Origin of the sequence: Clostridium swellfunianum (genome assembly GCF_023656515.1) — a bacterium.
GTDB classification, from domain to species: domain Bacteria; phylum Bacillota; class Clostridia; order Clostridiales; family Clostridiaceae; genus Clostridium_AT; species Clostridium_AT swellfunianum.
Genome location: NZ_JAMOFV010000006.1, coordinates 3,430,888 through 3,661,573, shown reverse-complemented (window position 1 = coordinate 3,661,573; position 230,686 = coordinate 3,430,888). Strand labels below are relative to the sequence as shown.

The 230,686-nt window shown below is 35.0% G+C and carries 215 protein-coding genes, 3 pseudogenes and 3 riboswitches (2 of these 221 running past the window's edge); of the genes and pseudogenes, 34 read left to right on the top strand and 184 right to left on the bottom strand.

Annotation, left to right across the window (positions count from 1 at the left end):
* The 9 genes and pseudogenes from NBE98_RS17240 to NBE98_RS17200 all read right to left on the bottom strand — a co-directional run.
* Nucleotides 1-65: the 5' end (the start) of a hypothetical protein gene (locus NBE98_RS17240; protein ID WP_250816252.1), read on the bottom strand. It extends 1,774 nt beyond the left edge of the window; only the first 65 of its 1,839 coding nucleotides appear in the window; its start codon is at nt 63-65; the stop codon falls past the left edge of the window.
* A complete protein-coding gene (locus NBE98_RS17235; protein ID WP_250816251.1) occupies nt 65-2,266 on the bottom strand; it encodes a hypothetical protein in 2,202 nt (733 codons plus the stop codon). The genes NBE98_RS17240 and NBE98_RS17235 overlap by 1 nt, the downstream gene beginning before the upstream one ends.
* Before the next feature lie 168 nt (nt 2,267-2,434).
* Nucleotides 2,435-2,992, bottom strand: a complete 558-nt coding sequence (locus tag NBE98_RS17230) for a DUF2087 domain-containing protein (protein ID WP_250816250.1) — start codon at nt 2,990-2,992, stop codon at nt 2,435-2,437.
* Complete coding sequence (locus NBE98_RS17225; RefSeq protein WP_250816249.1) at nt 2,993-3,400, bottom strand: hypothetical protein; 408 nt, start codon at nt 3,398-3,400, stop codon at nt 2,993-2,995. It lies immediately after the preceding gene.
* Between the two features lie 268 nt (nt 3,401-3,668).
* Nucleotides 3,669-4,919, bottom strand: coding sequence for a DUF6179 domain-containing protein (locus NBE98_RS17220; protein ID WP_250816248.1), 1,251 nt, complete (start codon nt 4,917-4,919; stop codon nt 3,669-3,671).
* 54 nt (nt 4,920-4,973) lie between these two features.
* On the bottom strand, nt 4,974-5,444 hold the full coding sequence (locus tag NBE98_RS17215) for a DUF6323 family protein (protein WP_250816247.1): 471 nt from the start codon (nt 5,442-5,444) through the stop codon (nt 4,974-4,976).
* A 231-nt stretch (nt 5,445-5,675) separates the two neighbouring features.
* Nucleotides 5,676-6,419 (bottom strand): ABC transporter permease, encoded by a 744-nt coding sequence (locus NBE98_RS17210; protein WP_250817614.1) that lies wholly within the window; start codon nt 6,417-6,419, stop codon nt 5,676-5,678.
* Nucleotides 6,406-6,762, bottom strand: a pseudogene (locus NBE98_RS17205) (AAA family ATPase); the annotation flags it as partial. The pseudogene NBE98_RS17205 and the gene NBE98_RS17210, both read right to left, overlap by 14 nt.
* A 19-nt stretch (nt 6,763-6,781) precedes the next feature.
* On the bottom strand, nt 6,782-7,546 hold the full coding sequence (locus tag NBE98_RS17200) for a MerR family transcriptional regulator (protein WP_250816246.1): 765 nt from the start codon (nt 7,544-7,546) through the stop codon (nt 6,782-6,784).
* Between the two features lie 391 nt (nt 7,547-7,937).
* Here NBE98_RS17200 and NBE98_RS17195 point away from each other — a divergent pair, with 391 nt between their 5' ends.
* Nucleotides 7,938-8,558, top strand: a complete 621-nt coding sequence (locus NBE98_RS17195; protein WP_250816245.1) for a GyrI-like domain-containing protein — start codon at nt 7,938-7,940, stop codon at nt 8,556-8,558.
* Nucleotides 8,559-8,737: 179 nt separating this feature from the next.
* On the opposite strand, the gene NBE98_RS17190 is transcribed toward NBE98_RS17195, so the two are convergent.
* From NBE98_RS17190 to NBE98_RS17180, 3 genes are all read right to left on the bottom strand, one after another.
* The gene (locus NBE98_RS17190; protein WP_250816244.1) at nt 8,738-9,205 is read right to left on the bottom strand and encodes a staygreen family protein; all 468 of its coding nucleotides are present in this window, start codon (nt 9,203-9,205) and stop codon (nt 8,738-8,740) included.
* Between the two features lie 182 nt (nt 9,206-9,387).
* Nucleotides 9,388-9,753, bottom strand: coding sequence for a hypothetical protein (locus tag NBE98_RS17185; RefSeq protein WP_250816243.1), 366 nt, complete (start codon nt 9,751-9,753; stop codon nt 9,388-9,390).
* 103 nt (nt 9,754-9,856) lie between these two features.
* On the bottom strand, nt 9,857-10,309 hold the full coding sequence (locus tag NBE98_RS17180) for a putative immunity protein (protein WP_250816242.1): 453 nt from the start codon (nt 10,307-10,309) through the stop codon (nt 9,857-9,859).
* A 196-nt stretch (nt 10,310-10,505) separates the two neighbouring features.
* Between NBE98_RS17180 and NBE98_RS17175 the strand changes: the two genes are divergently transcribed.
* The gene (locus NBE98_RS17175; protein ID WP_250816241.1) at nt 10,506-11,234 is read left to right on the top strand and encodes a MerR family DNA-binding transcriptional regulator; all 729 of its coding nucleotides are present in this window, start codon (nt 10,506-10,508) and stop codon (nt 11,232-11,234) included.
* An 86-nt stretch (nt 11,235-11,320) separates the two neighbouring features.
* Here the strand turns inward: NBE98_RS17175 and NBE98_RS17170 are convergent, their stop codons facing one another.
* The 38 genes from NBE98_RS17170 to NBE98_RS16985 all read right to left on the bottom strand — a co-directional run bounded on the left by NBE98_RS17170 (nt 11,321) and on the right by NBE98_RS16985 (nt 56,634).
* Nucleotides 11,321-12,655 carry a WD40/YVTN/BNR-like repeat-containing protein gene (locus tag NBE98_RS17170; RefSeq protein WP_250816240.1) on the bottom strand — a complete coding sequence of 445 codons (1,335 nt, stop codon included), beginning with the start codon at nt 12,653-12,655 and terminating at the stop codon, nt 11,321-11,323.
* 37 nt (nt 12,656-12,692) lie between these two features.
* Entirely contained in the window at nt 12,693-13,199 is a 507-nt protein-coding gene (locus NBE98_RS17165; RefSeq protein WP_250816239.1) for a cysteine hydrolase family protein, read from the bottom strand.
* A 233-nt stretch (nt 13,200-13,432) separates the two neighbouring features.
* Nucleotides 13,433-15,478 carry an ABC transporter permease gene (locus NBE98_RS17160; protein ID WP_250816238.1) on the bottom strand — a complete coding sequence of 682 codons (2,046 nt, stop codon included), beginning with the start codon at nt 15,476-15,478 and terminating at the stop codon, nt 13,433-13,435.
* Nucleotides 15,468-16,235 carry an ABC transporter ATP-binding protein gene (locus NBE98_RS17155; RefSeq protein WP_250816237.1) on the bottom strand — a complete coding sequence of 256 codons (768 nt, stop codon included), beginning with the start codon at nt 16,233-16,235 and terminating at the stop codon, nt 15,468-15,470. The genes NBE98_RS17160 and NBE98_RS17155 overlap by 11 nt, the downstream gene beginning before the upstream one ends.
* Before the next feature lie 147 nt (nt 16,236-16,382).
* Nucleotides 16,383-17,402, bottom strand: coding sequence for a sensor histidine kinase (locus NBE98_RS17150; RefSeq protein ID WP_250816236.1), 1,020 nt, complete (start codon nt 17,400-17,402; stop codon nt 16,383-16,385).
* Nucleotides 17,399-18,067, bottom strand: coding sequence for a response regulator transcription factor (locus NBE98_RS17145; protein ID WP_250816235.1), 669 nt, complete (start codon nt 18,065-18,067; stop codon nt 17,399-17,401). Before NBE98_RS17145 ends, NBE98_RS17150 begins: the two co-directional genes overlap by 4 nt.
* A 462-nt stretch (nt 18,068-18,529) precedes the next feature.
* Nucleotides 18,530-19,081, bottom strand: coding sequence for a DUF6512 family protein (locus NBE98_RS17140; RefSeq protein ID WP_250816234.1), 552 nt, complete (start codon nt 19,079-19,081; stop codon nt 18,530-18,532).
* Between the two features lie 188 nt (nt 19,082-19,269).
* Nucleotides 19,270-20,028, bottom strand: a complete 759-nt coding sequence (locus NBE98_RS17135) for a MerR family transcriptional regulator (protein ID WP_250816233.1) — start codon at nt 20,026-20,028, stop codon at nt 19,270-19,272.
* Nucleotides 20,029-20,129: 101 nt separating this feature from the next.
* Nucleotides 20,130-20,633 carry a GNAT family N-acetyltransferase gene (locus tag NBE98_RS17130; RefSeq protein WP_250816232.1) on the bottom strand — a complete coding sequence of 168 codons (504 nt, stop codon included), beginning with the start codon at nt 20,631-20,633 and terminating at the stop codon, nt 20,130-20,132.
* 84 nt (nt 20,634-20,717) lie between these two features.
* The gene (locus NBE98_RS17125; RefSeq protein ID WP_250816231.1) at nt 20,718-21,368 is read right to left on the bottom strand and encodes a class I SAM-dependent methyltransferase; all 651 of its coding nucleotides are present in this window, start codon (nt 21,366-21,368) and stop codon (nt 20,718-20,720) included.
* Between the two features lie 71 nt (nt 21,369-21,439).
* Nucleotides 21,440-23,395, bottom strand: a complete 1,956-nt coding sequence (locus tag NBE98_RS17120; RefSeq protein ID WP_250816230.1) for a S9 family peptidase — start codon at nt 23,393-23,395, stop codon at nt 21,440-21,442.
* Between the two features lie 506 nt (nt 23,396-23,901).
* Entirely contained in the window at nt 23,902-24,375 is a 474-nt protein-coding gene (locus NBE98_RS17115) for a DUF4342 domain-containing protein (protein WP_250816229.1), read from the bottom strand.
* 286 nt (nt 24,376-24,661) lie between these two features.
* Nucleotides 24,662-25,366 (bottom strand): DUF421 domain-containing protein, encoded by a 705-nt coding sequence (locus NBE98_RS17110; RefSeq protein WP_250816228.1) that lies wholly within the window; start codon nt 25,364-25,366, stop codon nt 24,662-24,664.
* Nucleotides 25,367-25,465: 99 nt separating this feature from the next.
* Nucleotides 25,466-26,641, bottom strand: coding sequence for a M20 metallopeptidase family protein (locus tag NBE98_RS17105; protein WP_250816227.1), 1,176 nt, complete (start codon nt 26,639-26,641; stop codon nt 25,466-25,468).
* A gap of 50 nt (nt 26,642-26,691) precedes the next feature.
* Nucleotides 26,692-27,591, bottom strand: a complete 900-nt coding sequence (locus tag NBE98_RS17100; protein WP_250816226.1) for a carbohydrate kinase family protein — start codon at nt 27,589-27,591, stop codon at nt 26,692-26,694.
* Nucleotides 27,592-27,636: 45 nt separating this feature from the next.
* Complete coding sequence (locus NBE98_RS17095; protein ID WP_250816225.1) at nt 27,637-29,025, bottom strand: family 4 glycosyl hydrolase; 1,389 nt, start codon at nt 29,023-29,025, stop codon at nt 27,637-27,639.
* Between the two features lie 37 nt (nt 29,026-29,062).
* The gene (locus NBE98_RS17090) at nt 29,063-30,118 is read right to left on the bottom strand and encodes an amidohydrolase family protein (protein ID WP_250816224.1); all 1,056 of its coding nucleotides are present in this window, start codon (nt 30,116-30,118) and stop codon (nt 29,063-29,065) included.
* Nucleotides 30,119-30,163: 45 nt separating this feature from the next.
* Nucleotides 30,164-30,994: a carbohydrate ABC transporter permease gene (locus tag NBE98_RS17085; protein ID WP_250816223.1), complete on the bottom strand. Its 831-nt coding sequence runs from the start codon at nt 30,992-30,994 to the stop codon at nt 30,164-30,166.
* Nucleotides 30,995-31,061: 67 nt separating this feature from the next.
* Complete coding sequence (locus NBE98_RS17080; protein WP_250816222.1) at nt 31,062-31,970, bottom strand: carbohydrate ABC transporter permease; 909 nt, start codon at nt 31,968-31,970, stop codon at nt 31,062-31,064.
* A 141-nt stretch (nt 31,971-32,111) separates the two neighbouring features.
* Nucleotides 32,112-33,404, bottom strand: coding sequence for an ABC transporter substrate-binding protein (locus NBE98_RS17075; RefSeq protein WP_250816221.1), 1,293 nt, complete (start codon nt 33,402-33,404; stop codon nt 32,112-32,114).
* A gap of 105 nt (nt 33,405-33,509) precedes the next feature.
* Nucleotides 33,510-34,523, bottom strand: coding sequence for a LacI family DNA-binding transcriptional regulator (locus NBE98_RS17070; RefSeq protein ID WP_250816220.1), 1,014 nt, complete (start codon nt 34,521-34,523; stop codon nt 33,510-33,512).
* A 373-nt stretch (nt 34,524-34,896) separates the two neighbouring features.
* A complete protein-coding gene (gene fsa, locus NBE98_RS17065; protein WP_250816219.1) occupies nt 34,897-35,550 on the bottom strand; it encodes a fructose-6-phosphate aldolase in 654 nt (217 codons plus the stop codon).
* Between the two features lie 52 nt (nt 35,551-35,602).
* The gene (locus tag NBE98_RS17060) at nt 35,603-37,273 is read right to left on the bottom strand and encodes a ribulokinase (RefSeq protein WP_250816218.1); all 1,671 of its coding nucleotides are present in this window, start codon (nt 37,271-37,273) and stop codon (nt 35,603-35,605) included.
* Between the two features lie 74 nt (nt 37,274-37,347).
* A complete protein-coding gene (locus NBE98_RS17055) occupies nt 37,348-39,135 on the bottom strand; it encodes an L-fucose isomerase (protein WP_250816217.1) in 1,788 nt (595 codons plus the stop codon).
* Between the two features lie 15 nt (nt 39,136-39,150).
* Entirely contained in the window at nt 39,151-39,576 is a 426-nt protein-coding gene (locus tag NBE98_RS17050) for an RbsD/FucU family protein (RefSeq protein ID WP_250816216.1), read from the bottom strand.
* Nucleotides 39,533-41,215, bottom strand: coding sequence for a glycoside hydrolase family 183 protein (locus tag NBE98_RS17045; protein WP_250816215.1), 1,683 nt, complete (start codon nt 41,213-41,215; stop codon nt 39,533-39,535). Before NBE98_RS17045 ends, NBE98_RS17050 begins: the two co-directional genes overlap by 44 nt.
* Before the next feature lie 25 nt (nt 41,216-41,240).
* A complete protein-coding gene (locus NBE98_RS17040; protein ID WP_250816214.1) occupies nt 41,241-42,323 on the bottom strand; it encodes a glycoside hydrolase family 172 protein in 1,083 nt (360 codons plus the stop codon).
* Between the two features lie 146 nt (nt 42,324-42,469).
* Nucleotides 42,470-44,869: a GH116 family glycosyl-hydrolase gene (locus tag NBE98_RS17035; RefSeq protein ID WP_250816213.1), complete on the bottom strand. Its 2,400-nt coding sequence runs from the start codon at nt 44,867-44,869 to the stop codon at nt 42,470-42,472.
* A 22-nt stretch (nt 44,870-44,891) separates the two neighbouring features.
* Entirely contained in the window at nt 44,892-45,713 is an 822-nt protein-coding gene (locus tag NBE98_RS17030) for a carbohydrate ABC transporter permease (RefSeq protein ID WP_250816212.1), read from the bottom strand.
* Between the two features lie 18 nt (nt 45,714-45,731).
* Entirely contained in the window at nt 45,732-46,667 is a 936-nt protein-coding gene (locus NBE98_RS22550; RefSeq protein ID WP_250816211.1) for a carbohydrate ABC transporter permease, read from the bottom strand.
* Between the two features lie 83 nt (nt 46,668-46,750).
* Nucleotides 46,751-48,118 (bottom strand): ABC transporter substrate-binding protein, encoded by a 1,368-nt coding sequence (locus NBE98_RS17020; RefSeq protein WP_250816210.1) that lies wholly within the window; start codon nt 48,116-48,118, stop codon nt 46,751-46,753.
* A 74-nt stretch (nt 48,119-48,192) separates the two neighbouring features.
* Nucleotides 48,193-50,532, bottom strand: a complete 2,340-nt coding sequence (locus NBE98_RS17015; protein WP_250816209.1) for a DUF6259 domain-containing protein — start codon at nt 50,530-50,532, stop codon at nt 48,193-48,195.
* A gap of 25 nt (nt 50,533-50,557) precedes the next feature.
* Nucleotides 50,558-51,568: a LacI family DNA-binding transcriptional regulator gene (locus tag NBE98_RS17010; protein WP_250816208.1), complete on the bottom strand. Its 1,011-nt coding sequence runs from the start codon at nt 51,566-51,568 to the stop codon at nt 50,558-50,560.
* Between the two features lie 70 nt (nt 51,569-51,638).
* Entirely contained in the window at nt 51,639-52,748 is a 1,110-nt protein-coding gene (locus tag NBE98_RS17005) for a glycoside hydrolase family 172 protein (RefSeq protein WP_250816207.1), read from the bottom strand.
* Nucleotides 52,749-53,404: 656 nt separating this feature from the next.
* Nucleotides 53,405-54,139 (bottom strand): class I SAM-dependent methyltransferase, encoded by a 735-nt coding sequence (locus tag NBE98_RS17000; RefSeq protein ID WP_250816206.1) that lies wholly within the window; start codon nt 54,137-54,139, stop codon nt 53,405-53,407.
* Nucleotides 54,140-54,253: 114 nt separating this feature from the next.
* Nucleotides 54,254-54,517 carry a CD3324 family protein gene (locus tag NBE98_RS16995; RefSeq protein ID WP_250816205.1) on the bottom strand — a complete coding sequence of 88 codons (264 nt, stop codon included), beginning with the start codon at nt 54,515-54,517 and terminating at the stop codon, nt 54,254-54,256.
* A gap of 332 nt (nt 54,518-54,849) precedes the next feature.
* Nucleotides 54,850-56,085: an MFS transporter gene (locus tag NBE98_RS16990; protein WP_250816204.1), complete on the bottom strand. Its 1,236-nt coding sequence runs from the start codon at nt 56,083-56,085 to the stop codon at nt 54,850-54,852.
* Between the two features lie 21 nt (nt 56,086-56,106).
* Complete coding sequence (locus NBE98_RS16985) at nt 56,107-56,634, bottom strand: helix-turn-helix domain-containing protein (RefSeq protein WP_250816203.1); 528 nt, start codon at nt 56,632-56,634, stop codon at nt 56,107-56,109.
* A 184-nt stretch (nt 56,635-56,818) separates the two neighbouring features.
* On the opposite strand from NBE98_RS16985, the gene NBE98_RS16980 reads away from it, so the two are divergent.
* From NBE98_RS16980 to NBE98_RS16970, 3 genes are all read left to right on the top strand, one after another.
* Nucleotides 56,819-58,315, top strand: a complete 1,497-nt coding sequence (locus tag NBE98_RS16980) for a phytoene desaturase family protein (RefSeq protein ID WP_250816202.1) — start codon at nt 56,819-56,821, stop codon at nt 58,313-58,315.
* A gap of 171 nt (nt 58,316-58,486) precedes the next feature.
* Nucleotides 58,487-59,554 carry a 16S rRNA (cytosine(1402)-N(4))-methyltransferase RsmH gene (gene rsmH / locus NBE98_RS16975; RefSeq protein WP_250816201.1) on the top strand — a complete coding sequence of 356 codons (1,068 nt, stop codon included), beginning with the start codon at nt 58,487-58,489 and terminating at the stop codon, nt 59,552-59,554.
* Between the two features lie 49 nt (nt 59,555-59,603).
* On the top strand, nt 59,604-60,884 hold the full coding sequence (locus tag NBE98_RS16970; protein WP_250816200.1) for a M28 family metallopeptidase: 1,281 nt from the start codon (nt 59,604-59,606) through the stop codon (nt 60,882-60,884).
* Nucleotides 60,885-60,961: 77 nt separating this feature from the next.
* Here NBE98_RS16970 and NBE98_RS16965 read toward each other — a convergent pair whose 3' ends face one another.
* The 30 genes and pseudogenes from NBE98_RS16965 to NBE98_RS16820 form a co-directional block, all read right to left on the bottom strand.
* A complete protein-coding gene (locus tag NBE98_RS16965) occupies nt 60,962-61,765 on the bottom strand; it encodes an alpha/beta fold hydrolase (RefSeq protein ID WP_250816199.1) in 804 nt (267 codons plus the stop codon).
* A gap of 13 nt (nt 61,766-61,778) precedes the next feature.
* On the bottom strand, nt 61,779-62,405 hold the full coding sequence (locus NBE98_RS16960) for a TetR/AcrR family transcriptional regulator (RefSeq protein WP_250816198.1): 627 nt from the start codon (nt 62,403-62,405) through the stop codon (nt 61,779-61,781).
* A 324-nt stretch (nt 62,406-62,729) separates the two neighbouring features.
* Nucleotides 62,730-62,987 (bottom strand): TrmO family methyltransferase domain-containing protein, encoded by a 258-nt coding sequence (locus NBE98_RS16955; RefSeq protein ID WP_250816197.1) that lies wholly within the window; start codon nt 62,985-62,987, stop codon nt 62,730-62,732.
* A complete protein-coding gene (locus tag NBE98_RS16950) occupies nt 62,953-63,429 on the bottom strand; it encodes a pyridoxamine 5'-phosphate oxidase family protein (protein WP_250816196.1) in 477 nt (158 codons plus the stop codon). The genes NBE98_RS16955 and NBE98_RS16950 overlap by 35 nt, the downstream gene beginning before the upstream one ends.
* A gap of 72 nt (nt 63,430-63,501) precedes the next feature.
* The gene (locus NBE98_RS16945; protein ID WP_250816195.1) at nt 63,502-64,119 is read right to left on the bottom strand and encodes a DUF6273 domain-containing protein; all 618 of its coding nucleotides are present in this window, start codon (nt 64,117-64,119) and stop codon (nt 63,502-63,504) included.
* Nucleotides 64,120-64,167: 48 nt separating this feature from the next.
* Nucleotides 64,168-64,398, bottom strand: a complete 231-nt coding sequence (locus NBE98_RS16940) for a hypothetical protein (RefSeq protein WP_250816194.1) — start codon at nt 64,396-64,398, stop codon at nt 64,168-64,170.
* Between the two features lie 760 nt (nt 64,399-65,158).
* A complete protein-coding gene (locus tag NBE98_RS16935; RefSeq protein WP_250816193.1) occupies nt 65,159-66,559 on the bottom strand; it encodes a J domain-containing protein in 1,401 nt (466 codons plus the stop codon).
* Complete coding sequence (locus NBE98_RS16930) at nt 66,559-68,259, bottom strand: molecular chaperone HscC (protein WP_250816192.1); 1,701 nt, start codon at nt 68,257-68,259, stop codon at nt 66,559-66,561. Before NBE98_RS16930 ends, NBE98_RS16935 begins: the two co-directional genes overlap by 1 nt.
* A 319-nt stretch (nt 68,260-68,578) precedes the next feature.
* Entirely contained in the window at nt 68,579-69,388 is an 810-nt protein-coding gene (locus NBE98_RS16925) for a MerR family transcriptional regulator (RefSeq protein ID WP_250816191.1), read from the bottom strand.
* Between the two features lie 80 nt (nt 69,389-69,468).
* Nucleotides 69,469-69,813 carry a VOC family protein gene (locus NBE98_RS16920; RefSeq protein ID WP_250816190.1) on the bottom strand — a complete coding sequence of 115 codons (345 nt, stop codon included), beginning with the start codon at nt 69,811-69,813 and terminating at the stop codon, nt 69,469-69,471.
* 29 nt (nt 69,814-69,842) lie between these two features.
* Complete coding sequence (locus NBE98_RS16915) at nt 69,843-70,382, bottom strand: AAA family ATPase (RefSeq protein ID WP_250816189.1); 540 nt, start codon at nt 70,380-70,382, stop codon at nt 69,843-69,845.
* 68 nt (nt 70,383-70,450) lie between these two features.
* On the bottom strand, nt 70,451-70,780 hold the full coding sequence (locus NBE98_RS16910; RefSeq protein ID WP_250816188.1) for a hypothetical protein: 330 nt from the start codon (nt 70,778-70,780) through the stop codon (nt 70,451-70,453).
* A gap of 202 nt (nt 70,781-70,982) precedes the next feature.
* Nucleotides 70,983-71,672 (bottom strand): DUF2812 domain-containing protein, encoded by a 690-nt coding sequence (locus NBE98_RS16905; RefSeq protein WP_250816187.1) that lies wholly within the window; start codon nt 71,670-71,672, stop codon nt 70,983-70,985.
* Between the two features lie 17 nt (nt 71,673-71,689).
* Nucleotides 71,690-72,010 (bottom strand): PadR family transcriptional regulator, encoded by a 321-nt coding sequence (locus tag NBE98_RS16900; protein WP_250816186.1) that lies wholly within the window; start codon nt 72,008-72,010, stop codon nt 71,690-71,692.
* A 196-nt stretch (nt 72,011-72,206) separates the two neighbouring features.
* Nucleotides 72,207-73,205 (bottom strand): methyltransferase domain-containing protein, encoded by a 999-nt coding sequence (locus NBE98_RS16895; protein ID WP_250816185.1) that lies wholly within the window; start codon nt 73,203-73,205, stop codon nt 72,207-72,209.
* A gap of 48 nt (nt 73,206-73,253) precedes the next feature.
* A pseudogene (locus tag NBE98_RS16890) lies at nt 73,254-73,406 on the bottom strand (DUF1697 domain-containing protein); the annotation flags it as partial.
* A gap of 68 nt (nt 73,407-73,474) precedes the next feature.
* Complete coding sequence (locus tag NBE98_RS16885) at nt 73,475-73,906, bottom strand: hypothetical protein (RefSeq protein WP_250816184.1); 432 nt, start codon at nt 73,904-73,906, stop codon at nt 73,475-73,477.
* A gap of 270 nt (nt 73,907-74,176) precedes the next feature.
* Nucleotides 74,177-74,806 carry a class I SAM-dependent methyltransferase gene (locus NBE98_RS16880; RefSeq protein ID WP_250816183.1) on the bottom strand — a complete coding sequence of 210 codons (630 nt, stop codon included), beginning with the start codon at nt 74,804-74,806 and terminating at the stop codon, nt 74,177-74,179.
* 117 nt (nt 74,807-74,923) lie between these two features.
* A complete protein-coding gene (locus NBE98_RS16875) occupies nt 74,924-76,048 on the bottom strand; it encodes a radical SAM protein (RefSeq protein WP_250816182.1) in 1,125 nt (374 codons plus the stop codon).
* A 410-nt stretch (nt 76,049-76,458) separates the two neighbouring features.
* The gene (locus NBE98_RS16870; RefSeq protein ID WP_250816181.1) at nt 76,459-77,283 is read right to left on the bottom strand and encodes a pentapeptide repeat-containing protein; all 825 of its coding nucleotides are present in this window, start codon (nt 77,281-77,283) and stop codon (nt 76,459-76,461) included.
* Nucleotides 77,284-77,561: 278 nt separating this feature from the next.
* Nucleotides 77,562-78,431 carry an AraC family transcriptional regulator gene (locus NBE98_RS16865; RefSeq protein ID WP_250816180.1) on the bottom strand — a complete coding sequence of 290 codons (870 nt, stop codon included), beginning with the start codon at nt 78,429-78,431 and terminating at the stop codon, nt 77,562-77,564.
* Between the two features lie 172 nt (nt 78,432-78,603).
* Complete coding sequence (locus tag NBE98_RS16860) at nt 78,604-79,332, bottom strand: HAD family hydrolase (protein ID WP_250816179.1); 729 nt, start codon at nt 79,330-79,332, stop codon at nt 78,604-78,606.
* A gap of 43 nt (nt 79,333-79,375) precedes the next feature.
* Nucleotides 79,376-79,654: a nucleotide modification associated domain-containing protein gene (locus NBE98_RS16855; RefSeq protein ID WP_250816178.1), complete on the bottom strand. Its 279-nt coding sequence runs from the start codon at nt 79,652-79,654 to the stop codon at nt 79,376-79,378.
* An 81-nt stretch (nt 79,655-79,735) separates the two neighbouring features.
* Complete coding sequence (locus NBE98_RS16850) at nt 79,736-80,269, bottom strand: GNAT family N-acetyltransferase (RefSeq protein ID WP_250816177.1); 534 nt, start codon at nt 80,267-80,269, stop codon at nt 79,736-79,738.
* Nucleotides 80,270-80,366: 97 nt separating this feature from the next.
* Nucleotides 80,367-81,197, bottom strand: a complete 831-nt coding sequence (locus tag NBE98_RS16845; RefSeq protein WP_250816176.1) for a DUF2785 domain-containing protein — start codon at nt 81,195-81,197, stop codon at nt 80,367-80,369.
* 182 nt (nt 81,198-81,379) lie between these two features.
* Complete coding sequence (locus tag NBE98_RS16840; protein WP_250816175.1) at nt 81,380-82,003, bottom strand: HD domain-containing protein; 624 nt, start codon at nt 82,001-82,003, stop codon at nt 81,380-81,382.
* A gap of 311 nt (nt 82,004-82,314) precedes the next feature.
* Nucleotides 82,315-83,160 carry a GNAT family N-acetyltransferase gene (locus NBE98_RS16835; RefSeq protein ID WP_250816174.1) on the bottom strand — a complete coding sequence of 282 codons (846 nt, stop codon included), beginning with the start codon at nt 83,158-83,160 and terminating at the stop codon, nt 82,315-82,317.
* Nucleotides 83,161-83,426: 266 nt separating this feature from the next.
* A complete protein-coding gene (locus tag NBE98_RS16830; protein WP_349305990.1) occupies nt 83,427-84,407 on the bottom strand; it encodes a serine hydrolase domain-containing protein in 981 nt (326 codons plus the stop codon).
* Between the two features lie 300 nt (nt 84,408-84,707).
* On the bottom strand, nt 84,708-85,247 hold the full coding sequence (locus tag NBE98_RS16825) for an AAA family ATPase (protein ID WP_250816172.1): 540 nt from the start codon (nt 85,245-85,247) through the stop codon (nt 84,708-84,710).
* 348 nt (nt 85,248-85,595) lie between these two features.
* Complete coding sequence (locus NBE98_RS16820) at nt 85,596-86,132, bottom strand: GNAT family N-acetyltransferase (protein WP_250816171.1); 537 nt, start codon at nt 86,130-86,132, stop codon at nt 85,596-85,598.
* A 586-nt stretch (nt 86,133-86,718) separates the two neighbouring features.
* Here NBE98_RS16820 and NBE98_RS16815 point away from each other — a divergent pair.
* A complete protein-coding gene (locus NBE98_RS16815) occupies nt 86,719-88,062 on the top strand; it encodes a YheC/YheD family endospore coat-associated protein (protein ID WP_250816170.1) in 1,344 nt (447 codons plus the stop codon).
* A 39-nt stretch (nt 88,063-88,101) separates the two neighbouring features.
* On the opposite strand, the gene NBE98_RS16810 is transcribed toward NBE98_RS16815, so the two are convergent.
* The 5 genes and pseudogenes from NBE98_RS16810 to NBE98_RS16790 form a co-directional block, all read right to left on the bottom strand.
* Nucleotides 88,102-89,676: a multicopper oxidase family protein gene (locus tag NBE98_RS16810; protein WP_250816169.1), complete on the bottom strand. Its 1,575-nt coding sequence runs from the start codon at nt 89,674-89,676 to the stop codon at nt 88,102-88,104.
* A gap of 408 nt (nt 89,677-90,084) precedes the next feature.
* Nucleotides 90,085-90,468, bottom strand: coding sequence for a hypothetical protein (locus tag NBE98_RS16805; RefSeq protein WP_250816168.1), 384 nt, complete (start codon nt 90,466-90,468; stop codon nt 90,085-90,087).
* A 376-nt stretch (nt 90,469-90,844) separates the two neighbouring features.
* Nucleotides 90,845-91,573 carry an RES family NAD+ phosphorylase gene (locus NBE98_RS16800; protein ID WP_250816167.1) on the bottom strand — a complete coding sequence of 243 codons (729 nt, stop codon included), beginning with the start codon at nt 91,571-91,573 and terminating at the stop codon, nt 90,845-90,847.
* 377 nt (nt 91,574-91,950) lie between these two features.
* The gene (locus NBE98_RS16795; protein WP_250816166.1) at nt 91,951-93,135 is read right to left on the bottom strand and encodes an IS91 family transposase; all 1,185 of its coding nucleotides are present in this window, start codon (nt 93,133-93,135) and stop codon (nt 91,951-91,953) included.
* Between the two features lie 10 nt (nt 93,136-93,145).
* A pseudogene (locus NBE98_RS16790) lies at nt 93,146-93,289 on the bottom strand (tyrosine-type recombinase/integrase); the annotation flags it as partial.
* A 219-nt stretch (nt 93,290-93,508) separates the two neighbouring features.
* On the opposite strand from NBE98_RS16790, the gene NBE98_RS16785 reads away from it, so the two are divergent.
* From NBE98_RS16785 to NBE98_RS16775, 3 genes are read left to right on the top strand one after another with little or no spacing between them, the layout of a single operon-like run.
* Entirely contained in the window at nt 93,509-94,696 is a 1,188-nt protein-coding gene (locus NBE98_RS16785) for a site-specific integrase (protein ID WP_250811129.1), read from the top strand.
* Nucleotides 94,696-95,670, top strand: a complete 975-nt coding sequence (locus NBE98_RS16780; RefSeq protein WP_250811127.1) for a tyrosine-type recombinase/integrase — start codon at nt 94,696-94,698, stop codon at nt 95,668-95,670. Before NBE98_RS16785 ends, NBE98_RS16780 begins: the two co-directional genes overlap by 1 nt.
* Nucleotides 95,663-96,685, top strand: a complete 1,023-nt coding sequence (locus NBE98_RS16775; RefSeq protein WP_250811126.1) for a site-specific integrase — start codon at nt 95,663-95,665, stop codon at nt 96,683-96,685. Before NBE98_RS16780 ends, NBE98_RS16775 begins: the two co-directional genes overlap by 8 nt.
* 63 nt (nt 96,686-96,748) lie before the next feature.
* Here the strand turns inward: NBE98_RS16775 and NBE98_RS22615 are convergent, their stop codons facing one another.
* The 4 genes from NBE98_RS22615 to NBE98_RS16760 form a co-directional block, all read right to left on the bottom strand.
* On the bottom strand, nt 96,749-97,009 hold the full coding sequence (locus tag NBE98_RS22615) for a tyrosine-type recombinase/integrase (RefSeq protein ID WP_432432670.1): 261 nt from the start codon (nt 97,007-97,009) through the stop codon (nt 96,749-96,751).
* Nucleotides 96,937-97,260, bottom strand: a complete 324-nt coding sequence (locus NBE98_RS16770) for a site-specific integrase (RefSeq protein WP_250816165.1) — start codon at nt 97,258-97,260, stop codon at nt 96,937-96,939. The genes NBE98_RS22615 and NBE98_RS16770 overlap by 73 nt, the downstream gene beginning before the upstream one ends.
* A gap of 283 nt (nt 97,261-97,543) precedes the next feature.
* Nucleotides 97,544-97,645, bottom strand: coding sequence for a hypothetical protein (locus tag NBE98_RS16765; RefSeq protein WP_250816164.1), 102 nt, complete (start codon nt 97,643-97,645; stop codon nt 97,544-97,546).
* Nucleotides 97,646-98,090: 445 nt separating this feature from the next.
* A complete protein-coding gene (locus NBE98_RS16760) occupies nt 98,091-98,561 on the bottom strand; it encodes a DUF4342 domain-containing protein (RefSeq protein WP_250816163.1) in 471 nt (156 codons plus the stop codon).
* A 238-nt stretch (nt 98,562-98,799) separates the two neighbouring features.
* On the opposite strand from NBE98_RS16760, the gene NBE98_RS16755 reads away from it, so the two are divergent.
* Complete coding sequence (locus NBE98_RS16755) at nt 98,800-100,422, top strand: hypothetical protein (RefSeq protein WP_250816162.1); 1,623 nt, start codon at nt 98,800-98,802, stop codon at nt 100,420-100,422.
* A gap of 40 nt (nt 100,423-100,462) precedes the next feature.
* Here NBE98_RS16755 and NBE98_RS16750 read toward each other — a convergent pair whose 3' ends face one another.
* The 10 genes from NBE98_RS16750 to NBE98_RS16705 form a co-directional block, all read right to left on the bottom strand.
* The gene (locus NBE98_RS16750; RefSeq protein WP_250816161.1) at nt 100,463-101,206 is read right to left on the bottom strand and encodes a CPBP family intramembrane glutamic endopeptidase; all 744 of its coding nucleotides are present in this window, start codon (nt 101,204-101,206) and stop codon (nt 100,463-100,465) included.
* Nucleotides 101,207-101,368: 162 nt separating this feature from the next.
* Nucleotides 101,369-102,952, bottom strand: a complete 1,584-nt coding sequence (locus NBE98_RS16745) for an ABC transporter permease/substrate-binding protein (RefSeq protein WP_250816160.1) — start codon at nt 102,950-102,952, stop codon at nt 101,369-101,371.
* The gene (locus tag NBE98_RS16740; RefSeq protein WP_250816159.1) at nt 102,952-104,079 is read right to left on the bottom strand and encodes a betaine/proline/choline family ABC transporter ATP-binding protein; all 1,128 of its coding nucleotides are present in this window, start codon (nt 104,077-104,079) and stop codon (nt 102,952-102,954) included. The genes NBE98_RS16745 and NBE98_RS16740 overlap by 1 nt, the downstream gene beginning before the upstream one ends.
* A 263-nt stretch (nt 104,080-104,342) precedes the next feature.
* The gene (locus tag NBE98_RS16735; RefSeq protein WP_250816158.1) at nt 104,343-104,546 is read right to left on the bottom strand and encodes a helix-turn-helix transcriptional regulator; all 204 of its coding nucleotides are present in this window, start codon (nt 104,544-104,546) and stop codon (nt 104,343-104,345) included.
* Entirely contained in the window at nt 104,547-104,957 is a 411-nt protein-coding gene (locus tag NBE98_RS16730) for a hypothetical protein (protein ID WP_250816157.1), read from the bottom strand.
* Nucleotides 104,958-105,066: 109 nt separating this feature from the next.
* Nucleotides 105,067-105,690, bottom strand: coding sequence for a GntR family transcriptional regulator (locus NBE98_RS16725; RefSeq protein ID WP_250816156.1), 624 nt, complete (start codon nt 105,688-105,690; stop codon nt 105,067-105,069).
* Between the two features lie 137 nt (nt 105,691-105,827).
* On the bottom strand, nt 105,828-106,412 hold the full coding sequence (locus tag NBE98_RS16720) for an AAA family ATPase (protein ID WP_349305960.1): 585 nt from the start codon (nt 106,410-106,412) through the stop codon (nt 105,828-105,830).
* Between the two features lie 98 nt (nt 106,413-106,510).
* Nucleotides 106,511-106,987, bottom strand: a complete 477-nt coding sequence (locus tag NBE98_RS16715; protein WP_250816154.1) for a glutathione peroxidase — start codon at nt 106,985-106,987, stop codon at nt 106,511-106,513.
* A 97-nt stretch (nt 106,988-107,084) separates the two neighbouring features.
* A complete protein-coding gene (locus tag NBE98_RS16710) occupies nt 107,085-107,522 on the bottom strand; it encodes a MarR family winged helix-turn-helix transcriptional regulator (protein ID WP_250816153.1) in 438 nt (145 codons plus the stop codon).
* A gap of 169 nt (nt 107,523-107,691) precedes the next feature.
* Nucleotides 107,692-108,255, bottom strand: coding sequence for a 5' nucleotidase, NT5C type (locus NBE98_RS16705; RefSeq protein ID WP_250816152.1), 564 nt, complete (start codon nt 108,253-108,255; stop codon nt 107,692-107,694).
* Between the two features lie 225 nt (nt 108,256-108,480).
* Here NBE98_RS16705 and NBE98_RS16700 point away from each other — a divergent pair, with 225 nt between their 5' ends.
* On the top strand, nt 108,481-108,855 hold the full coding sequence (locus NBE98_RS16700; RefSeq protein ID WP_250816151.1) for a hypothetical protein: 375 nt from the start codon (nt 108,481-108,483) through the stop codon (nt 108,853-108,855).
* Nucleotides 108,856-108,992: 137 nt separating this feature from the next.
* On the opposite strand, the gene NBE98_RS16695 is transcribed toward NBE98_RS16700, so the two are convergent.
* The 22 genes from NBE98_RS16695 to udp all read right to left on the bottom strand — a co-directional run bounded on the left by NBE98_RS16695 (nt 108,993) and on the right by udp (nt 135,279).
* Nucleotides 108,993-109,847: a YitT family protein gene (locus NBE98_RS16695; RefSeq protein WP_250816150.1), complete on the bottom strand. Its 855-nt coding sequence runs from the start codon at nt 109,845-109,847 to the stop codon at nt 108,993-108,995.
* Between the two features lie 197 nt (nt 109,848-110,044).
* A riboswitch (cobalamin riboswitch) is annotated at nt 110,045-110,225 on the bottom strand.
* A 408-nt stretch (nt 110,226-110,633) separates the two neighbouring features.
* Nucleotides 110,634-111,566, bottom strand: coding sequence for a DUF2935 domain-containing protein (locus NBE98_RS16690; protein ID WP_250816149.1), 933 nt, complete (start codon nt 111,564-111,566; stop codon nt 110,634-110,636).
* 79 nt (nt 111,567-111,645) lie between these two features.
* The gene (locus tag NBE98_RS16685; protein ID WP_250816148.1) at nt 111,646-112,377 is read right to left on the bottom strand and encodes a TMEM165/GDT1 family protein; all 732 of its coding nucleotides are present in this window, start codon (nt 112,375-112,377) and stop codon (nt 111,646-111,648) included.
* 185 nt (nt 112,378-112,562) lie between these two features.
* A riboswitch (yybP-ykoY riboswitch) is annotated at nt 112,563-112,654 on the bottom strand.
* Between the two features lie 235 nt (nt 112,655-112,889).
* Nucleotides 112,890-114,182 (bottom strand): YhfT family protein, encoded by a 1,293-nt coding sequence (locus NBE98_RS16680; protein WP_250816147.1) that lies wholly within the window; start codon nt 114,180-114,182, stop codon nt 112,890-112,892.
* Between the two features lie 71 nt (nt 114,183-114,253).
* On the bottom strand, nt 114,254-115,831 hold the full coding sequence (locus NBE98_RS16675; RefSeq protein ID WP_250816146.1) for a serine hydrolase: 1,578 nt from the start codon (nt 115,829-115,831) through the stop codon (nt 114,254-114,256).
* Nucleotides 115,832-116,230: 399 nt separating this feature from the next.
* Nucleotides 116,231-116,992 carry a DUF4886 domain-containing protein gene (locus NBE98_RS16670; protein ID WP_250816145.1) on the bottom strand — a complete coding sequence of 254 codons (762 nt, stop codon included), beginning with the start codon at nt 116,990-116,992 and terminating at the stop codon, nt 116,231-116,233.
* A gap of 377 nt (nt 116,993-117,369) precedes the next feature.
* The gene (locus NBE98_RS16665) at nt 117,370-118,293 is read right to left on the bottom strand and encodes a transposase (RefSeq protein WP_250816144.1); all 924 of its coding nucleotides are present in this window, start codon (nt 118,291-118,293) and stop codon (nt 117,370-117,372) included.
* Between the two features lie 166 nt (nt 118,294-118,459).
* The gene (locus NBE98_RS16660) at nt 118,460-119,374 is read right to left on the bottom strand and encodes a class C sortase (protein WP_250816143.1); all 915 of its coding nucleotides are present in this window, start codon (nt 119,372-119,374) and stop codon (nt 118,460-118,462) included.
* Nucleotides 119,371-120,246: a class C sortase gene (locus tag NBE98_RS16655; RefSeq protein WP_250816142.1), complete on the bottom strand. Its 876-nt coding sequence runs from the start codon at nt 120,244-120,246 to the stop codon at nt 119,371-119,373. Before NBE98_RS16655 ends, NBE98_RS16660 begins: the two co-directional genes overlap by 4 nt.
* A gap of 141 nt (nt 120,247-120,387) precedes the next feature.
* The gene (locus NBE98_RS16650; RefSeq protein ID WP_250816141.1) at nt 120,388-122,187 is read right to left on the bottom strand and encodes a SpaH/EbpB family LPXTG-anchored major pilin; all 1,800 of its coding nucleotides are present in this window, start codon (nt 122,185-122,187) and stop codon (nt 120,388-120,390) included.
* 59 nt (nt 122,188-122,246) lie between these two features.
* A complete protein-coding gene (locus NBE98_RS16645) occupies nt 122,247-124,607 on the bottom strand; it encodes a SpaA isopeptide-forming pilin-related protein (RefSeq protein ID WP_250816140.1) in 2,361 nt (786 codons plus the stop codon).
* Between the two features lie 523 nt (nt 124,608-125,130).
* Complete coding sequence (gene deoC, locus NBE98_RS16640) at nt 125,131-125,787, bottom strand: deoxyribose-phosphate aldolase (protein WP_250816139.1); 657 nt, start codon at nt 125,785-125,787, stop codon at nt 125,131-125,133.
* A gap of 40 nt (nt 125,788-125,827) precedes the next feature.
* A complete protein-coding gene (gene fsa / locus NBE98_RS16635; protein WP_250816138.1) occupies nt 125,828-126,475 on the bottom strand; it encodes a fructose-6-phosphate aldolase in 648 nt (215 codons plus the stop codon).
* Between the two features lie 103 nt (nt 126,476-126,578).
* Nucleotides 126,579-127,499: an ABC transporter permease gene (locus tag NBE98_RS16630; RefSeq protein WP_284703654.1), complete on the bottom strand. Its 921-nt coding sequence runs from the start codon at nt 127,497-127,499 to the stop codon at nt 126,579-126,581.
* Nucleotides 127,489-128,616: an ABC transporter permease gene (locus tag NBE98_RS16625; protein ID WP_250816137.1), complete on the bottom strand. Its 1,128-nt coding sequence runs from the start codon at nt 128,614-128,616 to the stop codon at nt 127,489-127,491. The genes NBE98_RS16630 and NBE98_RS16625 overlap by 11 nt, the downstream gene beginning before the upstream one ends.
* Nucleotides 128,600-130,141, bottom strand: a complete 1,542-nt coding sequence (locus NBE98_RS16620; RefSeq protein WP_284703653.1) for an ABC transporter ATP-binding protein — start codon at nt 130,139-130,141, stop codon at nt 128,600-128,602. The genes NBE98_RS16625 and NBE98_RS16620 overlap by 17 nt, the downstream gene beginning before the upstream one ends.
* Nucleotides 130,142-130,222: 81 nt before the next feature.
* Nucleotides 130,223-131,275: a BMP family lipoprotein gene (locus NBE98_RS16615; RefSeq protein ID WP_250816136.1), complete on the bottom strand. Its 1,053-nt coding sequence runs from the start codon at nt 131,273-131,275 to the stop codon at nt 130,223-130,225.
* 38 nt (nt 131,276-131,313) lie between these two features.
* Nucleotides 131,314-132,027: a purine-nucleoside phosphorylase gene (deoD, locus tag NBE98_RS16610; RefSeq protein WP_250816135.1), complete on the bottom strand. Its 714-nt coding sequence runs from the start codon at nt 132,025-132,027 to the stop codon at nt 131,314-131,316.
* Nucleotides 132,028-132,103: 76 nt separating this feature from the next.
* Nucleotides 132,104-132,781 (bottom strand): YczE/YyaS/YitT family protein, encoded by a 678-nt coding sequence (locus NBE98_RS16605; protein WP_250816134.1) that lies wholly within the window; start codon nt 132,779-132,781, stop codon nt 132,104-132,106.
* A gap of 13 nt (nt 132,782-132,794) precedes the next feature.
* A complete protein-coding gene (locus NBE98_RS16600) occupies nt 132,795-133,985 on the bottom strand; it encodes a phosphopentomutase (RefSeq protein ID WP_250816133.1) in 1,191 nt (396 codons plus the stop codon).
* A gap of 77 nt (nt 133,986-134,062) precedes the next feature.
* Entirely contained in the window at nt 134,063-134,464 is a 402-nt protein-coding gene (gene cdd, locus NBE98_RS16595; RefSeq protein ID WP_250816132.1) for a cytidine deaminase, read from the bottom strand.
* A 32-nt stretch (nt 134,465-134,496) separates the two neighbouring features.
* A complete protein-coding gene (udp, locus tag NBE98_RS16590) occupies nt 134,497-135,279 on the bottom strand; it encodes a uridine phosphorylase (protein WP_250816131.1) in 783 nt (260 codons plus the stop codon).
* Between the two features lie 410 nt (nt 135,280-135,689).
* On the opposite strand from udp, the gene NBE98_RS16585 reads away from it, so the two are divergent.
* Nucleotides 135,690-136,424, top strand: coding sequence for a GntR family transcriptional regulator (locus tag NBE98_RS16585; RefSeq protein WP_250816130.1), 735 nt, complete (start codon nt 135,690-135,692; stop codon nt 136,422-136,424).
* Between the two features lie 169 nt (nt 136,425-136,593).
* On the opposite strand, the gene NBE98_RS16580 is transcribed toward NBE98_RS16585, so the two are convergent.
* From NBE98_RS16580 to NBE98_RS16545, 8 genes are all read right to left on the bottom strand, one after another.
* A complete protein-coding gene (locus tag NBE98_RS16580; protein WP_250816129.1) occupies nt 136,594-137,742 on the bottom strand; it encodes a class II fructose-bisphosphate aldolase in 1,149 nt (382 codons plus the stop codon).
* Between the two features lie 15 nt (nt 137,743-137,757).
* Complete coding sequence (locus NBE98_RS16575) at nt 137,758-138,573, bottom strand: sugar phosphate isomerase family (protein WP_250816128.1); 816 nt, start codon at nt 138,571-138,573, stop codon at nt 137,758-137,760.
* A gap of 17 nt (nt 138,574-138,590) precedes the next feature.
* The gene (gene nagA, locus NBE98_RS16570) at nt 138,591-139,742 is read right to left on the bottom strand and encodes an N-acetylglucosamine-6-phosphate deacetylase (protein ID WP_250816127.1); all 1,152 of its coding nucleotides are present in this window, start codon (nt 139,740-139,742) and stop codon (nt 138,591-138,593) included.
* Between the two features lie 16 nt (nt 139,743-139,758).
* On the bottom strand, nt 139,759-140,634 hold the full coding sequence (locus NBE98_RS16565) for an aldose 1-epimerase family protein (protein WP_250816126.1): 876 nt from the start codon (nt 140,632-140,634) through the stop codon (nt 139,759-139,761).
* 10 nt (nt 140,635-140,644) lie between these two features.
* Complete coding sequence (locus NBE98_RS16560) at nt 140,645-141,181, bottom strand: ECF transporter S component (protein WP_250816125.1); 537 nt, start codon at nt 141,179-141,181, stop codon at nt 140,645-140,647.
* A gap of 20 nt (nt 141,182-141,201) precedes the next feature.
* Complete coding sequence (locus tag NBE98_RS16555) at nt 141,202-141,774, bottom strand: uridine kinase family protein (protein WP_250816124.1); 573 nt, start codon at nt 141,772-141,774, stop codon at nt 141,202-141,204.
* Between the two features lie 30 nt (nt 141,775-141,804).
* Nucleotides 141,805-143,283 carry a lactate racemase domain-containing protein gene (locus tag NBE98_RS16550; RefSeq protein ID WP_250816123.1) on the bottom strand — a complete coding sequence of 493 codons (1,479 nt, stop codon included), beginning with the start codon at nt 143,281-143,283 and terminating at the stop codon, nt 141,805-141,807.
* Between the two features lie 138 nt (nt 143,284-143,421).
* Nucleotides 143,422-144,258, bottom strand: a complete 837-nt coding sequence (locus tag NBE98_RS16545) for a triose-phosphate isomerase family protein (RefSeq protein WP_250816122.1) — start codon at nt 144,256-144,258, stop codon at nt 143,422-143,424.
* Nucleotides 144,259-144,428: 170 nt separating this feature from the next.
* Between NBE98_RS16545 and NBE98_RS16540 the strand changes: the two genes are divergently transcribed.
* Nucleotides 144,429-145,451, top strand: a complete 1,023-nt coding sequence (locus NBE98_RS16540) for a LacI family DNA-binding transcriptional regulator (protein WP_250816121.1) — start codon at nt 144,429-144,431, stop codon at nt 145,449-145,451.
* 55 nt (nt 145,452-145,506) lie between these two features.
* Here the strand turns inward: NBE98_RS16540 and NBE98_RS16535 are convergent, their stop codons facing one another.
* The 10 genes from NBE98_RS16535 to NBE98_RS16490 form a co-directional block, all read right to left on the bottom strand.
* Entirely contained in the window at nt 145,507-146,952 is a 1,446-nt protein-coding gene (locus tag NBE98_RS16535) for an arylsulfatase (protein ID WP_250816120.1), read from the bottom strand.
* A 49-nt stretch (nt 146,953-147,001) separates the two neighbouring features.
* The gene (locus tag NBE98_RS16530; protein WP_250816119.1) at nt 147,002-148,747 is read right to left on the bottom strand and encodes a glycoside hydrolase family 35 protein; all 1,746 of its coding nucleotides are present in this window, start codon (nt 148,745-148,747) and stop codon (nt 147,002-147,004) included.
* Between the two features lie 32 nt (nt 148,748-148,779).
* Nucleotides 148,780-151,014 carry a glycoside hydrolase family 2 TIM barrel-domain containing protein gene (locus NBE98_RS16525; RefSeq protein WP_250816118.1) on the bottom strand — a complete coding sequence of 745 codons (2,235 nt, stop codon included), beginning with the start codon at nt 151,012-151,014 and terminating at the stop codon, nt 148,780-148,782.
* A gap of 120 nt (nt 151,015-151,134) precedes the next feature.
* On the bottom strand, nt 151,135-152,625 hold the full coding sequence (locus NBE98_RS16520) for a sulfatase-like hydrolase/transferase (protein WP_284703652.1): 1,491 nt from the start codon (nt 152,623-152,625) through the stop codon (nt 151,135-151,137).
* 73 nt (nt 152,626-152,698) lie between these two features.
* A complete protein-coding gene (locus NBE98_RS16515; protein WP_250816117.1) occupies nt 152,699-154,627 on the bottom strand; it encodes a DUF4838 domain-containing protein in 1,929 nt (642 codons plus the stop codon).
* Between the two features lie 115 nt (nt 154,628-154,742).
* On the bottom strand, nt 154,743-156,143 hold the full coding sequence (locus NBE98_RS16510) for a sulfatase (protein WP_250816116.1): 1,401 nt from the start codon (nt 156,141-156,143) through the stop codon (nt 154,743-154,745).
* A 329-nt stretch (nt 156,144-156,472) separates the two neighbouring features.
* Nucleotides 156,473-158,350 (bottom strand): beta-N-acetylhexosaminidase, encoded by a 1,878-nt coding sequence (locus NBE98_RS16505; RefSeq protein ID WP_250816115.1) that lies wholly within the window; start codon nt 158,348-158,350, stop codon nt 156,473-156,475.
* Between the two features lie 183 nt (nt 158,351-158,533).
* Nucleotides 158,534-160,150 (bottom strand): extracellular solute-binding protein, encoded by a 1,617-nt coding sequence (locus NBE98_RS16500; RefSeq protein ID WP_250816114.1) that lies wholly within the window; start codon nt 160,148-160,150, stop codon nt 158,534-158,536.
* 103 nt (nt 160,151-160,253) lie between these two features.
* The gene (locus tag NBE98_RS16495) at nt 160,254-161,150 is read right to left on the bottom strand and encodes a carbohydrate ABC transporter permease (protein ID WP_250816113.1); all 897 of its coding nucleotides are present in this window, start codon (nt 161,148-161,150) and stop codon (nt 160,254-160,256) included.
* Between the two features lie 23 nt (nt 161,151-161,173).
* On the bottom strand, nt 161,174-162,133 hold the full coding sequence (locus tag NBE98_RS16490) for an ABC transporter permease (protein ID WP_250816112.1): 960 nt from the start codon (nt 162,131-162,133) through the stop codon (nt 161,174-161,176).
* A gap of 360 nt (nt 162,134-162,493) precedes the next feature.
* Here NBE98_RS16490 and NBE98_RS16485 point away from each other — a divergent pair, with 360 nt between their 5' ends.
* Together NBE98_RS16485 and NBE98_RS16480 are read left to right on the top strand one after the other, a co-directional pair.
* Nucleotides 162,494-163,930, top strand: a complete 1,437-nt coding sequence (locus NBE98_RS16485; RefSeq protein ID WP_250816111.1) for a response regulator transcription factor — start codon at nt 162,494-162,496, stop codon at nt 163,928-163,930.
* On the top strand, nt 163,930-165,708 hold the full coding sequence (locus NBE98_RS16480; RefSeq protein WP_250816110.1) for a sensor histidine kinase: 1,779 nt from the start codon (nt 163,930-163,932) through the stop codon (nt 165,706-165,708). The genes NBE98_RS16485 and NBE98_RS16480 overlap by 1 nt, the downstream gene beginning before the upstream one ends.
* A 205-nt stretch (nt 165,709-165,913) precedes the next feature.
* On the opposite strand, the gene NBE98_RS16475 is transcribed toward NBE98_RS16480, so the two are convergent.
* The 8 genes from NBE98_RS16475 to NBE98_RS16440 form a co-directional block, all read right to left on the bottom strand.
* Nucleotides 165,914-166,588, bottom strand: coding sequence for a response regulator transcription factor (locus NBE98_RS16475; protein WP_250816109.1), 675 nt, complete (start codon nt 166,586-166,588; stop codon nt 165,914-165,916).
* Nucleotides 166,589-166,612: 24 nt separating this feature from the next.
* The gene (locus tag NBE98_RS16470; RefSeq protein ID WP_250816108.1) at nt 166,613-168,115 is read right to left on the bottom strand and encodes a sensor histidine kinase; all 1,503 of its coding nucleotides are present in this window, start codon (nt 168,113-168,115) and stop codon (nt 166,613-166,615) included.
* A 158-nt stretch (nt 168,116-168,273) separates the two neighbouring features.
* On the bottom strand, nt 168,274-169,320 hold the full coding sequence (locus NBE98_RS16465; protein WP_250816107.1) for an ABC transporter substrate-binding protein: 1,047 nt from the start codon (nt 169,318-169,320) through the stop codon (nt 168,274-168,276).
* 80 nt (nt 169,321-169,400) lie between these two features.
* Nucleotides 169,401-170,192: an ABC transporter ATP-binding protein gene (locus NBE98_RS16460; protein ID WP_250816106.1), complete on the bottom strand. Its 792-nt coding sequence runs from the start codon at nt 170,190-170,192 to the stop codon at nt 169,401-169,403.
* Nucleotides 170,168-170,962, bottom strand: a complete 795-nt coding sequence (locus NBE98_RS16455; protein ID WP_250816105.1) for an ABC transporter permease — start codon at nt 170,960-170,962, stop codon at nt 170,168-170,170. The genes NBE98_RS16460 and NBE98_RS16455 overlap by 25 nt, the downstream gene beginning before the upstream one ends.
* A 113-nt stretch (nt 170,963-171,075) precedes the next feature.
* Nucleotides 171,076-172,347, bottom strand: coding sequence for a glucose-6-phosphate isomerase (locus NBE98_RS16450; protein ID WP_250816104.1), 1,272 nt, complete (start codon nt 172,345-172,347; stop codon nt 171,076-171,078).
* 135 nt (nt 172,348-172,482) lie between these two features.
* Nucleotides 172,483-173,601, bottom strand: a complete 1,119-nt coding sequence (locus tag NBE98_RS16445; protein WP_250816103.1) for a PfkB family carbohydrate kinase — start codon at nt 173,599-173,601, stop codon at nt 172,483-172,485.
* A gap of 255 nt (nt 173,602-173,856) precedes the next feature.
* Complete coding sequence (locus NBE98_RS16440) at nt 173,857-175,059, bottom strand: ROK family transcriptional regulator (RefSeq protein WP_250816102.1); 1,203 nt, start codon at nt 175,057-175,059, stop codon at nt 173,857-173,859.
* A gap of 161 nt (nt 175,060-175,220) precedes the next feature.
* On the opposite strand from NBE98_RS16440, the gene NBE98_RS16435 reads away from it, so the two are divergent.
* Genes NBE98_RS16435 through NBE98_RS16425 form a run of 3 tightly spaced genes read left to right on the top strand, consistent with a single transcriptional unit; the run spans nt 175,221 to nt 177,605 of the window.
* Complete coding sequence (locus NBE98_RS16435; protein WP_250816101.1) at nt 175,221-176,405, top strand: ROK family transcriptional regulator; 1,185 nt, start codon at nt 175,221-175,223, stop codon at nt 176,403-176,405.
* Nucleotides 176,406-176,424: 19 nt separating this feature from the next.
* Nucleotides 176,425-177,018, top strand: a complete 594-nt coding sequence (locus NBE98_RS16430) for a chromate transporter (protein WP_250816100.1) — start codon at nt 176,425-176,427, stop codon at nt 177,016-177,018.
* Nucleotides 177,015-177,605 carry a chromate transporter gene (locus NBE98_RS16425; RefSeq protein ID WP_250816099.1) on the top strand — a complete coding sequence of 197 codons (591 nt, stop codon included), beginning with the start codon at nt 177,015-177,017 and terminating at the stop codon, nt 177,603-177,605. Before NBE98_RS16430 ends, NBE98_RS16425 begins: the two co-directional genes overlap by 4 nt.
* 84 nt (nt 177,606-177,689) lie before the next feature.
* Here NBE98_RS16425 and NBE98_RS16420 read toward each other — a convergent pair whose 3' ends face one another.
* From NBE98_RS16420 to NBE98_RS16360, 13 genes are all read right to left on the bottom strand, one after another.
* Nucleotides 177,690-178,229: a cob(I)yrinic acid a,c-diamide adenosyltransferase gene (locus NBE98_RS16420; protein WP_250816098.1), complete on the bottom strand. Its 540-nt coding sequence runs from the start codon at nt 178,227-178,229 to the stop codon at nt 177,690-177,692.
* Nucleotides 178,222-179,610, bottom strand: coding sequence for a cobyrinic acid a,c-diamide synthase CobB (locus tag NBE98_RS16415; RefSeq protein ID WP_250816097.1), 1,389 nt, complete (start codon nt 179,608-179,610; stop codon nt 178,222-178,224). Before NBE98_RS16415 ends, NBE98_RS16420 begins: the two co-directional genes overlap by 8 nt.
* A 19-nt stretch (nt 179,611-179,629) precedes the next feature.
* Nucleotides 179,630-180,400 (bottom strand): ABC transporter ATP-binding protein, encoded by a 771-nt coding sequence (locus NBE98_RS16410; protein WP_250816096.1) that lies wholly within the window; start codon nt 180,398-180,400, stop codon nt 179,630-179,632.
* Between the two features lie 4 nt (nt 180,401-180,404).
* Nucleotides 180,405-181,451, bottom strand: coding sequence for a FecCD family ABC transporter permease (locus NBE98_RS16405; protein ID WP_250816095.1), 1,047 nt, complete (start codon nt 181,449-181,451; stop codon nt 180,405-180,407).
* Between the two features lie 10 nt (nt 181,452-181,461).
* Nucleotides 181,462-182,409: an ABC transporter substrate-binding protein gene (locus NBE98_RS16400; RefSeq protein ID WP_250816094.1), complete on the bottom strand. Its 948-nt coding sequence runs from the start codon at nt 182,407-182,409 to the stop codon at nt 181,462-181,464.
* 24 nt (nt 182,410-182,433) lie between these two features.
* A complete protein-coding gene (gene cobT / locus NBE98_RS16395) occupies nt 182,434-183,525 on the bottom strand; it encodes a nicotinate-nucleotide--dimethylbenzimidazole phosphoribosyltransferase (protein ID WP_250816093.1) in 1,092 nt (363 codons plus the stop codon).
* 42 nt (nt 183,526-183,567) lie between these two features.
* The gene (locus tag NBE98_RS16390; protein WP_250816092.1) at nt 183,568-184,653 is read right to left on the bottom strand and encodes a pyridoxal phosphate-dependent aminotransferase; all 1,086 of its coding nucleotides are present in this window, start codon (nt 184,651-184,653) and stop codon (nt 183,568-183,570) included.
* A gap of 12 nt (nt 184,654-184,665) precedes the next feature.
* Nucleotides 184,666-185,631: an adenosylcobinamide-phosphate synthase CbiB gene (cbiB, locus tag NBE98_RS16385; RefSeq protein ID WP_250816091.1), complete on the bottom strand. Its 966-nt coding sequence runs from the start codon at nt 185,629-185,631 to the stop codon at nt 184,666-184,668.
* Nucleotides 185,624-187,117: a cobyric acid synthase gene (locus tag NBE98_RS16380; RefSeq protein ID WP_250816090.1), complete on the bottom strand. Its 1,494-nt coding sequence runs from the start codon at nt 187,115-187,117 to the stop codon at nt 185,624-185,626. Before NBE98_RS16380 ends, cbiB begins: the two co-directional genes overlap by 8 nt.
* A gap of 144 nt (nt 187,118-187,261) precedes the next feature.
* Nucleotides 187,262-187,441: riboswitch (cobalamin riboswitch) on the bottom strand.
* Nucleotides 187,442-187,498: 57 nt separating this feature from the next.
* On the bottom strand, nt 187,499-188,245 hold the full coding sequence (gene cobS / locus NBE98_RS16375) for an adenosylcobinamide-GDP ribazoletransferase (RefSeq protein WP_250816089.1): 747 nt from the start codon (nt 188,243-188,245) through the stop codon (nt 187,499-187,501).
* A gap of 15 nt (nt 188,246-188,260) precedes the next feature.
* A complete protein-coding gene (cobU, locus tag NBE98_RS16370; protein WP_250816088.1) occupies nt 188,261-188,809 on the bottom strand; it encodes a bifunctional adenosylcobinamide kinase/adenosylcobinamide-phosphate guanylyltransferase in 549 nt (182 codons plus the stop codon).
* Between the two features lie 32 nt (nt 188,810-188,841).
* The gene (locus NBE98_RS16365; protein WP_250816087.1) at nt 188,842-189,453 is read right to left on the bottom strand and encodes a histidine phosphatase family protein; all 612 of its coding nucleotides are present in this window, start codon (nt 189,451-189,453) and stop codon (nt 188,842-188,844) included.
* Between the two features lie 49 nt (nt 189,454-189,502).
* Nucleotides 189,503-190,363 (bottom strand): AraC family transcriptional regulator, encoded by an 861-nt coding sequence (locus tag NBE98_RS16360; protein ID WP_250816086.1) that lies wholly within the window; start codon nt 190,361-190,363, stop codon nt 189,503-189,505.
* 517 nt (nt 190,364-190,880) lie between these two features.
* On the opposite strand from NBE98_RS16360, the gene uxuA reads away from it, so the two are divergent.
* Both uxuA and NBE98_RS16350 read left to right on the top strand, forming a co-directional pair.
* Nucleotides 190,881-191,936 carry a mannonate dehydratase gene (gene uxuA, locus NBE98_RS16355; RefSeq protein WP_250816085.1) on the top strand — a complete coding sequence of 352 codons (1,056 nt, stop codon included), beginning with the start codon at nt 190,881-190,883 and terminating at the stop codon, nt 191,934-191,936.
* A 1-nt stretch (nt 191,937) separates the two neighbouring features.
* Nucleotides 191,938-192,795 carry an SDR family oxidoreductase gene (locus tag NBE98_RS16350; protein WP_250816084.1) on the top strand — a complete coding sequence of 286 codons (858 nt, stop codon included), beginning with the start codon at nt 191,938-191,940 and terminating at the stop codon, nt 192,793-192,795.
* 168 nt (nt 192,796-192,963) lie between these two features.
* Here NBE98_RS16350 and NBE98_RS16345 read toward each other — a convergent pair whose 3' ends face one another.
* Nucleotides 192,964-193,686 (bottom strand): MBL fold metallo-hydrolase, encoded by a 723-nt coding sequence (locus NBE98_RS16345; RefSeq protein WP_250816083.1) that lies wholly within the window; start codon nt 193,684-193,686, stop codon nt 192,964-192,966.
* A 290-nt stretch (nt 193,687-193,976) separates the two neighbouring features.
* Between NBE98_RS16345 and NBE98_RS16340 the strand changes: the two genes are divergently transcribed.
* From NBE98_RS16340 to cls, 3 genes are read left to right on the top strand one after another with little or no spacing between them, the layout of a single operon-like run.
* Entirely contained in the window at nt 193,977-194,516 is a 540-nt protein-coding gene (locus tag NBE98_RS16340) for a TetR/AcrR family transcriptional regulator (protein ID WP_250816082.1), read from the top strand.
* Between the two features lies 1 nt (nt 194,517).
* Nucleotides 194,518-195,420: a YidC/Oxa1 family membrane protein insertase gene (locus NBE98_RS16335; RefSeq protein ID WP_250816081.1), complete on the top strand. Its 903-nt coding sequence runs from the start codon at nt 194,518-194,520 to the stop codon at nt 195,418-195,420.
* Nucleotides 195,421-195,449: 29 nt separating this feature from the next.
* A complete protein-coding gene (gene cls, locus NBE98_RS16330) occupies nt 195,450-196,886 on the top strand; it encodes a cardiolipin synthase (protein WP_250816080.1) in 1,437 nt (478 codons plus the stop codon).
* 99 nt (nt 196,887-196,985) lie between these two features.
* Here cls and baiCD read toward each other — a convergent pair whose 3' ends face one another.
* The 4 genes from baiCD to NBE98_RS16310 all read right to left on the bottom strand — a co-directional run bounded on the left by baiCD (nt 196,986) and on the right by NBE98_RS16310 (nt 202,647).
* The gene (gene baiCD, locus NBE98_RS16325) at nt 196,986-198,923 is read right to left on the bottom strand and encodes a bile acid Fe-S flavoenzyme BaiCD (protein WP_250816079.1); all 1,938 of its coding nucleotides are present in this window, start codon (nt 198,921-198,923) and stop codon (nt 196,986-196,988) included.
* A 23-nt stretch (nt 198,924-198,946) separates the two neighbouring features.
* A complete protein-coding gene (locus NBE98_RS16320) occupies nt 198,947-200,809 on the bottom strand; it encodes an NAD(P)/FAD-dependent oxidoreductase (RefSeq protein ID WP_250816078.1) in 1,863 nt (620 codons plus the stop codon).
* A gap of 240 nt (nt 200,810-201,049) precedes the next feature.
* A complete protein-coding gene (locus NBE98_RS16315) occupies nt 201,050-201,787 on the bottom strand; it encodes an SDR family NAD(P)-dependent oxidoreductase (RefSeq protein ID WP_250816077.1) in 738 nt (245 codons plus the stop codon).
* A gap of 275 nt (nt 201,788-202,062) precedes the next feature.
* Nucleotides 202,063-202,647, bottom strand: coding sequence for a TetR/AcrR family transcriptional regulator (locus tag NBE98_RS16310; RefSeq protein WP_250816076.1), 585 nt, complete (start codon nt 202,645-202,647; stop codon nt 202,063-202,065).
* 203 nt (nt 202,648-202,850) lie between these two features.
* On the opposite strand from NBE98_RS16310, the gene NBE98_RS16305 reads away from it, so the two are divergent.
* Nucleotides 202,851-203,540: a YjjG family noncanonical pyrimidine nucleotidase gene (locus NBE98_RS16305; protein ID WP_250817606.1), complete on the top strand. Its 690-nt coding sequence runs from the start codon at nt 202,851-202,853 to the stop codon at nt 203,538-203,540.
* Between the two features lie 28 nt (nt 203,541-203,568).
* Here the strand turns inward: NBE98_RS16305 and mgrA are convergent, their stop codons facing one another.
* Nucleotides 203,569-204,558 (bottom strand): L-glyceraldehyde 3-phosphate reductase, encoded by a 990-nt coding sequence (mgrA, locus tag NBE98_RS16300; RefSeq protein ID WP_250816075.1) that lies wholly within the window; start codon nt 204,556-204,558, stop codon nt 203,569-203,571.
* Between the two features lie 342 nt (nt 204,559-204,900).
* Between mgrA and NBE98_RS16295 the strand changes: the two genes are divergently transcribed.
* Complete coding sequence (locus NBE98_RS16295; protein WP_250816074.1) at nt 204,901-205,281, top strand: L,D-transpeptidase; 381 nt, start codon at nt 204,901-204,903, stop codon at nt 205,279-205,281.
* A gap of 108 nt (nt 205,282-205,389) precedes the next feature.
* Here NBE98_RS16295 and NBE98_RS16290 read toward each other — a convergent pair whose 3' ends face one another.
* The 6 genes from NBE98_RS16290 to NBE98_RS16265 form a co-directional block, all read right to left on the bottom strand.
* Nucleotides 205,390-206,913: a gluconokinase gene (locus NBE98_RS16290; protein ID WP_250816073.1), complete on the bottom strand. Its 1,524-nt coding sequence runs from the start codon at nt 206,911-206,913 to the stop codon at nt 205,390-205,392.
* A 31-nt stretch (nt 206,914-206,944) separates the two neighbouring features.
* Complete coding sequence (locus NBE98_RS16285; RefSeq protein ID WP_250816072.1) at nt 206,945-207,100, bottom strand: hypothetical protein; 156 nt, start codon at nt 207,098-207,100, stop codon at nt 206,945-206,947.
* 88 nt (nt 207,101-207,188) lie between these two features.
* Nucleotides 207,189-208,013 carry an ATP-dependent sacrificial sulfur transferase LarE gene (gene larE / locus NBE98_RS16280; RefSeq protein WP_250816071.1) on the bottom strand — a complete coding sequence of 275 codons (825 nt, stop codon included), beginning with the start codon at nt 208,011-208,013 and terminating at the stop codon, nt 207,189-207,191.
* Between the two features lie 121 nt (nt 208,014-208,134).
* Entirely contained in the window at nt 208,135-209,325 is a 1,191-nt protein-coding gene (locus tag NBE98_RS16275) for an MFS transporter (RefSeq protein ID WP_250816070.1), read from the bottom strand.
* Between the two features lie 89 nt (nt 209,326-209,414).
* The gene (locus NBE98_RS16270) at nt 209,415-210,098 is read right to left on the bottom strand and encodes a peptidoglycan-binding domain-containing protein (protein ID WP_250816069.1); all 684 of its coding nucleotides are present in this window, start codon (nt 210,096-210,098) and stop codon (nt 209,415-209,417) included.
* A 68-nt stretch (nt 210,099-210,166) separates the two neighbouring features.
* Nucleotides 210,167-210,700, bottom strand: a complete 534-nt coding sequence (locus tag NBE98_RS16265) for an SLATT domain-containing protein (RefSeq protein ID WP_250816068.1) — start codon at nt 210,698-210,700, stop codon at nt 210,167-210,169.
* A gap of 184 nt (nt 210,701-210,884) precedes the next feature.
* Here NBE98_RS16265 and NBE98_RS16260 point away from each other — a divergent pair, with 184 nt between their 5' ends.
* The gene (locus tag NBE98_RS16260; protein ID WP_250816067.1) at nt 210,885-211,508 is read left to right on the top strand and encodes a hypothetical protein; all 624 of its coding nucleotides are present in this window, start codon (nt 210,885-210,887) and stop codon (nt 211,506-211,508) included.
* Nucleotides 211,509-211,530: 22 nt separating this feature from the next.
* Here NBE98_RS16260 and NBE98_RS16255 read toward each other — a convergent pair whose 3' ends face one another.
* The 5 genes from NBE98_RS16255 to hcp all read right to left on the bottom strand — a co-directional run bounded on the left by NBE98_RS16255 (nt 211,531) and on the right by hcp (nt 218,117).
* On the bottom strand, nt 211,531-212,400 hold the full coding sequence (locus tag NBE98_RS16255; protein ID WP_250816066.1) for an aldose epimerase family protein: 870 nt from the start codon (nt 212,398-212,400) through the stop codon (nt 211,531-211,533).
* A gap of 418 nt (nt 212,401-212,818) precedes the next feature.
* Nucleotides 212,819-213,271 carry a hypothetical protein gene (locus NBE98_RS16250; RefSeq protein WP_250816065.1) on the bottom strand — a complete coding sequence of 151 codons (453 nt, stop codon included), beginning with the start codon at nt 213,269-213,271 and terminating at the stop codon, nt 212,819-212,821.
* 110 nt (nt 213,272-213,381) lie between these two features.
* The gene (locus NBE98_RS16245; protein ID WP_250816064.1) at nt 213,382-213,711 is read right to left on the bottom strand and encodes a DUF5658 family protein; all 330 of its coding nucleotides are present in this window, start codon (nt 213,709-213,711) and stop codon (nt 213,382-213,384) included.
* Between the two features lie 89 nt (nt 213,712-213,800).
* Complete coding sequence (locus NBE98_RS16240) at nt 213,801-216,278, bottom strand: CHASE4 domain-containing protein (RefSeq protein WP_250817604.1); 2,478 nt, start codon at nt 216,276-216,278, stop codon at nt 213,801-213,803.
* Between the two features lie 189 nt (nt 216,279-216,467).
* Nucleotides 216,468-218,117 carry a hydroxylamine reductase gene (gene hcp, locus NBE98_RS16235; protein ID WP_250816063.1) on the bottom strand — a complete coding sequence of 550 codons (1,650 nt, stop codon included), beginning with the start codon at nt 218,115-218,117 and terminating at the stop codon, nt 216,468-216,470.
* A gap of 279 nt (nt 218,118-218,396) precedes the next feature.
* Between hcp and NBE98_RS16230 the strand changes: the two genes are divergently transcribed.
* A complete protein-coding gene (locus NBE98_RS16230) occupies nt 218,397-220,388 on the top strand; it encodes a PAS domain S-box protein (protein ID WP_250816062.1) in 1,992 nt (663 codons plus the stop codon).
* 35 nt (nt 220,389-220,423) lie between these two features.
* Here the strand turns inward: NBE98_RS16230 and NBE98_RS16225 are convergent, their stop codons facing one another.
* The 7 genes from NBE98_RS16225 to NBE98_RS16195 form a co-directional block, all read right to left on the bottom strand.
* Nucleotides 220,424-220,657, bottom strand: coding sequence for a hypothetical protein (locus tag NBE98_RS16225; protein WP_250816061.1), 234 nt, complete (start codon nt 220,655-220,657; stop codon nt 220,424-220,426).
* A 116-nt stretch (nt 220,658-220,773) separates the two neighbouring features.
* On the bottom strand, nt 220,774-221,046 hold the full coding sequence (locus tag NBE98_RS16220; protein ID WP_250816060.1) for a late competence development ComFB family protein: 273 nt from the start codon (nt 221,044-221,046) through the stop codon (nt 220,774-220,776).
* A gap of 62 nt (nt 221,047-221,108) precedes the next feature.
* Entirely contained in the window at nt 221,109-221,687 is a 579-nt protein-coding gene (locus NBE98_RS16215) for a 5' nucleotidase, NT5C type (protein WP_250816059.1), read from the bottom strand.
* 207 nt (nt 221,688-221,894) lie between these two features.
* Nucleotides 221,895-222,413, bottom strand: a complete 519-nt coding sequence (locus NBE98_RS16210; protein ID WP_250816058.1) for a DUF6241 domain-containing protein — start codon at nt 222,411-222,413, stop codon at nt 221,895-221,897.
* A gap of 169 nt (nt 222,414-222,582) precedes the next feature.
* Nucleotides 222,583-223,119, bottom strand: coding sequence for a nucleoside-triphosphatase (locus tag NBE98_RS16205; RefSeq protein ID WP_250816057.1), 537 nt, complete (start codon nt 223,117-223,119; stop codon nt 222,583-222,585).
* Nucleotides 223,120-223,167: 48 nt separating this feature from the next.
* The gene (locus NBE98_RS16200; protein WP_250816056.1) at nt 223,168-224,298 is read right to left on the bottom strand and encodes a cysteine desulfurase family protein; all 1,131 of its coding nucleotides are present in this window, start codon (nt 224,296-224,298) and stop codon (nt 223,168-223,170) included.
* Between the two features lie 73 nt (nt 224,299-224,371).
* Nucleotides 224,372-224,734, bottom strand: a complete 363-nt coding sequence (locus NBE98_RS16195; protein WP_250816055.1) for a hypothetical protein — start codon at nt 224,732-224,734, stop codon at nt 224,372-224,374.
* A 287-nt stretch (nt 224,735-225,021) separates the two neighbouring features.
* Here NBE98_RS16195 and rsxC point away from each other — a divergent pair, with 287 nt between their 5' ends.
* The 7 genes from rsxC to NBE98_RS16160 all read left to right on the top strand — a co-directional run.
* Nucleotides 225,022-226,347 carry an electron transport complex subunit RsxC gene (gene rsxC / locus NBE98_RS16190; protein WP_250816054.1) on the top strand — a complete coding sequence of 442 codons (1,326 nt, stop codon included), beginning with the start codon at nt 225,022-225,024 and terminating at the stop codon, nt 226,345-226,347.
* Nucleotides 226,348-226,371: 24 nt separating this feature from the next.
* Complete coding sequence (locus tag NBE98_RS16185) at nt 226,372-227,304, top strand: RnfABCDGE type electron transport complex subunit D (RefSeq protein ID WP_250816053.1); 933 nt, start codon at nt 226,372-226,374, stop codon at nt 227,302-227,304.
* On the top strand, nt 227,304-227,870 hold the full coding sequence (locus NBE98_RS16180) for an RnfABCDGE type electron transport complex subunit G (RefSeq protein WP_250816052.1): 567 nt from the start codon (nt 227,304-227,306) through the stop codon (nt 227,868-227,870). Before NBE98_RS16185 ends, NBE98_RS16180 begins: the two co-directional genes overlap by 1 nt.
* Nucleotides 227,870-228,553: an electron transport complex subunit RsxE gene (gene rsxE / locus NBE98_RS16175; RefSeq protein ID WP_250816051.1), complete on the top strand. Its 684-nt coding sequence runs from the start codon at nt 227,870-227,872 to the stop codon at nt 228,551-228,553. Before NBE98_RS16180 ends, rsxE begins: the two co-directional genes overlap by 1 nt.
* A 26-nt stretch (nt 228,554-228,579) precedes the next feature.
* A complete protein-coding gene (gene rsxA, locus NBE98_RS16170; RefSeq protein WP_250816050.1) occupies nt 228,580-229,158 on the top strand; it encodes an electron transport complex subunit RsxA in 579 nt (192 codons plus the stop codon).
* Nucleotides 229,159-229,170: 12 nt separating this feature from the next.
* Nucleotides 229,171-229,971, top strand: a complete 801-nt coding sequence (locus NBE98_RS16165; RefSeq protein ID WP_250816049.1) for an RnfABCDGE type electron transport complex subunit B — start codon at nt 229,171-229,173, stop codon at nt 229,969-229,971.
* A 294-nt stretch (nt 229,972-230,265) separates the two neighbouring features.
* A protein-coding gene (locus NBE98_RS16160) for a DUF819 family protein (protein WP_250816048.1) crosses the window boundary here: on the top strand, nt 230,266-230,686 show its start. The gene runs 740 nt beyond the window's last position; 421 of the gene's 1,161 nt are visible here — the first part of the coding sequence; it begins with the start codon at nt 230,266-230,268; the stop codon falls past the right edge of the window.

Genomic DNA, 230,686 nt, shown 5'->3' with positions numbered 1-230,686 from the left:
AGGTTATAGGTTTCGCAGTAAAGCTGCTTGTCTCTTATGTCATCATCCACACAGAGATACTTCATTATATATCCTCCTCTTCATCTGAGATAAGTCCTTTGTTCATGAGAAGCTTGATGGAGTAAACACTTTCAGAAATGTTGCTCTGCACATTCCTAAGCTTTTTGCTTCCATTAAGCATGCCCATGAATTCCTCCATGGCCTCAAGACCTTTATGGTTGCCGCCTGTATAGATATTTTTATCCTCTATAGGGTTTATAACTTCGATGGATACATAATCCAGAGCCTCCACCACCTCGGATTTCAGCAGCAGCTTTATATATGCACTTGATTCCTTCTTGCCATAGGTTAGTGCATTGAAGAAGAGCTCCATAAACCTTCCAATGAGAAAGGAAGCACAACCGCTGGTTGGGTCAATGGTTATTGAGCTTAGGCTTTCATCTATATCAAAGGATATATTAAAGGCCTTTGAGGAAAACCACTGGAAAACCTCAACATTTCCTTGAAGCACCTGGTTTTCAAAGGAAGCCATAAGCTCCTCAGTATCGATTCCAGAGGTTTTAAAGCTGCTTTTAATCCACTGGCATCTGCTTGAGTTATCAAAGAAAACTCTCAGCAGAACTCTTTTAAAGGCATAGTCAATAAAATAAGGCAGCCCTTTTGCAGAGCTTGACTTTGATATGCCTTTTCTTAAGTAAGCCTGAAGCTGTTCTGGCTCTGCAGAATGAGACAGCTTAAGTATCTCACATTCGTTCTGCATCATGATTTCATCGTTGTAGACCTGCATAAGAGTTACATAGTAGTCCCTTAACTCATCATGCTTAGCTAAAGCCTCAGCAACCTTGTAAATTGCATTTGGCTTTAAGATATTGGTCCAAATATGAGAAAAGTCTTCCACCATTCTCCTATTTTTCATGTTTAGCCTATCAGCCTTTTCCCGAAGCTCCTTCTCCACCTGATTTCTTTCTCTGGTGGTGTCCAGGGTTTTCAGGAAAACATCAAAATCAAGTTCAAAGTTTGAGTTGATAACAAGGCTAGGCAGATAATAGCCTTCCAAAGAGCTACCAAGCTTGCTGTAAAGCTCATAATCAAGGTGCTCAAGATAACTGTATATGGTGTCCGTCTGAGCATAGGTCATCCTATACAGGTCATCTGCAGAGGGCATCTTGCAAAGCAGATTAAAAAGCTTGTAGTAGTAGCCGATTTGATAATCTGGACAGTGGAAAATAGCACTGTCAAAGTCCTTTTCCTCCACAAGCTTAAGGTATTTAAGGAAGCTTTCCTCCTGAACATACTCTAGTATATCCTCGGTAGTGAGAGGATTTTCATAAGCTTCATCATAGTCCTTTTTTATGCGGTATTCCTCACATACGAAAAGGAACACAGCAAAAATGGAAGCTGCTGAGTCATAATCCTTTTCCTCGCCCATGGTATTATCCCATATAAAATCTATGGTTATATCCCTAAGCTTAAGGTAGGCTTCAAGAGCAGTTTCAGCAGTTTTTCTTGTGGTGCTTTGGTAATAATCCTCGCCGATTTTACCCATTATGTCGGCTGAAGAATAAAATGAAGCACCCCTCCAGCTTTTCTTCTGCTTATTTAAAGCCTTCATCTGCTGAAGAACACTCTTGTCAGCTACAGCTTCAAAAATGATGTCATCATTGGACTTAAGTCCATGATTTTTAAGCCCATCATCAATTAAATACTTCATTCTTACATGAAGATAATTGTCATAGGCAGCTATTAGCTCTCTATTGAGATAATAGGTTTCCTTATAGCTTTCAAAGCTTTGAACAATAGTGCAGTGAAGCTCAAACTGCTTCTTTAAGTAGCTTTCAAAGGTCCTAAGAATTTTCCTTGAAGCCTCCGTTACTACCTCTCTTTCCTCCATTTGCTCGTTGTTGTAGAAATCTACAGCAAGGTCCCTTATGCTTTGGGTAAAGACATGTGTATTTTTTAAAAGAGTAACCTTCTCAAAAGAATCCAGCATGTTTTTGCTTCCTGCCCAAGCAATTAGGGTTTCAAAATCGTACTCCAGATCGTACTCACTGAAGTAGCCGCCTTCCTCCAGCTTATTGACAAAGTCGATAAACAAGCCATAAGCTGTTTCAAACTCTTCAGGCTTTGCATCTACAAAGTCCAAAAGTTCTTCCTCAAGTGTTTCAACCAGCCACTGAAGATTTTCGCTGTTTTTTTCAGCGGACTCTAAAAAGCTGTAATAACCATATTGCAAGTGTATTTCAAAAGTACTTATATCTTTTCCCATAATATCAACCTCCAATAATTTATGAACTATAATTATTTCAAAGCAAATCTATCGCTTGAAACTATTTTAATTATAGTCCACAGAGCCTTTGGCAACTATTCAAAAACTATGCGAGATTGAGGTTATTATATCATAAAGGGGTTGCTTTAGGTTTTTTAATTGTGCCTATCACTGCTTCTTATCCATCAGCTTATAAATACCATTTTGTCTTTCCAATATATTAAACCCAATCATTTCTCTTCTAATAGTGCAAAAATCATCATGAAAATCCGCAATGAGTATATTAACTTCTCTTTCAGCATATGACCTGCCGCCTTCAAAGCTCTCAGCAATCTTCTCCAATACAATTTTTCTTTTCTTTTGCTGAACTGGAATAGACTTTAGCTTTCCATATTCGAAAAAGGCATCTAACACATTTTGTTTGTACTTATCTTCTCTTTCGGTTTGTACATCCTTTTCTGATTTTGCAACACTGATTAGATCATTCAAACTAAGAGATAATATATCTTCATTTAAATGATAAACTACATAATATTGCTCTTTAGAAGAGTACACTAGGTTAACTTCTTCCAGCTTCTTTAAGTGAAAGGATATTGTTGATGGGGAAAGTTTTAACCTTTCTGATAATAGTTCTACATACATAGGACTTTCTTTTAGGTTATTTATTATTAATAATCTTGATTTATCTGACAAACATTTAAATAATTTAATGCTATCCTTCTCCATTTAAACCTCCTTGCAAAGCCTATTGAAATGTTTTTCAAATAGCTTTTTAACCTGTTCTGCTGTTTCCAGCTTAATTTGTTCAATGTAGTATTCTTGCATCATATTATGTTCCTTATCTTTAAGCATCTTCTCTCGCCAAGGCTCTGGTATTTTGTTAAAGAAATCATAGTAGGTTTCAGCAAGCTTCCTCAGTTCAACTATCTCAGACTCCTCCTGCTTGCAGGCTTTTCTGTAGCTTACATTAAAGAGCTTAAAGAAAATATCTCCTATATTGGACTTTATAGTTTCTAAAATTGCTTCATCGCTTGAGCCCTCTTCAGCGCGCCTTTCAGAAGCTTTTTTATAAGTACTTATTAAGGCTTGAAGCTCCTTTAAATATTCTTCCTTTAACTGTTCAATTAGTGTCATCTTAATTCCCCCAATTCTAAGTTTCATTTTTACAAAGAGTATATTTCCCCATTCATTTCCATACCCTTTATTACATGATAGCTACAAAAATACTTGTTGTCAATATATTTCGATGATTATAGAATTAATAAAAACACTAGTAATTAGATATGCCGCAGAATTTTATCCATGGGCACTCCAATTACTAGCACTTAATAATATTATCTTCACAATTTTTAGTACTGCTAACGATTAAACATTAAATAAGGTCTTATGGCTGCAGGTTTTACTATTGTTTATCCAGCATTTTTGTATACTCCCTAAATTTAATTTCCCATTGCGAATCTGAACTATATGCTTCGCCTTTACTATCTAAAAATTGTTTAAGAACACAAAGTTCCTCTTCTGAAAGTGTTTTAAACAAATCTAATGCTTCCTCTTCCCAAAAACACACGCTCAACACTTCCACCAAATCACTCAAGCTATGAATCTCTTCTTTTACCATTGCTATCTTGTCAGAAATAAATCTACAATCATTTATTTCATTGATTAAAGTACGCAGCCTTTCATTATCCATAGCAGCGTTATCTATAAATTCACTTTCTTTTGAGTCCTCTTCATATTTAAAGGATAGAAATACATTATCAATATTTCCTGTGGATAATCCTACTTCAATTCTAGGATAGATGTTTACAACTGTCATTTGAATATATTCTATATTCTCATTAGCTGCTATTCCTAAAGTCTCACATACTCTCTTTGCTGAGCTCCTTAATTTTGCCATAATTTCAGTTTTAGACAAGTTTCTAAAAACCCTTAATAAGGTTTCTCTTTGCAGGGGGGAGATTGCTAATGTAAATATATCCTCCCCTAAAATCTCTAGTCCTACAGCATTTGTCAGCATCGGTTCAAAAATATTAATGAGTAATCCCTTATAGTCAGTGCAATAGCTATTTAAAATACCTCTCATATTATCCTTATCAAAACAAATGCAAAATTCATTTTCAATAAGCAGAGCTTTCAAGTATTCCCTTATATATTCGATTCCCTGTAGTTTTTCTGCTATAGGGTTAGAAAGCTGATAATCTATGCTGCAGCTTATGCTATGAGCGAAAAATCTATAATCATATTTATTAAAGAATTCACCTATTTCATTTAGTGTATCCATATAGGATATGTTTTCTACTTTAGGCGAGCTTTTTCTAACTGCTTCTAATAGTTTCTTTCCTTCCTCCATCAAAGAAGCAATTTTTATCCAAGAGGCTTTTAATAACTCGCTAATATCTTCTTCTATCAATACTTTGCTTACATTCACTAACCCTTTTAATTCTAACTCCAATGAAAAACAAATTGAGTTAAGCAACTCTTCAGCTGTTTCTATTGGAACTGATGTGCTATCCCCCATGGTATATCTTTCAATGTGCTTGCCAAGGAAGCTCCATATTTTTACCTCAATAAGCATTCTTTCTTCTTCATTTATATTTTTATCTATTTTAATATTATCTGAAAAAGTCAATAAACTCTTGTTGTTTTCTTGCATAGACCCTCCTGTATTCCTTATACTGCACATAAAGAATATTAATCTTTATGCCTCCTAAAATTCATGTCCATATATATCTGTATCATTAACCTGATATCCATATCTTGTATTTCTGCAAAGATCCTCTAAAGTAGTTCCACTTAAATACTCCAAGGATCCTTGACATTTTCCATCAAAGTGCCTTTTCATAAACTCTATAAGTTCATCGTCAGAAATCTGATCCATCGCTTCATTTTTAAAAAAATAAAAGCATTCCTGAAGCTCCATTAATGTATCTTTATAATTCTGCTGCATTATATAAGGTGAATCACAGAAGGCTTCCACTATCTTTTTCAAAATTCCTTCACAAAACTCAATTCTTCCTGTGTCTTTTAACGCCTTAAAACGGTTTTCAACCAATTCACTAACATCTTCATCCGATAAAGCTAATCCATACTTAATTGTTATTTCATTGCAAGCTTTTAATTGAATTGCAGCTTGTTTTTTTTGCATATCTTGAAATACTACAGCCATATTTTTATCCACTATAATCACCTCTACATATACTGTACTGCTACCTCTAGCACAGTACAAGACTTGACATTTTGTCAATTTTATGGTAATATATAACCATAAAATACTTCCCGATTTGAGAGTAAATCCGGGAAGTATTTTTTCATATTATTATTTAATTTTTCTTATAGCCAATGGTAAAACTTCGCTAACAAGTAAGGTTTTGAAACCTGTTTCTTCATTTCTTATAGGAACCTTCAAAACTTACTCCCACTTAAAAAATTTAATAGCTATTCCGCTGCAAACCAACGGAAGAACACCAATAATATAAATTGGTATTACTGCATTATCTATGCTTAGGTTAAGTGATGCACTTTTTAAAAACTTTATCCCCTGGGTTAAAGGAAAAATATCTGCCATCTTTTGAAGCGCTGCTGGCATAACCTCATATGGTAATGTTGCTCCCGAGAAGATAAGCATAGGAAAATATAAAATACCTGCAATTACACCTGCTGTTTTAGTATTTTTTGCTATTCCACCTACCATAAATCCAATGCTAAACATTGATATCATTACTAATGCATATGCTCCTAAAAAATTAATCCAGGAACCTCTAAATTGAAAATTAAAAAACACCTTAGCTGTTAAATAAACAAGTATTAATGAAGCAATGGCATATAGAGCATAGATTACTCCTTCAACAGCTAAAATCATAGATGGACTTACAGGTGTTATCTTAAATCTTTTTAATATTTTTCTGTGACGATACTCAGATAATACTAACGGCAAGCCCATAACCCCACCTGCACAAATGGCAATGGTTGATATTGCAGCAAAGGATTGCTCCAGAAAGGTGAAAGCTGCTCCAGGAAAAGCTGGGTTATTACCATAAATAACACCTAAAATAATAGTTACTACTACAGGCATACAAATTGCAAAGATGAACATATCCATGCCTCTTAGGGATAACTTTAACTCAGTTATTAACATTGTTCTAAAGACTTTCATCATCCAATTCCTCCTCATCTACAAACCATAAATAAGCATCCTCAAATTTTTCAAATGGACTTAATGACACTGCTTCTCCAACTGTTTCATTGAAATCTATTACTCCATTTTTTAAAATACATATTTTATCGCACAGAATTTCAACCTCATCCACGAAATGAGATGTTAAAAAGATTGTGAGTCCTTGCTTCTTTAAATTTAACAAACACTTCCACACATCTCTTCTAGCCTTTACATCTAGTCCTGTGGTAAGTTCGTCTAGGAATACTACCTCTGGTCTCGGAATTAATGCTAGTATAATAAATAATCGTTGCTTTTCCCCTCCTTCAGATAAAAGAATAACACCAGAATAAAGCCTGGTGTTAAAATGTAGAGTTTGTATTAAATTTGGTTTTCATAACTTCTAATTGCTTAAGCATAATCTGCGCATTTTTTTCTGCATCACTCAAGGAAGTAAGAAGCCTATCACATGCTGTAACAATCTCCTCATCCTCTTTCGGTCTATTAATTACCTGTCTAATATCAATTTCCTTACATTCTGATATGGCATTCATCATTCTTAAAATTGCTGAAAGAGAATAATTAGCACAACGCAAAGTACGTATTATCTTTAATCTATTAATATCACCTTCAGTATAAACCCGATATCCATTCTTCTTCCTCTTAACAGTAAGTAAACCATTCATTTCCCAATTTCTTAATGTGTCCATTGTGACTTGCAGGTAATCTGCAGTTTGTTTTCTTGTGAAAAATATACAGTTATCTTTAGCATCTATTCCTAATAAAAGCTTCTTTGAAAGTTCTATGGCTTCTTCTGCATTTTTTCGCTCTTGTTTTATCTGATTTATATAATCATTAGTACAGTTGATTGCTTCCGAAAGTTGTCCCCTGGCAGATAACTTAACAACATTGATTATCTTCTTTCTAAGCCCGTTTTGCAGAACCTCTACTTTAAAAGCAGTTCTCGCAAGTTTAAGCTGTTCTATATGATAGTCAATAAATACTCTATATCCGTTTGGTAATCTACTTGCCTCTGGTATTAATTTAAGTTTTTCGTACAAACGTACAGTGTTGGAATGCAATCCAACTTTTTTAGCTACTTCTGCTGTTTTATATATCTTATCCATACTACGCTAACCTCCATACTATTATCATAACACTAATACAAAGTCTGGTGATATAATGGAGAGTTCTATTTACTTCTTTAAATCCCCAGAGCCTTCTCCCAATTTCTCTCGCAGAACGAAAAGTTAACTTGTTAAAAATATAAAAATATAACAAGTTAACTTTTTTTATTTTTAACTTTTTACTCTGCTAGGAATTTAGGACATTTGAAAAAAAAAATTCGATGCATGCTGCACCAGATAAAATTAAACCATAGAGTAGTTAATATTTATTTTGCACTTTACTGGAATTGCAAGCTGTAAATTATGTATAATAAAAAAGTAAACTATTGAACAATAAAGTTTGATGGCGAGTTACCTTACTAGATAGGAATGTATAAGAGGAGATATACTTATGAAGCATGAATATAGAAAACATGAAAAAGAACTCTATTGTCCTAAGACTAAAGCAGAGCTTGTAAAAGTTCCTAAACAAAAATTCTTTTGTATAAAGGGTAAAGGTAATCCTAATGATAAGGATTTTTCTGAAAGGATAGGCGTTTTATATTCTCTTGCTTATGCAGTTAGAATGATGCCTAAAAACGGATTCATACCAGATGGCTATTTTGAATATACTGTTTACCCCTTGGAGGGATTGTGGGATCTAACAGAAGAAGGCAGGAAAAGTGAAGTCTTGAATAAAGATGAATTATTATATACTATAATGATTAGGCAGCCTGATTTTGTTAATGACGAGATTGTGGAAAAAGCCTTTGAAATTGCCAACAGGAAAAAGCCAAATCCCTTACTTAAAGAAGTATATTTTGATGAAATAGAGGATGGTTTGGCTGTTCAAATAATGCACATAGGCTCTTATGACAATGAGCCAGAGTCATTTAATAAAATGAAAGAATTTATAGAAAACAATGGATTAAAGATTAAAACCTTAGTTCATAGAGAAATATATTTATCTGATTCAAGAAAAGTAGAAAAAGATAAATTGAAAACTATATTAAGATATAGTGTACTAAAATAATAATTTTACACTAGTCAACACCAAGCTATAGCTGCAAATGCACAGCTTGTATTTACATTATTTATAAAATTAACCTTAGGCAATACATATCAGTGCCTAAGGTTAATTTTATTGCTCTTAATACAGTTCATATTTTCTAATTTTAATCATTTTTATAATTTTTTATCAAACCTTTATCCCTAGCACCTATTTGAGCTAGTAATATCGTAATTTGAGAAAGTTCCCCAGTTTTCTACTTTATTATATTGTGGGATTGATGACATGAAATATACTACTATGGGGGCATTATCCAGCTCAGGGTGTGCCTTAAACAATTTTCTGTCTCCATATCTGATAGCTTCTAGGGCAAGGGGAAGCTCACGCCTAAATACTTTGTCCCTTATACCTGCCACAAATGGTCCAAACTGTCCGTCTACATACAGATAGGCATAATAAGCATATGATGTTCCGTGTCTCATCCATTCACCCAGTACTTCGTCTCTCATTGCATTAATTTTATCATAGGCGTAAGTTAATCCAATTGTTAAAAATAGTTCTGCAGTTATATCAGAATGAGTTAATGTATAGCGTCTTTTAATAATAGGTTCTACTGCAGTAACACCAGCTCTAAATTCAACTGATAGCTTTTCTGGGTTTAATCTACTCATTTAACCGCCTCTTAAATATTATTATCTTGGTTCTAATACTATAAGAATTTCTAGTAGTTCAGCACCTCCGTAAAAGACTTTATACTATTGTATGAGAAAGCTGATATATATGTTATACATAAAAGGCTTTCCTGCAGTTTTTTATAGATTGTCCAGCTTATTCCTGTGCTGATAATTGAATATTAGCCCCTTTTACTAATTTCTGCTATTATCAATGATTTTGAAATATACATTGCTTTTATTATGTTCTTAAGGCGGGTGTGATGGCCTGTGCCCTCTGCAAATTTCAGCTGTGCTTTTTCACATTTGCTTATAATTGATGATACTGGTGTTAGTGCTTGTGTCAATTCTTCTTTTGTATATTTGTTCGTAACATCCTCATCTGTTATTAATGCTTTTGAAATATACAATGCTTTTATCCTATTCTTAAGCAGTGAGTGTTGTGAGGTACCTTCAGCAAATTTTGGCTGAGTTTTTTCGCAGTTATCAATAGTTGAGGTTACAATCTGTAGTACTGCAGCCAATTCCTCTGTTGTATATTTATCCATGGATTTTCCTCCTTTTAGTCGGAAGCACTGAGCAATTTAGCTCTCTCGCTCCCGCTCGAAAATTACTCGTTGAAGTCCATTTAGGACTTCAACCTCCTTTTATTTAGACACTTTTCACTAGTTCAATTTGAAGCTCTCTTTCTTTCTTAACTTCCTCTAAATCATTTGGGTACATTAAATTTATCAAAGTGATTGCATAATCTGAAGCAATTAAGGCGTGCCACTTAACATGAGGCACCGCAGCAACCTGCCCCATTGTCCTTAACACCTTTACTCTCACAGGGTCTTTTTCTTCGCGAGCTAGTGTATGCATCTTAAAGGCAACGTTTCGCGCATCCTGGAATTTCACTTTTCCCTCTTGCCATTTTAGGTTTATTTCAAAGCATTCAGCAATGTCACTGTTTTTCTCAATTTTGCTAATTTGTAAAATATGTTCAGCTAATAGCAAACCATACTTGGACATCTGTTTATGCGATTTACTCTCACTAAAATCTATTAGACTTACTTTTAATTCTGGAATATCATCAATTTTTTTTATTATACCGACACAATTCATATAGCTATGCCCATCTTTATGTTTTCCTATAATAAACCTCCCTTAAACTTGTTTTATTTAAACAGAGTGAATGTTACAATCTAATTATATAACATTAATGCACTTAGAAACTTTTATAAACCAATTTCAGTAAATATAAGAAATCCTATTTAAAAACCTTATAATAATATTTAATCTTTTTAAATGGAGGATCAAAATGGAATATAGACCTATAGATATAGCTAGAAAATTAAATATCAGCACATCAACCCTTAGAATATACGAAGATATGGGAATTATCCCACCTGTTAAAAGAACGGATTCTGGATATAGAATTTTTACACAGCTTCATCTTGATTATTTTATAAGTATTAGAAAGATGGTAAAAGGCTATAGCCTAGAATTTACTGGAGAGCTTTTGAAGGAGCATATGAAGGGCAATTCAGACAAAGCATTATGGATGATTACTAAAGCCCAAGCGGATTTATATGCCGAGAAAGTGAGATTAGAGAAGGTTGGGCTGAATCTTATAAAAAATTTAGATTATAGAGGTAATAACATAAAAAAAGATAAAAATAATTTAATGACAATAAAGGAAATAAGCAAAATTACAGATGTAAATATCACAACAATACGCTACTGGGAAAATATTGGATTAATTTCATCAGTTAGAGGGGATGGCAATAACTATAGATTGTTTGATGAAGAGCAAATTAAAGTAATACTTATTATTCATGCCTTAAAGTACTCTATAAAAATAAAGCATAATTTTTATAGTATGGAAATGCTAAAGAAAGAACTTCACAAATTTATATATAATGAATCAAACACAAGGGATTTAATAGAAAATATAAACATTTATTTAGACAAGGTTAATTTAGAGATGATAAAAGCCATATCAGCTTTTTATGAGCTAATAAGTAAAGACAATAAGGTGCAGCTGTAACTAAGGTTAGGTATTTAATATAGGGAACTTCCTAGAAGTTCCCTATATTGAGTTTTTAATAAAAAATCTATGTTATCTAAGCTTTATTATCCTCTTTCTTTTGAAGGCGGCTCCACTAATTCTACAAAGGTCCAGGTCTTTCCTTTATCCTCTGACTTATATTTTGCCATTATAGTGCCTCCCTTGAAATCGCCTTGCTCCCCCTGTCCTACTAGAAGAAACATTTGTCCGTTTTCAATATAGGGAGTTTGAGGCTGAATAAACGGTTCAGAGGTTAAACCCATCCATTCCTGTTTGTTCACAGGCAGCATTACGGGTTCAAAGGTTTTCCCCCCATCTTCTGTTCTATAAAAATTAGTTTTACCTCCTTGCACCTTAGGATAACTCATAAAGCCAAGGTTCTCCTCTACAAAACCTGCTGACTGTAGGAGCCATGAGCTAGGTCCAACTCCAGCTTCTTTCCAGGTGCTGCCACCATCTGTTGTTTTAAAGATTGTTTGCCCTTCTTGAGACATGGCTCTTCCACTTGTTGCAATTACATAACCCACATTAACCTTTGGAAAACTGCAAAACTTCACTCTTATACTATCTATGTTTTTACTTATTTCTGACGTTTTCCAAGTGCTTCCCTTATCTTCTGAATAAGTAATCATGAGAGCTTTTTCTCTAGTGCCCCCGTAGACAAAGGCAGTTTTCTCAGGGGTAATCACATAGCTTTTTTCCTGCAGCTTATTATAATAGGCTCTGCCGTCTCCAACTTCAACCAAATCCTTTAGTGGTACAGGAACTTCCTTCCATGTAGTTCCCCCGTCGTAGCTTACATAACAAATTTTATTTTCTATTTTGTAAGTGTACTGCTGTTTTTCATAGGGAGTTTCAGCCTCATACTTCTGTTTATACTCATCTCTTTCTTTTTGACCGCTAGTCTGATATTTTTCCAAGTCGTAGCCAGCTGGCCTTTGAAATCTGGTTGCAGTATAAATAAAGGTTCCGTCTGACTTTTCTTCTACCTTAAACCATAGAACCCACTGGCATTTAACTTTATTTTCTTCAAGAGTACCATTCCAGTTAGCTGAGGTTTTTTCATCTAATTTCTTTGCCTTAATGGAAAAATCAATCTGAAGCACATTAGCTTCTTTAATTTCAAGGTTATCAATAGATTGTTCAACTACCTTTTGGTTTTTAGGGACGTATTTTCCCCTATATCGCTCAGTATATGCTTCCAGCCATTTTTTCCCTGAGGCAGTAAGGTCTTTACTATTAACTTGAACAGAGAAGCCTTCAGGATGAAATTTAAGCTTGTTTTGCTGATATTTATAGTAACCCAAATAAAAAACAAACAAAAGAGCAATAGCTGCACAAATCCAAGCACCTATTCTGTATATCTTCTTCCTTGGTTCCTTTTGGTTATCTGTAGTCATTTATATATTCTCCTTCATGAAAATTAAGCTATATGTTTCAAATAGCTTCGTTATAATCTAATAGCTCTACACGAGTTGAAACTCCTCGGAGTGCAATTAGATGTATTGGCTTGCTTACAGTAGTACAGCAATCAGATAATATCTTTACACTATATTTTTCTGCCGCTTTAGAAATAGCGGTGAAAACAACACAGTTTTGTGTCATCATTCCGCATATAAGAATTTCTTCTGCTCCAAGCTTCGATAATACTTCCTCTAGGTTTGTCTGATGAAAGCTATCTGCAAATCTCTTTACAACTTTCTTTGCATTTTGAGCAGCCTTTAATATTCTTGGATGAATTTCTGCTCCTTCCGTACCTTCATTAAAAAATATGGAACCAGCTTCTGCAACGTACTGAATCAAAATTACAGGTATATTATTGGTATTTGCTTTTTCAATAGCTTTTTCCACATTATTTAAGGTATTTTCAGTATTCCATAATGGAAATTTCCCATTTTCAAAATAATCCTTTTGTATATCAATAACTATAAGAGCTTTTTTCATTTTTACAACCTCCCCATTTAGTTTTATTTAAATTTAACGCATAAATATTAATTATCATTTTATTATACCATATTTTGTAACATACAATTCTTCTTACGATACATTTTTTACGCAAAAATAGCCTTAGCCAAGTGTTACTAATGGCTAAAGCTATAGTCTTCATTTATTTGCAGTACGGTTTTCCTTAATCAATATACCGCAGACTTCCATCTCCCCTTCTGCAAGCCTGCATCCTACCTACTTTCAATATTCCGCTTAAAGGAATAATAGGTAGCTGCAAAATAACATGCATAAATAACTACAATTAGTATTAAGGCTATACCTATATTGAACATAAAAGCCTTATTCCCGATGTATATATCAATTAACGTTTTGCTTGCAGTCTTAAAAGCATTTAAAAATATATAGAAGCCAAAGACTGCAACAATTATTGGCATTGTAAAATACAGTGATATTTGCTTTAAAATTATTCTGCCTGTCTCTTTATTATCTATTCCCAGCTTTCTTAAAGTACTAAATCTCGCTTTATGCTCAATAGAGTCTGATAGCTGCTGCAGTGCTAGTACTGTTAAGCTTATCATGAGTAAAACAGTACCTCCATATATTCCAAGGATTCTCATACCTAAGGTAGCATTTAGCACTTCACTTCTCTCTGCTACCTTCAATCTAATTATTAAAGCTCTACTCTTACCCTTCTCACTAAGCATATTGCTGTAAGTTTTCGTAAACCAGTTTGGTATAAGCTCATTTTCAAGCTTTACTGCCTCATCATAGGCCATCTTCTTATTTGTATTAGCGTAAAAGTCCTTAGCTGCTAAGGCTAAGCTTTTACACCACTCATCAGGCAAAACTACAAGACCGCCCTCACGAGAATTATAAATATACTCTCCAATAGAATCTTTGTAGTATGGATCTCTGCTAAGCTTCAACTCCTTGCCTTCTATTTTCAAAGCTTTATTTTCACTTATATACTCATTGATGAGCTTATCATCTACAAGCTTCAGCCACTGGGTTGTAAATTCATTACCATTAAGCTTTACTTCACTATATCCAAGCATTTTTCTTAATTTGTTATAATCACTTAAACCTATAGCAAACAGCGGCTTATTTTTTATATCTGTATTATAGAGTTTTTTATCATAAATATAGTATTGTTCTACCTCACAATAATCCTTAAAATTATAATTTTCACTGCTTAAATGCTTTACTAAACCACTATAATCAATTTTAGATATATCTTCTGACTTACTCATAATATTTAGCTTGCTTGCTGCAACTGTATCAAAGGGAATTCTATTATCTAAATAGCCTAAACTCCACTGCGACAATAAAAGTGTCAAAGCAAAGCTCAAGGCTGCACCTAAGAAAGTTAAAGAGATTGTAGCCATTAGGATAGGTGCTGTCTTTATTTTTGAAACTACTGCTCCTATTAAAAATAAATTCGTGTACTCATACTTAAACCTTATCCATCTTTCTTTAACTACAATTAGCACATAAGCCAAGGAGTAGAACAGTGCATAGGTTCCTGCAATAAAGCCCGTTATTGCCAGCCCAAAATATGTCATTTCATTGCCTTGCTTTAACTCAGGATTTCCCACCACCCGCAAAATTCTATGGACAGAATAGCCACACAGTATATAAAGTAAAATTGCTGCAATAAATACACAAATATATACTAGCTTACCTCTCTTAAACTGAAATTCAGTTTTCTTTTCATCATTCAGCATATGAATCAACTTAATCTTACTTAAAGTTCTTACATTCATAAGCCCAATTATGCAAAACATTGCAGTAAAAAACAACAAGGTTATTATGACAGTATCTATATAAAGCTTAAAGGAAAATATAATCTTTTGTTCTGCAGTCATAAGAATTAAAGCAGTAACCAGCTGTGAAAACAAGGTTCCGAGAAATATTCCAAAAGCTATAGAGACCATACCCATTACCAAGGTCTCAATAAAAAACATAAAGGCTACATTTCTTTGTGGAATGCCTAGTAATATATAGGTTGCAAATTCTCTTTTGCGTCTCTTCATCATATATTTATTCACATAACCTATAAGCACAATAAGCAAACCTGTTATAATATATGTGGTGTATTTCATCATGATTTTAAGATATTCAAAATTATAGGAATCCTCTGTTATTAATTCGTAATGTGAGCTTGATAATGACATAAAGGCATAAAACAAGCTGACGCATATAATTAGTGTAACAAAATAAATTACATAATCCTTAATAGACCGCCTTGCATTGCTTAAAGCCAGTTTAGCGTACATCTCTCACATCACCCCCTAAGAGCGCCACCACATCCAGAATCTGATTAAAAAATTGCTTTCGGGTGTTTTGTCCCTTTATAAGCTCTGTAAATATCTTGCCGTCCTTAATAAACAAAATTCTGTCACAGTAGCTTGCAGTGAAGGAATCATGAGTTACCATTAGAATAGTAGCTCCTAGTTCCTTATTAAGATGCGAAATCATTTCTATAAGCATTTGAGCCGACCTTGAGTCCAACGCACCCGTCGGCTCGTCAGCCAAAATAAGCTTTGGATTTGTAATTAAGGCTCTGGCACAGGCACATCTCTGCTTCTGCCCTCCTGAAACCTCATAGGGGTACTTTTGAAGAATATCCTCTATACCTAATTCTGCAGCTGCAGCCTTTACCTTGCTGTCTATGTCCTGCTTTTTATGCCTGTTAATTGTGAGTGCCAAAGCTATGTTCTCATGAATTGTCAGAGTATCCAACAGGTTAAAATCCTGAAAGATGAAACCTAGGTTTTCCCTTCTAAACTTTGCAATATCCTTTTGATTAATTTTCGTTAAATCATTGCCGTCTATATGAATATATCCTGAGCTTACTTCATCAATTGTAGATATGATATTTAATAAAGTTGTTTTACCTGAACCAGAGGGCCCCATAACCCCAACAAACTCTCCCTTGAATACTTGAAAGCTCATATCGTCAATAGCCTTAACCACATTTCCTTTGTTTCCATAGTACTTTTCTACATTTTTTATATCTAGTATCTTATCCAATACCCTCACCTCAGTTATATTGTACACAATTTCTTCTCTGCTTGATTCGATTTAACCTTACTTTATAGTTACAACTTTGTCACTTAAAGATATCCAACTTTAAAGCTTAGCATGTTGTATTAAAGTCTCAAGACCGCAAAAAAGAGCCTATATGGCTCCATCCTTGCAAAAGTTACCTTTAGGAAAAGTAATTATTACTTTTGTATAAAAGTTTTCTTTTGAGTCTGCTGCTATTAATAAACCTAATTTATCACAAAGCTTTTTGCAAAGATACAGGCCAATTCCTGTAGACTTGTGATTTTGCCGTCCTTTGCTTCCTGTAAAGCCCTTATCAAATACACGGCTGATTTCATTATCGGGTATTCCTATTCCGTTATCTTCAATAATAAGCTGTATACCATTCTTAATATCCTTTGAGTAAATCTTAACCATGGGAAGCTGGCTTCTTCTATACTTTACTGCATTAACTATTATTTGATTGATTATAAACTCCAGCCACTTACTGTCGCAGTATACACTCTTATTAAGCTCTACTAAATTTACATCTATATTATTAAGAATGAACATATGTTTATTTCTAATGAGTATCTTATTGACACACTGTTCCAGCGAAATTTCTTTTATAAGATAGTCCTTCTGGGTTTCCTCGCTCCTGGCATAGAATAATGCCTGCTCAACATATCTGTCTATATTTTCAAGCTCCTCCAGTACAGTTCTTGAAGTACTTGTCCTATTATTTTCTTCTATAAGTTTAATAGCGGATATAGGTGTCTTAACCTCATGTATCCACTGCTCGATATATTCCTTATATTCATTGCGGGAAGCCTTAATCTTATTTACTTCTTCAAGCATGGATTTGCCGGCTTTCTTAATTAAATTGTAGTACGGAACTGCATCTATAAATGGAGGCTTGTCGATTATTTCTCCCATCAAATATTTTTTGTCCAGTTTTTCTGAAGTTTTTAAAATATCATCGTAATATAACTTTCTTCTTCTATACTCATATGTTAAAAATGCTGTATATATCAAAGTCCAAGTTACTGCAATAGTAATTATAGTATCAAAGGTATTTCCCACACTAAAAAGAAATGTACTTAGGGTGATTAATGCTATAAAATTTAAAAAAATACCTTTTATTCTTTCATTCAAATAATCCCCTAAATTCATACTATATATCCTTGTCCTCTTTTAGTCTTTATAAATTCGCTGATTCCAACATCCTCAAACTTATTTCTAAGTCTTGTTATATTTACTGTAAGAGTATTGTCATTTACAAACAAAGCACTGTCCCATAAATATTCCATAATGTCTACTCTTGATACTATCTTTCCCTTATTAATCAATAGGTAATGAAGTATTTTAAGTTCATTTTTGGTAAGTTCTATTTCTTTATTCCTATATTCAACTTTGCTGGACAGTATGTTTAATTTAACTCCGTTATATTCTATAAAGTCTCCTGCCTTTTCATCAGGGTATGCCCTCTTTAACAGCGAATTTATTCTTGCCAGGAGAATTTGAGCATTATATGGCTTTGTAATAAAGTCGTCTCCTCCTAAGGTTATGCTCATAAGTTCATCTACATTTGTATCCCTGCTTGTAATAAATATAATTGGTACTGTTGAAAAACTACGTATTTCTGTACATATCTTAAATCCATCATCTTGGGGCAGGTTAATATCCAATAGGATTAAATGTGGATTACTCTCCTTCACAAGCTTAGGTATTTTGTCAAACTCCATAGTTTTCATAATGCGATACCCACTGCGGGTTAATAAATTTCCTATCTCATTTTGAAGCTGCTCATTATCTTCAACAATCATAATGCTAAACATATATTATCTTTAGCGAGAGAGTGCATAGCAATAGCTAAACTCTCACTAAAATCCACCTCTTTTCTTTTTATTACATTCTTCTGTCTATAACATATTAATAACTCTAAATTTCTACGGACTCATAATTGTGAAAGACCATCATCTCATTGATGGTCTTTCATTTTGAGTTAGAGCTATTCTTTAGCTTTACAAGTGAAACATAGTATTATTTAACCTCTTTACATGCCCAAGCATCAAAGTCACCAACTAATGTACATATGATGCAGCTGGTGGATGATTAGTATTAGGGTTTCTTGAATTTTTCATAAAAATCAATCCTTTTCTATCTAAGTAATTGTATATAATAGTTTACCATTAAAAAACAACCCCTGTATACTAACCTGAATGTAATTCAATAACTATTTTTTATTCAAATAAGCCAATTCCAGCATATAGTGTTGTTTTACGGCTGGAGGCTATATCCTATATACCATAGCCTCCAGTATTTCTATCTAAAAATAGAGGTACATGCGGAGTGTTATAGGTAAAGGCAACAAACATAACCAGGAGTACTGCAACTCCTAAAAATGCTATAACTGCAGCAGGTTTGGTCGGCTTAGAATACTTGAAAATATGATATGCCAAACACTGACCTACCGCTGTAGCAAATAAGGATGAGAAAATATCAAAAGCCAGGAACTCTACCGCAAAGGCTCCTGTATAGGAATAAAAGATGAAAAAAATAGTTAGTACTGCTGATAGCACTGCGGCAAAAGCAGCTGCAATCCACTTCTCTTTTGAAAAGTCCTCCTGTTTTCTGCCTCTTGCATAAAATATAAGCCACCAGAAAAGAATTGGATAAAACACCAGCTTAAGATGCTCCCAAGGACTTTCACTAACTGGAACAATCGCCCCGATGATAGGAGCCTCACCTAATAGCTCAAACAAAAAGTGCATTGGTCCGCTAATAATGAAAAGAACTGGTATGGAAATAAGTACGGATTTTTTCATTTTTAACATTGATTTTTCGTTCACTAAATCAACTCCTAATATTAATTCTAAGCCTGTTATATTTATATGTAAATTTAAAATATAAAATTATACAGAATAAACTTCCTCCTAATACTAGCTTATGAAATAAGTAACAATACTAATCAATTTAAACAATAAGAGGCAAGCTACAGCTTGCCTCTTATTGTTTTACTTATATCACTTTTAAAACCTTACTTACTGACTTTATTTAAAGCTGCATACATTTCTGCGGCTGTATAAAGGTAGTAAGAAAGTCCAACCTGCTGGTTTTCAAGCATACTTCTATGAAAATCATCTTCTATAAAAAACTTTGTCTGTGCTGCAAATGTCCCCGCATCAAGGTTATGACCATGACTGCTTAAAAATGCAATATGATTTTTCAAGGCTTCTTGTATGTCCTCATCATTAGGCTTCTTTCCACCTTTAAGAGCAGCTTTTATATAATCCATAAACTTCTGCGCTTCTTCAGCTTGTTCATTCATATTATCCAATTGAGCTTCCTCAACCTCTGGCATGTTATAATCGTATTTATCCTTAAGATATTCACTCTGCTCAGAAAGTGCACCTTCCCACTCTTCTTTATTAAGTCCGTTAAACATTTTAGATTTATCCATAACTTCTCCTTTCTTTCCAAGGACAATCGATTTATCTATAGTTTTTAGCAAACAATCCAGTCTCTGCTTGCGCGCAAAGAGCAGCTTCTGTTGTTTATCTAAACACTCTAATCGATTCGGTTCATCCTCAAGTGCCTTAATAATATCCTTCAGTGAAAAATCAAGCTCACGGTAGAATAATATTTGCTGCAAAAGTTCAAGTTCTTTTGCCCCATAGAGACGATAGCCGGCATCTGTTATCTCATAGGGCTTGAGCAATCCAATTTTATGATAATGATAGAGTGTTTTTATTGTAACTCCTGTTAACTCTGAAACTTCTTTCACCGTGTATAGCATAATTCCTCACCTCATGAATAATCATAAGCCCTCCTCTAAGGTAAGAGTCAAGGTTATTTCAAAATCTTTTTAGAATATATTTTATGTATTTCTCTTTTGAATTATTTTAGAATTCTTTCATCAATTCTTCTTACAAAGCTGTAGGTATAATTATCAAAATGCTTACCCCAAAATCTTAAGGCAGTAGGATTTAGAGTCTCGCAATCTACTCCCAAACGTTTTTTCCCTTCCTTCTTTAAGGCTTCAAGCACAAAGGAAAGCAGGCTCTGAAGTATATTTTTCCCACGATATTCTTCCTTTAAATACACTCCACAAACATTTAGCATATCCGCTTCTTCTGAAATAAAAGTTTCTCCATCCTTTATAATTTCAAGATAGCCTATAATCTCGTCCATATTTTTGGCAACAAATATGCGCGACTGCTTTCTAGTACATCTAGCAAGAAAGCTTTCCTCAGAAAAATCAACACATGGAAAATAAGTTGGGCTTCCTCCAAGATGCCTAACCAAGCGGTTTGCCAAGGGTAATAAGCAGCCAGCTTCACTAAAGGGTATTTCTTCGTAGGAATAATCTTTATTAATCTCAATATTCAAAGGCTTATCCAAATCTCTGGCTGCCTCACCGCATCTTCTAAATGTTTTTCGTTTAATTTTTCAAATATCATCTATTACCTCGCTTAAAAGTTCTTATTATTTCTGTGCAATTATTATAGTAGTATTTTCAACTCTCCAAACCATTTTAGCAGTTTTAAACCCGGATTCTACCAGCAGCTTTATCTGGTTATCAATGGTGCAGGGAGTGTCATAATGATAAAACTCACCCTGTCCTATGCCCTGCTCCTCTCTTATTCTTCTGTTTTCTCTGTAGTAAAAGTCTTCCTCTTCCTGATTTTCCACCATATAATCACATTCAATGTACTGAGCTCCATCCTTTAATGAGTCACATAGCTTTGAGTACAAATCAAGCTTATCCTTATGGGAAAAATGATGCATAGTCTGAAAGGATACTGCAGCATCATACTTATAAATTCCAAAATCATAGTTAAAGTAACTTGCATTAATAAGTGTAAGATTCTTATCAGGATGCTTCTGCTTAAGCTTATCAAGCATTGCCTCTGTTAAATCTATACCAGTTACTCTTACAGTGGGATTTATTTTAAAAATTTCATCAAGCTCCAGTCCTGTACCACAGCCTAAATCCAATAGCTCAGCTGTATCCTTTGGCAATAACTCCGCAAGCTTTATATAAGCCTCTCTGCAGCCCTCTACCTCATTGAGCATATGCTCGTCATAACCTTCCACACGAGCGGTAAAAAAATCACTCATTTTCTCTATCCCCATATAATCCTCCCACTATAGCTTAAAATAGCTGATAGTTATTAACCGTCCTCTTTATACTCCATCCATTCATATTAAACATGCTTTACAAACCATTCAAGATTTTGTTCCATTATTACTTTATGAAGTCCAGGTTTATTAGGACTGTGCCCCATTCCTTTAAATACTACAAGTTCACTTTCCACTTCTAAGTCTTGTAGTCCTCGGAAGAGTTCATATGCATTTGGAACAGGTACCCTCTTATCACTATCGCCATGTTGTATAAGGGTTGGTGTGCAAGCAGTTTTTAAATAGGTCATAGGAGAAGTTTTTGCATATATTTCTGGATCATTCCATGGTGTTGCTCCTAGATATGATCTAGTAAATGTTGTAATGTCAGTATTTACATAGTAGGTAATCCAGTTGCTTATTCCTGCTCCTACAGAGACTGCTTTGAATCGATTGCTAAAAGTTGCGCAGAAGGCTGAGATGTATCCCCCCTGACTCCAACCCATTACTCCAACTCTTTCGCTATCTATTATGTCCTTTTCTATTAGATAATCTACTCCAGAAATAACATCCTCATAGTCTCCTACCCCGAGCATTCTAAAATTGCAAGTCAGGAACTTGCCCCCATAACCTGAGCTTCCTCTGTAATTGGGCTCAAGAACAATAAAGCCTCTCTCTACAAACTGCTCAATTGGGTAGAGTTTATTCATATTATGAATTGGAAATGATGCCCATGTTGGTCCACCATGTATAACTACCAAAAGTGGATACTTTTTATTGGAATCATAATCATGTGGTTTCGATAAAACCCCTTCTATCTCAAGACCATCCTTGGTGCTCCAGATTAGAAGTTCTTTTTTACTCAGTATTTTATTCTCGTATACCCTGCTTTCATTGGTTACTTGTACTTCGTTTACGTAAACCTCAGCTGCCTTATTTTTTTCTATTTTAATATAAGCTATATTTTCACCGTCAGAGGTACTATCTGCATCGGCTATATAACACTCATCCTTACTATAAATTGAAGATATTTCACCCTTTTCAGAAATCATTCCGATTCGATAGTTGGCTCGATCCTGCCAGGTTACAAGGATTCCTTTACTTGTCCATTTAATAGGTGTAACACTTCTGTCAAATTCAGATAACCTCATTAAGGTTTTTTCCTTTTCAAGATCATATATCTCTAAAACGGTATCTTCCCAAACCTTCCATTTATAACATTCTGAACCTCTTGGAGTTTTAGCAAATACAATCTTGTTTCCATCTGGTGAAAATGCAATATTTGAACTAAAAATTCCAGTAAGATTGAGTTTTGTAAACTTTTTAGTTGAGATATTCAATAGGTATACATTTGTTTCTTCATCTCTTATATCTCCTGTTGGAGTACATATAAGTGCAGCTTTTTTCCCATCCGGTGATATTTGGAAACCCCTTATACTAAAATCCCTCGGATTTGTTATCTCCTCTTCAACATCCTTGGATTCTTCATTTTCACCTTTTTTCTTATTATTTAGTTCTTTGAATGATTTAATTGCCTCATCTATTCCTACATAGCATAAATAATCATTTTTATATTCTTTATCAACATATTCAAATTCTCCATAAGTCTCTTTACGTTTTTTTAACTCCTCCGAACCAGCTTCCGTAGTGGTATAGTATATACCCTTGCCATCAGGAGACCAGATAAAGTTGTTTACACCTTCTTTAGAATTTGTAATCTGAATTCCATTGAACTCGTCAAAGGTTTTCAAAATAATTTGCTTTCGGAGCTTTTCTTTTTCACCATTCTCTGTTATATAGGCTAAATAGTTCTTATCTGGAGCCCATGTAGGGCTACTGCTTTCACATTTGCCTGTTGTGACGGGATAATGCTTTTGACCATCTACTTCATAAACCCATACATGATTTCTATATACATTTTCAGCTAGATCAGAAGTCCTTTTAACATATGAAATAACATTTCCATCCTTACCAATGCTTATTGCTTCAAGTAATGGCATATGTACTTGCTCCTCAATTGAAGTATAGCTTGTCTTATTCATAGTTTCTCAATCCTTTCATTACCATAGGATTTGTGCTGCAACAAAAAATATTTGATAATTTTAGCACTCACTTTGATTATATATTATATTTTTTACTCTTTGCAATATTTCCAATATTCTTTTAAGTCAGTTTTTTATTCATATTGTTATTTATAGATTTTTATTATGTTTTTTCACATGTGCTATTTCTCACCTTATAAACACTGCACACTCCACTTGGATCCTGTGCAGAAAACATATCTCTAAAAACCGCACTTATTTATGGTACTATTCACCATTCTATATCCTAAATCTAATGTTGTAACTTATCATTTACCTAGTATATTGTCATGATCCTACAAACAGTAATGTACTCCTTCTTTTCTTAACAAAAATTAATGAAAAAGCTCTAACCCAATATAAAAAATTGCACCAGCTAAAGCAAAATACCAAACTACGATATATCAATAGAAAAATCAGGGCTGATAGGTTAATCAGCCCTGATTTTTTAATAAAGCATTATTAGATTATTGTGCGTCTGTTGTACTACTGGAGTCCTCACTAATCTTTCTCTTAGCAGAATCCACACTCTCAGCCACCTTATTCATCATCTCATTTACCTTGCCGCACTCCATATCCTTGCCTTCAAACTTGATTCTGTGTCCAGTAAATAGAGCAACTATTAAACCAAAGAAGGTTACATAAGGAGCAATCACTGTAATAACAACTGCCAAAGTAACTGGTATGCTTAATATTGAAACATCCTTCTTGCTAATTATAAACTTTGTATTGTTTCCTTTTCTAACAAGCTTCTTAAACTTATCCCACAAGGATTCCTTGTTCTCTGAAGTTTCCTTTGGCTTAGCCATATTGTTTTTCTCAAGATAAATAATTGCCTCCAGCAAATCGTCATTGCACTTTTCAAGTGCTTCCTTTGCTGCCTCGTAGCTTACGTTTGTTCTTTTAATAAGTTCATCGATATTTCCCATTCTTACTGTCATTTTCTATTACCTCTCTCTTATAATTTATTTTCCTTAACCTTATGTTTTTATTATAAGCAGCAATAGTTAGACAATAATTAATGAAACATTAGAATTTGATTAGAAAGGTTTTTATTTTTAAATAGCCATGACCTCTTTCTCTCGCAACATAAAAAGTTAACTTTTTAACTTTTTAAAAATTTATAAATATAAAAAGTTAACTTTTTTCTCTGCGAGGGATGCAGGGTATTTGATAAAGCAAAAGAGCCTGCTGGCTCTTACATTAATTTTATTTTTATAAAATATTTTACTTATACAAGAATACAGTCATATTGCCTCTTCTATCAAGGCTAGCTAATAGAACATTTTTCACCTCAGTATGATACAATCTTTTTACATTTGAAACGACCCACACTTCGTCCTTACCGATTTGTTTTAACTCCTTATAATTTATTATGCCCTCCTTGATAACTATTCTTGGAAAATCCAAAGGCTCTGTTTTAATCTGCAGAGCTTCGTTTGTCACATTTTCATATCTAGGGTCAAGAAAAAATGAAATTTTCCCGTCTGCTTCCCAAAAGGCTATAGCTACTGTCTTTACATCCTTTACCTTTTGCTCCCTTAACTCCTCCAATAAAATGTCAATAGATATCCTTGCTTTTTTCAAGCCTTTATCAAGTATCTCTCCATTCTGGACGAGAATGACAGGCTTTTGATTAAGCAATCTTCTAAATCTTGGCCATCTAAGTATCATAAAGATACCACCAAGATATAAAGCTACAATGACAGCTGTACAAATAAGAGAGCCCTCCATCCCGAGATGCTCATCGGATAAGGGGTGGGCAACCATATTGCCAATGACTAAAGCAACAACGAAATCAAGTAGCCTTAGCTGCGAGATTGAACGCTGGCCTAATACCTTTGCAACAATAACTAAAAAGAAAAACCCAACCATAGCACGTAAAGCCCATTGAACTGCTGTAAGTGTTTCCTGACTTTGAAAAAAACCCATGAAGATCATCTCCTTTAACTAAGCAAAAAACTTCTGAATATATAATTATATTTTCAGAAGTTTTTGCTATATTTTATACATGAACAGAAAATAATCTTGCTATAACTGGCTGTTTCCATCTAAGAAATTATACGCGTATTCCGCAAAAAACCTTGCTCCTTCTTTTAATACAGCTTCATCTATATCAAACTTCGGATGATGCTGAGGATAAATAAGGCCTTTATTCTTGTTCCTGATACCAATAAACGCCATGAACCCTTTATACTTTTCCATATACATTCCGAAATTTTCAGAAGCGCAAATAGGTTCATAGTCATCCTGTTTCAACACATCAATCATGTCTATTACACGCTGTGCACGCTCAACTGACTCACTATGATTAACTACAGAAGGAACACCTCCCAATATAGTTACTTTTGCTTCTGCTCCATACATTTTTGCACCATTTTCAGCGATTTCATGAATTAAGCTCCAAGCTGCGGTCTTTCCTTCTTGTGAGAAGCTTCGGATTCCGCCTAGAATCTTGGCACTTTTAGGAATAATATTGCCTAAGGATCCAGCATTAATTGCTCCAACATGAACCACAAGGGGCTCAGTAGCTTTATACCGGTTAGTTGGTATGGAGGTAATACCTAATACAATATTGGAGGCCGCCCTTATAGGGTCAATACACTGATCAGGTCTTGAGCCGTGCCCTCCACGGCCCATTACTTCAATTTCAAATCCATCCGCACTTGCCATACGTGCACCCTTTACAACAGAGATATTTCCCGATTCAATATCTGCCCATAGGTGGGCAGATATCGCCTCATCAACACCGCCTTGTCTTTCAAGGTAGTCTATAACAACCTTTGCACCGCCCCATATTTCTTCTGCGGACTGAAAACAAAGATAAACTTTTCCTTCAAGTTCCTCCTTCACTTCATTAATCATTGCAGCAGCACCTAAAAGCATAGCCGTGTGTCCATCATGACCGCAAGCATGCATTATGCCTTTTGTCTGAGATGCAAATGATAGTCCCGTCTCTTCTTCAATTGGCAGGGCATCCATATCTGCACGAATAGCGAGGCTTTTGCCTGCCTCATTCCCTTCAATTAATCCTACAACACAATTTTCTTCCAAGCATACATAAGGTATTTTCATTTTCTCCAGCTGCTTGCAAACAACTTCAGAGGTGCTGACTTCTTTGAAAGATAGTTCAGGATTTCTGTGAAAATGTCGTCTTAATTCAATTATATAGTCTTCATATCTTGCTGCGCTTTCCTTAAATCGCATTTTTCCTATACCTTTCACAATATTTTAGTTTTTTGCTTATGCCTTATGCTTTATATATCAGGTCTGAAATAGCAATCAATAATTTCTTTAGTAATCATAGCGCCGTAGCAGCCTATTTTTGTTGTGGAGTAGCCTGCAAAGACATTGCCCAGTTTTATACAATCGCATAATGAATATTCCTTAAGCAAACCATAAACAACGCCAGCAATAAAGTTATCCCCAGCGCCTGTGGTATCAACGCTTTTCATATTAGAAACCGTGGGTATGCTTTTTACTCCATTATCGTAGTAAATACAGCCCTTTTCACCCATTGTAACAATTGGCGCTTCTGTATAGTTCTTTAGCACCAAAAGAGCCGCTTCAGGCGTTTCTTTACCTGTCATTTTCATTGCTTCTCTATCATTTGGACTAAATATATCAACAAATTGAAGAATAGGCTTTAAGTTCTCCACACAAAGAGAGTCACTCCATCCAACATCAAAAACAACTTTTCTACCCTCATGGTGCAGCCTTTTTAATGCCCCTAAATGCCCTATTGGGGCTGATATAACCCTGGCATCCTTTAAAAATTCATACACTTCTTCCTCTGAAAGCTTTGATTCATTAATAAAGCGATTATAGGATACAAAGCTTCTATCATGTTCCAGTGAAAACACTCCTGTTACAACAACGGGGTTTGCTTCTCGCTTATTAAAATTTTCATAGTCTTTAAATCCTATTCTCTCCATCAGATTTATGCATAGGCTGCTTGCTTCATTGTCAGAGAGAAAGGTTCCAAGTTTTGTTTTAAATCCAAGATTATTCAAAAGTATAGGATAAAGCATTGGCCCACCGCCAAGCTGGAGATCAAATTGCTTTGCAAATACCTCCTCCCCAGCTTCTGGCATGTGGGGAAACCCTTTAAATATCACATCAAGATTCATTTGTCCAAAGGTTTTAAAATCATACATAATCTCCACTTGCCTTCCATTATAAAGTTATAAGCCCGTAATATATCAGCTTATACTTATATTTTCCATGTAAATAGAATATTTTTTAAAAAATATATCAGCTAATTCTCTTGCTACTTCCATATCATTTACAAGAGGATGAATGTACAACCCTTTAACAGCTGAATCCCTGTCTCCTTCCAGTATGGCTTTAATTGTACAGCGTTCAAAATATTTAATACGCTTTATCTGAAGCAGTTGGAACTCATCTATAATACCGATATTTATGGGATGCGCACCTTGCTTGTCAATAGTGCACGTAATTTCCACTACGTCATCAGGAGCCAATCCATCGATTGCTTCTTCATTTGGCACAGAAAGCACCATTTGTGTTTTATTACCATTAGTTACTGCCTTTATAAACTTAAGAGCTACTGCAGCATAACCACCCTCATCAGGCTTATCAATAAACTCATCTATTGTAGGCACCTTCCAGGAATGCGGACGTTCGCTTCCGCTTTCAACTGAAAAATAGGCATTTTCTCTTTTAGCATAGGAATTCATATACAGATTAAATGCTTTTTCAAGCTCCAATTGTATATCAACCTTTTCAAGTTCTTCTTCCAATTCCTTATTTATATAGTAAATCATTTCTCCTCGAGGATGCTCTGCTTGCTTTATAAGCTTCAAGGATTTTTCCCTGCTGTAATAAAAGTATAAATACTCATTCAGCATACAGTTTCCGTTCAAGCTGCACATGTCATAATCAAAGAGACGAAGTTCAGTATTCTTATAAGTTTCTGGCTTCATCAATAAATCATACTGAACAGCTTTCCCATTTGCAGAGGCATTTCTAAACCAGGATAGATGATTAAGTCCATAGCACTCAATGCTTAATCCATCGCTACCTACGCCTAGTACTTCTTCCAGCTGCTTAATAAAGCCGCTAGGTGCGTCGCAAATTCCATATACATTAGAGAATCCAGAGCTTCGAAGAGCTTGAGTAACTATACCGCTTGGATTTGTAAAATTAAATATCAAATGTGTGGGATTTGCCACCTCCTTTGCTAACTTACAGTATTCAATCAGCACAGGCACACTCCTTATTGCCATTGCAAAACCGCCGGCTCCTGTTGTTTCCTGCCCAAGTACTCCAAGCTTAAGACAAGCCTCTTCATCGAACCTTCTAGCTTCATCACCGCCAACACGAAGAGTAGTTATAATGTAGTCGGCATTTTTAAGAGCCTCTCTTGCATCTATCGTAATATCAAACTGGATAGAAGGGTTTATTTTTGCTGCAATTCCCTTTGAAAGAGCCCCGTATTTCATTAGTTTTTGTTCATTATTATCCATCAAAACAATATGGTCGACTTTGATTTCTTCAGCGCTTTTAACCAGCGATTTTGTCAGGAAAACACTTCGAGCGCCTCCCCCTCCCAATACACAAAGCTTCATATTTTCACCAATACCTTTCGTTATGATATGCTGCTTCTTATTTAAATTTTGCAATTTCCTGTTTAAGATAATTTATCTCATCAATTACTTCTTGCTTGTCAGGTCCATCCTGAACTAAGTTGTATAGTGTATCAGCATACTCTAAAACAGCGTCTACATTTATCTTTTTATTGGTTCTTCCAACAAACTTATAATAGTTTTCATAATAAATCTGTCTTAAGGCTTCTTCCGGCAAATCTAAGCCTATGCAGTTTTCTTCAAATGCGACAAACTCCTCTTTAGTCTCCATTACTCTTCTTAAGCAAGCAATGGTTTCCATCCAATGGTCAGAGAAAGTATCGCTTCCAAATAATATCTTATGAGCATTGTTTATAAAGAATTGCCTCCATAGTTCAAGGTCTTTTGCAAAGTTTTCAAACATTTCCCAACCTGGTGTAATATCAAAATAAAGATTAGCATATCTGTCTAACATTTCGCTGCATAATCCATATTGATCAGATATAAAGAAGAAATGTGGTATGCAAATCTTCAATTTAGGATGCTTTCTTAAAAATCTAAAGGTCTCCTCATCAATTTCGTATTTATGCGGATAGCTTCCATCTCCATAAAAATTACCGCTTGCAACAGCCCAGTTAGGCATTCTATCACGGTACCAGAACTCAATAGGATCATTTATATGATACATTATTGGTATCTGCCTTTTTTCAGCGTAATCAAACATCTTATCATAGCTTTCATCATCTAGTGGTATGTCAAGCATCTTTCTTATAGTTGGCTTCCCATCCAGCATTTTGATTCCATCAAACCCAGCTTCATCAAACCATTTAATCTGGCGCAGAAGTTCATCTGCATTAGGAACCTTTCCGTTGAAATAATGAAAAGATGCAAAGGCTTGACATCTTCCACCTTCTTGAAGCTTCAGCAGCGCACCTAAAAGATTCTGAGTCAACGCTTTATTTATTGGAACAACTGTACATGCTAAATGTGTCCAGTTTGTAAAACCGCAATAATCAATCATGTCCACACACTTGTCAATGTCCTTTGAATCAAAGAGATGTATGTGACAATCATTGATTGAATATTTAAAATACATATAAATCACACTCCTTTTTTATAATCTACCTACACAATACAATTTCTAACCTTTCAAGCCGCTTCTCGCAATGCCGGCAACAAATTGCTTCTGAAATATTACAAATATGATAACCATGGGCAGTACAGATATTACAGCTCCAGCCATTACCTGCTCATAGTAAGTTGTATGTTCACCTATAAGCATTGCAAGACCTGCTGAAAGTGTCATCTTTTCAATATTTCTATTAACTATAATTGGCCACATGAGCTCTTTCCAGGTGCTGAGCATAATCATAATCCCCAATGAAACCAAGCCCGGTTTTGTAAGTGGAAGCAGTATATTCCAAAATATTCTAAAGTATCCGCAGCCGTCTATAAGAGCTGCTTCATCAAGCTCCTTTGGAATGGTTGAAAAAAACTGTTTCATCATAAAAACCCCAAAGACGCTGAAAATGCTTGGAAGAACTAGAGCAGTCAAAGTATTTGTAATGCCGAGATTAACCATTAAATTAAAGCGTGGGATAATAAAGATTTGTCCAGGAACCATCATAAAGCCCAACATTAACAGAAATATAATATCTCTTCCTGGAAAATTCAATCTTGAAAATGCATAAGCTGCTAGTGAAACAATAATCAGCTGCCCAGCTACTGTTGCTATGGTCACTAAAAATGTATTTAAATATAAAATAATAAAAGGGAACTTCTCGAATACAATTTTATAGTTTATCCATTTTATTGCCTTTGGCAGTATTTGCATTGGAATACGAATGGTTTCTTCATAGGTTTTTACAGAGGTAATGAACATCCAAATAAACGGCCCTACCATGATGAATGAGAATACAGCAAGGGAAAGGCCAACTAACAAGCTGCTTTTATTTAACTTTTTTATTTTCATTCTATTGTCATACTCCTATCTATAACAATTTCATTTCTACATACTTTCTGAAACAAAACCGAGGTTTTTAGTTGTCATAATTTACCCAATACTTTTGGAAATATAATTGTGCGCTAGTGAAAATCATTATAATACTGCATAAGATGATGGATATTGCTGAAGCGTATCCACGCAGGTTTTTAACAAATGCTAACTCATAGAAATAGGTTACTACGCTTATAGAATACTGATAAGCAATGGAATTTCTTTGTATCATTAAAAATATGAAGTCAAAGATCTGCAGAATTCCTATTGCTGACATTATTGTAGAAAAGAAAATAATTGGAGTTAATAATGGTATAGTTACTTTAAAAAACAATTGGACAGGACCGGCTCCGTCTACTATTGCCGCCTCATAATATGATGGATCGATAGACTGCATTCCGCCTAACATTATAATTACATAATAACTTACCATTGACCAAACAAGGGCTATCAAGATTGCCCATTTTACAGTTTTCGGTTCACTGAGCCAAGCTACTGAGGTTATTCCAACCTTCTCTAGCAAATAATTAACAATGCCGAATTTATAATTTAAGAGCCAACGCCACAATATGCCGATAGCTGCAGGCATGGTAATAGCTGGTACGAAGATACAAACTCTATAGAACGTACGCCCTTTAATCTTCTTATTCAGCAGGTGAGCTATTATAACGGAAAATATAATGACTAAAGGCACCCCAAAAATAGTATAAAAGAAGGTGTTTTTCAATGCTAAAAAGAAATCCGGATCCGTAAATGCATTGATGTAATTTTCAAGTCCAATGAATTTTGGTTTGCCAAAGGCTCCAACCTTATTAAAGCTAAAATATATATTTTGAAAAAAGGCATACCCTGAAAAGATTCCTAGCCCTATTGCCATTGGGGCGATAAATAAATATCCGGCAATTATTTCATTAAGCCTTCTTGAAGAATATTTAATCCTTTTTATGCCCATGAATATATACTCCTTTACTTTGTTATGTGAAAACTGCTTCATTCGTTAGATTCAATGAAGCAGTTTTATCTTAGCACCAGTATATAAAACATTTGTACTAATCTTTATTTCCCATGATAATGTGAAATTTTACAGTACAGTCTATTTCTTGTACAATTTATCTAGAACTTCCTGAGCTTTTGATGAACCTTCCTGTAAAGCTTGTTTTGTCGTCACAACCCCAGAAAGTGCCTTTTGCACTGCATCGTCTACAAAAGAAGTCCATTCAAAATTGCCATTGCTTGGATAAGGGAACCCGGTTTTTGATGCGTCTAATATTACCTGGGCATCTATATTCTTAAAGTTCTTCAAATATCCAGCTTGTGCATTTTTATTGGCTGGTATATCTATTCCATTAACTGCTTCATTATTCAAGGATTCTTCTGAAGTAAGATACTTTATCAGTTCCCAAGCTGCATCTGGATTTTTGCTTGATGCTGATAAACAGTAGCCAAGTCCTCCTAATACTGAAGAATTGCTTCCATTTAAAGAAGGCATTTGGAGTAATCCTATCTTTCCGTTTTTGCCAATTGTGGAGCCTTCTAATACAGAAGATTTCCATGAGCCTATGAATACCATTGCTCCTTGACCAGATAAGAAAAGATCCGTACCCTTTGTCTCAGAAAGCACTTTATATGACGCCATAAGCTTATTGCTCATTAAATCTACCATATTCTGAATTGCACCTACTGATGCATCCAAGCCCATACCGGTTTTCTTACCATCATCACTAACATAATAACCACCATTTTGTTTTACAAAATTCAGCCAAGATGGTTGTCCGTCTAATTCCATAACAATTGGATACTCGCTTCCTCCAGCTTTGCTAATCTTGTCTCGAAGCTGAGCTGCAGTATTTTTCATATCATCCCAAGTCCATCCCTTTTTAGGCTGTTCAACGCCATAGCGCTCAAATATCTCCTTGTTATAAGCTACAAAGACGCTATCAAGACCTTTAGGCAGGGCATATTGTTTTCCTCCTAACTTGAAAGCGTTTACACGACCTTCAACATACTGCCCCATATCTAATTTATCTTTAGCTATGTATTCATCAAGAGGCTTTACAACTCCTGCATCTGCATACTTGGTCAAATAAACATTCATCCACATTACATCGGCTGATTCTTTAGTTTGCAAGGAAGCATCTAGCTTTGTCCAGTAGTTGTTCCATGGAACCTGCTCTATAGTTGCAATTATCTTTCCTTCATGTGCCTTATTAAACTTGTCAATTGACTGCTGAATTACAGGTTTTTGTACTTCATCCCACATCACAAGGCTAATATTAACCGGATTGTTCTGTTTGCCGTTGTTTACAGCCTTATCCTGTTTGCTGCAGCCTATTGCAGACATTGTCATGCATAAGCAAATAGCTGCTACTGATAATTTTTTCCACATAAAATTTCCCCCTTTTCACTTCATGTAAACTTTGATAAATTTAGTTTTATTTTATACTAGTCAGCACTCCTCCCTCATACATATTTTGAGTCATATCGTAATACATTAAAGCCTATTTGATTCTATCTCTGCAGCTTCTCTATTTATTTCCATGCAGCTTCCTCTTTCCTTTATACAAAATGGAAGTGATATTTCTACATTATCAATCTTTCCTTCTTCTAAAAATAATTCTAAGGTTTTGGTTATAAAGCTTTTCATTGGCTGATGAATAGTTGTAAGTGCAGGTCTTATTCTAGATGCAATCTGCAAATCATCAAAACCAAGCACCGAAACCTCTTCGGGTACGCGAATTCCTGCATCAAATAATGCAGCCATTGCCCCCATTGCCAGTTCATCGCTATAAGCAAATATTGCTGTAAACTTCTTTCCCTTGTCTAAAAATCTTTTTGTTGCTTCATATCCAGCTTCATATGTAACAGGGCCATAGCTAATAGCTTCTTCTTCAAACTTCAAGGAGCTTTCCTCCATTGCTCTTTTGCTTCCTGTCATCCTTTGAAATCCTGCACTAATGTTTTGTATATGATCTGAAATAAACATAATATCTCTATGACCAAGCTTAATCAGATATTTCGTTCCCTCATAGGCCGCTGCCATATCATTAACATGAACCATATCAGAACTATGATTAAGGGCTGCTCCGCCGCACATCACTGTCCTAATGCCTCTTTCCTCCATAAAGTTAAGGATGTCTTTGTCTATCTCTTCTTCAAAATAAATAATTCCTCTGAAATTATGTTTTTCAACAATATCTTTGTAACTATAGCTGTTCTCTTGGTTGGTTGGAATAATAACAAGGCTAAAATTATAGTTTTCAGCTTGTTCAATCAACTCTCTAAGAGCATCACCATAGAATCCATAGCGCAAGTGCGGAAGTAAAACACCGATTAAATTGCTTGATTTAATTTTCTTCATTTTAGGGCTGTATTCCATGTCTTGCAGTACTATTTCAATCTTTTCTATAGTATCACTGTTCAATTTTTGATTACCATTAAAATATCTAGATACTGTTGCAGGAGATACGCCTGCTGCTGTAGCGATTTTTCTCACAGTCGTTTTCATTGTTTGTTCCTTTCGTATTTAAAATATTTGAAAAATTTTATCTATATTAGTTAATTTGTTTCATAGAAATATCATTGTTTGTTTCTGAAACATATTGTAAAATCACTTCCTGCTATTTCATTTCTTCAATACATTTTTTACCTCTTATTTTAATTATAAGTAGTTATTGCTGTAAATTCAAGATAATTTTCATTCTTTTTTGAATATTTTTGTAAATTGTTTCAGAAACATTTTTATATGTTTTTCACTTATTATTAACACAAATTGTTTTTTACGTAGCAAAAGCTGGTGCACATTAGCACCAGCTTTGAAATTTATTTTTATTTAATTGGCACCTTCAAATCCAAGTTTTTTGAAGAGTCATACTGTTAAGCTAGCTTATTTTATTAAATGCTTCATTCCAGTCCTTCATAAACCTTTCAATTCCGCTATCAGTTAAAGGATGCTTTAACATTTGCTTTATAACTGCAAATGGAACTGTAGCTATGTGAGAACCTGCCGCTGCTGCTTCTTGTACATGAATTGGGTTCCTTGTACTTGCTGTAATAATTTCAGTTCCTATCTTATGAATATTAAATATATGAGCTATTTTCTCTATAAGCTCCATGGAATTTGCAGCTATATCATCTAACCTTCCAAGGAATGGGCTTACATAGGATGCTCCTGCTCTAGCTGCAAGCAATGCCTGAGAAGGTGTGAAAATTAGTGTTACATTAGTCTTTATTCCTTCACTTGAAAGCACCTTTACAGCCTTTAGCCCCTCACTAGTCATAGGTATCTTAACTACCATATTTTTATGAATTTTAGCTATTTCTCTACCCTCTTCTATCATATCTTCAGCATTCAAGCTTATAACCTCTCCACTTATTGGTCCGTCAACTATGGAGATTATCTCTTTAATAACTTCACTGAAATCTCGTCCTTCTTTTGCAATCAATGATGGATTTGTAGTCACTCCACAAATAACCCCCATTTCATTTGCTTCTCTTATTTCCTCAACATTGGCAGTATCAATAAATAATTTCATTAGTTTAGTCCTCCAAATACATAATCTATTTTTTTCGTAGAATTAAAAATTGTTAGTCGTTGCTTTTAAGTGCTTTTAAAACCTTCATAACATTATTTTCGCCTTTGCCAAAATAATCGTATAGTTTCTTATATTCTAGGTACAATTTTCCATACACCTTTACATTCTCAGGTATCGGCTTAAACACCTCGTCCTTTAATCGTGCCATTTTTTCTGCAGCTTCTAACAAACTATCGTATCCTCCGTTTTCTTTACCTGCTGCAACAGCTCCAAACATAGCCGCGCCCAATGCAGGAGTTTGCTTTGAAGCTGAAATTCTTATTTCCATATTAGTAACGTCAGCATAAATCTGCATTAGCATTTTATTCTTCTCTGGCAGCCCTCCGCAGGCATAGAGAGCATCTACAGCTATATCCTCCTCCCTAAATGCTTCTATTATTGCATTAGTTCCAAAGGCTGTGGCTTCAATAAGCGCTCTGTAAATTTCCTCTGGCTTGGTTAATAAGGTTGCCCCTAATATCATTCCTGTTAAATCCGCATCTACAAGAGTAGACCTATTTCCATTCCACCAATCCAAAGCAAGCAGCCCGCTTTCACCTGGCTTTAGCTTTGAAGCCTTCTCCTCTAAAAGAACATGTATGTTAATTCCTCTTTCTCCGGCTTCTTTCATATAGCTTTCAGGAACCTGATTATCAACAAACCATTCAAATATGTCTCCTACAGCAGCCTGTCCTGCTTCATAGCCATAAAAGCCTGGAATGATTCCATCTTCTACTACTCCGCCTACACCCTTTACCAGCTTATTTTCTTTTGATAAAAGCATATGACAGGTTGAGGTTCCCATGATCATAAGCATTTTTCCCGGCTCAACCACTTTGACAGCAGGTGCTGCAACATGAGCATCCACATTGGCTACAGAAACTGATATGCCTTCTCTAAGCCCCATCTTTGCAGCCATCTCCTTGCGAAGTAATCCTGCCTTGCTTCCTATAGGCAGTATAGGACTGTTTAGCTTTTCTTCCACTAAATTTTCAAGCCTAGGATCAAGCGCCTTAAAGAATTTCTTATCAGGATATCCTTCGCTCTTGCTCCATAGAGCCTTATAGCCTGCAGCACAACTGTTTCTTACATTAATTCCTGTAAGCTGCATAGTTACCCAGTCTCCAGCTTCCATAAAGCTGTCTGCATTTGAGTAAATTTCAGGAGCTTCCTTTAAAATCTGCCAAATCTTAGTGACAAGCCATTCTGAGGAAATCTTGCCTCCGTATCTGAACATAAAACTTTCATTTCTTAAGCCTGCAATTTTATTAAAATCATTAGCTTCCCTCTGGGCAGCATGATGCTTCCAAAGCTTAACCCAGGCATGAGGATTAGCTCTATATTCCGAAAGCATGCAAAGCGCTGTGCCATCCTTTGTTACAGGAAGTATGGTGCAGGCTGTAAAGTCAATTCCAATTCCAATTATATCTTCGGGGCTAATACCTGTCTCTTTCATTACCTTTGGCACGACAGTCTCTAATACTTCTATATAATCCTCAGGATTTTGCAAAGCAAAATCTTGAGGAAGCTTTAAATTCGTTTCAGGCAAATATTCATCAATTACACCGCATTTGTAAGGAGTAACTGCTTCAGCAACTTCCATTCCTGTTTCTACTTCTACTAAAACAGCACGTCCTGATTGCGTGCCAAAGTCCAGTCCTATTGCATATTTTTTATTTGACATATAATCACATCCCTCTTTATATTGCAAAGGAAGTACTAAAGCTTAATAGTACTTCCTTTTATCAATTGTCGAATCTACTTTAATCCATATAAAGGTCCATAGGTTTCGCAAGCTCTGAAGTCGGCACTTTCCATGTCTTTTGTTCCATAGGCTCCCCATACGCTTGGTCTGAATACTTTTTCCTCAGGCACATTATGCATAGCTACTGGAATTCTAAGCATCGAAGCTAGAGTTATTAATTCTGCACCTATGTGTCCGTAGCTAATAGCTCCATGATTTGCTCCCCAGTTGTTCATAACTGAATATACATCCTTAAATGCGCCTTCCCCTGTTAAGTTTGGAGCAAACCAGGTTGTTGGCCAGGATGGATCTGTTCTGTCATCCAAGGTCTTATGAACATCTTCAGGAAGCTCAACGGAATAACCCTCTGCAATTTGAAGAACCGCTCCCAGTCCCTTTATCAAATTCAACCTACACATTGTAACTGGCATTCCACCCTTTGTTAAAAATTGTGAGGAATACCCGCCGCCTCTCATGTATCCTAGATTTGCAGGTCTCCAGCTAGTTGCTTCAAGGCATTTTTCAACCTCTTCTTCAGTTATATCCCAAAAAGGCTTCATTGCAGGCTGTCCGTCAATAGACTGCTGTCCAGTAGCATCAAGGGTAGCTGCTCCTGAATTAATAAGGTGTATAAGTCCATTTGCAGCTTTTCCAGTAAGCTCTGTTCCTGTTACTCTCTTAACTGCTTCAGGACTCCAGTAGGTTCTAACATCTGCAAACAATTGTGCTGTGTTTGATAAAAGGTGTCCAAATAGCATTGATGCTCCATTTAAGCTGTCATCCTCTGTTGCATAAACAAAGGCTTCTCTAATTCCATTCCAATCAAAGGAGGAATTTAATATAGCTTCCATGAAGTCTCCATCTGGGAACATATCAGTCCATTGCCTTTGCCCCTGGAAACCTGAAGCAATAGCATTATGTCCTTCTGCTTCCTCTCCGTATCCCATTTCAGCAAGCTTTTGATTTCCTATCATAAGGTCTCTTGCTATTAAGGTCATCTTAACAACAGTTTCCCAATCCTTATCCTTCTGCTCCCTTTTAAATTGCTTTTCTACTGGGTTATTGTCTTTTCCTTCCTTGCAGTTTTCCTTAACCCACTTTAGAGCCTTTTCATATTCGTCTCTGTCATATATTTCAAGTGCAATTCTGCGAGTGAACTCTGCAGTGTCTATGTACTCGCATCTCATTCCTAAATAGCTTTCAAAGAAGTCAGGATTAACTACTGAACCTGCTATACCCATTGAAACGCTACCCATTGCCAAATATGATTTACCTCTCATAGTTGCAACTGCCAGTCCAGCTTTTGCAAACTTAAGAAGCTTTTCCTTAACATCCTCTGGAATTGATGTGTCGCCTGCATCCTGAACATCTCTGCCGTAAATTCCAAAGGCAGGAAGTCCCTTTTGATTATGTCCTGCAAGTGCTGCTGCAAGGTAAACAGCTCCTGGTCTTTCTGTTCCGTTAAAACCCCATATTGCCTTTGGTATGTTAGGGTTCATATCGATTGTTTCAGTCCCATAGCACCAGCATGGTGTTACGGATATTGAAACGCCCACGCCTTCTCTTTCAAACTTTTCTGCACATCTGGCTGCTTCAGCTACTCCGCCTATGGTAGAGTCTGCAATTACACACTCAACCGCCTCTCCGCTTGGATGTCTTAAATTCTCAGTCAAAAGCTTTTCCAAGGCCTTTGCCATATTCATTGTTTGCTCTTCAAGAGATTCTCTTACACCATTTCTACGTCCGTCAATTATTGGTCTTATTCCTATCTTTGGCAAGCTTCCATTCAATCTGTTGCTCATTTATTGTCCCTCCTATTAAACTGTACCTTTTCTTATTATGATATTTGCATATAAAGCTGGCTCGCTTGTAGCGATTACAGCATATGCATTCTTTGCTTTATCATAAAAATCCTGTCTGGCTGCAATATTAAATTCTTGAAAATTAGATTCATATTTTCTAAGCACTTTCTTATATTCCTCCCAGATCACAGGCAATAGCTTTTCCCCAATATCCACCTGCATTAACGAAGCTGAATATTTAGAATCTGTATCTACAGGAAAGAACTTCAATATTGCGTCTAAAAGCTCAGGAACATTATGACCATCGCATCTAATAAGTCTTTTAGCGCAAGAAGCAGCCGGGAAATTGCCATCTGCAATGACAATTTCGTCTCCGTGTCCCATTTCCATCAAAACTTTAATTAGCTCTGGCGATATTATCTTCGGAATGCCCTTCAGCATTTTCTTCGTCCTCCATTTTTTCAATTTTATAGCTGTTCTTTTTTCCTGACCTGTCTAGTTCCACCTTCATTAGGAACACGTTATATGGATCCCATTGAGACATTGTAAAGTATATAACTCTGCCATTGTCTTCTACATACTTAGGAGTCATAAAGGCTCCATACAAGCCAGGATAGTCGGTTCCTTTAGCAACAGTAACCGGCTCGCTCCACTCTCCCCAAGGTGTTATTCCTTCTCTCATTTCAATTGAAGCAGTTTTCTCGTTCAGATAGGTCATAATCCATCTTCCTAAATATTTATTCCAAATTACAGACAATTCTCCAACAGGACCCTCAATTATTTCTCTTGCATCAGGCATGTTAGAAGACCAAAGTGGCTCTCCATCTTTATCAGTTCCGGCAAAATATTGATATTTGCTTATATCCTCTACGCTGCTTATTGACGACTTCATCAGCTTAACACCGCCGAATCTTCCTTGAGGTATACTCCAAAAATAAATGTCATTTCCCTTTTTAGCTGTAGTTACCTGGATAAAATTGCTTCCTCCCGGCCATTTTACATCGTCTAGCTTTGTCCATGTGTTGCCTCCGTCATCAGAACGCGCCAAGCCACTGTAGTTAGTGGTCCATCTTCCAGGGTCTCCCCAGTGATGAACTGACATAAAGTTTAAGTATAATCTATTGCCTATGCTGAATCCGCCAGTAGGAATAACTGTCATCTCATCGTAATTTATCTTTTTAGAGCTTAACAGCTCCTTGGCATTTCCATCCGGTCCTGTAATGAAACCATCAAAGGTTAATCCGTCAGAAGGATTCTTATCGGATATTACCGCCATGGTACTTGAGCGCCAATTGCTGCCTCCCCCACCTATAAAGTCGTCTGGACGTACGCCAAAGGTGTCGCCGAAGGTCATATAGACCTTTCCGTTCATTTCAATCATGCTTCCAAGGTCAGTACCATACAGATCATATTTATCAGTTTTATTTATTGAATTTTTACCTGTTAACTGTGCTACCTTGGTAAGATTTTTAACTCCATTTAAAACAAACTTGCTGCTGTCAGTTGTGGAAGGCTTTATTTCTTTAACCAAGGAAAAATCATCTACCTGAACCCATGCGTCATTTCCATTTCCCCAGAAGCCTGCATATAATTCCAAACTGTCGTAATCACCTGAATTCACAGTCACAGAAAGCAGCTTGTATTCGTCAGGCTGGCCTGCTGGAGTTTCATCATGAAATACAGTTTCACTTAATATCACAATGCTTCCATCCGCCCTTTTTGCTCTAGCTCCAAAGTATCCATTTGACTGATTTATGCTTTTTACCCAGCCTGAAAAAATATAATCCGTGTTTTTTGCTACGTCAACCTTCTGATAGATATTAGTCCATCCATCCTTAGAATAAATCCAGGCATTATTTAAGCCTGAATGCGAATAGCCTAATTCTCTGTCTACTCCTCCTGCTCCTTCAATTCTCCATGGATGCGATATGGAAGCAGCTGTTTGATTTTCAAAGCCCGCATCTTCAATTAGATTTTCCTGTTCTGCAATAGCTTTCCTGTTGCTTGCCATCCCATCAAATAAAACAATGCCTAAAGAAAACATAACGACCATAAGTAAGCTCATTTTTCTAAATCTCATAAAAACTCCCCCATTTTTAATAAATTTAATTTATTTCAAGCTTTTCAACTCCAGGCAGCTTTGGAAATTCTTGTGTTGGCAGGGTTTGATACCAATATGCCACTGAAGCGATGTCATCTTGCAGAGGCAGATAATACCCTCCATTTCTCCAGCCAAGTGCCTGAATAGTAACCTTTAAATCCTCGTCAAATCTTATTGGGTCTGTTATATGCCATCTGTACATGCCAAAACGCATTTGAGACTGATAAAGCCCGTCTGGGCGAATAACCTGAGGAAGCCCTGCATAAGCAGTTGTGTATTCCTCATATTGGTGGGTTGTCTTATTTTCAAAATTATAGGAGCCGCAGAAATAATCTTCTGTTCCAGTACCGCATATTGTCGGATACTCCTTATCGCCATCCATATAAAACTTTATTTCCCCTTCTCCCCACCAGCCATTGTTATTTACTCCCCAAGCCATGTAGGTTCCAACATAGTGGCCCTTCCCTTTAATACCGTCTACTATTGTATAGACTTCTTTATAAGGAAGAGGATTAACGCGCCTGAACTGTGCGTGAAAGTATGCAGTATCCTCAGAAACCTCTGTTAGTACATAATCTATCTGGTAATAAAGATACATATCCTCCTCGCCAATATTCGTCATTGTTATTCTGCAGTTTTTTCTAAAGGGCATAGTCCAATAACAGTTAAAAGCACTGCCTGGGTTTACTGTTACTGCTAGTGAATTTACGTGAGCATACTGTCCCCAACCGCATGCAAAGAAGTCTCCTACAGGGCATTCAACTGAAGGAATATCCTGATTGTCATAATATATTTTTAATATGCTGTTTCTCCATATTCCAGTTGGAGTCATCCATATATGCTGAATTGCGCCCGGGCCCTCAATATTCCCAAGCTCAAAGGTTTCTTTGGCATGTATAATAATTGAAGGCGACACCTTCCAGCCTCTTCCAAGCTGACTTGAGGCTCTTTCTCCTGTACCTGTGGTTGCCATTCCACCCTTGCCCTTCTCGCCCGTGAAATTTTCAGGGCTAATAGATCGTGTTTTTGCATCTGACAACAGATGCAAATTACTCATGTTTACATTCAAACCGTCAAATTTTTGCATAACTTCCTCCTTTCAGTGGAAACACTGGGCTATTTACGATTACTCGTTTCCCTTTGGGCACTGGGTAACTTAAAATGTTCGCTCAGCTCACAAGCTGCTCGTTAAAGCCATTTTAGAGCTTTAACCATCTCATGCACGCATATTGTCTAATTTTCTATATTTACTTCTATACCATCCAAGCTTCCGTAAAGCACTTCTATGCTCCATTCAGCTTCTCCTGTATCTGTATTCTTCTTCTGATTGTATATTCCCCATGCTTTGCCTGTGCTCCAGAAACAAGAAAAGTCCTCTTCATTTATTACAGGCTTGAAGCTCACTTTTCCATTTACCATGTCATACTTAAATCCGCTAAGTGCTATTAAAACCGCCCAGCTAGCCAATGAACGAGCATAGTGATTGCCGCACTCCACTTCATTCCATGGGTTTCTTTTGTAGCCGTCATGTCTGTCTCTTACTGCCTTTACAATAGACAGTCCCTCGTCAATAAAGCCTTCATAAATTAAATGTGAAGCAACCTGATATTCAATTCCTGTCCATACCTCATCAGAGTACACGAAAGGTAGTCTTGGCCTTCCGCCCTTTGGCCAGGAGCAAAGAATTAACCCGCTTTCATCGTTAAGCACATAGGTTCTTTGCACACTATGTATCTTTCTAAAATCACTTTTAAAATTGTAATTGTATATAGCTTTAACAGCTTTTTTAACATGCTCTTCAGGCAGTATGTATCCTAAGCCTGCTATATGAGCAAGTGATTGACCTAAGACCTGATCCGAAAGACAGCCTATACCATATTGATATTTGTGTTCATTCACATCTTCAATATTTTGTATATAATACTCTCCATTCCATAGGAGTTCATCCATCTTTCTGCTGCCTTTTTCAAAGGCAGTCTGATATTTAATTTGATGCTTAATGTCATGAACAAACTCTGCCATTTCCGCACCTGCTTTTAGTGCAGCAAGAAACATAGAGTTAGTTAAAGAATTGGGACCATAAAATTCGATGTCATAAGTATTGTGCTGCTCTCTGTCAAGTACAAAATCGCTGTCAGAATCCCAATATTCAAAAGCAAAATCTAGAGCTTTGCTTGCTTTATCCCATACTTTTTTCAAAAATTCATTGTCGCCGCTTAATTTCCATTCCCTATAAAGGCGGATTATAGTTCCCATTTGCCCATCAGCAGCCGGAACCATATCAAATTTTTCCTGATCAAAAACTTGCCTTGTTCTAAAAGCCATTAATCCATTTTCATCAGTCTCAATATTAAACTCTACATTTCTAGCAGTTCTTTCAAGTTCCGGGAACAGAAAAGCTAAGGTTTGAGCATAGTTCCATACGTGAGTACAAGTTCCATCGCAGCTGCCCATTGAATCATGACAGCCCTCATAAGCTAAAAATGTGCCATCCTTTATTCTAAAACAAGTGTTGCTTCTTATAACAGTAATATTGCTTGTTAAAGCGTCTATTACATAGTCCGGCAGCGTGCTTCCAAAAATAGACCTGTGAAAACTTCTACTTCCTTTCTCCAGGTGAGACATGTTTTCAAGCATATACTTGCCTGCACTCCAGGCATCCTCGAAGATTGTACTATAATAATTCTTCTCAATCTCTTTAATTTCCTCAAACCAGTCTTTTGGTCTATTAGGAAAATACCAGGTTAAAATAAACTCAAAGGTTTTCTCCTCGTCTGGCTTTAGTGTATGGTAAATCCCTAAAGAACCAACCTTTACTCCCTGAGGTCCTATTTTACTGTCTGGATAGCTGCTCACAGGCTCTTTTTCAAGTCTTCCATCCTGATAAAAATCATCCCAGAAATCCTGAGCTCCATCCCACCAGCCGCCTTTAAGCCAACTTGGCTTTACTGTTGTATTGCAGTCGTCAGTCATCAAAGCCATATTTCCATACTTTAAATCATTATTTTCTAATTTATTCGAGGTAAAAAAAATGCCTTTCGCCATATCTTCCCTGTATTCATTAAAGTTTCCTTCTATTGGCATCATATTATCAAAGCAGTCATACCCGTTGAAGCCTACAATATTAGGGATAGAGCCGGCTACAGTAACATCTACATCCTTCAAGGATGTATTTTTAACCTTATATCTTATAACTGCTCCAGGAATCCCCGAATCATCAGCATTAAGCGGAATAAAGGGAGTAAAAGCTTCAAGAGTTACCTGCACAGGCAAATCGTTGTCCTCAAACTCAACCCATGCAAATGGATATTCTCCTTTAAATTTAGAAGAGCTTAGTCTTGGAAGCCCAGCTAAATTACCCGAATGGTATCCATGAGTCTGAGTATAAGGCTGACAAAGCTCAGCTTCTAATATCTTTACAACTGGTTCCTTATCATATTCTTTTGCCCAAATGCTAAAAAAACTATATGGAACTTTATTTCCTTTAGCTGGCCGATTAAATAGTTCCCAATCTTTAAGCTCTCCTCGTGGACCGATCGAAATGTTGCCTGTCCCTATCCCCCCAAGTAAAAATGCTACTTCGCTGGCATCATTCATGTATATTCTTTGAGAATGCATCGAAGACTTTTCCATTTTGTCTACCTCCATAACAAGATTATTTAATACCAGATATTTTGATTCCTTGAAGGATATGCTTTTGGAATACAAGGAATAACAATATTGTTGGGATTGCAGCTAAGGTTGATGCTGCCATAATTCTTCCCCATTGCGAGGCATAAGTACCTTTAAATAAAGCTATTACCTGCATAACTTGAAACAGCTTTTGATTGGATATTGTCATAGCTGGCCATATATAAGAATTCCAATAGCCTAGAAATGTACTTACACCAACAATAACAAAGGGTGATTTTGAAAGAGGCAGGAAAATATGCACGTATGTTTGAAATCTATTTGCTCCGTCTATAAGTGCTGCTTCCTCAATAGAAGAAGGGATATTTAAATAAAACTGTCTTATAAAGAAAATATTATAGCCTGTGGCCAATCCAGGAACAATTAAAACCGATAAGCTGTCCAACATTCCTAATTTTGCAACAACTACAAAGGAGGTTATTAAAATAGCTATATTGGGTATAAACATTGTTACTATTTCATATGCCCATAAGTATTTTTTAAAGGGAAACTCCAGCCTTGCAAAAACATAGGCGCTCATAGAATTGATCAGCAGCGATAACATTACTGAAACAAAGGCTACAAAGAAGGTAACAGCTATAGATCTAAAAAACATGCCTTCCTGTATCAATTTTAGATAATTGTCTGTAACAAATTTTGTTGGAAAAAACCTAAATGGAACTGCTAAAACTTCTTTTTCAGGTTTTACTCCTGAAATAGCCATCCATAGGAGAGGGAATAATGATATAAGCCCTACAGCTATACCAAATAAATTTAAAATAACCTTTTTAATTTTGAATTTCCTCATTATGTTACCTCCCTTATATTAAGCATCCATAGACTTTTCAGATTTGATTATGGTAAATATCAGCCCGGAAATTAAGCTGAGCACTATAACCATTAAAAGTGAAGCCGCTACTGTAGGTCCCATAGTAGGATTGCTCTTGAAGTTATTAAAGATATAAACAATTGGAGTTAGGTTGCTGTTTGTAGGCCCTCCTCCTGTCATCATATACGGAACGTTAAACTCTGTTAATGCTCCAGTTACAAGAGTAATGGTTATCAGAATAAATATATTTTTCATGGAAGGTATGGTTATATAAATAAGCTTTTCGAAGGCATTTGCTCCTTCCACATCAGCTGCTTCATAGTAAACCTGAGGAATGTCTAATAATCCTGCCAGCATTACTAGAGTATTGTAGCCAAAGCCCAACCAAACTATTGGAATTGAAAGGGCTATGCTGGAAATTAACGGTTTTTTCAAGAATGCTTGTTTTGGTATTCCGAAGTTAGCCAAAATTGAGTTTAATATTCCACCTTGGTAATCATATATGAATGTAAAGATTGCAGCTGCCAGTATACCAGAAATAACAGTAGGTATGTATACCGAGGTTTTTGCAAAGGAAGCTGCTTTTCCTTTCATTCCCTTAAGAACGTGAGAAAACAAAAAACTTACAATAAAGAGAGTTGGTACAATAATAAGAACATATTTTATAGCAACTGTCAGAGATGTTCTAAAAAGCTTGTTTGTTAGAATAACTCTGTAGTTTTTAAAGCCTACGAACTTAGAAGTTCCATAAAAGCTCCAATCTGTAAAGCTTACAGCAATAGAATAAAAAAACGGCACAATAACAAATATTGTTATTAGTATAAAGCCTGGAGCTAACATTAAATAAGCGGTTAGCGCATCGTGTTTTCTCATTCCCAGCGTACCTTTATTAACTTCGGATGATGATTTTATATCTTTTTTTAGTTTTAACACTTTTATCACCCCTATAAGGTATTTAGGACTAACTATATTTTAATTAAATCTGGGGAAAAGCTCCCCAGATTTAACTTAATTATTTATTTGGCAAGCAATGGATTTGTGCCAGCATAGTTATTATTTTTAATATAGTCGTTAATTTCCTGTTCTGATTCTTTTAGAGCATCTTCGACTTTCATATTATTTGTAACAACTTTATCAATTGCATTTGCTACTGAAATGCTTATATCCCATGCATATATTGGTTCTGCTACTGATTTAGGAACTATCTTTTCAGCAATTGTCTTTCTCCACATATCGTTCTTAGCTTCTGCATCATTGTTTATAGCTGTATCAACTGATTTTCTTGGAGAGTATTTTGACCAGCCTGAAGTTTTGAAGAATTCAACGCATCTGCTAGGATCGCTTCCTAAAAGCCAGGTTATATAATCTGCTGCTTCTTTTTTATGCTTTGATTTTGCATCTACTACATAAGTCCATCCGCCAACTGTTGATGTAACTTTGTCTTGGTTTCCATCTTTTGTTGGAGCTACAGCTATGCCTAAATTAGGTATAATATCTGGATAAGTAGTTTTAAGTTGTCCTATACCCCATGAACCGCAGAAGGCCATAGCTAATTTTCCTTCTCCAAAGGCTTTTATATCAGCATATCCCGATAATGCCTGTTCTGGAACAATCTTGCTGTCATATAGCTTTTTATAAAAAGTTAAAAGATCTTTATAGCCACTGTCAGTTACAGTTGCCTTTGACCAATCATCATTTACCGCAAAATGTCCTGCTGCCTGCTGCTGCCAGCCCCAGGTTGCCCATCCCATATCAGCAGCAACGGCTGCAACACCTAATCCGAATACATCACCTTTAGTTAGCTTCTTACCATCTTCAATAAGCTCATCCCAAGTAACTGGTGGTTTTTCTGGATCTAAGCCAGCTGCCTTAAATAAGTCCTTTCTATAGTAAAGAACTGTAGAAGGCTCTAAAAGCTGAGGGTATGCATAATGCTTTCCTTTATAGCCAACAAACTGACTTACGTTTGGATATAAATCATCCCAGGCTGTTTTTGGTATTAAGTCGTCCAATGGTTCTATAAGGCCGTCCTTTGCAGCAAAAGCTATTCCGCCATAATTCATTAAGTATATATCTGGAGCCTCTCCAGCAGCTTGTGCAGATTTCATACTTTGATCCCAAGCATCTCCTGGTATGAATTTTTGCTGTATTTCTACTTTGTCTTGGGACTTGTTAAAGTCTTCTACTACCTTTTCGCTCCAAGCCTTGTTCCAATCCTCAAACACTCTGTTCCATAGGGTAACAACTACTTTTCCCTGCTTTTGGTCAGAGCCGCCAGAATTTTGCGAACCTGCCGGCTTTGATGAACATCCGCCCAAAATAGACATTGTTGAAAATAATGATAAAGCTATGGCTGTCAACTTAAACGTTTTCTTGCTAAACAATTTAATTCCCCCTTTAATCATAAAACTAATTTGGTTTTTATATTTACAAGGGCATTGCCTCCTAAATATTTTAGTTATTTAATTTCAATCATGATTACTTTCCTTGCGGGTATGGTTAACTCCAGCTCCTTTGTTTCATTTTTAGATATTGTTCCCAGGCTTGTATCGCTGCCGTCTTTTATTAAGCTAATACTAAAGTCCTTGCCTTCCAAATTGTATTTTCTCATATCAATTGGAAGCGTTATTTTTTGTTCTTTATCCTGGACATTTGAATAGAATAATCCAAGGCTTTTATTTTCATACATCCAAGCCGAGCTTATAATTGAATCAAGCTTTATCTTGCCTTTTTCGTTATATTCTCCGCCACTTTTAGGAACAAAGTAGTTATACCAGTTAAGTTCAATCTCATAGCCTTTTGCTTCTACTGGCTTCAGCATCTTTCCATAAGCTAAATACTTATTCCCTTTTCCTGTTCTTAAGGAAGCAAATTGCCTTAAATATTCGCCGCGTTCAGGAGCAAGCTCGTATCCAGCTGGCTTAAATGCATAATAATGCTCTTCTGGTGAATTTTCTTTCCCGTTTAAAGCTTCCATTGGTCCATACTCTTCATTTAGTTCATAAAGACCTCCCCAAAGGTAAGTTCTAGCAGCTGTAAAGTAAAATAAATCCCCTGCTTCTTCTGTCAGCTTTCCCCATCCGTCGAGTCTTACTGGACCATACTCGTGATAAACATAGGTGAACATAGGTATTAATTCTGCTTCTCCTGACTTAATCAAATCTCTTAAGTTATATCCTTCAAAGGCTGTTCCAGGTTGAGCGCCAGCTCTTGCCTGGTAATAATCAAGCACATCTAGAAAAACTTCATTTATCATTTCTGTTCCCATTGGTATATATTTGCCTGCTGCTTTTATCATTGCTTCTTTCGTATTTATGTAATTTTCTCTGTAAGCTTCGGTTATTTCCTTACCGCCTCCAACTTTATGTCCATGTGTTGGGTCCATACAAGTCTTCAAAATGTTATTTGCAGAAATATCATAGTAAATTGAATCAACATTATATTCCTTTTGCAGATACTCATCTCTTTTAACGTGCAGGTTTTTTGTAAAATCCGCCACAGGGCATATTAGAGAAAACTTATACTGGTCATTGCTTCTAATATTAACAGGCATCAGTTGAAGAGACTTTTTAACTTTTTCACTATCCGCACCAGCTGTATTTATAAGGTAGTCAAATTCAAAAGGAGCATACTTGTCTCCTATTTTGTTTATGGTATTTATATTATTTGCGTTAAATCTTGCAGGGTACCAGTCATTAAAACCACCAGGCACCCCATTATAATAATTTTGGCGTGACTTAGGCCAATCCGGTCCTAAAACGTGAAATACATTAGTCTGAACCAAATCATGATATCTATTTATCCATTCGGACCTGTCATGCATACCGTTTATTCCAAATGTGGACAGCCCCATATCTTCAAGCAGCCACTTTGCCTTGTTTGAGTCATCCATTTTTGTTAATTTGCCTTTTTGGCTCCATTTTTGTTTCTCTGCCCATTGCCTATATATATCTGAGGCCTCATACCAGCTTCCTTCCTGCATAGTCTTTATAACTACAGGATAGTTTACCTTTATACCCTTTCTAGGTCCTATATCCTCATAACCGTGCATAAAAGAAGCTTCCAATAAATCATTTTTGTTTTTAGCGAAGTTTAGCCACTTTTGATAAAATTCTCCATCATAGGCTGCAAAGTATAATCCTCCATAGCCTTCTCCGTAATAGGTGAAATATTGCATTGTGCTTCCGGAAAAGCCTTCAGGGTAAGGCATAAATCTAAGCCCGTCTCCGCCGAATTTAAAATTCTTCATTGGGCTGTGAATTAAAACGCCTGTAGCGAAACTGTGAGCCAAATAGTCGTTTTCGCCTTTAGAGCTTATGTTCTTTAGGTTGCTTATTACAGGATACTCTATTGCTGCTATGCCTTTTTCCGAGTTGTTTACTACCTCTGAGTAAAAGCTTACCTCATTGCTATCTTTAAGCAGCTGAATCTTTCCAATAACCTGTACCGCAGGGTTAACCTGCCACTTTAATATATATCCAGTGCCATTTTTAACTTCCTTGTCTTTTTCATAGGTGAAGCTTTCAAATTTACTATCTAATTCAAAACTCCAATCAAGCCGAAAAGGATCGCTGCTTTTATTTTCATCAACATACTCCAACTTCTTTGACTTGTCGTAAAAACTGACTATATTGCCTTTAGATTTACTAAAAGAGATAGCTATCTGTTTATTTTCTACAGTTATCAAATTATCATCACCTTTACCTTTTGATTTATTAATATTAGTAAAGATAACCGTGCCTGAAACGATAAGTGCCAAACAAACAAGCCCTGCAAATACGGCTTTTTTGTATTTCAAGCAGCTCACCCCCATAATTATTGCTTTATTCCTGCCTTACACTTGACTGCCTTATAACTAGTCTAGGGAAAAGTTTAACCCTCTTCTTTTCTCCAACATCGCCATTTAATCTGTCCATTAATATTTGCGCGGCATTTCTTCCTATTTCCTCCTGCAGCATAGCTACAGAAGAAAGCTTAGGTGAAACTCTTGTGGCAATATCAGTATTATCCATTCCTATTATTGCTATATCATCAGGTATTTTCACCTGTGCTTCATCACAGGCATTTATAATTCCGATTGCCATAAGGTCGTTGGATGCCACAACAGCAGTAGGCCTTTGTTCCAAGCATAATATTTCCTTGCCGCAAAGGTATCCTCCGCTTTCAGTATAGTTGGATTCAAAAATATACTTGCTCTCAAGCTTTAGACCAGCATCTAAAATAGCGTCTCTATAGCCCATGAATCTCTCGCTTCCTGTTTGCTCTTTCATGTCTCCGCCAACATATGCTATTCTTTGATGTCCTTGCTTTAAAAGATGTTCTGTTGCCATCTTTATACCTAAATAAGTATCCACATACACATAATCAAACTTGTCATCAGAGTCGACTGAATCATACTTATTGGTTAATACAACCGGAGCTTCAGAAGAATTTATGGATTCAATATTTTCATGACAAAAGTTAAAGGATACCATAATCATTCCATCTGCATATTTTTCCTTAAGGTGTTGTATTACTTTTAACTCTTCATTTAGATTATGTTTTGTATAAAACAACACCATTAAATACCCGTACTGTTCAAGTACACTGTTAGCTCCGTTTATCATGTCAAAATAGAATGGGTTGCAGATATCTGGAATTGCAAAGATAATCTTTTCTGTTCTTTTAGTCTTAAGTATTTTTGCAGCGTATGATGGCGCATAGTTAAGCTCCTTGGCTGCATTAAGTATTATTTCTCTTTTGCGTTCATCAACGTAACCTTTTCCGTTTAATGCTCTAGCTACTGTCGAAGGAGAGAATCCTACTTTCTTCGCTATTTCATAAATACTACTCATTTTATTCTTCACCCCCTCAAATTCTTTTGTAATAATTAACTCTAGACTGTCTTTCAGCTGGCAGTTTCAATTATGGATTTGCATGACTAAACACTTTGTTAATAGTATCATCATTAAAAGGTAAAATATCAGGCACCGGCAGTCTGTCCTTAAGCGGCAATATCCTTTCAAATTCCTTATGCGGTTCTGTTTGATACCAGTACGCTGTGGAAGAAATATCATCACAGCGATGGTTATTATGTCCATGCTCTATTGTAACTTTTATGCTCTTTTCAAAAATTATTGGGTCTAAAATATGATATCTGTAGGTTGATATTTTTCCACCCCAGTTTGGACCTCCTCCAAGTATTATACCATGGTAAGGAGTACATACTTCCTGTTGAGGGCACCAAGCTGTATTAAAGTAGTCTTCTGTTCCAGTACCGTGAAGAGATGGCGGCCAGTGTTCTCCGTCTATGAATATCATGTCGTCTCCCTCGCCATACCAGTTCCATTCTCTCGTAGCCCTTAAGTTATGCACGTTGAAGTTGCAGCCTACATAGTGTCCTTTTCCTTCAGCCTCAAGTATAACGTAATTACCTTCTCCGGTAGTGTTTTTGCCGCCAAATTCGTATTCAGCGTTGTCTATATCCTTATCTGAAATTCCATCTGTTGGACATTGCCTGCTCCACTTAGCATGAAATCTTAATTCATCTTCCGGAATAGCATCATGCTCTTCATAGTTTACATAAAAATAAAACTTAACCTCGTTTTCTGCTTCGCTTTCTATCTCAATTCTTGCACCGCTGGCAAACGGCATTGGGAAGAAGCAGTTAAAGGCTTTTCCATCTTCAGGACTCATCATAAGAAAAGCAGAAGTATAATTTTTTGTAATACCATGTCCCATTCCGAAAAAGTCTCCAATAGGAACTTCAACGCTTGGACTACTTTCATTATCCCAAAACATTCTTACAATAATTTTTCGAGGTAAGAACTGAATATCAAAAGGACCATTTGGAGTCATAGTCATCCATATGTGTCTTATATAACCACTGCCTTTAATATTGCAAATCTCAATTTTGCTATGTGGAAGGAGAGTGTAAAAATCTTTATTACCTCCGGATCTATCATAGCTTGAAACTCTTTTAGTTTTTCCAGCTCTTACTTGACTTATGCTGCTAGCACCGCTAACTAAATTCATAGACCATCACTCCAATCTGTTTATTGTGACATCGATGTCACATGTCTTATAAAAAAAAATATATTCTATAAGATTATCATGAACATTGATATCCAATATTAATATATTTCCTATATGGCATCGATGTCATATTATGCATAAAATAAAATCCAGCTATTAATACATCATTATTATTTACTGAATTATGTAGTTATATATGCTATAACTATGTGACATCGGTTTCATATATTTATTATATTACGAACTAATATAAAAGTCAAATAATTTATCGGACAAACCATGACTTTTTTTATCATTAAATAACTTTTTAATTAAGCTTATTATACCAATAATGTTTTAGTGGTTGTAACGCCTTGGATTCCCTTAAATGTTTTTATAATATCAATATATATTTAAAACAAAGCGTTGTTTTTAACAGCCGTGCGCTCATTCTCTCGCAGCATAAAAAGTTAACTTTTTAAAAATTTATAAATATAACAAGTTAACTTTTTACTCTGCGAGGGATATGCAATGACTTTACACTTATTTTTTCAATAGAAAAATCATGCTAATTTTGAAATATTACCACGCTGTTTTATATATCAGTATATAATGATTGATGAATGATATAATAATGTTTTAAATCAAGAGAATTCAAAATTATCTATAATAGATTATTACTTTTTTGCTGCTGACACAATAAGCATCATCGGTCTGCGTATTTCATCCAACATTCCAGGAACTGTATGCAGCAAATTTTCTTCTGGCTTTGGTTCAACAACTCCTGTTATTTCAAATCCTGCTTTTATAAGGTTGTTCACGTAGGTTGTCAGAGTTCTATGATATTTTATGACTTCTTCCCCTAAAAAATTTGCCTTACGAACACCTTCCGTAAAATAATGGTCAACTGGCCAATGTAAGATATTACCTTTGTCATCATAGTGCCAATCCTGCGGTCCTTGTGCAGTAAAAATTGGATGTTCCACAGAGAAAACAAATTCTCCACCCTTTGAAATCCACTTGCTAATTTTGCTTAAAACATGCTCAAATGATTGAATGTAGTGAAGAGCCAATGAACTGATAATAACATCAAAGGAATTGTCAGTAAAATCAAGATCCTCTATGGGCATACATATATACTGTATATTTTCTGATTTTGTTTTGTTCCTTGCTTCCTTTAACATCTTTGATGAAATATCTACTCCAACGGCTAGCTCTGCACCATTTTCTATAGCAAATCTGCAATGCCATCCAAAACCACAGCCTAAGTCTAATACTCTTTTACCTGCAAAGTTTGGCAGCATTTTTTTTAGTTCGTTCCACTCTCCAGCACCTTCAAGTCCATTTTTTGAACGATTCATATTACTGTACTTATCAAAAAAGGTTTTGTCATCATATTTGTTTTGTTTCATTGCCATTACCTCCATTCTTACTATATTGTATTGTCTCCATAAAGTTCATTCAAGATAATAGATGCTTCTGTATCGTTTTATAGAAATAGGGTTGCCAATCGGCAACCCTATAAATCATTTTTTATAAATTATTTGCTTTATTGAATGGATAGAAAGACAATATTCATCTGCTAAATCTATCATCTTGCAGCCTTGTTTGTACTTATCTATAATTTCACTATTTCTATGAGATAAAATATTACGAATTCCAGACTTTTCTCCCCACTTTTTACAACACGATTGTTGTGCAGGTATATATAGATATTCTCCTTGAACATATTGCTGTATTTCACGAAGTAGATGTTCAGGTAATACATTGCTCGCATTTTTATATTTCATACTGGCTTCACTCCTAAATATTAAAATAGTTAGGATACAAAGTCGTATGTATAGAACATTTATTAGTGGCTTAGCACTCCATACAAAGAGCCACTACAAACACATACTGACTTTGTATGGAGTAAATCAATCTTTTGACCTATAATCATTTTTGACCTCCTATATAAGTAAGATAATAATATTTAATTAGTGTTTTCTAACAAATACTCACCATCATTATAACTTGTATTCCAGCATAACTCCAATATCCTCAAATTAATAAGCTTTAATTTATAAATATCTGTTCTTTCAATGCTTGTTTGTCAGGGGCTAGTGAATTTTTAGTTTTAATCTTAATAACTCATGAACTCTTTATTAAACATTGGTATAATGCAGATAATTATCATGATTACTCCAATAGCTATAAAAGTATATTGTACATTGAGACTTTCGCCTATTATACCCGATGCCGCAAAACCTAATGGCATTCCTATTAACCCAATTGTCTGACTGGTTGAAGTAACTCTTCCCATTTTTTCCTTTGGGGTATAAGCCTGTATCACAGACATACCTGTAGCAGTAATAAGCGGCAGGCAAACTCCCATAAAAGTACTGAAAACAACGGCAAGAAGCATATTACTAACAAGTCCAAGAGCTAAAATATTCGAAGCAAACACTAAGAAACCTGTAATTATCACTGTACTTTTTTTGAATTTATGCGCAATCTGCCCCACAAGAAGCGAGCCTAGTACTGTACCTACCATTATTCCTATTCCCATGCTGCTGTAGCCTTTCTCTCCAGAATTTAAAATTTTATCGGAGTATATGGGCATAAGCACGTTAAATGGAGCAAGTAAAATATTTATGGCTGAGCCAAGTATCATATTAATAAAAATCATTAAGTTTGATCTAATTACAGTCAACCCCTCAAATAATTCTTTGAAAAACTTCGGAATATCCAACTTATCACTGCTGCTTACTACCTTTTCAATATTAGCTATTGCAGCAGTAAAAGCAGATATTAAGAAAGTTGATGCATCAATTAAAATAGCTATTCCTACGCCCCATAATCCAATAACAGCAGCCGCAATACCCATGCCTAATATTTCAGCGATTGCTCTTGAGGCTTGCCCTAAGGAATTTGCTGGTAAATAGTGTTCCTTCTTTACTAACACCTGCATTGCACTTGAACGAGCTGGTGAGGAAAAAACCTCACATATCGAATTAAAAAATGAAAAAGCAAAAAGCAGCCATACTTGTAAGTTATCAGTTATAAATAATACAGCAATACCTGCGGTGGACACTCCTCGAAGTAAATCCATAATTACCATAACCTTTTTTTTGTCCATACGATCTACAAAAACCCCCGCCGCCATTCCAAAGAGAGAAGGCATTGCACTAACTGCCATTACTGACCCCATTAAAAGCGTTGACCCGGTAAGCTTATACATAAGCCACATAAAGGCAATGCCATCAAGTGCATCCCCAAACCTGGATATGGTTTGCCCCAACCATACCTTAAGAAAATCGGGATAATTTTTTAAAACTCTAAAGCCATTCTTCTTTTCAACATCAACACTGATTTCCATCCCCCACATCCCCTTCAATAATTACTTGCGGAATAATGCATATCCAAACATATATGGCTTAGTATTTTCTCTAACATTCTTATCTTTCATAAATTCAGCAATAAGTTCTCCAAGCTTTTCAGCCTCTTCATCAGTCAAATAAGTCATTCCATAATTTAACTGTCTCATACCATCATTATTCTTTTGATTCATTGCTTCAGTAAAATCCTCATGCATGGTTAATATAATGTTTTCACTAACCTGCTTGTATTCAGGTTCATCTTGTATGCCTATATCCTTTTTAATCTTAAATACTTCAGCTGTAGGAAGATAATATTTCTCCATTATCCCCCCTTTTTCTTTTGTTTCAACAATTTCCAGTATTCCTATCCTTTCCAATTCTTTTACATGATAGTGAACCTTTGAGGGTACTTCATTAAGTTTTACTGACATTTGCTTAACTGTTAGGGCATCACTGTCACGATTGAATAAAACTAATATTTTAAATCTAAAGGGATCAGATATAACTTTTATTTCTTCTAAAGTACTCAAGATTTTTTCTTTTTTCATAATTCACCTCGGTTTATTTTTATCAATAAAATTTATTTTATCGAACAGTATATTTTTATTATAATAGTTTAGATTACAATTGTAAATATTTTTTTGAAATTTTCTTACTAATTACTATAAGGATAGGAAATTAAACATATGGGAAATAATAACTTTAAGCATAATTAAGTTCGGAGTGAAAAGTATGAAAAAAACAGTATTAATTATAGGTTCAGGAATAGGCGGTTTGTCTACAGCTGTAAGATTACTTAGCAAAGGCTATGATGTGAAAATTTATGAAAAAGAAAAAACTATAGGCGGCAGAACAAATCAATTAGTCCACCGCCCATTCACTTTTGATTTAACTGCTTCAATTTTAATGAATCGAGATATCTATGAAGAAGTTTTTTGTGATGCTAACCTAGATTATAAGAATTATATAGAATTTATCAAAGTTGATCCAATATATCGCAGCTTTTATTCGGACGGAACTTTTTATGATTTTACTAGAGATTTAGTGTCCTTAATAAAAAACCTAGAGTCTATTTCAACAGAGGCTGCTATCGGGTATATGAAATTTTTGTCAGAGGTATATGAAAGGTATACCATTGCTAACGATCACTTTTTACAGCATTCCTTTGAAAGGCCTCTAGACTTTTTTAAGATTTCATCCATAGTAAATGCACTAAAAACTAAAGCGTTTTCTACCTCCCACCAATTAATTTCAGAATATGTTAAGGATGAGAAGCTGCAAAAGTTTTTGTACTATCAATCATTATATGTTGGAATATCTCCCTATGAAGGACCAAGTATTTATACACTAGTTCCTGTAGTATCTCAGCTATATGGTCTTTGGCATTTAAAGGGCGGAATGTACTCCTATGTGAAAGCTTTGGAAAAGGTTATTTATCAGCTAGGAGGAGTAATTGAAACAAATTATGCAGTAGATGAAATTATAATTTCTGGCCACAAAGCTGTTGGTATAAAATCTAAAGAAAAGGCAGATGTTTTTGGTGATATAGTTATAAGCAATGCAGACTTTCCTTATACTATGGATACTTTAATAAAAAGCGATATTCAAAAAGGAAAATATACAGCTAGCAAGTTAGACGACCTAAAATACACCTGCTCCACCTTTATTATTTATTTAGGTTTAAGAAAAAAATATCCTCAGCTTTCTGTACATAATCTATACTTGAATGAGGACTTTAAAGAAAATATTGATGATGCTTTTACTGGTCATTTACCTACGAATCCTTCCTTCTATATCTATTGCCCTACTAAAGTGGACGACAGCATGGCAGAAAATGATGGTGAATGTATAAGCATAGTAGTTAGGGTTCCAAATTTATTTTTCAGAAATATAACTTGGAATGAAGATACAGTGAAGTTTATGAGAAACAAAACTATATCAGCCCTTAAGAACATTCCAGGTTTAGAAGACATTGAGGAAAATATTGCTTACGAAAACTACCTCACGCCTCAGAATTTAAAGGATAGCTTTAACTCTTATGGAGGCACTGCCTTTGGATTAAGTCCAACCTTAACCCAAACCAATTACTTTCGCCCTCACTTGAAATCAGACAATGTGAAAAATCTATATTTTGTGGGTAGTTCTGTTCATCCTGGACCTGGTGTTTCAATTGTGCTGCTTTCAAGCAAGCTTGTGGTTCAGGAAATATTGAAGGATGATTCCTTATAAGATTGTTAATAAAAAAGTGAAGAGCACTGTCAATCCGATTTTACTAGTATCATTTAGACTATTGGCTTTGCCAATAATCCCCACTGTTGATGTTGCTTTAAAAAATTGTATCTGCTATCATATAATTTATAACAAAAATACAAGAATATATTATGAAAATGAGGGAAGACAATGAATTCAGATAACAGCACTTTGGATGTGAATGTGCCCAAACATCAAAGGCGGCCTCGATATAAAGGCACTCACCCTAAGAATTATAAAGAAAAATACAAGGAACTGAATCCGGAAAAATATGCCGATGATATTGCTAAGATTATTCAAAAGGGTAATACCCCTGCAGGCATGCATATTTCCATTTGTGTAAAAGAAATATTGGACTTTCTACAAATTAGACCTGGCCAAACCGGTTTAGATGCAACACTAGGTTATGGCGGTCATACTTTAGAAATGCTTAAATGTTTAGATTCCAAAGGACGCTTGTATGCACTGGATGTAGATCCTATTGAATTGCCGCGAACCAAAGAACGTTTAGAACGGTTTGGTTATGGTCCTGAAATTTTAGAGATTAAGCAAATGAATTTTTCTAAAATAGATGAAGTCACCTCCGAACCTGAATCCATTAATTTTGTGTTGGCAGATTTAGGTGTTTCTTCTATGCAAATAGACAATCCTGAAAGAGGATTTACCTTTAAGGCTGAAGGTCCATTGGACTTAAGACTTAATCCGAATATGGGTATCTCTGCAGCGGAGCTTTTAAAAGACATGACACTATTTGAAATAGAAGATATGCTCATAGACAACGCTGACGAGCCTCATGCAGCGGTAATCGCTCGTGCTATTTTGTCCAGCATAAAAAAAGGAATTGATATAACCACAACAACACAGCTCAGAAACATAATTAAAGATGCTCTGAAATATGTGCCAAGAATCAAAGAGGAAGATGTTAAAAAATCCTGTCAGCGAACCTTTCAAGCCTTGCGAATTAATGTAAATAAAGAGTTTGAAGTGCTAGATGAGTTTTTAGAGAAGCTTCCTAGTGTTCTTGCTAAGGGTGGCCGTGTTGCCATACTTACCTTCCACTCTGGAGAAGATCGTCGAGTTAAAAAGTCTTTCCAACACTTCTTCCGTGAAGGCATTTATTCTGAAATAGCACCAGAACCTATTCGTCCATCAGCAGAAGAATGCCATGTAAATAGTCGTGCACGTTCTGCTAAATTGCGTTGGGCGATTAAAGCATAAGGTATAATATGGTATACTATATATAATTACATAAATGGGGGGAAATATTATGTCAATAAGTAGCCAAAGAGAATTCGAACTTTTGAAAAAGATTGGTTTTGTAAGAACCAGCGGTTCACAAGAAGAGCTGAAAGCAGCAAATATTCTTCTACAAGAAATATCTTCTATAGGTTGTGAGGGGCACTTAGAAGATTTTAAAGTTCCTACTTCTAACATAAAAAAAGTTTCACTAAAGGTAGTTGAGCCTTATGAAAAAGAATATGAAGTCACACCTTACAATTGCTCAATTAGCACACCTGAAGGTGGAATAACTACAGACTTTGTATACATAGAAGATGGATTAGATGCAAACTTAGTTGACCTTAAAGGAAAATTTGTACTTATAAACATGGGTCCAAACCCTAAGCTTTACAAAAAACTTATGAAAGCTGGCATAGCCGGTTACATTACCATGAGTGGTACTGCTAGAGATGAGGAAGATAAAACTGATATTACTATAGCTAGAATGCGTGAAAAGAATACTCAATATGGCAAGGTAACTGCTTTAAATATCCGTATGAAAGATGGCTTCCACATGGTTCAGAACAAAGCTTCTAAGGTTAAAGTAGAATTAATTACTGAGGATATAGAACTTACTTCTCATAATGTAGTGGTAACCTTAGAAGGTACTAAGTATCCTGATGAAATAATATCCTTTGGTGCTCACTATGACAGTGTTCCTTTCAGTACAGGGGTATACGACAACGGTGCCGGTTCTGTTATAATAATGGAACTTCTTAAACATTTTAAAGAAAATCCACCAATGAGAACTTTAAAGTTCGTATGGTACGGCTCTGAGGAGGTTGGACTTCTTGGAAGTAAAGCTTACTTAAAAGCTCATGAAGAAGAACTTAAAAAGCATCTTCTGATGATTAATGTGGATGTGGCGGGCTCTATTCTTGGAAGAGAGATGGCTTTAGTCACTGCTGAGCAAAGCTTGATTGATTATATTGATCACATGGCTAAAATTAAAGGTTATCCACTTAAGGTAGAACAAAGCATTTACTCCAGTGATTCCACAGCCTTTGCTGATGCAGGTATTCCATCCCTTACCTTCTGTCGTTTTGCACCTCAAGGGGGAGCCTTTATCCACACAAGGCACGATGTTATGGACTTCTTAAGTGCTGAGGCTTTAGAAAAAACCACTATAATAACTAAAGATTTCAGTGAATCAGTGGTAAACTCAGTGGTATTCCCAATTGAAAGAAAGATTCCAGAAAACATGAAAAAGAAGTTAGATGAATACTTTGGTAAAGACACTGAAAAAGAGGACTCATCTGAAAAGAAATAATGTTAGAAAGGCTTACATCAAAGGATGTAAGCCTTTCTAACATTATTGTGTGGGTAACACCTACACTCCTAAAATAACTAATTATTTATAAAGTCAATAATCAACTTATTAACCATCTCTGGATTATCTTGATTTGAGTTATGCCCAGCATTGTCAATAAAATAGAATGTACAATTACTATCACCTTTTGCCCACGCCTCAGCAATTTTTTTTATGTTGCCAGTTTTATCATCTGAACCACAAAGCAATAGCATGGGTCTTTTAAACTTAAATTCCGGATCATAGTGAAGACACCCAATTAAATCTGTCATAATATCAATAAAGGTTTTTTTATCTATCCTTTCAAAACAATCCCTAACGTATTTCCTTACACTAGCTTTGTTTCCACAAGCATTGGCACTCTGTTTTATAAGCAGCTTCCATGGATAGCAATTAAATATAAACTTAGTACATTTCAATGAACACTTCTCCATAGATGTGAGTTTACCTGTGTTTTTAGTACAATCAATCAGCACTGATTTCTCTACTAGTTCTGGATAATAATACGATATTTCCTGAACTAGATTGCCTCCCATTGACTGTCCTATAAGAACTGCTTTATCAATATTATAAATTTCATATAATTTTTTGCAGTCGCTAATCATATCTTTAAACTGAAATTTTTTCCCTTGCTCCAATTTAGACAAACCGTGTCCTCGAGAATCCCAAGCAACTAAATTGTAGGTATCATCAAAAGCCTTAAATTGCTCATTGAACATTTCATGATCAACACCTGCTCCATGAAAAAATAGTACCCATTTATTTGTTGTTCCCTTTCTATACCAGTAATGAATCTCACAATTCAAATTTTCAAATACCAAATGTCTGGCTTTATCCTCCATAATAAACTCCCCCTTATAATTTAATCAAGAATTCTTCCTTGTAATAATATTTTTTCAAAGAATCCATCATACTCTTAAACTCACATATCTTCTCCTGCATTTTAGAAATATCCAAATCTTCCAGTCCACGCATACACCCCTCTGCCACAGAAAGAACTATATCAAGCAGTATCTTTACATCACTTGGATTCTTAAACTTATCATAATCGATAATATTTAACATCTCCTCTTCACCGATTTGCAGCAATATTTTTTTCCTTTTATCTATCTCAGGCTTTATTTCTTCAAGGCTTTCATAATAAGCTCTTGTGATAAACTTATACAAATATGGATAGTCATGAATCATTTTCATTCTACGTTCCACAGTTTTATTGATTAGTTGAAAAAAATCATTCATTTGCTTATTAATACCCTCTTCCTTCTGTTCATCAAGAAAGTCAATAGCGGTATTAAATAAAAACAAGTAGTATTCCTTTTTATCTTTAAAATAATAAAACAGTAATGACTTGGAGATATCAGCTTCACTAGCTATTGCACTCATTGAAGCTTTCTTATAGGGATATAACGCAAACAGCTTGTATCCGGAATTGAGCAAATTCCTTTGTTTATCTAATGGTAACTGAAAATATGCTTGATTCATAGTATTCTCCTTTATAGACCAAAACGGTCAGTAGATTAATCTTATTTTAAATCTACTGACCGTTTTTTAGAAGACCTTAAATTTAATATTACATAACTTTATATCTATCTTTAAATACTTGCTGCTTATTTATTAAAAGAGCACCATTACTTATGATATGGTTCTCAGTATCACAAATAACTGAGGTCTTTCCATCTTATTACCTTATACATGCTAGATAATTATGATATAATTCTAAAGTATTATTTATCAAATTCTTAGTGGGTGGCTATGGTCAGGAAGTTAATACAAAAAAGAAGCACCCATCCCTTAAAAATTAGCGCTTCATTCCGGAATACTAGGCTTTTCTACTCTGTCCACCATTGAAGTATAAGGTTTCAAATCTAAAATATTACTATCATTCATTACATCAATATAAGTAATATAATCTATCCCTTTTTCATAATCCATATGTGTTACTTGAGTAATAGACAACGCTATCAGATTAAATCTTTCAGGTGATCTAGTTGAAAAACCCCCAACAATAAACTGCTTATTCTTTACGGATTTATTTCGCTGTTTTATTGATAAAATCAATTTCATACTGATGCTCACCGTATTTTTTTTCGTTGTCAGTAATCGTACCCTTTGTGAGGGAGATACGCAGAACGATTGAGTTCGGATTGTCTTCATCTCCAACTTCATCGAACCAATCGAAAACTTTTTTAAATTTAGCTCTGATTTCTGCATTCTTCTCGTCCTTGACCCAGCCTAGATTTTCAGCCGTGCCATGGAAGGCATACCAATCTAACCCAGCTATGGATACCTCGTTATTCTTCTCAATTTGCAGCATTTTATTTTTTTGGGCGTCTGTAGAAACATAAAATATGCCGTCTTCATAATAAGCGCAAACCATACGAACAGCAGGACGAGGATTACCTGCAGCATTAGAGGATAGTGATATTGTCGCAAGGGCAATAACTTCCTCTTTGCCATTTCCGCAGCGTTCCTCCATAAGTTTCATAGCATTTTCGTATTTGCTCATTTTAATTCTCCTTTAAATTTAATTATTTTATGCCGGATTTATGGTCAGACCACTTTAAAAGTGATCCAAGATCTACAATTCTAACTTTAGCCACAAAGCGGGACGAACACCGCCTGTACATTTCCCATCGCTGATGTTGCCTTTCAATATATTATTGCCTTGGATGCCTATATTACCGTCAGTCCCGAAGATGTACACTGCTTTTACATTAACGCGGCCAGGCGACCTAAGCCACCACCACCAAGCCCATTCTTTACCCTGAAGTCTTGCTAGTCGCTTACCGTTGTTTTCATCTTTTCTTTCAAACCAATATCTTTGATTCTTTCCTGGGTTATACAGTTTTGAAAGGCTATCACCAAAATATTTGCATACTTCCTCAAGGCTTAATAAAAATATACTGTCTTGCGTATCTGCTCCGCCCTTTGAACCATACCACTGATTATCAAGATTTTTATTTATTACCGGAATTATCCTTGATTTATCATTTGCGTTGAATTTATCATAGAATTCACCATTAAGATATTTTCTTAAAGCACAGTCAGCCCATGTTATATCTATATAAGCATCATGGTAAGGGCGTTGTTCTATAATATCTTCGGTTATAATCAAAGCCGTATTGTTTTGTATGTCAAGTACACGCCAATTATAACCTCCGAAGGATAATGATGAGTCGATTTTAATATCTTCCATTTAAGCACCTCTTCCTTTGTAATAGGTAGTCTGCCTTACCCATGGAGCTTATTCTTGAACCTTCTCCTTAATCGGAAACAATAAATCAAGCTGTAAATCTTCCATTTTACTGCCTTTTCGTATAAAATTATAAAAATTCAACGTTTCTTCAAAGCCTTGTCCAGCAACCGTTTCCGGCGATATCCAACGTGGGAAATCCAAGTCATTATCATATTTATCGCTTGCGTTAACCCATTCTCTTAATAAACGCCAGTCCTGGAAGTTCCACGTCCTAAGCACATTTGCGGCACATATACAATCCGCACATCATTGTCTTCTAGTTTGTTTAAATTTTCATTTTCCTTGTTTAAATCTTCCATGGATATTTTCTCCTTGATTTTATTTTCGGAAAATGAAAGAGTGTTAGCAATGGCAAGCATGGTTTTGTCGATTAATTTCTATTTTCTATGAAATGATTAATAATCATTGTATATAATTATATCTAATGCACATCATTTGGTAAATCATTCAAATAGAAGAATTTCTCAACAAAAATTAATATCAAAATCTAAAACTATTCCTCTACCCTTGTAAGTATCTATTTTCAGTTATAATATAAAAGTAGGTAGGATCTCTACCTTTTTGCTGTCTTTCAATAATGTTATAATCAATGATAGATTTAATTACTTCCTACATGACAAGGAGATTTAAAATGAACGATAACCATACTAATGATAAAAAAACTATAGCCCAATATAAAAAATGGCACCAGCTAAAGCAGAAACAACAAATCATTGTCTCAACCTTGCTTAGAGACTCATATATTATGTTTGTTCTTGAAAACAAAAGAAAGCCAAGTAAAGCATTATTATATTATAGTGAATCTATTATACTACTGGTGTCTTCGCTAAGCTTTTTCTTAACGCTATTCACACTCTCAGCTACCTTCAACATTCGCGCCCTCTTTCTCTCGCAGTATAAAAACTTAACTTTTTACTCTGTGAGAGCTTTGAGCGCAAGATTATATCTTCTTATCCTTTAGCTTATTTCCACTGACTTACTAAAAGAATCTAAGTACAGCTAAGTATATTAGTGCTGCAATAACTGTAATGATTCCACTGTCAGTAGATTTAGCCACTAAAGCTATTATAGAACAAGTTCCAATAATTTTGAAAATAAGGTTCTTCAATGAAACTAATATATCCTTAAAGGTTAATTTCATTTCATCAATTTTGTTCTGCTCTCTAAGTATACCATATATTTTCTTTAATCTTCTTCTAAGCCTTAACTTCATAGGATGCTTTTTCAAAGCTGGTCTTAAATTTTCGGCAGCCTCAAGCAGGCATTTTCTTGCTTCAATATCATTAGGATCAATTTTTATACTTCTTAGAAATACTTTGCTAGCTGCTTTCCACCTGGATAAGTTAAGGTAGCATTTACCCAATAAAGTACGCCATTCTATATTTTTAGAAGTTTGTGCCTTACGCTTTAAGCAGATATCAAGAGCTTGTATATATTTCTTATTGTTGAACAATATTTCTACCTGATAAAAGTATATATACTCATCTTTACGATTCAATTTAGCTGCTTTTTTAAAGGCAGACAAAGCTTTATGTATCTTCTTTAACCTTAGAAAATATTCACCCTTCATGCACAATAAGTCAGGGTCTTTATCAAATATCTCATAGGCAAGGGAGATACTCTCTTTTGCTCTATTCAAGTCGTTGTCAAGCAGTGCAATATACGCTTCCTCGCTATGATACATATACTTGTCATAGTCAACTTCCTTATTCTTATCAAAGTAACTATACCTAGGACCTCTTTGGCTGCTTATTTTCAAAAGCAGATATCTAACAAAGCTTTTATTGTAATAAGTATTTAAGTATTCAACCTGTTCATCCCATCTGAAGATTTCATTTAGAAGTATCCATATGTTTCTTGGCAGTAAATAGTTTTTCATCAAAAACTGAAGCATGCTATTATTGATTAGTTCCTTGCAATCAAATCTCCACATAATCTCATCATTTAGGAGCTCCCGCCACTTCTTTTCCTCCAAACGATTAGAGAAGTCCTTATATATATTAGCTGCTTTTTCAAAAAATTCCTTAACAAGCTGCTCCCTGGTCTCAGTTGTATCAATAACTTCCTCAACTATATTTACAGGAGGAGGAGTATAGAATTCGTCCTCCTCAGGGGTATTGTAGATTTCCTCTGTAAATACCTGTTTCGTCTTATATTCTTCTACGGGCTCATTTCTTACTTCTACTTGCTCAGTGAATTCTGGTTCTTTATTTTGATTATTCTTTGCAAATTTTAAAGCTCTGTCATAGGCTTCCCTGAGCATCTGAAAGCCTTGTGGATTATCTTCTGGATGATACACTTTTAATTTTTTTGCATAGGCTCTCTTTATAGCTGATACTTCCGCAGTAGCTTCAATGCCGAGAATTTCCCAGGTTTCCATTAATAATCAAACCACCCTTCAATTTGCTCCAGCTGCTCTTTCAGCTCACTAGCAGCTATTTTAATGTCTCTCTCGTTTTGGCGGGAGAGAACACTTTCAAACCTCTGCAGCAAATTGCCTATGTATTCACGTTTTTCGCCCAAAGACTCCTCATAAAGACGCTCTCCTTTTGCAATGAGTAATCTGTTTTCCATTTTATCTCTAGGATGAATTTTAATATCTTTTAGGGCTTTTAATCTCTCTTCTATTTCTTTTGGTGTCATGCTTCCCTGATTTTTCTCAATTACAACCCTACTCTTCTCTCCCGTACTTATTGTTTGAACCTCTACTTCCAATATGCCGTTTATATCGTAGGTGTATCGTACGTCGATGAGCTCTTTTCCAGCCTCTGCAGGCGGAACCTTTATATTCATTTCTCCAAGTTTTACATTTCCTTCGACACGGCGATTTTCACCCTGATAAACTTCAATATGTATGTTTGTCTGATTATCTCTTATAGTTGTAAGACGTTCTACTCTGCTTACTGGTATTGGCGTGTTGCGCTCTATTATTGGTAGAAAAAATCCACTCTCATAATTTTCATGATCCACTTGTTTTGCCACACCGGTTCCAAGGGTGTATGGGCATACATCTGTAAGTATAATCTCATTTAACATTTGGTTTCTCTCTTTTAAAGCAACCTGTATGGCTGCTCCTAAGGCAACTGCTTCATCTGGATTAATATTTGAAAAAGGCAATTTGCCAAACATTCTGCTCACCACAGATTTTATCACAGGCATACGTGTGGCACCGCCAATGAGAATTACTGCATCCATATCACTAGGCCTTAAGTCTGCATCTCTTAGACTTCTCTCTATTGGATGACGTAATCTTAGTAAAAGCTGGCTTGCCAGTTTTTCAAAATCAGCTTTATCTATGGTTTTTTCATAGTTTGTCCCCTTTAGGGTAAAGCTCATTTTGCCGCAATTGCTCTCACCAATTGCACGTTTGCACATTTCTGCTTGTTTATAAAGAAAGGATTTTTCCTTGGAATCAAGTGATTGTATATCAATTTTCTCACTATCTACGAAATATGAAACAAGAAGGTTTGTAAAGTCTTCTCCCCCAAGAAAATTATCTCCCGCTATAGACCTTACTTCCATTATTCCTTCAAATAATTCAAGAATGGATACGTCAAAAGTTCCTCCACCTAGATCAAAAACTATAAACTTAGTTTCTGAGTTTTCCTGATGAAGTCCATAGGCAATTGCTGCAGCAGTAGGCTCGCTTATTAAGCGTTCCACCTTCAGCCCTGCAAGCTCAGCAGCACGTTTTGTGGCTTTTCTTTGCGCATCATTAAAGTAGGCAGGTACACTAATAACTGCCTCTTCTACTTCTTGTCCAAAAAATGCTTCTGCATCTGCTTTCAAGGACTTCAATACAAAAGATGATAACTCTTCTGCAGAAAAAGTATGCTTGCCTAATTTATACTGTTTTTCTGTTCCTATGTACCTCTTAAAGGTGGATGCTGTTAAGTTAGGATGAGTGATAAGGCGTTCCTTTGCTACTTCACCTACTAAAATTTCATTATTTTTATCAATGCTCACCACGGATGGTGTCAAATTTGAACCTAAAGCATTTGGTATTATAGCTGGTCCATTTTCAGTCCAGTAGGCAACAATGCTGTTTGTTGTTCCCAAATCTATGCCTATTGTTGGCATTGAAGTTCCCCCTCCCATAATTTAAAGTCAATCTTTATTTATGTAGCATGTCCTATAGATTTTTGATTAAAAATTATATTTACTTTATTCTAGCACATTAATTTCCCACAATTTAGAGAATAATGTCGATTACTGAATAAAATAATCATTTTTTCTGAAATAGGGAGTGAACTCCAATACTAATTTATAAATTTCAACTCAAGCTATGACTTTATTTTTTAATAACAAAATAAAAGGACTAACCCCTTGTACCAAAGGTTTAGTCCTTAAATTACGCTCGTATAGTAGTAAAACTTTTTAAAAAGCTTATTTCCGGCAGTTATTTTTTAACAATTGGTATTTGCAATTCTGTAAGCCAATCATTTTCGCTATCTTTATTCCAAATGCCGTCAATATAGCTTTCACGAGGATTATCAGCAACTGCATAACCATTCTCTTCAATCCACCTAAAAGCATAGGCATATGCTTGAGAAAGCCCAGTATATGGTCCCTTATGCATTACAGAAACAGCGGTTGCTTTTTCTATCTTCTTAAATATGATGTCGCTAAAGCTCTCTCTCATCTTATCCACAGCTTCACAATACTCTATATTGATGTCTTTTTCCTTATACTCACCATCTAGGTAGCTGATGAAGCAGTATTCAGGTACTGCACACTTTAAATCCGGATACTTAGTTTTAACTTGTACCCCAATTTCAGGTATAATCTGAAAATATGCATCATAGCTTGGTACTGTTATCTTTTTAGAATAAACGATACATTCTGGCATTTCTTTAATGATTGCTTGATAATTCATAAAACCCAACTCCTCTTTTCCTGATAGAATAAACTCAATTCTGGAAAGTTGTTCTGAAGCATTAGCAATTTCCATTTCTAACTCTTTTTTTCGTTTTTTCAGTATGGCTTCAGCACTATGTCCGTTATTGATAAGCTTAATCTCTTCAATGGATAAGCTAAGCTGTCGAAGTGCTTGGATGTAGTGAAGCCTAACAAGCTGATCTGTTGTGTAAAACCTATAGCCTGTAAAATTATCTACAGCCTCAGGCTTTAAAAGCCCCACTTCATCATAGTATCGAAGCGCCTTTATTGTGGTTTTACTCATCTTTGAAAACTCACCAATGCGATACATAAAAATCACTCCCTTCCTGATGTTTTTATTCTATACCCTCCTGTAACTGGAGAGTAAAGAGGTTATTCTAATATTATAATTTATTTTCCGAATCCTAACTCATTTCCATCCAGGTCTTTAATTGTAAACTTACGTGTTCCCCAAGGTGTATCAAATATAGGCTCCACAATTTCTACTTTATCCTTAAGCTTTTCCCATAGCTCATCGACGTTATCAATTCCAAAATTAAGTCTGCCATGAGATTTTTCACTCTTTACCTCCATAATTGCAAACTTTGCCCCTTCCTCTAATACAAAATCATAGTAAGTAGGGTTTTCAAGCGGCCACCCGCCATCATTTTCAAAACCTAATACTTCTTCGTACCATTTTAATGCCTTTTTAATATCAGAAACATTTACCCTTACATGATTAAGTTTAGTTTTCATATATAGCCCCCTCTTAATTAAAATTATCTTTATTCTTGCACGGTAAATCTACTTTCGTTTAAAACTAAATTTACAAGCTCATCTAAATTAGTATTATTATTTTCAAGTATATATCTTTCTGGGATTATATCTGAATTAAAATCCTCTACAATTTGCCTAATTCTTTCTTCTCCAACATATGCTACTCCACTCCGCTGTCTATCTCTTTCAATAATAGTTTCAATACTGCTGCTTACAACAACTACCTTAATATTAATTTTAGAACTCTTTATGCGGTCAACAATGGAAAATATCTGTTGTTTAGAAAAAACATAATCGACAACCACGTTGATATTCTGTTTGGTAAAATTCTTAATTAGAGCTACAATATTGTCCCATAAAATGTTTAGAAAAAATTTATCATGATCATCACAAGGGTGAACCCATCCTTTTTTCACCATGTTGTATAACATATCTCCCTCAATATGTACACAAATTCCATTCATGCTTTCTGATATCTTTTCAGCCAATGTAGTCTTGCCTGCTCCCGGAGAGCCGCTTATTAAAATAACTGTGGTGTTTGTATTCATAGAAAACACATCCTTTAATATTTTTTACTTTAGTTTGCATTATAAAAAAATTATGAATATCATAACTCCTACTTATTGGGTACAAATATAAGTTTTTTCTGTGGACCTTTACTAATATTTTGCGAATTAAATATGGTGCTGATTTCATACCCTCTCATTGTTCCTTGAATCTCTTTGTCATCAATTTTTTTTAACTCTAATCTTTTCCATCCAATAACTTTATAGCCTAGTCCTCTATATATAGTAGTTCCCCCATCCTTTGCAACTGCCGTTGGCAACACTAATATAGGTCTTTTATCTAAAGCTACTAGCCTTGAGTCAATATTATATGAAATTACAGAAAACACTATGAGAAAAAGAACCCATAGTAATACTTTTTTATACTTTCTCGTATTCAAAACACTTCCCCCAATTCAATACTTTTAATATGCCTTAGCGGCAAACCGTATTTAACCTTTATATTGATTATAAACCATATATTTACACAATGCTATATAAAAAAAGTCCACCTTAGAAGGCGGACATCACTACTGAGGCATATGCAGTTTTAGACACTGATCCTACGGTTCACCGTAGCACATTCAATAAATGATTATCCAATTAACTCTTCCTTTTATAACTCTTTAAAACAGAATCAGCATCAAATATTCCAATTACCAAAAACATAGCCGCAAAACCATAATTCCTTGAAATTATATTCATTATGCCAGCAATTAAAAAGCATATGCTAGAAACTAACTTCAGCTTGTTTTTATTTTCTGTGTTGCCCTTACCTTTTAGGCGAGAATTATAGGCTAAATATGACATAAAGTTAAAGACAAAAGCTATAATACTAATTATGAATAATAATAGAGTAAAAATAAATATTTGTCTAATAAAAGCTACGGAAAGCACCATTAAAGCCATTGAAACTGCAATTGAAACCAAAGAATAAATGCTTCCCTTGGCTGTTTTGTTTTTTACGTCAACATATTTTTCTAGTTCTGTATCACGTTCGCTATATATAGGTTTTGTGTCTGCAGGTGCTGAGAATATATGAATTTCATTTCCTATAGACGTAACTCTTCTCCAGCCTGCTTGGGAAAATAATTCAAAATATTCTTCTGTTGCTTCTTTTTGATAGTCTACGCTGTAAATTATATCTTGAGGAGTATCTTTTTTCAGCTTATAGAAGAATACTCCTGATATTCCTTCTAATACCCAGCCCTTCCTTGCATAGCCGCTTAACTTCTCCATGTCTGTTTCCTCACTAAAAGCAAATCCGCTGACCATAACATATTTATTTTTCATTTATTATTTCCCCCATTCTATTTTAAAAAATGCTCTGCAAATCTTATCATCCGCTTTTTTCTCTGAATTTCTTTTATTAACATATCATGTCCTGCCTCGGTAATCTTATATATCTTTTTACTTTCTTCTTCATCCTTAGTAAGCTCTATAAGCCCTGCTGACAAAAGCTTTTTTAAAGTAGTATAAAGGGAGGCAGGTCCAATTGATACTTCATTGCTTGTAAACTCTTCAATAGTTTTCATAATCAGATAGCCATGTTTTTCTTCTATAACGCTTGATAGTATATAAAAAGCAGCATCTGTTAATTCTCCTATATCTATGGAATCCTTTCGTGGCATATTATCCTCCTCTCACAGCTATATCATTTAATGATATATTGTATCTATAATATATCATTAAATGATATACAAATCAATATTATCTTTTAAAAATTCTGTTAAAGGCCACTGTTGTTATTCTGCTAGCTATAAAAAAAAAGTCTGTATCAAAATGAATACAGACTCTAAAAATAATTGTTAATATTTATAGTATTTTTTATTTCCTTAGCTTAACCACGCAAAACTCAACTTGTGTGTCCTCTATTGGAAATCCATCAATTTCTCCACCTTCTAGAATCTCACCTTTTGGAGTTGGTTTTATATCTGCTAGAAATGAGTTGCAGATTTCAATATCCCATCCAGATTTTTTAAAGGTTTCTACCGCATTTTCTCTTGTTGAATAAGCATTAATTCCAAATTTATTTAAGAGTTCAATATGTGTTTTATCATCTTTATCTATAAAACACATAACTGGCATAAATTCACTTTGAGTTATTCTGTTAAGCTCCTTAGTAACTTCTCCTGCTTGTTCAATATTTTGAAGCCCCATATTGCTGGTCATTGTTGTAATAGAGTTATCTCTAAAAGGAGTTTTTCTTGCATCAAAGGAAATTAAGCTCAATTTATCATACAGACCCTTGGCTTTATAATATTCTTTATTTCTCCTAAGTATTGTTGGGCTAAAGTCTGTAGCAGCTACATAGTTTTCTTTCTTCATCAGCAGCTTTTCAACAAGATACCCTTTGCCAGTTGCAAGGTCGATGATGGGCTGATCATTTTCAATATTATTAACTATATAATCCATTTGGCTGTCCCAACCATTAATATAATCCTTAGTATATATCTTTTCAAAGCCTTGTTTAAACATCCTAGAACTTGTAAGAAAATCTTTTTTCATTTCAAAATAGGAGGCTTTAAACCAATAATCAGCACCATTCAATTCTTCTTCAGGTGTATTCATAAGCTTTTGATAGGTATCAGGGTTTTCTTTGAAGAATTTCTCCATTGAGCTTTCCCCACTATCCCAAAGATCATTCCTAGACAACTGATCAGTTAAAAATACTGCGATTTCATCTCTAACTTCATATTCTGCCTCGCAGGCTTTGCAACTTGCCTTTGCGTTAATTATTCTATCCTGATTTTCTTCCTGTACATGCCATTCCAATTCATGGTGGCATACTGGACATACAAGCATTTTAATATAGTGTTTATGCATTTTTTATCCCCCCAATAATTTTGTACCCCTTACAGATAACATTACACTTTATAATTCCATAATCTTTGCCATATCAACAAGCTTGCTTAAGGTTTTCCAATTACGCACAGTCGTTGATACATTTAATTTGTAAAGATTATTATCAAGTTTTGAATTCCTAATACTATGCTGAAATAAAAGATACACATCTCTCCCCACAATAATATGAAAATAAATCGTAATAATGCTGTATTAGTATAAGCTTTAGCTTCCACTGTGTTAACATCCTTCTAGTAAAGGTTAATCAGTTCCAATACTTTACGTACTATTTCTTCAAGGTTTAAGTCAGTGGTATCTATACTAGGGCTATCCAGGTTGTCGTATATATCTCTTACAGATAAAACTCTATATATACGCTCCTCATCCCTGCCATCCCTTACCATTCTAATCACATTTTCCTCATAGCTGCAGGTGATAGTAATAGGGATTAACTTATAGGTGAGATCGCTAAGGTTTTTTAAAACATTTTCAAAAATCTTCTTCCGCGGTCCATGGAAGCCATAATTGAATATTACATATTCTATTGAGGAACACTCCAGATAGCTTCTCAACATAAATGAAAGGTTCTTTTCAGTCATTTTTATAATCTCATCATTAAAAACAAAGGGGTTTGTCCTTCTGCACCATTCACTTTCAAGCCAAGCTGAGTTCTCAATTTGCATATTCAAGGCTTGTCATAGTGTTGATTTACCTACCCCATTTGGTCCATGAATAAAAATAAGCTTTTTCATATTGCTCCCATCTTACAAATCATTGTATTTTTTATAATTTAGTTAATTCATAACTTTCATACATAGTTGATTCTATTATATAGAAAACTGATAACTTTGTATATAAAAAACCTCTCCTGCAGTTAATTGCTTTCTGCAGGAGAAGTTTTTGTTAGGTGTAGTTTCTTAAGCTACTCAAGTCCCTTTAAAATTATAATGTAATTATAGATTCTTTTGACATTTTATCATCGTAAATTTAAATGGGGGTTTATTTTCGTTATCCTTATGCGGCTCAACAATTTCCGAAATTTCTATTAGTCCGTATTGTCCAAAATCCTGTTTTACAGAGTCGGAGTCATAAAAAAACATTTTTACCCCGTCCATAATCTCGAAATAGTCTTTCCCCAGTTGCTTGCCGCGTCCATACATTGGGGCTTCCTTTGAAATAGTAGTAAAAATCATATATCCATTAGGCTTTAACTGATTGTAGCAATCCTTAATAAACTTCTCTCTCTCCTCTTTACTCAATAAGTGAATAAGTGCATAGCAAAATATACCGTCATAAAGTTTGTTATCAAAAGGCATATCAGCTACAGAACCATGAAAGATATTAATATCAATTCCATTTTGCTTTGCTAAATCAATGGCTGTTTTTGAAATCTCAATACCTGTTACATTTATTTTGTTATCAATAAAAACCTTTGCGTTTCTACCATATCCAATGCCAGGTATTAATATATCCTTAACTTTCTTTTCAAGAAAAAAGTCCTTTGTTAATATTGCTGAATCTGCAGGATCAAAGCCCCACATCATTTGATTTTCTATAAAACTTGATTCCCAGAATTCTGCCACAACTCTACCTCCCTTTCATTTTATTTTAAGTATACGTTATTTACTCTAACTATACTCTCAACGTGCCTTGCCAAAGCAAAAAAGGTACCGCTTAAAACTAATATATAAGCAAGAATTCTAAAAAATTAACTCTCCTGGTTTATAACCCTCAGGCAGTTCTTCTTCACTTAGAAATTTGAAATTGTCATCGCGCAGTATTGGCAGAAATGATTCGAATGGAATCTTTGGAAATTCACAGGCGTAATTGCTGGCTCCAAACCACTTACCCTCTTTGCTGCTCAAATTTAAATCTCTAGCGAACTTTGTATTGTTTGAGCAATCATGAACTGCTAAATCCCACTTTTCTTCATCGGCTATTTTCATGAATTTTAGAGTTAATTCTCTGCTCCAAATTGGAGATACATAGCCATGTCTCGAGATATACATGTTTTCTCCATAATAATTGTCTATGTTATTATCATTTAAATGTAATTCCGCACAATTTATAAAATCTAGCTTTGTATCTAAAATAATCTGTTTTTTCTTAAAAAATGCTTCGAAAAACTCTGGAGTCATAGGAGTTTCAATGCCTACATTATTAATGTATTTTTTCGCAATTTTAATGTTTTCAATAACCTTGTCTGAGCAATTAGAGGCTCCCAGATTGAAGCGTATCTCATTAAGGCCTGCTTCCCCTAATGCTTTTAAAGTCTCTTCAGTTGCTAAAAGACCGTTTGTATATAGATGCTGGTAGATTCCTGCAGCACTAAATTTCTTTATTACAGAATAGTATTTTTCAATTTCCATGAAGGGTTCTAAATAAACATAGGCAACTCCAGTGGGTTTCTTGTGGATGGAAAACAGTAAATCAATATCCTTTTCATAAAATTTTGTACCTCCAATATCCCACATACCTTCGCCAACTGGAGGAATATCATCTAGTTCTCCATAGTTGTAGCAGAACTTGCACTCTATGTTGCATTTATTAGTTTTTCTTATTGCACCTAAGCCAGTGCCCATGAGACAAGAAATACATCCTTTTGGAAATTTACTTTCATCTCCTACAAATAAAGTTCTATTCTTCAAGGTTTTCAAACCTGTAATTTCCGACATTAGCCTATCGTTTCTTTGATCAATTACTGCCTCAATTTGTGCAAAGGTAGAGTACATAATTTCCTTTTGTTTTGTCATTAGTTCCTCTTCCTCTGGCAGCATTGAAAAAAATTCAAACCACATCAAGGCGTCTTTCTTTGAAATCTTCATAAAATGTCCTCCTTGTATTCCTTATCCTGCACATAAAGATTATCAATCTTTACGCTCCTTGTATTCCTTATCCTGCACATAAAGATTATTAATCTCTATGCAATGCTTGTTCACATGTTTTTCTCAAAAGACATACATGAACCTTTTAATTATATAGCAATTTAATTGTTTTGTATGCAGGTAAAGAGTTCAATTTTCAACATTATTTTTAAGAGCAGCTCTCCCTGTACTCCCTGACAGGATATACTCTTTATTATTAATTATAATTTTTCCTTCTAGCTTGTGTACAAGATGAGCATTTAAATTAAAAATTGACCCTCTATATAACCCCTTATATAACTTAACATTTATTTCAAGTTCGAAATACACCGTTTTATTTAATAAGGCAAATTAGAACTTATTTACATTTATTACTTCCATGTTACTGGATAATCCAAATGTTTTGGTAATTTCGTACTTCTATTTCCTTTAGCAGAATTAATTTGTCCTTGCGTAAGGAAAACAGCTTCTCTTAAATCAGCATTACTAAAGTTCGCATCTCTTGTATCTGCTCCTAAAAAAATTGTTCCGTCAAATATACAACTATCAAAATTACTTGCAATTAGTAATTTCATGCTCAAATCCAATCCACTCATATTTCTTTTCTTGAAATTTTTCCCTAATAGTTCTGTTACCATCTTATTATTAATATTCTTAAAAGACTTTATAATAAAATAACTGACTTGCTTTAAGATAATATTAGCTTTGTTTCTATAACTCTCAATGTCTATATCAAGGATACTTTGTGGAGTAGAATTACATAGAGCCTCATTTTCATGAATCAAATTTTCAATATCACTCCATAATTCTTTTGCAGGAATTATTATTTTTGATTCTTCTAAAAAGTAACGTATTTGATATAATTGAAAAATAATTACAAATACATCAAATATTTCTTTTGACTTCTCTTCTGAAGTTTGCCATGTCTCACCTTTATAAATGCATTGAGTTACATGCTGGCCTGCCCCAAAGCAATCATATCCTATGCAACCCTTCATGTTGAATTTTTCCAACTCATGATGAATCTTACACCGATAATCATTTTCTAATTTTGTACAAGGCTTACCAGCTTTTTTATTCTCTGGAAAACCATCTATTTTTGAAAAAAATAATGCTGTACAACATAAAGCACTGCATTTTGTACAATCTACTTTTAGTTGCCCTAATCTTACCATATTTTCTTCATGCACCTTCATATTATAATCTCCTCAAATATGTAATTCACAATTTAATCTTCAAAAGCTTGGCCCTACTACTCAGAAAAACTCTCATTTCTTAGCTACGCAGGTATAGCTTGGCTGTATTTTCAAGCCAAGCTGAACGGAATTTTTTATTATATGATGTTTTAAATCTTTTGCTATCAATATTCGGTTGCATCCCACTTCTCTTGTTTTTCCTTTTAGTTCGGAATAATAGAAGACTAATTATTATAATTTAGCAAAGTTATGCTCATAATCTGTAATGTTAGTATCAATTATGGATGTTTCTTTTTCTCAACAGGAATCCATATTTCACAAAAACAGTCTGCTTTATTATCTTCTGAGTATAATTCAAAATCAGTATCATCAAGCATACTATACTCTGAACCTGGAAGAAATTCTGAAAAGATTTTTTCCCAGGTTTCGCCTATACAATCCGCAGTATCACCTATACACTTAAATACAGCCCATAGTGTAGGTTTTACCTCCCATATGGTATATCCTTCTGGTACATTACCAATACTAAATTCCACACCAATGCCATAATCAAATTGTGTACTTTCTTTTGATATTGGTGCACAAGCTCCATAAATATCATTCCTGTTAGTGTTTTGTTTCAAAATATCAAATGTGCCATTGTCGCCACATTCTTTCCAAAAATCTGGAATTTCAGTATTTCCCTCTTCTGAAATTGATTCATTTCTAAACTTTTTAACCTTAGCCAGTAATTTAAAGGCCTCACGTTTTTCGATTCTGTAGTCCATAACAGTACCACCTTCTAATTTTATTTTAATAATAAGGCGATTAAAAGATTTTAATTTCATACCTGCTCGTCTTGCAGCATTCGGCGTAATACCATGGAATCTGGTAAATGCCTTTGTAAAACTTTCCGGAGAATCATAACCATATTTTAGAGCAATATCAATTACTTTTTCGTCAGATATAGAGATTTCCTGGCCCGCCATAGATAATCTTCTAGTCCTAATATACTCATTTGCTGTTATACCAGTCACTAAGCTAAATGTTCTATGAAAATGATAGCTTGACATGTAGACATGTTTTGCAACATCCTCATATGTGATTGGTTCTAATATATATTCTTCCATATAGTCGATTGCCCTCTGCAAGTTTTGAATAAAATTCATCTTCATCACCTCCATGTACAAATTCTATCAAGATATAACTGCTATTTCCTATCCTACCTTGCTTTCATTTGTCTAAATTTAAAATAAATAATATGTAGTTAATCTTGCTTTGCTTTTTTTATTCGCCCATAAACTAATGTTGCAGAAACCATAAAAGCTACAATTGTCTCTTTTAAAGCATTTTTAATTTATCTATAAGTTCATTCCAATCATCTATTATTAAGCATTTATTCTTTGGGATATATTTATTTGATTTCTCAATTGCTCCTTTATACCAAACGGGAAGCAAACCACAATTTGCTGCACCATCAACATCAAAAACTGCATTATCCCCACAATACCAAACATCACTGGCATCAAGCTTTGCTTTACGAAGGGCTAATTCAAATATTCTCTTATGAGGTTTCCTAAACACATATTCACTACTTGCTATAATAAATTCAAATTTATGTGATGGTATAAAGTAGTTGATACGTTCTTTCAATAAATCCCCACTAAAAGATATATTACTTATTACACTTGTTCGTATATTTACATCCTCTAAAAACTGCAAAAAACTCTCTATGTTTTTTGTTGATTCAGCAATACAAGCCGCATTTTGAAATATACGTTCAATCTCTGCTGCTGATTTTGTAAATTGAATACCAAAGTATTCGTAAAGGTAGTTCTGAAAAAAATGATTATGAACTTCTAAAAATGTTTGCTTCTGAAATTCTACTCCATATCGGCCTATTTCTTGACTTAATTGATTTGCTAATGCTTGTACTTCCTCTGCTGAAACATTATTAGGATTATTAGCAGCTACACTTAATACTGCCTTTGTACCCTTTAATGTATCAAATACCTTTTCATTAACAAGAGTTTGTCCATAATCAAAAATCACCATTTTGGGTTTATTCATTTCTACACCACCTGATCACTTTATAATATATGAGCATTGTTTCTTATTTTTCTTTGTCTTTATTTTCGATTTCTATAATTGTCATTATGGAATAATTGGCCAAATCTAATAGAGTGTCAATAATGCTCTCATCTTTTACTTCAGCATCTTCTCTAATTAATTGCTTATATCTTCGCAGCTTATCTTCTAATCTAATTGCAGGCATTATAAGCCCGTATTCTTGAAACCCTTCACTGAAACTGTCACCATAGTCTTTGTTTTTAGCAGTATATATTTTATTTAATCTTTCACATATCTCTTTATGTTGGTCAACTTTTGACATATAGAATACTCCCTTTCTTTATCTCTAAATTATGATTGTAATGTAATATTAAAAATTGTATTTATCTTTTGCTCTAAGTAATTATAATTCACTTACTAGCTGTTCTAAGTTATTCCAGCAAAACCCTACTTCAACTAGTTCTTTCCCGCTAATGTTAACAATTTTTCGTCTTACCTTTTTTCCACCAATTTTCTCATAGAATTTGCAGGATGGATTTTTTTCAAATGCCCAAATTATCATCTTCTCAACTTCATCGTTAGCCAATTTCTCAACTACTCTCTTAACTAATTGCTTACCAATGCCCTGCTTTTGATAGCTATCTAAAATATATATTGCATTTATAGTCCCTTTAAATTCAATATCTTCGTTTAGTGATGAACCACATGCAAATCCAATAACTCTATCATCCATAGTTACTGCAACATATAAAAATTCTTTTGTATTTTTATTTGCAAAATATCTTTTTACCCAACGTTCTTCTTGCCATTTATAGGTTCTTGATTTCAAGTATTCAGCTGGAACTATGTCTTTATATGTTGTATTCCATGAATCCACATGAACTTTTGCAATACCATAAACATCATTTATTGTAGCCTCTCTAATGCTAATCCCCATTTTATTACCTCACCAAACGATTTAGCTGAAACTGAAATTATTCTACTATAACACTACAAATTGAAATCTATCACTCTACTATATAATCGGTTTATGATTAATCCTCACCAAAACGGCTTGTTTTCTTTAGCACCTCTTTAACTATTTTTGCTAGTTGTTCATACTTCGTATTATCAGCAAGTCTAAAGTATAAGCTTTTTAAGAAAAGAGTTACATTATGTTCAATAAATAGATCATCAGGAAGTATATAACCTGTTTTTTTTATGTTACCAAAGCTTCTAATCCATTCTTCAATTTCTCCTACAGGTATTATATTTCTTTCCAAAACTGCCTTAACAGCCGATATCATACGCTCATCCTCATTGTTAATATATCCGTAGTAATTTATGTTAATTTTTTTATGTATTGAATCTATTATCTTTTTTAATCCTTCATATCCTATTACCTTACATTGTGCGAGTTCCATCAGGGCATCAGCACCGTGGGCAGCCCCATGAGCCCACCTTTTACCTTCTACAAATCCTCTTACATCCCTGTCCTCATTATAAAATTTTAAAACTGTATTAAAAGCTTTTAAAATATCACTATCAGATAAAAGCTTTCTGTGCTTATAGATGATACATGCAGCCACTTCAACGGAAAAAGTCCTGCCAAAAACCGTATCATTAATTTCTCCCAATCCATTTAAAATATGTTTTTCGTCTAATGCTATGACAAATATGTCATGTGCTTCTTCAGGTGTCAGAGTATCCCCCATTATCCATCCTACAAGAACTGAATAAACCAAGTCATCACGCAACTCACCATCAATATCACCTATATAATCCATCAACTCCAAGGACAATTTATATGGGTTCACACCCTCTGGTACTGCGTATTTGTTGTTTTTTATATTTCTTAATAATGTCTTTAACTCTTGTTTATTCATACATATCCCCCAACTCTTAATTTATTAGGTTTACTTCTCATGATATAGCTCACTATTTTTTTAATATTTATTATCCATATTTCACTTTCTTATTGTATTTTCCGTTATTAAATCAATCCTTTCTTAAATACTCTTTATTCATAGCTTTATATAGTACCCCATGTAATATTATATAATATTCTTCAATTAAAAGTATTTTCTACAACTCCTGGAAGTGCACTGTATAATGATTTTCCCATCAGCTCCTCGAAATATTTTTGAATTTGAAAGGTTTGTCTCCACTTTGGAACAATATATTCATTTAGCCCATGCCTGAGAGCTACATCAATCATTCTTTTTTCGATTAAACAGAATCCAGTTGGTAAAGCTAGGGCATCACATAGTTGGATTAACATATCATAGTCATCAAATTCCGTATTATTCAGAAAATGTTCAATAAATTTAAGTTCCTCATCACTGCAATCCCATTCACCAAATACTGCTTTAACATTCTTATATGGAAACGAATGCGTTATACATATCTTTGCAGATAAATGATACCCCTTCTGTGAAAGAAAGTTGTATCCATCAATGCTATGCCTCATGCTTGTAACACCAAATCTTCTCCCTATATCATGGAGTAACCCCAATACATAAGCTGTTTCTGGATTTAGTGCTGAACAATTCTGGGCTATTTGTTCTGCAGCTTTACCTACATACAGTGAATGTTTTATCCAAGGCCCAGGATTTAGCTTTCCACTCTCTTCTAATATGAGTTTGGCCTCCTCGACAGATGGGACATAGCTCATATCGCTTAAATTTTTCATTCAATTTTATCTCCAATCCACTTTTTCTACCTTTAACAATGCATATAACATTTCCCATTCAAGACGTGCCTCAGCGCTACCGAAACTTAGAAAAGCTTACATAGCTCTTATGTTAGCTTTTCTAAGTTCCAGCTCGGTTAGCTGAGGCATTTGCTTTGGCTCCTTCGAAGGCTTGAACCCTGTACAGCCAAAGCGAACTTGGGTCCATCGTTATCTGATGTCTTAAGTGTCTTACTCTACATTTGAGTAGTAGTTTATTTCCTATATTTTAGTTTAAAACATAAAAATACTTCATCTTAATCGGCATCGTACTAGTTAATTTGATAGTTAAATTTCTTTAAATAACTTTCAACAAAACTTTTATTTTCATGCCACCAATGCATTTGATAGTCTTCAACACTTTGAAACCCAAGCTTTTCTGCTAAAGCTTTTGACCTTTCATTTCCATCATCACAATCCCATATAGGTTTAATATTATTATTTACAGAGTGCTTTATAAACTCTGAACACGTAATTAAAGCAAACCCTTGTTTTCTAAACTGCTCTTTTGTTATTATATCTATTTCTGCAAAACCTTGTCTTACGTAATATGTATTGCAAATACTAACAAATTCATTATCTTTCATTATACAAAAACCAAACCCATTAGAAACAAAGTTATTGGGATATCCCCATAAGTTGATATATGATGAATCTATCTCCTTTGAATATTTTACAAATAAATCTGCATCCATTCTTTTTAACTCAAAACCTTCTGGTAGCATTTCACTAAAATTAGCGATTGAAGGCAGACTTGAATGATTCCATTGAAATAGCTGTCTACTCAATTTAGCCGCATTATCAGCTAATAGCTCGTCCAACTTAAGAATCCACTTTTGAGAAGAACTGTAAAGGTCAAAATAGTTGCTATGATTTTCTCTATCATATAAGTAATCTGATAAAAATTCATTAAAGCTTGCATTATTTGTATCACCAGCGACCAAATATTTACCGCTTTTACAAACTATTAAGCAGCATGTAGGTTTTATATTATTATCTGAATAAATTCTACCTGGCTGCTTTCCTTCTACCACTGCATATGCAAAAGTGCAATGCACTCTTTCGTTATCTAAAACCTGAATAATATTATTAAATTCACTGCTTTTTAGTTCTACCATTAAATTCATCCCCCATAATATTTACAGCAATTTTTAATATTTTGACTTATCCTTTATATTTATTAAAAGTAATTTAGTGTGTAAACACAAACTTTCTTACACTTAAAATTTCGGATAACGTTTCTTGTGGCCCACGTTTCTAAACCTTAGCGCGACAGGACATGGTGAAGGAATATGCTATCCTTAAACTTTAAACGAGAACCAATATAACCCTCTCTTCTTCTTTTATATTTTTAATCCAATATTTAAGAACAATGTAACATAATTCATATGTTGTTATTTTTAGCTTGCATAGTAGGCATCATATCCTCAGCCACTTTAAATGCCATATAACTGCCTTCATCACGGTTGCATAAAACAGTGCATACGATTTTGTCATGTGGATAATAGGCGCTTCTAAATGATACTCCAGGGTCGCCACCCATAACATGGATTTTGATAACACTTTCATTGCATATATTCAACCATACACCATACCCATAAGCGATGCAATCTTCTCCAGTTTTTACTTGTGGAGTACACATAGCTTGTACAATCTGAGGTGCTAGTATTTCACCATTTAGCAACGCATTCCAGAATAAATACATGTCTCCTGCAGTAGTATAGGCACCTCCATCACCACCACCAACAATTGGCACAGAATAAATATTAGCTTTCAAACCGCCTTTTTCATTACCTGTATAGCCAATTGCAGTATCACTCGGAAGATTGTCCATTGAGAAATACCCACTATGGTTCATCCCACATATGTCAAAAATGTACTTCTGAATAAAAAGTGGAAAATTCATGCCTGAAACTTTTTCTATAATCATAGAAAGTATTACAAACCCACCATTGTTATATTTGAAACGATGACCAGGTTCAAATTCCATTTTTTTATTTTGAAGTAATCTCAAAAAATCATTAGGTGATTTCATGGCATACATAGGGATGTTTTCCCATACACTAGCATAGGAGACATCTGTATCATTTTCTTCCTCATCAAAATAATCACAAAAACCTGATGTATGGGTAAGTAGATGGCGAATTGTCACCGAATTATCCATGTATGGAAAAAAGTTTGGTAGACAAGCTGTAACCGAATCATCTAATGATAATCTTCCTAACTCAATTAGTTTTAATATTGCAACAGCAGTAAATATCTTACTTCCAGAGGCTGTTGGAAATCTTGTATTTACACGGTTTGGAATATGTTCACTTATTTTAGCCTCTCCCATAGCTTCTTGCATAACGGTTTCTTCATTAATCGAAAGAAATATGACCCCTGAAAAATCAGGTTTCTTATTTAATATTTGTGATTTTATAATATGAGTATCCAGTATTTTTCACTCCTTTTTCAAATTGTATTCATTATAAATTTCAACTAAAAAATATACTTTATTACGGAATTAAAATGTTCATATGCATATTCTTTCAGTAAACGTTTCTAATTCCCATTCAGCTTGGCTATTTTTTCAAGCCAAGCTGAATGGGAATTTTTTGTTATGCGAAGTACATCCCAACGAAGCCAGAGCAATCCGGATGCCTCTCCTTTCAAACTTATCTGTCTATTCAATTGCACTCAGTATAATATTTAAGCGTTCTTCAACAGTCTTATCTCCTTCAATTCTCAGAACGGGGCAAGACAAATTGGATAACCAAATGCTATGTAACGATTTACTTCTCATATAAGGCCCGGCTTCATCGTACTGTGATGCCCATTCAATAAATTCATTATGTAGCTGATGCCTTGATCCATTTGGTTCAATTTCTGCACCGTACCTCTGTCTTTCTCTCTCAAGTAGTCGTTGTATCCGTATTTCTTTTGGCAAAGATAAATATACAACCAACTCAAAATCTGGAATGAGAATATTGTCCCAGCGGCATAAAGATCCTGATAATACCCATTTAGTGGAACTTTCCAAATCTCTTATTAAAAGATTATTCCTTTCTTCACGATCTCGTTTTTGTGTAAATCGGATGGGTGTGGAAACCCAATAATAATTATCAGAATCAAAATGAGTATATCCGATCTTCTCGGAAAGTGCCCTAGCTAAAGTTGTTGTCCCAGAGCCCGAAGCTCCCATGATATGTATTCGTTTAATCATCATACACCTCTTAGTAATTAGTATTATCTCTTTACCTATATTCATAATCTGCCTATGGATTGGCGGCCAATTTTACTATATTTCGCATAACGTTCCCGTGTTGCCGACGTTTCTGAACCGGACCCTTAAGGAATACCCCTTGGCGACAACCTTGCACATAACCTATATATTGATTATAACCCACAATTTTACACATGCCTACATAAAAAAAGTTCACCTGCCAAGGTGAACGGCAACATTTTGTTATACGCTGCTTTAGACTCTACACTTTGAGCTGAATCCATTCAAAAACTCGAATTTGCTGCGCATAAATAGAATATTGTTTATTAAGTTTACAGTAGATTATTCTTATTTTGAACGCAAATAATAGTGTTCTCCTTCATACACCTTGCCTTCACAGAAACCAATTTTTAATAATGTGTTTCGTCTTTCAACAGCTTGAGGTATCGCCTTAGTTGCAATCATATCAACCTCAAACAAATCAAAAAAGTTCTCGTTACAAACACTAAATATTTCGTTTAAGTAATCTATATTTTCGTATTCAGAAGAAACATCAACTCGAAGTATTCCTGTCTTGATTTTATATTTACCAACATAACCAAACATTTCTACTGTTCCAATAGCTTTAGATAGTGATTTATCTATAATTGCAAAGCGTATAAATTCTTGTTGAGAATATGCATAAAGCCAAGCTTTAATGCATTGCAACATATCCTCAATTGCGTAAATACAGAAATCACCTGTACACCTATCAGAGTTAAAATTTTTTTGTGCCTTACTATCAGAATAACATCTAAGCAGACCTTCGGAATCTTCTTCCGAAACGAGTCTTAAAATAAAGCTTTCTGTTTCAAAAGTGGGACATATTTCGTATGGGTCCTTCATAAAAATCCTCCTCCTCATCATGTTATAATATAAACTTTTTCGCTTCACATTATCTTACAGTTGCAAACAACTTATTAAAAATTATATTATTTTCAACAGCATTCTTAAACAAAGCCAAATTTTAAAAAATCCAACTAATTGCTGACTACAAACAAAGTTGCGTATAACATCTCTTGTTCAAAACGTCGAGAAGCCTAGAGCGACCGCACTTGGCTTCGCAGGTGTGCTTTGCATCCTTTTCATGCAAAGCGGATTTGAACATTTTGTTATATGTAGTTTTTGCACTATACTTTAAATAACGGCCATTCTACACACTTAAAATAATTTCGTACTTACTGAACACTCCAAAATACTCATATACTATATAATACATGTTTTTCCATATAAATTCTACCTTTTGCAGGTTAGCGATCTTAAATCCAAGGGAAGTGGATTATGCAGTGGAGAAAAACTTTATAACTTCTGAATGGAGTATGGCGAAAAAATACCATTTTCTTTAACAAAATTTCATTTCATATAACAAATAAATATCCTTATTAATATTATATAAAAGAACAGTTTATCGTATTAGTGAGGAGTTATAATCATGTTTTATAGGATAGTTTCATGTGATAGAACAGAAGAAAGCTTGATAGTTTCTAAAGATTTTGAAAAAAAATACTTAAATGAAAATATTAAAATTATTAATATTTGTGCAGGTCAAAGAAAGCAAAATATAAAGGTACAAATATCATCAAACTTAGATGATTATACTCTGGAGATATCAAGTGATATACTAGAGTATCTTTTAATACCTTTAGATGTTTTTTATCAAGTAAATATTCAAGATAATTGCATAAATATTGGCCCTATTATTGGACTTTTAATCACTAAGCACAATCGTGATTTGACTAAAGGCATGCTTAAGAGACTACTATTATATACATTGCACTATGAAAAATTCAATGGATTAATATGTGTATTCAGCTGGGAAGGGATTGAATTTATAAGCAAAGTAATAAAAGGCTTTTATTTTAAATATGATAACAGCACCAAAAGTGGATTTTGGAAAGAAGGAATAATACCATTTCCTAATGTTGTGTATAATAGAACATTACTAACTAAGTTTAAAATACAAAAACTAAAAGAAAATGTAAATAATAAACTTTTTAATTCGTTGCAGCTTAATAAGTTAGACTTTTGGCGCATGGCAGAAAAGTCTAACTTAGTGTCAAATAATATTCCTGATACAAAACTACTTTCATCAATAGAAGATTTGGATAAAATGCTGGAGAAATATGATTATGTTTACTTAAAACCTATAGGTAGTTCATTAGCCAGGGGACTAATAAGAGTTCACAAATCAGAAGGTAGTTATTGTTTTCAAATAAATGATAACCCATATCCAGTTTTAGTGCAGAGTGGGGAAACAGCATTCAATTATTTTAATCGTATCAAACATAAACAGCAGTATTTAGTTCAACAAGGAATTAATTCTATTAAATTTGAAAATCGGTATATAGATTTTCGTGTAATAATGCAAAAGAATGAAACCTTGGAGTGGAAATGCACAAAAATTGTCGCCAAGATTGGTAAGCAAAACGGCATATGTTCAAATTTTAAGGAAGATGGTTATGCCCTAACCTTTGAGGAAGTGTTTATTAGAGTTCTTAAACTAGAGGATAAGGAAATTAATAATATTAAAACTAAACTAATAAATATTTGTAATAACCTATGCAAAATGTTTGATGAAACAGGCGAAAACTTTGGAGACCTGGGAATAGATGCAGCTATAGATGATAAATTAAATATTTGGATTTTAGAAGCTAACACTAGACAGGATCATAAAATAATTTTGCCCCTTAAAGATAGAAAATCTTTTCATGAAACTAAAAGTAATCCCATAAAGTATGCTGTGGCTTCAAGTTCTTTTAACATTTATAATAACTGAAAAAGAGGGCTGAACCGCCCTCTTAAACTTATACCCTAACTATTTTGCATGTCTTTTAACAACCTCAAAAGGTCTCATCATTTCGTGATCTTCATGCTCTAGAATATGGCAGTGCCATGGGTAAACACCAACGAAATCGCCAAATCTTGCTATGACTCTTGTTACTTCGCCTGGATTTGCTCTAACAGTATCCTTAAAGCCTTTTTCGTTATCATCTGGCGGGGTTTCAGGGCCTGTATAGACAATATTCCCCATTTGATCATATTCAAAAGGTCTGCGTCCAAGGATCTGGAATCGTACAAGATGCAGATGGATAGGATGTGTGTCCACAGTTGCATTTACTATATTCCAAACTTCAATTGAATTAAGCTTAGGTTTTTGTGTTATTGCATCACCCCACATTAAATTATCCAGAAGAAGCTGTAGACGCTGATATGAATCAATTGCTTCTACAAGTGTGGAATATCTGATCTTTGATGCATTTAACTCATCTAACCAATCAATAGTAGTCAGTGATGTAGGTATTTCATTTTCATCAGTTCCGAGAGCTGGAAGAACTACTTTAAATTTCATAATTTTACTAGTATCTGCATCAGGGTCATCTCCCATTGGGAAAGGTGCTTTTGCATCGTTTGTAAATTCAAATTCGCTCCCCATAAAGCCAGTAAAATCTATAATAGTATCAGCACGTTCACCTGGAGCCAACGTAAGACTTGTAAGCTTAGGGCCCGTAAGTGATACTGGAGCTTCTAAGAAGCCTTGATCAGTACCTATCTGAACCCAAGTTGGTGTTTCACCTGTACTAGTATTGACTAGCTTTATATTATAAAATCTTGCATTGGAACCATTAACTATTCTAAACCTATACCTTTGTGGCCTTACATCTAAATATGGCCAAACCTTTCCATTAACCAAAATTGTATCCCCAAAGAACTCAGGCACAACAGATGGATTAGGAGTTAGTTCAGGTATAGCGTTATCTGGCTGATTTGGATAAATTAGAGCTCCATTATCAAGATTAAAAGTTCTATCTTGAATTATAAGTGGTATTTCAAACTCTCCTTTTGGAAGGTTTAAATTTTCTTCAATCTCGTCACGGATAATATAAGCTCCAGCAAGGCCTGCATATACATTTAAACGAGTAATTCCAATAGCATGGTCATGATAGAAAAGTGTAGTGGCAGGCTGCTTATTTGGATAATAGTAAACTTCATTTGTAAAGGTAGGGCCTACGTGCTCGAAGTTATTGGTAAACCAAGACTCTGGAAAACCATCACTATCAGGCTGCACATTAGCGCCATGCAGATGAACTACAGTTCTAACTTCATACTCTCCTTCAGCACCGTGAAGTGTCTTGTCTACTGGAAGAAGATGAGGATTAACAGGAAGATCGTTCAGCCATTTAACTTTAATAGGTTTATTACTTTCAGCCACAATTGTAGGTCCTGGATATATTCCTTCATAAGCGTATAAAGTAGTTGGTTCAAGGTCCCTGTGAAGTTTTTGAGTAATTTCCTTCATTGTAACTTCATAGTAATCAACACCAGTATCAGAGGAAACAGGTGCAAGCACTGGTGGAATAGGAAGTTTGTCTACATATTTTTCAAGAGCCATTATATAGCCTCCTTTTGCATTTATAGACCATGGTCATAAATAATGGTCCTTTTTCGCTATATAATATGATGTCTTTTTAAAAAAGTTACTAACCTGCAAGATGAGCTACCGCTCTTATATAAAAATTACATATAACGTTTCGGGTTGCTGACGTTTTGAAAACTTAGATAACTCCTATCTTAGTTTTCAAAATGTGCCTTGGCGGCAATCAACACTAACCTTTATATAGATTATAAACCATATATTTACACAATACTATATAAGAAAAGTCCACCAGCCAAGGCGGACAGCAACATTTTGTTAGATGTAGTTTTAGCCACTACACCTTAAACAAAATCTAGTATATTAAACATTAAATATATTTCACGATAAAATAAAGCTGAGAATTAAACAATGCAATATACTATTCTACTTAATATTTATAGGTGCAGACCTCTTTAGATTTTTTGCATTAACATCTATGTAATCTGATAATCTGTCTTCTATACTACATCCATCTAATGAATACCAAGTTATCTCTTCAATAACATCCCTTAAACTTTTACCATGAAATACTTTAGCATTTAAAATATCCTCTAGTTTATCATAGTCATATGCTTGCGAGCCATCTGGCACTAATCCATACCAATATATTTCTTTGCCACGATTATCCCTATCTGGCATTTTCCCAAGCCAACAATCTTCATATTCTGTATCATTATCAATACAAAAATTCATTTCGATGCATGAATTATATTTAACCACATCTCTATCTAATACTGTTATTAAGTCTTTCAATTTAATCTTTGTCAATGTTTTCACCTTCCTATACTTGTCTTTATAATAAAACCAAGTACCGTAATGATATTAAATTATTATGTGATTAAAGATTATGAAACTTTTAAAAACCACTCTGTTTATTCTAAATTACATCTAACGTTTCGCACTCAAGACGTTCCTGAGCCGGACCTCAGAGAACTACCCCAGAGCTGCGCTTGCGCCGGTGAAGGAGTGTGCTTTGGCGGTGCTTTAATTGCTGCCTAACTTCAAAACTAAACTCCACTCAATCAAGTCACTTGTCCAAACCCTCTCCGAGCCAAAGCGAACTTGAATGCATTGTTATCGGACGTAGTTGTTAATCTTCTATAACTCGTCGCAAAATTGAATTTAGTTACTTAACTTTAAAATGTCAAAATTCAATTATTACATTTTCTATCTTTGCTCTTCCGATGATTGAGCCAATTCTCATTTTGCTAGGCTCAAAAATAACAATGTTATAGCCACCTTGAAATGCAGAGCTTGAAAACTTAATTCCATCATAACTCTGTCCATTTGAATTTTTGCAGTAGTCCCTAATATATTCAGCTAAACATTGAGTAATCCTATATTCAGTTTCAATATTATTACTTGATATAGGCTTAGAAAAATTTTCTCCTAAAACTAACTTGAGGTTTCTTATTCCTTGGTCATCCTTATCATTAATTGTCAAGTCTTTAATTAAGAGGTTGCTCACTGGATAAAATTCAGCAACTTCAACTTCTGATCCTATCCACGGCCTTACTTCAGATACACAAGTTTCTTTTGAATCAGATAAGTACAAATAAGATACCCCAGCAGGATTTAACCTACCTGATTTACACAATTCTGATGGTGGAGCCTTTAATTCATTTTTGTTGAATTTACCTTCTCCTCCATTTCTTATTTTTTCATTTATTCTAGCTCTATACAGTGTTGTTTCACTAATATTTATATCTGTCACCTTGTCAAGAATTTGAAAAATAGGATTACTAGTATTAATTAAATACCTAGAACTTTTCAACTTATTTTCTAGATCCTCCCAATGTCTATATACCTCTTCAGCACAATCAACCTTAATCTCTATGCATTCCTGAGGACATGGTATGTATGATATCCACATTTGTTTTTTCTCCTCCTACTCTCAATTAACTATAAAGTTTTATGTTAGTTCTTTCTTTAAATATGAATTTTTATGTCCGATAACACTTAGTAGTGTATTTGAAGTAAAGTACGCTTTTAATCAACGCCTGTTAAAAGCTGTTGCAGACGCTGACTAAGAATTCAGTTCATGCTCTATTTCAAATACACTAAGTTGAACGAAGCCGATTAGGCTGTCTATGGGAACTGAATTTTTTACATCCCTGACAACAGAATAATTTTGACTTTACATTTATAATTTTACCATATATTCTCTGAAACCTTATCGATATTTTTGAAATATTTTGACACGTTAATGCTACTAAGATACACCTTCCCCCTCCCCAAACAACCTTCGGTTTATACAGTTTTAATTTTCATGGGAGGAGAGCAAGCTGTAGGCTGTAAGCTTCCTGTTTTTCTCATTATTCCGCTGCCGCAGCATGGGCACTTTGTTATGTCTTTACCTGAAATCTTTAGTATTAGCTCTTCTATACTTAATCTTTTGTTGCCTTTCAAGTTCACCGTAGTTCTAGTACCTGTGAGCCTCTTGCATTTTTCTAGCTTTGTTTTTTTATTTCTGTTCCCAAGTATTCCATAGTGTCTTATCTTAACAAATTTATCAGGCAGGATGTGCATCAGAAATCTCCTTATGAACTCTTCTGAAGTAACAGTCATCAGCTTTTCCTTATTTTTATTACTATAATCTCTCCACTTATATGTAACAAGACCCTTCTCACAGGATATTATCCTATTGTTTGATATAGCTACTCTATGAGTATATCTGCCAAGATACTGAAGCACATATTCGACACTCTTGAATGGGGGTTTACAGTAAACAACCCAATCCTTTTGCCTTAGGCTTTCCATAAGGTACAAAAATAGTTCTGCTTTTGACAGTTCTTCTATTTCTCCCATGAATTTTAGCTCTTTGCTGAAATATGCATTTTGAAGGTATGCTATAAACTTTCCTTTGAATTTCTTGGACAGCACCCTAACGGGGATAAAAAATTTCTTCTTTGAATTTATCCACCTTACTCCATCTGCTGAAAGCCCTCCTGATGGGACTATGCAGTGTATATGAGGATGAAACATAAGGTTTTGCCCCCATGTATGAAGAAGTGCAGTAATACCTGTTTGAGCTCCAAGATATTTAGGGTCTAAAGCAAGCTCAAGAAGAGTTTCAGAAACAGCCTTGAAGAGTATCTTGTATAAGACCTCCTGGTTTCTAAGTGCTATCGCATTAAGTTCTGATGGCAGAGTAAAAACAACGTGAAAGTAGACTACTGATAACAAATCATCCTTGCGATTCTCAAGCCACTGCTCTTTAGCTAAGCTTTGGCATTTTGGACAGTGCCTGCTGCGGCAGGAATTATAGGAAATCCTAGTATGTCCACATTCATCGCATTTATCAACATGTCCTCCAAGTGCAGATGTTCTGCAGGCTTCTATGGAGCTCATAGCCTTAAGCTGATTAAGCGGTAGCTTGTGCTTTTGACGATATCTGGTGCCAAATTCCTGAAATATGTTTTGTACCTCAATCATGCTCGCACCATTAAAGCGTATCTAGAGGACTCTTTATATTTCTGAGTTTCATATTGGTCATATGGAGGTATATACTTGTGGATTTTATATTAGTATGACCTAAGAGCCTTTGAATATAGTAGATATCTACTCCGCTTTCAAGAAGATGAGTTGCAAAGCTGTGTCTTTTATGGAGAGCTCTACATAAAAGGCATTATGTAGAGTCACACATTATGTGGAGTAAACTACATGTTTCCTGAATTTATCTTATTTTTATCATAAAACACTCACCATAATATGGCAATACTTATCTTATCTATAAAAAGAAAGGATGAGTATTATTTTGGATAACTTACAATCTATCAGCAATGCAATTAACTCGGTTGTAAAAATAATGGCAGAACGCGAATATGCCATTTCCACCATCAAAAATCATCGAGGTGTACTTAACAGCCTCCTAAAGTTCATGAAGGAAAAAAACATCACAAAATTAACAGAAGAGGTTGGAATGGATTATATTAAGTGTAAAACTGGCACTAAACTCCAGGGATTCTGGGGGTCTTCCGACCGTAAAACAGGTAGGGTGATGAAACCTGTTCAAAATCTTCTAATCTTTATGGAAACTGGCGAACTATCCTTCTTTATTCGATCACATATACAACCATTTATTTGTCCACCTGGCTTTGAGAAAGAATATAAGCAGTTTCAACAAGAATATCAAGAACGTAATTATGCAGATGCAACTATAGTATGTAACAATAACATAATACATAAACTTCTCACTTTCCTTGATGAAAAAGGTATATCTAATTCAGGCAAGATCACATCAGTTCTTATTTCTAAGTTTTTAGCTAACTATGAAGAATCAAAACCAAAGTATGTAGCCACTGTTGTATATGTGTTGCGTAACTATTTATCTTTCCTGAAGGAAGCAGGATTTATAAAAATAGATATTGCCTCATCTTTACCGCATATAAGAATCCTACGGAATGCCTTTATTCCTTACTCATGGAAAACAGAAGATGTAAAAAAACTATTGTCCATTATTGATAGGGGAGACCCGAAGGGTAAGCGTGACTTTGCAATACTGCTTCTCATTGTTCGTCTTGGTTTAAGAGTTAGTGACATCCGCAGGATGCAGCTTTCCAATTTGAATTGGAGTCGTAAGACAATCAGTATTATAATGCAAAAAACCTGTAAAGCAATAGAGTTGCCGATTCTAGATGATATAGGTTGGGCGCTCATTGATTATCTTAAGAATGGCCGCCCTAGAACAGCGAGTAACAGGATATTTGTCAGACATAGAGCTCCTTTTGATGCCTTCGGCGAAAACGAGTGTTTTCAAAGAGAACTGCGCCGCTACATGGAGGCAGCGGGGATTAATATTCCATCTGGTGTCATTTGTGGTATGCATTCACTAAGAAGCACCTTAGCCAAAAATATGCTTGAAGCGAAAGCTCCTTTGTCAGTAATTTCAGAAACACTGGGCCATCAGAGTATAAACACAACCAGTATCTACATTAAGATAGATATTGAAGGGCTGAGAAAATGTGCCTTAGATCCGGAGGAGGTGTTCCAGTAATGAAAGAAAAATACCAATGGCAAAGCGATATCTCCGATATGCTTATATCTTATCTTAAGGAGAAACGAATGACAGGATTTCGATTTAACCAACAGGAACACTATTTGAAAAGATTCGATGAATACTACTCCAGAAATGGTTACTCAGGCTCACGCCTGACAAAACCCATGCTGAATGAATTTATTTATTCAGCTGTAGAACGTCCATCTAGCTACTACTTGAAAGAACGGCTCATGCACGATTTTGCCTTGTTCCTTACGAAGAATGGATTTCATGAAGTTTATGTGCCTGAAATCAAGTCAGCACCACAGAATCAAGGCACTCACGTACCGTATATATTTACTGAAGAAGAAATGGCACAAATCTTCCATACAATTGACTCTTGGAAGGATTCATTTTATACCAATAGGAGTATTATTGACCCTGTATTCTTTCGACTTCTTTATGGAACTGGCATGAGAATTTCTGAAGCATTAAACCTCCTCATAAGTGATTTCAGTCCTACCGAAGGTATTTTGACTATATATCACGCTAAAAATAATAAAGACCGTATAATCCCTCTTTCTCCCAGCCTAACGGAACGCATCATTGAGCTTAAGGAGAAAATCCATAGATATTCTAATGATAGTGCTTATCTATTTACTACAAAGAACAATAAAAGAATTGATCAGAGCACAATGTACCGTCGCTTTCGCGACTATCTGCAGAATGCAGGTATATCACACACAGATGCAGGACCTAGAGTACATGATTTGAGACATAATTTTGCTGTAAAGTGCCTCAAAGGCTGGGTTCTTTCAGGTGAGGAATTGACCAATCTCCTTCCATATCTTGCAGCATATATGGGGCATTCAGATTTTAGAGGTACACAATATTATCTTAGGCTAACTGCTGATCTGTATCCTAATATCATTAATCGAGTTGAAGCAGACTTTGGTTACGTTATACCGCTAGGTGGTGAGTTTGATGAATAATGCTGATTTTCCAAGATATCTTTCATACTTTTTATCAAAATACCTTCCTGGACAGAAAAATGCGAGTGTACATACTATATCATCGTATCGCGATACTTTTAAACTCTTCTTGGTATTCTGCACAACAAAAAGGTCGATGAGACCTGAGACAATAAGCATGAATCAACTGACAAAGGAACTTGTTGTGGAATATCTTCAATGGCTTGAAGAAAAAAGAGAATGTTCAATTTCAACACGTAACCATAGACTAGCTGTACTACATTCATTTTTTCAATATGTACAAAAGGAAGTTCCTGAAAACTTATTTGAAATACAAAAAATCCTTTCTATTCCAAACAAGAAAAGTCAGAAAGGGTTAGTCCAGTACCTAACGGGTACTGAAATAAGAATTCTGCTACAGCAGCCTGACTCATCTACTTACGAAGGATTTCGGGATATGGTGCTTCTATCAGTTTTGTACGATACTGGTGCAAGAGTTCAAGAACTCACAGAAATTAGGATTAAAGATATACGGCTTTCTGATCCCTCAGTAATTACCTTGCACGGTAAGGGCAATAAGATTCGTCAGGTTCCTTTAATGGGCGGGACATCAGAACTACTTGAAAAATACCTTAAAATAAAAAAGTATCATTTTGGGCTTGCAAAGACAGATAATTACCTTTTCACAAATCAAAAGAACCAGAAGCTATCTAGATGGGGAGTTTCCTATATTTTAAATAAGTATGTGGAGATGGCAAGGGAAAAATCTTTATTTAAAGTTAATTTTCATATAACTCCTCACGTGCTCCGTCATGCAAAAGCCATGCACTTGCTTCAATCAGGAGTAAATCTCATATATATACGTGATTTTCTTGGGCATGCAGATTGCTCTACAACAGAGATATACGCGAGAGCGGACAGTGAAATGAAAAGAAAGGCTATTGAAAATGCATATGTTGATTTAGTCCCCGATGAAATTCCAAGATGGGAGGAAGATGGAGATCTAATGAAGTGGTTGAATGGCTTATGCGAATAGAATAGCTTTTAAGTATTATGGTGAGTGATTTTAGTGTAATCACCTTAAAATACATGAAAAACACTATGTACTCCCCATAATATTTGACTCTACATAATGTCTTAATGTATGTACCGTTACAGGTCTTGTTATTCCTGACTTCTTGACAGCCTTGTCCATTATCTTTTCCACACTTCGTGTTGATAGAGGGTTGTCTTTCTCTGCTCCTGGGAAAAGCCAGTCTATGGGTCTAAAATACTTAAAATAGTCTCTTAGAATCTTAAGATTGCCTTCTGAAAGTAACGTAAGCCTTTCTTTGCTCTCGGTATTTTTTTCATATCCCATTGTCTATTGAGGGTAGTCTCATAAAGAAATTTTAATCCACTATAAACCTGATTTACATAAGACTTGCTGAAGTTCCTTTCTGCGATGAGATAATGGAGATAAGCTTTGATCTCTTCAGTACCTAGCAGCTCTGGTGACTTGTTATAGTGCTTGGCAAATAATGATATATGTCTTAGATACGATTCTTGGGTTTTGGGGCTGAAGCCCTTAAGCTCCAGGTCTCTTTTGAATTGTTCTCTTAATTTTGTCATAATAAAAACTCCTTTTATATTAAGATTTTTGATTCTTATACAAAAGAAGTTATTTCCATATTTAAGCATTTAAAACATTCTATTAGTTTTATGCTAAATCTTAAGTTGCTGCAGATTCACCACCGCACTCAGTGCGGTTTAGTTCAACTTAAATATTCCTTCAATTACTGTCGGGATATACCAACCTTTATCGGTATTCCCGACGTCCGTGTCGGGAAATATTACTATAGTTTAATATCTCCTCCCCTTCATAACTCAAAATTTATACTATCATTAAGCTTGTTTAAAGAACTTTGTTATTGGAAATACTTTTCTGAGTAACATGAGTATATATTTCAATAGTTTTAGAACTAGAATGACCAAGTAGTTTCTGTATAAATCTCAAGTCCCCCGCTCACCTGTCCTTTCTGCTAGGATTTCTTTTATTCTGATCTGGAATGAACTTCAATTATTTTTCACTATTAATTACATTATATAACAACTAATGGTAAAGGTCAGCAACTTTGCATTATATAGGGTTTTAAGTTCAACTATTACCTTATACATGCTCAAAAAGTATTGAAGCTTCACTATTTTGAGTTATGTATAAGGTAAGTTTCACAGTTAAAACCCTATAACTCTTAGTTGATAGTAATATTTTTATTGTGAGTCCTCTTTTTCTCGCAGCATAAAAAGTTAACTTTTTAACTTTTTAAAAATTTATAAATATAAAAAGTTAACTTTTTACTCTGCTAAGGATTTGAGAGGTTGCTGAAATAAAAAATCAGCTAGATCATTTTCTAGCTGATTTCTTCATTTCCTATATCATTTTATTAGAAACGATGCTCTTATTATCTCGTTCCCTCCGCATTGCTGTCTTCGCTAAGCTTCCTCTTAGCACAGTCTACACTGTCTGCTACCTTATCCATCATTTGATTTACTTTATCTAACTCCATGTCCTTGCCTTCAAACCTTACCCTGTGTCCTGTAACTAGAGCAACTAGAAGGGCTAAGCATGTTACGTAAGGAGCAATTATTGTTATAATAACTGCCAGCGTAACAGGTATGCTTAAAATATTTGCACCTCTCTTGCTAATTATAAATCTTGTGTTGTTACCTTTTTTAACTAGCTTCTTAAACTTATCCCATAAGGATTCCTTATTGTCACAAACTGCATTTGACTTAACCATATTGTTCTTCTCTAGATAAATAATTGCCTCCAGCAAATCATCATTGCATTTTTCAAGGGCTTCCTTTGCTGCCTCGTAGCTTACGTTTGTTCTTCTTCTAAGTTCATCGATATTTTCCATTCTTACTGTCATTTTTTATTACCTCTCTCCTATAATTTATTTGTTTTCCTTAACCTTATGCTTTTATTATAGGTAGCAATAGTTAGACAATAATTAATGAAACATTAGAATTTGATTAGAAAATTTTCAAGTTTAAATCCTAACATATAATTCAAAATAAACTGCAATCAGTTCATTTGTGTCATCTAACCGCACCTCCGTTAACTCCTTAACATATTATGGTATAAAGTCTGTGAAAGGAAAGAAGAAAATGTATAAAATCAATCCCTATTACTTTAACTCTCCAATGCATGACTCCTACCCCATGTGCAGTAGCTGTAACATGTATCCTTGTCCTTACTGCATTAATAATCCAATATTTAATCCTAACCTCTTAAGACAATCTACTAATTATGCAGAGGATGAGGCTGCAAATTTAAGTAACTTTATTTCAACCTTAAACAAAAGAGGCTTTATTGTTCAGGAAGGCAAAATAAGCTATATAGACATAATAAAGCTGTGCAGTGAAGGCAAGGTTGATTCTTGTTTAGGCAACAATGTAGGTGCTCCCTATGCAGCCTGTTTGCTTCCCCCAGCCCCAAATCAAGCCCCTTCGGAAGGGCAGAATCCCCCAGTAGGTTATAGCCCTGACAATTCCAATAATTATCCTGCAAATATAAATTATATAGCTCCTGGAATTAACTCTAAGCTGCGTCCTGACGAGGCCGTTGTGCTAATAGGAATAACTCCTCCTCCTGCCTTGTATTATTGCTTTAGAAGCTATCTCGGCTTTGCAGAGAACAAACCAGAAAAAGACTATAGCAATGAAATTACTGCTGGCGATGCTTATACAGGCTTTTACCACATGGTTTTTGCAAGTCTTGGCGATCAATTAAACAACTATAATCTCTGGACTGATAATACTCCAAAAGGTGCTCCTGGAAAACCTTACAACAGTTTTACAATCATAATAAGTACTGCAGACAGGAACATAAACAAAGAAATGCGTGAGGCACTTAAGGCAGCTGGTTATAGCCCCGACATTATGAACGATGACAACATTCCTGATAATCTAGTGAATCTAGGGCTTGAAAAGGGAAAGGACACCTTTATTTTTATGATGAGATTTGCATTATGGGCTAATCAAAATATTGGCGAGGAGTACATTAACAATATAGATAAGTACTTTAGAGTACTTCGAATTACACCTAAAAGCCCTCTTGCTAATCTAAACCCATGGCCGGTGCCAACCCTTAAAATCAGGGAAACAGGTATAACTGAGTACCAGGTTGTACCAAACTCCAGGAATGACTTTGATTACCTTAGAAGTGAGATTATCAAAAAATATGGAACTCCTGAATACAACCCTGTGGACTTGGATTTTACCATTGGGATTCCCGATAATTATAATGCTATTCTGCGGGATATGAATGTATATGGAGATAATAGAGATGCTGTGTATTTTAAAACGGAGGATTTTAAATTCACGAGCGATGATGATTTTGTGATAGTATACGGCATCAATCACAAGCAAACCGGAAAAGCCATATATTCCAATGCAAGCTTCTATGGAGTAGAACTTTTCAATGGTGTTGCAGGAGCCTTTAGTACAGTTCAATTTCCTAATTCCGCAGCAGAATATTTTCCTGAAGGCTATGAAAACTCTGGATATTATTATGTATATAAAATGGCAAGAAAAGCCGATGAAAAAAATGTTGTAATCATTCACTACAGCACAGGAAACCCTCTTGGAAAAGCCTACGGAGTTGATAATAACAAGGATGCCCGCATAGTCTTTAGAGTTTATTTAGATCAGATAGCTATGGTTGGTCCCTATGTTTTTGATATCATCTGGGACAGAGCAATTCTTTTTACAAAAAAGAAAACCTCTTAACTGTATACAAGAATAAAAAGAGCCCTCAGGCTCTTTTTCTCTACACAGTCATATTTTTTTGAGAGTCTTTCTTAAGATTAAATACCTTTAGCATATAAACTGAATACAATACACAAACCACAGAGGTTATTACTACCATATAGGTCTCCAGCTTTAAATTGCTGTAGGTAATAGTTCCGCTAATATTAAACAATATGTGGTAAAGTATACAGGGCAGAATACTTTTTGTAAGAGCAACAATAAGCGCAAGGGTGATGCCAATGAATATTCCTATTACAACTTGATTTATCTGGTCTGCAGTGGTATATCCCCTAAGCAGGTTTACAATATGTCCTATTGCAAAGGTTATTCCTGAAATAAGCACTGCTCTTCTCATTCCGCTTTCCTTTAAAATGCCTTGGTATAAAAAGCCTCTAAACACTACTTCCTCAATAAAGCCAACGCATAGCATCAAGGCAATGGCTAGAATAAAACCCTTAAACCCAAGTTCTTTATTTATGCCTCTAAGATAATGAAGAAAAACCGTAGCTAAAATAGGAACGAAGAATAGAGCCTTTGTTAGCTCTGCCTTCCCTATTTTTCTAAAACCGTATAGCTCAAACCAGTTGTTCTTTTTTAAATAAATAAGAAGCACTATGGAAAAAGCTATCAGTAAAACTACTGTAGGCAAATTAGCCTGTCCTAAGCTTCCTGAAATGTTGTCGCCAATATTGACCACTAAAATATACATAAGTATCCAAATCACAGCGTGCCAAATTGGTTTGTTTTCTTGCAATTTTTTCATTTACAAATTCACTCCCTCAAAATTATAAATAGGTTTATAATAATTATTAACTTATGATAAATGCTGTTACGCTATCATAATTATATTATACCTATATTTGTTAAAAACAAGAAGTATTTACCATTACTTCAATTCATAATTTTTAAGGGTTTATCATTCCAATTACTTAATCAAACCACTTTCAAGCAAGAAATCTCTTGCAACTTTTGCAGGATCTTCGTTAAGCTTATCCACCTTATAGTTTAGTTCTCTCATCTTATCATCATTAAGCTTGTTACCTAGCTTATTTATTAAAGGCTTAAGTTCTGGATATTTCTCCAAAGTTTTAGTACTTACTATAGGAGCGGCGTGATAAGGTGGAAAAAAGTTCTTATCATCCTTTAAAACCTTAAGCCCAAAGGCCTTTAATAAGCCATCTGTTGAAAAAGCATCTATAACATCTGTCTTATTGCTGTTTAAGGAAGTATATCTTAAGCCTCCATCAACTGGGCTAACACCTTTAAATTTCATGTTATACATTTTATTTAATCCCAGATAGCCGTCTTCTCTATTGCTGAACTCTATGGTGCAGCCTAAGGTAAGCTGGTCTGCTACTTTAGCTATGTCTGAAAAAGTCTCTAGGTTATACTTTTCAGCAGTATCCATTCTAACAGCCAAAGTGTAGGTATTGTTAAAGCCCAGCGGCTCAAGCCAGGTTATGCCGTAGTTTTTACTAAAATAGTCGCTTACAATGTCATAAGCCTTGTCAGGGTCATTAACTACGGGCTGTTTCATTATATTAACAAGTGCGGTACCTATATATTCCACGTACATATCCAGCTCTCCAGTTTTAAGGGCGTCAAAGGCTATACTGGAGCCTCCAAGATTTAGCTTTCTGTCAACCTCAAGATCTGTATTTCCTTCAATTAGTTCTGCTAGCATGTTTCCAAGTACCAGCTGCTCATTATAGTTTTTAGAACCCACTACTATTTTGTCTGACTTTCTTGTGTAGAAATAAACTCCAGAAGCTATAAATATAACTGCCAATGCAGCAGCTATATACTTTTGCATTAAAGTAGGCTTATAGCTTTTTTTCTTTGGAAGCTTAATTGTTCCATCTGCTTTTCTTATTCCTGGTGGTGTTACCCCTTTTTCAATCTTTCCTACCACAAAGTCCATTGCAAGTGCCAATAGACATGCTGGTATTGCGCCAGCTAGTATCATGTAATTATTAACGGTCTGAACACCTGAGAAAACCATGTAACCAAGACCGCCTGCGCCAACAAAGGCTGCAATTGTCATAAGTCCGACAGCTGTAACAGCTGATATTCTAATACCTGTCATAATTATTGGAAGGGCAAGGGGAAGCTGAACCATTCTTAAAATCTGGCTTTTAGTCATTCCCATGCCCTTGGAGGCTTCAATTATATCAGGATTAATATTCATTAGTCCTGTATAGGTGTTTTTAATTATTGGAAGTAGGGAGTATAAAAATACCATAAGAATTGCAGGTTTACTCCCTATTCCTAGGAGAGGGATCAAAAAGCCCAGCAGTGCTAAGCTTGGGACAGCTTGTATTACATTTGCAAAGCCAAGTATTGGACCAGAGAGTTTTTTTACTCTGGTTATGAGTATTCCTAGAGGAATTCCTATAGCTATAGCTATTACTACTGCAAATATTGTTAATTGTATGTGCTCAAGAATTAAAGCTGTAATCTGGCTGCTTCTCGAGGCTATAAATTCCATAAAGCCTTTAAATAAACTCATTAAATCTCCACCTCCTGATTGATGTATTGATTGCTTAACACGCTTAGAAGGCTGCTTTTCGTAATTAATCCAACCAATCTAGAAGCTTCGTCTACAACTGGTACGTATCCAATATGAAGCTCATTCATTTTCTTTAATATATCTATTAGAGATTCATCAATATTAACAAACTTAACCTCTGTCTCCATAATGCTTTCAAGCTTTAATGAAGTACTCTCCTGCTTTCTTATATTTTTAAGAGTAACGATTCCTTCCAGCTTGTTTGCTTTGTCTACAATCATCAAACTATCTACTTTATTTGATTTCATTATTTCAACAGCTTGGACTATTGTCCTTGAACGGCTCGTCTTAACAGGCTCAGCTATCATAATATCCTTAGCTTTTATAAATTCAGGCTGCTGCCATATTCTATTCTTTCCTATAAATTCTTCAACAAACTCATCCGCCGGCTTCTTTAGTATATTTTCTGGAGTATCAAACTGAAGAATTTTACCGTCCTTCATAATGCATATTCTGTCTGCAAGCTTTAAAGCCTCATCCATATCGTGAGTGACAAAGACAATTGTCTTTTTAAGCTCTTGCTGCAAATTGAAAAGCTCATCCTGAAGCTGGCTTCTTGTTATTGGATCCAGAGCGCTAAATGGTTCATCCATAAGGATTATATCTGGATTTGTGGCAAAAGCTCTTGCAACCCCTATTCTCTGCTGCTGTCCTCCGCTTAGCTCGCAGGGGTACCTGTCTATATACTGCTCAGACTCCATGCCCACCATGTTTAAAAGCTCAACAGTTCTTTCAACTATTTTGCTTTCTTCCCACTTTTCAAGCCTTGGTATAAGTCCAATGTTTTCACCAACGGTCATATGAGGAAAAAGGCCAGTCTGCTGAATTACATAGCCCATATTTCTTCTTAGGGTAATGACATCCTCTTTTAAAATATCCTTACCATCAAGGTAGATATTTCCTGAGGTAGCTGGTATCAGCTTATTTATCATTTTTAAAGTTGTAGTCTTACCGCAGCCGCTTGGCCCAATTAAAACTACAAACTCCCCTTTGTTTACTGTAAAACTAATGTTTTCTATTATGGTTTTATTCTTAAAAACCTTGCTTATATTCTTAAACTCTAACATAAAACCCCTCCTATAGCTTTCTACATTCATAATCATTATTGCCTTCTCTTTCAGTACCGTCTTGAATGCTTAAGCTCTTAAACCTCCACTGACAACCTTCTTATTTAAGCAAGTTGTCTTTATGTGACAACTTTATATTACCACAAGGTTGTCTATTTGTAAATGTTGCCTGACTAATTTAAATATTACGATTCTATGAACAAGAGAAAATAAAAGAGCACATTAATTTTTTCAAATTAACATGCTCTGCTAAATATAATTAATTAATCAATAAATTCAAACAGGTTTTCAACTGTTGTATTGAACACCTTTGATATGTCCATTGCTAATTTTAAAGAAGGGTTATATTTTCCGTTTTCTAAATGAACTATTGTTTCTCTTCTAACCCCTACAAGTTTTGCAAGCTCATTTTGACTTATTGATGCTTTTTCTCTATATTCTCTTATCCTTGTTATTAAAATTGACACTTATTTATATATCCCCTTTCTATCATAATATATAAACAATAACAATCTAATAACAGTTGCGATTAGTAATATAAACATTAAATATAACCCTATTGTAACCTTTGAAATTATAAGACTATTATACGGAGATACAAGGAAGATGCTAAAAATACCAACCACAACTATTAAAAAATATACATCTATTCTGTTTACTTTAGACAATATAGAAACTACTAGCTCATCAGTTATTCCACCTAATTTTTTACGATATAAAAATATTACGCACCATATTGCTATCCAAATAAAAACTGGATACATTGAGCTGTTAGAGTTAATTACATTAATATTCTTTAGTAATGCACTAAGAAATAGATATAGCGCTGTTACTACCTCCATAGTAAGCCTTAGTTTAACATTCATTTTCGCATCCATAAAATAAACCTCCCAAGAGTGATATATTTATAACATCCATGTTATAAATATATCACTCTTGGGAGATATTTGCAATAACTCTAAAAAAATATTTTAATCTTAAAACCCTTTATTCTTTTATAAAATTTTTCACTCTTTCGTAGGAGCTTTCCTCGCCTATCATTACATAAATATCACCAGCATTAAAAGCAACATATGGTCCTGGTGACAATATCAAAGTTCCTTCTCTTCTTATACCTATTATAGTCGCTCCTGTATTCTGCCAAAAGTTGGTCTCCGCAACTGTCTTTCCAAGAAGCTTTGATTCTTTAGGTATTTCAATTTCCATAGGAGCAAAAGGATTGGAGTTTTTAAATCTTTCCGAGTAGTCAATAAGCATATCTACATAAGAAGTCAAGCTATCTTCAAGCTTTCTTTTTTCATTCAATATATTCTCCATGTTCTTTTTAATAGAAGTCATTGAATCCTTGCTCTTAAATTTCTCAATAAACTTAAAGGCTCCATCTCTCGATTTTACTGTAATGCCGCTGCCCTGAGCAACTTCTACAATACCTACGTCTTCTAAAATAATAATAGCTCTCCTAATAGTCTCAGGAGATACATTATATTGACCTGCAAGGGTGGACCGTCCATGGATTCTTTCTCCAACAGCAAATTCACCGCTTGCTATCCTACTTGCCACATCTATAGCAATCTGCTGATATATAGGTTTAATAATTGAAACCTCTGACATTAAAACTGCCTCCATTTGTTATTATGTTATTTTTGCATTATTATAGCCTTTTTTTCAATTATAAAGCAATCAAGGCAAAGAAACAACTTTATTTATTCTATAGGGTTGTCTTTAAATCCTCATTAGTTTTACCCGAATTAGTTATATTTTGCTTCACTGTCAGCCCTTTTTATAATTTCATCCACTGTTTCTTGTGGTGACATACTAGATGTGTCCAGCCAAAGCCCTATTCTAGGTGTATTTTCCATGAAACCTTGATATAAGCTTTCAACCGTAAAACCAATGTAACCTTTCTTTCCTCTATTTTTTTCCCGGTGTTCTATGGTTCTTATACTAGGACTTAACACGATAACATAAACTGGGTAGTTCTTTAGAAGTTCCACAAAATACATTAGCTTATCCCCTAAATAGTTGTCCTGAACAACAACTGTAAAGCCGCTATCATAATATTCCTTTGCAGCTTTTGCAGCGATACGATACCTTAAATCAAGCTGGTTTAAGGCCTCTTCACTTGGACTTTCACACATTTCTTCTCTGCCGCTTACAATCATCTTCCTAAAAGTATCTCCATGGATATGAACACTCTTTTCTAGTTTTTTTGATAAAGCTTCAGCAACAGTTGATTTGCCTGATGCCATTACACCTGTAATAACATATATTCCCTTTTGCATAATAATCAATCCCTTCTTTTGCCTTAAGCATTCATTGTAATTATATCTCAATTACATTTCGTATCAAGACTTAGATATAAGATTTTAACTATGAAAATAAAAAAGCACCTTTCTGGCAGAAATAGTGCTAATTCATTGCTAATATGGTCCTATGCCAAGCATTTTTCTATATCCTTTTTAATCTTTGACGGTACCACTGTAGGTGCATATCTTTTTATCACGTTTCCATCAGAGTCAATTAAGAACTTAGTGAAGTTCCACTTTATTTCCTTGCTTATAAAGCCTTTTGCCTCACCTTTCAGGTATTTATATAAAGGGTGTGCCTCACTTCCGTTTACATCTATCTTTTCAAACATTGTGAAGGTGACTCCATAATTCAACTGGCAAAATTGCTGTATGTCTTCATTGCTTCCTGAATCCTGATTTGCAAATTGATTGCATGGGAAACCGAGTATCTCAAGACCCTTGTCTTTATATTCCTCGTATAGGGCTTCTAATTCCTTAAATTGTGGGGTTAGTCCGCATTTGCTTGCAGTGTTAACAACCAAGACTGCCTTCCCCTTGTAGGCATCCATTTTTACCTCTTCACCATAAATATCATTTGCTGAAAAATCATAAAATTTCATTGTTCATTCTCCTTTAAAATTACTTTCATTTATATAAATTTAATTTAACTCAATCAATCTTGTTAAAATATAAAGTCAAATCTAAATAGAATTTGACTTACTTATCCTCCATAGTGCTCAATAGCTCATCCAACTGCTTTTTAAGCATTAAAAGCTTCTGTTCACTGCCCTTGAAATTGCAGTATACTGCATCCGGAACCTCCAGTATCTCGTCTCTTAAAAGCTTGCCTCTTTCAGTCAGCTCCACAGTAACAACTCTATCATCATCTTTGTTTCTATACTTAACAATAAGGTCCATAGACTCAAGCTTTTTAAGAAGCGGGGTAAGTGTTCCTGAATCTAAGTGCAGCCTTTGACCTAACTGCTTAAAATTAATCTTTTCTTCCTCCCACATAACAAGCATTGCAATGTACTGGGTATAGGTTAAATTGTACTTGCTTAGTATGGGTTGGTACAGCTTAATGACTTCCCTTGACAGCGCATATAGAGGAAAACATATTTGGTTGTTCAATTTAATCTTATCGTACTTATCCATGCTTATCCTTTCTATATAATAATATAAAATTTAATTGTATTCAACTGAATTTATTATACACTTCTCATGCTTTGATGTCAACACAGATAATTTATAAAGACAAAGAAACAAAGGGACGGTTAATTCTTATGAGTAGCCATCCCGTGATTATTGGAATATTATATAAAAATTATAGCAATAGCTTTTCAACTTCTCTCCAGTCAATGCATCGTTGTCCCGTCCAGCTCTTGTTCCAGGAATATTCCTTGCCGAAACAAATTTTAACTTCAGCATTGCTGCTTAAAAGGCTGTCTATATGGTCATCAATAAATATGGAGTTTTTCATATCTACACTGCTCTTGTCCATCTTCATTCCATTAGCCCCCACAGCGCTTGAGATTAATATAACATTTTTAATAAAAGGCAGATTATTTTTAATCCACTTAGCTTTATTAGATATATTGTCCAAGTTTCCTAGAGAACATATTACAAGCTCGTGGCTGCTTGCCAATCTTTCAAGCACTTCCTTTGCATTAGGCATTAAATCCGTGTTTTTTAATAGCTCTTCTTTAGCAAAGATAGTCTCTGTATGATCAATCAAAGGACACTGATCCTTAAAGTCATATCTGTTTACGCTGTTATAATCAGCCTCCTTAAAGCCTTCATGTTCCTTATAATAAGAATTATACACCTTGCAGTATGCTTGAACTGTGTCTGCAATAGTACAATCAAAATCTAAAAAAATCTTTTTCATTTGTTTTCCCCTTAACTTTTGGTTTTTTACTTATCTATTATAAACATTCTATATTTTTAATGCTAGGTCTTACAATTACTATCCATCAAAAGCCTATTAAAATGAATAAAATCTTACCTTCAATAGATATGATTCTTCATTAAAATAGAATTCAGACCTTAAAAATAAGCTTTTAGTGCATATATATATATTACTTACAAAAATATTAATCAAGGAGATGATACTGTGACAAAACTTAAAAACACTGAAGATCTTGACCTGTATGAAGAAGAGGATAACGGCTTTACTGAAGGAGATGTAAAAACAGGAATTCCTATTATGACCTTCAGCTTTGCACCAGACCCTGCTCAAGTACCACAGCCTGCCCAAGCCTCCTTTGGCAGAATGTCTTTTAACCCTTCACAAAGGGGCTCAACACCTGCAGTTGACGGAGAGGAATTCACCCACAGCAGAACCTATAAGCTTAGACCGTCAACCGTTAGAAAGCTCAATGAATTGAAAGCAGCGCACAGCGATGTGAACGCGTACCTTAATACAATAGTAGATGAGGCCATTACTTACTACTACGAGCACAATTTCTCTCGCAGGACGAAAAGTTAACTTCAAAGATTGTTAACTTTTTATATTGTTAAAAATTTAAATTGTTAACTTTTTTCCCTGCGAGGGCAAGGGGCATTTTTTTTAAACAGAAACTATGCAAGCTAAACAAATCTGTTTTGTTTGTTTATGTGGTTTGATTATAATACAGGTTTTAAGAATCCACTGCCCCTTATCTCTTCAGCCTCAGAAACAGAAATAATCGACATAGGATCTATGTTTTCAATCAGCTTTCTTATAACGTTCAATTCCTTGTTTGTCATCAAACTGTATATTACTTTTTTCTGTTCTCCTGTATATGCTCCTTCCCCGTAAAGATAGGTAGTACCTCTTCCCGTTTCCTCCATTATCATACCAGAAATCTCTTTTTCCTTTTGTGTAATTATCATTACAATTTTCTTCTGATCAAAGCCCTCCATAATCCTGTCAATTACCAGTGACTTAATAAACATTGAAAGAATTGTATATAAGGTTAATTCAATGCTTGTAACAAACACGCCGAAAAGCACAATTGCTGAATTAAGAACAAAATATAGAGTAGACATCTTTACTGCCTTCTTATTTTTGATTATAACTGCAATTATATCAGTTCCACCTTGAGAAGCTCTGTTTTTAAAGATTAAACCCATACCAACTCCACTAAGCACTGCTCCAAACAAAGTGGAAATAAATAAATCTTTTACAGTAATGAATCTACTTAAATCTCTGGTCAGCACGAGAAAGCAGGACATAGAAAACATGCCTATCATGCTGAAGATTACAAAATCCTTGTCTATCTTTTTAAGCCCCACTATAAAGATAGGTATATTCAGTATAAAAACCCAATAACCTGAAGGTATTTGTGTTGCATATTGAGCTAAGAGTGAAAGGCCTGCAATTCCTCCACTTAACAATTTATGAGGTGCAATAAATATATTAATAGCTAATGCATATATTAGGCTTCCCAAACTTACCACTGCTGCTCTTTTAATAATTTTTTTTGCTTCAACCATCATGTGAAAACTCTCCTTCTACTATTATTTTAATTATGAGTAGACTGTATCTTCCTATGCTGTGAAGGGTTTATAGTATTTATTTTTTGAAAAATAAAAAAGGCTCTATGAAAAGCCTTTTACAGTATCAAAACTATAGCAAATATAGGACAAAAGCACATTCTCGTCCACTGATACCGCAAATTCCTTCCCTCCGAAAGCTTGCTGTTAAGTCTTAGGCAGGTCTCCTGACTCTAGCTTCATCCTCATCTTTCCTTCCCAACCTTTCAGTCAGTGGCAAACAAGATTTGTAGGCTATCACAGTAGCGGGGGCTGTTGCGGCTTAGACCACATTCCCTTTTAATTTCCTATAATAAGAAAACCTATGACTTTATATTTAATTTCTACTCTTACACTAATATTATATTAAAGCTGCTTGCTTTTCAAATTCTAAAACCTCTCTAAAAAGTCATTCAGCTTGTTTATATGCAGGATTTCTTTCATTTGTTATGTTATTCTCATAAAGCAACTTTCCACAGTACTTTCTGTAAAACTTGTGGACAGCGACAGTAGCAAAGTCGCCTAAACAAAAAACTCATGCAGAAGGTTGAAAATCTGCAGGAGCTTTTTGTTTTTGCAAAATCTATGTCTAAATTAATTGCAGCTTTTTTAAAAATCATCTCCAAAACTGCATATATAATATTTGAGAGCTTAAAACATTAAAAGGAGATGATACGCATTAACTATCACGAAATATTGTCTTAAAAAACAAGGATACCGTAAAATCGGTATCCTTGTTTCTTATAAAGCTTATTCTATTTTCCCTTTTTTAAAATCCTTCAACATTCTTATATAATGATTTGCTTCTCTAACTACATGATCACCCAATAGCGGAAATGCAATGGACTTAATTTTGCACTGAATTAGCCCTTCAGTCCCCTGTCTCTTAAAGTCTCGAATATCTACAGTATTCTTAAGGCTTCTATCCGTTACCTGAGGAAGCAAGCCCATATCTTGAGACAAGTTTCTAGCCTCCTGAGTGAGCTCATCGAATCTTTTTCCAAAGTCATTGGCTGTATCAAACAGTTTCTCCTCTGTTGGATCTAAAAGCCCTCTTATAAATTTTGAGTGTTCAGCCATTATCCTATTCCAGAAGGTTTCTTGGTAAGCAGCTTCTCTTGCTATATCAAACTCTTCTTTTCTTTGCAGCATTGCAAGCATTCTTAGGTAAAATTTGGCTTCTCTTAAAATATGATCTAAAAGCAATGGATAATTTGTAGTAAACATTCTGCAGGCTAGTACGTTCTGAAGTATATTGCTCTTAAAGCCTGCTATCTGCTGTGCAGCTCTTATAGCCCTATTGTTTAAGTCCTCCACCATCCTAACTGTATTCATGGTTATCTTCGCTGGACTGCTGCTTGAAAGTGCTGCTTCCATTCTTGTTATGTTTTGGTCGATTCTAATATTGGTATAAAATTGAGTTTCTCTCTCTGCATCTAAAGTCAAGTCCGTTACCAATTCACCAGAGTTTGCTACTTCAGGGCTGATTATCCCCTCAGACATCCTAATAGTTTCTACAAGAAGACTGCTGAAAATGTTCTTTAACAATTCTGCTTGTTCAATGAATCTTTCATCTCTTGTAGTGAAAGCTGCCTCTAAAAATATAGAGTGCTCTTTAGCTATTCTCATAAAGAATAGGTTTAATTCCAAGGATTGTCTTACAAATTCCCTGTTTGATAACATCCCAAACCCCTTATATTTTAATTACCCTACCATATTATGATTGACAGCATTATTTTATTACTGCTCTGATCAAAATATCCTAATTTATACTTTCACTAGTTTTGTTATTTGCATCATCTGCAGAAACTTCCTGCCCGGATAGTGCTATATCACATACCTGGCCATAGTAAGCAAACTTTACTCCAAAAAGGTAAATAAGCACTGCCATAACTGCTAAGAATAAAACAATATAAACTGGTTCTAAATATAATGCTGGCAAGGCATTATATAGAGTTAAGGTTCCAAAGAACATAAATATTATTCCAGCTACCCATTTTATGTATATTTCAGGTATATGTCTGCACATCCATGCGCCGCCTACAACTCCTATACCGTCTGCTACAAGCATTCCAGCTGTTGTTCCAAGAAGTATTAGAAGAGGTTTAGAGTTTTCTGCAGCTATACTTACAGTCATAAGCTGGGTTTTATCTCCCATTTCAGCTATAAAGAAAGCAATAGCTACTGTTACGATAGGACCAAACCTTACTTTTTTTTCCTCATCATCATCTAGTTTGTCCCCACGAATTGTCCACAAGCCAAAGGCTAAAAACGAAACTGCTGCAACTGTTTTTACTATGTTCATAGGGATAACAGCTCCTAAGTAAGCCCCTACAGCAACTGCCACTGCGTGATTTAAAACAGTTGCAATTAAAACTCCCATCATTACATGCTTTACCTTGTATTTACTGGCCATAGCCATTGCTAATAACTGAGTTTTGTCTCCCATTTCTGCAACTACAACTAATAATAATGCTTTAATAAATGATGCCATTTGTCATCCTCCCAATTAAACAATTTAAGTACTAAACCAACTACCCTCCTTAAGCTTATTTGTCCTTAGAATAAAGAAAGGCCTTCAGCACAATCTAACATCCTGCTGAAAGCCTTTTTTTGCATTATTTATCACATCAAAAAAGACCTCTAACACAATGATAGCATTGTGTTAAAAGTCTCACTTAACTAAAATTAGTTACGATAAAGCCAGACCAAAGGTCAGTATGTTGACTTTATCACCTTTTTCAAGGCAGCTACTCCCTTTTAACTAAGGGTTATTTATTTAACGATAGTATTATATTATATATAGGCTACTTTGTCAATTGATATTTAAAATATACATGCTATTTTTGTAAACCTTATATTTCTCAATGCTGTATTATTATCATAACGCTTAATAGACAAATGTTTAAATATCAATTGATAACCAATATCACATTTATGCTCTGCAGCTAATTTAATTAAAGCTTCAAAGCTGTAAGTTATTCACAGCTTTGAAGCTTTATATTTCTACTTAGCTGCTACTGGAAGAAATAGACCAAGGATGTATAATATGTTTATTAAAATCCCAACCAATATTGCCCCCACTGGTCCAACAGCCATGTCCACAATAGGTCTCTTTGTAGTTTTATTTAGCAGGTATAACCCTCCAACTACCAGGAAGCCAAAGTTAGGGGCCATAGCATGAGCAGCCATCATTCCACCAACAAGCAAAGCTAGTTCAAGGAGCTTTGTCATAGCAGTTCTAATATTATCTCCACATTTTCTAACGCCTGGGAATTTATCAAGAAGCTTAGCAAGGGCGTCCAGCAATAAAACCTCCAAGGTTATAACTGCTGCACCTAATACAAAAGAAAGTATAGGACTCTTAACAAGCAATCCAACTACAAACACAAAGGTCATCCCAACTGGTCCGTATACACCTGTAGCTATAGCAGTTGTTCCAACCAGAGGAATAAAGCCTATGCCTCTTGCCAAAGCTGTTAAGCCAGCTTCAACATTTTGACCCTTTGCAAGTAGATTTAAAGATATTGGATCTCCTGCAACAATAGACATACTGGTGGCTGCTGCAACAAGCCCGCCCATTACAGCAAGATAAGGTATATTCTTCTTTATCCTCTTTACTCTTTCGCTGAACAAGGCTGTTAAATCGATAGTTTGTGCATTGGGATCTGCTTTTTCTCTTATAGCAAAAACAAGCATAACTATCATACCGGCTAATAAAGCCATACCTTCTGGATTTAACGCCACTTTAGCAGTACCAATATTGAAGGTACCATAATATTGAACTATTTGTCTAATAAGGAAAGAAGCTACAAGAGTAATTCCACCCTTTTTAAAACCATACTGATAAGCAACAACCAGGGCTGGGAATGCTGCAAAGGAAGCTACTATAGGGGTACCAACTGTTCCTAATTGTGGCAAGAAATTAACAGGCAGTTTTGCAAATATGTCTACTATGAATTTTAATCCCGCAACAACACCAACCCCATAAACAGCTCCAATAACGCCTGAAGCAATAAGACCTTTTTTACCTCCAGGCAAGAAAGTACCTATAATATCTGTTCCAAGAAGAATACTATGAATCAATATGATTGCCGCCGCTATTGACATTGGAAGTCCAAAGCCTATTACAAGACCAAAGCTTAGCGCAAAGCTAGTCGCCGCCAGCGACTTCTTATCCATTCTTCCTTCTAGATATTCAGGGATTATAGGTCTAAGTCCATCGTTGAAAACTGCTACCCCTTTGTTTGCAAGCATTGAAGCTAATGCTCCAATTAAAGCCATTAATACATACTTCATTATCCTTCCCCCTTTTATTAGTTTAATATTTATTTATGATAACAGGAGTTACCTGCCTATCACCTTCACTATTATTTATTAATTGATTGATAAACTAAATCTGATATATTCTTACAAAGAGTAAATGTACTTGCATATGATTGTTTGCTATTTAAACCATTGTTTTGCTTATTTGTAAGAACAATAATTTGCAAATTGTATTGTGGGTCGAATATAACATGTGTTCCAGTGAAGCCATTATGACCGAAAGCAGTTGGAGATATTTTGCTGCCCATATAGGACATATCAAATTCAAAACCATATCCACGATTGTTAAAATGACGTGTAGCAAACTCGTCAATAACAGTTTTATCATACAGCTTGGTTGTATTGTAGCCGCCGCCATTTAGCATAGCCTGACCTAATACAGCAAGGTCTCCAGTAGTGGAGAACAAGCCTGCATGCCCTGCTACCCCGCCATTAGCATAGAAGCTGTTTCCATCATTAACTTCGCCAACTAGTGTGTATTTTCTCCAACCCTGAAAATCCTCAAAATTAACATCAACAGGATATGGTTTACCAGTCTTCACCATTATCTCTTCATATGGATTTCCCCAGGATGTAGCCGCAATTCTGTTTCTTAGACTGGCAGGTGGAGTAAACATAGTGTCCTTCATTCCAAGAGGCAAGTAAATACTGTTTTCAACATATTGATCCAAGGTCTGTCCTGTAATTTTTTCAACTACAAAGGCAAGTGTCATAAAGCTGAAATCGCTGTATTTATATGTACCGCTTGGATATTCCAAAGGTAAATCACATATAAGTTTCAATTCATCCGCTGGGGTATTCACATAGTACCAGGTAGGCTTCCAGGGCGTTAATCCAGAAGTATGAGTCAGAAGTTCCTTAATTTTTACATTCTCCTTTCCGTTTTTAGCAAACTCAGGTATATACTTTGCTACCGTATCTTCAACGTTTAACTTCCCTTCAGAAACGAGCTTCATTACAGCCTGAGTTGTAGCCATTACCTTAGTTACAGATGCCAAATCAAAGATACTATCATTTGTCATTACCCTAGGATTGTCCAGTAACTTCCCCATATCATATTTCTGTGCATATCCATAGGCAGTATTCTTTACTACAATGCCGTTTCTTGCAACCAATATCGCTGCTCCAGGGGTAACACCCTCATTTATCTTGCCATTTACCGCTGCATCAATTTTATCGAGCACTTCACTATTCATGCCTGCTTCCAATGCTGTACCATTTTTTAAAGTCAAATATGGAACTACAACCTTTGTACTGTCTTTTCCTGTGGTTCTTATTTCTATCTTATTCTCACCTTCATTGACAAATTGTCCAATGTTAATTTCTACTACATCACTGGATGGCTTGTGAATATCACTTGAAACGTCTACTTTATGTTCATTGATATACAAATGCATAGTCCCCTTTTGCTTATTCTGTATGTATACCTTTCCTTCGCCTTTATGTCCCAGGAATTTACCCGAATATTGAGTATTTCCACTATCGAAGCTTACTACAAGCTGCCCTGACAATTTTGAAAACTCATTTGTACTTGCACCTCCTGCATACACAGGTGCGGCTGCTGAAGTTGAAATAACCAATACCGCAGCAAGCAAAATTCCAGCAATCTTTCTCTTTAACATTTCCTTACCCCCTATAATAATTCTAAAGTACAAAATTTTGTACTTTGACTTTAGAGACTTGCTCCTAATTAATATTTATGAGAAAAAACAAAATATATACCTTTTTTAACCCTTTAGGGACGGTTAACATTTATAACACCAGCCTAACCTAGCCTCATCAATTATTTTCAAAAGTTGATACCTTATAGGAGGAATACGAAGTTCTATCTTATTACTACAAGTATAATTTCTCTCGCAGGGTAAAAAGTTAACAATTTAAATTTTTAACAATAAAAAAAGTTAACAATTTTTAATGTTAACTTTTCAATATGCGAGAGATTTTTGGTACTTCACCCATTATAATAACGAAATAAATTTTATCTTCTTTCTGTAGCTCTTATGCTGTAATATCATCAACTTTTAGATATGTTTATGAACATATTCTTTTATTATATTCAACTTATCAATATCCACCTCTGCATTTGGTGCAAAAACAGTTTCTGGAATGTATTTATTATCCATAATACTTTTACCGAACATAACCTCATACCAAGTTGCTGCCAATAGATATCTTCCATATATATAGTCCATATGAAATCCATCTCTGCATAACGACATGCCTCCCTTATCATACTGAAAAGGTTCTTTTGTCCTTATTTCCTGGACTATATCTCCGCAAGGAATTATTCTTACTCCAAGCTCTGTTGCAGTGCTGCTATAGGCATCACGAAGCTTTTGATACATTTCCTGTTGATTATAGTGATAGCGACCAAAACCGTTATGTGTGCTGTCTATTTCGTAAGCCCATGTTTCTTGCAATAACACTTCAGCCTTCGGTTCATATTCTTTTATATACTTAAAAAGCTCATTAATATATGGATAATAGGTTTCCTGCAGCCCACTGTCATAGCTAGCCTGTTGTGTTATAACAAAATCCCACTCATCTTCCATAAGAGCATCTTTAATGGAGACATATTTTTCTGTCGATTTCCCATCCCTTTGATATAAATATAGTTTTAAATCCTCTTGTGCATTATGCCAATGGGTTTCTAAAGAGCAGCCTCCAATATAAAGATTTACTACCTTAGTATCAATACCATCTGCTTTCGATATTTGATGCAGGTAATGGGTTGCATCCTCTGAAAAGCTATTGCCTATAGCCAAAATCTTAATCTGTTTCATAATTTTCTCCTTTCCAACTCCGTTTTTTCCCATATAATTCATTATATCTACTTAATTTTTTTACTAAATATCGATATTCTACAAATAAGTTTGATTTCCTTTAAAATATGTAAGATTAATTTTCACTAATAACTCAAGCTTCCATGTCTTTGGGGACGTCTTTGTATCTTTGGGGACGGTCTTTGGGGACGGTTAATATCTTTGGTATCTTTGGGGACGGTTAACATTTATATCTTGGTTTTACCCCAACCTATAAATCACTTACTTAATAGATTTTTTCCCTTAAAATCCATTTTTGAATGCAGCTTGTACACTTATAGTAAAACAAAAACTATGCCAAACAAGCTATATTTCGAAAAACAACTACCTATTACTTTCTAACAATAGCAGGCAATAAATTCATTAATAATCTCACTATATCTTTCATCATCACTAATAAGTTTAACCCCTATGCTGCTTAGCTTCGATACTCTAGAACTTGTTATATTACCTAATATCCCGCAAATATCCTTACAGCTCGCATTACATAAATTTCTTAATATAAGTACAAGTATCCCCCTTGCAGGGACAATTTCCTTTTGATGCTTTAAATAAAGCAGTGTTTTATCAATCTTGAATTTGTCCACCACATACTCTATTACCTTATCCACACTAAAATTTCTAACCAATATTTTTCTTTCACTTCTGTATTCTGTTTTCTCTTCCTTAAATTCTATTTCTTCTTTTATTATTTCACATATCGGAATCGTTCTTGTCCTGAGTACTAGACTCATATATGTTTTCCTTGATTTGTCTTTACTTTCACCAAACAAGCTTAGTATGAATTCCTTATCTAAAATATCGAATTTATCATTTCTTAAGCCCAAATATACAGCCAAACTTGAATAATAATACTTCTCAGGACAATCCTCGTAGCCCCTAATATCCAATGGGTTATTATGAATATAAGCCGATAGCGCTATCAGGTATCTATCATCTTCTACAATTTTACTTTTAAATCTATCCTGAAACAGATGTCCATGCCTTTTATGTCGTGTATTAAAATACCTAGCATATTTAAAATTTATGCAGTGCATAATCTTTGATATATCAGCACCATTTGAGTCTATTATCAAATGGACATGGTTTTTCATTAGGCAATAGGCATAAACCTTAAAATTATATACCTCTTGATATTCCTTTATAAGGAACATATATTTCTTCCTATCTTCATCTGTTTTAAATAAATCAACTTCACTTATACTTCTTGCCATTATATGATAAATCGCCCCATGCATCTTTACTCTGGCTATTCTTGGCATAAAAAACACCCCACATTTAGATATAATCTTATCCCAAATTATATCCAGATGTGAGGTTCTATAAACAATGCTTAATTGTTAACCGTCCCAAACTCACAATGCTTAATTGTTAACCGTCCCAAACTCCCAAACTCCAAATTCTACTAATTCTAATTACCTAATTGCTCTATCTTACCTTTGTTATGAAGGTGCCTATCAGCATAACAAATATAACAATCCATAAAGCCAAGCCAAATCCCACAAGCATATACAACATAATATTATGACTCCTGACAACAGGGCTTATTTCCTCCCCCCCATTAGATTTGTCAAAAATCTCATCTTCAATAGCGCTTCTCTCCACCTCCGAATATTGAGCATTTGCAGGTGTGTCAGACTCACTAATATGCACAATGTTCTTGTGGTTGTGCACTCTCTCGCTGTGTATAAGCAGGCGGTGGGTGCTTACTCTATATGGCGTACAGGTCAGCAAGGTTACCTGATCCTTTTCAGAGTCAATTTCAAGCTTTTCCGTCTGATTTGGTTTAATTATCTCTTGTCCTGTCACTTCATAAGTTAAAATCTTGCCATAAATGTGCAAATAGAACCGATCTCCTTTCTCAAGCTTATCAAGATATCTAAAAACAGCTCTATAAGAGAAGCCCCTATGACCAGCTATTACACTATTAGTCCCAACGCCTCCAACCGGCAGTGATGTTTTTTCTATTTGTGCAACTCCCTTTGCCAAATTTTCTTTGGTAGCTCCTAAATAAATTGGAAGTTTCTCATTGATTTTAGGGATTTCCAAATATCCAAAAATTCCTTCCTTGTTTACTGTTGTTACTATTGAAGATTCCTCAGAATCACTATTTATAAATGGATCATTGTACTTTCCCTTATTTTTTCCTATTTCATTATTACTGTTTTGCAGCTCTTTAAAGTTCTCTTCAACTGCTTCCACTGCACTAGAAGCAATATACCTGTTATATTCCTGGATTTGTACTTCATTGCAAAGACTATTAAAAATAGTATAAACCCTCGGGTATAAGAAAATAGTTAACCCAACTAAAAACAGAATGTATGAAATCCTCCTTCTTTTCATTTGCTACCACCCGGCAGCCTGCCTTTTTTTCTCATGAGCACAAAAATCACAGTACCCACCATAATAATAATTGAGAAAGCAGCATACATCCATTTACTAGCTATAGCTGATTGTACAATAGTCTCACTTGATTCCACCGTTATTTCTGCATTTATCGTCCCCTCCTTTGCTGCATATGGGATGCGTTCGCCAATAACTAGCAATCTATGAGAATTAATCATGTAAGGAGTGCAGGTAATCAAAGTTGTTAAATCTTTACCCTTTCTAATATTTAGTTTTTCAATATCCGTAGGCAGCACAACCTTTGTTTCAATCACTTTATATGCCAGTATGTCGCCCAAAGTGTGAACATAAAACATATCCCCAATCTCCACCTTGTCAAGATCTGTAAAAAGCTTGGAGGTGGGCAGCCCTCTGTGTCCCGTCAGAATTGTATTGGTATTAACCCCTCCTATTGGAAGAGAACTTTGCTCTATATAGCCTATACCCTTTTGAAGCACTTTTTCGCTAATTCCACGATATATAGGTAAATCTACATTAATTTTAGGTATTTCAATATGTCCCAAGGTTTCGCCGAGGCTCAGCATATCAATATAACTGACAGCAGTTTCCTCAGTCTTTTCTCCAGAAAATGGATCTCCAGCTTCTAAACTGTCAACTTGCAAACTCTGGTTAAAAGCCTGAGCTTCTTCTTTTATTTTCTCTTTCTCCTGCTGAGATATTTTTGCTGCCTCCTCCTCGTAGCGATTTACAGCATAGGTTTGATGTCTTGAATTTATTGCGTCGCTGATTATTGGATATAAAAATATGGATAAACCCACTGTAAAGATTAAAATAAGAATTAGCTTTTGCTTTTTATTCTTTTTGTTCATAATCCCACCTCGCTCCATAGTTTTCAACCTGTAATTCTGTTCATAAGCTTTCTCCTCTTGCAAATAGCACCCATATAGAGTGAGAACTATTTGCAAAAGGGCGGATGCATTGACGCATCCGCCGTTAGCCTGTAAAACTAATTATGCAGTTCTTCTTCTATTTAGAACTACTGCTGTTGCCATTAAGCACAAACCTATAACTGTAAATAAAATAGTACCTATGCCGCCAGTTTGTGGTATTTGGAAACCCATCTTATTTATAACTTCGGTAGGTTCTGCAGTTGCAGCCGCTGACCCGCTTGTTATAGCTGAAGGTTCTTTATAATAGCTTGTGCCAGTAACTGTGAAAGCTATAGGAGCTTTGCTAAGATTGTATGGTTTTCCATTTTCATCCTTAGGAGCTGTAATTTCTACTAGATAGTAGGTGGTTCCTTTTTCCAAATCGTATTTTAATCCTTTTATTTCGAATAATCCATTTGAACCAGATGTCAAGATAATATCCTGTCCAGAAGCATCCTTTATAAATTTTGTTCCTTCTGAATCTGTTGCAACCTTAAATTGCGCACCTAAAAGAGGATTTCCGCCTTTTTCCTCAGCTACTTTTTTAAATATTTTTCCTCCGGTATAAACTTTAGTTTCATTAGAGACCTTGTCTTTATCTCCACTGATGCTGTCGTTGTAGGATACTTTTGCATTATTTATTATCGGCTGTCCCATGATGGCGTTATTGTTGATTTTTACTGTGAAAGTTACTAAGGTATTATTTCTCAAATCTTCTTTGGTGAAATTATGCTGATTTAAGCTTTCAGTCTTAAATTGAATTTCAATATTTCCTCCTGGAGTGCCTGCTGCAGGAGTAGTAAGAGTATAATGGGTATTTTCTACTAAGACTGTGTTACCTATAGTTATCTTCAAGCTGCCTGAATTGTAAGTGAGCTTATCACTTAATTCATCCTTTACTGCAAATTTTGTATAACTGCTCACATTGTCAGGAAGCTGCACTTTCAGCATAAACTTAATATCTTCATTATAGCTTGCAGAGTCTGATGTCTTACCTATGTCATTGATATATTTATCAATTTTTGGTTCAAGAGAGTTTATTTTTGAAACCTGCACTGTTGAATTATCCTTGATGAAAAATGTCACAGGAGCAGGATTAAGCATATAGCCAGTTGGTGCTTGTGTTTCAACAAAGTAATAGTGACCATATGGAAGATTTACTATAGTGATTTGTCCATTTGCATCAGTTACATATTCAACTGCTGCTCTGCCTTCTGGAATATATTCTGTGCCTGGATTATTCGGATTAAAAGGATTCGCAGGCTCGCCTTTATAAAGTCTAAATTTTGCTCCGCTTAGCTTTTCTCCATAGGCATCTGATTTTGTAAGAATTACAGTACCATATACTGCCGTATTTTTAGGATATATATGAAGATCAGTTATATACCCTGAACCATCCATTTTCATTAATGGAAGCTCAAGCATAAAAGGTACTCCAATGCCCCTATGCACATTAGCAGGTGCGTAGATTTCTCTAAAATAATATCTTCCGTTTGGCATTGAAGGAATGGATACTGTACCATTAGGGTTGCTTGTTTCTGCAAGAGTCGTATGTGAAGGATAAGTGGTGTCTAAAATTGACATATCAACTATTTTATTTAAATCAGCAAAAGATGCTCCATCAGTAATTGTCCAATATTTAAAAATAACTCCAGGCAAAGGTGTAACTGTGGTGCCTAAAGCGTTACCAATATCCACAAGAGATTTTTCTGTTCCATCAGCATTAATAGGTTTAATATCAGCATTTTCAGGCATCTGCAGCTTATGAATCGTAACATTGGTAGGTCCATCTCCAGGAGCAGCCTGCACTGACCTAGGCACCGCAAGAACAAATAGCATTATAAAAGACAATAACACTGGAAATAATTTTTTAAGCTTCATTATAAATTCCCCCCTTGATTGAAAATATTAATCTTAATTCTTCAACTTTAGTAATATAACTAAGCATCTTCCTTTCGTTTGCTCATTTTTCTTAGAGCAATTAGAGCGCCTCCCATCAAGCTTATCCCTACTATTGTAAAGATAATAGTTCCAATTCCCCCAGTTTGCGGCATTACAGCTGCCTTTATATTTTTAATTGTAAAAGTAATTGCAAGGTTTGCATCACTAAGGTTGATACGTATAGGCTCCTGCAAAGGGTAATAAGCAATTGGGTCTATCGGTGCCTTTGTCTCTACCGCAAAATATGAGCCTATTTTAAGATTCTTAACCGTCGGAGTTTTTCCGTCTGCTCCAGTTACAAGGGCTTCAGCGTTTATCTTAAGCCCATAGATAGAACTGCCATCAAGCATTGAAAATTGTATTGATCCCTCTGTTCCTGCAGGTACTTCACTATACAAATCAAACTCTGCATACTGAAGGGGAGTTCCTGTTACACTGTCTATTTTCAAAAGCTCAATGCTGCCATATTTTTGATTATATACAGTATAGCTGCCCTTTGTTCCATCCTGTGACAAGGTGAAGCCTTCGGGACCTGTTATAGTGCCATTAGAAACTTTAAAAGGTCCTATTGGAGCGTTACTTGCTGCATAATACCCTGTTGGCGGCTGGGTTTCTAAAAGCCAATAGGTTCCATCTATTAAACCTTCAAAAGCCGCTTTGCCATCTGTACCTGTAGTTATACTGCTTACAAGCTCCTCTTGCGCAAGTACATTGTCTGGGCTCTTATAGAGAGCAAATACTGCATCCTTTAGTGGTGTTGTTCCATAAACCTTTGTTATTATTAAGATTGGCTTATAGGTATTCGTAACTGTATTTTTGCTTGCATCAACTGTTTTAGTGTAGCCCTCAGGCACTGTTAATTCGTCCACTGTGTAAATATAAGGCTGAGAATTTACATCATACTTAGGCAGGCCGTTCCAGGTGTAGGTGAAATTATTGCTGGGGCCAGCTGCTGGACTAATTATTGGACTTACGTTTGTAACTTCCTGGCGAGCACCATTTCCAACTTGTCTGTACAGTGTCAAATTAACAGGCTTATGATCACTTGCTGAGCCACCCACCCATACCTTGTAGGCTGTAAAAGTTACCCTTGGCAGCACATTGGTAGGCTCCTGCCAAACATTATTTGCTAAATTTGAATCAACTGTTATCATAGAATCAATTTTGACAATATTAGAAATATCGACTCCTGCAAGCCTTGTCTCAGATGCTGTGCCTCGATTGTCTGGAATAGTTCCCTCATAGTTGCTTGTTGGTACATTTTGATTAACCGTCACGGTAACTATGAACTCCTTGTAGGCTCCGACATCTAGATAAAAAGCAGGCCAGGTTATAATATTTCCATCCAGAGTACCTCCATCAGTAGCGCTTACAAAGGTCACATTTTGATCCAGTGTATCTTTAATAATAATCCCGTTTGCTACGGTATCTGCAGAATTGTTTGTTGCACGAATGGTATAAGTCAATGTATCCCCTGAATAAATTGGGTCTGGCGAGTCTTGCTTTTTAATTGATACATCAGCGGTTGCTGTATAAAAGTCACCTACTTTATTGAGAGGAACAGTTTCTTGTCCTGTATTTATAGTATCCCCGTTTGCCGTTTTGGCAGAAATCATGCCAGATTGCACAACTCCTGTAATATCCTTTGAAATAGTACTCTTCAGCACCAGCCATATTTCAACTATAACTTTATCACCGTTATCAAGGCCTGAAACTTTGATTGTACTTTGAATCTGCTCATCTTTTGTGTTAGGGGAAACAATAGAAGATGAAAAGCTTTCTACCTTTGCATTTTCACCTGGATCGTAACTTGCAGCATCTCCGTAATCAACAAATGCAGCCAGCACCTTGTAATTTGGATCGTAACCAAAGTCGCCTCCATTAGTGACTTTGGTGAGCCAGTAGGGAGTAAAATAGATTACTCCATTCTCAGGAGCAGTAGAACCATTTACCTCTATTTGGACTTCAAATGGAACTATTGTGCCAAGTGCCATATCCGCTGGTGCAAGTGACTGAACCGAATCTTTTGGTTTTCCAAAAACAGCGTTAGGCAGGGGGTCCTTTGCTCTTCCTACAGGCAAAGTTTGTATTGCTGAAGGAGTAAGCTTTTTATAGGTAGGAATGTAAGGCGCATTGTTTATGGATGGATCTGCCGCTGAAAAGGTTAAGGAATAAGCACCTGAACTAGCTAGCACTGTGGTAGGTTCAGCACTTATCGCTTTATCTGCAAATGAAATTATTCCAATTGAACTAAAGAAAAATAAGAATAACATAAAGCTGATTACAAGCTTCTTCTCGTACCTTTTTCTCTTCTTTAGTCTTTTCATTCTCTTTTGTCTCATCATTATGTTTTGTTCCATTAACCTATCACCTCCGATACGTTTTAATATTATTAAAATAAGTAATAAAAAAACCGCCTGAGTTAATGCTATAAAAAAAGCTCTTAAGATGGCGGCAATACAAATATCGTAGTAGTATAAACTCTAGGTAAATTACAATATCTGCATTATTTTAAGTATATTTTCCAAATGACAATAATATTCTTTAAATCTCAACTTATTGCAAGCTTTTCAAAACGTATAATTTATATACAGACTGTAAATACTTCCATCTGGTTTCTATATAAATAACAAAAAACCACAGCATCTCTGCTGTGGTTTCAAAAACAACTTAATTATGTTATTATTAGATTTGCAAGCTAAAGCTTCCAAAAGCATTTTTTAGCAATAAAAACTCTTCAAGTGCTTACCTATATGCGTATTTTAGCTCTTTGTATTTATATCGATCAATATTTTTTATTAATTTCTAGCTTATAAACAGAAAAATGGTGTTGAATTAGCATATACTATCTAATTCAACACCATTTTTTATCACAACCAAAATTTAACAGTTCCTGCTTTCACTAACTATGGCAATGCTGTTGCTGGAGCCTATTCTGCTTGCTCCTGCCTCTATCATGGCAATAGCAGCTTTATAGTCTCGAACTCCGCCAGAAGCTTTTACTCCTAAATGTTCACCTACAGTTTTTCTCATTAGCGCGATATCCTCTGTTGTTGCGCCGCCAGTGGAAAAACCAGTGGAGGTTTTAACAAAATCTGCTTTAGCTTCCTTAGCTATTTCGCAAGCTTTTATTTTTTCTTCTTCTGTTAATAAGCAAGTCTCTATAATAACCTTTACTATAGCCTTTTCCTTTGCAGCATTTACTACCGCTTCTATGTCTTCCTTAACTAGAGAGTAGTTTTTGTCCTTTAAGGCTCCTACATTTATAACCATATCTATTTCACTGGCACCATTTTTTATAGCATCAGCAGTTTCAAAAGCTTTAGCTTCCTTTGTCATTGCACCTAAAGGAAAGCCTACTACCACGCAGGTTTTAACATCGCTTGAAGCTAGCTCACTGCTTACAAGCTTTGCATAGCACCCATTTACACAAACAGATGCAAAACCGTACTCTTTAGCTTCAGCGCATAGTTTTTTAACTTCTTCAGCTGATGCCTGTGGCTTTAAAATTGTATGATCTATATACTTAGCTATATCCATCTTAACTTCTCCTTAAATGTATTACTATTTAAAAATATGCCTACTTTCCAAAAGCTTTTGACCAGTCCGCCTTGAATTTTTCTAAGCCTTGATCTGTTAGCGGATGCTTAAGCATTTGAACAACCAAGCTGTAAGGTATAGTTGCAATATTTGCTCCAGCCTTAGCCGCTTCGATAACATGAATAGGATTTCTTACACTTGCTGCTATAATCTCTGTATCTATTCCATGAACAGCAAATATATCTGCTATTGTTCTTATAAGCTCCATTCCATCCATCGATATATCGTCTAGTCTTCCAAGAAATGGACTTACATAGGTAGCTCCTGCATTAGCCGCTAGAAGCGCTTGTGTTGCTGTAAAGATTAAAGTTACATTAGTTCTTATACCCTCACCTGATAAAACCTTGCAAGCCTTTAATCCTTCGCCTGTCATTGGAATTTTAACAATCATATTTTTATGAATTGCAGCAATTTCTCTTCCTTCTTTTATCATTCCTGCTGCATCTTCGCTTATTACTTCTCCGCTTATAGGTCCGTCAACTATTTGTGTTATTTCCTTTAAAACCTCATTAAAGTCTCTGCCTTCTTTAGCAACTAAAGAAGGATTTGTAGTAACTCCGCAGATTACTCCCATCTCATTAGCTTCTCTTATATGTTCTATGTTGGCAGTGTCTAGAAAAAATCTCATAACAACATCTCCTTTTGTTTAATATAAATAACAAAGCTTAAAATTTAGTTTAGGACATTCATCTTAGGGCTAAATTTCAGCTTTGTATTTAATTTCTAACTGTTTACCTAGCTCCCTTTTCATAAGGTAGTCCATCTGCCTTAGGCGCAACGGATTTACCAACAAAAAGAATTAATACTATTATAGTTAAAACATATGGCAGCATTGCAAGAATTTCTGAAGGAATGGCAAAGCTTCCTCCACCTAACATAACAGTTAAAGCTTGTGAGAATCCAAATAGTAAACAAGCTCCGTAAGCTCCGTGTGGCGTCCACTTTCCAAATATAACTGCCGCCAAAGCTATAAAGCCTTGACCACTTATAGCGGTTTGAGTGAATTGAGGAATAATTGCAAGCGTCATAGCTGCGCCGCCAAAGCCTGCTAAAATACCTGAGATTATTACAGATATATATCTAACCTTAAAAACATTTATTCCCATAGTATCTGCTGCAGCTGGCTTCTCTCCAACAGCACGAATATGAAGTCCCCACTTTGTCTTATAAAGCACAAACCATAAAACTACCGTTAAAACTAAAGCTATTATAACTGTAACATCTACATTTAAACTTTTCAATACGCTGTTACTTACATTCTCTCCAAAGATTTTAGGTAATTTCTTAGGAACAGGAGGTGTCATTGCTGCACCTTCAAAGAATAGTCTGCATAAAAACAGCGCAAGTCCAGGTCCAATTAAATTTATTGCAATACCAGAAATGGTCTGATCAGCTTTAAAGGTTATAGCTGAAACTGCATGAAGCAAGGCAATTAGTCCCCCTGCAATACCTGCCACCAAAAATCCCATCCAAGGATTTCCTGTGTTATATCCTACTGCAGCACCTGCGAAGGCTCCCATTACCATCATGCCCTCAATACCGATATTTACAACACCAGCGCGCTCGGAAAGCACACCGCCAAGCGCTCCAAAAATTAGTGGTGCTGAATACATTAAGGTAATTCCTACCAAAAGTAAAATGCTACTTAACAATTTTCTCACCTCTTTTTAATAGTTTATCGGCTAAAACAGGCACGATTTTTGTTAATGCAACGAAAAATACGATGGTACCCATCATAATATTAATTATTTCAGATGGTGCTCCCATAGCAGACTGTATAGCTTGACCACCATAAATTAATCCACCAAACAGAAGACCTGAAAAAATACATCCAATAGGTGAGCTTCCTGCGATTAAAGCAACTGACATACCATTAAAGCCATTGTTCTCAAAAGCTGCCATAGTTGATATTTTATGAGGTGCAACTCCTGTTATAGCCAAGGCTCCTGCAAGTCCTGCCAAAGCTCCTGCCACAAGCATTGCTTGAACTATATTTCTATTAATATTAATTCCTGCAAATTCAGCAGCATACTTGTTCGAACCAACTGCGCGAAGCTCATAGCCTTTAGCGGATTTATATAATAAAATCCATATTGCTACAGCTGCTAAAATAGCTATAATAATACCAATGTTCACGTCGGTTTTTAACATTATTTCAGAAAGCCACTTATGCTTTGACAGTACTTCCACTCCAGCATCTGAATTCTTCCAATTTTCCAGTATAGTTGTAAAGCCAGACTTATTAATCATATAAGTACCTGTTGAATTTGGCTGGTGGAAAGCTTTAAGCCCTACTACAAAGTTGGACATGTAAAGAGCAATCCAGTTTAGCATTATGCTTGTGATAACTTCATGTATTCCAAACTTAGCCTTTAGAAAGCCTACAATTCCTCCGTATAGAGCTCCTGCAGCCATACCTGATAGAATTACAACAGGAATTTGTATTACTGCTGGTAAGTTTAACTTAATACCTACTATAGTTGCTGCTACTGTTCCTACAATATATTGGCCCTCAGCACCAATATTGAACAAGCCAGTTTTAAAAGCAAAGGCAACACTTAAACCAGTTAGTATAATAGGTGTAGACTTTATGATAGTGTTCGATATATATTTAGGCTTAGAAAATATACCTTTAAAAAGTGCGTTAAAGGCTTCAGCTGGATTATAGCCTGCACTTGCTAGTACTATTGAAGCTACAATAAATCCAAAGAATATTGCAATAAAGGTTGATGTAACTGGCTTCTTAAGTATTTTAACGACTTTGTTCATTTCGTTTACCTCCCGCCATTAGTAAACCAATTGTATTTTCATCTGCTTCTCCCTGCTTAAAGGAGTCTAGTATAGCTCCATCATAAATAACAGCTATAGTATCAGAGACATTCATAACCTCATCAAGCTCCAAGGAAATTAAAAGAACTGCTTTTCCTTTATCTCTTTCATTTATTAAGGTTTTATGCACATATTCAATTGCACCTACGTCCATACCGCGGGTTGGCTGTACTGCAATTAATAGGTCTGGGTCATTAGCTACTTCTCTTGCTATTATAAGCTTTTGCTGATTTCCTCCCGATAAGCCTCTAACTGGCAATAACTCGCAGTTATCAGGTCTTACATCATATTCTTTAATAAGCTTTTGTGTATGCTCAACAATTTTATTCTTATCAAGGAATCCATTTTTACAAAATGGCTGGCTCTTATATTTCTCAATTACCATGTTTTCTGCAACGGAAAAATCCAATACAAGTCCACGCTTTTGTCTGTCCTCGTGGATAGTTGCAATTTTATTTTTAATAACGTTTTCGGGAGTTGTATTTTGTATTTCAACTCCATTTATCTTAATGGTACCGCTTTCAGCTTTAGCAAGACATGTGATGGCTTCTATTAGTTCTTTCTGTCCATTACCGTCAATACCAGCTATACCAACAATTTCTCCTCTATGAACTTTAAGTGATAAATTCTTAACTGCAGCTAAATTTCTTTCATCTCTTACAGTTAAATTGTTTATTTCAAATACTACCTCTTTTGGTTTTGCTGCTGTCTTATCAACAACTAAATTAACCTCATGACCTACCATCATTGTTGCCAGGTCTTCTTTACTAACTTCCTTAACTTTTACTGTATCAATATATTTTCCTCTACGTATTATTGTACAAACGTCTGAGGATTCTTTTATTTCCTTCAACTTATGTGTAATTATTATAATTGTCTTTCCATCTGCTATAAGGTTATGCATTATTTTTATTAAATCTTGTATTTCCTGTGGTGTTAATACTGCTGTTGGCTCGTCTAGTATTAATAAATCTGCTCCACGGTACAGCGCCTTTAATATTTCAACACGCTGCTGCATGCCAACAGATATATCTTCAATCTTTGCATCAGGATCTACTTCCAAGCCGTATTGTTTAACAATATTCAGTATCTCCTTGCGAGCTTTTTTCATATTTGTTACACCAAACTTGTTGGTAATTTCACTGCCCAAAACAATATTTTCTGTTACTGTAAAATTATCTACCAGCATAAAATGCTGATGAACCATACCAATACCATTTTCAATTGCTATACCAGGATTCTTTATATTTACCTTTTTCCCGTTAAGATAAATTTCACCCTTATCAGCCTTATATAAACCATAAAGAACATTCATAAGTGTACTTTTTCCAGCTCCGTTTTCCCCTAGAAGCGCATGAATTGTACCCTTTTTAACATCTAAACTGATATCATCCAAAGCGCAAAATGTCCCAAACATTTTTGTAATCCCACGCATTTGAACTGCATATTGCTCGCTTATTTGCATACCAAGTCCTCCTTTCGTCATAGGAATTGCCGGCAGCACTCAAAACTACCGGCAATGCTTTGACTTTAAATTTTATTGTTATTATTTAGTGAAATCTATATAAGTCTTCTCATCAAATGGAACAACGATTGATCCGTCTTTTATCTTATCTTGAAGCTTTATTGCTGCATCATAAACTTCTGGCTTTACATTCTTGTTTTCTTTTGGAATACCAACAGCACCATCTTTTAAACCATATGTGTAGGTTTTTCCTCCGATTTTAGAGCCATTCATAGCTTCTTCAGAAACCTTTTCAACAGCTACGTTAACTAGCTTTAAAGCAGAAGTTAAAATATTATCAGGAGCTAGATAAGCTTGATCACGGTCAACACCGATAGCAAATTTGCCTGCTTCCTTAGCTGCATCAATTAATCCTACGCCTGTACCACCAGCAGCGTGGAAAACAATGTCACAGCCTGCAGAGAACATTTTATTTGCAATTGCTTTTCCCTTAGAAGCATCTGAGAAGCTTTCAGCATACTGAACATCTACATTAATAGTTTTTCCAAGTTCCTTTGCTGCATAAAGTACACCAGCTTGATAACCATATTGGAATTGATCTATTACTGGACTCTTTATACCGCCAATAAATCCAACTCTGCCAGTCTTAGTAGTTTTTCCAGCTATATAGCCTACAAGGAAGGATGGCTCTTCAGCTCTGAAGGTAACTCCTGTTACATTTTCTGGTGTCTTATCTCCGTAGGAATTATCTACAATAGCATAAGAAACATCTTTATTTGTTTTAGCTGCATTTAGTATTGCATCTGACATTGCAAATCCAATACCCCATATAAGCTTATTTTCTGCATCTACAAGCTTGTCCAGATTAGTGTTGTAATCTGTTTCCTGCTTTGATTCTAAATAGCTTACTTTAGAGCCTGTCTTCTTTGAAAAAGCTTGCAGCCCTTCCCAAGAAGATTGGTTAAAGGATTGGTCGCTTACTCCACCTGTGTCTGTTACCATTGCAACATTATAGTTTTTAGTTGCCTTTTGTTCTCCGTTTGTACCTGTGCTTGCTGGTTTGCTACTTGAACATCCAACTAGTGTGCTCATAATAACAGCAGCTGACATTGCTAATGCAATAACTTTTTTCATTTTGTATTCCTCCTAAGTATGTTAGTTTGTTGTATAAACTATTTTGCTATTTCAAGTGCAATTTCCATCATGTCTGTAAAGCTTAGCTGTCTGTCTTCTGCTGAAAGTGATTCACCAGTCAACAGGCTGTCTGAAATTGTAAGCAGGCATAATGCATTTTTCTTAGCTTGTGCTGCATTCATATATAATGCAGCTGCTTCCATTTCTACTGCTAGGATTCCCATGCTCATCCACTTTTCATTTGAAGTATTGTCTGCACAGTAGAAAGTATCAGAAGATAATATATTTCCTACAACCGCATTTATATTATTCTCTTTTGCTACGTTAACTGCAGCACTTACCAATTCATAGCTTGCTATAGGTGCAAACGTTCCTGGCAAGCAGTATTGCGCAGCATAATTCGAATTTGTAGAAGCTCCTAGTCCTATTACTACATCACGCACCTTCACCTTTTCATTCATGCTTCCTGCAGTTCCGATACGGATAATATTATCTACACCATAAAAATTAAATAACTCATAGGAATAAATACCTATAGATGGCATTCCCATTCCTCCGCCCATTACGGATACGCGTTTCCCTTTATAAGTTCCTGTATATCCAAACATGTTTCTAACAGAATTAAATTGAACTACATCTTCTAAAAAGTTTTCTGCAATAAACTTTGCTCTTAATGGGTCTCCTGGCATTAATACTGTCTTTGCTATTTCTCCGAATTTAGCTCCAATGTGCGGAGTTGGTAGTTGTGTCATTATGAATTCCTCCTAAAAACTTTATATAAACCTTAGTAAAGAGGCTATCTTTAGGATAGCCTCAATGTTTTGGCTATCAATCGCTTATTTTGCTTAGGTTAAGTCTCCTAAGAACTGTTTTATCAAAAATCTCAGATATTTTTTGTATAGCTGGTCCGGCTATAAATGCTGTTACAACCGTTACAGCTCCTAATTTTCCTCCAAAGGTGAAGCCAATTAATATTGAGCAAATATCGAAAATTATTTTTGCTGATCTATATTGACCATTCATTTTATCTCGCATAAGCATAACTACTCCTGTGCACGGATCCATACCAATATCCATTGCTATAAAGATGCCCACACCTAAAAACAACATTATGCAGCCAAGTGAGGAAGTTAATATTCTTCCTCCCAAGGTAGCAGGGAGATTAAGCATTTCATAAAGCTTAAAGCCTATGCTGATAAAATTGCCTAGGGGCAGCGCATAAATAAAGGTGCCAATGTTTATATACTTACGTTTGCCGATAAATACAATGGCCAGAAAAATAACATTTACAAAATTTGTTACTAACCCAAGCTTGTCTACCTGGAATCCAAGTCCACTACGGACTCCATCATATAAAACTGCAACTGCGTCATTTCCTAGCATTCCTGCTGAGTTAAATGCTAATCCAAAACCTACTAAGATAACTCCCGCTAAAGCTAGCGGAAGCTTCTTTAATAAAATCTCGTATGATTTGCCCTTTTTCATATTAATTGTGCTATCCATCATTTTAATCCCTTTATTAAAGTAATTTTTCTAGCACTGATTCACCGATTGTGTTTTCAGGCATTTTTAGTCCAAAATTATCTGCTATGGTAGCCCCGACTGCTGCAAAAGTATCACTTGTTTCAATTAATCCATTCCCAAGCATAGATGGTGAATACGCCAAGAATGGAACAAATTCTCTTGTATGGTCAGTACCTGTATAAGTTGGGTCATTACCATGATCTGCTGTAATTACAAGCAAATCATCTTCCTTTAGCTTTTCTAGTACTTTACCTAAGTTAACATCAAATTTTTCTAATTCTTCAGCATAACCTACTGGGTTTCTTCTATGTCCCCATAATGCATCAAAATCAACTAGATTAACAAAGCATAATCCGTTAAAATCTTTATCCATTAACTCAAGGGTTTGTTCCATTCCATGAACAGAACTCTTTGATTTGTGAGCCTCTGTTATGCCTTCTCCATCGTATATATCGCTTATCTTTCCAACGGATATAACATCAAAGCCATTATCCTTTAATGCAGTCAACGCTGTCTGGCCATATGGCTTTAAGGCATAATCATGTCTATTGCTAGTACGCTTGAATTCTCCTTTTCTTTCTCCCACATATGGTCTTGCAATTACTCTTCCAACCTTCCACTCATCCTTTAAGGTTAATTCTCTTGCAATTTCACAGCAACGATAAAGCTCTTCTAGACCAAAGGTTTCTTCGTGTCCACATATCTGTAGTACAGAGTCTGCTGAAGTATACACAATCATATCTCCAGTTTTCATCTGATGCTCGCCATACTCATCCAAAATTTCAGTACCGCTGGCACTCTTGTTTCCTACAATATTGTGTCCTGTCCTTTTCCTTAACGCCTCCAAAAGTTCCTCTGGAAAACCTGTTTCTGTAAAAGTTTGGAATGGAGTTTCAATCTTTAAGCCCATCATTTCCCAATGGCCAGTCATTGTATCCTTGCCTACGCTTGCTTCTTTCATTTTCATGAAGTATGATAAAGGTTTTTCTACTGCCTCTACATGTTTGATTGTATGAAGATTTGCTAATCCTAGCTTTTGAAGGTTAGGAATCTTAAAGCTTTCAACAGCTTGTGATATATGTCCAAGAGTATCTACTCCTATATCTCCATATTCCTTGGAATCATTCATTTCCCCAACTCCAAGAGAGTCTATTACTATTGTAAAAATTCTTTTATATTTCTTCATATTTACTCCTTTCAGTATTATTGCTGCCATACCTTGTCTGACGCAGCATACATAATTTATATAAAATCAAATTGTTATTACTCTAAATCTTCCTTGGTAAATGACATTGGCAGCAGTTCCTCAATATTTGTAACTTTCTCTATTGCCTTATTGGAAAGCACTATAGGAGTATGCTGATTGAGTAGCTCTACCAACACCTGTCTACAGGCCCCGCAAGGAGTAGCTAAGGTTTTGCCCTTGCTTACAATAGCTATTGCTTCAATATCATCTTGACGGTATCCATTAGAGTAAGCTTGAAAAATTGCATTTCTCTCAGCACAATTTGTTAAGCCATAGGAGGCATTTTCAACATTTGCACCTATGAAGTATTTGTTGTCCTTTGTTACAACACACGCTCCAACCTGGTAGTTGGAATATGGTACATATGCGTTTTCAGAAGCTATAAAAGCCCTGTCTATAATTTCTTGGTATTCCTTCATTTTTACCCTCCTGTAAGACAGTGGTTGTTTTACTAGCCTATTCTTTCCTTTTCACCCTTTATTAAATTCCTGATGCCTTGTACTGCAACTTCTATTGCTGTTTCAGTATCATGAACTTGTGCATTTTCTAGTCCTGCTTTTGCGCGTTCCTGATTGGCAACCACTAAAAATACAGATCCTACTCTTACTCTCAAATAACTGCCTGCTACAAACAAAGCAGCTGACTCCATTTCAGAAGCAAGAGTTCCACATCTTAGCCATGCATTCCACTTATCCATTAATTCATAGCTAACAGGCTTTGTTTCTGGAGAATGCTGTCCATAAAAGGAATCTTTGCATTGTACTACTCCAACATGATGAGTCTTGTTTAAAGTTTTGCAAGCATCAACAAGTGAATTTACAATCTCAAAGTTTGCTACTGCTGGAAATTCAATTGGAGCATACTCCTTACTTGTTCCTTCCATTCTGATAGCTCCAGTAGCTACAACTACATCTCCGCCCTTAACATCTATATCCATACCACCGCAGGTACCAACTCTTATAAAAGTATCAGCCCCGCAATTTACTAGTTCTTCAAGAGCAATAGCAGCTGATGGCCCCCCTATGCCTGTTGATGTAACGCTTACTTTCACTCCATCCAGGTATCCGGTATATGTAACATATTCTCTGCTGTCTGCAACTAACTGCGGATTATCAAAGTGCGCCGCTATCTTAGCGCATCTCTTTGGGTCTCCCGGAAGTATAACATACTTTCCTACGTCACCTTTACCAACGTTGATATGATATTCTTTTCCTGAACCTTGTGAGTAAATCATTTTAATTCCTCCATTTATTTTTATACTATACGAACCGTTTACATTATACGTTTACAATTGTTTACAATAAATAGACACCTTGCCAACTTGTCTATCGGCTTGTATTAGTGTCTGTAATATGAGTTTAACATGTCTATTTTTTTATGTCAATATTTTTTGTATTACTTTTAGTCTCTATTATCTGCTTTATTACCTATAGTTATACTAAGCCTTCTGCCTACGTTTAAATACATACAATTCTATAACCTTTAGTGATATTTTATTCCTGAATTAAGAATGTTTTGCTTATTTAGTTGTCTATTTTAAAAATCCAGGCTATAATTAATATTAGCAATATTATATTGATTATTTACGTTTTGCCAAATATACTTGTCTAGACAAATCTATATTGGCAGGAAGGTGCTATTTTAATGGATAAATTGAATGTGATCCCAAAAGAAAAGGAATTTAAATTTTTGACTGTTTATAACCAGCTTTTTAAAATGATAAATGAAGGTAATTTCCCTGAGGGGAGCAGGCTGCCCTCCGAGCCTGACTTGTCTAAGTTGCTCGGTGTAAGCAGAACAACCTTAAGGCAGGCGTTATCACTGCTTCAAGACGATGGAGTAGTTAAAAATATTAGGGGAAAAGGAAATTATATAATAAAATCACACTCTGAAAAACCTATTGGGTTAGAAGCAATTGGACATCCAGTATACAAGTGTTCTTCTGATACAATTGATGAAATTAAGATGGAACTGCGTATAGAACCATCTTCAGATTACATAAACCAAACTTTAGGGAGAAAAACTCCTGTTGTAGTAGTTATTGATAGATGGTATAAATCTCAGGGTAATCCTGTTGCCTACTCATTTACCTTGATTCCAATCGAGACTATTTCAAAATTTAATATAGATTTAAACAACCATGATAGAGTGTTGGAATTTATAGAGAAAGAACTTTATGACCTATGCAGCAATGTACTAGTTGAAATTAAATATTCAACCTCTGGAAATGTTTCAGCAAAGTTCTCTCCAATTTCGTCTGAAAATCAGTTTTATCTTGTACAAGAAACCATGTATGAAGGTTCGGACTTCCCAGTAGTTTCTAATAAGCACTACTTACCAATTAAATCAAGTTTTATTGAAGTTCATCAAAAAAAATAGGAAGAACACCAAGCTTAGTGTTCTTCCTATTTAAATTTGCCTTTTCACTTCTAATCTTAACAATTCATAATATTTAAGTCTAATTATTTAAAACAATCCTAAGCAGTAAGCAAAGGGATTTACAATAATATAATTATTTAGATATATATTTATAGCTCTATAGTAATATCTACTTTCTATAATAATCAGCCATTTGATCCAGGGTAGTACATTTCACTTTATTGGCGTGGCCCACAGAACCAAACTCAACAATTAATGTACCCACAACTTCTTTTACACCCTTTTCAATACAATCCACAACTGCTGCAACCTCAACATCAGGAACAATTCCAGTAGTTACTGTATCCATTATTGGAGTCAAGAATACTCTTGGATCAAATTGATTATTTTTTGTACAAAGCAGCCTGTAAATTTCACCTACGGATTTACTATTCTTTAATGTAGGGTTTTGTGTAAACAATTCCCACAGGTTTCTAGTAACTGCAAGACGGATATCCGTGTCAACATTTATTTTTCCAATACCATAAGGTATTACTGATTTTAATTCGTTAATCGGAATCCCATAGGCATTTTGAATGTTTCCTCCTAGCTGATTTATTTCATCAACTATATATCCAGGCACTGTAGAGGAGCCGTGAGATACTAGAACCCCAAATATCCCTTCATGTCGGAGGTTTTCTGTACAGGCAATAGCAATTTCCTTTCTTAGCTTTGCATCTTTCCCCTTATTTGCACCATGCATGGTTCCATAAGAAATTGCAAGGCAATCCACTCCGGTTTTTCGGAAAAACTCAACGACTTTCATAGGATTAGTGTACGTAGAGTTTTCGGCGAATACATCATCTTCTACACCTGCCAAAACACCAAGCTCCCCTTCTACTGTAACGCCTCTTTCATGAGCATACCTTACTACTTCACGAGTTAGCTCTGCATTTTCATCAAAGCTTAGATGGGACCCGTCAATCATAACAGACGTATAGCCATTATCTATAGCAGCCTTAACAGAATCAAAGTCTTTGCCATGATCAAGATGAAGAACTACAGGGATCTCTGTTTCAGCTGCAAATTTTTTAACTGCATCTGCAATACGTTTTGCTCCAAGCTTCTTATCCTCCAGTGTGGAATTCATAAAATCAGTTCGTCCACCCATAAAGCCATTTGCAAGATCAGCGCCTTGCAGTATTGCTGCTGAACGAAAGGTACTATGAATATCTATTACTGCCTTCGCCTGAGCCACAGCATTTACATTAAATGCACCTTGTGCGAATTTATATTTGTTTATTGTCTCTAATAAAGGTCTTAACGGAATTAATGGCATACTATTCCTCCTAGTTTAAAATGCTTGCTCTGCAGCATTTGAATTTATTGTTATTTTTGCATCAGGGTGATTTTGAACTAATGTAACTGGGAAATGAGCTGATATTTCTCCATAAGCAGCTTGCCTTACCACAGCTCTATGCCAGTCTCTAAAGCAATACAGCCTTATCTTTTTAGCAGATAAAATCTCTTTCATTCCGATAGTTACACAATATTTTGGCATTGCATCAATTGCACCATTTAAGTCACCAACTGCATTTATTGTTCTAGTCTCTCGTGAAATTTCAAGTACTCTAGTAGTTCTTTCTGCAAATTCTTCTGGTGTTATATCCTCCGGCTCATTGAAAGCAAGATGTCCATTTATACCAATCCCACCGAAACAGATATCTACACCACCAAGTTTATTAATAGTATCTGAGATATTCTTTAAATTGTTTGGGTCTGGAAAAATTCTCTGTTCTTCTGCCATAAGAAGTTCTGGTTTTATTTTGCTGTAAACTTCACGATTCATAAACCCTCTGAAGCTTAATTTATGTTTAATACTTATCCATTGTTTTTCCTCATCCAAGTACTCGTCCATATTTATAAACCAAACATTTTTTAAACTGATGTCATGAAAATTTACTAGTCTTACAAAGATGGGATACTGGCCTACTGGTCCCACAGGACAGATAAATACTGTATTTTTATCTAAAGCATTATTTTCCACAATAGCATTAACCATTTCCAACGCCATTTCATAAAATACCTCGCCGGAATCACCAAGCTTTAGCACATTAATCTTTGCACCTATGCCTAGTTCTATGGATGTTTTTTTAAAGTAATCATGCATTGCGATCCCCTCCACTTTTAATATATTTTTCTTCCCATAACAAAGGTATTAGTTACATCATAATTATGGTTTAATACAACCAAGTCAGCATCTTTGCCAACCTCAATAGTACCTTTTTCTTTTGAAAAGCCAAGCAGACTTGCAGGATTTTCTGACATAATCTTCGAAATTTCTCCTATAGGTCTTCCTGTGAATTTTATTAAATTTTTAAACATATTGCCAGTTGTAAGAGTACTACCCGCTCTTGCAGAAAGGTCCGCAAGACGTGCATCTCCATTGATTACCACAATATCATTAACCCCTAGCTTATATTCACCATCACCTAATCCAGCTGCCATAATACTGTCTGTTACACCAATTACACGATTTATTCCTTTAGTTTTTAAAAGTATTCGCACCACTGCAGGATGAAGGTGAATTCCATCGCAGATTGCTTCACAATATATATCGCTTTCAAGTACTGCGCCACTAATTGCAGGAAAGTGCTGATGCATAAGCTTCATCACATTAAAAGTATGAGTAGCGCTTTTTGCTCCATTTTCAATGCATTTCATTGTTGTCTCATAATCCGCCCCACTATGTCCCAAGGAGATTACAACCCCTGTTTTGCTAATTTCCTTAATAAACTCTGGAACTCCTTCTACCTCTGGTGATACTGTCATTAATTTAATGTTTCCCTCTGCAACTTTCTGATAATAGTTAAAATCTGAAACAGAAGGTGTTTGCAATAGATGCTCAGGCATGGCTCCTTTGTATTCCTTGCAAAGATAAGGACCTTCTAGGTGAATACCTAGTATCTCACTTCCTGTATTCAAAGTATTTTTTGCTTGAATAATATTTTCAATGCATTCGCAGAGTTTTTCTTTTGTATCTGTCAATAAAGTTGGCAGAAAACCCGTTGTTCCTTGAGAGGCGAAGAATTCACAAAGCTTGCGAATATCATCCACTTCAGCGTTATTCATATCTACTCCAGCTCCGCCATGAGTGTGCATATCAATGAACCCTGGAAGAACTAGGTTATCTTCTGCGTCAAAAACTTCAGCATCTTTTCTATGTGAAATATTTTTTGATATTTCTACTACCCTTCCATCTTCTACCAGAACATCTGATGCAGTTACTTGACCATTAACTAATACATTCCCATTTCTTATTAATAAATTCCGTACCATTCAAACCATCCTTTCTTTATCTATTAATTTCAATAGTTTGAGTACAGGTAAAATGTTCACCTGCATTTATCTTTTGAATTCCAAGTTTCTTATCAAGTTGACCCTCTGTATTGTACATGTCTGGTAGTCCATGCCAAGGCTCTATGCAAATAAATTTTACATTATCAGGCATAGACCAAAGTACAACATACTCAAAATCTTTTATATTAACTTTTACATATCTTCCTGTATTGTTTTCGATAATACTTACATAATCGGACCTTAACTTAGACAAGATTATACTGCTTTGAAATATTTTATCGTTAAGCTCAATTATATTTTTCTTGTCAAAGTATATTCTTTGTTCTCCGCTTAAGAGTCCCTCAGAATTACATAATAACTCTACAGGCGTTTCTTCTTTTTCAAATACAATACTATAGTCTTCTATAGACTTTGTACTATCAAAAGGACACATAAGTCCTGTATGATACCCTATACTAAACAGCATCTCATAATTTCCGCAATTTACAACCTCAAAGGTGCAATTAAGCCTATTATTATCCAGCTCATACCTTGTATATAACTTAAATCGGTATGGATACAGCTTAAAGGTTTCTTCATTGCTTTCTAAAACAAAAGTAATAGATGTCTCACTTTGATTAACTAATTCATGTTCATAATCACGTGCAAAACCATGCATAGGAGACTGGTAGTCTTTGCCCTCAAGCTTGTAAATATTCCCCTTAAGCCTACCACAGTGAGGAAATAGTATAGGTGATCTCCTTGGCCAAATAGACTTATCTCCCTGCCATAAATGCTGAGTCTGGTCACTTTTGTTTACGATAGACCAGAGTTCAGCGCCAAAGCTGTTAATCTCTACTTCTAAATGTTGATTTTCTATTTTATATATCATTATTATTTACCTAACCAATATTCATAGCTACTATTTTAGATTTTCTCAGATTATTTACTATTAAAGGTATTAGAATAATCTGGATAACTATACCTGGCAATGCTGTAACAAATGCTCCAGAGATAAACACTGCCATTCCATAGGCTTTATCCGTGAAGCTAAATAATATGGTATTTACAACACCCAAAACAATTCTTCCACCCAACATGGCTCCAATAAGTGAAAGGTATATCTTTCCCCTTGTGTAAAGATATATTATCCCTGTAAGTGCGCCATAGGCCCCCAGCTCGAACATCATGGATATGCCTGTTGGAAATAATGGAGGCTTTCCAGTTAAGACGGAAGCTAATAGAGGCACAATCACACCACAGAAAGCCCCGTAAGGCCACCCACATATAAATCCGCAGAGCAGCACTGTAATATGCATCGGCAGTAGAATTGCTCCTGGATTTGATACAGGTATAATCTTTACGAACTGTGGAAGAATCAGGCCAATTCCTATGCAAAGACCAGTATATACAAGCTTTTGAGTACGATTAATTTTCATGTAAGAACCCCTTTCAAATGCTAAAATGCTGTGGTATCAATTATAATATTACAATGATCTTTTATATTAAGTTTTAAAAAATAATCCTCTTCCAACGGAATCCATCTATTAATAAAGTTTTGCAGCATTCTCTCTCCATTACGTTTGAGGATACGTCGCTGTTGAGTCTTAGGCTCAATAGTTAAGAAGATTTTATAATTATAAGCATGCATCAGGGTTGGATGAAGGCAATAACTGCCTTCAACTATATTTATATTTTTATATTTTACATGGATTGGCTCGCCTAACTTTCCTTTGGAGCAGCAGTATGGTCTGAAGGCTACATCCTCTTGCTTTAGAAGTCCATTAAGAACTTCATCCCGGAATCTCTCATAATGAACATTGCCACCAGGCTCAGCAAGACGTTCTTCTGTCTTCATTTCAAAAGGGAGAAAGAAATCATCCATGTGAAACACATTGCAGTCAAACTGTTCTCTTAATAGTTCCGCCAGAGAAGTTTTTCCACTGCCGCAGCGGCCATCAATTGCAATAATGGCTGGTACATCAGCCTCTGCATATTTCTTCAATGCTGTAATAACGGGTAGAAATTCCACGCAGTTTCTTCCTCCTTTGTAAGGTTTCTTCTATCCCTGATGACACGAGTCAACTCCATAATTACCTTGTCCTTCATGCTTCATGCAAAGATGAACAGCTGCAGTTTTAAAGGCAAGTGGCAGCGCAAGAATATTGGGATTTTGTCCAACATATTTTTTCTTTGCATCTTCTAATGCTTCCTCAAAAGTTGATCTGGTTTTTAACCCCATCGCTCTAGCATAGCCAGGCTCCTGCGCACCTACAATGTATATAGCAGAAGTATTCATCTCAGCAATGTGTCCACAACTAATCATTGAAAATGCGTGGAATGGATGAAAACCATTGCCGAAGCGATAATTTCTTATATATTCCTCATTGGTTGCAAACATTTCACCATATCTGTTCATATCGGGGAGAATATTCATATAGTTCTTCTGGAACATATTAAATACCTCACGGTATCCAGTGAATAGCTCATCATGGAAAAATCCGTTGCAGATGGATGATACAATAAACACACAGTTAGGTGATAGAATTCTCTTGTGCCTTATGACTTGAGCCGAAAGTGCTTGCATCATCATTACCGGATTAGTTCCCATTCCGTCGCCATAATGGAAGTACTGCGGCATTCCAAATATCACCACATCATATTTTTTCTCTGCCCAATGTACATAAGTACGTTTATCTGCTGTTTCAAAAGCCTTTGGTTGCATCTCTGCTGCATAGCCGCTGTTAATCTCAATCTGACGTGATTTAGTATCTAGTACTGCATCGCAGCAGAAAAATTTCTTGCCCATCTTTTCTTCCATGTACATTCCAATTTCATCGAACTTTCTTCTCATTAGAGAAGTATTTGATACAGGTGTAAAGTCTTTGCGGTGCATAACCTCAGGTACATGGTGTGTTGCAATAGAGCGCCAATGTGTAATACCTGTAGAACAATGCTTATAACCACCTGAATATCCTCCATATGGATTTCCTTGTGTATGACCTATAAGCACTGCAATATCTGCATCATAAACATATTTATTCATAAGAACTGCATCACCGCGCTCTGTTTTACCAAGATCCACCAAATTGTCATAATCCTCACTGTCATGGTTAATTATTTGATGAGTATACCAGAACTCATTAAATAACTCTTCTCCCAGCACTCCTTTAATTTCTTTTTCAGTATTTTTACGGTGCAAGCCATTTGAACAAATGAGAAGTATATCTTTTTTCTCAACTCCTGCTTTATATAGCTCTTCTAAAATTATTGGAATAGATATCTTTCTGTGAGCTGTTGGCTGTTCTCCGCCTTTAACTCTGTCAGGGAATATGATAACAGCCTTATGCCCCTTCTTTGCAAGCTTAGACAATGGCTCCATGCCTATTGGATTTAGTATTGATTTTCTAGTTTCCTCTATTAACTTATCCTCAGGAATACATTCTGGATCAGGTACTGTCACTCCTGGAATAAACACATCAGTATTATCAGGTAAATTTGCCTCCATAGTCCCATGCCCGTACTCAAATGATAATTTCATAAATATTTCCTCCTTTTAGTTGAAACAATGATTAGTTTAAGACTACTCGCTCCCTCTCGCAAACTGCACGTTTAAGTGCATTTAGGACTTTAACCTCCTAAATTATTAAATAACCATATGTTATTTTCATTTTTATATTTAAAAACCCGTATAGGCCCTAACAATCTCTAAATATTCTTCAGGGTAAAATCCAATTTCTCCACTGAATCTTGTTAATGCAATCAAACCTCCATCAATCTCAGCTATAGAGGCAAGCATTTCTGCATTATCAGCTTTTAAACCTCCGCCATAAACTACTGACAAACCATTAGTTGATTCCTTAATAAAGCGTGCAACCTTTTGAATATATTCCTTTGAAGGCGGTGTCTTTCCTGGTCCAATTGCCCATACTGGCTCATAAGCTATAATAACCTTTGACATGTCTACACCTTCAATACCTATAGAAAGCTGTTTTCTTAAAACCTCCTGCCAGTTTTGCTGTTCCTCTGAAGTTTCACCAATACAATATAATACCTTTAAACCTGATTTAACTGCACATTTAACTTCTTTATTTAGCAAACGATTAACTGCATCAGTATCATAAACTCCAGCCTCCTGCATAATACCAAGCATATCTCTTCTTTCTTCACAGTGTCCTATAATTGTATATTCGCATCCAATACTCTTTACTGCATTAGCAGTACAGTTTGTAGTATAGGCACCAAAATTACCTCCTATAGAAGTATCCTCTCTGAATACTCCCTGACATCCAATCTTTACGGGGCTACTTTGAGACCTTTCATTAACAGCACCAATTAAATGTGCCTCTGGGAAAAACATTACAAACTCAGTATCATCAGCACTATATTTTTTCAATGTTTCTTGAATATTACCTACGATATATTTACTCCACTCTTTAATTGGAGCAATACTGTTTACGCCGCCTAATTCCTTTGGAATATCAAATCTCTTAAGATTTAAAAATATATGTTTCACTGTAATCCCCTGCCTTGTTTCTAACTTTTAATTATTGTCTATATGATTATAGTAGCATATAGTCTTCAAAACTTTCTCAAGATTTTACCCAAACGTTTGCTAAGATATTAATAGAAATGTTAAAATAAAACTATTAAAATAAGCCTATCAAGTTATATGGAGGTTTTATCATGACACTGAAAGATATTGCTGCACGTGTGGGTGTTTCTGTTTCTACTGTTTCTAGAGTAATAAATAATAAAGATACAAAAGCAGCCAGCCAGGAGTTACAAGAAAAAATCTGGTCTATTGTACGAGAGACTGGTTATACTCCTAATGCCGCTGCACGCAGTCTGAAGTTAGGCGAAAGCGATACCCCTAGCATAAAGGAAAATAAAGGCATAGCCTGCATAGTAGCACGTTCTGTTGACGCAATCGATGAACCATTTTTTTTGGATCTTTCTCGTTCTATAGAAAAAGAGGCTTTTAAGCAAGGCTACAACTTAAGATATACTTTTTCAGCCTTCGATTTAAACAGTTCAACAACATTTAACATCATATCAAATACCAAAGTAGATGGTGTTGTAGTTCTTGGAAGATTTAATCCAAACCTTATAAGCTTTCTAAAAAAGCATTACAAGAATATTGTATATGCGGGACTTAATAGCATTGATTGCAACTATGACCAAATTATTTGTGATGGTTATAAGGCATCCATAGCTGCAGTAAAACACCTTGCAAGCCAAAGACACACAAATATAGGATATATCGGAGAAGTGAATAACGAAGTCCGCTATAAAGGATATAGCGATGCCCTAAAGGAATTATCCCTTCCCATAAATCATAAATGTATTATTAACACTCATTTATCAACTGATGGAGGATACAAAGGAGCAAAAGAACTTTTGCGAAATAACACAAATATTACCGCAATATTTTGCGCTAACGATATTACTGCAATAGGAGCATTAAAAGCTATTAAGGAAAATAACCTTCGAGTGCCAGAGGATATCTCTATCATCAGCATTGATGATATCGACATGGCTCAATATGTATCCCCTATGCTGACTACTGTACATATTCCTATAGATGAACTAGGTAAAATAACTGCAAAAACATTAATTGATCGGATTGAGCACGGGCATAGCCTTCCAATTAAAATAGATATACCTTTTACTATCGCAAAGCGCGAAAGTAGCACTATGAAAGTATAACTATAAAAAATAAGACTTCAGCAAAATCGAATTTTTACTGAAGTCTACTATTTTATTATAGTATATGGCTCAAACAAGCTAGCGGGCTTTTTCCAACTATAAGGTTTTTGCCGTCAGTGTAGCCTTCTTCTCTTCCTTCTAGTTCTTTTATTAGCTGCCTTCTTAAGTAATTAATTCTTGAGGCATAATTCTCATCCTTTATAAGGTCTTGAATCTCATGCGGATCCTTATAGATGTCAAAATACTGTTCTTGACCTGTTTGAGAATACCATATGTATTTATCTTTATCGGTAACTATATAATGATTAGAAATTATTCCTCCACTATGTTCACCATGTAAGTATTCTCTCCAAGAATCAGAACTGCCTTCTATCAATGTTCTAACACTTTTACCATCTACAGTATCTGGGATATCCAAACCTGCTATATCTAATAATGTAGGCATAATATCCCTAAGCTCTACAATATCAGAAATAACTCTTCCCCTTTCTCTTCCTAATAAATTACCTGGATCATATATAATAAATGGAACAGCTATGCTCCCCTGATAAGGATAGGTTTTTCTGAATAAATTATGATCTCCAAGTAAGTCACCATGGTCAGAAGTAAATAATATAATGGAATTATTTAAGCAGTTGTATTCATCAAGCACTTGCAGAAATCTTCCTATCTGGTGATCAATATGAGTTATCAAGCCATAATACGAAGCCTTTGCCCTTCTTAATGCCTTTTTGTTAACCATACCTTTTGAGCAATTAAATATTTGCCCGGCACCTTTCTTATCTTCCGTGTCAGCCCAATCGCCAATAGGAGAATCTTTAATATATTCATTTATATATTGATTATAATAAACCTCTGGTGGATCTAATGGCGAATGTGGTCTTACATAAGACATCTTTAAGAAGAATGGCTTTCTCGGATCTCTCTTTCTTAAGAAATCTATAGATTGTGTTGTTACCCAATTTGTTGGATGAAGTTCCTCACTATACATCCAAGGTCTTGATATCCATGAATTACACTCAAGCCCGCAATCAAGCAAATCAATATTGCAATTTTTCTCTTTTAACCAATTTAAATAGTCATCGCATTGATTAAAATGCTCAATTATTGAAACATTAGAATTTCTGCAGTAATGAAAATATCCATCATGTAAAACAACATTATGAAAACCACAAAGATTTCTTGTTGGATATACATGCATTTTTCCTATAGCTTGAGTATGATATCCAGCATTCATAAATTCTGAAGCAATTGTATGTTCATAATTCCAATCAACTTTATCCATATACCCTACTCTTCCATGAGATCTCTGAGACATTCCTGTAAGTATAGCAGCTCTTGCTGGAACACAAGTTGGTGTTGCTGAATATGCATTATTAAACAAGTATCCATTTCTCACCATAGTATCAAGATAAGGAGTTTCAACTACTGAATACCCTAGTACTCCAATACAGTCTCCACGCATTTGATCTACTTCTATCAAAATTACATTTGGTTTCATTTTCGTACTCCTTTAAGCCAAAAAGACTTATACCTTTTCACTTCTTCTCTTAAAAAGGCTTGTCAGTAAATCTAATAACAAGTTTTTCAGCAGCATGCTGTTCAAATATTACAATTTTATTATTACCCTCTTTTAAGAGTGGGCCTGGTATATATAACTTCTTCTGCGGACCTATATTCCAATACCTGCCTATGTTAAAACCATTTATAAATACAACACCTTTTGTCCATCCTTCTAGATCAAGAAACGTGTCTCCCACCTCTTTAATATTAAAGCTTGCTCTATAGAACATTGGTTTATCTTTCTGAAGATTTTCAGGTAAATTATCAAATTTTATCGCTTCTATATTGTTTAGAGGTAGCGGATATATTTCCCACCCATAGTGAAACTGGTAATCAAGCTTAACATTATCACTTATTCCTTTAAAATCCTTTAGATATGGACCATAGTTGATTCTACCCATGTTTTCAACAAGAATATCAAGTTTGTTCGAGTCTTCTTCAAAATCAAGTACAATATCCTTCTTCAAATCATTTCTATGCACCGTTCCTTTATATTGACCATTAACAAATATTTGAGCTCTATCATGCATATCCATAAAGGACATAGTAGCACCTTTCCATGGACCCTTTATCTCTGTCCTATATAATATGAAGCCATAGTCTTGATCAACTTCTTCCATTGTCTGAACATATGGAGTATATATTGGCTCAGCTATGCTAGGAAGTATATCAAAAAGTGCAGAGCCTTCAGTGATCCTTACCTCTCCATAAGTCTTCTTCCTGATATTCGTAGAGAGCTTGACCTCAGGAGCAGTTTGATACTTGCTTATTAACTCCTTAACAAGATAATATTTATCTGTAGGCTCACCATCTTCACTTAATAAGGAACCATAATCATAACTTGTTACCGTTGCATCATATTTCTCAAAATAGTTAGCTCCATTATAAAAGCCAAAATTAGTTCCGCCATGAAACATATAGAAATTCACTGAGCTTCCTGCTTTAAGAATATCTTCAAAAACCTCTGCTACATCTTTAGCATCTCTTATATGATGCTCGTTCCCCCACTGGTCAAACCAGCCAATCCAAAACTCTGTACACATTAATGGGCCTTCCTTTTCATATTCCCTAAGTTTTTTAAAGGCTTCTTCTGCCTTTGACCCAAAGTTTGCGGTCTTTAGAATATTAGGAAGGGTTCCGCCACCAAGCATAAGATCACTTGGTCCGTCAGACGTAAACAGGAGCACGTCTATTCCTCTTTTTATAAGAGCTTTTTCAATATATTTAAGATATTCCTTATCATTGCCATAGCTTCCATATTCATTTTCTACTTGCATAGCTATTATTGGTCCGCCATTTGTGCACAATAAAGGTTTCATTTTTTCAATTAGAATGTCATAGTATTTATCAACCCTGTCAAGAAATGGCTTATATGCACATCTTAATCTCATGTTACGATCCTTAAGCAACCAGGAGGGCAATCCTCCAAACTCCCATTCTGCGCATATAAAAGGGGATGGTCTTACTATAACAAGAAGGCCTAACTCCTGAGCAATCTTTATGAATCCTTCAATATCAGCCATGCCTGCAAAATTATATTGTTCTGGTTGAGGTTCATGTAAATTCCAAGGCACATAGGTCTCTACTGTATTAAATCCACAGGCTTTTAACTTTTCCAGTCTATCTCTCCAATATTCTGGCACCACTCTGAAGTAGTGAATACTTCCTGAAATAATTCGTATTTCACTTTCATTATAAAAAAATCTACCATTTCTAGCTTCAAATTTAGCCATAACTATCTCCTTTACAAAACAACCTGTTTAAGTTATATTACCATGAATGTTAATTCTTCCGCTTCGAGTCTGCTGCTTCTTGCCTTTAATTTTATATCACCCTTTTCGCCCATAGTTCTAATCCATACTGCAATACAGCCACCAATAAAGGCTGTGATCTTGGGTCCAATAATCTCACCAGGTCCGGATATTTCAAATTCAACAGGCTCATTAATATATGGAAGTATATTTCCTGCCTTATCCACTATTTTATAAACTATCCTTGTTGCGTCCATATCACCTGAAGAAAGAGTAAGGTCATCAGCTTCGGCAGTTATTAATTTCGGCACAGGATTTCTACAAAACTTCTTGCTTATAACTTCCTTGCCATTAATATAGCCTTTAAATTCAGCCTCTCCCCATGAAACTCCCCAGTCTCCAGGAATCTCATGAATAAATACCGGTGGATATTCTAATCCTGCAAAGTTTTCCTTATCAGGATAATACTTTCCTAAAAGCTTACCTTCAACATAAAGCTCCACAGCCTCACAGTTTGTACAAATAACCTGCGGAACAATCATTCCTATATTACGTTCGCCACGGCTCCATAAGGTTAAAGGCTCGAGTATAACCTCCTTGTCAGGACTTACCTGACTTTTATACATAAAAGCTACAAACTTATGAATTCTAAACATGTCCATAACACCATGGTAGCAAATTCTATCACCTGAACCAAAGTCAAAGTGTGTGTTATAATCAAAAGCACACCAGCCTATAGCTCCAGAAATATTATTCTCTAAGGCAGCTTTATTGTTAACTCTAAAATGCCTTAATGCCTGTTCTATCAATCGTTCCTCATTATCAAACCTCTTTGTCGGATAAATATGCCCATTAAATTCAGTTACCATATATGGTACATGCTTATCTAATCCTGTAACATGCTTTTGGTCTCTTAAAACTATTTCTTCTCCCCTATGGATAAAATCATTCATAGTGTATACATCCTCTAGAAGCTCACTTCGCTCTATGCATCGAACTCCTCCGGTTTGGCGTGTATCGTCAAGTTCATGTGCAATAGCATTTGTTTTTGTATAGAAGTCGTGATTATCTCCAGATTCGTTAATACGAACTCCCCATAGGAATATGGAAGGATGATTCCAATCTCTTTTAATCATCTCCCTTACATTCTCACAGGCTACAGCTTTCCACTCTTCATTGCCAATATGTTGCCAGCCTGGTATTTCCTCAAATACAAGAAGTCCAATTTCATCACAGCGGTCTAAAAAATGCCTTGATTGGGGATAATGAGAGGTTCTTACGGTATTAAGGTTAAGATCATATTTTAATATGTCTGCATCATTTCTTTGCGCTCTTGCTGGCATGGCATATCCCACATAAGGATAGGACTGATGACGATTAAGACCTCTGATTTTCAATCTTCTTCCGTTAAGATAAAAACCACCTTCAGTCACAATAGCTTCTCTAAAACCGATTCTTACTGCGAAGCTGTCATCATACCCGCTGCAGCACTCAATTGATACCTTAAAATCGTAAAGATTTGGGCTGTCAATATCCCACAGCTTTGCTTCCTTTATGCAGTCAAGCTGTATCTCGAATTTACAGTTTATGCCATATCTAAGGGAAAATAGCTCTTGTTTTTCTGCCAAAACCCTTTCACCCTCAGAAAGGTAGGCATTTAGCTTAAATCCTCCATGTGCCTTACTTGTATTGTTTATGTATACTTCTGCTAAAACCTTCTTCTCCTCTTTAAGTACACGAAGGGTTTTTGCAAATACATTACTTATATGTACTTTATCAACTATTCTTAGGCTTACTTCTCTATAAATTCCCCCAAAGGTTAAATAATCAATAACATATCCAAAGGGAGGTATATCTTCTCTCTCTGTAGAATCCACCATTACAGCAATAACATTTTCTTCTTCAAAGTTAACACAGCTTGTGATGTCAACGGAAAAAGGAGTATATCCTCCTTTGTGTTCACCAACATATAGGCCGTTGCAAAACACCCTTGCATAGGTCATAACTCCCTCAAAATCTATAAAAAGAAGCTTATCTTTATTTTCCATGCCAACGGTAAACTTTTTTCTATAGCAGGATACAAATTGGTAGGATTTTTCATCAAAATAGTTGTAGGGGACCTCTTTGTTTGCATGAGGAAGATTTACTGTTATAAAATCGGAGTCATCATAAAAGCTATTGATATACTCTTCTTTAAAATTATCTTTATATAACCACACACTATTTAATGAAATGTTCTGTCTTGGCATAGTGCTATCTCCTTACTGTAGTTATTCTTAAATCTAATATTTAATTAATAGAATATAATTTCCTTACATTAATTTAAATATAGCAGCAGAATTATCACTTCTGCTACTATAAATTTCATGTTACTTTCTTCTAACTGCTTCTGTAATCTCCAAGCCTGTGGAATAGTCAAGCTGTTTCGGCTCATACTCTTCATTTTCTCTTTGCCTGGTCATACCCGTATAAGACCAGGTAGCTGAGGAGGCATCCTTTTTCCAAGGCCGTTGCTCCCAATAGTAGCCTCTGAAGGGGTCACGGGTATTATTCATCCAAGCTAAAAGCATGTCATGCAGTTTATCCAGTACATCACCATATTCTGCATCCTTTATAATATTTTTCATTTCTGAAGGATCCTTCTCAATATCGTAAAGCTCATCTGAAGTTAAAAGATTTATAACAAGCTTGTACCTTCCGTCAAAAATCGCTCTCACAGGCTGAAAGCCGCCAAACCCATCATGGTCAACCTCATATCTTGAAAACTCCATAAATACAGCATCATTTGTTTTCACAGCTGGGTCACACAATGTACTTTTCAGACTCTTTCCTTCTAAAAGCTTTGCCACTGAAAGGCCTGCTGCCTCTAGAATTGTTGGAGTAATATCAATATGAGAAACAGGACTGTGGCATACAAAACCTTCAGGTGTTATTCCAGGCCACCTAACAATAAAAGGTATATTTGTAATCTCCTCATACATTGCAGCACCTTTGCCAGTGAGAGAATGTGAGTTAAGCATATCCCCATGGTCTGAGGTATATATTATTAAAGCATCGGGCGTACTCTCATAAATAGTATTCAAGACTCTCCCTATTTCATAGTCAACATAGGAATTGCAGCCAAAAAAATATTGCTGCTTTATTTTTAAGCTATCTTTGTCAGAATAAAGATTATCCCCAGCCCAAGCCCTATGGTGCTCTGGCTTGTCTTCAAGATTATCCCAAAGATTAATATTCTTCGGAAACTCATAATCCCTGTACATTGATGAGTATGGTTCTGGACATACATAGGGATCATGAGGCTCATCATAGGAAACTACTAAAAGAAAATCCTCATCTTTATTTTTAGATAGAAAATCAATAGCTCTATCACTGCATCTATGACTGTATGTAAACTCCTCAGTAATTTTTCTCTGCTCCATAATTTGCGGTTTTCTTGACCATACTCTATCCTCTTCTGTCAATTCCTCAAGATAGCACCTCATGTCATACCAATATTCACTATTCCAGCCATCAGGACATCGTCCAAGTCCAAAATAGTCTCCTCCGTCTAGATGCCATTTTCCTATATATGCCGTTTCAAATCCGTTGTCACGAAGCCGTTGTCCTATAGTTTTAACATTATCACCTAAAGCCATGCCGTTTCCCCAGCTGCCATTGGTATGAGGATATGTGCCGGTAAATATGGCTGACCGGGCCGGCCCACATACTGGCTGAGTTGTATATGCTTTATTAAAGCGCATGCCTATTTCAGCCAAATTATCAAGGTTTGGAGTTTTCATAGCCTTATTGCCATAACACCCCACCATATCCTTTCTTTGTGAATCTGTCATAATGACTATTATCTGCTTATGGTACAACTTTATTCCTCCTCTCGATCTACACGGTACATATTTAAAATTAGATAACTCATTATCTTACATCAGTTTATTTTTAAGCCTTAAGCTCAAATTTCCATTGTACTATTTGAATAAATCTGTAAACATCATACACAGGCTGAATTTTATCTTCTGTTTTTTGTATATAGCCTTTTAGTTCATTCCAAGTCTCATATATTTTTGCTTCATCGCCTTCAGTCTTGCACTGAAGAAATCTTGCAAAAAGCTTGCAGTAATCCACATGCCAATACAGATACTCCCAAGACTTTCTCCAGCAGTTGTTATCCAGGTTTAAATTGGCTTCTATCACTGGCATGAATGTGTCAACAAAACTAGCAACCTTTTTCATGTTTTCTCCTACTACTTCATCAATCCACTCTTTTTGCGCACACCAATACTCTATATCAAATAACTGAGACAATTCCTCTAGATAATTCTTACCTTCCTTCCATCTAGGACCAAACGCATTTTTAAAGTAATCCTCTGCAATATAATCAAACTCTATAGAAGTATTCCAAAGTGTAAGCCCCATAACATAATTAGGCAGCCCTGTTGGTAGGAAGGCTCTTTGCTCCTGACAGCTTAAATATCCATTCATGCCCAGATTCTTTAAACTTTTTATATCCTCGCTTATTACCCTAGAAATCTTGCAGTATCCAGGATCTCCGTAGTGAGCTCTTCCTAAAGGGTAATCAAAATCAAAGCTGTCACCCTTAAATATCTTCTGCCAGTGCTCCAAATATGCTAGATTTTCACCCAGGCTTGTTGGTAGCACCATCTTGTTTCTCGCATACTCTGGTATAGCTTCATTCCCTTTAAATCCCTTATAGGATTTTTCGAAGGTACGTGAAATTGGTGCAAACATCATTATAAATCTGTCTGGATTATTAATTTTCTCATGCTTTGGCGGCCACAACAGTTCGTAATATATGAGAAATACTATCTTCTGGTTCAGGCCTTCTCTTGTCAGCTTTTCATCCAGCAAATTAAGAATTCGAATATATAAATCTGTAGGTGTATGCTTTTTACATTCTTCACACTCACAATAGTTATTTAAATCATCTGCCAACCATACATGAAGAAAATCAATATAACTATGTTCAGCGATATACTGGACTATATGATTTGTTATCAGTTCTACTGCTTTAGGATTAGAATAACAAAGGTTAGTATTCATTGGTATTCCGTTCCACAAATCCCTTTTTCCATTTACTTCTGCTAGGTATTCGTATAACTCAGGTTTCAAGCTGTGCTTCTCAGAGTCCCAGCCTAGGGCCTGTATTCCTAAACATTCCGTAGTCCACCCATGCCCAACTGCATGGTATATCAAACCTCTTTTTTCAATCTCTTTTTCAAGCTTATGAGTAAGCTCCCTTGCCATATCTATGTTGAATGACTCTGCAGTCTTTGTTGGATTATTAACATGACTGTACCACTTGTCAAAGAAAGTATAAGCCTCTTTAAACTGAATAAAGTATGAATTATAAAAAACCTTCGGCAGCCATTCGATTATATCAGATACATTTTCATAGCTGTCAGCACCCTCTATTACAATACCTCTATGTCTCAAAGATGCGGTTTCTTTCAAGGATACATTGATTTCCTCTAAAGGCTTATTTATTATTATTTCTCCTTCTTTTCCTGGACGGACCCACCTGCAGCCTAATTCAGTTAAAAATCTATAAACAGCAAGCAATATGCTTCTTGAATTTGAACCTGCAATTATACCTGTACCTTTCTTAATATCAACATATACAGCATCATCAAGCTCTGCATTTTCCAATTTACAGTTCCAATACAGTTTAAAATCTGAAAAGCATCCAAGATAAATTATTTTTTCACATAGCCCGCTATTATTTTTTGCATTTGCTATGTTGTATTCATCACTGTTACAAGTTATCTCCTTTAGATACTTCATCAATTCTTCTGCAGCATAGCTTATTGTATTATCATCTTGCAATTTTACTATCTTAATCAAGTCCATAATTAAACCTCCCAGCGATTTTATAATTTTAAATAGCCGTTTCTTTCCATAGTATGAAATATGGTATTTCAATTACTTAGTGGCCATGCCTCAACTGAAGTCTTATACCTATGCTCTATCTCCAAGCCACATATTCTGGGTTAGGTGCTGGAATTTTTGCATCTATGCTGTTTATCCATTTAACTAACCTCTCATGCATTTCCAAAGCTATTTCAGGAAGCTTGTTAGCCAAATTTACTTTTTCACTAATATCTTCTTCTAAGTTATAGAGTTCAAGCCTATTATCTTCGAAAAACATAATTAGCTTATAGTTGCCCATTCTTATAGAACAGCTCGGACTTCCGCCTTGGTTTCCGTAATGAGGATAATGCCAAAATATCGGGCCTCTCTCAAAGGTTTCATCGCCCTTAAGTAAAGGCGTGAAGCTGATACCATCTGTATGCTGCTCTGGAACTAGTGGAAGTTCTGCAATTTCTAGTATTGTAGGATAAAAGTCTGGAGATGAAACAGGCTCTTTGCAAATGCTCCCTGGAGCTATTACTCCTGGCCACTTTACTAATAGCGGTTCACGAACTCCACCTTCATACATCCATCCCTTCCCCTCACTTAACGGCGCATTACAGGTTGGTGAACCTTCAGCAGTAGCTAGTCCACCATTATCGGATGTAAAGAAAATTACAGTATTATCAGCCTGTCCTGTTTCTTCCAGCACCTTCATTAATCTTCCTACATTCCAGTCAAGATTATAAATCATAGCAGCATATTCCGGATCCGATTGCACAATTCTCCTTTGAACCCTTAAATTCTTCTTATGATAGCATGGAAACAGCTCCTCTTCCTTCATGTCTTTCACTTTGTCAAGGCCTAAAATTTTTGCTTTTTCTTTAAATCGATTTACATCTTCTTCTTTTGCTTGTATCGGTGTATGCACTGTATAATGCCATAAGTTAAGGAAAAATGGCTTATCATCATTATTATTAATAAAATTTATAGCTTCATCCGTCAATCTATCCGTTAAATATTCTCCCTGGTTACCCTCACTAAGTGTTTCAATATGGTAAGGGCTGAAGTATCCACTAGCTGGGTGACCAATATGGCAGCCTCCTATATTTACCTCAAAGCCATGTTTATCAGGATAATATTTGTTGGTTCCTAGGTGCCACTTGCCCACATGCCAGGTATGGTATCCTCCCTCTTTTAAGGATTGTGCCAAGCTTTTTTCTTCAAGAGGCAGATATTTCACATATGGTGCATCAATAAGCTTTCCTCTCGTATGAGCGCCAATCCAATCGGTTACCCCTACTCTAGCAGGGTATTTACCACTCATTATACTAGCCCTTGTTGGAGAGCAAACCGGGCAGGCTGCATAAGCCTCTGTAAAAATCATGCCTTCTTTTGCCAGCTTGTCAATATTAGGTGTTTCATAGAACTCACTGCCATAGCAGCTTAGATCTTTCCAGCCCATATCATCTATTAAAATAAACACTATATTAGGACGTCTGTTTAGGTTATTCATTACCTTCCTCCTATTTCTTTTACCACATAACTTATTGTACTAAGCCTCGCTAATTAACTATATTAATCCATGTCCCCTTAATAGTCCTTGCAAAAATACTACTTTCCATTGCTCTATCCCCTTAGTCAATTTAATATAGCTGCTCTAGTCGGTAAGCAGGTAGATGTAGCTGAATAAGCATTTTGAATAGATGACCATCTTCATTCTAAGTATCAAGATATGATGTTTCACCCACTGGATTGTCTATAACTCCAATATAATTTTCACGCATTTAATCAACCTCAGGTAAAATTACATTAAGTTTTTTCTTCTATTCTTAGTGATATAGACTAGCCAATAGGACTTGCTGAAACAATTCTATGATACAGGTTGCAGGATCCGAAACCTTGCTCTAAAGGCATATCTCCATGGTTGAAGAACAACCTTTCTTCTTCAAGTTCTTCAATATTGTCAATATCACCCTTTACATACTGATTAAGCCTATCTATTGCTGTATTTATCCTTGCTAAAGTTCCTCCATACCTAATGTCAATTACTTCCCATCCGAAAGGCTTACATGTGTATAACCACTGTTCTCTATGAGATAGTCTTAAGTCATTTATTTTGTTGTAAAGCTCTGGAAGTGTGTTTTGTGAAATATTTTGCAAGGCCTCAACGTCTTTCAAATCATAGAATTTTTTAATCTCCACTCCCAGAGTGCTTTTAATTTTCAATACAGAACATAGTTTTGCAGGCATATTAAAAACAAATCCCCATTCCTTGTTATCGTCAACATGTCTTAACATTATTTCTTCTGTATTAGAATAGTATTTCTTAAGATCAAGGCCTTCAACATGCTTATCAAACAAGCCTATTAATATATCCTGCCAGAGTAAATATTTTGACGGGTTTGCAATATCAGATTTTAATTCAGGCAGTGTGTCTATACATGATAAATCCATAAATGCATCATATTTTCCTTTAGTGCAGAATTCAAATCTTTCTCTTAATTTCTTCATGCTAATATCCTTTGAATATCCATGCTCTGCAAAAAGCTGCAGACCTAAAAGAGCTGTAAATACATTCGTTTCTGCTCCATTATCACCCCATAGAGTAGCAAATACTTTCTTTATTCCTTCCTTTTTACATGCGCTTAAGCCTGCATTTGTAGTAACAAAGGACTTATGATAATTTACTGCCATACCGTTCCAGGTCCATATTCCGCCAGCAAAAATGGTATTATCGCCCATAGTCTTATGTTTCTTTAAAAACTCTGTATAGATTATTTCTTCATTGTGATAATAATCCCAATATACTAAGTCCAAATTCTCTGGAATTTCATCAATTATTTCAGCAGGTATCTCTGAAGCTAAATCATAATATTCTCCCGCCTTTGATCCGAGCCTAAAGTACATATCGCTCCATATCATAGGCTCAAGGCCATACTTATCAGTTATTTCTTTTACCTTATTTATATGTCTGCTCATAATATCAAATCTTTTGCTATATCCATTTTTATCAAGATATCTTCCTAATCCAAGATTATGAGCTTCGTCCATGCCTAAGTGTATTTTTTTGCTTCTGAACTGAGCAGAAGCAGCTTTTATCATATCTTCAATAAATACGTACGTCTCCTCACAGCCTTCAAGTAAAATATCTGAAGTATCCCTAATGTTATTTGCATAACTCCACTTCAAAGCCTGCTCTAGATGCCCTAATGTCTGAATGCAGGGTACGATTTCTATTCCAAATATATCAGCATAATCATCACATTCTTTTAACTCATTAAAACTATATCTTCCACGCATATATCCAAAATATGGCTTGCCAGATATTTCATAGGTATCTTCCGTATAAAGCATCATCATGTCCAATCCCATTGTAGCCATATTCTCAAGCAGCTTTTTTATACTTTTTACCTTTAAGACTGCATTTCTTGAAACGTCAACCATAATTCCATTCATTTCAAATTGTGGCTCTTCTATAATGCAAAAATCCTCACCTTTTCTCATATGTTCTACAAACAAACCTAATGCTCTAAAAAAATGAATCTTTCGTTCCGCTTTTATATAGCCACGTCCTTCTTTAAAACCCACTTCAATACAACCACTACGCATTTCTACTATTACAGGTATACCCTTTTCAGAAACTTCAAAACATAGCTGTTTTCCTAATATTTCAATACCTCCATTAAGAGCATTAATGTCTCCGTTAAAATAAATATCCATAACCCACCTCATATATTTATAATAAAAAACTTCACTTTGTTTATAATGTTAATTTACTATAATATTTTTTCTAACCACTAGAGATTACAATTTTTATAAATTAATAATTATTCTAGCAATTCACAAAAAACCCCATAGACTTATTTCATAAATCTATGGAGCTTTTTTACATTTCAGGATAAGCTAGTTTATTCCCATTTCTTTTGCTTTCGCATTCACTTCTTCAATCATTTTATCAAGGCCTTTTCCTTTATAACCATTAAGCAAATCATTCCACATCTTATCTACTGGTTCTTTACCTAGCATAATCTTTAGAAGATCATCATGGTCCATCACAGTAAATTTATCTTTTGTAGGAGTTGATAAATATGTAAGCTCAATTTTATAATCTGGCACTTTAGTATTCTTAATTACCCAATCAATATAGTTTACAGCTTCTTGTCTTGTTTTTACATTTGCAATCTTTGGATTATCCATTTTGTAGGAATCTGAAGTTTCATATGCTACTAAATCTTTAAGGAGTCCTTTTGCAGGATACTTTGTATTTAAGTTTTCAGTTAATGGAATCTTTTTATCTCCTTCTACTTTGTAATCAACATCTTTTATACCATAAGTAAGAAGGTCTTTACCCTCAGGAGAAATAATATAATCGTATAGTCTCATTATTCTGTCAAGCTTTTTATCATCTACTTTGGAACTAATATAGCTTTCTGACCAGTATGTCTTAAATGCAGCATGGTATCTTTCACCACTTGAATTCTTAAGAGGTTTTAAAACCTTTACAGCTGTGTTAATATCTACACCTGGATAAGCTTTTTGCCATCTTTTTGCATCAATTTCATTATCCAAATTGATAAAGCCTCCTCCAGCTAGTAGTGCCGCAGACTTACCAGAAGCAAATTTGTCGTAAGCAACGGTTGGCTTGGTTAGCGCTATATCCGGGTCAACTATTCCATCATTATACATTTTTCTCATATTCTCTAGGGATGGCAATGTGCCTTTTGAAAATACTGCTGGAACATACTTACCATCTTCTTTAACCCACTTAAAGTCGCTTCCGCTTCCGTCACTTGTTGCAGCTGGATTGCTGTAAAGCCAGAATAGGCCTCCTATCATTTTAGTTGTACTTGAGGTAAGTCCAGTTATTTTCTTTCCTTCTGGGTCTTTTTCAACAATTGCTTTTAGCATTGCTTGAAATTCATCCCAAGTTTCAGGTTCTTTTGTTATCCCAGCCTTCTGTGCAAGGTCCCATCTATATATTACTGGTCTGTCAAGAACACTCCAGTCCACCGAAGGAAACATTCTTCTTGGAATAGCATAATACTTTCCATTTTCCTTCAACCCTTTTATATCAGGCGCTTCAAAATACTTTTGAAGGTTTGGATACTTGCTCATATCACTTGGAAGGGCCTTTACTATTCCTTGTGAAGTCCAGTTTCTGTAATACTGAGTTCCAATAGCATCTGTAGCAAATATATCTGGTAGCTGTCCTGAAGCAGCCCACATCTGAAGTTTTTGGGCGTAATCATCCCAGGTAACGTTTACAGGTTTTATTGTAATATTAAGTTTTTTAGTAATCTCTTGGAATATCTTATCTTCTGAAAACTTACTTGCAAAGTTCTCAATATCCCAAAACGCAACTGATATCTCAATTTTTTCTTTAAAAGGATCTTCTGATGAGCTTGTAGAAGACTCTTTTGTGCTTGCTGAATCAGTTGCTTTAGAGCTGCAGCCAGCTAGTACTCCAGAAAGTACCATAGCACTCATTGCAAGTGCAAGAAATTTTTTAATTCTTTGCATAAAAACTTCCCCCTAATTTTATAATTTTTATTTAAATACCATAATGCACATTTTAGCATGCATTATGGTTATTTACTATAATAGATGACTACTCGAGAATAAGTTAGCCTTTGATTGACCCAATAAGAATCCCCTTTGTAAAATGCTTTTGAAGAAAAGGATATAAAAGCAATATTGGCACAGAGGTTATAACAACAGCAGCCATTTGCAGACTAGGTGTATACACATTTTTTAGCATTTTGTCCTGAGCTTGATTTAAAGCAATATCACTTAACATAGAATTAAATGTTATTAAAACTTCCCTCAAATAAATTTGAAGAGGTGCCTTAGTAGATTCATTAATGAACATAAGTGCATTCCACCATTCGTTCCACCTTTCAACACCATAAAAAAGTGCAAAGGTTGCGATAAATGGAGCTGATATCGGAAGAATGATTTTTATCAATATATACATATCTCCAGCACCATCAATTTTAGCTGACTCCTCAAGACTAGCCGGAATAGTACTAAAATAATTTTTCATAATTATTAAATACATTGTATTTATCGCTGTTGGAATAATCATAACCATTATATTGTTAACAAGCTTAAGTTTACTTATTACCAAGTAATATGGTATTAGCCCTCCGCTGAAAAACATTGTAAATAAAATTCCTGTAAGTATGATATTTCTTCCAGGCATTTTCTTTTTGGAAAGAGCATACGCTCCGCTGACCGATATAACCATATTAACAGTAACCCCTACAACAGTTACAAATACAGAAACTAAAAGTGATCGGAAAAACTTTAAATCACCTAAAACTGCTTTATATGCCGATAGGTCAAAGGAAAGTGGCAATATATAAAGATTACTTTTTGTTATTACCTCAAATTTTGCAAAGGATAAAATCAATACATTGTAAAAAGGATATATGGTGATTATTGAAATAATCCCTAGAACTATATACACAACAATATCGAAAGTACTTATTTTTTTCTTAACAGCAAATTTATTTTCCATAATTAACTACCTCCTCACTAATTTTAATATAAGCCTTCCTCACCCATTTTTTTAACCGTAGTATTTGCAATAAATATTAAAATAAGGTTTATTATAGATTTAAGAAGACCTATTGATGTCATATAACCAAAATTAGCTCCGGTTGTAAAAGTAGTCCTATATACAAAGGTATCAATTGTATCAGCAACGGAATAAACAGGAGAACTATAAAGATTAAAAATCTGATCAAAACTTGAACCCATACTCATAAGATTTCCTACAGCTAGGATAAGCAGAATACCAACTGTGCCTCTAATTCCAGGCCACGTTATATGAATAATGCGTTGAAACCTGTTAGCTCCATCCATCTCAGCCGCTTCATAAAGTTCAGGATTAATACCAGTTAATGCTGCCAAGTAAATTATTGAGTCCCATCCTATCTCCTTCCAAATATGAGTCAAATATAACATGGGCCTAAAGGTTGAAGTATCGACTAACGGGGAGAAATTACTAAAACCTAAAGAAGTCATAATTTGATTAAAGGCACCGCTGGTGCTAAATATATTTGTAATTATACCAGAAAGTACAACCCATGAAATAAAATGAGGAAAGGTAAATACTGTCTGAAAAAACTTCTTTGCCTTATCTCTTGAAAACTCATTTAATACGATGGCAAGAACAATAGGCAGCGGAAAATGAAATAGCAATTTTCCAAAGCTTATTATCAAAGTATTTTTAAAGGCATTCCAGAAATCCACATCTGTAAGAAGTTGCCTAAAATTGTCAAGCCCAATCCAAGGACTTCCTAAAATTCCTTTACTGTAATCGAAGGATTTAAAAGCTAAAGTTACTCCATACATCGGCGTATATGCAAATACTATATACCAGATCACTACCGGAAGTACCATTAAGTAAAAATATTTGTAATTTGCTATTGTTTTTATTAGTCCGCCTTCGGGAGAATATCTCTCCTTTATGCCAGGCTGTCTTACTAAATTCTTCACTGTACCCACCGCCCTATAATTTTTGTAAAACCGTTTTATCTATATAGTAAACGTTTTTGTTCTTATGTGATAATTATAGAGTACTAGCCTTATAAGCTGTATGGATAAAATAGAGAATGTAATTGTATTTTTTTATGTTTCTTATTTTTTGATTTGCTATTAATTTAAAACTCTTCTAATTTCTTAATTTTGTCCATATGAAATCTTAGTCTTTTACATATTCAATCTGAAATTTTTAATAAGAATTGAAAAGGTCTACATCTGTTTATTGATTTATGATATAATTTCGTTATTCTTTAAAATCGTTAACAAGTATTAAATTTTCTATCTTAAATAAAATACTTTTTTGGAGATGATTCAATGTATAAAGTAGTAATTATAGATGATGAAAAGTGGATAATAGAGGGACTTAAAACTGGAGTTGACTGGAATAAATACGGTTTTGAAGTAGTTGGAGATGCTGAAAACGGTATTAAAGGTCTAGAAATCTTAGAAAGTTATAAGCCAGAACTTGTATTTACAGACATAAGAATGCCTGGATTTAATGGACTGGAGCTTATAAAAAAAGCAAAGGAAAAACTTCCTGACTCTTTGTTTGTTATTCTCAGTGGCTATGCAGAGTTTGCCTATGCACAAAAGGCTATAAGCTATGGTATATTCGATTATTGCCTTAAACCTTTTGAAATAGATGATATTACTGAATTATTGGACAGAGCTTCATTAAGACTAAGTTCTAAAAATAATACTCAAACCTATAATCCATTTATTCTTTATGAGGCTATATGTACTAAAGATATTGACAATATTAGAAGTATTCTGCTTACAAATGAAATTATTCCAGATAACAAAAGGTCAATTACGCCCTTAGTATCACTAGGTAAAAATGTATTGGAATTTGTAAATGGTACAAAACACATAAGTTTTAAAATAAATACTGATAAATATGGTTATCTTGTTTATGGACAATCCCCTCACAATATATCAGAGTGTCTTCTCACTAATCAAAAGGCTAATATTAAAAGCATTGGTTTAGGTTTTGCTGTTTCAGAGCTTTCTGAAATTGAAACCTCCCTTGAAACCGCTTCAATTGCCTCTTACGGCGTTTTTTTTAGCGGTAAGTTTGGAATTTATAAAAACAGTTCATTAGAAGAAGCTTATATGAATACTTTGCTATCGGATATTTCAGACTCACTTAAAAGAAAAGACAGGCTGCATTTTATAAATAGCATTGAAACTTTACGTATTGCTTTTCATGAAGGGTATTTTAATATTAAAACAGCCTATATATTCTTCAATTTAATCACCTATCTTTCTTGTAGCGATATTTTATCAAAACACTTGTCTATTTTTGATGATTACGAGGACTTGTACAAGCAGTTTAACGATGTTAATGCCATGATTGATTATCTTAAAGAAAATACGCTAACATATTTCTCGGACAAAAATAATGATAAATATTCACTTGTTGAACACGGAAAGATAAAAGAAATATTAAAGCACATAAATGAAAATCTAACAAAGGATATCTCTGTCACTACCCTAGCTTCAAAATTTTATATCAATCCAAATTATATGTGCAGCCTTTTTAAAAAGGAGGTAGGGGAAACTATTATTGAGTATATATCGAAGAGAAGAATAGATTATGCTTGTAAGCTTTTACATGAAACAGAACTTCCTATAAGCGATATAAGCGAAAAGTGTGGTTTTCATGATTATTTTTATTTTACCAAGGTGTTCAAAAAATTTAACCATACTACTCCTTCTATATACAGGAACAAGGCAAGAGGTATTGTATAATGAAAAGCTTTAAGAAACAAACTATTAAAGTTCAAATTGTCACTGCTTATCTTTTTATTATTGTATTAATACCTATAGTTATAAATTTATCCTACAAGCAGATAAATTCGCTAATGATTAAGCAAAACACTCAATATAATGCAGAGATTGCGTCTCTTCTTAAACAAAGAATTTCAAGCAACTCCATCAATATAAAAAAATTAATGCTATCTATTGGCTACGACAGTACTGTCCAAAGCTTTTTAATTGAAGAGGATAAATTGAAAACATATGAACTAGTTCAAAAGGTTGATAGTATTTTAAGCGTAGCCAAAAATACCTATGATGGAATACTGGACATTATTATTGTAAATTCTTCAGGTAAAGCTACATCAATCAGCGGAAATGTAAATACTGCTTATTCAATAAGAAATAGCTTAGGAGAAACCGGAGTTGTAGATTTTATTGGCTCAATGAGAATTGATAACTTTTCCTATACAGATACATTTGTATATGGAATGAATATACTATCTGGGGGACAGCCAAAGCCTGTTGGCCAAAAAATCGGTTTCATTACAATACTGTTAGATGTAAAATCTATAAACAGGGAAATTGAGAAGCTCCCTGGTCTCTCCTCCACGAATATCTACCTTATGGATAATAAAGGTAGATTATTGACTTCAAATAATTCTTCCAATCTTATCCTGGATGAAGATACTCTGACAAAACTGCAAAACAAGGATGAAGAGTCATTTATTTATAAGACTTTAGCTGGTAACTACGTAATGCAAATTTACAACATTCCAGAAATTGAGGGAAAGCTTATTACAGCAGTTCCAATTAAAGTCCTTACGAAAGATCTTGGTAAAATAAAATTCTTCAGCTCTATACTTGTTATTATTACCTTAGTAATTGTTTTTGCTCCATTCAGCTTTGTCATAATGAACATACTTACTCCCCTTAATAAACTGACAACATTTATGAAAAAGATTAAAAATCGCAATCTAAATTTACTGAAATCCAGGGTTAATCTCGAAGGGTATGCTGAAATAGAGGCTATATCTGATGAATTTAACAGTATGCTTAGTCAGTTAAATTCTCTAACAGATAATCTTGTTAACACAACTACAAAATTATATAAAACTGAGGTTGAAAAAAAGCAGGCTGAAATAGCCTATGTTCAAAGTCAGATAAACCCTCATTTTCTTTACAATACTCTTGACACTATAAAGGGTATAGCACTAGTAAAAGGAGTAAAGGAAGTATACGAAATGTCTGCAGCCCTGAGTGCAATATTTCGCTACAGCATAAAGGGGTCCGATGAGGTAATGCTTAAAGAAGAGCTTAAAATAATAGAATCTTATACTAAGATTCAGCAAATAAGATTTTCAGATAGAATTGCATTTGAAATAAGCTGTCCAGAGGATATCAAAACCCTAATTATTCCAAAGATGATTCTTCAGCCACTTGTTGAAAATGCTGTATATCATGGTCTTGAGCCTCTCATTGAAGGGGGAGTTCTCAAAATTACTGCGCAAAAAAATGAATTTGATTTACTGGAAATACATGTCGTGGATAACGGCTTAGGAATTTCTCTAGATTCCCTAGAAGAATTGCGCAATTTATTGCTTCGGGAAGAAGCTGCCTCCCTAAAGGCAACCAAAGAGCATATTGGATTAACAAATGTAAACAATAGGATTAAATTAAAGTATGGAAAACAATATGGGCTTACTATAAACAGTATTGAAGGAAAAGGGACCGAAATATTACTCAGCCTTCCAGTAGTTAAAACGACTTAAGCTATAACCATATTAAAACAAATCAGTGATAAGTAATCAAAATCTAATATACAAAAGCACTCATATCCGTACAATAAAATATTTCAATAAGCATCTAAGCTTCAAATATAAATGCTTACTATAAGCTATGGGCTGTGATGCTTATGATAATTACAGCATTATATAAACTAAATTAATACTTTACTTCCATTATTAGTAGGAATCACTAAAACAAGTAATCAAGATTTAATTCCCGAATCATCCTCACAATTTCTCTTGTACGGGTGCAGCCGAACTTTCGAAGCAGGCCCTTAATTTGTGTTTTCACAGTAATAGGCTCCACGCAGCGCAGTTTTGCAATTTCATTTACTTTTTTACCCTGAAGCAGCCAATGTATTAATTCACGCTCTGCCTTGGTTAGCTGCGAAACATTATTGATAAAAAACAGTAAGCTGCGCTCCGACCTGCGAAGCCTAGAGTATTCATGCATGATTTTTGCCTGAATATTTGCTTCCATTACAGGCTTACCCTTATATGCGCTGCGTACATGGTACAAAAGTTCTTCCTCACTACCGCCTTTTACAATATAGTCTACTGCTCCAGTATCCATTGCGGTAAAAATCATGTTTTCGGTTTCATGGGCAGTTAAAAAAATAATTTTTTGCTTTGGTTTACTCTCTAATATGATTTCAGCTGCTGTAATTCCAGCTCTTATATTTTCCATTTCTATATCCATAAGTATAATATCACAATCGTTTTCTTTGGCAAGCCTGATAATTTCATTTCCAGTTGCTGCAACCCCTACTACCTCCATGTCATCTTGAGCATTGATTAAATCACATAAATCCTCACTAAGCAGCTCAAAGTCCTCTGCAACCATTATTTTAATTTTTTCTGACATTGGAGTAACACCATCCTTTTGAAGTTAATTTGTTTTATTATATCGAGGTAACATAATATAGAAGTTCGTCCCTTTACCTTGTATACTCTCCATGCGAAGTACACCCAAATGGCTTTTTACAATCTGTCTAACGTAATAAAGCCCCATCCCCCAATTGTAGTTTGTATTTTTACTAGTGTAAAATGGGTCAAAAATTTTCTTCCTAGTATTTTTAGTCAGTCCAATTCCATTATCCTGCACTTTAATAACCGTATAAAGTCTTTCTTCATGAGTTGACAGCTCTACCCTGCCATCTGCTTCTCTGCCTGCCTCCAGCACTGCCTCCTGCGCATTTATCAACAAATTATATATTGCTTCGCTTAAATGTGTTTTATCCGCCAATACATATACCTTAGTTTTATTAGTAACTTCCACATTATAATCAGGATATTTTTGATTAAATCGCGCAATTGACATATTTATAATGTTATCTAACGCAACCGGTGTAAGAGAAATTGAATGAGACTTTATACTTCGATAAAGTTCCTCTATTCGCTCAAGCATATTTTCATTCATCTGATTAAACATATCTGTATATTTTTTCAGTGCTTCTAAATCCGGATTATCCTGTGAAAATACTTGATTAATTTTTTTATTAATTACACGTACAGAAAGAAGTTGGTTTTTGATACTGTGTACGAATACTGAAGCTCCCATACTGGCTGTATCAAATTTACGCTGTAGTTGTATATCTTCCTGATCTGCCCGAAAATTAACCTGTGTATACCCTACCAGATTGTAAAACCCTAGAATTACAAATAAAAGTACGGAAGCAGTAAGAAGACACCATCCGAAAAAAGATAAGGATGGGTTGGCATAGGAAATACCGCTGACCCATAAATACTCTGCGCCATATAATTGGTATACCTGAATAGGATCCTGTACGCTAAAAATTCCGTAAAGCAGTGCAAGGCTAATGTGAGAAAATAAAATATAACGGAATTGACGTGAAAAATATACCATGGTAATGCTTGCGTACTCTCTAATTAAAAGTCCTATAGCAAAGAGCAGATACAAGAAAATCCAGATGAGAGTTGCTGTCATCAAAATTCGCTGTAAGACAAATCTACCTCGCACCATTGTATAAAAGACTCTTGGGTAATATAATACCAATGATACAGCGGGAATAAACAGCAAAACTTGTACATGCTTAATATGACGTCTAATAAAGGGAACCATAGAATAATTGATAGCAAGGAGCAATAAAAAGGTTGGAAATAAATATCGTCCTATAGCAATTAAGTACCCAATTTTATCCAAAGTTATAACCATATATTGAATCCAATTTTTAATTTTTGGTGATAAAAAAAGAAATGCTTCTTGGGAGGCTCTCAAGCCGCCTATTTTGGCTGTATAGATTATAATACCTGAAAACATAAGAATTAAGCTTGTACAAAGACCTAAAAGAAGCATGGAGCTTCCATCTCTCTTTAAAATTACAAGAGCAATTGAAAACATTGCAAGAAAAGTTAATATCAATATAAGCACAGCAGCTTCCTCCATTGCAGATTACTTTGCTCACCTTATTATATCATTCAAAAGATAGAATGCACATTAAATTCCTCGAAGGACAAAAGGGTATAAAGTTTAGCTTTATACCCTTTTAGACATAAGGTTTCAATAAATAGCCATATTTCATAGACGATTTACTTTTGATTAGCCTCATATGCTTTTACAATAATGTCAGGTGAGAAATAGTTATTTACATCAACGGCCTTTTCTAACGCCTTACTTGCTATGAAAGACTTCTGCTGGTTTTCATACCATTTTTTCAAGGTTCCATTCTTAGCTATATCATAAACAAGTTTAGCTTCCGGCCAATCTCCTTCGCCTATAGATTGCTTAATAACCGCTGGATCCTGCTCAATAAACTGTGCTACCCAGCCTGCAACTTCCTCTATGTGGGTTTTCTTGTAGTCTTGTGCTTTTAAAAGAGCTCTAGTGAAGCGAATAAGCTTATCTTGATTTTTGTTGAAGTAGTCGTTAGTACAAATCCAGCTGGATGGAAACACCATTTGTTCTTTATAAGTATTGTTGTTTGCCAGCATAACTACCTTGTCACCTAGCTTTTCCTTTACAGTTATTGTTGATGGAGACCATATTGCACATGCATCAATCTTGCCCGTTACCATAGCTGTAACAGCAGCTGATGGATCCATTTGCACTATCTTAACATCATTCTGAGTCAAACCCACAGATGCAAGTGCAAGGTTTAATATAATTTCACTGGAGGTTCCAAGTGAAGTACCTATTGTCTTTCCTTTAAGGTCCGCTATAGTATTTACTCCCTTTTCTTTATTTCCTAAAACTTCATCTGCAAGACTTGTACCGTCAAGAGTAAATATTTTAGCCTGCCCTTTTGCAGCAAGAGAATGTGCTCCATGTCCGATTTGAGCTACGTCGATGTTTCCGCTGCCCATAGCTGCAATTTCTTCAGGACCCTTTGCAAATTTAACAGCCTCTACATCAATACCCTGTTCATCAAAATAACCTTTCTTAATTGCTGTAATCAATGTGCTGGCGCTGCCCATGTTTGGCATGTACGCAACTCTCATTTTTATGCGCTCTACTTTAGATGATGAAGCTGGTTCATTCTTTTGCGGAGCTGTACTGGTATTTGTTCCGTTACTGCATCCTGCAAGCACTGATACGCTTAAAGCTGCAATCAATACTGTACTTAAAATCTTCTTCATTGCTATTTCCTCCCTTTTCCCCTTTAAATTTATACTGTGAATTTTTTATTTAATTTTAAATGCTTTCGCATCAAAATCCTTTATCTTCTTACCTCCAGATACTCCTGGTAAACTCTACTCCAAATATAATTTTTAAGTTCTAAAAACTCCTTTGTCATTTTTGTTTCCTGGGTACGAGGATAAGGTATGTCAATATTAACAACTTCCTTCACACGACCTGGGCGAGCACTCATTATAACTACACGTTGAGCTAGAATAATTGCTTCATCCACATCATGTGTAATAAAGAAGCAGGTCTTACGTTCATTTTCCCAAGCTTTTAGAAGTTCAGACTGCAGCTGCGTTCTAGTTTGAGCATCCAGAGCACCAAAGGGTTCATCCATTAGGAGTACTTCAGGATTCATCGCATAGGCTCTCGCAATAGCAACACGCTGTTTCATACCTCCTGAAAGTTCCTTTGGGTAGCTGTCTGCAAAGTCTTCCAAATCGACCATCTTAAGATACTTGTTTGTAATCTTATCTGCCTCTTCCTTTTTTATCCCCTTAAGTTTTAGACCAAACTCTACATTTTTACGAACTGTAAGCCAAGGAAATAATGCATATTGCTGAAACACAACACCACGCTCAGGTCCAGGACCTTCTACCACTTTTCCATCTACGTAAATATCGCCTGAAGTAGCGGTGTCAAGACCAGCTATTATATTTAATAAAGTAGATTTTCCGCACCCAGATGGACCAATTACACAGACGAATTCATTATCTGCAATATCTAGGCTTACTCCATTAAGTGCAACCATTTCACCATTTCTGCCATTGTAAATTTTTTTAACATTTTCGATTTTAACCTTTATCTTACCTGTGTTTCCTGCCATCCAGTTAATCTCCTCTCAATAAATTTTACAAGCTTCTCAAGTGAGATACCTATGATACCTATGATTATGATACCCATCAAAACTGTGGACATATCGAAATATTGTCCTGCTGAGGTTACCATCATTCCAAGTCCGCTAGAAGCCCCCGTCATTTCTGCAGCAATAAGAGTAGTTAATGCTGCAGATAATCCAAGTCGTACACCAACCAGAATGAAAGGTGTTGAGGCAGGTACTACTACTTTAATAAATATATCCCTATTCTTTGCTCCAAGTACTTTTGCCGCTTTAATTAAAGTGACATCCACATTACGTACTCCCTGATAAATTGATATAACATTTACAAGGAATGTAGCAATAAAAATAACCACTATTTTAGCTTCTTCACCTACACCAACTCCTGCGATAACCAAGGGAATATACGCAATTGGCGGAATATTTCTAACAAATTGTATCCATGGCTCTACTAAATTTCTAAAAACACTATACCAGCCCATTAGAAAAGCAACTGGAATCGCTACTATAAATCCAAAACTAAAACCGCCAAACACACGAAATAAGCTTGTACCTATATGCTTCCAAATGGTTCCATCAGCAGCTTTTTTCAAAAACGATTTAATAATTAACGCTGGAGAACTGAAAACCATTGCAGTCTTAGGCATAATTGATAACAGCTGTAAAAGTCCTATAGCTAGTACAAAAGAAATAATCAGCCATACCCAATCAGGTATACTTACAATGTTCTTACTCACAGCATTCTGATTTTTTTTCATATAACCCCTCTTTTCCTAAATTTAAATTGCTAATATTGACTATGAATACGTTTAACGATTATTGTTTATATATTCATTATAGCGAGCTCTTTCTCAAAATATCAGTATGAAATTTAATCATACTTTTTTAAGAGTTTAAACATTTCTGATTTATAAGCTTCTACACCAGGCTGGTCAAATGGATTAACAGCATTAAACATTCCAGAAATATAGCAGGTAAACTGAAAAAAATAAAACAACTGACCAAAATAATATGGAGTTAACTTAGATACGGTAATGATATTGCATGGTACAGAACCTGATGTATGTGCTTGTACTGTGGCACGAAAAGCAATATCGTTAATCATCTTGACTTCCATGTAGTCCAGATAATCAAATCCATCTGTAATCTTAATATCTGGATGTACTCTATAATTTTTCGCTACATTTTCTACATGCAGGAATAACTCTGCAAGATTTCGCTTTCCACTTTGTATATATTGTCCAACAGAATGCAGATCTTCTGAAAAAGAACATGCAACAGGATACAGACCTTTGTGGTTCTTTCCCTCGCTTTCTGCAAACAGCTGCACCCACCACTTAGAAAAGTACTCCAGATCCGGCTCAAAGAAGGAAAGAAACTCCATAGCGAAGCCCCGTTCTTCCAACAGATGCCTTATAACTGCATAAATCACCGCAGGATTCGCCCTAAATGATATGCCCTTTAATTCACGCTCCATTTCCATTGCACCATACAGGATTTCTTCAATATCAATGCCTGCCGCGGCAGAAGGAAATAATCCAACTGGTGAGAGTACAGAAAAACGTCCTCCAATATCCTTAGGAAATGGTAGAAACATGTAGCCGTTTTCATCAGCTAGTCTATGAAGTGGGCTTCCTTCAGTTCCAGTAACTATCACCCTTTCAGCAATATCATCTCCATATTGTTCCCACATAAACCTACGTAGAATTCTAAATGAAAGCCCTGGTTCTAAGGTTTCAAAGTTTTTGGCGATTATATTCATATAAACAGATTTTCCCTTAAGTTTATCTAGAAGCTCGCATATTGCATTGCTGGAAAGATTATTTCCGGCGTATAAGACCTCAACCTTTGATTCTTTTGCTAGCGCCTTAATGAGAGAGCGAGCACCATTATTAGAACCACCTACGCCGATAAGAACAAAAACATCAGCTTTTTCACAAATTTCCTGTGATTTTTGCTTCATTTTAACTATAAGCTCTTGGGTTTTCCACTTTTCCACATTAAACCATCCAAAAAACTGTTCTTTGTCCTCTTTTTTTTCAGAAAAAAGTTGTTTTAGTGTTTCTTCATTCTCCTCAATGTAGTTAAAAACATTGTTATCTCCTAAAAAAGCCAATGAATTTTCAAAGTCAAATTTAAGCATCCCATTACCTCCCGCATCCTAGTAATAGACGATTTATAAAATCAATTTATCAATATATAACTAATGATATTAGCTGTTTGTATGAGTAAACTTGGTTGTCTTAATAAAGAAAAAGGCCTCCTCAGGCCCTTGGTTTTAACTTAATTTTTCCGTTAACCTTTTAATTTCTTCTATCAGCTGATTTCTATCAGGTGGAAAACCATTATTAACATAGAATCTTGTTGCTGCGTTTGATATTGCTAATTTTTCGCTAATGTTAAGGTTATTAAGACAGGAGGCTATATATCCTCCATTAAAAGTATCGCCTGCACCAGTTGTTACCACCGGACTTAAACAATAATCTTGTACCATAAATGCTGTACCTTCTGATTTTGAAGCAGCTAAAGCATAATGAGGTGTGTGAATAATAATTTCATCAAGATTTATTTTTTCCCTTATGGAAGCTGCTGCTATACCAACTTGCTCAAGATTCTCTGTAATTTCTTCGTCAAAATAAGAAAATAACAGCACAGCTTCATGTTCATTCAGACTTAGTGTCATTGGTATTCTATTGTTTAAACCTCCTAACACATTAAATGTTTCTTTTATTGCTTCTACACTTCTCTTCTTTATATTGGCAAAATCAAAAAACATTCTTTTAGTGTTATTTTCTATGAGGTAATTATCATAAATGTTAGTTATCAGTTCATCAAATCCGGGCATATTTGACCAGTATCCCAACGAAACAATATCAGCATCAGCAAATATCATTTTTAAGTTTTCATATCCAAGTATGCTAACTAATTCATTCCAATCGAAATCTAAAAGTTCCTTTAAATATGGCATCATTATCTTTCCATCGGAAAATTCAAGAATATTGCTGATAACTGGTTCCCCAACGTTTATTAGAGTGCATTTTTCTTTAAATTCATTAAAAATTGGATCCACCGCATCTTTACCATACATACCAAGCAGAATTGGAGATAAACCAAGGTTTCCTATAACTCTTCCGGTGTTGGCTGTAAAACCTCCGCAGCTTCGGCGTTTTTTTATTAACTCATTAGCCATACCGCCACCACCGCGATTGACTATTATTTCTCCAAACTGTCTCATTTTATCTATTATCTTATATTCATCCTTGCTTATCCTAGTTTCAATAACCTGCCATACCTGATCTATGAAGCCATCAATTCCAAGTATAATCTTTCCATCAACCTTTTCAATATAATCAATCACATGGTTCAAATTCAAGTCAGACCAACCGTTTTGTTTCATCCTATCCCCACTCCTTATTAATAATAATCTTATAATTCTCCAGAGAAACACTCTTAGCTTTTTTACTTAATAAAAGAATACAGTAAAATTAATTTCATAATGAAACAATTTCCATATAATTATTGCATGTTAATCATTAACTAGAATTAAGCAAGAGTAATCTCATTCCATAAACTTATTATATAGCCCATCTGACATAATTTCAATATGAAACTATTTGCCTGGATTTATTTTTATATATTAATTCATCACCTCTTAATCTTGAAAGAAACGTTTATAAATTAAGGTTGCAGCCCCAATTTCATATAAGCCATCTACTACTTTACGCCTTGCGAATACCGTGTCCTGAGTTAAAATATTCAATAATCTGTCTCTTGTATACTCCTTTACTAGCTCATAGAAGTACTCACTTTCATCAAATAGTTCACCAGAAAGAATAATAATCTCTGGATTAACAATTTGTATTGTATTAACTAATCCAATACTTAAAATGCTTGCAGCATGTTTTAATTGCTCAATGCATAATAGATCACCTTTAGCTGCACCCTTACAAATTAACTTGTAATCAATAGATTCTATATCTCCCTTAGCTAAATCAATCAGCACTGATTGATTTCCCTGCTTTAAAAGAGCTTTCACAGAACTCTCTACTGACCCAAGTGCGCAGCAAGCTTCGACTGAATTAAACCCTCCATCAACATTTATAATCATCTGGCCAAATTCACCAGTAACGTTATTCTTTCCTCGCAATAAATTTCCATCTGTAATAATACCGCTTCCTATTCCTTCGCTGCAAACTACAAAAATTATATTCTTATATCCAATTCCATAACCATACCAATACTCTCCAAGAGCCCTGGTTTTGGCATTGTTATCTATAAAAACTTGAAGCTTTAATTCTTCCTCAATGAAATCCTTGAGATTTACATCCACAATGTCAGGCTTTGAAGCAAATGTCATAATGGTTCCTTTATTATAGTCTACAGTTCCAGGTACGCCTATGCCTATGCCCAGGATTTTAGACCTATCTATGTTATTAACCTGGCCTAGAATCTCATTAATACAGCTTAGCACTATATGTTTAAAATCATCAACTCCATTAATACGCTTTATACTAGTAGTTTTTTTATAGATTATATTCATGGATAAATCAATAATGGAAGCTTGTATTGCACTCTTTGATATATTTACTCCAACGCAATAGTAAGCTGAAGGATTAATCTGAACATAAACAGGCCTTCTCCCTACATCCGATTCTCCAGCAGCAGTTCCGCCTTCTATAACTAAGCCTTCCTCCAATAGCTGTTCTATGACTCTAGTAACAGTAGGTTTTGAAATGTTCGTACTTTTATAAATATCTGTACGGGAAACAGCATTATTAATTCTTATATAATTCAGAACCTTAGTCTTATGATCTTCTCTTATTTGTGAATTTCCTATTTTTTTTGTGTGATTCATGTCTTACCACCTGCCAAATATTTTCACTACAATCTTAACATAATTTGTTCATTTATTCAAAAATCAAAATAATTTATACAACTCCTTTAAAACTTATTGCTATTTTGAATAAAAGTGTTATTATATATGCATATGCTACATTATGCCATATGGAGGATTCTATGCATAAACTTAGTTATTTCAATGAAAACAGCAAACTTTTATTAAGTTTAATACAAAAAAAAGGTCCCATTGCTAAAAGCGAACTTTTACTTATCGGCAACATGACATTAAGTACATTGCAGCGTGCAATAAAACCATTAATAGATGAAGGGCTTATTATCGAATCTGCCATTGGTGAATCTACCGGTGGGCGAAAACCAACTTTATATGATATAAATCCTAAAGATTTTTATGTCATTGGAGTAGATATATCACGGACTTATTTGCGCGTAGTTATTACAAACCTTAATATAAGCAATATATTTTTAGAAAAGGTTCTGCCTATTTCTTCACCTCAGGAAAGTGTCAGGGTAATTTGTAATACAATAACTGAGAAGCTAAACCAGCTGTCCATACCTAAGTCAATGGTGTTGGGTATTGGAATTGGCACAGTAGGGCCTCTTGATAGAGAAAAAGGGCTAATTTTAAACCCGAGAAATTTCCCTTCAAATGAATGGGTCAACTTTCCACTAAAGATGGAAATTGAGAAGAATTTAAATCTTCCCGCTTTTATTGATAATGGTGCTAATTGTGCGGTATTGGCTGAACAATTATTTGGTGCAGGAAGTAGCTTTAAAAGTGTTTCTTATTTTAACTTAGGCATAGGAGTACGAACAGGAATTATATCTTCTGGAAGCTTGATTAGAACTACTACCGATTCTGAAGATTCCTTTGGTCATATGGTAATTGATATGGACGGTGACAAATGCAGCTGTGGAAACTATGGATGCGTGGAATGCTATTGTTCTATTAATGCCATAAAAAATAAATTTATATCAAAAGTAAAGATTGGAAGAAATACTAGTTCTTCTAAACCTTTAGATGAAATTACGTATATGGATATCTGTAAAATGGCTGAAAATGGAGATGAGCTCGCTAAAGAAGTAATAACCAACTCAGCATCAGTTTTTGGTTTAGCCCTTGCTAATTATATTAATCTATTAAATCCTGAGCTTGTTATCTTAAGCGGTCCATTAATTAAATACTCGCCGCTATTTTATAGCGTAGCTACAGCAACAGCATCTAAAAGATTTTATCTTAAAGATAGAAGCAAGATTATTTTTAATAAAGGAGGGAATTTTCAAGATAATTCTATAGCTCTAGGTTCTGCGGCTATGGTGTTTGAAGACTTACTAAGCAAATAATACTATATGGGGGATGTATATGTTAAGAAAAGATAAGTTTAAAATGTTATTTGAGCTGTTTTTATGTTTCTTTAAAATTGGCTGCTTTACTTTCGGAGGCGGCTTTGCCATGATTCCTCTGATTGAAAGAGAAATAGTCACCAATAAAAAATGGGTGACAGAAGAAGAAGTTATAGATGTATTTGCAGTTTCTCAATCATTGCCTGGTGCAATAGCAATTAATACATCCACTTTTATCGGATATAAGATTATTGGTAGGGCTGGTGCAATTGCCGCTACTGCAGGAGTTATACTGCCTTCAGTGATAATCATTACTCTTATTGCTGCATTTTTTTCAATATTTAACAATAACCCTGTATTTGAAGCAATTTTTTCAGGAATAAGACCTGCTATAGTATCGCTAATACTGATAGCTGGACTAAAAATCGGCAAATCTTCTGTTAAAGACAAAATTGGTGCAATTATTATGCTGTCAACTCTTACACTAGTAACAATTTTTGATGTACATGCCATAATTGCTGTAGTTGGCGGCGCATTGATAGGAATAACAATATACAAGTTATTTCCAAAGGTTTCAGAAAAAATTGTTAATACGGGCGGTGATAAGAAATGATATTTTTAAAGTTATTTATTTCCTTTTTCAAAATAGGATTATTCAGCTTTGGCGGCGGCTATGCCATGATTCCTTTAATCCAAAGTGAACTAGAAGCAAATAATTGGCTTAGTTCTTCAGAATTTATTGATATAATCGCAATAGCTGAAATGACTCCTGGACCAATTGCGGTTAATTCTGCAACCTTTGTTGGTTATAAAGCAGCTGGTTTTTGGGGTGGAATAGTAGCAACCTTTGGTGTTGCACTACCTTCCTTGCTGCTTATCCTTATTATTTCAAATGTTTTCTTTAAGTTTCAAAAGCATCCACTAAACATCATGATATTTTATGGTATTAGACCTGTGATTGCAGGGCTTATTCTTTCTGCAGCAATTGTAGTTGCAAAAACTGCCTTTTTCCATGAAAGTGTTGTATCAACAGGTTCATTTGGAAAAGCCTTAGCTACTAATCCACTTAGCATCATAAACTTTGAAGGAGCAATAATCTTTGTAATAAGTTTAATTGCTCTTATAAAGTTCAAGCTTCATCCTATACTTGTACTTCTTGGTTCTGGAGCAATAGGTGTATTATTTTACTATATTAAATAAATGAAGCAAGAGGCAGGGAAAGTTTCCTGCCTCTTGCTTCATTTAAGTATATTCTGTCAGATGCATCCTTTTATGTAAACTACCCTAATATTCAATTCCTTCTCTTGAAAAAACACCTTTTTCCATGTAGTGCTTTATTTCTTTCATTTCTGTCACTAAATCAGCCCTATCCTTTATAGAAGCTGGTACATTTCTTCCTGTTAAAATAATTTCCATAGAGCTTGGTTTGTTATCTATTAGTTCTATAACCTGTTGTTCTGTTAAAAGCTTGTTTGAAAGAATGCCCATAATCTCATCCATTATAAACACATCACAGCTGTTGTTTTTAATAACTTCTACTGCAAATTCATAAGCTCTGTTTACTTCTTCCTTTAAAACAGCTTTCTCAGCATCATTAAGAGTCCAGAAGAAGCCTTTTTTACTTTCAAATCTGAAAATCTGAAATTTATCTCCTATAAGCTTTGAGATTTCAAGCTCTCCTGTGGGATCAGTTTTAAGAAACTGAAGCATGTATACCCTTAGTCCATTTCCTACAGCTCTCATTGCTTGGCCTATGGCTGCGGTTGTCTTTCCTTTTCCATTTCCAGTGTATACTTGAACATATCCCTTTTCCAACTTATCCATTAATATTTCTTCCTCCCTTGAACTCTTTATTTTTTATTCTGTACGCCAGATTAATTAGACTATAGAAAAATTCCATGTTTCCATAAAAATTAACATGTGCATAGGCTGCAACCACATTCTTTTTAACATAGCCGCACTTCCAGCTTCTTTCATAGCCATAGTAGTTTTTATTTAATGTAAATATGACAGGCTCTTCTACTTCTACATAGCTTTTATGAAATTCGTGGCAATTTATCTTTAAACCCTTCTTAAAGATGTGGTTTTCCTCTGTCACCTGCAGTTCTGCATACCCAAAATTCACAAGTCTGTCACTCATTTTATATAGACCGTTGAAGAATCCAACCAGCCTGCTAGCTTCCGAGCCTTTAGTTAAATACATCAGCCCGCCGCACTCTGCATAGGCCGGAAGCCCTTTATCCAATTTAGTTTTTATATCTGTTAACAGTTCTTTATTGCTGCTTAGCTCCTTTTCAAAAACCTCTGGATAACCGCCGCCAATATAAAGAAAATCTATATCCTCAGGCAGCTTTTTATCTTTCATAGGACTAAAAGGAATTAGTTGACCCACTTCTTCAAACAGCTCCAGGTTGTCTTTATAGTAAAAGCTAAAAGCCTTATCGTAAGCATAAGCTATTTTTAACGGTTTGCTTTGATAATTAAAAATCAGATTATCATATTTGATTTCAGCATAATCACTTTTATTAAGCTCTTCTGTTTCTACTAGGCAGTTTATTATTTCTTCTACGTCCACATGGTTTTCCAAAATGCCTGCAGCAATAGCTATTTTTTTATCCAAGTCTTCAATTTCACTGCTTTGAACAAGACCTAAATGCCTGCTTCCCAGTTCAATTCTTTCATCGCTGGGCATATAGCCTAATACTTTTAATGGTGTATTTATTTCTATCATCTTTTTCAAAAGCTCATAATAAGCTTCATTAACATTGTTAAGAACTACTCCCTTTATATTTGCCTTTTCATAATTTAAAAGACCGAGAAGCTCTGCACAAAGAGTGTTGCTTTGAGCCTTTGGTGTAATTACTATTATTATAGGTACATTTAATACCTGCGATAAATGATAGGTAGAATATTTGCTGTCATAGCCTAAACCATCATACAAGCCCATGACACCCTCAATTATGCCTACATTTCCTTTACCTTTTGAAAATGATGCTTTTACGCCTTCCTCACCCATCATAAACAAATCTAAATTTCTTGAAGCTTTTTTGCACAAATGCGTATGAAAGGCAGTATCTATATAATCCGGACCCGTCTTGTAGCCTTGAACCTGAAAACCTCTATCAAGCAATGCCTTCATCAGCGCCAAAGTAAAAGTACTTTTGCCGCCTCCGCTGCAATTTGAGGATATTATTATACTTTTCATTCTTACCCCCTCATCCTTCCTATACAATAGGAATTATATATGGACACTTGCTAATAGGATTTTCAAAGACTTCCACTGTAAGATTATAAACATTTTTAATATTTTCCTTATTTATAACCTCCCAAGGCTTTCCCATTGCAGCAACTTGTCCTTTGTTGATTAGTATAAGTTCATCGCTAAAAATGGAAGCCAAATTCAAATCATGCAGCACAGAAACAATAACCTTATCTTTTTTCAAGCTCTTAAATATGCTTAAAAATTCTACCTGATACTGTATGTCAAGGTGAGAGGTAGGTTCATCTAAAAGGATAATATCTGTTTCCTGACTTAAGGCTCTTGCTGCCACTACTCTTTGCACCTCGCCGCCGCTTAACTGTGTAATAAGCTTATCCTTTAACTGCCATGTATTTGTAAGTTCCATATACCTTTGAGCTATCTTTTTATCTTCTATATCAAAGTCTTGAAATCTTCTTTTATAGGGGCTCCTTCCCATAATAACTATATCAAAAACCGTAAACTCATAGTCAATCATAATATTTTGAGGAATTACCGCCATATTTTTAGCTAGATTTTTGCTGTTAAAACCTAGTATATCCTCTTCGTTAATAAATACAGTTTTCTGTGCTGGAGCTAGTATCTTTGAAATATTTTTAATAAAAGTGGATTTCCCTGACCCATTAGGTCCAATAATGGAATAAAACTTACCCTTGTTAAAATCTAAGCTTATATCCTTTAAAATTTCTTTTCCTGCATAAGCAAAGCTAAGATTTTTCACGCTTATATGCTGCATCCCTCTATCCACTCCTTCTCTTCATTTTTATAAGAAGATATATGAAAAATGGAGACCCTATTAAAGCTGTAACCGCTCCAACAGGCAATTCTGCTGGTGCAGCTATAGTCCTTGCTGCTGTATCTGCTAATAATAAAAACAGTGCTCCTCCTAAGGCTGAAAATGGAATTAGAGCTTTATTATTTGGACCCAAAATAATTCTCATCATATGCGGCACCAGAAAGCCTACAAACCCAATTATTCCTGAGAAAGAAACGCTGACAGCCATAATCAGTGAAGAAATCAGTATTATAAGTTTTTTGAGTTTTTCTGTATCAACACCTAGAGTTTTGGCTGTATCATCTCCAGTAAGCATTAAGTTAAAATCCTTATAAAAAAAGAAAATAGTCGCCGTTCCAATAAGTACAACTGGAGCTGTTATAAAAATATTTTTCCAGCTTGAAGCATTAAAGCTTCCCATCATCCAAAACACTATTTTATTGACTTCTTCCTGATTAAAAACCATTATTATTGAAATCATGGCTGACATTAAAAAGCTAACTGCGCTTCCTGCAAGCAATAGATTCGTAGTTGTTACCTTCCCTCTAACCTGCGCTATAGAATAAACTAAAATAGTTGTAGCTGCAGCACCAATAAAAGCAAATATAGTTACAATACTCAAAGAAGCAATATTTCCTGGAAGCTTTACAACTATAGCAATAGCTGCACCCAAAGCTGCTCCTGAGGATATACCTAGCACATATGGGTCTGCCATAGGGTTTTTAAATAGAGCTTGGAAGGAAGCGCCTACTACTGAAAGCCCCATTCCTACCAGACTGGCCATTACAATTCTCGGCAGCCTTACCATAAATATAATTAGGAAATGTGTATTAGACACATTTCCTTTAATATATTCCCCTATAACTGGTAAAGATTTTAAAACTGCAGTTAAAACATTATATGGAGTTATATTTGCGCTTCCCATGGCAGTGGCTGCAATAGCAACTGCTGCATAAACTAGCAGTAACACTGCAAAAACCATTTTTTTTCTCTTTACCACAATTTTTTTCATGCTTTACACCTTATTTAAAAAGTTCTGGATGAAGTATTTTTGCTAGTGCTTCAACGCCCTCTGCTAGTCTTGGACCCTGTCTGTTTAAAAGATTATCATCTATTTCTATTACCTTATTGTTCTTTACAGCAGACAATTCTTTATAGCCAGCAGTTCCTATAAACTGATCCTTCATTCCAAAGTTTTTTGATATAACAATATATTCAGGATTATTTTCTATAATTTTTTCAAGGCTGTATTTCCAACCTGAGGCATCTTTTGCAATGTTCTTTCCTCCAGCCATTCCAATCATTTGAGCTATAAAGGTATCTCCAGTAGCAGTATAGTCTCCATCTTTACCAAAGCCTACAACATAGTAAACCTTTGGAGCTTCTTTTCCCTTAACCTTTTCCTCAACAGCTTCAATCTTTTTCTTCATTGAAGCTACTAAGCTTTTAGCACTGTCTTGAGCATTTAATATTTGTCCTAAAGTATCAATTGACTCATATGCTCCAGTAAAGTCCTTTGCATTATAAAACACAACGATTTTTATTCCTAAATCTCCTAGCTTTTTAGCTACATCATCTTTAAAATGTGTTGATGCAATAACAACATCTGGCTTTAATTCAATTATTTTTTCTACATTTGGATCTGTTAGGGATCCAATGCTTTCAACGTTCTTAACCTTCTCTGGATAATCATCATAATCTGTTCTTCCAACAAGTAAGTCGCCCTTACCTAGAGCATAAACTATTTCTGTAATACTTGGAGCAACAGAAATAATTCTCTTTGGCTCCTTATCTATTATCACTTCTTTTCCTTTGGAATCTTTAACTGTTAGTGGATATTTAGTTCCTGAAGCTTCCTTTGTAGTTTTGCTGGCATTTTCCTTTGTACTTGTGCTTGTGCAAGCAGCAAAGGATACCATCATTATTACTGCTAATAGTGCTGCTGTTAAATTTCTAAATAATTTTTTCATTTAATATTCCTTCTTTCTCTAAACTTATTTTGTTTCTTTTTCTCTTATATCAATGAGCTTATCCTTCGATTCATTGTCTATGCCAATACCGTCAAAGGTTGCCATATTGTTAACTACATGAAGTGCCGCCTCTATAACGTTAAAAGCAAGAGGGCAGCCACTTCCTTCTCCAAGCCTCATGTTTAAATGAAGAATCGGCTCCAGGCCTATATATTCAAAAGCATAATTTACAGCCTTTTCATCAGATTTATGAGAGGTGAACATATAGTCTTTGCTTTCTGGCTTTAATAGGTACGCACATAGTGCCGCTGAGCAGGAAATTACTCCGTCTATTACTATTGCCTTGTTATTTTTTGCTGCTGATAAAAAGCATCCGCATAACCCTGCTATATCAAAGCCTCCTACTTTGCTTAATACATCTATAACATCTTCCTTATTAGGCTTATTGATTTCCAAGGCTTTTTTCAAAACTCTTTTCTTGTTTTCAAACTGCTCCTCTGTTAAGCCAGCTCCTTTGCCAACCAACTCATCAATATCTATTTCTAAAAGCGAAGCTATAACCGCTGCACTGGTAGAAGTATTGCCAATTCCCATCTCTCCAGTTCCAAGCAAATCAAAGCCTTCGCTGCAAAGCTTATCTGTAATTTCTATACCTGCTTCTATAGCTTTTACTGCTTCTTCTCTGGTCATAGCTTGGCCCTTGCACATATTTGCAGTGCCATTATTTACTTTCTTATTTATTACCTTTGTGTTATCAATTTCTCCATTAACTCCAACATCAACAACGGTTAACTCTGAACCTGCAAAGGAAGCAAGTACACCAACGCCGGTTTTCATTTCCGGAATACCATTTGTCATTACTTTGGTTATTATTTGATCTGCTGCGCTTACACCTTCTTCACAAATTCCATTATCGGAACACATAACCACTATGTTTTTCTTATTAACCTTATTAAAAACCTGCCCTGTTATACCAGCATATCTGGCTGCAATTTCCTCAAGCTTTCCAAGGCTTCCAAGGGGTTTGGTCAAATTATCAATATGCTTCCAGGCTTTTTTTATTGCCTCCTTATCACTTGCAGTTATGGAATTGATAGTTTCTTTTAATAAATTCATAAAAATTCTCCTCTCCATGACTAATTGTCTCTTAAAGGTCCTTTAGCAATTAACCTTTTCGAAATTCATAAATACTTCTAATAACCTGTTATTGTCTTCTCTGCTTTTTACCGCCAATCTTATAAAACTATCGTTCAAGCCTCTGAAATTTCTGCATCTTCTTATCAGTATTCCTTTTGATAGGCAGAAATTGAAAAGCTCTTCTCCTGAGGTTTCCTTAAGCTTTAGAAGAAAAAAATTCCCATGACTTTCATAAAGCTTATCTATAAACTTAAATCCCTTCAGTTTTTGTGAAAAATATTCTCTTTCTTTATAAAGCAGTACTTTAGAGTTATTTATGTACTCTGTATCCTTTAAAACTGTTTTTATGGCAGTCTCTGCAAAGCTGTTTATATTCCATGGTATTTGTGTCTTAGATAGCTTTTCAATAAAAGCCTTATCTGAACTTACGCCATAACCAAATCTGATTCCCGGCATTGCAAAGAATTTGGTAAAGGCTCTTATAATAAAAAGACATTTAAAGTTAGCGCAGCTATCTATAAAGCTTTGATTATCACGACTAACAAACTCCACAAAAGCTTCATCTATTATGATTTTCTTTTTATTCGCCTCACAATATGCGATAATTTCTTCAAAGCACTTTTTATCAATCACTCCCCCATTAGGGTTGTTAGGGTTTGCAATAACCAAACCATCGCAGCGCTCCATATTGTCTAGTATGCTTTTGTAGTTATAGGTAAAATCCTCATTTAGGCTGCAAAATACTATTTCTTCGCTGCAGCTTCTTGCTGTAGTTTCATACTCTGAAAAGGATGGAACAACTATACACGGTCTTTTTAATGCTCCAATAGCCAGATTTATTATTTCTGCTGCTCCGTTGCCTAAAATAATGTTTTCTTCCTTTATCTCTGCCCCTAAATATTCCTTAAGGTGAAATTTCGCTTCTCTATATTTCAAATCCGGATAACAGGTTATATCTTCCAAGGCCTTATAAACATTTTCTTTAAAGCTTTTAGGAACTCCTAAAAAATTTATATTGGAGCTAAAATCCACAAGATTAATCCCTTTAAACTTGCCCTCTGTATATATGTCTCCACCATGCTCTATAAAGCTTTTTTCCTTACTCATCAAACCTTCTCCTTAAAAAATTGCTATTATTAAAATTGCAGCAGCAGCAACAAATATCACTTCAGTTAAAAACATAATCCTATTAGCAGCTGCAATATCTTCTTTTTTAAGCTCTCTTAGTTTGTCTCCAATGGTAGGCTTTTCAACTACTTTTCCAAAATAAACATTATTGCCTCCAAGCTGAACCTTTAAAATTCCTGCTACAGCTGCTTCTGGATAAGCACAGTTAGGACTTTTGTGATTTTTTCTGTCTCTTAACATGATTTTAAAACTTTTTAATATGCCGGAGCCCATAATTGGAGCTGTAAGGCACATAAAAACACCAGTAATCCTTGCTGGCAAATAATTAAATACATCATCTGTTTTAGCTGGAAAAAAACCTATATAAGTATAAGGTTCATTAATATAGCCAACCATTGAATCCATTGTATTTATGCCTTTATACATCATGGCTAGAGGTGCTCCTCCTACAATTCCGTAAAGCAAAGGTGCAATTACTCCATCGGAGGCATTTTCAGCCACAGTTTCTACTGTTGCTCTAATTAATTCTTTTTCTTCCAAGCTTTTAGTGTCTCTCCCAACTATGTAGGAGGTGAATTTTCTAGCAAGAGCTATGTCCTGCTTCAGAAGGGCATAATAAACCTTCATGCTTTCATCCTTTAAGCATTTTGCTGCAATAGTTGTCCATAAAATAAGGATATTGATTATATGAAATAACGGTTTTATTGGCCATGAAAAGTACAATAAGCTAGCAGGCAATAGATAACAGACCAACACCACTATAAGTACCATAATTCCGCCAAGGCTTTTTAAAGCTTCATTGCTTTTAGCAGCAGCTCTTGCTTTGCATTCAATAAACTTTATTAATTTACCGATATATATTATGGGGTGAGGCAGCCAATAAGGATCTCCAAGCATAAAATCTATTATCACAGCAAAAAGGACATCTATTAAATTTGCTACTATAAAATTACTCATGCTGCTTTAGTCCCATTATTTCATAGATTTTATTCATGTCTAAGGATTTCCTTACAATATCCGCAAGCTTGTTTAGCTCTTCTTCTCTGAAGCCTTCATATACAGGGGACTTTCTTTGCGGCATGCCTTTTTCAGCTCTTATTTTGTTAAGCAAATACTGCCTAAATTCTGTGGAATCCAATATTCCATGTATGTAAGTTCCAAAGATAGTTTCTTCTCTATTGAAAATTCCATCAGCCTTATTAGTGTTTAATCCATTCTCTTTAGTTATTGTTATCAAGCTGCTATTGTCTTCTCCTGCTGCAGTTTTACCCATATGAATTTCATAACCATATATGCTTCCTTTAAAATTTTCAAGGCTTACTTGTCCTTCTACTCTGGTCATTACTTTTTCACTCTCAAGAATTGTTGTAGTATTTAAAAGACCTATTCCTTTTATGCTTCCAAGATTGCTCTCAATGTTCAAAGGGTCTCTTATTTCTTTTCCCAGCATTTGATAGCCCCCGCAAATGCCTAGTATCTTTCCTTTTTTGCTGTACTTAACTATTGCTTCTTCAAGCCCTGAGTTTCTTATTGTGTTTAAATCCTCTATAGTGTTTTTACTTCCAGGTATTATAAGCAAATCAGGATTACCAAATTCCTCTTTGCTGGTTATAAATCTAACGCTCACATCCTCTTCACATTTTAAGCAGTCAGCGTCAGTAAAGTTTGAAATATGAGGCAGCATTATAACCGCAACATCTATAGGTGCAGTAACGTTTTTATTTATTTCCATCATGGCTCCATCTTCATCCTCAAGGATTAAGTTAAAATAAGGCACAACACCTATACTTGGTCTTTTTATTATGCCTTCCAGCATATCAACGCCTGGAGCTAAAAGCTTTATGTCTCCTCTAAATTTATTGATTATTGTTCCTTTAACTCTCTCTCTTTCTTCTTCTGTTAAAAGAAGCATTGTTCCCGCAAGAGATGCAAATACTCCACCCTTATCTATATCTCCCACTATGATTACAGGTGCATCTACAAGCTCTGCCATACCCATGTTTACAATGTCTCTGTCTCTAAGGTTTATCTCAGCAGGACTGCCTGCTCCCTCCATAACAATAATGTCAAAATCCTTCTCAAGCTTTAAAAACTGCTCCTTAAGCATATCCTTGAAAAGCACCTTCAAATTGTGATATCCTGCAGCCGTCTCATTGCTATGTACTTTGCCATTTACAATTACCTGACATTTAGTATCTGCTGTGGGCTTTAAAAGTATGGGATTCATATATGCCTGTGGCTCTAAACCAGCAGCATAGGCCTGAAGCACCTGTGCTCTGCCCATTTCTTTGCCGTCTAAGGTTATATAGGAATTTAAGGACATATTTTGAGACTTATAAGGACATACCGAATATCCATCCTGTTTAAAAATTCTACACAGCGCAGCAACAATAAGGCTTTTCCCAACTGAGGAGCCAGTACCTTGAATCATTATCTTTGCCATAGTGCACCTCCTTAAAATTAAAGATAAAATAAAAATGGCAGTACGCTTCAAACGTACTGCCACTAGAATTAACAAATAACCAAAAGATATATTATCTCATAAGTAGTTATAGCTCACCCTAATAGGCCTTCCCTCCGAAAGCATATTAACACGCAAATTTAGGCAGGTCTCCTGACTTATGATTCCTCCTCATCTTCTTCCTTCCCCTAAAAATAGAGTGGATAACCAAAGACTCGTCATCAATTACAGTAGCGGGGGCTGTTGCGGACTCTAACCGCATTCCCTTTTCACCTTTTGTAAGGCACCTAAATTCAATATTAAATTTTCATTTTCTTACTCAAGTATAATTTCTTTCCTCATCATTGTCAACTGAATCCTTAGTTAAAAGCTGGATAATATTATTAAGCTTAGAAGCATTACCAGCTCATTATTTGCTCCTAAGCTGTCGCCAGTAATTCCGTTAATTTTAGAATTACAGAACAAATTAAAGAGAACAGTTATAATTACAGCTGCAATAAATAATGCTGCTGTTTCAAAAACAAGTCCTAGAGCTAATCCAATTGCAATTGCAAATAGAGCATTTACAACTGCTTCCTTTAAGGTAACATTGTTAATAAACAAATTTCCTGAGCCTTTTTCTTTAGCTGGTTTCCCAATATAGCTTAAAAGTATCATAGAAAATCTGCTTATGACAGGTATTATTAGCAAAGCTATAGGATCTTTCTTTGTTAATAGAAATAAATAGGCCTCATATTTAATTAAAAGATTTAATACTATACCAATACACCCAAAGGTACCTATTCTACTGTCTTTCATTATCTCTATTATTTTATCCTTGCCTTTAAAGGCAAAAAAACCATCGCAGGTATCCCCAAAGCCATCCATATGCAGTGCACCTGTAACCAATATTTCAAAGACTATTATTGCTATGACAGCAAAGGCTGTTGGCACTAATTTAGCTGTTCCTGTAAATAGAAGATATTGAAATATTCCAAGCAAAAGCCCTATTAGCCAAAAGAAGTTAGCACCATTTCTGAAATTCTCATTTTCACAAGGAAGAGCCTTGTTTACAGGAACTCTGGTTAAGAGCTGAAGCATAAGTAAGAAATCATATAAATATTTTTTCATAGCAATCTCCCTTGACTATTTAAGCTTTAGCGGCAGACCAGCTACTACTAGATAAGCCTCATCACTTAACCTGCCTAAAAGTTGATTTATTCTGCCTGATATGTCTGTGAAAATACGCCCAAGCTTGTACTCTGATACAAGTCCAAAGCCTACTTCATTTGATATTATTACAAGCTCCTTATCAAACTCCCTGCAGGCAGAAATTAATTCTTTAAATTGTTCACTTATGTTCTCTTCAAGGCTTTGAATTTCTTCTCTTGTTAAATTATCAAAATCCATATATTTATCAAAAATAATATTTGTTATCATGGTAGTTACGCACTCAAGCATAATAAACTTGCTTTGGGATTCTTTTATAACCTCTTTAAGGTTCTTATACCCTTCGAAGGTTTCCCAATTTTTATTTCTTCTCTCTTTATGAATGGCAACTCTCTCTCTCATCTCATCATCCGTAATGATTGAGGTAGCAATGTACAACACCTTGTCCTTTTCCTTTAAAAGCTCCTCGCCAAAGGTACTTTTTCCGCTTCTGCTTCCACCTGTTACTAATGTTATTTTGCTCAAATTATCACTCCTTTTCACTGGCAGGCAGCAAGTTAAAGATTACTTGCTGCTTTACCTGTTAATAAATCTGGTTGTATTATGGAATCAATATGCCAATTGTTATATTGAAATCTAGCTATTGATATACTACCATTTTTCGAAGTAAATTTCCAAAAGTTATTTAAATCTCCATCAAGAATGTAGCAATATATCAGTCTTATAACGCCTCCATGAGATACCACAAGGCAATCTTCATAGTTTTCTTTTTCTAGCATTTTCATGAAGGCTGCTGCTCTCTCATAGGCCTCTTTTACGCTTTCACCTTTGGGAATCTTATAGTCTATCCAATTTTCTTCCCATGCCTTACTTTCTACAGGATAGTTAATACAAATTTCTTTATAGGTCTTATTCTCAAAGATTCCAAAATCCCTTTCATTAAGTCTGGAATCACAAATGATTTCTTTATCTGTAAGTATTCTTGCGCTATCCAAAGCTCTTTTTCTTTCGCTTGAAAACACCTTGTCAAAGCACAAATTTTTAATTATATCTTTAGATTTTTCAATTTCAGCTTTACCTAGTTGAGACAGTTCGTCCTCAAAGGCGCCTAGATATCGCCCTTTCAAATTACTATCAGTTTGCCCGTGTCGTACTAAATATAAATTCATGATTTTAATCTCCTATTAAACAGAAATTTTATAATAACTAATAATCTTGCTACTTTGACATAGCTTCATAAAACTGCTTAGGGGTAATTCCATACTCATTTTTAAAGGTTCTAAAAAAATTGGAATAGTCTCCAAAGCCGCACTGCTTGTAAACATCTATAACAGGTATGTTGTGAAGTATAAGTTCCTTAGCCTTTATAAGCTTCTTTTGAACTATATATCTATGAATAGTAGTTCCAGTATGTTTTTTAAATTCCCTTGAAAGGTGAAACTTACTTAAATAAACCTGCTCTGCAAGCTCATCAACTGTAATATCCTCCTCAAGATGGTCGTTAATGTAATCTATAACCCCGTCTATTATATTACTTTTCTTTATATCCACCATAAGCTTTTCCTTGTTGTTAAAAGCAATATTGTTTATATACACCATAAGCTCAACAATATATGCCTTATAAATAAGCTCATGGCCTATTCCTTTATAGTTTTGAAGATTTATTATCTTATTTAGCAGCAGCCTTATATTTTGCTGGGTATCAAAATCTGCTCTAAGCACATTCTTTTTATCCTCACCTTCAAAGCATAGAGTTAAATCTGTTTCTTTGCTTGACAGTTCCTTTAAAAAATTTCTATTCATCCATAAAACAATTCTCTCATAAGTTGCATCCTTATTATTCACAATAGCTTGGTGAAGTTCTTTAGAGTTTATCAATATAATATCACCTGACTTTAAATAATAGGTTTTACCCTCGATTAAATATGTAACATCTCCGCTAATAAAAAGATAGCATTCATAAAAGTCGTGATGGTGCAGGCTTATTCGTGCTATGTCATTACTTGAATAATGAAAAATTTCATAATCGCTTGAAAGCATATACTGTCGAGATAAATACTTGTGAGTCTTGGTTTTCATTTAAGTCACCTTCTAAATTAATCTATAAATATATTATTTTACTTGAGCATTTTTTGCAAGTTTTAAAGCAATAATAACATATTAATAAAATAATTTTTTCGCTATAATAAAGACATTCCTAAGAATAAATATTTACTTTAACAGTAGTTCAAAGGGTGATATTTTGCTAGATAACGATTTTATGTTAAAAGGAGCAACTGCAAAGCTTCTTTATGAGTATATTGCAAAAAGTGCTCCAATTTTCCTTTGTCTCTTCCACCTATTTCCAAGGAAGTTTGTCACCAATTAAGTTTACTAAAACTTGTTTGCACTACTAATAACCCTGTTGACAATCTTGAATATCACAAGCTTTTATCTTCCAAAACTTATTCAAGTTTTTAGGTTCTGCCAACCTTTAGACCTGACGAAGCTTGTGGTATTCAAGTTAAGTCATATAATGACTATTAACCGCTTTAAAGTAAAGAATCGATTATTTAAACAAATATAAAAAATTATTTAAATTTGGAGGAATAGTAAAATGAAATTATCATTCAGATGGTACGGAAAAGACGATAAGGTTACTCTTAAATACATTAAACAAATACCAAGCATGTACAGCATTGTAACCGCTATTTACGATGTACCTGTAGGCGAGGTATGGGACATGGATAGAATACTTAAGCTTAAGGCTGAAGTTGAAGCTTCAGGACTAAAGTTTGACGTTATTGAAAGCGTTCCTGTACACGAAGACATAAAGCTTGGACTTCCAACAAGAGAAAAATATATTGAAAACTACAAGCAGAATATTAGAAATCTTTCAACGGCTGGAGTTAAAGTAATCTGCTACAACTTTATGCCTGTGTTTGACTGGACAAGAACACAGCTTGATAAGGAATTAGAGGATGGTTCAACTGCTCTTGTTTACTATGTGGACCAAGTTAAAAAGATGGATCCTCTAAGCGGAGAATTATCGCTGCCTGGATGGGATTCAAGCTACACTAAGGAAACTCTTAAGCAGGTATTTGACCAATATGCAAAGGTTGATAAAGAAGCTTTATGGAGCAATCTTGAATACTTCCTTAAGGAAATCATTCCAGTTGCAGAAGAGTGCGATGTTAAAATGGCAATTCACCCAGATGATCCACCATACGATATATTTGGTCTTCCAAGAATAATTACTAATGAAGAAAGCTTGGATAGATTCTTAAAGCTTGTTGACAGCAAATACAATGGACTTACACTATGTACTGGTTCACTTGGCTCTGGCAGCTTCAATGATGTAGTGAGAATGGTAGATAAATATGCAAGCCAAGGAAGAATACACTTTATGCATGTTAGAAACGTAAAGCTTCTTGAAGATGGAAGCTTTGAAGAAAGCGCTCACTATTCACCTTGCGGTTCCTTAGACATTGTTGAAATAATAAAGGCTCTTCACAAGAACAACTATGAAGGTTATTTAAGACCAGACCACGGAAGAATGATTTGGGGCGAAACTGGCAGACCTGGCTACGGCTTATATGACAGAGCCCTAGGAGCAATGTACATCACAGGAATATGGGAAACACTAGAAAAAACAAGCAAAGGAGAAAAATAAAATGAAAATCCCCTTTAATATAGACTTAACTAACAAGGTTGTTGTAGTTACTGGTGGAGCTGGAGTATTAGGCGGTTCCTGGGTTGATGCCCTTGCAGAATGCGGCGCAAAGGTAGCTATACTTGATTTAAAATTAGAAAACGCTGAAAGAAAAGCCTCTGAAGTTACAGCTAAAGGAAAAATTGCTTTAGGCGTTGAGGCAAATGTTCTTAATAAGGAAAGTCTAAAGAAGGCTCATGAAATAGTATTAGAAAAGCTTGGACCATGCGATATACTTATAAACGGTGCTGGTGGAAACAATCCTAAAGGAACAACAACTAAAGAATATTTGTATGCAGAGGATTTGGCTGAAGAAAACAAAGACCTTGTTACCTTCTTTGACCTTGACGAGCAAGGAATAAGATTTGTATTTGATCTTAATTTCCTTGGAACACTGCTTCCAACTCAGGAATTTTCAAAGGATATGATAGGAAGAAAAGGCTGCAGCATATTGAATGTTTCTTCAATGAATGCCTTTACTCCTCTTACAAAGATACCTGCTTATTCAGGAGCAAAGGCTGCTATTTCAAACTTTACTCAATGGCTTGCTGTTCACTTCTCAAAGGTAGGTATAAGAGTAAATGCTATAGCTCCAGGTTTCCTAGTTACAGCTCAAAATGAAGCGCTGTTAAAGAATCCAGATGGAAGTTTAACAGCACGCTCAAACAAAATTTTAAACAGCACTCCAATGGGCAGATTCGGAGAGCCAGAAGAGCTTATAGGGGCACTATTATTCCTAGCTTGCGAAGAGGCTTCAAGCTTTATAAATGGTGTGGTCCTTCCAATTGACGGTGGATTCTCAGCTTACTCAGGAGTTTAATAAATTGTATATAAAATAATATAGGTGCCGTTTCTCTTGCAGAACGAAAAGGTGAAATGTTAAAAAGTTAAATTGTTATATTTTTAAAAAGTTAACTTTTTATGCTGCAAGAGAAACGGCACCTATATTTATAATTTATTGGTCTTAAGGCTCAATCCTCGTTTCAACCTATAAGATATTCAATTGTTCATCTAAATACTTCAATACTTCTTCTTTACTTTCCGGCTTATCATGCCCCAATAAACAAGTATTAAAATCAATTTCTCTAATGAACTCTATATAGCTTTGCAATTTATTCTTGTCATACTTACCACCATAATTATAGTAATCTCCGCAATCTGCATCACCAACAAAAACAGCTCTCTCTTCAGGCACATAAATTATCACCGAATCTTCTGAATGAGGTGCATTTACTTCCATTACCTCGCAATGAATGCCCCCTAGGTCAAACTTTAACTTTCCATTAAATTCTATATCTGAAGTCACAACTTTTACATTTTGTCTATCTGGATATTCAAGCTTAATGCATTTGTCACAAAACTCTATATCCTTACCCGCTTTAAGTCTATCTTTCATATCCTCATCAGACCACTTCCATTCAGCAACCTCTTTTAATTTTTCATTTGTAAGCTTTCCTGAAACTGTTTTTCCTGACACAGCATGCATTCCAAAAGTATGATCCCAGTGCCAATGAGTAATAACAGTGTAATCCGGTAATCTTAAATTTGCATTCCTTAATTCTTCGTAAAATTTTTCAACGTGCTTACATGAATTTCCTGCATCTACTGCTAATGAATACTTATCCCCATTTATATATCCAAGCACAGGTCTATCAGTTTCTTCTTCACTAGGTAAATAATAAACTCTATTCGATAGCTTTTTAAGTTCCATAATTTCTCCCCCAAATATAAGTATATATCAAAAGTTATACCTATTTTCATTATACGAAAACTGTATATAACTGTAAATAAGGTTTCAAGAACGATATCTCTATAATTCTGGAATGTGGAACGGTTATAATTGACATTCGCTTTATAGTCTGATAATATTAATATACCGTCCAACCGGTATAGCTATGTTGTAATTTATATAATATAGCTATTATTTTAATAAGAACAAATAAGTTCAAAATAAGCTAAGTTTATTGTTGAACTTATTTATCCATAAGAAAGGTTGATATTATGAACAATCCTGTTAAAGAAAAGATTCTTGATGCAGCTAACAAGTTAATTACTGAGAAAGGCTTAAGCTCCTTTACCTTAGAGGAGGTAGCAAAGGAGGCTGGCATAAGCAAAGGGGGACTTCTATATCATTTTAGCAGCAAGGATGCCTTGATGAAAGGACTTATAGAAAGCGGAATAGCCTTATTTGAAACAAAAGTTTCAGAAAGGGAAAAGTCTTTATCTTCTAATGAACCTAACAATTGGTTTGTATCCTATATAGAAGAACAATTTAGCACAGCCAAAATTGATACTAATACTATGGCAGGAATTATAGCTGCCTTTGCACTAAATCAAGAGCTGCTAGAGCCTGTGCTTGAAAACCGTAAAGAGTGGCTTGAAAAAATCAGTAAATCAAAAGACCCTATCTTAGGTATTATAATAAGCCTTGCCTGCGACGGCATAGCCTTCTCAAATCTACTTGGAATTGATGTATACCCTGAGAAGACAAAAGCAGAACTTATGGAAAGACTAATCCACTTAACAAAGGAGTGTTATTAAAGTGCTTGACTTTATTTCCTATCCTATTGGTGCCTTTTTGAGAATAATTTATAATACCTTGGCATTTAAGAATTATGGATTGTCCATAATTTTGCTTACTGTCATTATTAAAACCTTAGTCCTCCCTTTAACTATCAAGCAATATCGTTCAACTGCAAAGATAAGTGAAATACAACCCCAGATACAGGAGATTCAAAAGAAGTATAAAAATGATCCTCAAAAGCTTAATGCAGAAACTGTGAAGCTATATCAGGAATACAAAATAAATCCTGCAAGCGGCTGTTTACCTCTTTTAATACAGATGCCAGTACTTTTTTCGTTGTATTATGTAATTTCGCAGCCCCTGAAGTACATGTTCAAAATCCCTAAGGATGTTATCAGTCAAATTTTTAGCATGATTCCTGCTGAAGCTGTAAAGTCATCAAATTTACATGACTTAAGCATAATCGACTATTTTTCACATAATCTAGACAAGCTATCAAGCGCCAATGGTCTGATTACACAGGACAACTTATTAAACATGAAATTCTTTGGAATTAACTTAGGTGCAATACCTTCACTAGATCCTAGCAGGCTCTTTGGCAGTTCTCCAGATATGCAGGCCTGGTATCTACTTATAATTCCGGTACTGGCTATAGTTACTACTTTTATTTCAACCAAATATTCAATGAATCAGACTCCACAGCAAAATACTAACCCAAGTCAAAATTCTATGATGAATAGCATGACTTTAATTTCACCTATTATGACTGGTTTTATCTCATTTACTGTTCCAGCTGGGCTAGGAATTTATTGGATTATTTCAAACGTTTTTCAATTAGGTCAGCAGCTTTTTATGAATAAATATATAATTAATAAAGCTAGCAGCTCAAAAAATAAACCTCTTAGTGAGCCATCATCCTAAAATAAGCTAAATGGAGGTATGAAGGATAAATGTCGTGGATTCTATTAACTATATACATTTTAAATTTTTTAACTATCATAGCTATTTTGTTTATCGAAAGAAAAAAGCCTGTTACGGCTTTTTCCTGGATTCTCCTTCTTACCTTCCTTCCTGTAGTTGGATTCATATTTTATCCTATACTGGGAAGAAATCTAAGGCCTAATGAAAAGAAATCCTTCAGACTAAAAATGGAGTTTGATAAGCTTTATAACAAGAGGCTCCACAAGGAACACCTAAGCTCAAAAAATACTATTCATAAGTATAATTTTGAGTATGAAGATCTTATAAAAATGAATGCTAATGCAGGCAACAGCATTTATTCACAAGATAATGAGGTTGCAGTCTTCACTAGAGGAAGGGATAAATTCACTTCTCTTTTTAAAGATATTGAGGAAGCAAAAGACTCTATTAATATGCTTTACTATATCATAAACAACGACAAGCTTGGGAGAGAAATAGTTAAGCTGCTCACAAGAAAAGCCAGAGAAGGTGTAGAAGTCCGAATTCTTTATGACCATATAGGCAGTATTTCCACCCCTCATAAGATGTTTACTGCTTTAATAAATGCTGGCGGAAATGTATATCGATTTTCACCTGTTGGACTCGGAACTTATACCCGTATCAATTATAGAAATCACCGAAAAATTGTTGTTATAGATGGTAAAATAGGATATACAGGCGGTATGAATATTGGTGATGAATATTTAGGCATGCATAAGCGCATAACTCCTTGGAGAGATACTCATTTAAGGATTACAGGCTCTGCAGTTTATGCTCTTCAGGAGAGATTTTTAATGGATTGGTCCTATGCCTCAAAAAATGTTAATGAGCAGGATAGTGATGAACTATGCAGGTTCTTCCCTGTAATTCAATCAAAGGGCAGCGTTGGAATGCAAGTGCTTTCAAGCGGTCCTGACATAAACGGAGAGCAGATTAAAAGAGCCTACATTAAGATGATTAACTCAGCCAAAGAAAGTATATTTATTCAAACTCCATATTTTATACCTGACGATTCTTTTCTAGAAGCTCTTAAAATAGCAGCTTTGTCAGGAGTGGATATAAAAGTGATGCTCCCTGGTATACCTGATAGAACTCTTGTATATAGGGCTACAACCTCCTATATTAAAGACCTTTTAGAGTGCGGTGCAAAAGTATCCCTTTATGCAGGTTTTCTGCACTCCAAGATGCTATTAGTTGATGGCAAGGTAGCTTCAATAGGTACAGCCAACATGGACGTGAGAAGTTTTTCCTCAAACTTTGAAATTAATACCTTTATTTACGATAAGCAACTTTCCTCTGAATGCAGTAAAATATTTGAAGAAGACCTTGGTCATAGTAAGCTACTAACAAAGGAGTCATACCATAAAAGAGGATTAAGAATCAAATTACAAGAAGGCTTATGTAGACTTTTATCACCTTTTCTATAAAAAATAAAAAGATAGAAAGTAGGAAAATAGGGACGGTTATCATTTAGTTGCTTTTCAGATAAAAAGAACAATAAAATGATAACCGTCCCTGTTTGTTTATTATATACTTCTAGCTATAGCATTTGCTTCAGCAACTGCATTTAAAGCTCTTCTTGCTCGTACTGCATCACCTGCAGCATAATATGGAATTCCTTTATCTTCACAATATTTGCCTATTTTTTCAAAGCTTCGTGATCTTGCTCCGATGGCTACAACAACTGAATCACATGGAAGTTCTTCTCTATTGCCTTCTCTTTCTATAACAACAGTATCTTCTTTTATTTCTATGCACTTTGCCTTTGTAAGTGTCTTTACTCCTGAGAAGTACAAGCTTTCCATAACACATATACTTCTGAGCTGACCTAAATCTTTAGCAACAGCATCAAGCATTTCTACTACTGTTATTTCATCGGCTTTTCCATGAAGATATTCAGCTACCTCAAGACCTACAAGACCGCCTCCTATAACCACTACCTTTCCGTGAACTTCTGCCTTGCCAGACAATACGTCATGGGAGTTTGTTACCTTTGGCAGATTTCCTCCTGGAATGTTCAAATTCATCGGGGCTGCACCTATGGCTATAACAACCTCATCAGGTTTAATTTCATCTATAAGTTCTATAGTTACAAGTGTGTTTAATCTAACCTCAACACCTTTTTCTATTGCCTGTTTTCCCATTGCTATTGCTGCTTCCTTCATTTCCTCTTTTCTAGGAGCAGCCCCAGCAAGTATAAACTGCCCACCAAGGAAAGCTGACGCCTCGCAAACTATTGGGTTATGTCCTCTTTCTTTTAAAACTATCGCTGCTTCAAGTCCTGCCAATCCCCCTCCAGCTATCAATATCTTTTTAGGGGTATCAGTTTTAACTATAGCAAATTCTGATTCTCTTCCTAGGGCTGGGTTTCTCATGCAAGTTATAAACGGCATCTCTGGAGATACGAAACCATCATAGCAGCCTTGGTTGCAGCCAACACATTTAACTATGCTTTCTACGGCTCCAGCCTTAGCCTTGTTGCAAAACTCTGCATCAGCAAGCTGTGCACGTCCCATAACTACCATGTCTGCCTTATCGCTTTCAAGTATTTCTTCTGCTTGAGCAGGATCATTTATTCTTCCAACAGCTACAGTAACCATTCCTGTTTCTTTTCTTATTCTTGCAGCATTATCCACATTAAAACCTCTTGGAAGATCGATTGGTGGAACCTCGTATTTTATAGCCGCACTTGAGAAGTTTCCTCTAGATACATCAAGGATGTCAACACCTGCAGCTTTTGCCAATTTACAAAATTCAATAATATCTTCTATGGTAAGCCCGCCTTCTAAATAATCGTCTTGAGCATCGACACGCATAAATAAAGGCATATCCTCAGGTATATTTTCACGAATAGCTTTTATGCACTCTATTGAAAATCTTGCTCTGTTTTCTAAAGTTCCACCATATTCGTCATTTCTTTTGTTAAAGAATGGACTTAAAAATGAGTGCGGTACATAATTATGAGCTGCATGAAATTCTACAGTGTCAAAACCAGCTTCAACTGCTCTTCTGGCTGCCTCACCAAAGGCTTTAATTGAAGCATTAATTGTTTCAAGGCTTGCACCCGGTATTGTATATTCTGTGCCTTTCACTGGCATATCACTAGGAACAATTATCATTGCTTCTGGATCGCTTCCAACTGCAAGCCCACCAAGCCATAGCTGAACTCCGGCCTTTCCACCTGCTTCGTGTATAGCAGCTGTCAGTTTTTTTAGCCCTGGAATAAACCTATCTTCAGCAATTGAAAGAAACTTTTTAGGGGACGCTGGAGCATACACTGAACATACCTCTGTAAAGTTTAACCCACAGCCACCTATAACTCTTGCTGCATGGTAATCTATAATCTGCTGCGTTACAAATTTATCTTCTGTTGGCATCTTTGTGCCCATAGCTGGAAACACTACTCTGTTTTTTAACTCTAAACCTCTAATTTTTATTGGACTGAACAATTTATTGAATACCATTTTTGATCCACTCCTTATTTTTCTTATATTGCTCTTGCTGCTTCATAACCTTCAGTAACCGCATGCTTTACTCTGCGCGGCGCAGAAGCATCTCCAATAACACTTATTTCTTTTATTTTTCCTTGAAGCTCTACAGCCAAATTTTCTGAAGCTTTGAATCCTAATGCAAGCACTACAGAATCACACTTAAGACTTTCTATAGTACCATCTGCTTTTTCTACTATTGCTTCATTAGCCTTTATTTCAACTAGTTTTGTGCCAGCCATAATATTTACACCATTTACAGCTACCATCGTATTTAATGCTAATAGGTTGTTAAAGGCCATTGGTTCTGCTAAGATGCGCTCTTTCATCTCAATTATAGTAACCTTCTTGCCCTTTGAAGCTAAATGAACTGCTGTCTCACAGCCAACAAAGCCTCCGCCTGCAACTATAATGTTCTCACCTAGTTGTACTCCCTTTGAAAGCACGTCAATTGCAGTATATACATTATTTCTATCAATACCTGGAAGCCTTGGTATAATAGGATTACTTCCTGTACCTATTATTACTGCATCAGGATTTTCCCTAAGTATTTCTTCTGCCGTAACTTTTTTATTCATCGTAACTTGAATACCTAATTTACTTAACTGAGTTTCATAATATTTAATTAATCTTCTCAAATCCCCTTTAAAGTCAGGAACAGATGCCGGCATCAAATTTCCTCCTAGTTTCGAAACCTTATCCCAAAGTGTAACCTTATGTCCTCTTTTTGCTGCTACTATGGCAGCTTCAAGTCCTCCAGGACCTGCTCCAACAACAAGTACGGATTTCTTTTCCTCTGCCTCAGTCAGCTTCTCTGCTTCTCTACCGCAGCTTGGGTTCACTCCGCATGCCACTGGTTCTCCTGAAAGAATGGAAAACATGCATTCATTGCATCCAATGCATGGAACAATATCTTCTTCTCTATTTTCTTTTACTTTATTAGCCCATTCAGGGTCTGCTAAGGAATAATGCCCTAAAGCTACAAAGTCAGCTGTTCCTTCTGAAATTATTCTTTCAGCCACCTCTGGATATCCTAATTTCCCATGGCCAATTACAGGCACCTTAACTTCTTTCTTAACAGCTTGTATATATTTCTCATGAAGGGCTGGTTCTTGATATATAGTAGGTATTGCATTTTGCCAACATGCATGGCAACCTATATCTACGTGAAGAGCAGAAACTCCTGCAGCTTCTAAAAGCTTTGCCACCTTAATTCCTTCTTCAAGATCTCTTCCTTCTGGTATAAGGTGAGCAGGAGAAAATTTATAGATAATTGGATAGTCTTCGCCACAGCTCTTTTTAACAGCCTCTATTACCTCAAGTGCTATCCTCATTCTATTTTCAAAGCTGCCTCCATACTCATCCTTTCGCGAGTTCCATAAAGCTGTTTGAAACTGATCAATTAAATATCCGCCATAGCCGTGTATTTCCACAGCGTCAACTCCAGCGCTTTTAGCCAATGCTGCAGCCCTTCCAAAAGCCTCTACTTGCGTGTGTATTTCTGCTACTGAAAAGCTTGGATTATTCTCACCAATATAGCCAATCTTTCCAGCGCCTAAAGAAAGTTGAATGCACAGCTTGCCACTAAAAGCATGTACACTATCAGCCAACTTCTTAACCCTATCTACTTTATCTTCCTTATCTAACAAGAAAAAACTATTAAGGCTTTGATATTCATCTGAAACCAATGCTGCCCCAGTTATTATAAGGCCTGTACCGCCTTCAGCCCTAGCAGCATAATAATCGATTGACTTTTGTGAAAACCCATGATCTGGATCAACATAATCGATACCCATAGGCGCCATAACAATTCTGTTTTTCAGCACTAAGTTTCCAATCCTTCCAGGTTCAAACATCTTCATAGATACTACACCAACCCTCATTATGTTATTTTTCTAACATTACTTTGCCTGTTAATAGGCAGTTAAAATAATTATTAATTGTTTACATAACTAAATTATGTAAATAATTAATAATTATATTATAGATTATTTAACAATCTAAATCAATATGTTTAAAACAATACGTTTGATTTTTTGATGAAAAAATACTTGAAGTTTATTGCTTCAAGTATTTCTATATTAATAACAGCTAAAATAGTTTTATGTTCGGAAAATACCATCAATTGTTAAAGTTTGACCAGTAATATAGTTGGCTTTCTCTGATGCTAAAAATACTGCTGCTGCTCCAACCTCTTCTGGCTTTCCTAATCTGCCTGCAAAAACGCTGCCTTTTATCCAAGTCTTAATTTCCACAGGAAGACTTGCAACCATATCTGTTTCTATAGGACCTGGACAGATTGCATTTACATTGATACCCACAGGAGCTAAATCTCTTGCAAGTGTTTTAGTTAATCCAATAAGAGCTGCCTTTGAAGAGGCATAAGCAGAACTTCCTGAAGCCCCTGTTGCAGCACTTGTAGAAGACATGAAAATCAGACTTCCTGCTTTTCTTTCTATCATATAAGGAACAACTAGCTTTGACATATAGAAAGGTCCATAAGCATTTACTTTCATAACTTTATCAAATTGTTCAAGAGTAGTATCTATTATGGAGCCATTAGCTTCAATTCCTGCATTATTAACAAGAGCATCAATGCGTCCAAATCTCTCAATTGCTGCTTCTACTAACTTTTTACATTCGTCATATTTTGAAACATCTGCCTGAAATACCAAGACTTCTGCTCCATGTGATGCGCAAGCCTCAGAGACTTCCTTTGCCTTTTGTACATTGCTATTGCAGTGAATGACTATATTATATCCTGCTTCAGCAAATTCTGTGGCGCAAGCAGCTCCAATACCTCTTGAAGAGCCTGTTATAAGGGCAACTTTCTTACTCATAAACTTTATCCATCCCTTCATTCTTCTTTAATTCATAACAAATTAATTATTTTACTTTAGTATTTTGAATTTATTTACTCATCAATCTGGTTAGATTTTTAACATAATTTCGTAATAATTATATAGATATTTTGCTATTCTGTTATTTACAGTACTGTTTCATAGATTTAATCTACATATTCATTGTATAATATTTAACAATTTAAATCAATATGTTTAAAACAACTTATTTGATTTTTCTAATAAAAAAAGAACCACTTAGTTTTAAGTAGTTCTTATTCAATCTTTAATGCTTTTATTATATTCTTTATATAGTCAATCCGCTTTTCTCTGCTTTCAATTATTCCATGGTCAAAATTTAAAATGTCACTATTCTCTATTGGATGAATAATTGAAGACATGAAAATCATGTACTTGTGTTCGCAGCTCATGCTGCTGTCCTTTGTCACGCTATATAATATGCTTTCAAACTTCTCATTCATTTCCTTACTTGCAGCCAATATCTTACTTGAAATTTCATCTGCCACTTCCTGCTTTGATGCATCTCTCAGTATTACTGTTACTCCAGGAAACCTAATTATGTATTCCATTATCTCATTAGAAGCTAAAAGAAGCTTCTCTTCATCACTAAATTCCTCATTGTCAAGTATAGATGTAATGCTAAGAGTATTTGTAATATAAAACTCCTTTACCTGTCTAAGCATTTCTTCCTTAGTTCTAAAGTAATAATTTATAGCACTTACATTTACATTAGCCTCTTTAGCTATTGCACGGACAGATATATTAATAGATCTGTTCTTACCTATTAGGTATAAGGCTCTATCTAAAATCTTCTCTTCAACGCTCTTTAATTCTCTCATTCTCTAAAACTCCCTTTGCATTGCGTTCTTGCTACATTATACACTATTTTTATTGTTAACAATATAGCTGATTACCTAAATAATGTGATTAGTTAGCATATCTAACATGTTAATAAACTTATATTTATTAATCAGCTGCTGTTATCTTACCTTTAAAATTTTATGATATAATATATAAAAATCAGTTTAATGGAGGAAATATGATGAAGTACGAAGTTATAATATTTGATGCAGATGATACTTTATTTGATTTTAAAAAGTCTGAAAAAGAAGCCTTTAAAAACGCTATGCTTGAATTTGATATAGAATATGATGAGAATCACCATTTAAAAATATACCAAGACATAAATTCTGCCATATGGAAAGAATTTGAGCTTGGGCTTATTACTCAGGAAGAATTAAAGGTTGAGCGTTTTAAAAGATTATCCCATAAACTAAGCACTAAATTTGATGAGAATGAATTTGCCAAATCATATATGAAGCACTTGGCAGATGCATCCTTCCTGTTTGATGAAAGCGCCAAACTTATAGAGGGCTTACATAAAGATTACACTCTTACAATTGTTACAAATGGCCTTACTGATGTGCAGAACAAGAGAATAAGAAAGTCAGTCATAGCAAACTATTTCAAGGGTGTAGTAATCTCAGAGGAAGTTCGAGCCGCAAAGCCATCCCGCGAGATTTTTGAACATGCCTTAAAGGATATTAAGTACACAGATAAGAGCAAGATACTAATGGTGGGTGACAGCCTCTCCTCCGACATACAAGGCGGCATAAATTTTGGCATTGATACCTGCTGGTACAATCCAAGGAAGCTTTTAAACAGCACTAACATAATACCTACCTATGAAATATCAAACTTAATGGAGCTTAAGGATATACTTGAGAAATAGATAAAAGCACCTTTTCAGGTGCTTTTATCTATTTAAGAATTTCTTCTATTTTATTTAACTCTTCTTCAGTGAACTTTAAATTATTCAAAGCAGCCACATTTTCCTCAATTTGAGAAACCTTACTAGCTCCTATAAGAGCAGAAGTTACTTTTCCACCTCTTAATACCCAAGCTAATGCCATCTGTGCCAAACTTTGTCCTCTTTCCTCTGCTAGCTCATTTAATCTCTTTATCTTATTAAGCTTTTCTTCTGTAAGGTCTCTTTCATTTAAGAAAACTGAAGGTCCTGCCGCTCTTGAATCCTTTGGTATACCGTTTAAGTACTTGCCTGTCAGCTGTCCTTGAGCCAGTGGCACAAAGGCTATTGAACCTATACCTTCCTCCTCAAGCACCTTTTGAAGTCCTCCCTCTATCCATCTGTCAAACATATTGTAGCTAGGCTGATGAATCACAAAAGGAGTTCCCAAGCTCTTTAAAATTTCAGCAGCTTCTTTGGTCTGCTCCGCATTGTAATTTGAAACGCCTACGTAAAGAGCCTTTCCTTTCCTTACTATTAAATCAAGAGTTCTCATAGTTTCTTCTAATGGTGTATTCGAATCTGGCCTATGATGGTAGAATATATCCACATAATCCAAATTCATTCTCTTTAAGCTCTGATCTAAGCTTGAAACCAAGTATTTTTTTGACCCCCAGTCTCCGTAAGGCCCCGGCCACATTCCATAACCAGCCTTTGTGGATATTATCATTTCATCCCTAAAGCCTTGGAAATCAAGCTTTAGTATTCTTCCGAAATTTTCTTCTGCTGATCCTGGAGGAGGTCCATAATTATTTGCTAAATCAAAATGAGTAATTCCTAAATCAAAAGCTTTTTTAACAAGCTCTCTTTGATTTTCAAAAACATTTATTCCTCCAAAGTTGTGCCATAACCCCAAAGATATTGCTGGAAGCTTTAAGCCGCTTCTTCCACATCGATTATATATCATATTGTCGTAGCGTTTTTCATTTGGTATGTAGGTCATATTAACCCCTCCTCTTATAAAAGATTATCAATAAAATATACTTACTATTATATATCTATTACTTCTTATATGAAATATTTTTATTTTAGTAGTTTCTAGGCATATAAATATTATGGTGCTATAATAGCTGAATGATTAACTATTTGAGGTCAAAATTACTGCTCATGCCCATTTTCTCTCGCAGAACGAAAAGTTAACTTTTTAAAAAGTTAAAAATATAAATTGTTAACTTTTCGTTCTGCGAGCCACCGAGCCCCTCCAGCATAAAAAATTTCTCCTATGAACACTATCTCTTTCTTCCACATATTATAATCATGAAATAATTTATTATCGGAGGCTTTCATGCTTATTCGTTTTCCTGAGGGGCAAGAACTTTATCGCGCTTCAAGATACAGCGTCACAGTAAACACAGCCGCTAAAAGAATGACTCTTTTTAAAGACGGCACTATATTTAAGATCTATCCTATAGCTATAGGCAAACCATCAACCCCTACTCCCAAAGGAAATTTCAAAATTATAAACAAAGCCTATCAGCCAGGCGGGCCTTTTGGTGCCAGATGGCTAGGGCTTAATGCTCCTAACGGCGATTATGGTATTCACGGCACTAATAATCCAAGTTCTATCGGCAAGGCTGTTTCTAATGGCTGCATAAGAACTTACAACAACAATATTATTGAGCTTTACAATTTAGTACCTGTAGGAACACCTGTAAAAATTATATAGTCATACCCTTAATTCATTTACAATAATGAAAGATGAGTTAAGAAATACTAAGCAAAACACCCTGCTTTTTTATAGTATATACACTTATAAGCAGGGTGGTTGCTTTTGTTATTGGCTTTTATAGCAGGATAATTGCTTCAATACAGGCATAAGTCTTTCTATGGCCTCTCTATATAACTTGTAAAGTTCTTCATATATACATATATTCTCAGCTCTTGGCTTAATCACTTTCTTTACTTTTACAATATCACTGCACTGTTTCAAATCGTCTATTTCTCTTGTTGCATACATACCGAGCATTACTGCACCTAGGCTTGAGCTTTCATAGGTCTCGGTTAGTATAACCTCTACTCCAAAAATATCACAAAGTATTTGCACCCACTCCTGTGAACGGGTAAAACCACCATTAGCATATACGCTATTCACAGGTCCTGACAAATCTTTTACTGCATCAAGTATTTCCTTCATATCGTAGCAAATACCTTCCATTAAAGCTCTTGCAAAGTGAATTCTGTTATGGTAGTCTGCAATTCCAAGATAAGCTCCTCTTAACTCCGCATCCCAGTAGGGTGCTCTTTCTCCAGATAAAAAAGGAAGAAAAAGAAGTCCTTCACTTCCTGCATTTATTTTAGCTATCTTATCATTTAATAAATCATGAATTTCTGCTCCAAGTTTTTCAGCTTCATTTTTTTCTGCCTGTGTAAATTCATCTCTATACCATCTGTAAACTACAGCTCCATTATTAATTGCTCCCCCAACTACATACCTATCAGGACTAAGATAGTAGCAAAAAAACCTTTCATTATCGTCAGTTACAGGCCTTTTGGAAACAATCCTCACAGCACCACTTGTTCCTATAGTAGCAGCAGCAATACCTAGCTCTACAGCATTTGAACCAAGACTGGCTAAGCATCCGTCACTTGCTCCAATTACAAATTTTGTTTCAGCTGTGAGCCCTGTTCTTGCGCAAATTTCCTCATCCAAATTTTGAAGTATGCAGGTTGTAGGCACAGCCTCAGGAAGCTTAGCTTCATCAAGCTCTAACATATCAAGCACTTCCTTATCCCATTTGAGATTAAAAATATTAAACATACCTGATGAGGAAGCCACAGAATAATCCACAATGTACCTTTTGAAAAATTTATATAGAATGTACTCTTTTATAGATATAAATTTATATGCTTTACTATATATTTCTGCTTCATTATCTTTAAGCCACATTAACTTATAGAGAGGCGACATTGGATGCGTTGGTGTTCCTGTTTTCAAATAAATCTCTCTGCCTTTCCCACTATCCTTAAACCTATGAGCATAGCTTGCACTCCTGTTGTCACTCCAGATTATACATTTCGTTAAAGGTTTGCAATTTTCACCCACTGCAATAATACTATGCATCATTGAACTGAAGGCAATAAAACTTATTTCCTCAGCACCTATGCCTGCTTTCATGATACTTTCCTCTAATGTTTCTACAACAGCTTTAAGAATTTCCTCCGGATCTTGTTCCCTGAAATCTGGCTGCGGGGAATAAATAGGATACTCTCTTGTTGACTTTGAAATTATATTCCCAGCTTTATCAAATGTTATAGTTTTTGTGCTAGTTGTACCTATATCAATTCCTATATAAAACAATCTATTACTCCTTTCAGATTCATACTTAAATTCATATATAATATTTGTTTCCGTTATTATCATTTGCATACGTCTGATAAATATTTAGAAAAAACAAAAACTTCCTCTCATAGCTGCCATTTTCTCTATACTTTTTAGCATGGGCATCTCCAAGAGAGCCGCGTTCAACTGGGTTTATTTCATCCATTCTTTCTCCCTTTGAGCTTTTATCATAAAATATAACTTTTTATATAAAAAAATAGCCACTGTCAAAACAGTGACTATGGTTTATATACTTATAATGCTTTTTCTTCTTCAGATAAAACTTCATTCATACTTCCAGTTCTGTAGCCTAATATATCTAAAGTTACATATTTAAAACCAATTCTTTTAAATTCTGCTCCTATCTTATCCATGGTTTCAAGATCAAAAAAGCTTACTCTTTCGTCTGGCTCAACCTCAATCCTTGCTATTTCATCATGGTGTCTAACTCTCAATTGCTTAAAGCCCATATCAATTAAGAATTGCTCCGCCCTATCTACCATGCTTAGCTTTTCAATAGTTATTTCTTTTCCATAAGGAAATCTTGAAGAAAGACAAGCAAAAGATGGCTTGTTCCAAGTAGGAATATTAAGCTGCTTTGAAAGCTCACGAATATCATTTTTGGTAAGCTCTGCAAGCTTCAAGGGGCTAATTACTCCCTGCTCCTTTGCAGCCTTCATACCTGGTCTGTAGTCTCCTATATCGTCAAAGTTAGAACCATCAAATACATGCTTTAAGCCATACTTAACAGCTTCCATTCTAACCTTTGAAAAGAGCTCTGTTTTACAAAAGTAACATCGATTTACTGGGTTTTTTGAAAAGCCCTCTATTTCAAGTTCCTCAGATACTATAGTTATATGCTTTGTTCCAAACTGTGCTATGTATTCCTTTGCTTCGTTATATTCTCTTTCCGGATAAGTTGAAGACCTTGCAGTAACCGCTATAACATCATCCCCTAGAACATCGTAAGCAACCTTCAACAAAAATGTACTGTCCACTCCACCTGAATAGGCTACAGCGCCACTGCCTGCTTCTTTTAATATTTGTTTTAGCTTTTCAAATTTTTGCTGCAGTTCCATAAGCATCCACCTTCATATTCTTATTGTACCTAAAGATTATCAATCTTTAAATTCATTACATTTTTTAGTTTTATTTTATCAAAAAATTATGAAGAACTTGTGAAGATGTTTTGTTTTACCTTTAATTCTTACTGCAATCTCCTTCGAGTACAGCTTTCAACTTTCTTAAGAAAAAGCCTGCTGCAACAGGTGCCAACCCAATAAACAGCAAATAGACTTTTAATATTGAAGTATCATTGAAAATCAGGAGCAGTATTACTAATATGGCTGCACTTATAATTCTTCCTGCATTAATTACTATATCCTTATTTATCATATATTCAATTCTTAAATCCTCATCATGAGCTCTATTAATAACATTAAAGGTTGAAGAAGAGAATTGAATTAAAAAAAACGGTAAAAAAAATGCATCTATCATAGTATAACCAAGCAGCGTGACATAAGAAACCTTGTACACGATACCCAATATAGCAGCAAAGGAGCCTAAAGTTCCGATTAGTATTGCAAGCCTTCTTTTTGGCGGTTTAATTATCTTCTGAACCAGAACATAAGCTGCTGAAGAAAGCAAAGCTGCTATTAGCGTCAATTTTCCTAAGGACATCTCACTTTTTGTTGTTTCAATTATTAATATATTTATAATGAAAACTATAGTAACATCTCTAATTCCCCAAAATATCGTAGTCTTTCTTATTATGCTCCATTCCTCACAATTTCTTCCTACAGCCATGTTCCAATTCAACTTGCTCCCGTAATTTTTACATTTCAATAAAAGACTAATAAAAATAAGTAAAATAAATAGTGCTAGAGTTATAGTAAATACTATATTGTAGCCTTTACTGCCGCTAAAGCTGCTTATTATATAAGCCGAAGTTATGGGAGCTGCCGCTGCAGCTATACCAGCACAACTTCCATTAAAACCGTTAAAAGTATCTCTGTTATTGGTTCCTGTAAAATCAAAAGCCAAGGTATTAAATGCTAACCAATAGCAGCCCGTGGCTAAACCATACACAGCGCCTAAAAGATAAATATACCAAATGCCTCGTGCGCCTGCAAACAGTATCATTCCAAAAAATATAGCATAAATCAAAAGTCCTAATCTTAAGGACCATATACCGTTTTTCTTTTTTGCCAGAGCTCCTGAGCTTATAAATGCTATGGGAGTTGTAATATAATGCATCAAATTATACAATACTATTATAATAAAACTATTAGTTTCCTTCCAAAAAAACACATTGATAAATATTCCTGATAATCCCATAGCAAAAGTAAACAATGCGCTTACTATGAGTAATATTTTAGCTTCTCTGCACATAATATCTCCTTATACTCCTAGTAATTTTTGAATGCTTTTATATTATGTGCAGAATACAGTTTACTATTAAGCCAATTTTTACATAAATTTTAATAAAGCCTTGTTGTAGGCGTTCTCCCTATTCCAACAGTTTGGTTTGTAAGTCTTATCCAAGTCCCACAATCTGCTCTCCCCGTTTGTGGGAGCCCCCATTGTCTTTGAAAATTTAGAACTGCTCTTCTTGTTCCATATCCAAATACGCCATCTATACTGCTGCTTGTAAAACCAAGGGTATTTAAAGCATCCTGAAGTATGCATACATAGACTCCTTTGCTGCCTACACTCAGAAGTGGATATCCTCCACTTGCACAAGCAGGTGCTCCAAACCGCTTGTCAACATGCACCCATCTAGGAGTTAGACTAGCTGGTTCCACATACGTCCATAAGCCAGAATTAACCGCATACCTTCTTAAAGCATACCTCTGTGCTGCAGAAAGTGTCTGTCCTAAGTCCATAGCAAGTCCTGCGTAGTGTTGAGATTGCCCGGAGTGGCCACCCTCCCAAATTCTTTTAAAAGCATATCCAACAAATATACTTCTTCCCCAGCCTCTTCTAAAGGTATTCCAGGCTTGCATCATCCTTCTATCTGTCCAAAGAAGATTGGATTTTGAGTAAGCCCTAAACTCTCCAACTGTCAAAGTTCTTCCTACCACATATGGCATCGGCTCTAAAAACCCTCTATAATAGGTCTCCATTCTACCAGTTACATGATTATAGACAAGTATCTTAGGCAAGATAAATCCTCCCATAATATCATAATAGCTATTTATCAATATATTCTTATGGGAGAATTGTGTGAATTTTATTTTATTATATTATCAGCTTTTTCTGAGGCATTTCTGAATTGAATTTCAGGCAGCCTTTCGGTCTCCTTAAGCTTTTCCATAGAATTTACTTTTTCTCTTATTCTAAGCCATTGATTTATGTCATCTTTTAAAATCTTTTGAAATTCATCAAAAAAATTATTAAGTTCTCTTTCTGAGATATATTCATCCTCTTGTCCTGCTGCATAAAATTCAATCTTTCTTTTTAACTCTCTAAGCCTGGCCAGTGTCACAGCATTCTTTATCCACAAAGAGCTAAAACCATAAAAAGCATCAACAGTGTTAATTATAGTAACCAAAGAACCTAATACTAAAGCTACATTCATAAGCATATGAGATGAGTCTATTGCATTATTCAAACCTAAAAACACTGTTATACAGGCACTAAAGCATATTGATGAAATTTTTACTATATTGGCTCTGTGTTTAGTCATAATATGCTTGCGTTCAAAATAGCATAGTGTACAGTTTAGTTCCTTTCTTAAGCCATCTAATTTCGCCTTGTAATCCATTTTATCATCTCCTTCTGGTACCTCTAATACAATATATGAATCTTCCTGTATCGAGGCTACTAGAGGATTGCTATATGTTAATTGCATAAAGTAATGTTTTAAAGAATACATTTAACTAGACTAACACTATTGACATAAAGCTTAATAGTCTTTATGAAATCTAATATAATTCTAGGAGGTTTATATGTTTGAAAGTATTCTGGCGCTTTTGTGCGCAGGCGGAATTTGTTCATTGGTTCCCTATAGTACCTGGTACAAAAAATATAAAATAAAAAAAGATTGGTATAAGATAATGGATGTGACTAAAACTAAAAACAGTATTGATGAAACCTTTGAAATCAAAGATGTTGATTTATATAAAAACGATAGTCTAGATATTATGGTTAAAATCCCTGTTGGACTAACCCCCGATAATTTAAAAAGCCTTGAGAAAACCTTGGAGTATAGCTTCGGCGGAGATATAGATATTTCCTGGGAAAAATACGACGGCTCAATACGCATAAAAGTAAATAAGGACCCAAAGGTTAAAAAGGAAAGTATTAAAAAGAGATGGTCAAAGATTCTTTCCACGAGAGAAGTTAGAGATAGATTCAAGCAGTACTTTGAAATATCAGATGTAACTTTAAACAACAATTCAAAATATATATTAACTGTTGTAAGTCCTATATCTCTTTCTGCTGAATCATTAGAATCGCTTAAAGCTGTAGTGGAGAAAAATTTAAATCACGAACTATTAGAAAGCTTTCATAATGAACGAAATGACATATTTATTACAATATCCCGCAAACAAAGTAAGGATAGCAATTAAAGCTATCCTTATTTTCAAAATATTACTTTGTAAATTCAGCACTAATGTTAAAGTAGGTTTTTAAACTTCTACCTGCTTCAATATATTGTAGGCCATTTCCAGTGTTAAGCGCCCCATTCTTCTCCATCCAAGGCTCAACACAAACAAAATCTTTTCCCTTTACAGACCAAATTACAATATATTTAAATTCCTTCCCGTATTCTAAGCAAATTTTTCTACTTAACTCCTTTAGTTCGAAGGAAATAATATTTTTATTGGCATCTATAAAAGCTGCAGATTCTACCATGTTCGTTAAATCAACACTGCCTGTATAATCTTTAATTTGCATATCATTATAATCCAAATATTTTTCCGCATCTGTACTATAACTTATGTTTTTGTTTAGTGTTTCAAAGTATGGATGAAATCCTGCTTGAATTGGCATAGCATTGCTTGAATTATTCTTATATTCCTGCTCTATTGTTAACTTGCCATCCTTTAATATGTATGTAAACACCAATTCAAAATCAAAAGGAAAAGCTTTTAAGGTATCCTCATTGCTTTTTAATCTAAGCTTTATAGCAGCTCTGTTATCAGCACAAGTTTCAATTACTTCCCATGAATTTATTCTGGCAACTCCATGGTTCTTCATAAAGTATGTCTTTCCATCAAGTTCATATTTACCTTCTTTTAGCTGACCGCTGATAGGAAACAAAATAGGAATTCCTCCTCTTATGTTTGCATCAGTATCATAGAAGGTTTCTTTGTCCAGATATAAAAGCTCCTTGCCATGGCACACAAAATTTGTGATAATTGCTCCTCTCTCTGGGCAAAGCTTTATAGAGGAGTTTGTACTTTCTTCTCGCAGTTCATACACAAAAAACTTATCTTCATATTTGTTTACACTGTACATCTAGTTATTCCTCACTTTCAAATTTCTTTTATTATTATAGCATTATTTTAAAAAACTATTAACCTACTATATAAATAATAATTTTAATCAATTGCGAAAAATTATCATTGACATTTCTTCTTATACATTATATACTTAGTACATAAAGAAAATTTAACCAAGTCATCCCCCAAGTTAAATTATTCCCTAATCCCAAACCAACACCCATATATCAATAGTTACAAACTTTAGGAGACAGCTGATTGATTCAGCTGTCTCTTATTTTTTAAACTCAAAATTAAAAAAGCACAGGCTAAGCTGAGCCCATGCTTTTTTAAAAGGAGTATTAAATTGTCAAGTTTTAGTCCCACGTTACTTAATATTTCCTGCGAATTAAATAATATACTATATATTTTTCAGAAAATATATTTTTTATATGCTATTGTTCAGATTTAATTTCTTTTTTACACTCTTCTTTTTTTCTCATAGTACCATCCCATTTGGATATTTTCTCTTTCATATTAGCTTTTATTTCTTCTGCTTTTTCCTTTGTCATTTTTCCCTTTTCAACTGCTTTATCTAAGGCTTCATTTTTATTTTTTATCATCATATCTTTAACTTGCTGTTCTGTATAGCCTTTTTTCTTTGCAAGTTCATAGAAATTAGTTCCTTCTTCTCTTGCCTCCTTCATTTCCTCCTTGGTTATACCTATTTCTTTTGCAGTTCTGTATAAACCATTATTATGTCTTTTCTTAAAAACTTTGTTCTTTAACTCAACCTTTGTTCCTTCCTTATCATTTTTTTCAGTTGAAGGCAGGCTTGTGGCATTTACGCTTATTCCTGCGCTCAAAATTAATGCTAGTGACAGTGCTGATATTTTCTTGAAGTTCATAATGTTGCCTCCTTAAATATGTATATTCCACTCACTTATTGTTTCCATAGCTTAAAATAAAATTATTAATTTTTTTAAAACAAAAACATCAAGCCTAATAAAGCCTGATGTTAAATAGAGTGTATACTATATTGTAATATCCAAAACAAATGAGATAAGTTTATTAAAGAATAAAAGATTAAACAACCATTAATTAAAGTATTTCCAATTTGAAGCTGTTTTTCTGAAGCTAGCTTTATTCTTCTATAAACTACGTATAATAATACAAGTGGAACACCAAATTTAATAAAGAAACTTACAATTTCGCTTTTAACTAAAGCTTTCATAAATATATTAGCTTCCATAAAAACCCCTGTATCAAGCAACAGCAAAGTAAGTATTATATCACTTATATTGAGCAGATAAATAACAATAAACTTTTTCTTTATTATTCCAAGCACTATGTTCAACTCCAGAATATAATTTATTAATCAAGCTGTAATCATTATGCTTGACCTTTATAAATTATATTCTGGACAAGGTGATTTAATTATAAACATTTTTTCATAGTTGCTTCATCAATAAACATGCTCTTAAATATCTCTACTAGCTGAGGATCAAAGTGTGTTCCTGAACACCTTATTATTTCATTAATTGCTTCTTCATGTGTAGCTGCTATTTTGTAAGGTCTTGAATTAGTTATAACATCATAAGAATCGATTATAGAAATAATTCTAGCTGAAAGTATGATTTCTTCACCTTTTAAACCTCTTGGGTAACCGCTGCCGTCCCATTTCTCGTGATGTGATAAAATCCCTTCTGCAATAGGTTTTAAATCGTCAGAGGATAGCGCTATACGGCAGCCTATTTCAGGATGTTTCTTTATAATCTGCCATTCAGCTTCTGTCAGCCGCTCTGGTTTAATCAGTATTTCTCTAGGAACTGCTGTCTTTCCAATATCATGAAGCTTTGACAAGAGCTTTAGCTCGTCCAATATATTAACAGGCAAGTTCATATACTCTCCCATCTTAACAGCCAGTTTGCAAATCCTATCAGTATGCTCCTTAGTCTCAAAATCTATTTCAAATAATGCTCTTTCCATAACAGCAATAGTAGAATGTCTAGCACTTTTTTTCTCCAAAAGCTTGTTTTTATACATTCTATCCTCTGCTAGCTCAAACAATTCATCAATACCTTGCGACTCATTGTTTTTTGTAAACACCCCTAGGGCTATACTTGGCTTGATAAGATTTTGATCAGCTTCTTCACAATATGCTTTTATCCTATTGCATACTCCTGATGCTAGCTTTTCATCTGCATTGGGAAGTATTATAATAAACTCATCTCCTCCAAGTCTAGCAACTATATCTTCTTTTCTGCAAGACTTATTAAGTATTTCAGCTATTGTAACAAGTAATTTATCACCTTCAAGATGTCCAAATGCATCATTTGTCAGCTTAAGTCCATTAACATCCCCCATTATAAGACTAATAGGGAGTTGTTTAGCATCATTAAGCTTCTCAAGCTGAGTTATAAAATAATGCCTGTTATAAAGACCAGTTAGAGCATCGTGATAACTCAAGTATTCAATAGTCTCACTGCGCTTTTTAACTTCAGTAATATCGGAAGCAATCCCTGCCATAAGTAACGGCTTTGAATTTTCATCCCACTTAACAACCTTTCCTTTAATGAGCAGCCATTTAAAACTTCCATTTTTGATTTTAACATGATGTTCATGGGCGTAGCTCTCCTGCCTTCCTTCAAGTAAATCTCTATAGGCTTTTAATAGTTTTAAGAACTCATCTCTAGATAAAATCTTTTTCATTATAGGAAGAAAGTTTTTTATTTCAGTTTCGTCATACTCCAATATTTCTAAGAGCTTCGGGCTAAAAAATATACTTCCAGTAGGTAAATATATATCCCAAAAGCCATCATTTGAACCTTCTAAAACCCTTTGAAGCCGTTCTTGGCTCTCCCTAATTTTTATATTTGCATGGTTTATTTCCTGAAGCATGTTGTTAGTTGACTCTGCAAGATTTGTAATTTCATCTCTACCTTGCACACAAATTCGTTGGGTCATATCTTTACTTAAGCCTACTTTTTTAATAAAATCACTAAGCCTTTCCAATCTTTTTATAAACACTTTGTCTGTAATTATCATAGCCAAGAAGCTTATAACTAGTATTGCAGTTGTATAAATCTTCATAAAAAGTATTAGATTTTTATAACCATTATTGTAAGTATCTCTGGGCAGCTTCATTCTTAAGTTAATGGTATCATTACCGTTAATGTCCTTAATACTTAAGTCACAAAGAACAGCTTCTTTATTTACTATATAAATTTTATAGGTATCTCCATTTTCATTTACAATATATTTTTTACTTGAATCTATATCATTTATGTTTGCTAACTCTGTAATTGAAATATTCGACCCGGTAAGCTCCTGTAGTACCATGTAGTCTGGCGCATCAATATATCTGCCCATTATTAAAGTACCTGCCATAGGTTCCTCAAGATTACTGGTTGATATAGGCCTTGAGGACAACAGCATCGGTTTGCCGTCAATAATTGAAATTCCTGAAATAATACTACCTAAACCTTCATGTTTTAAGAGGCTGCTTTCGGAGCTTATATATTTATCAAAATCCATTGGAGGCTCTACTTCTCTATTACTATTTAAATCAAAACCTTTAGCATATACAACCTTCTTATTGTTATCTAAGAAAACCATTAAATTAAGCCTTAGTGTGGATACTGAAGAATTATCTAAATTATTTTTTATAAAGTCTTTGTTTTCGCCTCTTACAAAGTAATATGCATCATCCCAGAAGGACCAATCTCCACTTGTTGCATTTAATGCAGCAATATCCCTATTTATTATTGTCGTAACATGATTAATATTGTGTATAACTAATTTCTTTTCCTGGTCTTCAATGTTTTTAAGTAGGATAGCATTAGAAAAAACATATATTCCTATCAATCCCAGTAAGCATAATATATTAATCGTTATAAAAGTTTTTATTTTCATTCTCACGTTAGTCATCCCCATTGCAAGTATTATTCCATATTATATTCTACAAAAATCTACTTTTTCCTCCTTAATTCGCGTTAATTTTCATGTGATAAAAATAAAACTTTTTATACGAAAGATAATAAGGCTTTCTGCATAATCTGCAGAAAGCCTATATTTGGATGGTAATGAAATTGGCTTATTTAATTATACACCCATGAACATCTTCATATCGTCTTCAACGTTAGTTATTCCGCCGATACCGAAGTTTTCAACAAGAACCTTAGTTACGTTTGGTGATAGGAAACCTGGTAGTGTTGGTCCTAGGTGAATATTCTTAACTCCTAAGTGTAGTAGAGCTAGTAATACTATAACAGCCTTTTGCTCGTACCAAGCAATATTGTAGGAGATTGGTAATTCATTTACGTTGTCTAGTCCAAATACTTCCTTAAGCTTTAATGCTATAACTGCTAAAGAATATGAGTCATTACATTGTCCAGCATCTAACACTCTTGGAATTCCGTTGATATCGCCAAGGTTTAGCTTGTTGTACTTGTACTTAGCGCATCCTGCTGTTAATATAACTGCATCCTTTGGAAGTGCCTCAGCAAAATCTGTGTAGTAGTTTCTGCTCTTCATTCTTCCATCGCAGCCTGCCATTACAAAGAATCTCTTTATTGCGCCAGTTTTAACCGCATCAACTACAGCATCAGCAAGTGCTAATACTTGAGCATGAGCAAATCCACCAACGATTTCTCCCTTTTCTATTTCTGTTGGAGCTGGTAAAGTCTTAGCAAGTGCTATTAATTCGCTGAAGTCCTTTGTTCCATCTTCCTTCTTATCTATATGCTTAACACCAGTAACGCCTGTTGCACCTGTTGTGAACATTCTATTTACATATGAAGCCTTTGGAGGTACTATACAGTTAGTTGTCATTAAGATAACTCCATTGAAGCTTTCAAATTCCTTATCTTGCAGCCACCATGCATTTCCGTAGTTACCTGCAAAGTGTGAGTACTTCTTGAAGGCTGGATAGTAGTGAGCTGGAAGCATTTCTGAGTGAGTATATACATCTACTCCTGTTCCTTCAGTTTGAGCCAATAATAACTCTAAATCCTTAAGGTCGTGTCCGCTTACTAGTATACCAGGGTTATTTCTAACGCCAATGTTAACCTTAGTTATTTCCGGATTTCCATAAGCTGTTGTATTAGCCTTGTCAAGAAGCGCCATAGCATCTACGCCATACTTACCGCACTCTAATACTATTCCTACATATTCTCCTACTCCTAGGTTGTCATCTGTAGTTGCTGCAAGTCCTCTTTGCATGAACTCATGGACGCCTTGATCTTCAAAACCTAGGTTAAATGCATGCTCAGCATAAGCAGCCATACCCTTTAAGCCGTAAGTTAATAATTCTCTTAAGGATCTTATATCTTCATCCTTAGTTTGAAGAATGCTTACATCTCCTGATTCTGCCTTAACTTCTAATTCAGCATCAGTTGAACCATTCCAAGTTAAACCTTCATAATTGCTTTCGATTGACCCGCCAGCAGCCTTAACTGCAGCCACTATCTCATTTCTTAACTTAAGTCCTGCTCTAACTTCGTTTAAGAATCTAGCCTTATCCCAGTTAGCATTTGTTATAGTCATAAATAAACCGTTGAATACGAATTTGTCAGTTTCAGCCTTATTAACTCCAAGCTCTCTAGCCTTTACGTTAGCTACTGATACTCCCTTTAGTACATACATTAATAAGTCTTGTAAATTTGCAAGGTCTGAAGTCTTACCGCAAACCCCTCTTACTGTACAAGCTTTTCCACCTGCTGTTTCCTGACATTGATAACAGAACATACTCATTGCTAAAACCCTCCTATATATCTATGTGATTTCATTTATTCGCTTTGTTTGATTTGCTTTGTTTAATTTGTTTTTGTCACCTGACGTATTAAATCATACCAAAACGGTCTGAATATTTCTGTAACATATATTACAGATTAATAAATTTATAAAATATTTTTCGCCCAATATTTTTACAACAAATTCAAAATATTGACAATAAATAGAGGATATTTTCTTCTTTTGGCGAATGTATTTATTGATAGTTTATCATTATTCGTTAATATGCAGGAGGACACTATGTTTTCAGATAGTGAAACATATAAAGAAAACAGGTATAAAGCTATAGTTGAAAATATGATCGATGGTTTTGCTTATTACAAGATTGTTTTTGATGAAAATGGTACACCCATTGATTTTTTATATGTAGATGTAAATCAAAACTTTGAAAAACTTACAGGATTAAACCGTGAGAATATAATTGGCAAGAAGTTGACTGAGGTAATTCCTGATATTGAATATATGAATCCCCATTGGGCTGAGGCAGCAATTAAGGCCGCATTAAATGGCGAGAGTATGAAGTTCGAAATTTGTATTAAGCCTTCTAAAAGGTGGTTTTCCTGTTCAGTATTTGGATATGAATATGGCTATTTTGCGGAAATATTTCATGATATAACTGATTCAAAAATATCAAGCGATAAAGTTAAGAAGACAAAAGAAATTTTAAATCTAGCTATCGAAGGCTCTGGAGATGGGGTATGGGACTGGGATTTAAATGCAAACAAAGTAACATACTCTAAGGTCTATAAAGATATTTTAGGCTACGAATTAGATGAATTACCTACAAGTTGGCATAACTGGTTAACCCTCTTGCACACAGAAGATATTGAATATACAAGCAAACATATGATGGATCACCTGCTTGGAGCTACTTCAAGCTTTAATATAGAGTATAGATTTAGGTGTAAAAATGGAAGTTATAAATGGCTTCTATCTCGAGGGAAGGTAACTAAATATACTAAGAATGGAATGCCTACAAGGGTGACAGGAACGCATTCTGATATCACAGAGCGCAAAATTATGGAAAGTGCTTTGAAGGAAAGTGAAGAAAAATACAAAAGCATTTTCAATTCTGTTCATGATGCTATATTTATTGTAGATGCTAAAAGCGGCGATATAATAGAAGCTAATCCTGCAGCTTGTAGTTTATATCAGTATTCAAAAGAAGAGATTATAACAAAGAACAGAACTGATTTTGTTGCAGATACCGAGAAAATGTTTATAAACATTGAACATCAAGTGGAGCACCTTTCAGTATGCCAAAAGAAAAAGGATGGTACTGTTTTCCCAACAGATACCCGTATTAGCGAAGGAACTTACAATCAAAGGGCTGTAAGAATAATTGTTGTAAGAGATATGACAAACCATAAGTTAGTAAGGGAGCTAAGAAAAGAAATAGAGAAAAACCTGCTTGCTATTAATGAATCTAAAATATATGAAAGTTTGAGAACAGAATTCTTTGCTAATATATCTCATGAGTTAAGAACCCCCTTAAATGTTATTTTAGGATCAATACAACTTGAAAATCTCTATCTAAATAGCGAAAGCATAGAACATAACTTATTTAAATATAAAAAGTATACGAAAATAATCCAGCAAAACTGTTTTAGACTTTTAAGGCTGGTAAACAATTTAATTGATATAACTAAAATTGATTCAGGTTATTTAGATTTAAGCTTAGAAAATAAAAATATAGTTAGTATTGTTGAAGACATAACTCTTTCAGTTGCTGACTATGTAGAAAATAAAGGGGTTGACTTAATATTTGATACAGATATAGAAGAGCTTTTTATAGCAGTAGATTCAGATATGATAGAAAGAATAATATTAAACCTTCTGTCAAATGCAGTTAAATTTACTAAGTCTGAGGGTTGTATCTATGTCACGCTAAGCCATCATCATAATGATGTTATTATATCGGTAAAGGATACGGGTACTGGAATACCTGAAAATAAGCTTGAGAAAATTTTCGATAGGTTTATACAGGTAGATAAATCACTTACCAGATCTAATGAGGGAAGTGGTATAGGACTAGCCTTGGTTAAATCACTTGTTGAACTGCACGGTGGTAGTATAAAAGCATTTAGCAAGCTTGGTGAAGGTTGTGAATTCATTGTAACTCTTCCTATAAAGTTGGCTTCAAGCTCCGAATTCGATTTTTTACCAGAGGAAAATGTAAGTAAAAACTATGTAGAAAGAATAAATATCGAGTTTTCAGATATATACTCATAAAAATACCGCAAGTTAAAACCCTTGCGGTATTTTTGTTAAAAACTATAACTAGGCTGACTTGGGCTACTTGTGTTTAAGAATGCTGCAGATAGTATATTTTCTTTTTTAAACACCCTGTTCTCTCCTCTTAAATAGCAATAAGCTATTATTCTGTCTTGTTTTATCTCTAATACCCTTATGTTTCTCATAGTTATCTCATTGTTTTTTAAATACATTATTGCGACAATTAAATTTCTCTCTAGTGATGCCATTAAAATATGATCCACCATATAATCACCCCGCAAACTCTTGTTCTCTATAACATTATTATAAATCGAACTTGTATTCGCGTCAATATCTTTTCCATAAAAAAGAAAAAAAGAGCCTTTAAAGCTCTCTAAAAGTCCTATGCTTCATGTTTAGGATGTTTCTTTACAAGTTCCAAGGCTCCCATAACAGCTTCCACTGCATCTATTTCAAGCTGTTTTCCCAATTCATCATATCTCCTGTAAATTTCTCCAATATCGCTGACTATATATTTAGGCGCAAGACTGTTTAACGCTATAGCCTTTATGTCTAAAAGACATTTTTCACATTTACAAATTTCATTTTCTTTAGCAATCATAGCTGGCATTATTTCGTCAATCACAACTTCCATGTAGTTTTTTAGTCGGTACATATTAATATTTTCCCTCCCTAAATTAATAAAATCTCGCTATTAAAATTATTATATAATAATTTTTAAACCACTTTCTTTTCTAATGCATTTTCTTCAATAATATTCCATACTTCCTGCCAGTTTTGAGCCCTGAATATGTTATCTCTTTCATGTCCTCTATTATAGTAAGTATCCAGTAGTACAACCTTAAATCCATTATCGGCTAAATACAAAGCATTGTCATAGCTGTCTTCTATAAAAAAGTCACAGCTTAGCTCTTTTGCCTTTTCAAGCTTATAGTGACTTCCCAATAGATAAAGTGCATCATATGGTATTTTATTTTTTTGAAGGTAAGTTATAGTTAAAAGCTTCATGGAATTATCCCTAGCAGAAACGAAATAAAGATTATTATCAACAGCTAACTTGTCCAGTATTTTTTTAGCATCAGATCTTATCGCTTGATTTTCGTGTAGATCAAATTTATGTTTCTTATAGAACAAATCAAATTCCTCTTCATCAACTCCATAAACCTTGTCAAGAGAATACTGTGTCACCTGCTTTGGTGTAATGTTCTTATTAAAATATCGATTTGATATATCTAAATAATAATATGGATCTGTTATAGTTCCATCTATATCTATACAAATATTAAGTTGCTTCATTTCCAATCCCCTCCCTAACTATAGTTATAGTAATAACACAATTATAACTTATTTTCATTAATAAGCAATAAAGTATGTTGTTCATGTCCATGCTTAAACTGCGATTAATCTATCCTTTGAGTTCTAAAATCTTCATTTTCTTTTAAAAGAAAAAAAGTCGTAAAAACGACTAATTTATTTTCACGACTACAATAAAACTTGAACCGCCTACCTAAGCTTTATCGCTTTACCAATAGTTCCTCCTAGATATTTGCTCCATATATAATTGTGCTCTTCTACGCACTGGCTAAAATCCTGCTTCGCCCATCTATCTAACATCTGGATTATTCGTTCGTCCTCAATGCCTAAATCCTTCACAGCGTTTTGCACACTTTCAACTCTAGTTTTTGTCATTGCCTTTAATCCCCATATTTGTCCATCCTCTGCAATTATCTTCGTATTAGCCATTTGATGGATTGTATTATATATATCGGCTTTACTAGAAACTTCTGATTGGTTAATCTTATCTTCTGAATTGAAATCCACATTTATTACAGCAAGTTGCTCTTTTGTTGGATTGTCTTTGAATTGAACCGTTGTACTTGTTACTTCTACTGACTTTTCGTTAAAGGAGAAAATTTTTATTACTCCCAAAAGTACACCACCATAGGCAACTACAACTGCTATTGCTATGACGGCCCACTTGAAATAAGTCTTTATACTACCGCCTCCTAATAATGTTACCAATCATATTATAACACCAATTGGTAGTATTTGTTAACTATTGATTTTTTCTTATTCTCCTATCTTTATTGAAGAGGAACTCCTTACATTCATGTTAGAACTTGTTTAAGGCTCAATATTCTTGCATTTGTTAAAAATCTATAAAATATTAGTTATATAAAATTTTTGTCGGCTATATTTTTAACGGCACTTCCAAGCTTATAAGAAGTTTTAGTATCTCCTGCTTTACGGCATCTTTATTTTCCTCAGTTACCTTAAACAAATTTGCATCTTCTCTTGCCATTACCGCATCTATATAAGTACAGCTTACGCTCTTTACCAATGCAATAACAATTTTAGGGCTATCTAGGAGCTTTTTAACTTCATTAGTAAACCTCTTCGCCTTTGATTCCAGAAATCCAATCTCCTTCAGTACGAAAACCTCTCTTCTCCCAAAACTTCTTTCTAAAATCTCTACTCCCTTTGTATTAAAAATATCAATGTTTAGCTTTGATATACCTGAAGAATCATCTTTTTTAAAAAATATATTTCCTCTCTCTCCATCATATAGTGATGTTAAATCAAATACTCTAATATTTTTATTCTCATCATCTCTAGTAACATCTACCCAATAGCCGCCTATATCACAAAGCAGCATATTTTTAATTTCTAATAAAAGTTCTCCTGCATAGTTATTCCACCTTTCACCAGTTAGAAAAATATTATTCACTCTACTCCCCCTAATCTACAACTTGCAAATTACACGTTCCACCTAGCTTTATGATGCTTTTAGCTCCGATATGCAAGTTGTAATGAACTTAACTAAAGCATCAATTTCTTCAAAAGTATTTTCCTCACAGAAGCTTATTCTTAAGCTTCCCATTATATCCTCCTGAGGAAGTCCTATTGCTTTAAGTACATGACTGTCTTTAAGATTCCTAGCTGAACATGCAGAACTTTTGGATACATAAATTCCTCTTTCATTTAAATAAAATAGTATTTTCCCTGATCTTATACCTGGTACAGAAATATTTACTATATGCGGCAAAGAATTTTCAACGTTGCTGTTTACCTTTATTCCCTCTGCAACTCCAAGCTTGTAGATCAGATAATATCTAAGTTTACAAATCCACTCATAATTTTTTTGCAAATTATTAATCATTATCTTTGCAGCCTCTGCAAAACCCACTATAGCTGGCAAATTTTCTGTTCCTGACCTTAAGCCGTATTCTTGCCCTCCTCCGCTTATAAGTGCCTTAGGAATATATATCTTTCTTATAAAAGCTGCACCAATCCCCTTAGGGCCGTGAATCTTATGCGCGCTAATAGAAAGTGAATCTATATTATATTTATTCACATCTATAGAATACTTTCCATAACTCTGTACAGCATCAATGTGAAATAAAGTATCAGGCTTCACCTCTTTGATGAGCTTTCCTATGGCTTCGATGTCTTGAATAGTACCTATCTCATTATTTATATGAATTATACTTATAAGCTTTGTATTTTCTTTTATGTTGTTTTTTAACTCTTCAAGTCTAATCTTCCCTGAACTATCAACATTTAAATATGTAATTTCTACCCCATCTTTTCCAAGTTCCAAACAGCAGTTTAATATGCTTGAATGCTCAACACAGGTCGTTATCATATGATCTCCAGCCTTTAAGAAACCCTTAAGTATAAAGTTGTTGCTCTCGCTCCCCCCAGAAGTAAATATAATTTCTTCTTCAGCAGCATTAATACTGTGTGCTATTGATTTTCTACACTCTTTTAAATACTTTTTAGCTTGCTCTCCAAGAGAATGTATCGAAGATGGATTCCCATAGCATTGAATCATGCAGTTAAACATAGCTTGTACAACTTCCTTATAAGGCTTTGTAGTGGCACTGTTGTCAAGGTATATTTGCATACTATTGCCTCCTAAACTTAATCTTAGTTTAGTATATTCCCCAGTTTTATAAATAATGAAGAATGAATTTTTACTATTCATTCTTCATTTCCGTAAATTCCGCCTCTACCATTTTTTCTTTATTAAAAAATTCATTTGCATCTCCATAAATTCTGACTCTAGTCTTAACAACTTTGTCACTTACCCTATTTCTAAGCCTAACCCCCTCGTTAGCCCTTGCTTCCATAAAAACTCCTGCAAGTTCCCCGGAAGTTCTTATAGCTTTGCCAGCATATCTTCCTACTTTAAGCGTTGCCCTCTGTATAGCCTTTCCTGTTTTTTTCTTCCCTAATATAACAGCTATTCCACCAATTAAAGCACCTGTTATAATCACATTATATTGAAGCGTTGTACCTATAATTTTACTAGCAGTCTTGACTACTTTTGATTTCTTCATCACTTCGTCCCCTTTTTATTTGAAATAATTGTACTTATATTATAGCATTCCCAATGATTTGAAATTATAAGTTGTTTTTTTTACGAAATTTCCAAAAAATAATCCCTGTTAAATTTTTGGCAAAATTGAATATTATAAGCTTTTGTTTTATAATTAAGTTATACAATTTTTATAGTGTTATACTCAAATATAAAAACTGTACTAGTATTATGAGTTATATTTTTGTAAATGATACTCATTATCAACAATCTATATAATAAATCTTAGTCAAGATTAGGGGGGTTTTTATGAATCTGTTAACTTTCAAGCGAGGTATTCATCCTCCACATGGAAAACATTTCACAGAAAACAAACAAATTGAAAACCTGCTGCCAAAAGGAAACCTAGTATTCCCTATGTCACAGCATATAGGCGCACCTTGTGAACCTATTGTTAAAAAAGGAGATAGGGTTTTGGTAGGTCAAAAAATTGGTGAAGCAAAGGGCTTTGTATCCGCTCCTGTATACAGCAGCGTTTCGGGTACAGTAAAGGAAGTCTCACCTATACTTCATCCAAATGGAACTAGAGTTGTATCAGTAGTAGTTGAAAACGATAACCTTTATGAAGAATCACCTACTATGATTCCTAGAAAGAATTATGAGAATTTATCAAAAGAAGACCTTTCGAAAATAATTCAGGAAGCTGGTATAGTTGGTATGGGAGGAGCTACTTTCCCAACTCATGTAAAACTTGCGCCACCTCCTGACAAAAAAATTGATTATATCATTGTAAATGGTGCTGAGTGTGAGCCATATTTAACTTGCGACCACAGACTTATGCTTGAGAACACTAAAGAGATTGTAGAAGGCTTAAAAATTATTCTTAAAATGTTTCCAGGAGTTAAAGGCAGCATTGGTATAGAAAATAACAAAATGAATGCAGTACAAGCTATGAAGGAAGCTGTTAAAGGCATTTCAGACATAGAAGTAGTTGTACTAAAGACAAAGTATCCACAAGGAGCTGAAAAACAGCTTATATATGCAGTAACTGGACGTGAAGTTCCATCAGGGAAGCTCCCAGCAGATGTAGGCTGCATAGTTCAAAATGTTGGTACTATATTTGAAATTTACAATGCTGTAGTTAACGGCAGACCTTCAATGGAGAGAATTGTTACTGTTACAGGAGAGGCTGTTAAAGAACCTAAAAACTTAAGAGTTAAATATGGTACTTCCTTTAAAGAACTACTCGAAGCCTGCGGCGGCTTTAAAGAAGATCCAGTTAAAATTATCTCTGGTGGTCCTTTAATGGGTACAACTGTTAGTACTTTAGACCTTTATGTTATGAAGGGAACCTCAGGTATTTTATGCTTAACAAAGGAGCAAGCTGTACTTCCAGAGCAGTCAAGTTGTATCCGCTGTGGAAGGTGTATAGACGCTTGCCCAATGAATTTAATACCAACAACTTTAGATTCATTAGTAAACAGAAGACTATATGATGACTTTGCTGCAAACAATGGTATGGACTGTATAGAGTGCGGCTGCTGCACAGTTGTATGCCCTGCAAAACGTCACTTGACTCAATCCTGTCGTGAAGGAAAGAGATCAGTTATAGCTAATAGAAAGAAAGCAAATTAATAAAATACTTAGGAGGTTTTTAATATGGCTGAAATGATGTATACGGTATCCTCATCGCCTCATATTCGTGAAAAATCTACAGTTCAAACTGTGATGAGAGATGTTTTAATCGCATTACTCCCAGCTACTTTTGCTGGAATATACTTCTTTAAAGTTAAAGCACTTTTAGTTATACTTGTTTCTGTATTATCCTGCGTTGGCTTTGAATACCTTTGGCAAAAGCTGACTAAACAAAAAATTACTGTTTTTGACTTAAGTGCTGCTGTTACTGGCTTGCTTTTAGCATTTAACCTTCCAGCATCAGTTCCACTTTGGATTCCTGTTATAGGAAGTGCGTTTGCAATAATCATTGTAAAGCAGTTCTTCGGTGGAGTTGGACAAAATATAATGAACCCAGCACTTGCGGGTAGAGCATTCTTACTTGCTTCCTGGCCGGTTCAAATGACTACTTGGACTGTTGATGGCGTGTCTGCAGCAACTGCTCTTGGAGTACTAAAGGAAGGCACTGGCGCTCTTCCAGCACCGATAGATTTGTTCTTAGGAAATATCGGAGGATGTATCGGTGAAACTTCTGTGTTAGCTCTTATACTAGGGGGAGCATATCTTATTTACAAAAGAGTTATCAGCTGGCACATACCTGTTGTATATATTGGAACAGTTTATGTTTTAACCTTTATACTTGGAAGACATGGTTTTATGTCAGGAAACGCCCTTTATGAGTTAATGGCTGGAGGACTTATGCTTGGAGCCTTCTTTATGGCAACAGACTACACTACCTCGCCTATAACTAGAAAGGGACAAATAATTTTTGCAATTGGCTGCGGAATTATGACTTCTGTTATTCGTATATATGGTGGATATCCAGAAGGAGTATCCTACTCCATATTATTCATGAACTTATTCGTTCCATTAATAGATAAATACACAAGACCTCGTGCATTCGGAGGTGGTAAATAATGAAGGAAAATATTAGACTTGGAGTAATTCTTCTAATTATAACTGCTATAGCCGGTCTTCTTCTTGGAGCTGCTCATTCAGTAACACTGGAACCTATAGCTAAGCAAGAACAAATGACCAAAGCGACTGCTATGAAGGAAATACTTCCAAAAGCAGATGAATTTAAAGTTAAAGAGACTGCTGTTGAGGGAATTATCAAAGAAGTTAATGAAGGCTTAGCTTCTGGCAAAACTTCAGGATATGCTATAAAAGTAGCTCCAAAGGGTTATGGCGGTGCTGTTGAACTTATGGTTGGTATTTCTACTGAAGGAAAGGTTGAAGGAATCAAAATTCTTTCACATTCTGAAACTCCAGGACTTGGTGCTAATGCCCCACAACCTAAGTTTTCAGGACAGTTTAAGGGAAAACCAATAGCAAAAGAACTTACAGTTGTTAAAAAAGCTCCATCAGCTGACAATGAAATTGAAGCAATTACTGGAGCAACAATAACTTCCAAGGCAGTTACAAATGGAGTTAATGAAGCTGTACAATTCTACAATTCTAAGCTAAAGGGGGATGCTAAATAATGAGTGTTATAATAGAAAGACTGAAAAATGGTATGTTTAAAGAAAATACCATATTTGTACAAGTTATAGCTATGTGCCCTACTCTGGCTGTTACTACAAGTGCTACAAATGGTATTGGTATGGGACTCGCAACCACTGCTGTTCTTGTTGGTTCAAATATTGTTATTTCAGCGCTTAGAAAGTTTATCCCGGATAAAATCCGTATACCAGCGTTTATAGTTGTTATAGCTGCATTTGTTACCTTGCTTGAATTCTTAATGAAGGGTTTTGTACCAGCACTTTATCAGGCCCTTGGCTTATTCATCCCCCTTATAGTTGTTAACTGCGTTATACTTGGCAGAGCTGAAGCTTATGCTTCAAAGAATAACGTAATGGCTTCACTTTGGGATGGTGTTGGAATGGGGCTTGGTTTCACAATGGCTTTAGTTCTTCTTGGAACCGTAAGAGAAATTTTAGGAGCCGGAACATTATTTGGATTCCATGTGCTTCCTGCTTCCTATAAGCCGGCCTTAATTATGATACTTGCTCCTGGTGCATTCTTCGCTCTTGGAATAATAATGGCAATAATGAATGCGGTTGAAATATCGAAAACAAAGCAAGCAAATTCAAGATTAGCTAACTATGACTGCAGCCACTGTGCTCATGCTGCAACCTGCGGCCAGGCTGTTAAGCTGGACAAATAATCTAATTAAAGAAAGGTGGATATGCAATGACTATTTTTGCTATATTCTTAAGCGGTTTATTGATTAACAACTTTGTTATGTCCAGATTCCTTGGCATCTGCTCCTTCCTAGGAGTTTCTAAAAAGGTTGAAACAGCTACAGGAATGGGACTTGCGGTTACATTCGTTATGGCATTAGCTTCATTTATATCTTATATAGTTTACTCATTTATTTTAGTACCTCTTCACATCGAGTATTTATATACTTTAGCTTTCATACTTGTTATCGCAACCTTGGTTCAGTTTGTAGAAATGGTTATTAAAAAGAACTTTCCAGGTCTTTATAAAGCCTTAGGTATATATTTACCACTTATAACAACAAACTGTGCTGTTCTTGCAGTTGCAGTATTAAACATGACATCTGGCTATAATCTATTAGAGTCCATGGTAAATGGTATAAGTGCAGCTTTAGGCTACTTCCTTGCTATCGTTCTTCTTGCAGGAATAAGAGAAAGAATGGAAGCAAATGATAAGATGCCTCTTGCACTTCAAGGCCTTCCAATAACTCTAGTTACAGCTGGACTTATGTCAATAGCATTCTTAGGCTTCCAAGGCCTAATACGTTAAGGGGGGTCCAATATGGCGGTTAATGATATACTTTTCCCTATTGTCAGTTTAGGTGGACTAGGTGCTACTTTCGGAGTTCTTCTTGGCTATGCCTCAAACAAGTTTGCTGTTGAGGTAGACGAAAGAGTTTCTCTTGTTAGAGAATGTCTTCCTGGAGCAAACTGCGGAGGCTGTGGTTTTGCTGGCTGCGATGCTTATGCACAGGCAGTTGTTGATGGCACTGCTCCAGCAAACAAGTGTACACCTGGTGGTGAAGCTGCTGCGGCTAAAATCGGAGAAGCCTTAGGAATTTCAGTTGATACAGCAGAAAAAGCAGTTGCTTACGTTAAATGTAAAGGAACCTGCAGCTCTGCTAAAGATAAATATAAGTATTATGGAATTCAAGACTGCCGTCAAGCAGTTGTTGCTCCTGGAGGTGGAGCCAAGGCTTGTAGCTTCGGATGTTTAGGATTAGGAAGCTGCGTAACCGCTTGTCAATTCGATAGCATTAGAATACAAGATGGTATAGCAGTTATAAATGAAAATACATGCACTGGCTGCAGTGCCTGCGTTCAAATTTGTCCTAAGAACGTTATAGAACTTCTTCCTGCAGCAAATGGAGTTAGAATAGCTTGTAACTCCCATGAAAAAGGAAAAGTTGTTAAGGATAACTGTTCTGCTGGCTGCATAGGTTGCACAATCTGTGCTAAAAATTGTCCGGAGGGCGCAATTACTATGGTTAATGACCTTCCTGTTATAGATTACAGCAAGTGTACTCAGTGCAAGGTTTGTGTAGCTAAATGTCCTACTAAAGCAATTGCAGATTTATTTTAATAAAAACTACTAATCAAAAAGGTATGCGATTAAGCATACCTTTTTTAATTATTATAAATTTAAATATTGAAACCGTTTAATTTTTATAATATAATAATATTACATAAAACCTAATCTATTAATAACTTGCTGTTTTGTTTATTCAGGTATTACAAAATATCATCGTAAGCAAAGTCCAGTAAATGAAGTTTTTCATTTATTGGGCTTTTTTTGTTTAATTTTATATAAGGAGGTGTATAGCTTAAAACTTATAACTTTATCGCAGAAAATAATAAAACTTTAGGGGGAATTCATATGATAACAAAGGGATTTACTTATGTAGCGTTTTTAATTTTCTTTGCCAGCATGTTAGTGCTTGCTGAAAAAAAATCAAAACTAAAGCTTTTTAACTACTTACCTGCAATTGTTCTTATTTATTTTACAGCAATGCTTCTTTCAACTGTTGGTTTTTGGCAAAACACAAAAGAAATTACAAGCGCTTATAAAGCATTAAAGGATAACCTTCTTCCTGCAATGATATTTTTAATGCTCTTAAGATGTGACTTAAGAAAAATATTAAAGCTTGGGCCAAAGATGCTTATTGGTTTCTTCTCTGCTACAATAAGCATAATGATAGGTTTTATAGTTACCTATATGCTCTTTAAAGGCTTCTTTGAAGCTGATACTTGGAAGGCTTTTGCAGCTCTTTGCGGCAGTTGGATAGGTGGAACTGGAA

Bases quoted from the DNA above. Each gene is read 5' to 3' on its own strand.
- NBE98_RS16870 (WP_250816181.1), bottom strand. From the start codon at position 77,283: ATGAAGGTGCATGAAGAAAATATGGTAAGATTAGGGCAACTAAAAGTA.
- NBE98_RS16780 (WP_250811127.1), top strand. From the start codon at position 94,696: ATGAAAGAAAAATACCAATGGCAAAGCGATATCTCCGATATGCTTATA.
- NBE98_RS16995 (WP_250816205.1), bottom strand. From the start codon at position 54,517: ATGAAATATAAAAATGCGAGCAATGTATTACCTGAACATCTACTTCGT.
- NBE98_RS16560 (WP_250816125.1), bottom strand. From the start codon at position 141,181: ATGAAAATTAATCGTACTCAAAAGCTTGTATATACTGGTCTTTGCATA.
- nagA (WP_250816127.1), bottom strand. From the start codon at position 139,742: ATGGTACGGAATTTATTAATAAGAAATGGGAATGTATTAGTTAATGGT.
- NBE98_RS16840 (WP_250816175.1), bottom strand. From the start codon at position 82,003: ATGAAAAATTTAAGCGATATGAGCTATGTCCCATCTGTCGAGGAGGCC.
- NBE98_RS16365 (WP_250816087.1), bottom strand. From the start codon at position 189,453: ATGAATTTATATTTAGTACGACACGGGCAAACTGATAGTAATTTGAAA.
- NBE98_RS16965 (WP_250816199.1), bottom strand. From the start codon at position 61,765: ATGGAGGATAAAGCCAGACATTTGGTATTTGAAAATTTGAATTGTGAG.
- NBE98_RS16760 (WP_250816163.1), bottom strand. From the start codon at position 98,561: ATGACAGTAAGAATGGAAAATATCGATGAACTTAGAAGAAGAACAAAC.
- NBE98_RS16195 (WP_250816055.1), bottom strand. From the start codon at position 224,734: ATGAAGAAATCAAAAGTAGTCAAGACTGCTAGTAAAATTATAGGTACA.
- NBE98_RS17085 (WP_250816223.1), bottom strand. From the start codon at position 30,994: ATGAAAATAAAAAAGTTAAATAAAAGCAGCTTGTTAGTTGGCCTTTCC.
- NBE98_RS16745 (WP_250816160.1), bottom strand. From the start codon at position 102,952: ATGAGTTTATTTAAAGGCTTTATGGAATTTATAGCCTCGAGAAGCAGC.
- NBE98_RS16670 (WP_250816145.1), bottom strand. From the start codon at position 116,992: ATGAAACAGATTAAGATTTTGGCTATAGGCAATAGCTTTTCAGAGGAT.
- NBE98_RS16305 (WP_250817606.1), top strand. From the start codon at position 202,851: ATGAAGTACGAAGTTATAATATTTGATGCAGATGATACTTTATTTGAT.
- NBE98_RS16345 (WP_250816083.1), bottom strand. From the start codon at position 193,686: ATGGAACTTAAAAAGCTATCGAATAGAGTTTATTATTTACCTAGTGAA.
- NBE98_RS16690 (WP_250816149.1), bottom strand. From the start codon at position 111,566: ATGTTATCAAACAGGGAATTTGTAAGACAATCCTTGGAATTAAACCTA.
- NBE98_RS16485 (WP_250816111.1), top strand. From the start codon at position 162,494: ATGTATAAAGTAGTAATTATAGATGATGAAAAGTGGATAATAGAGGGA.
- NBE98_RS17090 (WP_250816224.1), bottom strand. From the start codon at position 30,118: ATGTATTTTAAATATTCAATCAATGATTGTCACATACATCTCTTTGAT.
- NBE98_RS16680 (WP_250816147.1), bottom strand. From the start codon at position 114,182: ATGAAGTATGTATTAATGGCTTTAATTGGAGCATTAGCTTCAATGCTT.
- NBE98_RS16600 (WP_250816133.1), bottom strand. From the start codon at position 133,985: ATGAAGAAATATAAAAGAATTTTTACAATAGTAATAGACTCTCTTGGA.
- hcp (WP_250816063.1), bottom strand. From the start codon at position 218,117: ATGAGTATGTTCTGTTATCAATGTCAGGAAACAGCAGGTGGAAAAGCT.
- cobT (WP_250816093.1), bottom strand. From the start codon at position 183,525: ATGAATTTATTAAAAGAAACTATCAATTCCATAACTGCAAGTGATAAG.
- rsxE (WP_250816051.1), top strand. From the start codon at position 227,870: ATGAGTGTTATAATAGAAAGACTGAAAAATGGTATGTTTAAAGAAAAT.
- NBE98_RS16755 (WP_250816162.1), top strand. From the start codon at position 98,800: ATGTATAAAATCAATCCCTATTACTTTAACTCTCCAATGCATGACTCC.
- NBE98_RS16515 (WP_250816117.1), bottom strand. From the start codon at position 154,627: ATGGACTTGATTAAGATAGTAAAATTGCAAGATGATAATACAATAAGC.
- NBE98_RS16275 (WP_250816070.1), bottom strand. From the start codon at position 209,325: ATGTGCAGAGAAGCTAAAATATTACTCATAGTAAGCGCATTGTTTACT.
- NBE98_RS16410 (WP_250816096.1), bottom strand. From the start codon at position 180,400: ATGCAGCATATAAGCGTGAAAAATCTTAGCTTTGCTTATGCAGGAAAA.
- NBE98_RS17075 (WP_250816221.1), bottom strand. From the start codon at position 33,404: ATGTGGAAAAAATTATCAGTAGCAGCTATTTGCTTATGCATGACAATG.
- NBE98_RS17080 (WP_250816222.1), bottom strand. From the start codon at position 31,970: ATGGGCATAAAAAGGATTAAATATTCTTCAAGAAGGCTTAATGAAATA.
- NBE98_RS16315 (WP_250816077.1), bottom strand. From the start codon at position 201,787: ATGAGTAAGAAAGTTGCCCTTATAACAGGCTCTTCAAGAGGTATTGGA.
- NBE98_RS16400 (WP_250816094.1), bottom strand. From the start codon at position 182,409: ATGAAAAAATTATTTAGAAATTTAACAGCAGCACTATTAGCAGTAATA.
- NBE98_RS16955 (WP_250816197.1), bottom strand. From the start codon at position 62,987: ATGAAATTGATTTTATCAATAAAACAGCGAAATAAATCCGTAAAGAAT.
- NBE98_RS16625 (WP_250816137.1), bottom strand. From the start codon at position 128,616: ATGAACAAAGTCGTTAAAATACTTAAGAAGCCAGTTACATCAACCTTT.
- NBE98_RS16825 (WP_250816172.1), bottom strand. From the start codon at position 85,247: ATGATTAAACGAATACATATCATGGGAGCTTCGGGCTCTGGGACAACA.
- NBE98_RS16405 (WP_250816095.1), bottom strand. From the start codon at position 181,451: ATGAAAAAAATTGTGGTAAAGAGAAAAAAAATGGTTTTTGCAGTGTTA.
- NBE98_RS16185 (WP_250816053.1), top strand. From the start codon at position 226,372: ATGGCTGAAATGATGTATACGGTATCCTCATCGCCTCATATTCGTGAA.
- NBE98_RS17035 (WP_250816213.1), bottom strand. From the start codon at position 44,869: ATGGAAAAGTCTTCGATGCATTCTCAAAGAATATACATGAATGATGCC.
- NBE98_RS16465 (WP_250816107.1), bottom strand. From the start codon at position 169,320: ATGAAGAAGATTTTAAGTACAGTATTGATTGCAGCTTTAAGCGTATCA.
- NBE98_RS17210 (WP_250817614.1), bottom strand. From the start codon at position 6,419: ATGAAAGTCTTTAGAACAATGTTAATAACTGAGTTAAAGTTATCCCTA.
- NBE98_RS16435 (WP_250816101.1), top strand. From the start codon at position 175,221: ATGCATAAACTTAGTTATTTCAATGAAAACAGCAAACTTTTATTAAGT.
- NBE98_RS17005 (WP_250816207.1), bottom strand. From the start codon at position 52,748: ATGAATTTAGTTAGCGGTGCTAGCAGCATAAGTCAAGTAAGAGCTGGA.
- NBE98_RS16935 (WP_250816193.1), bottom strand. From the start codon at position 66,559: ATGGAAACCTGGGAAATTCTCGGCATTGAAGCTACTGCGGAAGTATCA.
- NBE98_RS16900 (WP_250816186.1), bottom strand. From the start codon at position 72,010: ATGCCACGAAAGGATTCCATAGATATAGGAGAATTAACAGATGCTGCT.
- NBE98_RS16550 (WP_250816123.1), bottom strand. From the start codon at position 143,283: ATGAAATTATCATTTGAGTACGGGCATGGGACTATGGAGGCAAATTTA.
- rsxA (WP_250816050.1), top strand. From the start codon at position 228,580: ATGACTATTTTTGCTATATTCTTAAGCGGTTTATTGATTAACAACTTT.
- NBE98_RS16260 (WP_250816067.1), top strand. From the start codon at position 210,885: ATGTTTGAAAGTATTCTGGCGCTTTTGTGCGCAGGCGGAATTTGTTCA.
- NBE98_RS16510 (WP_250816116.1), bottom strand. From the start codon at position 156,143: ATGAATAACCTAAACAGACGTCCTAATATAGTGTTTATTTTAATAGAT.
- NBE98_RS16565 (WP_250816126.1), bottom strand. From the start codon at position 140,634: ATGATATATAAAATAGAAAATCAACATTTAGAAGTAGAGATTAACAGC.
- NBE98_RS16240 (WP_250817604.1), bottom strand. From the start codon at position 216,278: ATGAAAATAAAAACTTTTATAACGATTAATATATTATGCTTACTGGGA.
- deoD (WP_250816135.1), bottom strand. From the start codon at position 132,027: ATGACACAACTACCAACTCCGCACATTGGAGCTAAATTCGGAGAAATA.
- NBE98_RS17045 (WP_250816215.1), bottom strand. From the start codon at position 41,215: ATGAGATTTAGAAAAATGAGCTTACTTATGGTCGTTATGTTTTCTTTA.
- NBE98_RS16320 (WP_250816078.1), bottom strand. From the start codon at position 200,809: ATGAAGATGTTTGAACCTGGAAGGATTGGAAACTTAGTGCTGAAAAAC.
- NBE98_RS16350 (WP_250816084.1), top strand. From the start codon at position 191,938: ATGAAAATCCCCTTTAATATAGACTTAACTAACAAGGTTGTTGTAGTT.
- NBE98_RS16615 (WP_250816136.1), bottom strand. From the start codon at position 131,275: ATGAAAAAAGTTATTGCATTAGCAATGTCAGCTGCTGTTATTATGAGC.
- NBE98_RS17120 (WP_250816230.1), bottom strand. From the start codon at position 23,395: ATGAATAAGACAAGCTATACTTCAATTGAGGAGCAAGTACATATGCCA.
- NBE98_RS16920 (WP_250816190.1), bottom strand. From the start codon at position 69,813: ATGAAAACTAAACTTAATCATGTAAGGGTAAATGTTTCTGATATTAAA.
- NBE98_RS17060 (WP_250816218.1), bottom strand. From the start codon at position 37,273: ATGTCAAATAAAAAATATGCAATAGGACTGGACTTTGGCACGCAATCA.
- NBE98_RS16885 (WP_250816184.1), bottom strand. From the start codon at position 73,906: ATGCAAATTGAGAACTCAGCTTGGCTTGAAAGTGAATGGTGCAGAAGG.
- NBE98_RS16580 (WP_250816129.1), bottom strand. From the start codon at position 137,742: ATGCCATTAATTCCGTTAAGACCTTTATTAGAGACAATAAACAAATAT.
- NBE98_RS17105 (WP_250816227.1), bottom strand. From the start codon at position 26,641: ATGCGATTTAAGGAAAGCGCAGCAAGATATGAAGACTATATAATTGAA.
- NBE98_RS17230 (WP_250816250.1), bottom strand. From the start codon at position 2,992: ATGGAGAAGGATAGCATTAAATTATTTAAATGTTTGTCAGATAAATCA.
- NBE98_RS16525 (WP_250816118.1), bottom strand. From the start codon at position 151,014: ATGCCAAGACAGAACATTTCATTAAATAGTGTGTGGTTATATAAAGAT.
- NBE98_RS16775 (WP_250811126.1), top strand. From the start codon at position 95,663: ATGAATAATGCTGATTTTCCAAGATATCTTTCATACTTTTTATCAAAA.
- NBE98_RS17115 (WP_250816229.1), bottom strand. From the start codon at position 24,375: ATGACAGTAAGAATGGGAAATATCGATGAACTTATTAAAAGAACAAAC.
- NBE98_RS16725 (WP_250816156.1), bottom strand. From the start codon at position 105,690: ATGTCAGAGGTTTCAATTATTAAACCTATATATCAGCAGATTGCTATA.
- NBE98_RS16475 (WP_250816109.1), bottom strand. From the start codon at position 166,588: ATGTCAGAAAAAATTAAAATAATGGTTGCAGAGGACTTTGAGCTGCTT.
- NBE98_RS16785 (WP_250811129.1), top strand. From the start codon at position 93,509: ATGGCAGAACGCGAATATGCCATTTCCACCATCAAAAATCATCGAGGT.
- NBE98_RS16605 (WP_250816134.1), bottom strand. From the start codon at position 132,781: ATGATGGATAGCACAATTAATATGAAAAAGGGCAAATCATACGAGATT.
- NBE98_RS16800 (WP_250816167.1), bottom strand. From the start codon at position 91,573: ATGTGGATATCATACATACCATGTCCTCAGGAATGCATAGAGATTAAG.
- NBE98_RS17110 (WP_250816228.1), bottom strand. From the start codon at position 25,366: ATGGGTTTTTTTCAAAGTCAGGAAACACTTACAGCAGTTCAATGGGCT.
- NBE98_RS16425 (WP_250816099.1), top strand. From the start codon at position 177,015: ATGATATTTTTAAAGTTATTTATTTCCTTTTTCAAAATAGGATTATTC.
- cobS (WP_250816089.1), bottom strand. From the start codon at position 188,245: ATGAAAAAATATTTATATGATTTCTTACTTATGCTTCAGCTCTTAACC.
- NBE98_RS16450 (WP_250816104.1), bottom strand. From the start codon at position 172,347: ATGCTTAAATTTGACTTTGAAAATTCATTGGCTTTTTTAGGAGATAAC.
- NBE98_RS17190 (WP_250816244.1), bottom strand. From the start codon at position 9,205: ATGAGTAGATTAAACCCAGAAAAGCTATCAGTTGAATTTAGAGCTGGT.
- NBE98_RS16985 (WP_250816203.1), bottom strand. From the start codon at position 56,634: ATGAAAAAAGAAAAAATCTTGAGTACTTTAGAAGAAATAAAAGTTATA.
- NBE98_RS16875 (WP_250816182.1), bottom strand. From the start codon at position 76,048: ATGAAGATTTCAAAGAAAGACGCCTTGATGTGGTTTGAATTTTTTTCA.
- NBE98_RS16200 (WP_250816056.1), bottom strand. From the start codon at position 224,298: ATGCAAATATACCTTGACAACAGTGCCACTACAAAGCCTTATAAGGAA.
- NBE98_RS16710 (WP_250816153.1), bottom strand. From the start codon at position 107,522: ATGGATAAGTACGATAAGATTAAATTGAACAACCAAATATGTTTTCCT.
- NBE98_RS16415 (WP_250816097.1), bottom strand. From the start codon at position 179,610: ATGAAAAGTATAATAATATCCTCAAATTGCAGCGGAGGCGGCAAAAGT.
- NBE98_RS16925 (WP_250816191.1), bottom strand. From the start codon at position 69,388: ATGTATCGCATTGGTGAGTTTTCAAAGATGAGTAAAACCACAATAAAG.
- rsmH (WP_250816201.1), top strand. From the start codon at position 58,487: ATGAATTCAGATAACAGCACTTTGGATGTGAATGTGCCCAAACATCAA.
- NBE98_RS17220 (WP_250816248.1), bottom strand. From the start codon at position 4,919: ATGCAAGAAAACAACAAGAGTTTATTGACTTTTTCAGATAATATTAAA.
- NBE98_RS17010 (WP_250816208.1), bottom strand. From the start codon at position 51,568: ATGAGTAGTATTTATGAAATAGCGAAGAAAGTAGGATTCTCTCCTTCG.
- NBE98_RS16770 (WP_250816165.1), bottom strand. From the start codon at position 97,260: ATGACAAAATTAAGAGAACAATTCAAAAGAGACCTGGAGCTTAAGGGC.
- NBE98_RS22615 (WP_432432670.1), bottom strand. From the start codon at position 97,009: ATGGGATATGAAAAAAATACCGAGAGCAAAGAAAGGCTTACGTTACTT.
- NBE98_RS16980 (WP_250816202.1), top strand. From the start codon at position 56,819: ATGAAAAAAACAGTATTAATTATAGGTTCAGGAATAGGCGGTTTGTCT.
- NBE98_RS16285 (WP_250816072.1), bottom strand. From the start codon at position 207,100: ATGGATGAAATAAACCCAGTTGAACGCGGCTCTCTTGGAGATGCCCAT.
- NBE98_RS16180 (WP_250816052.1), top strand. From the start codon at position 227,304: ATGAAGGAAAATATTAGACTTGGAGTAATTCTTCTAATTATAACTGCT.
- NBE98_RS16310 (WP_250816076.1), bottom strand. From the start codon at position 202,647: ATGAGAGAATTAAAGAGCGTTGAAGAGAAGATTTTAGATAGAGCCTTA.
- NBE98_RS16255 (WP_250816066.1), bottom strand. From the start codon at position 212,400: ATGTACAGTGTAAACAAATATGAAGATAAGTTTTTTGTGTATGAACTG.
- NBE98_RS16380 (WP_250816090.1), bottom strand. From the start codon at position 187,117: ATGGCAAAGATAATGATTCAAGGTACTGGCTCCTCAGTTGGGAAAAGC.
- NBE98_RS17135 (WP_250816233.1), bottom strand. From the start codon at position 20,028: ATGCTATACACGGTGAAAGAAGTTTCAGAGTTAACAGGAGTTACAATA.
- NBE98_RS16460 (WP_250816106.1), bottom strand. From the start codon at position 170,192: ATGGCAGGAAACACAGGTAAGATAAAGGTTAAAATCGAAAATGTTAAA.
- NBE98_RS16795 (WP_250816166.1), bottom strand. From the start codon at position 93,135: ATGATTGAGGTACAAAACATATTTCAGGAATTTGGCACCAGATATCGT.
- NBE98_RS16265 (WP_250816068.1), bottom strand. From the start codon at position 210,700: ATGGATTACAAGGCGAAATTAGATGGCTTAAGAAAGGAACTAAACTGT.
- NBE98_RS17160 (WP_250816238.1), bottom strand. From the start codon at position 15,478: ATGTACGCTAAACTGGCTTTAAGCAATGCAAGGCGGTCTATTAAGGAT.
- NBE98_RS16540 (WP_250816121.1), top strand. From the start codon at position 144,429: ATGACACTGAAAGATATTGCTGCACGTGTGGGTGTTTCTGTTTCTACT.
- fsa (WP_250816138.1), bottom strand. From the start codon at position 126,475: ATGAGATTTTTTCTAGACACTGCCAACATAGAACATATAAGAGAAGCT.
- NBE98_RS17070 (WP_250816220.1), bottom strand. From the start codon at position 34,523: ATGAAAACGACTGTGAGAAAAATCGCTACAGCAGCAGGCGTATCTCCT.
- NBE98_RS16895 (WP_250816185.1), bottom strand. From the start codon at position 73,205: ATGCATAAACACTATATTAAAATGCTTGTATGTCCAGTATGCCACCAT.
- NBE98_RS16950 (WP_250816196.1), bottom strand. From the start codon at position 63,429: ATGAGCAAATACGAAAATGCTATGAAACTTATGGAGGAACGCTGCGGA.
- NBE98_RS16660 (WP_250816143.1), bottom strand. From the start codon at position 119,374: ATGAAAAGAAGGAGGATTTCATACATTCTGTTTTTAGTTGGGTTAACT.
- NBE98_RS16855 (WP_250816178.1), bottom strand. From the start codon at position 79,654: ATGTCAAAAGTTGACCAACATAAAGAGATATGTGAAAGATTAAATAAA.
- NBE98_RS16905 (WP_250816187.1), bottom strand. From the start codon at position 71,672: ATGAAAAATAAATATGTTATGGTCAGCGGATTTGCTTTTAGTGAGGAA.
- NBE98_RS16585 (WP_250816130.1), top strand. From the start codon at position 135,690: ATGGATAAATTGAATGTGATCCCAAAAGAAAAGGAATTTAAATTTTTG.
- NBE98_RS16480 (WP_250816110.1), top strand. From the start codon at position 163,930: ATGAAAAGCTTTAAGAAACAAACTATTAAAGTTCAAATTGTCACTGCT.
- NBE98_RS16835 (WP_250816174.1), bottom strand. From the start codon at position 83,160: ATGGTAGAACTAAAAAGCAGTGAATTTAATAATATTATTCAGGTTTTA.
- NBE98_RS16420 (WP_250816098.1), bottom strand. From the start codon at position 178,229: ATGGATAAGTTGGAAAAGGGATATGTTCAAGTATACACTGGAAATGGA.
- NBE98_RS16740 (WP_250816159.1), bottom strand. From the start codon at position 104,079: ATGTTAGAGTTTAAGAATATAAGCAAGGTTTTTAAGAATAAAACCATA.
- NBE98_RS16225 (WP_250816061.1), bottom strand. From the start codon at position 220,657: ATGGTGGATCATATTTTAATGGCATCACTAGAGAGAAATTTAATTGTC.
- fsa (WP_250816219.1), bottom strand. From the start codon at position 35,550: ATGAAATTATTTATTGATACTGCCAATGTTGAGGAAATAAGAGAAGCA.
- udp (WP_250816131.1), bottom strand. From the start codon at position 135,279: ATGATTTACTCACAAGGTTCAGGAAAAGAATATCATATCAACGTTGGT.
- NBE98_RS16685 (WP_250816148.1), bottom strand. From the start codon at position 112,377: ATGGCATCATTTATTAAAGCATTATTATTAGTTGTAGTTGCAGAAATG.
- NBE98_RS16505 (WP_250816115.1), bottom strand. From the start codon at position 158,350: ATGGATATTTATTTTAACGGAGACATTAATGCTCTTAATGGAGGTATT.
- NBE98_RS16530 (WP_250816119.1), bottom strand. From the start codon at position 148,747: ATGGCTAAATTTGAAGCTAGAAATGGTAGATTTTTTTATAATGAAAGT.
- NBE98_RS16430 (WP_250816100.1), top strand. From the start codon at position 176,425: ATGTTAAGAAAAGATAAGTTTAAAATGTTATTTGAGCTGTTTTTATGT.
- NBE98_RS16705 (WP_250816152.1), bottom strand. From the start codon at position 108,255: ATGAAAAAGATTTTTTTAGATTTTGATTGTACTATTGCAGACACAGTT.
- NBE98_RS17055 (WP_250816217.1), bottom strand. From the start codon at position 39,135: ATGAGCAACAGATTGAATGGAAGCTTGCCAAAGATAGGAATAAGACCA.
- NBE98_RS16620 (WP_284703653.1), bottom strand. From the start codon at position 130,141: ATGCAAATAAGCGAGCAATATGCAGTTCAAATGCGTGGGATTACAAAA.
- NBE98_RS17095 (WP_250816225.1), bottom strand. From the start codon at position 29,025: ATGAAGCTTTGTGTATTGGGAGGGGGAGGCGCTCGAAGTGTTTTCCTG.
- NBE98_RS17200 (WP_250816246.1), bottom strand. From the start codon at position 7,546: ATGGATAAGATATATAAAACAGCAGAAGTAGCTAAAAAAGTTGGATTG.
- NBE98_RS16850 (WP_250816177.1), bottom strand. From the start codon at position 80,269: ATGGGGATTAGCATTAGAGAGGCTACAATAAATGATGTTTATGGTATT.
- NBE98_RS16495 (WP_250816113.1), bottom strand. From the start codon at position 161,150: ATGGAAAATAAATTTGCTGTTAAGAAAAAAATAAGTACTTTCGATATT.
- cdd (WP_250816132.1), bottom strand. From the start codon at position 134,464: ATGAAGGAATACCAAGAAATTATAGACAGGGCTTTTATAGCTTCTGAA.
- NBE98_RS16675 (WP_250816146.1), bottom strand. From the start codon at position 115,831: ATGTTAAAGAGAAAGATTGCTGGAATTTTGCTTGCTGCGGTATTGGTT.
- NBE98_RS16970 (WP_250816200.1), top strand. From the start codon at position 59,604: ATGTCAATAAGTAGCCAAAGAGAATTCGAACTTTTGAAAAAGATTGGT.
- NBE98_RS16815 (WP_250816170.1), top strand. From the start codon at position 86,719: ATGTTTTATAGGATAGTTTCATGTGATAGAACAGAAGAAAGCTTGATA.
- NBE98_RS16440 (WP_250816102.1), bottom strand. From the start codon at position 175,059: ATGAATCACACAAAAAAAATAGGAAATTCACAAATAAGAGAAGATCAT.
- NBE98_RS16220 (WP_250816060.1), bottom strand. From the start codon at position 221,046: ATGTACCGACTAAAAAACTACATGGAAGTTGTGATTGACGAAATAATG.
- NBE98_RS17150 (WP_250816236.1), bottom strand. From the start codon at position 17,402: ATGAATTTAGGGGATTATTTGAATGAAAGAATAAAAGGTATTTTTTTA.
- cbiB (WP_250816091.1), bottom strand. From the start codon at position 185,631: ATGAGTAATTTTATAGTAGCAAATTTAATAGATGTCCTTTTTGCTGTG.
- NBE98_RS16340 (WP_250816082.1), top strand. From the start codon at position 193,977: ATGAACAATCCTGTTAAAGAAAAGATTCTTGATGCAGCTAACAAGTTA.
- NBE98_RS16915 (WP_250816189.1), bottom strand. From the start codon at position 70,382: ATGAATACAAACACCACAGTTATTTTAATAAGCGGCTCTCCGGGAGCA.
- NBE98_RS17125 (WP_250816231.1), bottom strand. From the start codon at position 21,368: ATGGGGATAGAGAAAATGAGTGATTTTTTTACCGCTCGTGTGGAAGGT.
- NBE98_RS17235 (WP_250816251.1), bottom strand. From the start codon at position 2,266: ATGGGAAAAGATATAAGTACTTTTGAAATACACTTGCAATATGGTTAT.
- NBE98_RS17050 (WP_250816216.1), bottom strand. From the start codon at position 39,576: ATGCTGAAGGGCATTCCGAAGATAATATCGCCAGAGCTAATTAAAGTT.
- NBE98_RS16845 (WP_250816176.1), bottom strand. From the start codon at position 81,197: ATGAATAAACAAGAGTTAAAGACATTATTAAGAAATATAAAAAACAAC.
- NBE98_RS17000 (WP_250816206.1), bottom strand. From the start codon at position 54,139: ATGAAACAAAACAAATATGATGACAAAACCTTTTTTGATAAGTACAGT.
- NBE98_RS16215 (WP_250816059.1), bottom strand. From the start codon at position 221,687: ATGAAGCAACTTAATATTTGTATAGATATAGATGGAACTATAACAGAT.
- rsxC (WP_250816054.1), top strand. From the start codon at position 225,022: ATGAATCTGTTAACTTTCAAGCGAGGTATTCATCCTCCACATGGAAAA.
- NBE98_RS17175 (WP_250816241.1), top strand. From the start codon at position 10,506: ATGGAATATAGACCTATAGATATAGCTAGAAAATTAAATATCAGCACA.
- NBE98_RS16250 (WP_250816065.1), bottom strand. From the start codon at position 213,271: ATGAACTTCAAGAAAATATCAGCACTGTCACTAGCATTAATTTTGAGC.
- NBE98_RS17145 (WP_250816235.1), bottom strand. From the start codon at position 18,067: ATGTTTAGCATTATGATTGTTGAAGATAATGAGCAGCTTCAAAATGAG.
- NBE98_RS16650 (WP_250816141.1), bottom strand. From the start codon at position 122,187: ATGAAGCTTAAAAAATTATTTCCAGTGTTATTGTCTTTTATAATGCTA.
- NBE98_RS16820 (WP_250816171.1), bottom strand. From the start codon at position 86,132: ATGAAGGACCCATACGAAATATGTCCCACTTTTGAAACAGAAAGCTTT.
- baiCD (WP_250816079.1), bottom strand. From the start codon at position 198,923: ATGGTATTCAATAAATTGTTCAGTCCAATAAAAATTAGAGGTTTAGAG.
- deoC (WP_250816139.1), bottom strand. From the start codon at position 125,787: ATGGATATAGCTAAGTATATAGATCATACAATTTTAAAGCCACAGGCA.
- NBE98_RS16865 (WP_250816180.1), bottom strand. From the start codon at position 78,431: ATGAATTTTATTCAAAACTTGCAGAGGGCAATCGACTATATGGAAGAA.
- NBE98_RS17030 (WP_250816212.1), bottom strand. From the start codon at position 45,713: ATGAGGAAATTCAAAATTAAAAAGGTTATTTTAAATTTATTTGGTATA.
- NBE98_RS16535 (WP_250816120.1), bottom strand. From the start codon at position 146,952: ATGAAACCAAATGTAATTTTGATAGAAGTAGATCAAATGCGTGGAGAC.
- NBE98_RS16750 (WP_250816161.1), bottom strand. From the start codon at position 101,206: ATGAAAAAATTGCAAGAAAACAAACCAATTTGGCACGCTGTGATTTGG.
- NBE98_RS17100 (WP_250816226.1), bottom strand. From the start codon at position 27,591: ATGTATGATTTTAAAACCTTTGGACAAATGAATCTTGATGTGATATTT.
- NBE98_RS17195 (WP_250816245.1), top strand. From the start codon at position 7,938: ATGAAGCATGAATATAGAAAACATGAAAAAGAACTCTATTGTCCTAAG.
- NBE98_RS16445 (WP_250816103.1), bottom strand. From the start codon at position 173,601: ATGAAACAAAACGGTTGGTCTGACTTGAATTTGAACCATGTGATTGAT.
- NBE98_RS16165 (WP_250816049.1), top strand. From the start codon at position 229,171: ATGGCGGTTAATGATATACTTTTCCCTATTGTCAGTTTAGGTGGACTA.
- larE (WP_250816071.1), bottom strand. From the start codon at position 208,013: ATGGAACTGCAGCAAAAATTTGAAAAGCTAAAACAAATATTAAAAGAA.
- NBE98_RS16360 (WP_250816086.1), bottom strand. From the start codon at position 190,363: ATGAAAACCAAGACTCACAAGTATTTATCTCGACAGTATATGCTTTCA.
- NBE98_RS16930 (WP_250816192.1), bottom strand. From the start codon at position 68,259: ATGCCAACAATAGGCATAGATTTGGGAACAACAAACAGCATTGTTGCC.
- NBE98_RS17185 (WP_250816243.1), bottom strand. From the start codon at position 9,753: ATGGATAAATATACAACAGAGGAATTGGCTGCAGTACTACAGATTGTA.
- NBE98_RS16500 (WP_250816114.1), bottom strand. From the start codon at position 160,150: ATGCAAAGAATTAAAAAATTTCTTGCACTTGCAATGAGTGCTATGGTA.
- NBE98_RS17040 (WP_250816214.1), bottom strand. From the start codon at position 42,323: ATGCAAAAATTTGACGGTTTGAATGTAAACATGAGTAATTTGCATCTG.
- NBE98_RS17165 (WP_250816239.1), bottom strand. From the start codon at position 13,199: ATGAAAAAAGCTCTTATAGTTATTGATATACAAAAGGATTATTTTGAA.
- mgrA (WP_250816075.1), bottom strand. From the start codon at position 204,558: ATGACCTACATACCAAATGAAAAACGCTACGACAATATGATATATAAT.
- NBE98_RS17170 (WP_250816240.1), bottom strand. From the start codon at position 12,655: ATGACTACAGATAACCAAAAGGAACCAAGGAAGAAGATATACAGAATA.
- cls (WP_250816080.1), top strand. From the start codon at position 195,450: ATGTCGTGGATTCTATTAACTATATACATTTTAAATTTTTTAACTATC.
- NBE98_RS16665 (WP_250816144.1), bottom strand. From the start codon at position 118,293: ATGCCAAGAATAGCCAGAGTAAAGATGCATGGGGCGATTTATCATATA.
- NBE98_RS17225 (WP_250816249.1), bottom strand. From the start codon at position 3,400: ATGACACTAATTGAACAGTTAAAGGAAGAATATTTAAAGGAGCTTCAA.
- NBE98_RS16730 (WP_250816157.1), bottom strand. From the start codon at position 104,957: ATGGATGCGAAAATGAATGTTAAACTAAGGCTTACTATGGAGGTAGTA.
- NBE98_RS16645 (WP_250816140.1), bottom strand. From the start codon at position 124,607: ATGGAACAAAACATAATGATGAGACAAAAGAGAATGAAAAGACTAAAG.
- NBE98_RS16390 (WP_250816092.1), bottom strand. From the start codon at position 184,653: ATGAGTAAGGAAAAAAGCTTTATAGAGCATGGTGGAGACATATATACA.
- NBE98_RS16575 (WP_250816128.1), bottom strand. From the start codon at position 138,573: ATGCATGATTACTTTAAAAAAACATCCATAGAACTAGGCATAGGTGCA.
- NBE98_RS16230 (WP_250816062.1), top strand. From the start codon at position 218,397: ATGTTTTCAGATAGTGAAACATATAAAGAAAACAGGTATAAAGCTATA.
- NBE98_RS16295 (WP_250816074.1), top strand. From the start codon at position 204,901: ATGCTTATTCGTTTTCCTGAGGGGCAAGAACTTTATCGCGCTTCAAGA.
- NBE98_RS16455 (WP_250816105.1), bottom strand. From the start codon at position 170,962: ATGAAAAAAAATCAGAATGCTGTGAGTAAGAACATTGTAAGTATACCT.
- NBE98_RS16990 (WP_250816204.1), bottom strand. From the start codon at position 56,085: ATGGAAATCAGTGTTGATGTTGAAAAGAAGAATGGCTTTAGAGTTTTA.
- NBE98_RS16860 (WP_250816179.1), bottom strand. From the start codon at position 79,332: ATGAATAAACCCAAAATGGTGATTTTTGATTATGGACAAACTCTTGTT.
- NBE98_RS16715 (WP_250816154.1), bottom strand. From the start codon at position 106,987: ATGAAATTTTATGATTTTTCAGCAAATGATATTTATGGTGAAGAGGTA.
- uxuA (WP_250816085.1), top strand. From the start codon at position 190,881: ATGAAATTATCATTCAGATGGTACGGAAAAGACGATAAGGTTACTCTT.
- NBE98_RS16695 (WP_250816150.1), bottom strand. From the start codon at position 109,847: ATGATGGTTGAAGCAAAAAAAATTATTAAAAGAGCAGCAGTGGTAAGT.
- NBE98_RS16945 (WP_250816195.1), bottom strand. From the start codon at position 64,119: ATGGAAGATATTAAAATCGACTCATCATTATCCTTCGGAGGTTATAAT.
- NBE98_RS17180 (WP_250816242.1), bottom strand. From the start codon at position 10,309: ATGAATTGTGTCGGTATAATAAAAAAAATTGATGATATTCCAGAATTA.
- NBE98_RS16960 (WP_250816198.1), bottom strand. From the start codon at position 62,405: ATGAATCAAGCATATTTTCAGTTACCATTAGATAAACAAAGGAATTTG.
- NBE98_RS16655 (WP_250816142.1), bottom strand. From the start codon at position 120,246: ATGAACAAAAAGAATAAAAAGCAAAAGCTAATTCTTATTTTAATCTTT.
- NBE98_RS16810 (WP_250816169.1), bottom strand. From the start codon at position 89,676: ATGGCTCTTGAAAAATATGTAGACAAACTTCCTATTCCACCAGTGCTT.